At 54.0% G+C, this 230686-nt stretch carries 223 protein-coding genes, 6 tRNA genes, 1 other RNA gene, 6 pseudogenes and 2 riboswitches (1 of these 238 only partly in view); of the genes and pseudogenes, 121 read left to right on the top strand and 115 right to left on the bottom strand.

Features of this window, described 5'->3' with window-relative positions:
- The 3 genes from M0646_RS10925 to M0646_RS10915 form a co-directional block, all read left to right on the top strand.
- Positions 1–281, top strand: the 3' portion of a protein-coding gene (locus tag M0646_RS10925) for an MEKHLA domain-containing protein (RefSeq protein ID WP_149821808.1). Its footprint begins 184 nt before the window's first position; the window shows 281 of its 465 coding nt (coding positions 185–465); its start codon lies beyond the left edge, outside the window; the stop codon is at positions 279–281.
- Positions 282–326: 45 nt separating this feature from the next.
- Positions 327–1337 (top strand): DUF389 domain-containing protein, encoded by a 1011-nt coding sequence (locus tag M0646_RS10920; protein WP_149820792.1) that lies wholly within the window; start codon positions 327–329, stop codon positions 1335–1337.
- A 91-nt stretch (positions 1338–1428) separates the two neighbouring features.
- Complete coding sequence (locus tag M0646_RS10915) at positions 1429–2340, top strand: branched-chain amino acid transaminase (protein WP_149820790.1); 912 nt, start codon at positions 1429–1431, stop codon at positions 2338–2340.
- A gap of 20 nt (positions 2341–2360) precedes the next feature.
- On the opposite strand, the gene M0646_RS10910 is transcribed toward M0646_RS10915, so the two are convergent.
- The 5 genes from M0646_RS10910 to M0646_RS10890 form a co-directional block, all read right to left on the bottom strand.
- Positions 2361–2783 (bottom strand): ATP-binding protein, encoded by a 423-nt coding sequence (locus M0646_RS10910; protein WP_149820788.1) that lies wholly within the window; start codon positions 2781–2783, stop codon positions 2361–2363.
- Between the two features lie 145 nt (positions 2784–2928).
- A complete protein-coding gene (locus M0646_RS10905; RefSeq protein WP_286649635.1) occupies positions 2929–5547 on the bottom strand; it encodes an AAA-like domain-containing protein in 2619 nt (872 codons plus the stop codon).
- A 91-nt stretch (positions 5548–5638) separates the two neighbouring features.
- Entirely contained in the window at positions 5639–6031 is a 393-nt protein-coding gene (locus M0646_RS10900) for a hypothetical protein (RefSeq protein WP_149820783.1), read from the bottom strand.
- Positions 6032–6059: 28 nt separating this feature from the next.
- Positions 6060–6869: a hypothetical protein gene (locus M0646_RS10895; protein WP_149820781.1), complete on the bottom strand. Its 810-nt coding sequence runs from the start codon at positions 6867–6869 to the stop codon at positions 6060–6062.
- A gap of 19 nt (positions 6870–6888) precedes the next feature.
- Entirely contained in the window at positions 6889–7272 is a 384-nt protein-coding gene (locus M0646_RS10890) for a DUF4359 domain-containing protein (RefSeq protein WP_286649634.1), read from the bottom strand.
- A 46-nt stretch (positions 7273–7318) separates the two neighbouring features.
- Here M0646_RS10890 and M0646_RS10885 point away from each other — a divergent pair.
- From M0646_RS10885 to M0646_RS10845, 9 genes are all read left to right on the top strand, one after another.
- Positions 7319–7391, top strand: a tRNA-His gene (locus tag M0646_RS10885).
- Positions 7392–7405: 14 nt separating this feature from the next.
- Positions 7406–9019, top strand: coding sequence for an ABC transporter substrate-binding protein (locus tag M0646_RS10880; RefSeq protein ID WP_399374831.1), 1614 nt, complete (start codon positions 7406–7408; stop codon positions 9017–9019).
- The gene (locus tag M0646_RS10875; protein ID WP_149820775.1) at positions 9016–9810 is read left to right on the top strand and encodes a TlyA family RNA methyltransferase; all 795 of its coding nucleotides are present in this window, start codon (positions 9016–9018) and stop codon (positions 9808–9810) included. The genes M0646_RS10880 and M0646_RS10875 overlap by 4 nt, the downstream gene beginning before the upstream one ends.
- Before the next feature lie 22 nt (positions 9811–9832).
- Entirely contained in the window at positions 9833–10678 is an 846-nt protein-coding gene (locus M0646_RS10870; RefSeq protein ID WP_149820773.1) for an amino acid ABC transporter permease, read from the top strand.
- 95 nt (positions 10679–10773) lie between these two features.
- Positions 10774–11367: a peroxiredoxin gene (locus M0646_RS10865; protein WP_149820771.1), complete on the top strand. Its 594-nt coding sequence runs from the start codon at positions 10774–10776 to the stop codon at positions 11365–11367.
- Positions 11368–11498: 131 nt separating this feature from the next.
- Positions 11499–12797, top strand: a complete 1299-nt coding sequence (locus M0646_RS10860; protein WP_286625687.1) for a hypothetical protein — start codon at positions 11499–11501, stop codon at positions 12795–12797.
- A gap of 3 nt (positions 12798–12800) precedes the next feature.
- Complete coding sequence (locus tag M0646_RS10855) at positions 12801–13925, top strand: hypothetical protein (protein ID WP_286625686.1); 1125 nt, start codon at positions 12801–12803, stop codon at positions 13923–13925.
- Between the two features lie 80 nt (positions 13926–14005).
- Positions 14006–14476, top strand: a complete 471-nt coding sequence (gene bcp / locus M0646_RS10850) for a thioredoxin-dependent thiol peroxidase (protein ID WP_286625685.1) — start codon at positions 14006–14008, stop codon at positions 14474–14476.
- Positions 14473–14928: an NUDIX hydrolase gene (locus M0646_RS10845; protein WP_286625684.1), complete on the top strand. Its 456-nt coding sequence runs from the start codon at positions 14473–14475 to the stop codon at positions 14926–14928. Before bcp ends, M0646_RS10845 begins: the two co-directional genes overlap by 4 nt.
- A 162-nt stretch (positions 14929–15090) precedes the next feature.
- Here M0646_RS10845 and M0646_RS10840 read toward each other — a convergent pair whose 3' ends face one another.
- The 7 genes from M0646_RS10840 to M0646_RS10810 are packed head-to-tail and all read right to left on the bottom strand — an operon-like array spanning position 15091 to position 22599.
- Positions 15091–15834 carry a precorrin-2 C(20)-methyltransferase gene (locus tag M0646_RS10840; RefSeq protein WP_315863188.1) on the bottom strand — a complete coding sequence of 248 codons (744 nt, stop codon included), beginning with the start codon at positions 15832–15834 and terminating at the stop codon, positions 15091–15093.
- Complete coding sequence (gene feoB / locus M0646_RS10835) at positions 15825–17615, bottom strand: ferrous iron transport protein B (RefSeq protein ID WP_149820759.1); 1791 nt, start codon at positions 17613–17615, stop codon at positions 15825–15827. Before feoB ends, M0646_RS10840 begins: the two co-directional genes overlap by 10 nt.
- Positions 17612–20500, bottom strand: a complete 2889-nt coding sequence (locus M0646_RS10830; RefSeq protein WP_286649631.1) for a GAF domain-containing protein — start codon at positions 20498–20500, stop codon at positions 17612–17614. Before M0646_RS10830 ends, feoB begins: the two co-directional genes overlap by 4 nt.
- Before the next feature lie 30 nt (positions 20501–20530).
- Entirely contained in the window at positions 20531–20911 is a 381-nt protein-coding gene (locus tag M0646_RS10825; RefSeq protein ID WP_286625681.1) for a DUF1818 family protein, read from the bottom strand.
- Positions 20912–20922: 11 nt separating this feature from the next.
- Positions 20923–21717, bottom strand: coding sequence for an MlaE family lipid ABC transporter permease subunit (locus M0646_RS10820; protein ID WP_399363245.1), 795 nt, complete (start codon positions 21715–21717; stop codon positions 20923–20925).
- An 18-nt stretch (positions 21718–21735) separates the two neighbouring features.
- Complete coding sequence (locus M0646_RS10815; RefSeq protein ID WP_190278074.1) at positions 21736–22287, bottom strand: DUF3172 domain-containing protein; 552 nt, start codon at positions 22285–22287, stop codon at positions 21736–21738.
- 39 nt (positions 22288–22326) lie between these two features.
- Positions 22327–22599 (bottom strand): RNA-binding protein, encoded by a 273-nt coding sequence (locus M0646_RS10810; RefSeq protein WP_149820749.1) that lies wholly within the window; start codon positions 22597–22599, stop codon positions 22327–22329.
- Here M0646_RS10810 and M0646_RS10805 point away from each other — a divergent pair.
- The 3 genes from M0646_RS10805 (at position 22586) to M0646_RS10795 (ending at position 25269) form a co-directional block, all read left to right on the top strand.
- Entirely contained in the window at positions 22586–23059 is a 474-nt protein-coding gene (locus tag M0646_RS10805) for a hypothetical protein (protein ID WP_149820747.1), read from the top strand. The genes M0646_RS10810 and M0646_RS10805 overlap by 14 nt on opposite strands.
- Before the next feature lie 324 nt (positions 23060–23383).
- Positions 23384–23824: a hypothetical protein gene (locus M0646_RS10800; protein WP_149820745.1), complete on the top strand. Its 441-nt coding sequence runs from the start codon at positions 23384–23386 to the stop codon at positions 23822–23824.
- 56 nt (positions 23825–23880) lie between these two features.
- Positions 23881–25269: an NAD-dependent malic enzyme gene (locus tag M0646_RS10795; protein ID WP_149820743.1), complete on the top strand. Its 1389-nt coding sequence runs from the start codon at positions 23881–23883 to the stop codon at positions 25267–25269.
- Positions 25270–25272: 3 nt separating this feature from the next.
- Here M0646_RS10795 and M0646_RS10790 read toward each other — a convergent pair whose 3' ends face one another.
- The 4 genes from M0646_RS10790 to M0646_RS10775 all read right to left on the bottom strand — a co-directional run bounded on the left by M0646_RS10790 (position 25273) and on the right by M0646_RS10775 (position 30195).
- Positions 25273–26637, bottom strand: coding sequence for an S-layer homology domain-containing protein (locus M0646_RS10790; RefSeq protein WP_149820741.1), 1365 nt, complete (start codon positions 26635–26637; stop codon positions 25273–25275).
- A 128-nt stretch (positions 26638–26765) separates the two neighbouring features.
- Positions 26766–28643, bottom strand: coding sequence for a sodium:proton antiporter (locus tag M0646_RS10785; protein ID WP_286625678.1), 1878 nt, complete (start codon positions 28641–28643; stop codon positions 26766–26768).
- 197 nt (positions 28644–28840) lie between these two features.
- Positions 28841–29143, bottom strand: coding sequence for a DUF2499 domain-containing protein (locus M0646_RS10780; RefSeq protein ID WP_149820737.1), 303 nt, complete (start codon positions 29141–29143; stop codon positions 28841–28843).
- The gene (locus tag M0646_RS10775; RefSeq protein ID WP_286625677.1) at positions 29143–30195 is read right to left on the bottom strand and encodes a zinc-dependent dehydrogenase; all 1053 of its coding nucleotides are present in this window, start codon (positions 30193–30195) and stop codon (positions 29143–29145) included. Before M0646_RS10775 ends, M0646_RS10780 begins: the two co-directional genes overlap by 1 nt.
- Positions 30196–30667: 472 nt before the next feature.
- Here M0646_RS10775 and M0646_RS10770 point away from each other — a divergent pair, with 472 nt between their 5' ends.
- From M0646_RS10770 to pgsA, 3 genes are all read left to right on the top strand, one after another.
- Positions 30668–32902 (top strand): glycoside hydrolase, encoded by a 2235-nt coding sequence (locus tag M0646_RS10770; protein ID WP_286649630.1) that lies wholly within the window; start codon positions 30668–30670, stop codon positions 32900–32902.
- 157 nt (positions 32903–33059) lie between these two features.
- Entirely contained in the window at positions 33060–34103 is a 1044-nt protein-coding gene (glpX, locus tag M0646_RS10765) for a class II fructose-bisphosphatase (protein ID WP_149820730.1), read from the top strand.
- A 66-nt stretch (positions 34104–34169) separates the two neighbouring features.
- Positions 34170–34676 (top strand): CDP-diacylglycerol--glycerol-3-phosphate 3-phosphatidyltransferase, encoded by a 507-nt coding sequence (gene pgsA / locus M0646_RS10760; protein ID WP_286627189.1) that lies wholly within the window; start codon positions 34170–34172, stop codon positions 34674–34676.
- On the opposite strand, the gene M0646_RS10755 is transcribed toward pgsA, so the two are convergent.
- Entirely contained in the window at positions 34661–36319 is a 1659-nt protein-coding gene (locus M0646_RS10755; RefSeq protein WP_286649629.1) for an alpha/beta hydrolase, read from the bottom strand. The genes pgsA and M0646_RS10755 overlap by 16 nt on opposite strands.
- A gap of 169 nt (positions 36320–36488) precedes the next feature.
- Between M0646_RS10755 and rpiA the strand changes: the two genes are divergently transcribed.
- From rpiA to M0646_RS10740, 3 genes are all read left to right on the top strand, one after another.
- On the top strand, positions 36489–37196 hold the full coding sequence (gene rpiA, locus M0646_RS10750; protein ID WP_149820724.1) for a ribose-5-phosphate isomerase RpiA: 708 nt from the start codon (positions 36489–36491) through the stop codon (positions 37194–37196).
- A 135-nt stretch (positions 37197–37331) separates the two neighbouring features.
- Positions 37332–37766: a hypothetical protein gene (locus M0646_RS10745; protein WP_149820722.1), complete on the top strand. Its 435-nt coding sequence runs from the start codon at positions 37332–37334 to the stop codon at positions 37764–37766.
- Positions 37767–38163: 397 nt separating this feature from the next.
- Positions 38164–38481 carry a hypothetical protein gene (locus tag M0646_RS10740; protein WP_149820721.1) on the top strand — a complete coding sequence of 106 codons (318 nt, stop codon included), beginning with the start codon at positions 38164–38166 and terminating at the stop codon, positions 38479–38481.
- On the opposite strand, the gene M0646_RS10735 is transcribed toward M0646_RS10740, so the two are convergent.
- Genes M0646_RS10735 through M0646_RS10725 form a run of 3 tightly spaced genes read right to left on the bottom strand, consistent with a single transcriptional unit; the run spans position 38466 to position 42383 of the window.
- Positions 38466–39419, bottom strand: a complete 954-nt coding sequence (locus M0646_RS10735) for a 5'-nucleotidase (protein ID WP_286625670.1) — start codon at positions 39417–39419, stop codon at positions 38466–38468. The genes M0646_RS10740 and M0646_RS10735 overlap by 16 nt on opposite strands.
- On the bottom strand, positions 39403–41277 hold the full coding sequence (locus tag M0646_RS10730) for a tetratricopeptide repeat protein (protein WP_286625669.1): 1875 nt from the start codon (positions 41275–41277) through the stop codon (positions 39403–39405). The genes M0646_RS10735 and M0646_RS10730 overlap by 17 nt, the downstream gene beginning before the upstream one ends.
- Positions 41278–41285: 8 nt before the next feature.
- Entirely contained in the window at positions 41286–42383 is a 1098-nt protein-coding gene (locus M0646_RS10725) for a glycosyl transferase (RefSeq protein ID WP_286649628.1), read from the bottom strand.
- 293 nt (positions 42384–42676) lie between these two features.
- On the opposite strand from M0646_RS10725, the gene M0646_RS10720 reads away from it, so the two are divergent.
- Positions 42677–43174 carry an orange carotenoid protein N-terminal domain-containing protein gene (locus M0646_RS10720; RefSeq protein WP_286625668.1) on the top strand — a complete coding sequence of 166 codons (498 nt, stop codon included), beginning with the start codon at positions 42677–42679 and terminating at the stop codon, positions 43172–43174.
- Positions 43175–43253: 79 nt separating this feature from the next.
- Positions 43254–43670: a nuclear transport factor 2 family protein gene (locus M0646_RS10715; protein WP_149820714.1), complete on the top strand. Its 417-nt coding sequence runs from the start codon at positions 43254–43256 to the stop codon at positions 43668–43670.
- Here the strand turns inward: M0646_RS10715 and M0646_RS10710 are convergent.
- The 3 genes from M0646_RS10710 to M0646_RS10700 form a co-directional block, all read right to left on the bottom strand.
- Positions 43639–44013 carry a hypothetical protein gene (locus M0646_RS10710; protein ID WP_286625667.1) on the bottom strand — a complete coding sequence of 125 codons (375 nt, stop codon included), beginning with the start codon at positions 44011–44013 and terminating at the stop codon, positions 43639–43641. The two genes, M0646_RS10715 and M0646_RS10710, sit on opposite strands and share 32 nt — an antisense overlap.
- Before the next feature lie 91 nt (positions 44014–44104).
- Entirely contained in the window at positions 44105–44623 is a 519-nt protein-coding gene (sixA, locus tag M0646_RS10705) for a phosphohistidine phosphatase SixA (RefSeq protein ID WP_149820710.1), read from the bottom strand.
- 34 nt (positions 44624–44657) lie between these two features.
- Positions 44658–45917: a bifunctional oligoribonuclease/PAP phosphatase NrnA gene (locus M0646_RS10700; RefSeq protein WP_149820708.1), complete on the bottom strand. Its 1260-nt coding sequence runs from the start codon at positions 45915–45917 to the stop codon at positions 44658–44660.
- Between the two features lie 113 nt (positions 45918–46030).
- Here M0646_RS10700 and M0646_RS10695 point away from each other — a divergent pair, with 113 nt between their 5' ends.
- Positions 46031–46939: a ChaN family lipoprotein gene (locus M0646_RS10695; RefSeq protein ID WP_286649627.1), complete on the top strand. Its 909-nt coding sequence runs from the start codon at positions 46031–46033 to the stop codon at positions 46937–46939.
- A gap of 2 nt (positions 46940–46941) precedes the next feature.
- On the opposite strand, the gene M0646_RS10690 is transcribed toward M0646_RS10695, so the two are convergent.
- Entirely contained in the window at positions 46942–47622 is a 681-nt protein-coding gene (locus M0646_RS10690) for a response regulator transcription factor (protein WP_149820706.1), read from the bottom strand.
- Positions 47623–47767: 145 nt separating this feature from the next.
- Here M0646_RS10690 and M0646_RS10685 point away from each other — a divergent pair, with 145 nt between their 5' ends.
- Complete coding sequence (locus M0646_RS10685) at positions 47768–48499, top strand: hypothetical protein (RefSeq protein ID WP_149820705.1); 732 nt, start codon at positions 47768–47770, stop codon at positions 48497–48499.
- Positions 48500–48539: 40 nt separating this feature from the next.
- On the opposite strand, the gene M0646_RS10680 is transcribed toward M0646_RS10685, so the two are convergent.
- A complete protein-coding gene (locus tag M0646_RS10680; protein WP_286625665.1) occupies positions 48540–49232 on the bottom strand; it encodes a hypothetical protein in 693 nt (230 codons plus the stop codon).
- A gap of 718 nt (positions 49233–49950) precedes the next feature.
- On the opposite strand from M0646_RS10680, the gene coaD reads away from it, so the two are divergent.
- Both coaD and M0646_RS10670 read left to right on the top strand, forming a co-directional pair.
- On the top strand, positions 49951–50457 hold the full coding sequence (gene coaD / locus M0646_RS10675; protein WP_149820703.1) for a pantetheine-phosphate adenylyltransferase: 507 nt from the start codon (positions 49951–49953) through the stop codon (positions 50455–50457).
- The gene (locus tag M0646_RS10670; RefSeq protein ID WP_286625664.1) at positions 50412–51050 is read left to right on the top strand and encodes an ATP synthase F0 subunit B; all 639 of its coding nucleotides are present in this window, start codon (positions 50412–50414) and stop codon (positions 51048–51050) included. Before coaD ends, M0646_RS10670 begins: the two co-directional genes overlap by 46 nt.
- A gap of 25 nt (positions 51051–51075) precedes the next feature.
- On the opposite strand, the gene M0646_RS10665 is transcribed toward M0646_RS10670, so the two are convergent.
- Positions 51076–52035, bottom strand: a complete 960-nt coding sequence (locus M0646_RS10665; RefSeq protein WP_190278071.1) for an alpha-E domain-containing protein — start codon at positions 52033–52035, stop codon at positions 51076–51078.
- 57 nt (positions 52036–52092) lie between these two features.
- Between M0646_RS10665 and M0646_RS10660 the strand changes: the two genes are divergently transcribed.
- The 3 genes from M0646_RS10660 to pdhA all read left to right on the top strand — a co-directional run bounded on the left by M0646_RS10660 (position 52093) and on the right by pdhA (position 53865).
- Entirely contained in the window at positions 52093–52425 is a 333-nt protein-coding gene (locus tag M0646_RS10660; RefSeq protein ID WP_286625663.1) for a DUF565 domain-containing protein, read from the top strand.
- A gap of 39 nt (positions 52426–52464) precedes the next feature.
- The gene (locus M0646_RS10655; RefSeq protein ID WP_286625662.1) at positions 52465–52704 is read left to right on the top strand and encodes a hypothetical protein; all 240 of its coding nucleotides are present in this window, start codon (positions 52465–52467) and stop codon (positions 52702–52704) included.
- Positions 52705–52836: 132 nt separating this feature from the next.
- Positions 52837–53865 carry a pyruvate dehydrogenase (acetyl-transferring) E1 component subunit alpha gene (gene pdhA / locus M0646_RS10650; protein ID WP_149820695.1) on the top strand — a complete coding sequence of 343 codons (1029 nt, stop codon included), beginning with the start codon at positions 52837–52839 and terminating at the stop codon, positions 53863–53865.
- Between the two features lie 31 nt (positions 53866–53896).
- Here pdhA and M0646_RS10645 read toward each other — a convergent pair whose 3' ends face one another.
- Entirely contained in the window at positions 53897–54037 is a 141-nt protein-coding gene (locus M0646_RS10645) for a phosphatase PAP2 family protein (RefSeq protein WP_149820693.1), read from the bottom strand.
- Positions 54038–54168: 131 nt separating this feature from the next.
- Here M0646_RS10645 and M0646_RS10640 point away from each other — a divergent pair, with 131 nt between their 5' ends.
- Positions 54169–54738: a glyoxalase-like domain protein gene (locus M0646_RS10640; protein WP_149820691.1), complete on the top strand. Its 570-nt coding sequence runs from the start codon at positions 54169–54171 to the stop codon at positions 54736–54738.
- Entirely contained in the window at positions 54735–55661 is a 927-nt protein-coding gene (gene murQ / locus M0646_RS10635) for an N-acetylmuramic acid 6-phosphate etherase (RefSeq protein ID WP_286625659.1), read from the top strand. The genes M0646_RS10640 and murQ overlap by 4 nt, the downstream gene beginning before the upstream one ends.
- Here the strand turns inward: murQ and M0646_RS10630 are convergent.
- Both M0646_RS10630 and M0646_RS10625 read right to left on the bottom strand, forming a co-directional pair.
- On the bottom strand, positions 55658–55954 hold the full coding sequence (locus M0646_RS10630; RefSeq protein ID WP_286625658.1) for a hypothetical protein: 297 nt from the start codon (positions 55952–55954) through the stop codon (positions 55658–55660). The two genes, murQ and M0646_RS10630, sit on opposite strands and share 4 nt — an antisense overlap.
- 150 nt (positions 55955–56104) lie before the next feature.
- Positions 56105–56189, bottom strand: a tRNA-Ser gene (locus M0646_RS10625).
- 36 nt (positions 56190–56225) lie between these two features.
- Between M0646_RS10625 and M0646_RS10620 the strand changes: the two genes are divergently transcribed.
- Entirely contained in the window at positions 56226–56840 is a 615-nt protein-coding gene (locus M0646_RS10620) for a cobalt-precorrin-8X methylmutase (protein WP_149820685.1), read from the top strand.
- Positions 56837–58084 (top strand): precorrin-6y C5,15-methyltransferase (decarboxylating) subunit CbiE, encoded by a 1248-nt coding sequence (gene cbiE, locus M0646_RS10615; protein ID WP_286625657.1) that lies wholly within the window; start codon positions 56837–56839, stop codon positions 58082–58084. Before M0646_RS10620 ends, cbiE begins: the two co-directional genes overlap by 4 nt.
- Here the strand turns inward: cbiE and M0646_RS10610 are convergent.
- Entirely contained in the window at positions 58075–58605 is a 531-nt protein-coding gene (locus M0646_RS10610) for a pentapeptide repeat-containing protein (protein WP_149820681.1), read from the bottom strand. The genes cbiE and M0646_RS10610 overlap by 10 nt on opposite strands.
- Positions 58606–58726: 121 nt before the next feature.
- On the opposite strand from M0646_RS10610, the gene M0646_RS10605 reads away from it, so the two are divergent.
- From M0646_RS10605 to M0646_RS10580, 6 genes are all read left to right on the top strand, one after another.
- Entirely contained in the window at positions 58727–60262 is a 1536-nt protein-coding gene (locus M0646_RS10605; protein ID WP_286625656.1) for a SagB/ThcOx family dehydrogenase, read from the top strand.
- Positions 60259–60705 (top strand): Rrf2 family transcriptional regulator, encoded by a 447-nt coding sequence (locus M0646_RS10600; protein WP_149820677.1) that lies wholly within the window; start codon positions 60259–60261, stop codon positions 60703–60705. The genes M0646_RS10605 and M0646_RS10600 overlap by 4 nt, the downstream gene beginning before the upstream one ends.
- Positions 60706–60747: 42 nt before the next feature.
- Complete coding sequence (locus M0646_RS10595) at positions 60748–61152, top strand: FHA domain-containing protein (RefSeq protein ID WP_149820675.1); 405 nt, start codon at positions 60748–60750, stop codon at positions 61150–61152.
- 118 nt (positions 61153–61270) lie between these two features.
- Entirely contained in the window at positions 61271–61606 is a 336-nt protein-coding gene (gene rplU, locus M0646_RS10590; protein ID WP_149820672.1) for a 50S ribosomal protein L21, read from the top strand.
- 1 nt (position 61607) lies between these two features.
- Positions 61608–61871, top strand: a complete 264-nt coding sequence (gene rpmA / locus M0646_RS10585; RefSeq protein WP_149820670.1) for a 50S ribosomal protein L27 — start codon at positions 61608–61610, stop codon at positions 61869–61871.
- A 174-nt stretch (positions 61872–62045) separates the two neighbouring features.
- Positions 62046–62158: riboswitch (Glutamine riboswitch) on the top strand.
- Positions 62159–62197: 39 nt separating this feature from the next.
- The gene (locus M0646_RS10580) at positions 62198–62641 is read left to right on the top strand and encodes a DUF4278 domain-containing protein (protein WP_149820668.1); all 444 of its coding nucleotides are present in this window, start codon (positions 62198–62200) and stop codon (positions 62639–62641) included.
- 93 nt (positions 62642–62734) lie between these two features.
- Here the strand turns inward: M0646_RS10580 and M0646_RS10575 are convergent, their stop codons facing one another.
- Complete coding sequence (locus M0646_RS10575; protein WP_286649626.1) at positions 62735–64069, bottom strand: alkaline phosphatase PhoX; 1335 nt, start codon at positions 64067–64069, stop codon at positions 62735–62737.
- A 145-nt stretch (positions 64070–64214) separates the two neighbouring features.
- On the opposite strand from M0646_RS10575, the gene M0646_RS10570 reads away from it, so the two are divergent.
- From M0646_RS10570 to M0646_RS10560, 3 genes are all read left to right on the top strand, one after another.
- Positions 64215–64475, top strand: a complete 261-nt coding sequence (locus M0646_RS10570; RefSeq protein ID WP_149820664.1) for a ParB N-terminal domain-containing protein — start codon at positions 64215–64217, stop codon at positions 64473–64475.
- A gap of 63 nt (positions 64476–64538) precedes the next feature.
- The gene (locus M0646_RS10565; RefSeq protein ID WP_315863000.1) at positions 64539–65711 is read left to right on the top strand and encodes an ABC transporter ATP-binding protein; all 1173 of its coding nucleotides are present in this window, start codon (positions 64539–64541) and stop codon (positions 65709–65711) included.
- Positions 65708–66289 (top strand): helix-turn-helix domain-containing protein, encoded by a 582-nt coding sequence (locus M0646_RS10560; RefSeq protein WP_286625652.1) that lies wholly within the window; start codon positions 65708–65710, stop codon positions 66287–66289. Before M0646_RS10565 ends, M0646_RS10560 begins: the two co-directional genes overlap by 4 nt.
- Here the strand turns inward: M0646_RS10560 and M0646_RS10555 are convergent.
- A complete protein-coding gene (locus tag M0646_RS10555; protein ID WP_149820658.1) occupies positions 66171–66578 on the bottom strand; it encodes a ferredoxin in 408 nt (135 codons plus the stop codon). The two genes, M0646_RS10560 and M0646_RS10555, sit on opposite strands and share 119 nt — an antisense overlap.
- Positions 66579–66590: 12 nt before the next feature.
- Positions 66591–67382: a proteasome-type protease gene (locus M0646_RS10550; RefSeq protein ID WP_190278070.1), complete on the bottom strand. Its 792-nt coding sequence runs from the start codon at positions 67380–67382 to the stop codon at positions 66591–66593.
- 138 nt (positions 67383–67520) lie between these two features.
- On the opposite strand from M0646_RS10550, the gene M0646_RS10545 reads away from it, so the two are divergent.
- From M0646_RS10545 to M0646_RS10535, 3 genes are read left to right on the top strand one after another with little or no spacing between them, the layout of a single operon-like run.
- Positions 67521–69134, top strand: coding sequence for a sodium:proton antiporter (locus M0646_RS10545; RefSeq protein ID WP_286625651.1), 1614 nt, complete (start codon positions 67521–67523; stop codon positions 69132–69134).
- Positions 69131–69562: a fluoride efflux transporter CrcB gene (gene crcB, locus M0646_RS10540; protein ID WP_226971950.1), complete on the top strand. Its 432-nt coding sequence runs from the start codon at positions 69131–69133 to the stop codon at positions 69560–69562. Before M0646_RS10545 ends, crcB begins: the two co-directional genes overlap by 4 nt.
- The gene (locus M0646_RS10535; RefSeq protein WP_286649625.1) at positions 69549–69926 is read left to right on the top strand and encodes a CrcB family protein; all 378 of its coding nucleotides are present in this window, start codon (positions 69549–69551) and stop codon (positions 69924–69926) included. The genes crcB and M0646_RS10535 overlap by 14 nt, the downstream gene beginning before the upstream one ends.
- Before the next feature lie 8 nt (positions 69927–69934).
- On the opposite strand, the gene acnB is transcribed toward M0646_RS10535, so the two are convergent.
- The 3 genes from acnB to pheS all read right to left on the bottom strand — a co-directional run bounded on the left by acnB (position 69935) and on the right by pheS (position 74314).
- Entirely contained in the window at positions 69935–72541 is a 2607-nt protein-coding gene (gene acnB / locus M0646_RS10530; protein ID WP_286649624.1) for a bifunctional aconitate hydratase 2/2-methylisocitrate dehydratase, read from the bottom strand.
- Between the two features lie 114 nt (positions 72542–72655).
- A complete protein-coding gene (locus M0646_RS10525) occupies positions 72656–73291 on the bottom strand; it encodes a ParA family protein (protein ID WP_286649623.1) in 636 nt (211 codons plus the stop codon).
- Positions 73292–73303: 12 nt separating this feature from the next.
- Positions 73304–74314, bottom strand: a complete 1011-nt coding sequence (pheS, locus tag M0646_RS10520; protein ID WP_286649622.1) for a phenylalanine--tRNA ligase subunit alpha — start codon at positions 74312–74314, stop codon at positions 73304–73306.
- 125 nt (positions 74315–74439) lie between these two features.
- On the opposite strand from pheS, the gene M0646_RS10515 reads away from it, so the two are divergent.
- Complete coding sequence (locus M0646_RS10515; RefSeq protein ID WP_286649621.1) at positions 74440–75804, top strand: CPBP family intramembrane glutamic endopeptidase; 1365 nt, start codon at positions 74440–74442, stop codon at positions 75802–75804.
- Here the strand turns inward: M0646_RS10515 and M0646_RS10510 are convergent.
- On the bottom strand, positions 75801–76316 hold the full coding sequence (locus M0646_RS10510; protein ID WP_286649620.1) for a L,D-transpeptidase: 516 nt from the start codon (positions 76314–76316) through the stop codon (positions 75801–75803). The genes M0646_RS10515 and M0646_RS10510 overlap by 4 nt on opposite strands.
- Positions 76317–76403: 87 nt before the next feature.
- On the opposite strand from M0646_RS10510, the gene M0646_RS10505 reads away from it, so the two are divergent.
- The 5 genes from M0646_RS10505 to M0646_RS10485 all read left to right on the top strand — a co-directional run bounded on the left by M0646_RS10505 (position 76404) and on the right by M0646_RS10485 (position 81960).
- Complete coding sequence (locus M0646_RS10505; RefSeq protein ID WP_286649619.1) at positions 76404–77045, top strand: cofactor assembly of complex C subunit B; 642 nt, start codon at positions 76404–76406, stop codon at positions 77043–77045.
- A 59-nt stretch (positions 77046–77104) separates the two neighbouring features.
- Positions 77105–78121 (top strand): oxygen-dependent coproporphyrinogen oxidase, encoded by a 1017-nt coding sequence (gene hemF, locus M0646_RS10500; protein WP_286649618.1) that lies wholly within the window; start codon positions 77105–77107, stop codon positions 78119–78121.
- Complete coding sequence (locus M0646_RS10495; RefSeq protein ID WP_286649617.1) at positions 78122–79453, top strand: cytochrome c biogenesis protein; 1332 nt, start codon at positions 78122–78124, stop codon at positions 79451–79453.
- 69 nt (positions 79454–79522) lie between these two features.
- Complete coding sequence (locus M0646_RS10490; RefSeq protein ID WP_149820636.1) at positions 79523–79717, top strand: heavy-metal-associated domain-containing protein; 195 nt, start codon at positions 79523–79525, stop codon at positions 79715–79717.
- Positions 79714–81960, top strand: coding sequence for a heavy metal translocating P-type ATPase (locus M0646_RS10485; protein ID WP_286649616.1), 2247 nt, complete (start codon positions 79714–79716; stop codon positions 81958–81960). The genes M0646_RS10490 and M0646_RS10485 overlap by 4 nt, the downstream gene beginning before the upstream one ends.
- A 47-nt stretch (positions 81961–82007) precedes the next feature.
- Here the strand turns inward: M0646_RS10485 and M0646_RS10480 are convergent, their stop codons facing one another.
- The 17 genes and pseudogenes from M0646_RS10480 to nuoH form a co-directional block, all read right to left on the bottom strand.
- The gene (locus tag M0646_RS10480; RefSeq protein WP_226972061.1) at positions 82008–82388 is read right to left on the bottom strand and encodes a hypothetical protein; all 381 of its coding nucleotides are present in this window, start codon (positions 82386–82388) and stop codon (positions 82008–82010) included.
- 90 nt (positions 82389–82478) lie between these two features.
- Positions 82479–82538, bottom strand: a pseudogene (locus M0646_RS13250) (prepilin-type N-terminal cleavage/methylation domain-containing protein); the annotation flags it as partial.
- A gap of 12 nt (positions 82539–82550) precedes the next feature.
- Positions 82551–83543: a prepilin-type N-terminal cleavage/methylation domain-containing protein gene (locus tag M0646_RS10475; protein WP_149820632.1), complete on the bottom strand. Its 993-nt coding sequence runs from the start codon at positions 83541–83543 to the stop codon at positions 82551–82553.
- 18 nt (positions 83544–83561) lie between these two features.
- Positions 83562–84221: a hypothetical protein gene (locus M0646_RS10470; RefSeq protein WP_149820630.1), complete on the bottom strand. Its 660-nt coding sequence runs from the start codon at positions 84219–84221 to the stop codon at positions 83562–83564.
- A 16-nt stretch (positions 84222–84237) separates the two neighbouring features.
- The gene (hpsA, locus tag M0646_RS10465; protein WP_286625636.1) at positions 84238–89406 is read right to left on the bottom strand and encodes a hormogonium polysaccharide biosynthesis protein HpsA; all 5169 of its coding nucleotides are present in this window, start codon (positions 89404–89406) and stop codon (positions 84238–84240) included.
- A gap of 208 nt (positions 89407–89614) precedes the next feature.
- Complete coding sequence (locus M0646_RS10460; protein WP_286625635.1) at positions 89615–90568, bottom strand: Rpn family recombination-promoting nuclease/putative transposase; 954 nt, start codon at positions 90566–90568, stop codon at positions 89615–89617.
- 3 nt (positions 90569–90571) lie between these two features.
- On the bottom strand, positions 90572–91513 hold the full coding sequence (locus tag M0646_RS10455; protein ID WP_286625634.1) for an Rpn family recombination-promoting nuclease/putative transposase: 942 nt from the start codon (positions 91511–91513) through the stop codon (positions 90572–90574).
- Positions 91514–91516: 3 nt separating this feature from the next.
- Positions 91517–92434: an Rpn family recombination-promoting nuclease/putative transposase gene (locus M0646_RS10450; protein WP_286625632.1), complete on the bottom strand. Its 918-nt coding sequence runs from the start codon at positions 92432–92434 to the stop codon at positions 91517–91519.
- 3 nt (positions 92435–92437) lie between these two features.
- Positions 92438–93307, bottom strand: a complete 870-nt coding sequence (locus tag M0646_RS10445; RefSeq protein ID WP_286625628.1) for an Rpn family recombination-promoting nuclease/putative transposase — start codon at positions 93305–93307, stop codon at positions 92438–92440.
- 3 nt (positions 93308–93310) lie between these two features.
- A complete protein-coding gene (locus M0646_RS10440) occupies positions 93311–94192 on the bottom strand; it encodes an Rpn family recombination-promoting nuclease/putative transposase (protein WP_286625627.1) in 882 nt (293 codons plus the stop codon).
- 3 nt (positions 94193–94195) lie between these two features.
- Positions 94196–94480, bottom strand: coding sequence for a DUF4351 domain-containing protein (locus tag M0646_RS10435; RefSeq protein WP_286625626.1), 285 nt, complete (start codon positions 94478–94480; stop codon positions 94196–94198).
- A 126-nt stretch (positions 94481–94606) separates the two neighbouring features.
- Positions 94607–95620, bottom strand: a complete 1014-nt coding sequence (locus M0646_RS10430) for a DUF3326 domain-containing protein (RefSeq protein WP_286625625.1) — start codon at positions 95618–95620, stop codon at positions 94607–94609.
- 1 nt (position 95621) lies between these two features.
- Positions 95622–96791 carry an HhoA/HhoB/HtrA family serine endopeptidase gene (locus M0646_RS10425; protein ID WP_286625624.1) on the bottom strand — a complete coding sequence of 390 codons (1170 nt, stop codon included), beginning with the start codon at positions 96789–96791 and terminating at the stop codon, positions 95622–95624.
- A gap of 76 nt (positions 96792–96867) precedes the next feature.
- Positions 96868–97173, bottom strand: coding sequence for an NADH-quinone oxidoreductase subunit NuoK (gene nuoK / locus M0646_RS10420; RefSeq protein WP_286625623.1), 306 nt, complete (start codon positions 97171–97173; stop codon positions 96868–96870).
- A gap of 9 nt (positions 97174–97182) precedes the next feature.
- The gene (locus M0646_RS10415) at positions 97183–97785 is read right to left on the bottom strand and encodes an NADH-quinone oxidoreductase subunit J (protein WP_149820602.1); all 603 of its coding nucleotides are present in this window, start codon (positions 97783–97785) and stop codon (positions 97183–97185) included.
- Positions 97786–97796: 11 nt separating this feature from the next.
- Positions 97797–98387: an NAD(P)H-quinone oxidoreductase subunit I gene (gene ndhI, locus M0646_RS10410; RefSeq protein WP_286625622.1), complete on the bottom strand. Its 591-nt coding sequence runs from the start codon at positions 98385–98387 to the stop codon at positions 97797–97799.
- 29 nt (positions 98388–98416) lie between these two features.
- A complete protein-coding gene (gene nuoH, locus M0646_RS10405; RefSeq protein ID WP_149820598.1) occupies positions 98417–99535 on the bottom strand; it encodes an NADH-quinone oxidoreductase subunit NuoH in 1119 nt (372 codons plus the stop codon).
- A 190-nt stretch (positions 99536–99725) separates the two neighbouring features.
- On the opposite strand from nuoH, the gene M0646_RS10400 reads away from it, so the two are divergent.
- From M0646_RS10400 to M0646_RS10370, 7 genes are all read left to right on the top strand, one after another.
- Positions 99726–101036 (top strand): dihydroorotase, encoded by a 1311-nt coding sequence (locus tag M0646_RS10400; RefSeq protein ID WP_286649615.1) that lies wholly within the window; start codon positions 99726–99728, stop codon positions 101034–101036.
- 99 nt (positions 101037–101135) lie between these two features.
- The gene (locus tag M0646_RS10395; protein WP_149820594.1) at positions 101136–102092 is read left to right on the top strand and encodes a UDP-glucuronic acid decarboxylase family protein; all 957 of its coding nucleotides are present in this window, start codon (positions 101136–101138) and stop codon (positions 102090–102092) included.
- Positions 102093–102106: 14 nt separating this feature from the next.
- On the top strand, positions 102107–103486 hold the full coding sequence (locus M0646_RS10390; RefSeq protein WP_286625618.1) for a UDP-glucose/GDP-mannose dehydrogenase family protein: 1380 nt from the start codon (positions 102107–102109) through the stop codon (positions 103484–103486).
- Positions 103487–103488: 2 nt separating this feature from the next.
- Entirely contained in the window at positions 103489–104088 is a 600-nt protein-coding gene (locus M0646_RS10385) for a ribonuclease HII (RefSeq protein WP_286625617.1), read from the top strand.
- Positions 104089–104173: 85 nt separating this feature from the next.
- Positions 104174–106639 carry a phenylalanine--tRNA ligase subunit beta gene (gene pheT / locus M0646_RS10380; RefSeq protein WP_149820588.1) on the top strand — a complete coding sequence of 822 codons (2466 nt, stop codon included), beginning with the start codon at positions 104174–104176 and terminating at the stop codon, positions 106637–106639.
- Between the two features lie 9 nt (positions 106640–106648).
- Positions 106649–107659: a biotin synthase BioB gene (bioB, locus tag M0646_RS10375; protein WP_149820586.1), complete on the top strand. Its 1011-nt coding sequence runs from the start codon at positions 106649–106651 to the stop codon at positions 107657–107659.
- A gap of 59 nt (positions 107660–107718) precedes the next feature.
- Entirely contained in the window at positions 107719–108507 is a 789-nt protein-coding gene (locus M0646_RS10370) for an E3 ubiquitin ligase family protein (protein WP_149820584.1), read from the top strand.
- On the opposite strand, the gene rsmA is transcribed toward M0646_RS10370, so the two are convergent.
- Positions 108442–109278 carry a 16S rRNA (adenine(1518)-N(6)/adenine(1519)-N(6))-dimethyltransferase RsmA gene (rsmA, locus tag M0646_RS10365; RefSeq protein WP_190278343.1) on the bottom strand — a complete coding sequence of 279 codons (837 nt, stop codon included), beginning with the start codon at positions 109276–109278 and terminating at the stop codon, positions 108442–108444. The genes M0646_RS10370 and rsmA overlap by 66 nt on opposite strands.
- Before the next feature lie 3 nt (positions 109279–109281).
- Positions 109282–110562 carry a phosphopyruvate hydratase gene (eno, locus tag M0646_RS10360; RefSeq protein WP_286625616.1) on the bottom strand — a complete coding sequence of 427 codons (1281 nt, stop codon included), beginning with the start codon at positions 110560–110562 and terminating at the stop codon, positions 109282–109284.
- A 225-nt stretch (positions 110563–110787) separates the two neighbouring features.
- On the opposite strand from eno, the gene M0646_RS10355 reads away from it, so the two are divergent.
- Positions 110788–113124: a heavy metal translocating P-type ATPase gene (locus M0646_RS10355; RefSeq protein WP_286625615.1), complete on the top strand. Its 2337-nt coding sequence runs from the start codon at positions 110788–110790 to the stop codon at positions 113122–113124.
- On the opposite strand, the gene M0646_RS10350 is transcribed toward M0646_RS10355, so the two are convergent.
- A complete protein-coding gene (locus M0646_RS10350) occupies positions 113094–113843 on the bottom strand; it encodes a pseudouridine synthase (RefSeq protein ID WP_286625614.1) in 750 nt (249 codons plus the stop codon). The genes M0646_RS10355 and M0646_RS10350 overlap by 31 nt on opposite strands.
- Before the next feature lie 139 nt (positions 113844–113982).
- Here M0646_RS10350 and M0646_RS10345 point away from each other — a divergent pair, with 139 nt between their 5' ends.
- Entirely contained in the window at positions 113983–114126 is a 144-nt protein-coding gene (locus tag M0646_RS10345; RefSeq protein WP_190278068.1) for a hypothetical protein, read from the top strand.
- A gap of 113 nt (positions 114127–114239) precedes the next feature.
- Here M0646_RS10345 and M0646_RS10340 read toward each other — a convergent pair whose 3' ends face one another.
- From M0646_RS10340 to M0646_RS10320, 5 genes are read right to left on the bottom strand one after another with little or no spacing between them, the layout of a single operon-like run.
- Complete coding sequence (locus tag M0646_RS10340) at positions 114240–116009, bottom strand: ABC transporter ATP-binding protein (RefSeq protein WP_149820574.1); 1770 nt, start codon at positions 116007–116009, stop codon at positions 114240–114242.
- Positions 116010–116036: 27 nt separating this feature from the next.
- Positions 116037–116390 (bottom strand): hypothetical protein, encoded by a 354-nt coding sequence (locus tag M0646_RS10335; RefSeq protein WP_149820572.1) that lies wholly within the window; start codon positions 116388–116390, stop codon positions 116037–116039.
- A 45-nt stretch (positions 116391–116435) separates the two neighbouring features.
- Entirely contained in the window at positions 116436–116825 is a 390-nt protein-coding gene (locus tag M0646_RS10330; RefSeq protein ID WP_149820570.1) for a YkgJ family cysteine cluster protein, read from the bottom strand.
- Between the two features lie 4 nt (positions 116826–116829).
- Positions 116830–118860: a ribonuclease catalytic domain-containing protein gene (locus M0646_RS10325; protein ID WP_149820568.1), complete on the bottom strand. Its 2031-nt coding sequence runs from the start codon at positions 118858–118860 to the stop codon at positions 116830–116832.
- Between the two features lie 47 nt (positions 118861–118907).
- On the bottom strand, positions 118908–119330 hold the full coding sequence (locus M0646_RS10320) for a resolvase (protein WP_286649614.1): 423 nt from the start codon (positions 119328–119330) through the stop codon (positions 118908–118910).
- A 42-nt stretch (positions 119331–119372) separates the two neighbouring features.
- Between M0646_RS10320 and M0646_RS10315 the strand changes: the two genes are divergently transcribed.
- A complete protein-coding gene (locus tag M0646_RS10315) occupies positions 119373–120965 on the top strand; it encodes a DUF6930 domain-containing protein (protein ID WP_149821800.1) in 1593 nt (530 codons plus the stop codon).
- Positions 120966–120971: 6 nt separating this feature from the next.
- Positions 120972–121715 (top strand): type 1 glutamine amidotransferase, encoded by a 744-nt coding sequence (locus M0646_RS10310; protein WP_149820564.1) that lies wholly within the window; start codon positions 120972–120974, stop codon positions 121713–121715.
- Here M0646_RS10310 and miaA read toward each other — a convergent pair.
- Positions 121694–122596, bottom strand: a complete 903-nt coding sequence (gene miaA / locus M0646_RS10305; RefSeq protein ID WP_149820562.1) for a tRNA (adenosine(37)-N6)-dimethylallyltransferase MiaA — start codon at positions 122594–122596, stop codon at positions 121694–121696. The genes M0646_RS10310 and miaA overlap by 22 nt on opposite strands.
- Positions 122597–122722: 126 nt before the next feature.
- On the opposite strand from miaA, the pseudogene M0646_RS13245 reads away from it, so the two are divergent.
- The 13 genes and pseudogenes from M0646_RS13245 to M0646_RS10245 form a co-directional block, all read left to right on the top strand.
- Positions 122723–126911 (top strand): annotated as a pseudogene (locus tag M0646_RS13245) (ATP-binding protein); the annotation flags it as partial.
- A 113-nt stretch (positions 126912–127024) separates the two neighbouring features.
- Complete coding sequence (locus M0646_RS13240; protein WP_399374387.1) at positions 127025–127213, top strand: hypothetical protein; 189 nt, start codon at positions 127025–127027, stop codon at positions 127211–127213.
- A 37-nt stretch (positions 127214–127250) separates the two neighbouring features.
- Positions 127251–127437, top strand: a non-coding RNA gene (gene ssrS / locus M0646_RS10295) — 6S RNA.
- A 10-nt stretch (positions 127438–127447) separates the two neighbouring features.
- Positions 127448–128035, top strand: coding sequence for a pseudouridine synthase (locus M0646_RS10290; RefSeq protein WP_149820558.1), 588 nt, complete (start codon positions 127448–127450; stop codon positions 128033–128035).
- Between the two features lie 88 nt (positions 128036–128123).
- A complete protein-coding gene (locus tag M0646_RS10285; protein ID WP_286625605.1) occupies positions 128124–129287 on the top strand; it encodes an ABC exporter membrane fusion protein in 1164 nt (387 codons plus the stop codon).
- Positions 129288–129296: 9 nt separating this feature from the next.
- Positions 129297–130451, top strand: a complete 1155-nt coding sequence (gene devC / locus M0646_RS10280; RefSeq protein WP_286625603.1) for an ABC transporter permease DevC — start codon at positions 129297–129299, stop codon at positions 130449–130451.
- A gap of 9 nt (positions 130452–130460) precedes the next feature.
- The gene (locus M0646_RS10275) at positions 130461–131156 is read left to right on the top strand and encodes a DevA family ABC transporter ATP-binding protein (protein WP_149820552.1); all 696 of its coding nucleotides are present in this window, start codon (positions 130461–130463) and stop codon (positions 131154–131156) included.
- 41 nt (positions 131157–131197) lie between these two features.
- Positions 131198–131842 (top strand): Uma2 family endonuclease, encoded by a 645-nt coding sequence (locus M0646_RS10270; RefSeq protein WP_286625601.1) that lies wholly within the window; start codon positions 131198–131200, stop codon positions 131840–131842.
- Positions 131843–132084: 242 nt separating this feature from the next.
- Positions 132085–135411 (top strand): DNA-directed RNA polymerase subunit beta, encoded by a 3327-nt coding sequence (rpoB, locus tag M0646_RS10265; RefSeq protein WP_149820548.1) that lies wholly within the window; start codon positions 132085–132087, stop codon positions 135409–135411.
- Between the two features lie 76 nt (positions 135412–135487).
- Positions 135488–137356 (top strand): DNA-directed RNA polymerase subunit gamma, encoded by a 1869-nt coding sequence (locus M0646_RS10260; protein ID WP_286625599.1) that lies wholly within the window; start codon positions 135488–135490, stop codon positions 137354–137356.
- 19 nt (positions 137357–137375) lie between these two features.
- Positions 137376–141356 carry a DNA-directed RNA polymerase subunit beta'' gene (locus M0646_RS10255; protein ID WP_286625598.1) on the top strand — a complete coding sequence of 1327 codons (3981 nt, stop codon included), beginning with the start codon at positions 137376–137378 and terminating at the stop codon, positions 141354–141356.
- Positions 141357–141560: 204 nt separating this feature from the next.
- Complete coding sequence (locus M0646_RS10250) at positions 141561–142391, top strand: M48 family metallopeptidase (protein ID WP_286649612.1); 831 nt, start codon at positions 141561–141563, stop codon at positions 142389–142391.
- A 2-nt stretch (positions 142392–142393) separates the two neighbouring features.
- On the top strand, positions 142394–143059 hold the full coding sequence (locus tag M0646_RS10245) for a cytochrome b/b6 domain-containing protein (protein ID WP_149820540.1): 666 nt from the start codon (positions 142394–142396) through the stop codon (positions 143057–143059).
- Here the strand turns inward: M0646_RS10245 and M0646_RS10240 are convergent.
- From M0646_RS10240 to M0646_RS10230, 3 genes are all read right to left on the bottom strand, one after another.
- Positions 143043–143645 (bottom strand): HAS-barrel domain-containing protein, encoded by a 603-nt coding sequence (locus M0646_RS10240; protein ID WP_149820538.1) that lies wholly within the window; start codon positions 143643–143645, stop codon positions 143043–143045. The genes M0646_RS10245 and M0646_RS10240 overlap by 17 nt on opposite strands.
- 3 nt (positions 143646–143648) lie before the next feature.
- Entirely contained in the window at positions 143649–143981 is a 333-nt protein-coding gene (gene ndhS, locus M0646_RS13235) for a photosynthetic/respiratory NAD(P)H-quinone oxidoreductase subunit S (RefSeq protein WP_286627186.1), read from the bottom strand.
- 11 nt (positions 143982–143992) lie between these two features.
- Positions 143993–144084, bottom strand: a tRNA-Ser gene (locus M0646_RS10230).
- Between the two features lie 225 nt (positions 144085–144309).
- Between M0646_RS10230 and M0646_RS10225 the strand changes: the two genes are divergently transcribed.
- From M0646_RS10225 to M0646_RS10205, 5 genes and pseudogenes are all read left to right on the top strand, one after another.
- Complete coding sequence (locus M0646_RS10225; protein ID WP_286649611.1) at positions 144310–146067, top strand: TolC family protein; 1758 nt, start codon at positions 144310–144312, stop codon at positions 146065–146067.
- A 3-nt stretch (positions 146068–146070) separates the two neighbouring features.
- Positions 146071–146646 (top strand): annotated as a pseudogene (locus M0646_RS10220) (GDP-mannose 4,6-dehydratase); the annotation flags it as partial.
- Positions 146647–147678: 1032 nt separating this feature from the next.
- A pseudogene (locus M0646_RS13230) lies at positions 147679–148188 on the top strand (GDP-mannose 4,6-dehydratase); the annotation flags it as partial.
- A gap of 2 nt (positions 148189–148190) precedes the next feature.
- On the top strand, positions 148191–149132 hold the full coding sequence (locus M0646_RS10210) for a GDP-L-fucose synthase (protein WP_286649610.1): 942 nt from the start codon (positions 148191–148193) through the stop codon (positions 149130–149132).
- Complete coding sequence (locus M0646_RS10205; RefSeq protein WP_286649609.1) at positions 149129–149509, top strand: GxxExxY protein; 381 nt, start codon at positions 149129–149131, stop codon at positions 149507–149509. The genes M0646_RS10210 and M0646_RS10205 overlap by 4 nt, the downstream gene beginning before the upstream one ends.
- 23 nt (positions 149510–149532) lie before the next feature.
- Here the strand turns inward: M0646_RS10205 and M0646_RS13225 are convergent.
- From M0646_RS13225 to M0646_RS10175, 7 genes and pseudogenes are all read right to left on the bottom strand, one after another.
- Positions 149533–149733: pseudogene (locus M0646_RS13225) on the bottom strand (transposase); the annotation flags it as partial.
- Between the two features lie 61 nt (positions 149734–149794).
- Entirely contained in the window at positions 149795–149911 is a 117-nt protein-coding gene (locus M0646_RS13220; RefSeq protein ID WP_399362138.1) for an IS630 transposase-related protein, read from the bottom strand.
- A gap of 56 nt (positions 149912–149967) precedes the next feature.
- A complete protein-coding gene (locus tag M0646_RS10195) occupies positions 149968–150837 on the bottom strand; it encodes a DNA adenine methylase (RefSeq protein WP_149820525.1) in 870 nt (289 codons plus the stop codon).
- Positions 150837–151133, bottom strand: coding sequence for a YggT family protein (locus M0646_RS10190; protein ID WP_286649608.1), 297 nt, complete (start codon positions 151131–151133; stop codon positions 150837–150839). Before M0646_RS10190 ends, M0646_RS10195 begins: the two co-directional genes overlap by 1 nt.
- A 21-nt stretch (positions 151134–151154) precedes the next feature.
- Positions 151155–151478, bottom strand: a complete 324-nt coding sequence (locus M0646_RS10185; RefSeq protein ID WP_149820521.1) for a metal-sensing transcriptional repressor — start codon at positions 151476–151478, stop codon at positions 151155–151157.
- A gap of 11 nt (positions 151479–151489) precedes the next feature.
- On the bottom strand, positions 151490–151711 hold the full coding sequence (locus tag M0646_RS10180) for a hypothetical protein (RefSeq protein WP_149820518.1): 222 nt from the start codon (positions 151709–151711) through the stop codon (positions 151490–151492).
- Positions 151712–151725: 14 nt separating this feature from the next.
- A pseudogene (locus M0646_RS10175) lies at positions 151726–152043 on the bottom strand (helix-turn-helix domain-containing protein); the annotation flags it as partial.
- A gap of 323 nt (positions 152044–152366) precedes the next feature.
- On the opposite strand from M0646_RS10175, the gene M0646_RS10170 reads away from it, so the two are divergent.
- Complete coding sequence (locus tag M0646_RS10170; protein ID WP_286625585.1) at positions 152367–152822, top strand: hypothetical protein; 456 nt, start codon at positions 152367–152369, stop codon at positions 152820–152822.
- Here M0646_RS10170 and holA read toward each other — a convergent pair.
- Positions 152759–153766, bottom strand: a complete 1008-nt coding sequence (holA, locus tag M0646_RS10165; protein ID WP_286649607.1) for a DNA polymerase III subunit delta — start codon at positions 153764–153766, stop codon at positions 152759–152761. The genes M0646_RS10170 and holA overlap by 64 nt on opposite strands.
- A gap of 60 nt (positions 153767–153826) precedes the next feature.
- On the opposite strand from holA, the gene M0646_RS10160 reads away from it, so the two are divergent.
- The 4 genes from M0646_RS10160 to M0646_RS10145 are packed head-to-tail and all read left to right on the top strand — an operon-like array spanning position 153827 to position 157257.
- On the top strand, positions 153827–154273 hold the full coding sequence (locus tag M0646_RS10160) for an LptA/OstA family protein (protein WP_149820512.1): 447 nt from the start codon (positions 153827–153829) through the stop codon (positions 154271–154273).
- Positions 154233–155021, top strand: coding sequence for an LPS export ABC transporter ATP-binding protein (gene lptB, locus M0646_RS10155; RefSeq protein ID WP_286625582.1), 789 nt, complete (start codon positions 154233–154235; stop codon positions 155019–155021). Before M0646_RS10160 ends, lptB begins: the two co-directional genes overlap by 41 nt.
- Positions 155022–155023: 2 nt before the next feature.
- Entirely contained in the window at positions 155024–156160 is a 1137-nt protein-coding gene (locus M0646_RS10150; protein ID WP_149820508.1) for an LptF/LptG family permease, read from the top strand.
- A gap of 35 nt (positions 156161–156195) precedes the next feature.
- On the top strand, positions 156196–157257 hold the full coding sequence (locus tag M0646_RS10145) for a 3-deoxy-7-phosphoheptulonate synthase (RefSeq protein WP_149820506.1): 1062 nt from the start codon (positions 156196–156198) through the stop codon (positions 157255–157257).
- A 27-nt stretch (positions 157258–157284) separates the two neighbouring features.
- Here M0646_RS10145 and M0646_RS10140 read toward each other — a convergent pair whose 3' ends face one another.
- The gene (locus M0646_RS10140) at positions 157285–157623 is read right to left on the bottom strand and encodes an STAS domain-containing protein (RefSeq protein ID WP_149820504.1); all 339 of its coding nucleotides are present in this window, start codon (positions 157621–157623) and stop codon (positions 157285–157287) included.
- A gap of 200 nt (positions 157624–157823) precedes the next feature.
- Here M0646_RS10140 and M0646_RS10135 point away from each other — a divergent pair, with 200 nt between their 5' ends.
- Together M0646_RS10135 and M0646_RS10130 are read left to right on the top strand one after the other, a co-directional pair.
- A complete protein-coding gene (locus tag M0646_RS10135) occupies positions 157824–158054 on the top strand; it encodes a photosystem I reaction center subunit IV (RefSeq protein ID WP_011057407.1) in 231 nt (76 codons plus the stop codon).
- Between the two features lie 11 nt (positions 158055–158065).
- A complete protein-coding gene (locus M0646_RS10130) occupies positions 158066–158920 on the top strand; it encodes a DNA-formamidopyrimidine glycosylase (RefSeq protein ID WP_286625580.1) in 855 nt (284 codons plus the stop codon).
- Here the strand turns inward: M0646_RS10130 and M0646_RS10125 are convergent.
- The 3 genes from M0646_RS10125 to M0646_RS10115 form a co-directional block, all read right to left on the bottom strand.
- A complete protein-coding gene (locus M0646_RS10125) occupies positions 158890–160128 on the bottom strand; it encodes a sensor histidine kinase KdpD (RefSeq protein WP_190278065.1) in 1239 nt (412 codons plus the stop codon). The two genes, M0646_RS10130 and M0646_RS10125, sit on opposite strands and share 31 nt — an antisense overlap.
- Before the next feature lie 76 nt (positions 160129–160204).
- Positions 160205–161527 carry a 30S ribosomal protein S12 methylthiotransferase RimO gene (gene rimO, locus M0646_RS10120; protein ID WP_286625579.1) on the bottom strand — a complete coding sequence of 441 codons (1323 nt, stop codon included), beginning with the start codon at positions 161525–161527 and terminating at the stop codon, positions 160205–160207.
- Positions 161528–161546: 19 nt separating this feature from the next.
- Positions 161547–162203, bottom strand: coding sequence for a Mo-dependent nitrogenase C-terminal domain-containing protein (locus M0646_RS10115; protein ID WP_286625578.1), 657 nt, complete (start codon positions 162201–162203; stop codon positions 161547–161549).
- 127 nt (positions 162204–162330) lie between these two features.
- Between M0646_RS10115 and M0646_RS10110 the strand changes: the two genes are divergently transcribed.
- From M0646_RS10110 to M0646_RS10085, 6 genes are all read left to right on the top strand, one after another.
- Positions 162331–162966: a chorismate lyase gene (locus tag M0646_RS10110; protein ID WP_190278063.1), complete on the top strand. Its 636-nt coding sequence runs from the start codon at positions 162331–162333 to the stop codon at positions 162964–162966.
- Positions 162967–163064: 98 nt separating this feature from the next.
- On the top strand, positions 163065–164498 hold the full coding sequence (pds, locus tag M0646_RS10105; RefSeq protein WP_286625576.1) for a 15-cis-phytoene desaturase: 1434 nt from the start codon (positions 163065–163067) through the stop codon (positions 164496–164498).
- Positions 164482–165417: a phytoene synthase gene (locus M0646_RS10100; protein WP_286649606.1), complete on the top strand. Its 936-nt coding sequence runs from the start codon at positions 164482–164484 to the stop codon at positions 165415–165417. Before pds ends, M0646_RS10100 begins: the two co-directional genes overlap by 17 nt.
- A gap of 5 nt (positions 165418–165422) precedes the next feature.
- The gene (locus M0646_RS10095; protein ID WP_149820490.1) at positions 165423–165941 is read left to right on the top strand and encodes a phosphoribosyltransferase; all 519 of its coding nucleotides are present in this window, start codon (positions 165423–165425) and stop codon (positions 165939–165941) included.
- The gene (locus M0646_RS10090) at positions 165938–166933 is read left to right on the top strand and encodes an aspartate carbamoyltransferase catalytic subunit (RefSeq protein WP_149820488.1); all 996 of its coding nucleotides are present in this window, start codon (positions 165938–165940) and stop codon (positions 166931–166933) included. The genes M0646_RS10095 and M0646_RS10090 overlap by 4 nt, the downstream gene beginning before the upstream one ends.
- Entirely contained in the window at positions 166930–167175 is a 246-nt protein-coding gene (locus M0646_RS10085) for a 2Fe-2S iron-sulfur cluster-binding protein (protein ID WP_149820486.1), read from the top strand. The genes M0646_RS10090 and M0646_RS10085 overlap by 4 nt, the downstream gene beginning before the upstream one ends.
- Before the next feature lie 17 nt (positions 167176–167192).
- On the opposite strand, the gene M0646_RS10080 is transcribed toward M0646_RS10085, so the two are convergent.
- Positions 167193–168542 carry an ArsB/NhaD family transporter gene (locus M0646_RS10080; RefSeq protein ID WP_286625574.1) on the bottom strand — a complete coding sequence of 450 codons (1350 nt, stop codon included), beginning with the start codon at positions 168540–168542 and terminating at the stop codon, positions 167193–167195.
- 87 nt (positions 168543–168629) lie between these two features.
- Positions 168630–168768: riboswitch (cyclic di-AMP (ydaO/yuaA leader) on the bottom strand.
- Positions 168769–168881: 113 nt separating this feature from the next.
- Here M0646_RS10080 and M0646_RS10075 point away from each other — a divergent pair.
- The 3 genes from M0646_RS10075 (at position 168882) to M0646_RS10065 (ending at position 170980) form a co-directional block, all read left to right on the top strand.
- Positions 168882–169829, top strand: coding sequence for a bifunctional riboflavin kinase/FAD synthetase (locus M0646_RS10075; protein WP_149820482.1), 948 nt, complete (start codon positions 168882–168884; stop codon positions 169827–169829).
- A complete protein-coding gene (locus M0646_RS10070) occupies positions 169822–170730 on the top strand; it encodes a MoxR family ATPase (RefSeq protein WP_149820480.1) in 909 nt (302 codons plus the stop codon). The genes M0646_RS10075 and M0646_RS10070 overlap by 8 nt, the downstream gene beginning before the upstream one ends.
- Before the next feature lie 118 nt (positions 170731–170848).
- Positions 170849–170980 (top strand): hypothetical protein, encoded by a 132-nt coding sequence (locus M0646_RS10065; protein ID WP_286625572.1) that lies wholly within the window; start codon positions 170849–170851, stop codon positions 170978–170980.
- An 83-nt stretch (positions 170981–171063) separates the two neighbouring features.
- Here the strand turns inward: M0646_RS10065 and M0646_RS10060 are convergent.
- From M0646_RS10060 to serS, 3 genes are all read right to left on the bottom strand, one after another.
- Positions 171064–171135: transfer RNA gene (locus tag M0646_RS10060), tRNA-Asn, on the bottom strand.
- Between the two features lie 48 nt (positions 171136–171183).
- Complete coding sequence (gene murF, locus M0646_RS10055) at positions 171184–172530, bottom strand: UDP-N-acetylmuramoyl-tripeptide--D-alanyl-D-alanine ligase (protein ID WP_399374384.1); 1347 nt, start codon at positions 172528–172530, stop codon at positions 171184–171186.
- The gene (serS, locus tag M0646_RS10050; RefSeq protein WP_286625570.1) at positions 172524–173816 is read right to left on the bottom strand and encodes a serine--tRNA ligase; all 1293 of its coding nucleotides are present in this window, start codon (positions 173814–173816) and stop codon (positions 172524–172526) included. The genes murF and serS overlap by 7 nt, the downstream gene beginning before the upstream one ends.
- Positions 173817–174013: 197 nt before the next feature.
- Here serS and apcD point away from each other — a divergent pair, with 197 nt between their 5' ends.
- Positions 174014–174499, top strand: a complete 486-nt coding sequence (gene apcD / locus M0646_RS10045) for an allophycocyanin subunit alpha-B (RefSeq protein ID WP_190278062.1) — start codon at positions 174014–174016, stop codon at positions 174497–174499.
- 1252 nt (positions 174500–175751) lie between these two features.
- Here the strand turns inward: apcD and M0646_RS10035 are convergent.
- The 4 genes from M0646_RS10035 to M0646_RS10020 form a co-directional block, all read right to left on the bottom strand.
- On the bottom strand, positions 175752–176891 hold the full coding sequence (locus M0646_RS10035) for an AI-2E family transporter (RefSeq protein WP_399373857.1): 1140 nt from the start codon (positions 176889–176891) through the stop codon (positions 175752–175754).
- A gap of 84 nt (positions 176892–176975) precedes the next feature.
- Positions 176976–178070 (bottom strand): metallophosphoesterase, encoded by a 1095-nt coding sequence (locus M0646_RS10030; RefSeq protein ID WP_286649605.1) that lies wholly within the window; start codon positions 178068–178070, stop codon positions 176976–176978.
- 9 nt (positions 178071–178079) lie between these two features.
- A complete protein-coding gene (gene purH / locus M0646_RS10025; RefSeq protein ID WP_286649604.1) occupies positions 178080–179636 on the bottom strand; it encodes a bifunctional phosphoribosylaminoimidazolecarboxamide formyltransferase/IMP cyclohydrolase in 1557 nt (518 codons plus the stop codon).
- A 45-nt stretch (positions 179637–179681) separates the two neighbouring features.
- A complete protein-coding gene (locus tag M0646_RS10020; RefSeq protein ID WP_315863169.1) occupies positions 179682–180716 on the bottom strand; it encodes a ribose-phosphate pyrophosphokinase in 1035 nt (344 codons plus the stop codon).
- Positions 180717–180789: 73 nt separating this feature from the next.
- Here M0646_RS10020 and M0646_RS10015 point away from each other — a divergent pair, with 73 nt between their 5' ends.
- On the top strand, positions 180790–181686 hold the full coding sequence (locus tag M0646_RS10015; RefSeq protein ID WP_315863168.1) for a sugar ABC transporter permease: 897 nt from the start codon (positions 180790–180792) through the stop codon (positions 181684–181686).
- Here M0646_RS10015 and M0646_RS10010 read toward each other — a convergent pair.
- The 5 genes from M0646_RS10010 to M0646_RS09990 form a co-directional block, all read right to left on the bottom strand.
- Positions 181683–181802: a photosystem II reaction center protein J gene (locus M0646_RS10010; RefSeq protein WP_099798822.1), complete on the bottom strand. Its 120-nt coding sequence runs from the start codon at positions 181800–181802 to the stop codon at positions 181683–181685. The genes M0646_RS10015 and M0646_RS10010 overlap by 4 nt on opposite strands.
- Before the next feature lie 44 nt (positions 181803–181846).
- Positions 181847–181960, bottom strand: a complete 114-nt coding sequence (locus M0646_RS10005; protein ID WP_149820459.1) for a photosystem II reaction center protein L — start codon at positions 181958–181960, stop codon at positions 181847–181849.
- A 12-nt stretch (positions 181961–181972) separates the two neighbouring features.
- On the bottom strand, positions 181973–182110 hold the full coding sequence (gene psbF / locus M0646_RS10000; RefSeq protein WP_011057382.1) for a cytochrome b559 subunit beta: 138 nt from the start codon (positions 182108–182110) through the stop codon (positions 181973–181975).
- 7 nt (positions 182111–182117) lie between these two features.
- Positions 182118–182372, bottom strand: a complete 255-nt coding sequence (gene psbE, locus M0646_RS09995; RefSeq protein ID WP_149820457.1) for a cytochrome b559 subunit alpha — start codon at positions 182370–182372, stop codon at positions 182118–182120.
- 139 nt (positions 182373–182511) lie between these two features.
- A complete protein-coding gene (locus M0646_RS09990) occupies positions 182512–185517 on the bottom strand; it encodes a CHASE2 domain-containing protein (RefSeq protein WP_286649602.1) in 3006 nt (1001 codons plus the stop codon).
- 205 nt (positions 185518–185722) lie between these two features.
- Here M0646_RS09990 and chlG point away from each other — a divergent pair, with 205 nt between their 5' ends.
- Both chlG and M0646_RS09980 read left to right on the top strand, forming a co-directional pair.
- Positions 185723–186718, top strand: coding sequence for a chlorophyll synthase ChlG (gene chlG / locus M0646_RS09985; protein ID WP_286625563.1), 996 nt, complete (start codon positions 185723–185725; stop codon positions 186716–186718).
- A 9-nt stretch (positions 186719–186727) separates the two neighbouring features.
- Positions 186728–187657, top strand: a complete 930-nt coding sequence (locus tag M0646_RS09980) for an RluA family pseudouridine synthase (protein ID WP_149820453.1) — start codon at positions 186728–186730, stop codon at positions 187655–187657.
- A gap of 214 nt (positions 187658–187871) precedes the next feature.
- Here M0646_RS09980 and M0646_RS09970 read toward each other — a convergent pair whose 3' ends face one another.
- The 9 genes from M0646_RS09970 to M0646_RS09930 all read right to left on the bottom strand — a co-directional run bounded on the left by M0646_RS09970 (position 187872) and on the right by M0646_RS09930 (position 196010).
- Positions 187872–188204 carry a PIN domain-containing protein gene (locus tag M0646_RS09970; RefSeq protein WP_286625562.1) on the bottom strand — a complete coding sequence of 111 codons (333 nt, stop codon included), beginning with the start codon at positions 188202–188204 and terminating at the stop codon, positions 187872–187874.
- Positions 188201–189187 (bottom strand): hypothetical protein, encoded by a 987-nt coding sequence (locus M0646_RS09965; RefSeq protein WP_286625561.1) that lies wholly within the window; start codon positions 189185–189187, stop codon positions 188201–188203. Before M0646_RS09965 ends, M0646_RS09970 begins: the two co-directional genes overlap by 4 nt.
- 122 nt (positions 189188–189309) lie before the next feature.
- The gene (locus M0646_RS09960; RefSeq protein WP_286649601.1) at positions 189310–189552 is read right to left on the bottom strand and encodes a hypothetical protein; all 243 of its coding nucleotides are present in this window, start codon (positions 189550–189552) and stop codon (positions 189310–189312) included.
- The gene (locus tag M0646_RS09955; RefSeq protein WP_149820449.1) at positions 189539–189670 is read right to left on the bottom strand and encodes an N-6 DNA methylase; all 132 of its coding nucleotides are present in this window, start codon (positions 189668–189670) and stop codon (positions 189539–189541) included. Before M0646_RS09955 ends, M0646_RS09960 begins: the two co-directional genes overlap by 14 nt.
- A 24-nt stretch (positions 189671–189694) precedes the next feature.
- A complete protein-coding gene (locus tag M0646_RS09950; RefSeq protein WP_286625559.1) occupies positions 189695–192208 on the bottom strand; it encodes a GIY-YIG nuclease family protein in 2514 nt (837 codons plus the stop codon).
- A gap of 475 nt (positions 192209–192683) precedes the next feature.
- A complete protein-coding gene (locus M0646_RS09945; RefSeq protein ID WP_286625557.1) occupies positions 192684–193025 on the bottom strand; it encodes a GIY-YIG nuclease family protein in 342 nt (113 codons plus the stop codon).
- A 538-nt stretch (positions 193026–193563) separates the two neighbouring features.
- On the bottom strand, positions 193564–195072 hold the full coding sequence (locus tag M0646_RS09940) for an Eco57I restriction-modification methylase domain-containing protein (protein ID WP_399374817.1): 1509 nt from the start codon (positions 195070–195072) through the stop codon (positions 193564–193566).
- A complete protein-coding gene (locus tag M0646_RS09935; protein WP_315863167.1) occupies positions 195056–195712 on the bottom strand; it encodes a DNA methyltransferase in 657 nt (218 codons plus the stop codon). Before M0646_RS09935 ends, M0646_RS09940 begins: the two co-directional genes overlap by 17 nt.
- 225 nt (positions 195713–195937) lie before the next feature.
- A tRNA-Ala gene (locus M0646_RS09930) sits at positions 195938–196010 on the bottom strand.
- Between the two features lie 195 nt (positions 196011–196205).
- Between M0646_RS09930 and M0646_RS09925 the strand changes: the two genes are divergently transcribed.
- The 3 genes from M0646_RS09925 to M0646_RS09915 all read left to right on the top strand — a co-directional run bounded on the left by M0646_RS09925 (position 196206) and on the right by M0646_RS09915 (position 199666).
- Positions 196206–197516: a PrsW family glutamic-type intramembrane protease gene (locus M0646_RS09925; RefSeq protein ID WP_286649598.1), complete on the top strand. Its 1311-nt coding sequence runs from the start codon at positions 196206–196208 to the stop codon at positions 197514–197516.
- Positions 197517–197613: 97 nt separating this feature from the next.
- Positions 197614–198864, top strand: a complete 1251-nt coding sequence (locus tag M0646_RS09920; RefSeq protein ID WP_149820439.1) for a branched-chain amino acid ABC transporter permease — start codon at positions 197614–197616, stop codon at positions 198862–198864.
- Positions 198854–199666, top strand: a complete 813-nt coding sequence (locus tag M0646_RS09915; protein ID WP_226971943.1) for an ABC transporter ATP-binding protein — start codon at positions 198854–198856, stop codon at positions 199664–199666. The genes M0646_RS09920 and M0646_RS09915 overlap by 11 nt, the downstream gene beginning before the upstream one ends.
- Positions 199667–199772: 106 nt before the next feature.
- Here the strand turns inward: M0646_RS09915 and M0646_RS09910 are convergent, their stop codons facing one another.
- The 4 genes from M0646_RS09910 to M0646_RS09895 are packed head-to-tail and all read right to left on the bottom strand — an operon-like array spanning position 199773 to position 204109.
- The gene (locus tag M0646_RS09910) at positions 199773–200606 is read right to left on the bottom strand and encodes a YwiC-like family protein (protein WP_149820437.1); all 834 of its coding nucleotides are present in this window, start codon (positions 200604–200606) and stop codon (positions 199773–199775) included.
- Positions 200607–200620: 14 nt separating this feature from the next.
- Positions 200621–201067, bottom strand: a complete 447-nt coding sequence (locus M0646_RS09905; protein WP_149820435.1) for a CopD family protein — start codon at positions 201065–201067, stop codon at positions 200621–200623.
- A complete protein-coding gene (gene ric, locus M0646_RS09900; RefSeq protein ID WP_149820433.1) occupies positions 201067–201783 on the bottom strand; it encodes an iron-sulfur cluster repair di-iron protein in 717 nt (238 codons plus the stop codon). Before ric ends, M0646_RS09905 begins: the two co-directional genes overlap by 1 nt.
- 34 nt (positions 201784–201817) lie before the next feature.
- On the bottom strand, positions 201818–204109 hold the full coding sequence (locus tag M0646_RS09895) for a nitric-oxide reductase large subunit (RefSeq protein WP_149820431.1): 2292 nt from the start codon (positions 204107–204109) through the stop codon (positions 201818–201820).
- Positions 204110–204221: 112 nt separating this feature from the next.
- On the opposite strand from M0646_RS09895, the gene M0646_RS09890 reads away from it, so the two are divergent.
- Positions 204222–204899 carry a Crp/Fnr family transcriptional regulator gene (locus tag M0646_RS09890; protein WP_286625550.1) on the top strand — a complete coding sequence of 226 codons (678 nt, stop codon included), beginning with the start codon at positions 204222–204224 and terminating at the stop codon, positions 204897–204899.
- 98 nt (positions 204900–204997) lie between these two features.
- Here the strand turns inward: M0646_RS09890 and dnaG are convergent, their stop codons facing one another.
- On the bottom strand, positions 204998–207076 hold the full coding sequence (gene dnaG, locus M0646_RS09885; protein WP_149820427.1) for a DNA primase: 2079 nt from the start codon (positions 207074–207076) through the stop codon (positions 204998–205000).
- 192 nt (positions 207077–207268) lie between these two features.
- Here dnaG and M0646_RS09880 point away from each other — a divergent pair, with 192 nt between their 5' ends.
- A complete protein-coding gene (locus tag M0646_RS09880) occupies positions 207269–208378 on the top strand; it encodes an ATP-dependent 6-phosphofructokinase (protein ID WP_149820424.1) in 1110 nt (369 codons plus the stop codon).
- 11 nt (positions 208379–208389) lie between these two features.
- Here M0646_RS09880 and miaB read toward each other — a convergent pair whose 3' ends face one another.
- Positions 208390–209742, bottom strand: coding sequence for a tRNA (N6-isopentenyl adenosine(37)-C2)-methylthiotransferase MiaB (miaB, locus tag M0646_RS09875; protein WP_149820422.1), 1353 nt, complete (start codon positions 209740–209742; stop codon positions 208390–208392).
- 15 nt (positions 209743–209757) lie between these two features.
- Entirely contained in the window at positions 209758–210444 is a 687-nt protein-coding gene (gene grpE, locus M0646_RS09870; RefSeq protein ID WP_226971942.1) for a nucleotide exchange factor GrpE, read from the bottom strand.
- Positions 210445–210774: 330 nt separating this feature from the next.
- Here grpE and M0646_RS09865 point away from each other — a divergent pair, with 330 nt between their 5' ends.
- From M0646_RS09865 to cobJ, 8 genes are all read left to right on the top strand, one after another.
- Positions 210775–211221, top strand: a complete 447-nt coding sequence (locus M0646_RS09865; RefSeq protein WP_149820420.1) for a hypothetical protein — start codon at positions 210775–210777, stop codon at positions 211219–211221.
- 147 nt (positions 211222–211368) lie between these two features.
- Positions 211369–212064, top strand: a complete 696-nt coding sequence (locus M0646_RS09860) for an aldehyde oxygenase (deformylating) (protein WP_149820418.1) — start codon at positions 211369–211371, stop codon at positions 212062–212064.
- Positions 212065–212108: 44 nt separating this feature from the next.
- The gene (locus M0646_RS09855; protein ID WP_149820416.1) at positions 212109–213137 is read left to right on the top strand and encodes a long-chain acyl-[acyl-carrier-protein] reductase; all 1029 of its coding nucleotides are present in this window, start codon (positions 212109–212111) and stop codon (positions 213135–213137) included.
- 23 nt (positions 213138–213160) lie between these two features.
- Positions 213161–214135 carry an acetyl-CoA carboxylase carboxyltransferase subunit alpha gene (locus tag M0646_RS09850; protein WP_149820414.1) on the top strand — a complete coding sequence of 325 codons (975 nt, stop codon included), beginning with the start codon at positions 213161–213163 and terminating at the stop codon, positions 214133–214135.
- Positions 214132–214839, top strand: coding sequence for an SDR family oxidoreductase (locus tag M0646_RS09845; RefSeq protein WP_149820412.1), 708 nt, complete (start codon positions 214132–214134; stop codon positions 214837–214839). Before M0646_RS09850 ends, M0646_RS09845 begins: the two co-directional genes overlap by 4 nt.
- A 47-nt stretch (positions 214840–214886) precedes the next feature.
- Positions 214887–215561, top strand: coding sequence for a GTP cyclohydrolase I FolE (gene folE / locus M0646_RS09840; RefSeq protein WP_226972056.1), 675 nt, complete (start codon positions 214887–214889; stop codon positions 215559–215561).
- A gap of 89 nt (positions 215562–215650) precedes the next feature.
- Positions 215651–216139, top strand: coding sequence for a TM2 domain-containing protein (locus M0646_RS09835; protein WP_286625546.1), 489 nt, complete (start codon positions 215651–215653; stop codon positions 216137–216139).
- A 3-nt stretch (positions 216140–216142) separates the two neighbouring features.
- Positions 216143–217972: a precorrin-3B C(17)-methyltransferase gene (gene cobJ, locus M0646_RS09830; RefSeq protein WP_286625545.1), complete on the top strand. Its 1830-nt coding sequence runs from the start codon at positions 216143–216145 to the stop codon at positions 217970–217972.
- Here cobJ and M0646_RS09825 read toward each other — a convergent pair.
- Both M0646_RS09825 and M0646_RS09820 read right to left on the bottom strand, forming a co-directional pair.
- On the bottom strand, positions 217969–218328 hold the full coding sequence (locus M0646_RS09825; protein ID WP_206201004.1) for a phage holin family protein: 360 nt from the start codon (positions 218326–218328) through the stop codon (positions 217969–217971). The genes cobJ and M0646_RS09825 overlap by 4 nt on opposite strands.
- 17 nt (positions 218329–218345) lie before the next feature.
- The gene (locus M0646_RS09820) at positions 218346–218558 is read right to left on the bottom strand and encodes a hypothetical protein (RefSeq protein ID WP_149820404.1); all 213 of its coding nucleotides are present in this window, start codon (positions 218556–218558) and stop codon (positions 218346–218348) included.
- A gap of 140 nt (positions 218559–218698) precedes the next feature.
- On the opposite strand from M0646_RS09820, the gene M0646_RS09815 reads away from it, so the two are divergent.
- A complete protein-coding gene (locus M0646_RS09815) occupies positions 218699–219946 on the top strand; it encodes a site-2 protease family protein (RefSeq protein WP_286625543.1) in 1248 nt (415 codons plus the stop codon).
- Between the two features lie 274 nt (positions 219947–220220).
- The gene (locus tag M0646_RS09810; RefSeq protein WP_286649597.1) at positions 220221–220652 is read left to right on the top strand and encodes a hypothetical protein; all 432 of its coding nucleotides are present in this window, start codon (positions 220221–220223) and stop codon (positions 220650–220652) included.
- Here M0646_RS09810 and M0646_RS09805 read toward each other — a convergent pair.
- From M0646_RS09805 to M0646_RS09795, 3 genes are all read right to left on the bottom strand, one after another.
- Positions 220653–220725, bottom strand: a tRNA-Trp gene (locus tag M0646_RS09805).
- 8 nt (positions 220726–220733) lie between these two features.
- Positions 220734–221096, bottom strand: a complete 363-nt coding sequence (gene rplS / locus M0646_RS09800; protein WP_149820398.1) for a 50S ribosomal protein L19 — start codon at positions 221094–221096, stop codon at positions 220734–220736.
- Between the two features lie 65 nt (positions 221097–221161).
- Positions 221162–221758 (bottom strand): nucleoside triphosphate pyrophosphatase, encoded by a 597-nt coding sequence (locus M0646_RS09795; protein WP_149820396.1) that lies wholly within the window; start codon positions 221756–221758, stop codon positions 221162–221164.
- 113 nt (positions 221759–221871) lie between these two features.
- Between M0646_RS09795 and M0646_RS09790 the strand changes: the two genes are divergently transcribed.
- The 5 genes from M0646_RS09790 (at position 221872) to M0646_RS09770 (ending at position 227486) form a co-directional block, all read left to right on the top strand.
- Positions 221872–223848, top strand: a complete 1977-nt coding sequence (locus tag M0646_RS09790; protein ID WP_286649596.1) for a long-chain fatty acid--CoA ligase — start codon at positions 221872–221874, stop codon at positions 223846–223848.
- A gap of 5 nt (positions 223849–223853) precedes the next feature.
- Positions 223854–224300 (top strand): YlqD family protein, encoded by a 447-nt coding sequence (locus tag M0646_RS09785; RefSeq protein WP_149820392.1) that lies wholly within the window; start codon positions 223854–223856, stop codon positions 224298–224300.
- Positions 224301–224365: 65 nt separating this feature from the next.
- Positions 224366–225652, top strand: coding sequence for a dihydrolipoamide acetyltransferase family protein (locus M0646_RS09780; protein ID WP_286649595.1), 1287 nt, complete (start codon positions 224366–224368; stop codon positions 225650–225652).
- Positions 225653–225665: 13 nt separating this feature from the next.
- The gene (locus M0646_RS09775; protein ID WP_286649594.1) at positions 225666–226313 is read left to right on the top strand and encodes an energy-coupling factor ABC transporter ATP-binding protein; all 648 of its coding nucleotides are present in this window, start codon (positions 225666–225668) and stop codon (positions 226311–226313) included.
- A gap of 3 nt (positions 226314–226316) precedes the next feature.
- Positions 226317–227486 (top strand): glycoside hydrolase family 10 protein, encoded by a 1170-nt coding sequence (locus M0646_RS09770; RefSeq protein WP_149820386.1) that lies wholly within the window; start codon positions 226317–226319, stop codon positions 227484–227486.
- Here the strand turns inward: M0646_RS09770 and ilvB are convergent.
- The 3 genes from ilvB to efp form a co-directional block, all read right to left on the bottom strand.
- Complete coding sequence (gene ilvB, locus M0646_RS09765; RefSeq protein ID WP_286649593.1) at positions 227483–229291, bottom strand: biosynthetic-type acetolactate synthase large subunit; 1809 nt, start codon at positions 229289–229291, stop codon at positions 227483–227485. The genes M0646_RS09770 and ilvB overlap by 4 nt on opposite strands.
- 175 nt (positions 229292–229466) lie before the next feature.
- Positions 229467–229946 carry an acetyl-CoA carboxylase biotin carboxyl carrier protein gene (gene accB / locus M0646_RS09760; protein WP_190278340.1) on the bottom strand — a complete coding sequence of 160 codons (480 nt, stop codon included), beginning with the start codon at positions 229944–229946 and terminating at the stop codon, positions 229467–229469.
- A gap of 11 nt (positions 229947–229957) precedes the next feature.
- Entirely contained in the window at positions 229958–230515 is a 558-nt protein-coding gene (efp, locus tag M0646_RS09755; protein ID WP_149820380.1) for an elongation factor P, read from the bottom strand.
- Positions 230516–230686 lie beyond the last annotated feature (171 nt).

The raw sequence follows: 230686 nt of genomic DNA, 5'->3' as shown, positions 1-230686 counted from the left end.
ACTATGGCAACCACGCCGCTCTCACCCTGTGGGAACTCTCTTGGCCAGAACTGGTGCAACTGCCTTCGCGGTTGACGGCGGAACCCATGGCTCAAGAAGAACGCGCGAGACTTCTTGCTGCAGCAGCCCGCCAAGGCTATGCCAACAACTACAGTGGTGTTCGCATTTCTCGTTCTGGGCGGCGGTTTCGCATTGAAAATGCTTGGATTTGGACGGTTTTGGATGAGACGGGCAATCCCATAGGACAAGCAGCAACGTTTAATCAATGGCAGTTCCTGTAGCATTGATCTAACCACTCGCGTGTAAGTTGCTGTACAAGGTTGTCCATGAAAGAACTCCTTGCCCATTGGTTGCATCAGGTTCAAGCCTTCCGCTATCATCGCCGCACGCCAGAAAGCCTCAATCAATTGATTCGCATACTGTATGCTGAATCCCATTTGAATGTTCCCTATGTGGTCTTGATTGTTACGTCCTGCGCAATCGCCACCTTTGGTTTGCTCGCCAACAGTGCCGCTGTGATTATTGGGGCGATGGTGATTGCACCGCTGATGCTGCCGATTCGCGGATTGGCCTTAGCCGCTCTCATTGGCGACTTCAAGATGTTTCGTGAGGCAGCGATTGCCTTGATTGTCGGCACCCTCATGGCCATTGGCATGTCTTGGACGATTGGTGTCATGGTGGGTCTTGAGATCTATGGCAGTGAGATCATGGCCCGCTCCCAACCCAATCTGCTGGACTTGGGCATTGCGGTGGCCGCAGGTGCCGTGAGTGCCTATGCGGTGGCGGAACCCCGTGTTTCAAACACCTTGGCGGGGACAGCGATCGCCGTTGCGCTCATGCCGCCCGTTTGCACCGTTGGCCTTGGGATAGCGCAGTTGAATACGAGTCTGAGTGTGGGTGCAACGCTGTTATATTTCACAAACCTGTTAGGAATTACGCTGGCCTGCATGGTAGTTTTTGTCATTGTGGGCTATATCCCTCTGCACCAAGGGCGCCGTCCCCTCACCATTGCCGCTGCCCTCACCGGTCTGTTGGTGATTCCCCTTGCCATTAGCTTCAGTCGGCTCATTGAACAAGCGCGGTTGCAACAGCAAGTACGAGAGGCGCTCATTCGCGGAACGCTGACATTTCAACGCCTCGATCTGTTGGGCATGGAGACGAATTGGGTCAGTAACCCACCCGTGATTCGGGTCAATGTGCGTGCCCGCGAGCCGGTCACCCCAAAACAAGTGGCACTCATGGAAGAGTTTATCCAACAGCGGATGAATCGCTCTTTTCGTTTAGTCCTACAGGTGTCTAGCATTGAAGAGGTCACCTCAGGGGAGCCGTTGCCCTAATTTTTTGAGCGTTAAGCCAAAATGTTAGACTATTGAGATTGCAGCTGATCTTTGGTTGCATCTGTCTTTTGTCAACGCTTCCCATTGACGCATGAGTGACTTTCTCCCCTACGCCTATCTCAACGGTCAGTTTGTTCCCTTTGCAGAGGCCAAAATTTCTGTGGCCACCCATGCCCTCCACTACGGAACAGCCGCCCTAGGAGGCTTGCGCGGTCTCCCCAATCCGGCCAATTCCAAGGAAATTCTCCTCTTTCGGCTGGAGGATCACTGTCGTCGCCTCAGTCGCAGTGCCCACTATTTGGGCTATGAATTGCCCACCAGCGAGATTAAGTCGAAAATTGTTGCATGGGTGCAAAAAAACCAACCCAGCGTGCCCTTCTATATTCGGCCTTTGGTCTATACCTCTGGGCTAGGCATTGCGCCACGGCTCCATGACATTGAGAAGGATTTTCTTATTTACGGCATGCCCCTTGGCGATTACCTGTCAGCTGCAGGCGTTACCTGTCGCATTAGTTCATGGCAGCGGCAGTGCGATCGCTCCTTCCCGTTGCGGGGCAAGCTGACCACCTCCTATATTGTCTCGGCACTAGCAAAAACAGAGGCTGTTTCCTCTGGCTTTGATGAGGCGATTCTCCTCAACGATCAAGGGAAAGTCTGTGAAGCGTCGGGGATGAATCTCTTCTTGGTGCGGGATGGGCAATTGATTACGCCGAGCGTGGATCAGGATATTCTGGAGGGGATTACGCGCCGCAGTGTGATTGAACTAGGGCAAGCAGCCGGTGTCAAGGTGATTGAGCGGCCTGTGGATCGTACGGAACTGTTGATCGCCGATGAGGTCTTTTTGACCGGCACGGCTGCGCGAATTGTGCCCGTCAGTCGGATTGAGACCTACACGCTGCCGAGCGATCGCCCCCTGACACGCCAACTGCAAAAACAATTACAGGCCATTGTTGAAGGCCGGGAGCCACAGTATCGCCACTGGGTTGATGTCATTCCCCTCTAGCTCAAAGGTTCGTAATCCGCTTAGGTGAGGTACTTACACAGACTTAATTCAGTTCCTTTCGGGTTCCAATAGACCTCATCAAAGATGGCATAGATCAAAAATAAGCCCCGACCACATTCACAGTCGGCGGCTGGCAACAACTCATCAGCGGTCTCAGAAACATTACTAGGAGGAGAGAAACCATCCCCCTGATCTGTAATCACCCACCAGCATTGATCGGGAGAAAAGGTATAACGGACAGACACCAGCTTTTCGGGATTGAGTTGATTGCCGTGGCGAGCCGCATTGACGAGGGCTTCTTGGAGACCTAGCCTAATTTCATCTTTGTACTGGGGGGGAAGATCACTGAGTAGAATCTCTAGGATGGGTTGGAGAAAAAGTGTCGAGGGAAATGCTAGGGTTTGCCACTGAGGCGCAACGTACATTAACGTCATAGACGGCATAACCCGCGAAGGATAACTGGGCAGCGGGATACAGTTCCGAGACTGACGAGAGTCATTGGCGGATAACCGAACCCCTCTTCCTCTAGCTTAGCAAGGGAGTTGTTGCTCGCACAACCGCTGCCTGTCCTGCCAATGATTCAGTCCACTAGTGCAGGCGATCGCCAAAATAGCGGCGGTAAAGATCACAGCGCACCTTAGCTAAATTTCCCTCTAGGGTAATCAGTCCCAAACTGTGGAGCTTAAAGCCAACAGTGCTGTCCACGACACTGCCACTCTCCACTTGCAAAATATTCCTAAAAGCAGGCACCAGTTCCGCCTGCTGCTGGAGATGCCACCACTGCCGCCGCAGGTGATCTCGATATAACCCCGTTTCTGAGGCCGCATTGGCTATTAACGCCTGCCATGTCAAGTCTTGGCGAGCAAGATGGTAAAGGCTCAGGCGAATCAGATAGGGATGCCCCCCCACCAAGTGCTGAAGTTCTTGGATCTGCGCCTCTGAAAGGGTCAAACCATGGAGGCGACACAACTCGGCGATTTGTTCTTGATTAAATTCGGGCAGGTCAACGGCTAAGCCAACGTTAAAGGGGGACTGGTTGATGTCAAGGGGAATATAAACCTCGGTGCCATGAACCACAATTAAGCGCAGGTTGCGCCAAATATCGCGGTTTTTGCCCTCTTCATGCCATGCCCGCAACAAGCCAAAGAAGTCACTGGCCACTTCCGGATACTCAAACACCCGATCCACTTCATCGAGACCCAAGACAAGGGGACGACCCTCAAACTGTGTCCCCGCTTTTTGGCAATTGGGTAAGAGATACTCCTCAAAGTAGGCGGTACAGTTGTATTTACTGCCAAAAATGTCATCCCAATACTCATTGAGGCGGTTTTCTAGCCCTAATCGCCGCCCCACACTGGCACAGAGCCAGCGCAGGAGTTTTTCCAAATCACTGAAGACTTGGGCATCCGCCAGCTGAAAACTGAGGGGAACAATGCCATAGCCCTCTTGGGTCGCGCGGTACAGCAGCCGTGCCATGAGTGAGGTTTTGCCCATTTGACGGGGGGCTTTGATGCGAATCAGGGAGCCGGGTTGCAAGAGGGTTTCACGACAGCGTTGCTCGATGGGGGGGCGCTCAATATAAAACGCCGAGGCCACTTCCACCTGCCCTTCTGGGAGTTCTGGCTCAGCCACGGGAACAGGCGCACCATCACCCACCAATGTGCCAATTTGCGCAGATTCAGCAATGGTTTCTTGGGCGGCATCGCTACTGGTGGCTACAGGGGCAGTAGTCGCATTCACCAAGTCGAGAATCTCTTGCAGCAGGGTGTCGGTGTCCGCTGGCGATCGCCAGAAGCGCTGTTGTAGGCGATGCAGGTAGCCCCGCAACTCATAGTTCAAGGGCATATCTAGCGGAAAATTGACCCGTACCGGCAGAATAAAGGGACGGCGATCGCTCCGTTGGGCTTGCAACTGCTTGACCGTGCGGACTTCCTCAAGCACCATTTCACTTTGCGCCGCCGTTTGTGAGAGCAACAGAACAAAGAAATCACACCGCTTTAGCTCCTGATCAATCCGCTGTGCCCATGCCTCCCCAAGGCGGATACTTTGGCTGGCCATAAAGGGTTGGTGACCCGCTTTTTGCAACACCTCTTGGAGGGCACTGGCCAACTGCAAATCGGTGCCGTCACTGGAGTGACTGATAAAAACATGGCGACCTTGGTTGGAAAGGGCGGCGGTGGCTGCCGCTGGAGAGGACACTGGTTTCGGTTCGGTGACTTGTGGCGGCAGCGGGGAAACAGCGGGTAGTGGACGGGGCGGCACTGTAGAAGCACCCTGATCCTCCCTTGGCGATCGCGCAGCGCGCCCTTCGGGCGATCGCCAGAGGTCTTGAACGGGAGTTTTGAGAAATTTGCCAAGGCGAAACCAAAAGGATCTGGGCACCTCCACCTGTTGCAGACTGGCAAGGGCATCGGTAGCCGTGGCAAAGCGCTCGTAGGGAGAAGGGTGAATTAGTTTATTGACAAACTGCACTAGGCGATCGCTCACTGGTTCAGCAGCTTGCCAACACCAACAACCGTAGGGGTCTTGGGTGAGTTGCAGAGGACTCAACCCCGTCAATGCCTGTACCGCCACCATCCCCAAGGCATAGAGATCGCTGGCCGGACGCGGACGCCCTTGGGCTTGCTCTGGGGCCATATACCCTGGTGTGCCAATGGCAATTGTCTGTGGATTGGTCTCTCCCACCAAGGTACCGCCACCAATGGAGACCCCCATCTCCTTCACTGCCCCAAAATCAATGAGCACTAAGCGGTGATCCGATTGGCGACGAATCAGATTATCGGGTTTAATATCGCGGTGGATAACACCACATTGATGCACAAAGGCCAAAACCCGCAGGGCATCTTGGAGCAACGCCATCACCCGTGCCTCTGACCACGCACAGCCCGGCAACAATTCCTGCCGTAGGACTTGACCCTCAATGAAGTCTTGGACAAGGTAAAACTCGTTGTCCTCCTCAAAGTAGGCAAGGAGGCGGGGGATTTGCTCGTGACTGCCCAGCCGCTCTAGAATTTGTGCCTCCCGCTGAAAGAGCGATCGCGCCAAAGGGAGAAAGGCCGCATCCGTACGGGCGGGGCGCAGGTACTTAACCACACACTTGGCACGAATGGGGCGATGAACATCCTCAGCAAGAAACGTTTGGCCAAAGTTCCCAGCCCCCAAGACTCGAATGAGTTTATAGCGCCCGCCAAGGGTTTTCCCGATCATGATAATTATCTTTCACCGGCTTCTCCTCGTTGATATATCTTGACACAGCCTTTCCCTGCTCCACCATGACAGTGTTCCCTTGATACAGCGGCTATTCAGCAGTAAAGACGGCGTACAGCACAGGAGATAGGAAAACCAGCCCTGCACCCCCAGAAATTACAAAGGACGAGATAAAACGACTCGTTGCCGTCATCATCGGATCAATCACTAGACTGATCACAAGGCTCAGCAGGAAACAGCCCATGCTCCCTAGGATCGGAAAGAGGGCGGTCATGATCGCTGCCTGTTTGGTATCGGCGTCTTGGATGAAGCTAATCCTAAAAAGGAGCAGCGCAGTGACCAGTAGCCAAGGCAGGATAGCTCCCAAAGGGACAGCCCAATAGCTCCAGAGGGAGATGCGCCGCCAATGGGCAATCAAGGTCAACCCTAGCGCCCCAAGGAGGAGGAGCAATAGCAGCAACAGGAGTGAACGATTAGAGGTCATAAAGATACTCCCTGTCCGACGATGAGGTTCAGGAAACGGGGGCGATCGCGCTGGAATTAACAGCGACAACAATGGCAGTATTCAGTAACTGATAGAGGGTATCCGATAGGGTTTCGTATTCCGTTTGGCTGTCACCGCTAAAGGTCAGATCATTCCACGACCCCATGCCGCCAAAGACCCAAGCCACCTCTACGGCACTCAGGAGTTGTTGGCAAAGCTCGGCTAAGCGACTCACTGGCCAAGGCCTTTCCTCCCCCGTGAGTGAACCACAGCTATTGAGCATTTGTCGGGCAAGGTCAAAGGTGCGGGCAAAGGTCTCTTGGTCATGGTTAGCCGCAAACTCAGTCATTCGGTCGAGGTGAGTCAGTAACTCTGCACGGATGGTGTCTGGGGGAATCGTTCTCATCGGCGAGGCTAAGCGGGGATGATTGCAGAGAATACGCCCATAGGCCACCTCCCAGCGTTGATCGCGTTCACTCCACCGCCAGCGGCTCCGCCAATAATCACACCCCGTGGACTTCACCACCTCAACTAACCAGTGGCCACCACCGCCGGGAAAGACAATCGCTATGCGATCGGGAATCTCTGGATTTTGGGAGGCTTCGTAGAATAACTGCAAGGCTTCAGCACCCTCCCCCCGCAGGCGTTCCAACCAAGTCATGGGGTCAGGGGCATAGGGCATTTGCCGCCACGAGGAATCCTCTTTACGCAGATCAAGAAATGTCGCGGGCTGGGGGAACTCCAACTCCTCCCTTGAGGGGTCATCGGCAGCGATTGCCCCTAGGACAGCATTTCCCCAAAGAACTAGGTTGATATCTTGGGCGATGGATTCTTGCATTTGGCACCTGAAGGGGGCTTTATAGCGTTAGCGGAATAATTTGACCAAAGAGGCCGAGGCTCCAGATGGTTTGAATTGGCAGTTCGGTTACAAAGAGGGTGGCGACGCCAAGGTTATAGGATTGGGTGTTGTAGGCGATGTAGCGTTCAATGTCTTCTGCTGGGCGGGATTCCAGTTGATCGCAGACTTCTAAAGCCACTTGGGCGATCGCGCTATCGCGATTGATGATCTCTGGACACACTTGAGTCAAAAGGAAGGTATTGATTTCCGCTGCGGCGCGGCGTTGATAGTCGGCAGGGGTGGGATTCGTCAGAACCGCCGCAATGATCCCCAAGAGCAAGAAGGCGCCACCGCCCCACCAAAGAGGGCGTGCCATGACTTGGGAAAGGAGAGGCACTTTCATAGGAGAGTTCTCTATGCTATGCTAGAGGACTAGCTCAGGAAGCATGGCGAGCGTAGCCAAGTGGTTAAGGCAGTGGATTGTGGTTCCACCATTCGTGGGTTCGAGTCCCATCGCTCGCCCTTTATTCTAGTGGATGATGTACCGAGCGGGTGTATCCGTGACACGACGGCTACTGTGGGGATGTCTGGTACTGTTGTTGAGCCTGCTGCTGGTTGCCTGTGGCGGTGATGAGCCTCGCCAAGGGGATGACAGTATTGTCATTGGTACCACGGCTCGCCTGCGCACCCTAGACCCCGCTGATGCCTACGAAAATTTGGCGGGACTGCTGCTGTTGAATTTGGGCGATCGCCTCTATACCTACGAAGGCAAAGACCTCATTCCCCAACTGGCCACAGCGCTACCTGAAGTGAGCGAGGATGGCCTGACTTACCGCATTCCCCTGCGGCGGGGGGTTCGCTTTCACGATGGCACACCGTTTAATGCAGCCGCCATGGCCTTTTCCCTTGAGCGATTTATGAATAGTGGTGGCCAACCCGCCTCCCTCTTGGCCGGGCGCGTTAAGGAAATTCAGGCGATCGCGGAGGACTTACTGGAAATTCGCCTCAAGGAACCCTTTGTGGCTTTTCCCCATTTGTTGGCCTTTAGCGGCTTGTGTGCCGTTTCGCCGACGGCCTATGGTGCAGCGGGCGATGGCTTTTTGCCGACGCAGTTTGTGGGCACAGGCCCTTACCGTTTAGCGGCCTACAGTACCGATGGGGTACGCCTTGAACCCTTTGCCGACTATTGGGGAACCAAGCCCCAAAATACGGGGATTCGCCTGCAAATCTTTTCCAGTAGCGCTAATCTCTACAATGCCTTTCGCACGGGGGCAGTCGATGTGGCGATCGGTGCGCTCGATCCCAATCAAATTCGCGCCCTCAAGACTCAAGCAGCAACAAAGCACTGGCAGGTCATTACCGGGGCAGGTAATGCTGTCACCGTCTTAAGCATTAATTTGCGCCAGCCCCCTTGGGATCAATTGGCGGCGCGGCAGGTGTTGGCCGCCAGTGTCAATCGTCAACGCCTCGCGGAACGGGTCTTTTTGGGGGAAGCAGAACCCCTGTACTCGCTGGTGCCCAGTTTATTTCCTGAGAGTGAGCCTGTTTTTCGCGATCGCTATGGAGACGGCGATTCGAGCCAAATAGACCACTGGTTGGAGAACACGACCATTTCACCACAGCAGCCCTTGGTGGTCAACCTTTGGTACCGTGCCAATGTTCCCAGTAATGTCTTGGCGGCAACGGTTCTTAAAGCCTCATTAGAGCGGGATTTGGGCGATCGCGTGCAGGTGCAATTGGACAGCGCTGACTCGGCTACGATCTACCGCAATTTAGACAGTGGGGCTTACCCCTTGGTCTTGCTCGATTGGTATGGTGATTTTTACGATGCTGATAACTACCTTGAACCCTTCCTGAGTTGCGATCGCGGTTCTGTGGAAACAGGCTGCGACAGTGGTGCCAGTGCGGCGTGGGGATCCTTTTTCTACAGTCCTGAGGCCAATGACCTCATTGTTGCCAGTCGCCGTGAGGTCAATCCCCAACGCCGTGGACAGCTCTTGCGCCAGCTTCAGGAACTCAATGCCGCGGCAGTTGCTTTTATACCCCTGTGGCAGAGTGAAACCACCCTCTTTGCTCAAGGGAACTTGCACGGTTTAACACTGGATGTCAACCAACTCTTTGCCTTTGCGCCCCTTCGGAAAAACCTATGAGTCCCCGCAAACAACGCTTGGATAGTCTTCTGGTGGAGCGGCACCTGTGTGAGAGCCGCCAACAGGCACAACGCTGGATTCGCGCTGGGGAAGTGCAGGTCAACCATGTCCCCATTGATAAGCCGGGCACGCTGGTGGCAGTGGATGCCACCATTCAGGTGAAGGCAAAAGCCGCCTATGTTTCGCGGGGGGGTGAAAAACTTGCCCATGCCCTAGGGGTCTTTCCTGTGGTGGTGCGCGATCGCGTGTGTTTAGATGGCGGTATTTCCACGGGCGGCTTTACGGATTGTCTGTTGCAAGCGGGCGCCAAACGGGTCTATGGCATTGATGTCGGCTATGGCCAAGTGGATTGGAAACTGCGCCAAGACCCGCGCGTTATCCTCAGGGAACGCACCAACCTGCGCTATTTAACCCCCGCTGATCTCTACACTGACGATGCGCCCCGCCCCGATCTCGGCGTGGTGGATCTCTCTTTTATTTCCCTGACTAAAGTTTTACCCGCCCTATGGGAATTACTGCTGCCGCCGCGAGAGCTAATTGCCTTAATTAAGCCGCAATTTGAAGTGGGGCGCGATCGCCTCGGCAAACATGGTGTGGTGCGCGATGCCAAGGCGCGTCAAGAAGCCGTGGATCAGGTGATTGCCGCCGCCGAAGCGTTGGGGTGGCAGTGCCACGGTGTGACTCCCTCGCCGATTTTAGGGCCTGCGGGCAATCAAGAGTTCCTCGCCTATTTTTTCTGTCGTGCTGTGGAAAATGCTTCCCTAGAGAACGAGATGGTATCATCATCCTGACAAAAATGATGGCTTTTCGAGAATGCAGCAAGTGGCACCGTTTATTCCTCCTTGGGCAAAATGGCTCAATGGCATCTTTTTGGTGTGCCTAGGACTGGGCATTCTTGCCTTTTGTGGCTACCTTTATTACTTTCATGAGACGTTGATACTGTACGCGCCGTTTCTCCTGCAGGCGGCAATTACGACGTTTTTGATCTCAGTCTTTAGTTTGCTGTTGGCGGTCATCTTGGGGGCGATCGCCACCTGGGCGAGGTTGCATCCTGTCCCGCCATTGCGCTGGCTGAGTACGGTTTACATTGAATTTGTGCGCGGTACCCCAACCTTGGTGCAACTGCTGGTGTGGGGCTTTGGCATTGGTGGGCTCTTGAGTCAATGGGGTTTTGATCCTCGGCAAATTGCCTTTGATGTCATGACCGTGCTGCAAAGCAACCGCTTGGTGTCGCCGCTTTTTAACTACATTTTCTACGGCATTCTTGGCTTGGGCTTTAACTATGGTGCCTATTTGAGTGAGGTCTTTCGCAGTGGCCTAGAGGGGGTTCCCAAGGGACAAACAGAAGCCAGCCTCAGCCTTGGCCTCTCGGGTCGGCAAACCCTATGGCGGATTATTCTGCCCCAAGCCATTTTGATTATCCTGCCCCCCTTTACCAATAACTTCATTACGCTGATGCAGGACTGCGCCCTCTTGGTGGTGATTGGTGTGCCCGAACTGCAAAACATGACGAGCACCTTTGCCAATCCCATTACCGATCCGCAGCGGAAGCTCTTTATCTATGTCTTGGGTGCGATGTTCTACTTTGCCCTCTGTTTTCCTCTGTCACGGCTCTCCCGCTTCCTTGAGCAACGGTGGCAGCGATCAGCTATTTCATAATCAAAACCGTTATGAGTATGATATAGTAAGCATAGCTGTTAAAAAATGTGAACAGCTCTATTCAACCTGTCGTAGTTAGGAGTACGAGGTTTTCTATGTCTGACTGTCTGCGTGTTGGTCAGCCCGCCCCGGATTTTGAAGCGGTTGCTGTTTATGACCAAGAGTTCAAAACCGTCAAGCTCTCGGACTATCGCGGTAAGTACGTTGTTTTGTTCTTCTATCCTTTGGACTTCACGTTTGTTTGCCCCACAGAAATTGTCGCTTTTAGCGATCGCTACGATGAATTCGCCAAACTGAACACCGAAATCCTTGGCGTGTCTGTGGATAGCCAGTTCTCCCACTTGGCGTGGACGCAAACCGATCGCAAAGCTGGTGGTGTTGGCGATCTCAAATATCCCCTCGTGTCTGATCTGAAAAAAGAAATCAGCACCGCCTACAACGTGCTGACCGAGGAAGGGGTGGCACTGCGCGGTCTCTTCATCATTGACAAAGAAGGGATTATCCAACACGCAACGATCAATAACCTGGCCTTTGGCCGCAGCGTCGATGAGACCCTGCGGGTGCTACAAGCGATTCAATACGTCCAAGCTCACCCCGACGAAGTCTGCCCTGCGGGCTGGCAACCCGGCGACAAAACGATGAACCCTGACCCTGTCAAATCCAAAGTCTATTTTGAAGCGGTGGGCTAATTGCCCCTCTGTCTCAGACTGATCCGTGCTGTGAACCTGCCCTTGGGGTGGGTTCTTTTTTTGTCTCGCCAAGACCTGTGGGAAAACGTTAGGGTGGAACAGGAGGCCTTTTACCGAAGAGGGAGGCAAACATGACGGTCGATCGCCGCCTAATGCAAGCTGTAGAAACACTGGGGTACCGAGTGACCGCAGGGGATGTGGCGGGTACGGTGGGATTACCACTGCAAACGGCTGAAAAAGGATTAATGGCCTTGGCTGCCGATGTTGGCGGCACGCTACAAGTGGCCGAAAGCGGCGATATTGCCTACGTCTTCCCGAGAAATTTTCGCAGTATCCTGCAAGCAAAATACTGGCAACTGCGACTGCGGGCGGTGGCGCAGCGGGTTTGGGGTGTTGTTTTCTATCTGATTCGCATTTCCTTTGGTATTTTTCTCATTGTTTCGATAGTTCTGATTTTTCTGGCGATCGCCATCATTTTGATTGCCCTTTCCAGTCAAGGGCGAGACGGTGACGATCGCGGCCAAGGCGGCTCTTGGGGGGGCGGTGGCATCAATTTTTGGGTCTTTCCCGACTTTTGGTATTTCTTTGGCGATCCCTCTCCCCAGCGATCGCGCCCCCGGTCACAGGACAATGACGAGGAAATGAACTTCTTTGAGGGGGTCTATTCTTTCCTCTTTGGCGATGGCAATCCCAATGCCGACCTCGAAGAACGCCGCTGGCAACTCATTGGCCAAGTGATCCGCAACAATGGCGGGGCAGTCACGGCAGAGCAAATTGCCCCCTATCTCGATTTAGAAACAGATCCGGGGGACGATGAGTGGTATATGCTGCCGGTGCTCACCCACTTTAACGGTCGCCCCGAAGTCACAGAGACAGGGCAGATTATCTATCGCTTTCCTGAGTTACAAACGACGGCTCAAACTCGCAAAGGTCAACGGCAGACGCTTCCCCCCATCTTGGAAGAGCACCGCTGGCGCTTTAGTCGGGCACCCGCTTGGCAAATTATGGTGGCCATTGGCTTGGGCTGTGTCAATCTGATCGGGGCGCTGATGCTGTGGTACCTCTTGGGAGATGGGGCGATCGCCCAAGAACTGGGGGGGCTGGTGGCCTTTGTGGCCTCCATCTTTTGGATTTTGCTGGGCTATGGTATTGGCTTTTTGGGTATTCCCTTGGGGCGGTACTACTGGTTACTGTGGCAAAATCAACGCATTCGCGATCGCAATGCCCGCCGCTACCACTACGCCAATATTCTGACCAATCCCACACCGCAGTTGCGTGCCAAATTACGGGCAGCTCAAGCCTATGCCCAGCAGCGGCAAATCCGTGAACAGGATGTTATCTATCGCTCAGATCAGGATTTAGTGGAGCAGGAACTCGCCCAATCGGAAGCCATCGATCGCGAATGGTTACGCCGACTGGAATCGGAGTAGATCATGACCCGCTCCTCCCTGCGCCCAGCGGCTGCCACTGGAGATCTCAAGGCCATTCAAGCCCTCCTAGAAGCGGCTCTTGCTCCCAAGGGGATAACCGTCACGGTGAGCCAGCGGCGCGAATGTCTCTTGTTGCACCTCCAGTGTCCAACGAGTGTCCCAGCTGCAATTGTGCTAACGCTACTCGCTCGCGAACTGATCCACTGGCCAAGCTATGCCCACAGCAGCATCCTGATCACGGCCTGCCAAGACAGCCATGAACTCTGGGAAGAGGTGCTTGATCTCACCAGTCGCCATGAGTTACAACGCCTTGCCAAGGGGGAGCATCTACGTCAGACTCTCTCCCTCCCTTCTCCTCCTCGCAAGGAAGAGTTCGGCATTCCTGTCCAACCCCTCAGCACCAAAGATTGGCAAGTGATCGCGGCGGGGTTGGGTCTATCGCTCCTTCTTCTTACATCAGAGCAGGTGACGTTTTTGCTCAGTCCGCTGATTACCCTTGTTCACGAGGTGGGGCATACGGTGATGGCGTGGCTCTTTGGCTATCCAGCGGTTCCCGCCTTTGATTTTCGCTACGGTGGTGGTGTCACTCTCCATGGCGATCGCGCGGGTGGCATCGTCCTGCTCATTTATACGGGATTGCTGGCCTTGGTCTATTTCTACCGTCACAATCGGCTGACCCTTATTTGCCTTGGGGTCTTTACGCTGCTTTATACCCTTGTGGCCTTTAGTCCAGTCCATGAAATGCTCTTTGTAGCGATGGGGCATGGCTTTGAACTCATTTTTGCCGTCATTTTTCTCTACCGTGCCCTCAGTGGTTGGGGCTGCCGCTATCCCATTGAACGTCCCCTCTACGGTATGGTGGGGTTTTTCATTGTGTTTTTTAATATGCGCTTTGCCTGGCAGTTGCAGTTTAATCCTGTGTTTCGGGAGATGTACCTGATGGGCAAAGGGGGCATTGATCACGATTTTGTGCGTCTGGCTCGCGACTTTTTTCACACGGACTTAGCCACCGTGGTGGGGCTGTACGGCTTTTTTGTGGTTCTGACACCGGCGATCACCTTCCTGCTCTATCGTTATCGCCAGCTCATGCTGTACCTGTTCATTCGCCTCTTTATCTCTGAGGGCTAAAGGCTACACCCCTTGGCCACCACAGCAGGAGCCAAACTGGGGGAAGATAGATATGGCCAACCATTGGAAATTGCTCAGAAATGTCCCTGACCGTTGGGGCGATCGCCCCTTCCTTTGAACTGGCGGATGCTACGGGTGAGCGGGTGCGTTTGGCGGACTTTCAAGGTCAGTGGGTGATTCTCTACTTTTATCCCCGTGACAATACCCCCGGCTGCACCAAAGAAGCCTGTGCTTACCGCGATGTCAGTGCCACCTTGGGCGATCGCAACGTCGTTATCCTAGGCATTAGCCCCGATAGTGTCGCCTCCCACGCCAAATTTCAGCAAAAGCTTAACTTGCCCTTTCGTCTGCTGGCCGATGTGGACACCAGCGTTGCCCAAGCCTACGGCAGCTATGGTCCGAAAAAGTTCATGGGCAAGGAGTATCTCGGTGTTTATCGGGATACATTTCTCATCGATCCCACGGGCAAAATTGCGGCTATTTATCGGCGGGTGAAGCCCGATGCCCATGTGGCACAAGTGCTGGCGGATCTGGAGCAGCTGCAAGCGTGAATTGGTTCTGGCGAGTTGTCCGTTTTTTCCTGAAGCGATTCTGGCGGCACCCCTTTGTGGCAGTGTCGGTGATTGCCTTGACAGCGGGCGATCGCCTAATTTTGGTTCAACGCCGCGATACCGGCCAATGGTCACTGCCGGGGGGCATGATGGACTGGGGAGAAACGATTCTTGATACGGGTGCCCGCGAACTGGCGGAAGAAACAGGGCTGCGCCTCAAGAGCTTTGAAGGCCTAGTGGGGGTTTACTCTGACCCGAAGCGAGATCCCCGTGTCCATGCCGTGTGTATCGCGATCGCTGCCCGCGTTGTCGGTGAGCCGCAGGTTTTGGATGTCAAGGAAGTGCGTGCAGTACAAGCCTTTCCCCTCAGTGACCTCCCCTTAGCCGATCTCGCCCACGACCATGCCCAACAGTTACAGGACTATTTGAGTGGACATCTAGGATTGTCATGAACACCAAAGCTAGGTTGTTAAGTCTTATTTAACGACAGAGCACTTTCGTTGAATAGAGTCTAGGCTTATTTAACAAATCATAGATATGCCAACCGGCTATGGGGCGTGGGCTAACAGGATAGTATGCAATAACCCAAGTAGCTGGGGAACAGGTACAAGCTTTTATTCCCTTCCCCCTACTCCCCAAGCCTGCAGGCGCCGCTTCCAAACAATGAGCAGCGAAAAGTAGGGCAATTCCAATTCTGGATAGTCCCTAAGGGAGGCGTAAATCTGCTGTTTGGGGGTTGTTGCCCAAGTCACTACTGCTGCTTGATCGAACAAGTCTTGTTCCTTGAGCCAATGCCAGACGTGGCCATAGACCGATCGCACCTTCATCAACACCACCACATCCGCCCATGCCCATACCCGCCTCAAGTCCTCCACGTGGTACATTGCTGGCAAAATCGCTAGGCGATCGCTCCCCAAGGTCAGGGGCACCCCTAAGCTAGCCGCTGCAGCCAAAGGCGAGCAAATTCCCGGAATCACTTCAATCGCAATATGGGGGTCAAGGCTCTGGACGGCTGCCGCTAGATAGGAAAACGTACTGTAGAAACTGACATCCCCCTCAGAGACAAAGACCACATCAATGCCCTGAGCGAGGTAGGCATAGACTTGCTCTGCCGCCTTTTGCCATGCCTGTTCTAGAACATCTTCTGCAAGGACATAGGGGAATTCGAGGGGCAGATAAATTTGCTGGGGTTCTTTGTAGGGGGAAATGATCTCCTCGGCAATGCCGCGCCGTCTTTGTAGTCCCGCCGGAAAGGCAATCACCCTTGCTTGCTGTAAGCGTCGCCAACCCTTGAGGGTAATGAGTTCGGGATCGCCGGGGCCTACGCCAATGCCGCAAAGGGTGGCCATTAGCCCCATCCCCACCAGTGCCCCAGTTGATAGACACTGCCACTCACCACCCACGCCATCACCAAGGCATAGAGGGTCGCAAAAATCGTAAACTGCCCGCGTTTCGATTCACTCCAGAGGGTGGCAAGGGTGCTCAAGCAGGGGGTGTACAGGAGAGTAAAAAGCATAAAGCTGTAGGCCTGTAGGGGCGTTAAATCTTGGGCGATCGCCTGCTGTAACGAGGTACCCGAAAGGTGATAGATTACCGCCAACGCGCCAATCACAATCTCCTTGGCCACAAAGCCGACAATCAGGGCGATCGTCAGGGCAGGTGTAATGCCCACCGGTGCCAAAAGCGGCTGTAGCGCTATCCCCAGTTGACCCGCCCACGTTTCTGGACTTGAGGGCGTTGCATTCAGGGGTAAATGGGTCAATGCCCACACCACCAAGACACCTATCATAATGAAGCCCGCGGCTCGCGAGAGAAAATGCCGCACCTCCCCCCACGCCCGCAGAATCACCTGTCGCCCCGTCGGCCAGCGATAGGGGGGCAACTCCAGCAAAAAGGGATCCGTATTCGGGAAATAGCCCTGGAAACAGAGGGCAGTAAGCAAGGCCGCCAGAATACTCCAGCCATAGAGAGACAGCAGGACGACTGCCCCCCACTGCGGGGGAAACAAACAGGCAATGAGAAAGACAAACACCTGTAGCCGCGCTGAGCAGAGGGAAAAGGGAATGATCAGCATCGTCAGTAGCCGCAGCCCCGGCGAGCGAATAATGCGGGTGGCCATCAGGGCGGGGACATTGCAGCCAAAGCCCATCAAGCTGAGGACGAAACTGCGTCCATCTAAACCCAAGCGTGCCATCAGGCCATCCATCAGGTAGGCGGCACGGGCAAGGTAGCCACTGTCCTCAACGATCGCCATCACAATAAAGAAGATGGTGACTAAGGGCACAAACGCTGCCACCGTGGTCATACCGCCATAGATGCCCTCAATGAGCAAACTGCTGAGCAAGGGGGGCAGCCCCGCAAGGAATGGCTCCAGCACCTGTCCCTGAAAGGCTTCAAACGCATCACTAAGCCAGCCTTGAACCCCCAGCCCTAGCACCCATACCACTTGAAAGACAAGGTATAGCCCTACAAAAAAGAGGGGCAGTCCCCACAAAGGGTGTAGCAACCAGTGATCCAACTGTTCTGTTAGTCTGCGAACGGTGCGACTGGGGAAAGTAACAGTGCCCGCCAATAGGGGCGCGATCGCCCCCGGTTCAATTTCTGGCAACGTTGGCTTGAAGAGCGGGGCTTGGGGAATCGGTGCTTCCTTGAGGGCATGGCAAATCGTTTCGTAGGCCTCCCAATAACCACCACCATATTTGGCACTCAGGGCCACCACCGGCACCCCAAGGCGATCGCTCAATTTCTCGGTATCAATCTGAATCCCCAGTTGCCGCGCTTCATCGGCCATATTCAGGAGCACCACCATTGGTAGTCCCCAAGCCTTCACCTGAAGGGCTAAGCGCAATTGATGCTGAATCTGACTGGCATTGAGAATAACCAACACCAGCCGCACCGGCACCCGTTGGAAAAACTCACGCACAAGGGTTTCATCGGCAGCCGTCCCCGCCAGATCGTAGATGCCCGGCAAATCCACCAGTTTAACCATTTCACCATTGAGGGAAATCTCGGCTTCTGCTAAGTCCACCGTAATCCCCGGCCAGTTGCCTACATGGGCACGGGCAGCGGCAATGCGATTGAAAAATGTGGATTTACCAGTGTTCGGGAGGCCAAGAAGGGCGATCGTGCTTAGGGTCATTGGCGCGGCTGTGAGGATTGCAATTCAAAGGTACCCGTGTCGCCACTATTCAGGGGAATGAGCAGACGACTCAGGAAGCGGCCATCCTCTAATTTATACATATCGAGGTTATAGCCTAGGCGTTGACACAGGTTAAAGCAGACTTTGAGGTGTCGTCCGGGGGGCTGATCAAGGCTGGAGGGAGCAAGCCAGTCGAGATGTTCGAGTTGGTGCAGTTTAATGAGTAACTGTGGCTCTATTTCCCCATTGTCGGTGATTGACAGTTCCAGCCAAGACTGCATTTTGCCCCCCTGACCCATGCCTTCAATTTGTTGGCACCAGATGTCAATGCGGCCTTGGGAGGGCGATCGCTGGCAGGCAAAAAGCAACAACTCGTAAAGGATTAACTCCAGCTTGCTAATGTCACCATTGAGGGTGAGGACAGGTTGATTGTGAACTTGAATCCACAGTTGTTTGCGCTGCTTCCAATTTTCGATGCGATCCATCACTCGCTTGAGGAGCACCGCTAGGCCTGCTGTGTCAGTCGTTTTGTCCAGTTGCCATACCTCATGACTCAAGAGGGGATGGAGGGATTCCAACTGGGTTTGCAGGAGTGTGCCCAACCGCCGCAGCAGGGGAGCCGCCTCAGGGTGTTGCTGAACCCATTGCGTCAACTGATGGCAGAGACTCGCAAGTTGACTATAGACCTGTTCAAGGCGACGGTGCTTGTACCAGTTGAGGGTTTCAAGGGTTTGCCAGCCTTGGGTGAGCATTTGAATGAGGGAAGTACTGCGGTGTGCCCAAGCCAAATGGTTGACAAGGGTAAGGAAGGCCTCTAGGTGCAAGGTTGACCACCGGCGATCGCGGCGATCGGCGACAATGAGAACCCCAGAGGGTTCGTATTCCGGATCAGTGCGCAGGGCGATCGCCAAAATTTGGCCAATGTCTGGTCCTGAGAGCCATTCCCGCGTACGCGGATCCAGTTCTAGGGCTGTGGTTTGAATTAACCAAGCGTAGGGATTGCTGGTGACATCGGCTTGGGAGGCCATCAGGGCACTGTGGATCAGCGGATCCTCATAGAGGGCAATCTCAGCATCGTTGTGAATGGCAAATTTGGGATGGCCGGGGGGCGGCGCCACAATCGAACCAACCGTCTGACCGGGTCGCCAAGTCACTAAGGCCACAAGGGGCACCTGCATCAAGTTCATCAGTTGCTGCAAGCCCGTCAGTTCAATGCGCTCGAGGTTTTGGGTGCGTTGCAGTGCCGTAAAACCCGCCAACATCGCTGATCGCACCTGCTCCTGCTGCGTATTGGTGGTTTGCAGTTGCCACTGATGGCTAATGAGGCCAAGGGTGCGCGCCACCTCTTGGATCAGGGTTTGCTGACTTTTGCTCCAAACTGTGGGTTCAGTGCGCCCCACTAACAGCAGTGCTTCCAAAGAATGGCCGGGGGTGGTGGTTGCCACTAGAAGGGACTGAATATGCAGCTTGCCGAGAACCTCTTTCCAAGAGTAGAGGCGCAGTTCATGGCTGTAGTCCTCAAGGGCAATGGCTGTGGTTGCTGTTTCCAGAAGTTGCCAATCCATTTTTTGTAATGGCGGGAAGGGCGGATGGCGATCGCGCCCCCGGGGCGCTGGATACTGAAATAGGACATCAAACGCTTGGGTCAGGGAGTTGTAGCTTAACAAAAAGACCCACTGTGCCCCTAAATCTGCCGCTAACCTTTCGCCCGCATGCTGGAGCACCCGCTTCCAGTCCTGCTCATCACAAATCGCTTGCGCCAACTCACTCACCAAGCTTTGGGCATGCTGGGTCTGTGCTAGGAGGTGCTCGAGGCGTTCAGTGGGGGCGGCTAGGGCCAATAGCTCTGCGGTGACTTGGAGGAGTTTCTTCTCGTTGTCATTCCAAGGGTAAGGCTCACTGCGCTCGAATGTGAGAAAGCCCACGACATCCGTGCCCACCACAATCGGGGTCGCCACTAGGGCACGGCAATTCAGCATTTGCATTAACCGTAAGGGTGCGGTAGCACTGACCACACTTTGACTATCGCTGACACTCACGGTTTGGCCGCTGGCAAGGGCAGTATAACAACCTGCTAACTCCTGCTGCGTAATCGCTAAGGGTTGCCGCTGGCTCTCGCGGCTCTGGAGTTTACCAACGGTGTAACTGCGCCGCCGATAGAGGGGTTGCTCCAAATCTCGCCAAAAAAGGCTGGTACGTTGAGGTTGACAGAATTGGTGCACTGCCAGCAACAGGGCTTCAATGCGTTGACCCAAGCTAGGCGCACGGCTGGCCGCCTGAAGCAGATGGCGTACGGGGTCATCACTAGTAATTGTGGGAGCAGCCGCTTGCTTTGCTTCTGGTGCTGCTTTCGTTGCTGGCGTGGCTGTTAGGTGTTCCAGTTCGGCGCCAAGGGCACTCACCAAAAGGCTCATGTGGGCCAAATCATCCCCCCGCAGGGTATCGCCCCATGTGGTGGAACCGATCATGAGAATGCCGAGGGGTTGACGATGGCGGATAATGGGATAGATGGCCGTGCCTTGAATGCCCAAACGGGTAGCGGCTTCCCGTAACTCTGCTAGACGTGCTTCCTCCTTGAGACTGGGCAAACTAATCGGCTTGCGGTTCATCAACACCTGATCGAGAAGGCTGCCGGCAGCAAGGGTCAGTTTCTGCTTGAGGAAGGGATGATCACCAACGGGCGTGGTTCCCCCTTGGCCAATGAGTTGTTTGGCGGCTTCATTGTATAGTCCCAGCCAGACAAAGGACATGCCGAGGGTTTCTTGGACAAAGCTGACCAAGGGAGCAATGAGTCCGCCAATTTGCTCTTGCTGTTGCAGTTGCTTAATGGTGTTAACCAGTGCCGCCAAAGCGGGGCTGACCTTCGAGGATTTGGCAGAGGTCATAGGGGCGATCGCAACCGAGAAGGATGTCTTCTATTCTAAACTTTGCCCCTCCGCAATCCTGTGCTGCAACTCACAGCAGGCAAGGAGAAAGTCTGGGGGCACAGGGGCAGGCCATGTCCCCTCAACTCGGCGATCGCCCAACACAATTAGATGCAGGCTATAGGCATGGGGATAGCCCTCCAATTCCAAATGCACAGCATCGTTGCTGCCACTGAGGGTAATCATTTCCTCTGCCATCAATTCGGGGGTGATCGCCTGAAGCTGCCCGTGAAGTTGGCAAAATAAATCCACAAATGCCTTGAATTCTACTGCGGTGAGTTCCGTGGCCCAATCCTCAGCGCCCACCAGAGCGGCATAGAATTGATCATTGCGCCAGCCCACCCGCCAGCCTTCCCCCACCCGCAGTTCCACAGACTAGCTCTCTAAAACGTGGGTACGAGGCTACTGCTGCCGCCAAAGAGAGCCCAAGACAGGAAAAAGTTGAGAATAAAGATCGCCAATAGCGAAATCACCACAGCCGCCGTAGTGGATTGACCGACCCCCTTGGCGCCCCCTGTGGTTGTAATGCCCCAATTGCAGCCAATGATGGCCACCACACCGCCAAAAATGCCTGACTTGATAATTGAACTCCACAGATCCCAAGTTTGCAGAAAGTTCTGAATGGACTCAATATAGACCCCACGGGGAATGCCGTAGAGATAATCGGCAATCATCAAGCCCCCCCACAGCCCCGTTACGAGTGCCAAGATATTGAGAATGGGCAACATCAGCACACAGGCAATAAACCGTGGCACCACCAGATAATCTACAGGATCCGTGCCCAACATATAGAGGGCGTCAATTTGCTCAGTGACTTTCATGGTGCCAATTTCAGCCGCAAAGGCAGAGCCAACTCGCCCGGCGAGTACCACCGCTGTCAGTACTGGCCCTAGTTCCCGCGCTAGGGCGATCGCCAGTACGCCACCCACCGCAGAGGTGGCACCAAAGGTAATAAATTCACGGGCGACCTGAATCGTAAACACCATACCCACGAAGGCCGCTGTAATCAGGGCAACACTAAGGGAGGCAGGCCCCACCAAAGCCATTTGCTCAATTGAGTTGCGCAGCGCAATTCGCCCCCGCACCAGATAAAAGATCACCTGACCCGCCAAGAGAAAGGCTGTACCCAAGCGTTGTACACCCTGACTTGCACGCCAGCGCAGCCGTGGCCACTTCATCGCCTTCATTGTTGCGTCCTAGAAATTACCGGTTTCACCCGCAGCACCATTGCCCAAGCCTGAGAGTTTGAGGAAGAGGTTTTTATCTGTTGTGCTCTGATAGACACAGCTTATTTCCGGGTTACTCTCCAAGTTGCCCACATAGCCAAAGGTATTCAGCCGTTGCCGACAACTGCGCAATTGCTCACCCGTAATGAGTTGTCGCTGTTCTAAGAGGGCGACGTTATTGGCGCGAATCACACAGCCCGGTTGCATCACAGGTTGGGAAACAAAGACCGAGAAGGGGTTAAAGGTGACAAAAATCCGCGTATCCACCGCGATCGCGCTCGCGCCAAATTGCACACAAATATCGGGATTGGGCGCCGCCTGATCAATAAACTGCGTTGAAGCCACGTTATCAGGATTGAGGGTGGTCGTTTTGCTAAAGGTGACACCCACACCGACGCCAATAATAAAGACCCCTCCCAACACCGCCAGAGTGCGGGTATTCACCGCTGACTTTGATTCTGGCTGTGGGGGACGACGAGTTTGAGGACGGGGACGCGGTGGCGATGGCGAACGTCGAGGCATAGCAGGAAGAGTGAACAGCACTTCCCTACCAGTATGCCCTTAGAAGGCAGGGTTTGACTGCCCCCCCGCTTGTTTGGGCTTCGCCTTGTTGACCTTGAGCACCCGTCCTAGCCATGTTGCACCGTCGAGATCATCAATGGCAGCGGCCTCCTGAGTTTCATCCACCAGTTCAACAAAAGCAAAGCCACGCCGTTTGCCTGTTTCTCGATCCACCGGCAACACAATCCGGCGAATAGCACCATATTTTTCAAAAACTTCGCGAAGATCGTTTTCTGTCGCCTCATAGGAGAGGTTGCCGATGTACAGTGTCATAACCCGAACTCAGAAGCAATTTGACAATCATCATAGCCTCTCGCTTTCCCTTATCCATGCGATCCAGACTACAGACCCCAACACCTTGCAAAGAAAATTAACGTTTTCTATCAGCCCAAAATATACCAAGGTTAAAAAGAAATTAATTCCTCCCTTGATGTCACCTACAGCCCTTTGCACAGGGTTTGAGCCGCGTCCGACAGATTCAGCAAATTGCCGCCAAGCCCATTCTCTCGTGGAATCCACCGGAGTCTCTCTAGGAGAGGATTTGAGTATTTTCAGTGGCCTTGTAGAAAATAATTTCACCCCCCTCGCAAGGGATCCCTCGGAACAGGGGGTTGCAATCCGCTCTGGGAGAGGCTATGTTGAAGGTGCTCTTGCTTCTCTTCGGGGAAGTGGATTAAATGAGAATTCTGACAGTTTATCAATCAAAAACAGTAGTTGTTCTTTTGTTCTTTAGTTATTGGTAGTGTTAAGATATCGCCTCTTGTCGCTTGAACTCTGTTCATCCAGCGAACTCAAACAATCTGCCATCTTCTACTGCTCAGCAAATAATGGTATAAACTCCCTTCCCTTCAAGGCAGTGGACTAAATGGGAACGCTAGCAAGGACTATCCTCTTTAGGGGTCAATTTGTGCCTGTGCCACTACTGGCATAGTTCCAACGAAAAACGGCTATTCACCTGTCAGGATCAAAGTATCAGCGTAACGACACCGCCCTTCGCTACGGTTGAGGCTTCAAAACGCTGGTTTAGGCCACTTCGCGTTTCAGGTAGGGAAATAGAATGATTTCGTTGGCACGTTTGGGTTGGTCACTTTCAGTTGTATTGGGAGTTGTTACCCTTGGGTTCACCAATGGGCTGGCGATCGCTCAACCGCTCTTGGCCCGACAAAATCAATCTCCATTGGTCAATGGCCTGTATCTCCTTGGCGAGTCGCCCCAACCCCAACAGGTGGGTCATAGCTATATTGTCTTTGAAGTCAAAGATCAGAAGGTCTATGGGGCGTTTTACATGCCCAATTCCTCCTTTGATTGTTTTCGGGGTACCGTGGGGGATCGCCAGTTGCAGGTGACGGTTCTACCCACCTATGAGGAGGAACCCTACCAAGCAGAAATTGATTTACCCAGTTTCTATAGTTTGCGTCGTATTAGTGCTAGCGATCGCGCCATTTTGGCCGCCTGCAAAGCCGAGTCCCTGCCCATTGCCACCCAAACCGGAAGCTAGGCAGAGGTGCTATCATCAGACGGTACCTTTTGCCGTTAACTTTTGGTTAAGTCTGAATGGTTAAGCTGACCCCGACGCCTGCCTATAGTCTGACGCTGCGATTGAAGACTTCCTTAGATCCAACGGAATTAGGAACCGTTCTCCAGATCATTGGTGGGCAACAGGGGCAAGTGGGTTCCATCACCCTGATCGAGAAAACCGCTAATAAAATCCTACGGGAACTGGTGGTGGTGGCTGCCAGCCGCGATCATGCTGCGGCCATTGTCAATGCTGTGAAATCTGACACCCAAGCCACGGTGCTAGAGGTGAGCGATCGCACCTTTCGGCTCCATGAGGGCGGCAAAATCACCGTTAGAAGCAAGCATCCCCTTCAGGAGTACGACGATCTGGCGATGGCCTATACACCGGGCGTCGGTCGGGTGTCCCAGGCGATCGCTGACGATCCTCAATTGGTGCACAAACTGACGATCAAAAGCCATACGGTGGCCATTGTCAGTGATGGCAGTGCGGTCTTGGGATTGGGCAATATCGGCCCAGAGGCTGCTCTACCGGTGATGGAGGGCAAGGCTATGCTCTTTCAGGAATTTGCCGGTCTGGACGCCTTTCCCATCTGCTTGAGCACGCAGGAGGTGGATGAAATTGTTGCCACCGTGAAGCACATCGCCCCCGTCTTTGGTGGCATCAATCTAGAGGATATTAGCGCCCCCCGCTGCTTTGAAATCGAAGCCCGTCTGCAAGCGGAATTGGATATCCCTGTGTTTCACGATGACCAGCACGGCACGGCCATTGTCACCCTTGCCGCCCTTAAAAATGCCCTGCAACTAGTGGCTAAATCCTTAGATACGGTGCGCATTGTCATTAACGGTGCGGGGGCAGCCGGCATCGCCGTGGCTAGGCTCCTGCGCAAAGCCGGCGCCCACCATCTAACTCTCTGCAACCGCCAAGGCATCCTCTCAAAAGACAAAGCACAAACACCAGCACAGCAGGAATTTGCCGTCGCTGAAACAGGAACGCTGGCTGATGCTCTAGAGGGTGCCGATGTCTTTATTGGCTTGAGTGCCCCCGGCGTCCTGACATTGGAAATGGTGCAGCGCATGGCCCCAAAAGCGATTGTTTTTGCGATGGCCAATCCCGTTCCGGAAATCCAACCCGAACTTATTTATGACCATGTGGCGGTGGTGGCCACTGGCCGCAGTGACTATCCCAATCAAATCAACAATGTGCTCGCTTTTCCGGGGGTGTTTAAGGGTACCCTTGCCTGTCGGGCACCCCGCATGACGGAGGAGATGTTCCTCGCGGCGGCAGCAGCGATCGCGGCCTTGGTCAGTCCCTCGGAACTGCACTCAGCCTATATTATCCCCTCAGTGTTTGATCCACGGGTGGCACCGGCAGTGGCCAAGGCTGTCGAGGACTGCGCGCGATCGCTGGGGTTAGCGCGTGCCTAGTCTCTATTGCGAGACAGTAAAGGGTTGAGTCAGGGTCAAGCCCAAATCCGTATTGGCATCAATCACCACTAGTCGCTGCACGGCTGGATCAATCGCACCACCAATGGTGGCACCGGCGGCTGCACCGGTAATCACTTTTTCGGGCGTAATCTTGCGATCGCCAATCACTGCAGAAGCACCCGTGGCCAAAGCGGCACCAATCAGCGTATCGCGAATAATGGAGGTAGCAGGCCGTCCTTGGTTGGTTTCAATGGCTGTACCGGTCAGGGTTCCTGTGAGAACCTTCAGGGGCGTAATCCTGCGGTCTCCCGCCAAGCCAGAAATCCCCGCAGCAACAGCGGAACCAATGGCCGCATTACGGAAAATATTGCCAATGTTGGGATCACGGGCATCGCGAATCGTACGAATGACTTGGGAATTGGCGGCGATCGGCAGCTGTCGGTTATTGATCACCACCGTGTTGGCGACAAATTGCGCCCCCCCTTGGGCCGGCTGAATCTGACCAAAAACTTCACTGCCTAGGGGAATGACAACCCGCCCTTGGCCATCGCGCACATCCGCCGCCGTCACCAAGCGAATCGCCACGGTTTCATTGGGACTGACGACAATCCGCTCTGCATCGGGGAAGCGAGCCGGAATTTGCTGACCGGCGGGTAGAGCAAGGGGTGACGGGGAAGCGGTGGCTGCACCAGCAATGTACTGGCTGGGAACCAGCGCTTGGGCAGCGGGGGCACGGGTTGCTTGACAAAGGAAAGCCGCAATATCGGCACGGGTAGCCAGTTGGTTCGGCGCAAAGAACTGCACATTGGGATAGTTCACCACCACTTGTTTAGCGGTGGCAGCGGCCACACCGGCACGTCCATAGGCGGGAATTGCCGCCGCATCATTGAACTGGGCTAAGACCCCCTCCACAGAAGGCGGTGTGGGATATTGCAAGCCACTGGCCAAGGCCACGATCGCCTGAACACGCGGAATATTTTGATTGGGCTGAAAAACATTGCCGGGGTAACCACTCAAGAAGCCGGTACGGGTGGCATTTTGAATCGCACTCGCTGCCCAAAATGTGCTGGGGACATCGTTAAACGTACTGGGGGTACGCACCACTGGGGCATTGGGAAACGCCTTCCCCAGCATGGCCGCATATTCAGCCCGAGTGACGGGGGCAAAGGGGCGAAAGGTGCCATCGGGATAGCCGCTGATAATGTTGCGACTGGCAAGGTGGTCAATACAGGCCTGTGCCCAGATGCCTTGGGTATCGGTAAAACGGGATTGGGCTTGGACCGGAACAGCCGCTACAAGGGCAAGGGTACCAGAACTCATTAAACCGCAGCTCAAAACAGCCAAGCTGCGCTGTGCGAGGCTTTGCATAGCAAATCTCTCCAAGTAAGAGGGTATTCAAGTTATCTGAGAGGGTTTTGGATACCCCTCAGCAATTTTGATTGGGAAAACACGTCAATCGTTGACTCTGCTGATGCCTATGGACGCAGTGCCGGAGATTAGGTTCCCTTGGGCGTAGGGGTTTCACTGGGGACAAGAACCGATTCTACTTGGGTATTCATTTGCCAGCCCGAAATTAAGGCGGCGGGTAGGGTATGGGGTTTGGGGCTGTGGAGCAGGTAAATCAGGCGATCGCCCACTTGCCACTCTTCATTGGCTCGCACCACCCGCAATCCCTCTGGCCGTTCCACAAGCAGGGGAAGCACTTTCCCAGAGCGGATCAAGGCGTCAAGGTGCTGGCGTTGCAATTGCGATCGCTCCTCCTCAATCACCAGTTCCCCCAAACGAACCGCCTCAGTGTTGATATATTGGTTCCATTTTTTGATGGACAGTTGCCGAGCAAAGGCTGGACTCAGACCTAGGGGACAATCCTCTACCTCAAGGGCGGCCAAGACCCGTGGCGGGTGAAATTCTTCGAGGACGCGCTGTGCCAGCACCGCATTCACCTCAGTATTACTAGTCACAGCCAGATAGGTGCCCAATTGAGTAATGCCGGCCTCCTGCAAAATATTCAGGTCAAGGGCACTACTGAGATAGACGGGTAGGTGTTCACGGCGGGCTTGTTCAACGGCCTCAGGATCGGTGTCAATCATCACCACCTCTTCGCCGCGATCGCGCAAGATCCGCGCCAACAAACGACCCAAGGGCGTACAGCCAGCAATCATCACCCCTGAAGCCCCTTGGGCACGCACATTCAGTTGGGTTGCCACCCAGCGCGCCGTTAGGCCTTGGCCGAAAACCGTCATCAAAATCGTCAGGAACACTTGTCCTTTAATGGCATCCCCCCCACTAATTCCCGCATTGGTGAGGGTAATCGAAAATAGCGAAGCCACTGAAGCCGCAACAATTCCCCGCGGCGCAATCCAACTGAGGAAGGCTTTTTGTTGCCAACTGAGATCACTGCCCCATGTACATAGGACAACGCCGAGGGGACGAATCAGGAACATTAAGCACAACACCGTGAACACCCCCGACCAACCTAGCTCCAATAGACCAGCGATCGAGAGATCCGCAGCCAGCAGCACAAACAAGACCGAGATCGAGAGCGTACTCAGTTGCCCCTTAAAACGCCGCAGTAGCCGCCCCCCCGGCACATCCGACCAGCGCAGTACCAAGCCAAGCACCACCGCCATCATTAGACCCGATTCACTGACCACTTGATCCGACAGCCAAAACAGGCCCCAGAGGACGGCCAACACCAACAAGTTGCGCAGATCATCCCCCAGAAACCAAGCGCGACGCAGGAAGCGGCTGAGAAACCAGCCACCGATACCGCCCATCAAGGTACCAACGGCCAAGCGCTGGACAATCCCTAGGGCGATCGCCCCCATGCCGAGGTCTTGATTGAGAACTACGTTCAGCACCATCACCGCCAAAATGGCACCAATGGGGTCAATCAGTACCCCTTCCCCTTCGAGGATGACCGCTAGCTTGTGCTCTACCCCCACTTGCCGCAGCAGCGGTCCAACAACCGTAGGCCCGGTCACCACCACGAGGGAGGCATAGAGAAAAGCCAGTTGCCACGGAAATTCGCCAATCCAATGGGCAGCCATGGCGCCAGCCACAAACGTCACCAATCCCCCCAGCGTCACTAACTTCCAGAGGCTACCCGTAATATCTTGGTCAGCGCGGCTCAGGTCTAAGCTCAAGCCCCCCTCAAAGAGAATCAAGGCCACACACAGGGGCACTAACACCTCTAGGCCTTCGCCTAAAACTTCCGGATGGACTAGCCCCAAGCCACTGGGGCCTGAAAGAATACCCGCCAGTAACAACAGGACAATACTCGGCAGCCGTAACCAATGGGCAGTCACTTGGGCACCAATGCCTAGGACAACGGTGATGACGAACAAGGCGGTGAGTTCGGCACTACTTTCCATCGCAGCCTCCACAGAGGTTTAGGCGTTTAGGGCTAGACTGACGGGCAAGCGTTCCTCCTTGTTCTACGTCAAAGTTCAGTATTGGACTGTTGCATTTGTCACACCCTATTGCGGGGGAACCTGATTACAGGATACTGGAAGTCCTTGAGCACTGCCAATTTCAATCAATCTTGTTAAGCTTTACTTCAAGAGGGCAGCTACAGTGCGCTTTGCGATCGCCACCACAGCCATGCTGCTGCACCACAGAGGGTACAGTTGCCAATGAACGTGAGCAGCGCTTGCAGATCCACCAACCAAGCCAGTGTCACTGCATTATCGAAGTAATGCCACGTACAGGCACACATGGCACTCACCAACGCTGGTAGCATTGCCCACGCCAACCACCGCCATCCCTGCTGCGGACAGCGGCGATCCAGTTGTGCCACAAACCAAATGGCTGCCATCCACTCCAGCACACTGGAAATATGCACCATCCACGTGGGAATTGATAGGGCGTGCATTAGGATTCTGGATAAATGAGGATTTTATAGGTTTCCGGCGTCGGCTGTACTGCCTGCTCCACCGCTTCAGCCAGCTTTGATAGGGGATAGCGATCGCTGATCAGGGCTTTGACATCAATGCGGCGGTTAAAGATAATGTCGCAGGCAAGCGACTGTAAGCGGTAGGAGGAACTATAGCTCCCCATGAGATCAATCTCACGGCGATAGAGAATGTTGGGATTGAGGGGAATTTCCACTTCATCGGGAAACTCGGCAAAGAAGAGAATTTTGCCCCCCTTGCGCGTACACTCTAGGGCTTGGAAAAAGGCTTTTTCACTGGGAACCGCTAAAAGACTGACATCCACCCCCAAGCCATGGGTCAGGGCTTGCACCTTGGCACTGAGATCGGGATCGCGGGCATCAAAAGCGGCAGCGGCGCCCACTTCTTTGGCTTTGGCGATTCGGGAGGGCAGTAGATCGGTGGCGATCGCCCGTGCCCCAAAGAGATTCACCAACATAATAAACATCAGGCCAATAGGCCCTGCCCCAGTGATCAGCACTGTTTGACCGGCAGTAATGCCCGCCTTCTTGACTGCCTTCAGACAACAGTTGGTGGGTTCAACGAAGCTGGCTTCTTCATCGCTAATCTCATCGGGAATCGGAATCAGACCGCCATGCTGCACAATGTGCCCCGGTACTTTCACATACTCGGCAAAGCCCCCACCACTGGGAATAAACCCCGCCGTGGTTGTAACGGTTTTATACACATGGCACATTGAATAGTTTTCATTCAAGCAGTAGGCGCAGTGCATACAGGGAATATGGTGCATGACCACCACCCGCTGACCCACCTGCCAACCCGTCACGGCCTCACCCACCGCCGCAATTTCACCCGCCGTTTCATGGCCAAAAATACGAGGCGGCTCATAGAGGGGATAGCGAATTTTTTTGATGTCCGATTGGCACAACCCAACCACCCTGACCCGCACTAGCACTTCATCGGCAGCAATCTCAGGGATGGGAATGTCCTCGTAGCTGAGTTGATTCACCCCTCGGAACACTTGGGCTTTCATTGAGACCTTTGCAAACTCGTCACCCCTAAGATAATTGCCCGTCGCACCGAGGGCAAGTCTTGATGAAAGACCTAGTTTGAGCAGCCAGCAAAATTTGCCAAAGGCGATCCAAATCTTTGGGGGCCATTCCTTGGCGATCGCCCTCCATCAATTCATCCTGATAGGCGCTTTCCTGAGGGATGATGGTTGTGGCTTCCTGCCTAGGATCATCAAACCTTTCCCAATGGCTCTTTTATCCTAACTAGGTTGTTCTTCCCAACGCACCACAGGATTGCCTGATCACTAGCCCCAGTTCCCCAATTCACGGGAAGCCCACTGCCGATCGGGCGATATGGACGAGAGAGGGAACCCCCTGATTGGGTATTAAGATTCTTGCGGCGTTTGAGATGTTGTGTAACAAAGTGGTACCACACCAAACTCCTCTGAAATACTGGAGAAAGCGTCTGTCCTAAGTCATGGAGGCAAATTGGTTGTGGCCTATCCCTTGCACGTTGCCTTCATTTGGCACCAGCACCAACCCCTCTACAAAAGTTGTCGCACCGGTCAATACCTGCTCCCTTGGGTACGGCTCCACGGCACGAAGGACTACTTAGATCTGATCTTAGTCCTCGCCAAATATCCCCGCCTCAAGCAAACCGTCAACCTTGTCCCCTCCCTGTTGCTGCAAATTCAGGATTATGTCAACGGTACGGCCCTTGATCCCTATCTGACAGCCACACTGACCCCGGTGGAGCAGCTCACCGATCAGCAGCGCTGGTTTATCATTGAGCATTTCTTTGATGCCCACCACCGCACGATGATTGACCCCCATCCCCGCTATCGCGAACTCTACGAGCAGCGGCAAACCCAGGGGAAAACTTGGTGTTGGCAACACTGGCAGCCCCAAGACTATGGGGATCTGTTGGCGTGGCACAATTTAGCTTGGATCGATCCCCTCTACTGGGATGAGCCAGAGATTGCCCAATGGTTGTCCCAAGGGCGGGATTTTAGCCTCAGCGATCGCCAGCGGATCATTGCCAAACAGCGGGAAATTCTTGGCCAAATCATTCCCCAGCATCGCGCCCTTCAAGAGGCGGGTCAAATTGAAGTCACCACAACCCCCTATACCCACCCCATTTTGCCCCTCTTGGTGGATACCGATGCCGCCAAAGTAGCGGTTCCCAACATTGCCCTGCCCCAACAGCGGTTTCAATATCCCGAAGATGTTCCTCGGCATTTGCGGCGGGCGCGAGTTCTTTATGAACAATTCTTTGGGCGATCGCCCCGCGGACTGTGGCCGTCAGAGCAATCCGTAAGTCCAGCCATTCTTGAACCCATTGTCGAGCAGGGATTTGAGTGGATTTGCTCCGATGAAGCAATCTTGGGCTGGACAACGGGAACCTATTTTCACCGCAACGAAGCGGGGGTTGTCCAACAGGCCAATGTTCTTTACCAACCCTACCGCCTGACCACGGCCAAAGGGGATCTCAACATTGTCTTTCGCGATCACCGCCTCTCGGATTTGATTGGCTTTACCTACAGTGCCATGGCTCCCGAAGCAGCGGCAGCGGATCTGCTCAAGCAGCTTGAGGGTATTCGCCAGCAACTCATTGCCTATGAAGGGACTGGCCAATCCAGTTTGGCACAACCATGGCTTGTGACCATTGCCCTCGATGGTGAAAACTGCTGGGAGTACTATCCCCGCGACGGCCTGCCCTTCTTAGAAAGGCTTTACCAAGGCCTGAGCGAGAACGAGCACTTTGCCTGTGTTTCTGTGGCGCAGTATCTGCAACAATATCCCCCACGTGCGGTGATTTCGGGTTCTGCTCTCCACAGCGGCTCTTGGATTGATGGCAATTTCTGTACATGGATTGGCGATCCGGTAAAAAACAAAGCTTGGGACTATCTAGGGGCTGCCCGCCAAACCCTTGAACGTCACCCCGAAGCCACTGAAACGAAGAATCCGGCAGCATGGCAAGCCCTTTTGGCGGCTGAAGGCTCTGACTGGTTTTGGTGGTTTGGTGAAGGCCACTCCTCGAACCACGATGCCATGTTTGATCAGCTTTTCCGTGAGCATTTGATGGCGCTCTACACAGCATTGGGGGAGCCAATTCCTGAGGTTCTCAATGATCCCTTAGAAGTCCACGAAGCCAAGGATACCTACCCGCCCCAAGGCTTTATTCACCCTGAGATTGATGGGCGCGGTGATGAGCAGGACTGGAACTTTGCTGGCCGGATTCAAATCGGTGGCAGCCGCGGGACGATGCACCGCCAAACGCTGATCAGTCGCCTCTGGTATGGGGTGGATCACCTAAATATCTATCTGCGTCTTGATGCTCCGAACCAGAAACAGCCCTTTGGGAATGACATCAGCACCCTGCACTTTTGCTGGTACTACCCCAACATGGTGACGTACAATAGCCCCCTCTCTGATCTGCGAGATTGCCCCGACGAAGCCCCCCTCAACTACCTGTACCACCATCAATTGGTGATTGACTTTGAAAAGCAACAGATTGCCTTCAAGGAGGCGATCGCCAACTACCAGTGGAAAGAGCGACCCAGCCATGCCCGCTATGCCTTGGGCATCTGCCTAGAAGTGGCCATTCCTTGGGCAGATCTGCACCTGTATCCCGATTGTGGCCTGCGTCTGTTGATCGTGCTGGCTCAAGAGGGCTATTACCTTGACCATCTGCCCCCAGAGCAACTGCTCTTTTTGACTACCCCCTAGTCCTTGAGCGTCTTTTCCACGGCCAAAGGATATCCGACAACCCCTTGGCGGTAGGAGCAAATAATTTGCAACGAGAAATTATTTTCTAGATCCCAAAGTTCTGTAAGCTCAGATAGGAAACCTCTGCGGGATCAACTTGTGCAGTTAGGAGGGTTGTGTGGATAACGTCATTGGCTTAGAGATTATTGAAGTTGTTGAGCAGGCGGCGATCGCCTCAGCGCGGTGGATGGGCAAGGGCGACAAACACATGGCCGATCAGGTCGCCGTGGATGCCATGCGCAACCGCATGAATCAAATCCATATGCGCGGTCGTATTGTGATTGGCGAAGGGGAACGGGATGAAGCCCCCATGCTCTACATTGGCGAAGAAGTGGGTATCTGCACCCGTCCCGATGCTGCCCAATACTGTAACCCCGAAGAACTCATTGAAATTGACATTGCCGTTGACCCCTGTGAAGGGACCAATCTCTGCGCCTATGGCCAACCGGGATCGATGGCTGTGCTGGCCATTTCGGAAAAAGGGGGGTTGTTTGCGGCTCCCGACTTTTATATGAAGAAATTGGCGGCGCCCCCCGCTGCCAAGGGCAAGGTGGATATTCGCAACTCCGCCACCGAAAACTTGAAAATTCTCTCGGAATGCCTTGACCGCGCCATTGATGAGTTAGTGGTGGTGGTAATGAAGCGCGATCGCCACAATGACTTGATTCAAGAAATTCGCGATGCGGGTGCCCGCGTCCAACTGATCTCCGATGGCGATGTCTCGGCAGCGCTCTGCTGTGCCTTTTCGGGAACCAACATTCATGCCCTGATGGGAATTGGTGCTGCGCCGGAAGGGGTGATTTCTGCTGCTGCCATGCGCGCCTTAGGGGGGCACTTCCAAGGGCAACTGGTCTATGATCCCGCTGTGGTCATGACCAAGGAATGGGCGAATCGCACCCGCGAAGGCAACCTCGAAGAACTCAAAAAAGCCGGCATCACTGATCCCGACAAGGTCTATGAAGCGGAGGAATTGGCCTCCGGCGAAACCGTTCTCTTTGCTGCCTGTGGAATTACCCCCGGTATCCTCATGAAAGGGGTGCGTTTCTTTAGGGGGGGTGCCCGTACCCAATCTCTGGTCATTTCCACCCAGTCGAAGACAGCGCGCTTTGTGGACACTATCCACATGTTCGATAAGCAGTTGAAGTCGCTCCAGTTGTACTAAGCACTGACTGCGATAAAAGATAATGAACTCCCTCTGCGTGAGGGGGTTTTCTTTTGCATGAGTGCTATGCCTGTGAACCTCGCCACTACGATTACCCTTGCTCGCCTGTTGATTGTGCCAGTGATCCTAGGCTTGCTCTCCTTCAATCATGGAGTGGTCTATCGCTGGTGGGGGGTGGGTTTATTTTTGGTGGCAGCCCTGACGGATTGGCTGGATGGCTACATTGCCCGCCGTTTTAATCAGGTCACGGATTTGGGCAAAGTGCTGGATCCGCTCGTGGATAAGTTGCTAATTCTTGCACCCCTGCTCCTGTGCATTGAATGGGGAGAGGTGCCTGCATGGTCAGTGGCGTTGATCCTCTTTCGGGAACTCGGAATTGCCAGTTGGCGGGTGCAGCAATCTCAAATTCAGGGGGCAAACCTTTGGGGCAAAGCCAAAACCGTTAGCCAGATTATGGCCGTAGCATTACTTCTCGCTCCCTTACCACCCAGTTGGCAGGGGGGAATACTCATTGTTTATGGGGGGGCGATCGCCCTCACACTGATTTCTGGGGCACTTTATCTTCGTGGTTGAGTGCCAATGCGCCCCGCGAGCACCTCCTGCAACTGCTGGGGATTGATGCGATCCAGCCAATAGGCTTGAAAAGTGGGCTGGGTCACCTGATTGACAAAGGTTTGACTCAGGAATGGACGCAAGGACTCATTTTTTTGATTAAAGACGCCAAAGAAAGCCCCCGCCAGTCCCTTGAAAAAGGGCTGTGCCAACTGTGGGTTCGGGCCAATGAGATCATTGGGAACCGGTAATACTCCCGCTTCACTGACCCCCACTGCTGAGAAGTGGGTACCGGGCACGAGCATGGCAAGATACTTGGGCTGCGCCTGCAACCATGTAAAAGGCCAGATCTGCTCCTCTAAGGGTGGCGCAAAGACATCCCGACTACTGGAAACAATGAGCGTGGGCACCTTGATATTGGCCATGCCCCGTTCGCCAATGAGGATACTACTCACTGGATTGACAGCAATCACAGACTTGACCCGTGGATCCGCCAGTGTAGAGGGCCCATCGGCAAGACCGAGACTACGACATTGCAGGGGCACTGAGATATTAAAGATAAAGAGATCCCTAGCGGCTGCTAGACAGCGTTGTTTCACTGCATTCCAGTCAACGGTACCCCCAGCCGCTGCCAGTACGGTAAAGCCCCCCATGGAGTGGCCAAATAGCCCCACATTATTGGTGTCAATTTTCAGGGCTGGATTTTTCTGAACTAACGCCGCTACAGCATCTACCCCCAATTTCAAGTCGAGGGGACGCTGCGCCCAATCCTTTGGCAAGTTCTCGTAGTCGAGGGGTGTCCCGGAGAGAAAACTACTGACCCGGCTGGCATCGGAACCGGGGTGAGTGACTGCTAAAACCGCTAGGCCATAACTAGCCAAGTGCTCTGCTAAGTAGGCAAATGTCGTGCGGTCTGAGGCTAAACCGTGGGAAATGACAATGAGAGGGGCCGGCGCCGTAATTCCTGTGGGGACATAGAGATCTGCGGGAATGGAGCCTGTGGTGCGATTGGGATTAGTAAATTCAATTTTTTGCTTTTGCCACTGGAAGGGTCCTTTTTGGGCAGGATTAAGGCTACTGGCAGGCAGTGGCGTTCTTGGTTGGAGTTGCGCCAAGCGTTCGATAAAGTCTTGCGCCCGTTGTTCTTGATTCACGGCACGGGTAAAGGCACCCACTGCCTTCAGACCGAGTTCACCATTGACTTTAACACTCTTGCCGGGAAAGGCCTGTAGTACTGAGAGTAGGGTAATGCCTGCGGGGGAACTGGCGGCGGTTTTCAGGGCTTCCCCAAGGGCTGGGCCACCATTGACATCATTATCTGCACGAATGACTTGGCCAATACGCTCCAGAAAGGCTTGACCGATGGGGCTGTTGACAAACTGGCTAACGGTTGTGGGTGCTAGGTCCATACGGGTGGTTAAGCTCTCCCGCAGGTTTGGCTGTTGATCATTGGGGAGCAACCGAATTAAAAACCCTAGCTCTGGGCTGGTATTACCCGTTTTGGCAAAGCTGGCAAGGTCACTCACTTGGATGTTGAAGGTGCCAAAGGGCGGATACACAAGGCTAATTTGTTCAGCCGCCAGTCCCGTCTGTGCCCAAACGGTTGCTGCTGCGCCCAACAGGGAGAACCACTGCCATTTTTTCCTTGCGCGCGCGATCGCCATCCCTGAGATACCCTCACTTAATCACTAGCATTATCGTTGTTTGCAACGTCACCTGCAACTCATTTCCAAGGACTGGCAGCCTGAGGCCTAGGTTCCGACTCTCTGAAAAGGGCTGTAAAGGGCGGCCGCTGTGGTATGGTGCTTTTGGAAAAAATGAGGGAATTCGCCCATGAGTGATGATGCAGTCAAGCAAATGAAGCAGGCTGTTGCCAAAGCTGCTGCCGATCGCGTGCAGTCTGGAATGATTGTCGGCTTGGGCACTGGGTCAACCACCGCCTTTGTCATCCAATTTTTGGGCGATCGCTTGCGCAACGGAGAACTGAGCAACATCGCTGGTGTGCCCACCTCGTTTCAGGCCTCTGTCCTTGCTAAAAAGTATGGCATTCCCCTAGTCACCCTCGATGATGTGGAGAAATTAGACATTGCCATTGACGGTGCCGATGAAGTGGATCCCGCCAAAAACCTGATCAAGGGGGGTGGGGCAGCTCATACCCGTGAAAAAATTGTTGACTCCCTTGCGGATCAGTTCTTGGTCGTGGTGGACAGCAGCAAACTGGTGCAGAAATTGGGTGCCACTTTCCCTGTGCCCGTGGAAGTGTTACCCTTTGCCGTGGCTCCCGTCACTCGTGCCCTGCAAGCTCTTGGGGGGCAGCCTGAACTGCGCATGGGGGTGAAAAAAGATGGCCCAGTGGTGACAGATCAAGGCAACCTTGTCCTTGATGTCAAATTTGATGACATTTCTAACCCCGCCGAACTAGAGAAAACGATGAACAACATCCCTGGCGTTGTCGAAAATGGCCTGTTTGTCAACGTGGCCGATGTCATCCTCATTGGTGAGATTGTGGATGGCCAGCCCCGTGTGCGTGAAATGGCCTAGCAGTTTTTCCATTTCCTGCGAGGAAGCAACAGTTACTTTCCGGTGATCAATCTCTCAACCCATCAGTGATTGAGGTCTCAGGCGGCGACAGGATTGCCATCAATAATTGGGGTATCCACTCCATAGGAGCCTCCAATGTCTCTCCACTCCTTCACCCATCGGTTGATCACCCTAAGCAGTATTGTGGTTTCAGGTGTTGTGGTTGCTACTACGGCAGCACAGGCAAACCCACCGATTATCGTCAACTGCAACAGCAGTGGCCAAGTTTGCGATCAAATGGCGCGTTACAACTTCCGCTCTGAAAGTCCGTATTGGGATTATGCCCTCCAAGTCACTGCGCCTGCTACCCACTGCTCGGAAGTGAAATATTTCACCACCAATCGTCAGGGACAGCGGGTCGAAACGGAGTTCCTTGGCCCCAACCGTTCAGCCTTTTTGCCCATTGGTGGCAATTGGGAGCGGGGGAATCACACGATTCAAATTGGGGCGATTGGACGGCAAGGTGGCTGTAATGTAGGCACGCTCAGTTCATGGGGCATCCAAGTGCAGCCTGCCGTTGTTCCCCGTTAATGAGGAATAAACTCCTAGAAACTTAACTCGTCTTCATCTATTCAAGGGTCGGTGGCAACGACACTGACCTTTTTTTGTGCTTATTTTTAGCGTACTTTACCAATTTTCATTTATTTTACTTCCCCGAAGGAAAGCAAGCGCATCTTTAATATAGCCTCTCCCTGAGCGGATTGCAGCCCCCTGTTCCGAGGGATCCCCTGCGAGGGGTGTCAAATTATTTTCTACAAAGCTACTAAAAATACTCAAAGCCTCCTATAGAGAGACTCCGAGGGATTCAACGCCAAAATCAGACTTTAGGAAATTTGAATAGATCCGTCGGCAGAGAAAACTTAATTGAACTCTTGGGGGCGATCGCTCGTCAAATTATTGGGAAACCTTCTACTTGAGGATTTGTGCCATGGGATTGCGTTGGTTGGTATTGGCATTAGGAGTGGCAGGAATGTTGATCACAGGAGCGATCGCCAGCCGTGCTGGTAAGGAGGTGCCCGCCACGCTTACGGGTCAAATTACGGCGGTTGTTGATGATGATGAAGTCTTAATTGAGGCCAATAACCAACGCTACAAGCTCGATCTACCGGATGCCTGCAAACCTGCCCTGCGCAATGGCGTTCTTAGGGTGGGCGGCGTTGTTACTGCCAGTGGCAAACTTGAACTTGATGATCGCGAGCTAGATGTTTCCATTGTTCAGATGAATGGGCGTCAGGTCTGCCCATAATAAATGCCACAAATGTCACAGTTGCGCACGCCAAAGGGGACATGCACTGAGGGAATCGAACCCGCTGCTGATTCTAGATGAGTCAGTTGATCATCAAAGAAAATATGCGGTTTGAGTTGCTTGAGAACCCGTACCTTCTCCATACCGCCAAGGAAAAAGGTTTCATCCGGCATGACGCCCCAACTATTGAGGGTAGTTACCACCCGTTCACTAGCAAGGATATTGCGTGCCGTCACAATCGCAATCCGTAACAGCCGCCGATAGCTGGCATCCTGCTGTTCTTTGGCCATCTCTAACTGTTGAAAGGCTGCCAGTTTTCTAAACAGGTCACTCAGGGGGCCTGGGTTGTGGGGAATGTTGGCCTTTTGCAGTTCATGGGCTTGAAATTGCTCGAGATCCCCTTGGCGAAAGACGGCTTCCGCTTCATCATCCGCTAGCACACCATCAAAGTCAAAGGCAATGCGCAACTCGGCATCCTCTTCCTGATCGGTAATGGGCGATCGAATCACCATGCCCGCTGGATACCCAGCCGCGATCGCCTGCTGCACGTCCTTGGCATTTGCCGAGAGAAATAGGGACACATTAAAGGCAGGAATGTAGGGATGGGGGGATTTGCCGCCCAAAAATGCGGCGCGGGTAATGTTCAGACCGTAGTGCTGAATTGAATAGAAGACCCGCTGACCGGTATCGGGATCGTTTCTCGAAAGAAGCACGACCTCCACGGGCTCTTGTTCGGGATAGGCACGGTTGAGATTTAAGAAGCGGCGAATAAAGGGAAATGCCACCCCCTTCGGCAAGACATCGTATTTCCTTTCCCGCTGAAATTGGCGGTACTTTTCGGTCCCCTCATTGCGAAAGACATCATCCGCCTCCCCCAAATCAAAGAGGGCACTGGAGGCCACTGCAATCACTAATTTCTGCTCAATTGGGTATCCCATTGCTGAGCATCCGATAGTGGGATTGAAGCGCAGTCCGCAATTGGGCGATCGCCCCTTGCCAATCACCCCGCTGGGGCTGGCGAATTAACTGCGCCGAAGGATACCAAGGCGATCGCGATCGCTGCCAGAGCCACCGCCAATCCGCCACAAAGGGCAACAGGATCCACAGGGGCTTCCCTAGGGCACCCGCCAAGTGTGCCACAGCCGTATCAATTGTTACCACAGCATCCAACTGCTGGATCAAAAGCGCCGTATCCAGAAAATCCCCCATATAGGGCTGGCAATCAATCACCCCCACCTCCTGTAACTGTTCAGCTTCCGCTGGCGATCGCTCCTTTTGCAGGCTATACCATTGCACCTCAAATTCCCGCAGCAGGGGTAGGACATACTCAAGGGGACAAGACCGCTGCGCCGTTGTGCGTGTTTGACTATGGCTGGCCCAAACCAGACCGATCCGAGGTTTAGAGATATTAAAGATACTGTGGGGTGGGTGGGCGGGCAAAGGGAAATAGGGCTTGAACTTAGGAAAGTGGTCTTTATCAATGCCTAAGTAGCGCGGCAGACTCAGCAGGGGGGTATGGCAATCAAAGGGGGGAGGCGTCTCCTCGGTGCTTATCACTTCAATCCCCGGCAGTGTTTGACACAGGCGCACCAAGGGCGGATAGGCAGCAAAAATGAGCCGTTGGGCACGCCGCGCCATCAAGGGCAGTAAGCGCACAAACTGAATGCAATCCCCTAGCCCCTGCTCACTATAGACAAAGAGGGTTTTCCCCTCTAGGGATTGACCTTGCCAACGGGGTTGCGCATAGGTGCGTAATCCGCCCGTGGGTTGTTGCCAGCGCCATTCGTATTCCTCCCATCCCTCTTGAAAATGTCCTAGCATGAGCAGGACAAGGGCAAAGTTGAGGCGCACATCCGCCCCATTGGGGTCTAGGGCAACGGCTTGGCGAAAGTGGTGGAGGGCCGCCTCTGGGTTTCCTGTTTCCAGAAGCGCTGTGGCCAAGCCCGCTTGGGCAGAACCGTTGCAAGGGTTGAGGTCAAGACAGCGTTGGTAGTAGCGGATGGCTCCCGTAAAATCCGCTTCGCTGAGGCAAATTTGCCCCAGTTGCAGGAGTGCCTGTGGATGTTTATTTTCCCGCAGCAAGACCTCTTGATAGCGATCGCGGGCCGCTGCAAGGTTGCCCTGTAAATGGAGGGCATAGCCCAGATTGTAGTGCGCTGCCAATAGTTCTGGATTGGCGCTGAGGGCAGCTTGAAATTGACGAATCGCTGCCCTGTAGTTCTTGAGTTCGAGATAAACGCTGCCCAGATTGTTGTGGACATCCGCTTGACCGGGTTTAAGATACAGCGACTGTTCATAGCAGGCACTGGCCTCTGTAAGTTTGCCTTGGGAGTGCAGACACAGTCCCAAGTTATACAGGGTCGTCGGTAAGTCCGGATTCAGGGAAAGGGCTTTTTGATAGCAGGCGATCGCCCGCTCAATCTCCCCTAAGTCCAAATAGGCATTCCCTAGGTTGCTGTGGGCTTCCACCCACTCTGGCTGCACCTCAAGGGCGCGTTGATAGTGGGGTACAGCAGCGGCCGGTTGCGACAGCAGATCGTGGAGAACAATCGCCAGCCGATAGTGGGCAGCAGCATGCCACGGATCAAGGGCGATCGCCTGTTCATAGGCCGCTTGCGCCCCAAGGGGTTGCCCCCGTTCCTCGGCAATCACCCCCAACAAATAGTAGGCCTCTGGCTGCGGGGAACGTTCAATGACTTGACGAGCCAACTGCTGTGCCCTGCGCCAGTGCTGTTGCTGATAAAGCTGCCAAGCCTTTTTTAAAAGCGAGGCTGTTTGCCATCCAAAGATACCCACGGCAATTGCTACGAATAGGAATTGTGTTGATTCAAATAATAAGCAACAGCGGTAGCGATCTTAGAATTGCCATCAAGATCAAGCGGTGTGGGGTCTAAAGGCGGCTGAGGTTCCGCTGCCAAAAAGTGCCAGTGGCCACCAAAAAATTCTTCATGACTGAGGATCTGATGGTAGTGATGAGCCTGCAATCCGGCCACTAAAATTGGCCCCTCGGCAAAATCATCACGACGAATCGTTGCCACCGGTACCCCCAAGCGACAGGCCTCCGCGTAGGTGCCATAGCCGGGCTTGGACACGACTCGACCACAGAGAGGCATCACATCCAGCGGGCGGAGTTGACGGCCACAGAGCTTCAGTAGGTTTGGCAGATCCTCTGGTGCAGCCCCATCGAAGGTGAGAAACTGCCAATCGGGAAAGTCCTTGAGGGCTTCATAGGGAATGGCCTGCAGGCTCAACCCGCCAAAGGTCAACAAAACCGTGCGATCGCGGGGAGTGGTGAGGCCAAGGCGCTGCCGCAACTCCTCTGGTTCAAAACGCGGTTCGGCTCCCGTCAGTCCCACGGGTTCTTTGTGGGGAAAAGCATTGAGGGGTTCGGCAAAGGGCAGTTGAAACAAGCGATCGCACCCGCTATAAAGATTACTCACCCAATCCCCAATCTCGCTAAAGTCATCGCCAAAGGAGCGATAGATAAAATCCCAGCCAAAGTTACTAACCATCCAACAGGGCACCCCCGCTGCATGGGCGATCGCCACCGCCAAAGGGGGAATATCCGCTAGCACCAACTGTGCCCGATTTTGCTGAATAAAATCTGCCTCGGCGTGGATCAACTCAGGGGCTGCCGCCTGAAGTTCCAAGAGCTTGGCACGGGTTGCGGGCAAATCCATTTGCAAACTATCGGCTTGCACGACCCCCAGATCAAGGGCACGGGGACGATGAATAAACTCCCCCTCCAGATTCGCCTGCAACAACCAATAGGGAGCTGCCGTCACGATCAGTGGCAAGAGATCAGGCACTTGGCGGCGAATGGCATTCACCAGCGCCGTTGTCCGCGCCACATGACCAAAGCCATGATTGGTGATTGCTACGTAGAGGGTTGGTCGAGCCACAGCAGTGTTCCTGCCAAAACCGATGCAATCTTAACATTTGTAACAACCCACCATGGAGGTTGCTAACTGCTTTTTTGCGCAAGAGGGCAACAGCGGGATTAACTAGGACATGTCCTTGGGTTTAGCCCTCTACAATGTATTGAGTTTATTCTATTTGATTAACATATAAGATAGATTTATTGTCGGTATTTATAAACTTGTGTTGCTTTTTATGAAGATATGTAACATACTGTTGACTAGGAGGCAGAGATAACCCTAGCGACAGACTAGACATTTAACATCTCTGAAGCGATATGACCTACACCACCGATACGCGTTTCAATCCCACCACCCTAGCCACAGCGGTTCAAGAGGTAACCACTCTCTTTAACTGCCTGAGCGTGGATGACAAGTTGGGACTCCTGTGGTTTATCTACACAGAAACGGGTCGTTCGATTACAGCCGCCGCCCCCGGTACGGCTCGCCTACAACTGGCGGAAGGGCTGCTCAATCAGGTCAAAGCACTCAGTTTTGATGATCAACTTCAATTCATGCGCGACTTGGTGGCCAATGTGGACACCCCTCTCACCCGTGCCTACGGTGTCTTTAGCCCCAACACCAAGCTCGCCTTCTGGTATCAACTGGCAGAACTGATGAAACAGGGGTTTGTGGTACCTGTGCCCCCCGGTTATACCCTCAGCCGCGATGCCGATCGCGTGTTTGCAGCCATCAAAGCCCTTGACTTTGGTCAGCAGATTACTGTCCTGCGGAATGCAGTGGTCGCCATGGGTGTGGATCCACTTGCCGTCTAATTGAGATGCCATGGGTTACGCAAGGGGGCAGCTCGCTCCCTTTTTTTGTCTCGATTCAAACCACTGAGGAACTGCAACCATGACCCATCTTGTTCAAGGAAGTCCTGTTCTCGGCATTGATGAACCGACGCTGATCGCCTATTTTGCTGCCCTCAATGAGGAACGCTACGAAGATGTGGCCGCCCTGTTTGCTGAGGCGGGAGTTCTCTATCCGCCCTTTGAGGATGCTGTCATTGGCCGCGGGGCGATCGCCCATTATCTCCACCTTGAAGCCGTGGGTATGCGGGCAGAACCCCTTAAAGGAGAACTACTAAGCACAGAGGGCACAGAACGTCGCTACCGCCTTGTGGGTAAAGTTACACTCCCCCTTTTTAGCGTCAATGTGGCTTGGCAATTTGGCCTCAATGCTGAGGATCAAATCACATTTGTGAAAGTGGATTTGCTGGCAACCTTGGAGGAACTCCTCAACTATCAGCCTCTACGTCAGCAGCGCTAGGGCGACCGGGAAACACCTCGGACTCTAAGGCCTCCACGCGATCGCGCAAATTGTGGAGAATGCCCGAATGACTCAGGCGCACCGCTGCCAACTGTTCCCGTAGGCGATCGTAGTTTTCGGGCAGTTGTTGGCGCAGATGAATCACTTCACGGCTGAGGGCATTCACCCGTCGCTCTAGATCCGCCAGCCGTTCAGGCAAATGCTCCGCTTGAATATAAAACTTGCAGACAATGTCAACAATTGCCGCTTCAAGGCTAGTAAATTGATGCTCCCGCTGATAGGCATACAGCCAACTGAGAACATCGGGCGGTAAATGCTCCGTAATTTCCGACTCAGAATTCACGATTCTATCCTGTGGCAGGCTGTACTTCTATTTTGTCGCTTTAGGGAGAGCAGTGGCGAGAGGGTCGAAGCATCGGAATGGACACCTGTAGTCAGGCAAGGCCACTGCCATTAAGTAAAAACTTGGGAGGCGTCAGCCAAAAAAGTTGACTATTACCAAGGGGATCGGTTTCTGGAATCAGCAGGCCAATAATGCCGGCTTTCTTGAGCTGGAGGTGTCCCAAGGCTTTACCACAGATGAGCAGTTCGGTCCAGTGACTGAGATTGGGTTCATGACCCACCGCTATAAGGGCACCCTCATGGTCTTGACGCCAGTGGCTGAGCCAATGGAGCCAATCTAGCAAACGACCGCTTGGAGCCAACAGGTCAGAAATCATCAGATCGGGGGCAACCCCCACTTCAAGGAGAATTTCTGCCGTTTGCCGTGCCCGCACCAGTGGGGAGGAGAGAATCAGTTCTGCCTCAATGCCTAGATCAAGTAACCGCCGCGCAATCTGCTGGGTTTTCTTTTCGCCTTTGGCCGTCAGGGGGCGATCGCTATCACTGCCTTCAAACACTTCCCGTTCGACCGCGATTCCGTGGCGGAAAAAAAGGACTGTTAGCTCCGTCATAAAGACCTAAAACTTGATTACTACGAACAGTGTCTTACTCCGTACCGTGGAGGACATTGTTCTTCGGATTGACGAGGTGGAGGAGCTTCTGCTTAATCTGCGTATCGTAAACGCTCCACTTGAGTTTAGCGTATTCTGGATTCTCATTGAGACCCGACAAGAAGCCCACGGGAATTTCAAAACCGCCGGCTTGGGAGCGACCCCCACCAAAGAAGCGTCCTTGGCGATCCTTACCAAAGGCCTCTTTGATAAATTCGTCGGGGTCAAGGGTAATTTTTGTTGTGCGCAGCGAACCGATAATCAGTTCCACCTCTTCGTCTTCGTCGTGGACAAGGCCATAGACAACGGCAGTGTGGACGTTCTCTTCAGTCACAAGGAAATCCGCCGCTTGGGGAATGGCATCGCGGTCTTCGTAGCGGATATAGCCCACGCCAGAAATTGAGAAATTGTTGTGAATGGAGCGGTTTTTCAGCGATCGCTCGATCACATCCATCACCTGCTTCGAGCGGTGGGACTGCAAAATGGTGTTCAGCAGTTGATAATCAATAAAACGACTCAGGAAGGCGGCTGCGAGAAAGTCCTCTTCTTTGGCTTGTTTGAGGCAATCGGTGTCAGAGCGCAGGCCATGCATCAGAGCCGTGGCACATTTCACGTGAACTGGGTTGCTACTGTCGAGGGTGAGTAGCCCCGCTTGCAGGTATTGGGTAAAGATGGTAGCCGTGGCGCGGGTCGTGGGTCGAATGTCTGTAAACTCGGCTTGAATGGCTTCTTGGAGACTGTGGTGATCAATGATGGCGATCGCCGGCAGGCCAGCCTCCTGCACCATGGGCAGCAGTTGACTGGTGGTGCCTTGGTTGTCAATGAGAACGTAGCCTTGGTAACAGGTACAATCCCGCTGATCTTTATTTTTCGTACCTTGCACCGCCCAGCGCACAAGGGGCATCCCCGTCAGCCGCACTAGGGTGATATTCTCCTGATGGCTCAGGGCACCGGCGTAGGCAATATCGCACTGAATCTCAAACTGCTCAGCAATGAGTTTATAGGTCCATGCCGAAGAGAGGGCATCGGGGTCAGGAAAATCTTGGAGAATAATCAACTGCCGCGTACCGCGATGGCGTTCCAGCATTTGCCGCAGCGCTTCGGCACGGGGGTCACTCAAGCGAACTTCCGCCTTGGCCAATTCTGTAGAGGTCGTCTCCGATTTCACCAGTGCGTTACCATTCAGTTCAGGATGAGTGGAACCGACGTCACTGGCAGCGGGGTCACTGAGTTCAAGTGGATAGGGAGATTGCATAGTTGTTTCAGCGTTGGATAACAGGGTTGAACCCAATGGGGAACGCGCAGAAGATAATTGTCGTCACCATACCGTCAACGACTCTATCTCGATCTTGGCAGATATTTTATCGTTTGGCATCCCCCCTTGGACAGCGGTTGCGCCAGTGGCGATCGTCCCCTGCTTGGCAGCCTTTAGCTTTTACTTTAGCGATCGCCCTTTTGGTCGCGGGAACCCACAGTGTGAAAGCGCAGCAGGTCTGGCGGGGCAGTGAATCCGTCCCCCTGCAAAGAGCCTATGCCGACTGGCAGCAAAAGCACATCCTCTATTTGGGTGAAACCCACGATAGCGTGGCCGATCATCAGGCACAACTGCAAATTTTGCAGGAATTGCAACGGCGGGGTCGCCCCCTAGCGATCGCCCTTGAAATGATTCAGCGTCCCTTTCAAGCCGCCCTCGATGCCTACATTGGCGGTGAAATTACCGAGATGGAATTGCTGGAGCAAACCCAATATGCCCAGCGCTGGGGCTTCCCTTGGTCGCTGTATGCACCGATTTTTCGCTTTGCCAAGGAGCAGCAGATTCCCCTGATTGCCCTGAATACGCCCACCGAAGTCACCCGCCAAGTGGCACGCCAAGGTCTAGAGAGCTTAGGGGAAGATGATTTTCGCTATATTCCACCCCTAGCAGATATTGACTTGAGCAACACTGCCTATCGCGATCGCCTGCAGGAGATTTTTGTTGCTGCCCATCAAGGGATGAGCCACAGTATGAATTTTGACTTCTTTTACCAAGCTCAAGTCCTTTGGGATGAAACGATGGCCAAAGTCATTGCTAAACAGCATCAGCGGCATCCCGATCGCCTGATTGTGGTGCTGACGGGGCGGGGTCATGTTTATTTTGGCGATGGCATTCCCCAACGGGTACAGCGACGGCTGGCCCCCAACCTCCGCCAAGCCATTATCCTCCTCAATCCCACAGCAACGGAAAAAGCCAAACCCCGCATTGCCGACTGGTTCTGGCAAAATGATCCCTCTCTCTAAACCTAATCAGCCAAGCCATGTTCAAGGGCAAAGCGCACGAGTTCTGTGCGGCTACTGGTACCGGTTTTCACAAAGAGGCGACTGACATACTTTTCAATATTGCGAACACTGGTATTCAGTTGGCTGGCAATTTCCTTATTCATCAGACCCTTGACCACCAGTTGCAGCACACTGGCTTCGCGGGGGGTGAGATCCAGTTGAATTGGGGGAGCCGTGGGATTGCGTTTGCCCTGTTGGACGAGCATTGCCCGCAGTTCGGCAATTTGTTGAGCTAAATTGGCCAGATTGGGTTCTCCCTCATCGCGAGCAGCCGCTTGCCGCCGCAGCAGATTTTTGATAATGGCCACCAGTTCATCGGGGTCAAAGGGTTTGGCTAGGTAGGCATCACAGCCAGCATCATAGCCTTGGATGCGATCGCGCTTCATGCCCCGCGCTGTGAGGAAGATAACGGGAATATGGTTGAGATGGGGTTGTTGGCGCACTGTTTCCAAAAAGGCATAGCCATCCATCTGCGGCATCATAATATCCGTAATAATCAGGTCGGGTACATTGGTTTCTAGATACTCCAGAGCCGCTTGACCATTGGCCACTGCTGTCACCTCAAAGCCACTGTCCTCTAAATAGGCCGTTACCGCCTCGCGCACCCCCGGCTCATCATCCACCAGCAATAATTTTGCTGTCATTGGCTGTCTCCTATGCCAGTAGGACTTAATTTACAGCCCTTTTCACACGGATGGAATACGCTCAGTCAGTGCTCATCTGTGTACCCCAGAAAAGGACTGTATTTATGCTCTAACATAATTGGCAGTACCTAGGTGGAATAATTGAATGGCGATTATTGCGCTGCGGGCATGGTACCTACCGCAGTATGAACCCCTCGAACACATCGAGCAACGTCCCCACGATCTACGGCTCAACAAAAGTAGCTTGCTGAAAACGGCACTGCGGGCAGATTTTCTCGATGACTTAGAAACGGTGCAGCGTTCGGAGTGGTTTCAACGCTATCGCCTTGGGGAAACCGTGGAATTTTATATTGAGGGGAGCGGCAGCTATACGATCGCCAACATTGATGTTCTCAGTCATGAAATCTATTTCATCAAGAGCGATCGCCTGAGTTACTTGGAACCGACCCTCTTTTTCAGTCCCGCCGATAGCCCCAGTAGTGACGAGATTCGCACCGCCCTCAAAGCATTTGTGACCAATACCCCTAGTCGCTTCCCCTTGGAACTGGTCGAAAGCCCACGCTCAGCCACGGCTCCTCTGCGTCTGGATAGTCCCGTGATCACCCAATTGCGTCGCTCGCTCCTGTTTGTTGCCGATGGCACAGCGGTTGAGAATGGCCAGTTGTCCACCATGATTGCCCTAGAACTCGGCTACGCCCTTGCCAGCAAACGCCGCAATCAAATCCTTGTCATTCAGCAGGAGCACCCCAGCCAGCGGGCGCCTCTTCCCATTGAAGTTCCCAGTCGCCAGCGCCTCATCTATAGCCATTCCCAAGAGCTAGCCGAGAAGTTGCCCACCGTGCTGCAAACGCTCCTAGAACCTTTTGATTTCCATTGATATTTGCATAGGGAAGCCCGTTTCGGGAATAACCTGACCGTTAACGAACGAGATCGTAGAGCAGGTGGGAAGGAACTCCTGCTGCCAAGAGAAGGCGCGGTAGAGTGGGCAGGACACGACAGCAATGCCGAATGAAATCATGGATCCACCGTTGCAAGGTTTCGACTTCATAGTTGGTTAAAAGTTGATCGTGGGGCGTGAAGTTACGGTTGTGGAACTGCTCCACTTGAATTTGCGCCAGCCAGCTTTCACGGGGTCGTGTCAATAACCAATAGTTAGTGACAATCATTTTGCCAAGGTAGCGTACCGTTACTTCTGTAATTCGCCGACAGTATTCATAGTAATCAGCAAGGTTTGTCGATTCATGGTTTACGCTAGGCACAGGAATCTGCTCTTGAGTTTCCGCAACCTGACTAAAGAAAGACATCAAATCTGTTAAGGCACTGTGGGAGACAGGAAGTTGAATACCAATGAGGTCAAAAATTTTCTGCTCAATCTGTTGAAGCTGGTGAGTTTGATGTGGTTCGTTAACTTTTATTTTTTGATGTAACTCAATGAGAAATTCTAATTGATTCAGTTGTGGATAGGTTAAATGATCTAGATTAATGTAACGCTCTAGGTATTCTTCCTCAATGCCCAGTGGGTGTGTGTCACGGGCAACATAGGATTGAATGGCGGGATGCTCTGCCAGTAAGCGCCGCATATAGTAGCGAGTGACTGGAGAAATATTCATAGGGGGAACCCTCACAGTTAGGACGGGACATAGCAGCAAAAGGGAGAGAGGCACGTGACATGCACGTACTTTCAGATGTGTAAGAAGTTAAGTCAATGATGAATACTTAATACTTGTTTAACAAACGCAGGGACTAGGGAAGCAAGTTAATATAACGAAATAGTTATTCAAAAAAACTAATCATCATCAGGGAAACACCAATTACTTTAGTTTTACAGGTTAATTTAAGGTATTTAAGTGAAAGACAACCCTAACTGCCTTGAATGAAACATGTTTCTGTTATAAATGCTGAGATCTGAGATCGTCAAGTATTGCTTGATACAAATAGTTTTTGCGTCACCATTCTGTAACATAGCCGCTACGTGACACTGCAAAATTTAAGAAATCGTTTACATTAGTTCATATTGAGCCTAAATTTGGTAGCTAAGGCTACAAATGTTGTCAATAAAGCTGTAATAATAATTTGATTTTTTTATATTCTGATTACAACTCTTTACATTAATTTTTATTAATTGCAGCAGCTCCATTTCTATCCACAGACGGGGATCATTCATCCCCTTGGTTGTAGGGTTGATCGGCAAAGATACAGTCAGAAAATTTCTGGGGCGATCGCGAGTGGCCTGCCAATGCAGCAATGGTATCCGCTGTTCCGAGAAATCAGCGATGATTGTCTTACCCTTGATGCTGTTTAACCTCTCATCTCGTTATTGAGCCGCCTATGCTTGCTGTTTATCCTGGAAGCTTTGATCCCATTACCCTAGGGCACTTGGACATTATTGAGCGGGGTGCTCGTCTCTTTAGTGAAGTGATTGTGGCGATCGCCCACAACCCACAAAAAAAAGCCCTCTTTAGCGTCAGCCAACGGATCAAACAAGTAGAGGCGGCTACCGTTCACTTAAAAAATGTGCGGGTGGATACCTTTGATGGCCTGACCGTTGAGTACGCGCGATCGCAACAAGCAACAGTTCTTCTGCGGGGGCTACGGGTTCTGTCGGACTTTGAATACGAGCTGCAGATGTCCCACACCAATAAAAGCCTCTGGCCAGAGATTGAGACCGTGTTCCTCACCACGTCCAATGAGTATAGTTTCTTAAGTAGTAGCTTAGTAAAAGAAATTGCCCGATTTGGCGGTAATGTTCGTCATCTAGTACCAGCCACTGTTGCAAAGGATTTAGAAGCATGCTTTACTCAAACGCCGATCCCATCTCAACGACCACTGGAGTAAATGAAGCGCTTGATGTCCCTTCCGTACCGCTGCAACTCCTGCAACAATTGGAAAAGCTGGAAGAACTCCTAATTCTCGAAGGGACGAAGATCCCGCTGACCGGCCGCAAACTCATTGATGAAGAGCAGATCCTGAATCAGCTTACCCACATTGAACAGGCGATCCCCGAATCATTGAAGGCCGCACAGCGGATTCTCAATCAGCGGGATGAGATCATTAAACACGCCCAGCACCGCGCCCAAGAAATTATCCGTGCCGCAGAGCAACGGGCTGCCCAAATTGCCGATGAACTGCGGATTCGCCAGCAGGCAGAACTCGAAGCCCAGAAAATTCGCCAGCAGGTGCAGCAAGAGGTGGAGTTTATGCGCCAGCGCGCGATCGAGGAAATCAATCTGCTACGGCAAAACACAGAAAAAGAACTAGCCCATCTGCGCCAAGTGACCCGCCATGAATGTCAAGAGCGGCAACAGGAAGCGGATGCCTATGCCGATCGCACCCTTGCGGAAATGGAACGCCAATTCAAGGAAATGCTAGCGGTGATTCAAAATGGGCGCCAATACCTCAAGCAGCACCAAGCCCACCGTCAACCCTAGGAAATACCCCAATTCAATTGTCACGCTAGCGGGCTTTCACAGGCTCTAGGGTAAAGAACGTTTGAAAAATTTGCGTATCCACCTCATTCATTTGCTGCTGCAAGTGATCGAGGAACTCGTGCATGCCTTGGCCAATAATTTCATCAATCGTCAAATAGTCCAGTTGCGATCGCAGGCGTCCCAGTTGGCGTTCCACGGGCTGGTGCCAGCTCCCTAAGGGCGTTCCTGTAATTTTGTAGAGGGATTTTTCCACCTGCAACAGACAAAAGCGGATCGCGCGGGGAAACTCGGCATCGAGAATCAAAAACTCTGCGACCCCTGCGGGTGTAATCCGATGCGAACCCCGTTTACGATACATCTCATAGGCACTGGCGGACTTGAGGAGCGCAATCCAACCCAATTCATCAATGGGTGTGCCCACATCTTCCACTGAGGGCAACAGCAGATAGTATTTCACATCAAGAATCCGCGAGGTTTTATCGGCTCGCTCCAGTAGCCGCCCCATTTGACCAAAGTGCCACGCTTCATTGTGGCTCATCGTACTATCCATCACGCCGGCAAAAAGGTGACTGGCCTGTTTCACTTGCTCCAAAAAGCTGGCAATCTCCAATTGATCCGGGGCTTTAGCCGCCTCCCGCACCATCGTATAGAAGGCATTCACCTGCTGCCACATTTCTGAGGAAATCACCTCGCGAATGGATGTGGCATTCTCCCGTGCCGCCCGCAGACAGGAGATGATCGAGTTGGCATAGGTGGTGTCAAAGGTGAGGAACTGAATCACATTTTCAGCCGTGGCCGTGCCATAGTGTTCCTGAAAAAAGGACAAATCCCCCGTTGTTAGCACTAGGGGATCCCATTGACCTGAAAGACTCGTGGGCAGATCCAGCAGCATGTTCAAGTTGACATCAACAAAACGAGCAATATTCTCTGCCCGCTCAATGTAGCGATTTAACCAATAGACCGCATCGGCAACACGACTTAACATATACTGGCAAGCATTCACTCTCTGCCCACCCTAGCAACCTTTTCCCGTCCTGAGTATATGCAGCAAACCCGTCTTAATACCCTGCTTGATCGTCTAGGCGCTGGGATTCAGGAGCAGTTAAAAAATCCGTGGCGACGGCTAGCGACACTGACTATTGCCTTTCTTTTTGGGGTGTTCTTGGGCTTGGCCATTTCCTCGAGTGCAGGTCAATTGGGCTATTTAGATATTGTGGCCTCGAGCATCGTAGCAATTATTGCTGAAGTGATTAGTGCCTTGTTCTATAGCGATCGCTGGAAACTGCGGCAAACTCTCTTTGGTCAAATTCTCAATGCCCTGAAGTTTGGTCTGCTCTATGGCTTGTTCCTCGTTGCCTTCCTTCTGGGAAGTTAGTTGCTGATTACCTCGATCAAGTTTACTGGGGACTTCTGAATGAGTATTGCTGCAATTTTAATCGCCATTCCCGACAATGAACCGCCAACAGACCTTGAAGCGCTCATCGTAGCTGCAGAGGAAGGAGACTTACCCAGTTGCATCCTAGAAACTGCATGGCACGGTCTGCAAACGACCCTAGCAAAACGTTTTGACCCAGAGGCAATGGCTGCTGCCCACATCTATCCTGCTTCTCTTTTTAGCAAACCAGCAGGGGGCAGGAATACTCATTTACTGTGATTAGCCGAGGCTGGCATTCCCTTGTCACTCCCATATTTAAGAAAAGGGCTGTAATTTGAGTACAATAGTGTGATGCCAACGGCGGCTTGCCCTGTTGGTACGGCGTTTACCCTAGGTTGATCACTGCCTACTATGGTTCAAGAGCGTAGTCTGCCCTCTTTGTCCATTCCCCAAACCACGATTACCCGTGAGCAGGGGTTAATGCTCTATGAAGATATGGTACTGGGGCGCACCTTTGAAGATAAGTGTGCCGAAATGTACTACCGAGGGCGGATGTTTGGCTTTGTCCACCTCTACAACGGTCAAGAGGCAGTCTCTACAGGTGTGATCAAGGCGATGCGTCCCGATGATTACGTCTGCAGTACCTATCGCGATCACGTTCATGCCCTGAGCGCCGGTGTTCCTGCCCGTGAAGTGATGGCTGAACTCTTTGGCAAGGCAACGGGGTGTAGCAAAGGCCGGGGCGGCTCAATGCACCTCTTTTCTGCCAAGCATAATCTCTTGGGGGGCTTTGCCTTTGTCGCTGAGGGGATTCCAGTCGCAACGGGGGCAGCATTTCAGACGATGTACCGCCGTCAGGTGATGGGCGATGCCAAAGCCGATCAGGTCACCGCCTGTTTCTTTGGCGATGGTGCCAGCAATAATGGCCAGTTCTTTGAGTGCTTGAATATGGCGGCACTCTGGAAATTACCTATTCTTTTCATTGTAGAAAATAACAAGTGGGCGATCGGTATGGCCCATGAGCGTGCCAGTTCCGAAACAGAAATCTACAAGAAGGCCAAGGTCTTTGGCATGGTAGGTGAAGAAGTGGATGGCATGGATGTGCTGGCGGTGCGTACAGTGGCTGAGGCGGCGATCGCCCGTGCCCGTGCCGGAGAAGGCCCCACCCTCATTGAAGCGTTGACCTACCGTTTCCGGGGGCACTCCCTTGCCGATCCCGATGAACTGCGCTCCAAAGAAGAGAAAGAATTTTGGCTGAAGCGCGATCCCATCAAAAAGCTGGGTGCCTACCTCGTGGAGCAGGAATTGGCCACTAGCGAAGACCTGCGTGCCATTGAGCAAAAAGTACAGGCAATTGTTGATGATGCTGTGGCCTTTGCCGAGGAAAGTCCTGAGCCTAAGCCCGAAGAACTCTACGACTACATCTTTGCAGATGAATAGGTTGGGCCGCTCCTAGCAAATAACCAAACATCTAGGAGCGTTCGAGGTATCGCACCGTTACTAAGTAAATCGCATCGCCCACACAGTAGCCTGCTAATACATCACTCACCCAGTGGGCACCTACATAAACAGAGCTGATGCCCATTAAAATCATCAGGGCGATCGCTTTCATAGGGAAAAGCCCTTTGCGACTTTAGTTGTAGGAGTATGTCAAAATGGAGTAAAGACCTAAATTCGGTGAAAAACCCGAACAGTAACTACGATAGTCACTAGAATGAAAGGAGCTTTCCCCAGAACCTTGGCATGTTGTTGACTCCTCCTTTATTTGCTTGGCTGGATGGTCTCTGGGATGGGGTATTCTCCACCCAGGGGATTATGATCATGCTGCTGATGGGCTACGCAGGGGCAATGTGGCTCTTTTTGTCCAGTGCCCCCAAAGTCTATACGATCATGGTTTCGGATCTAGAGCACGCGCGGCAGTTCTACGAGCAGGAGTTGCATTTGCCGATCGCTGATGTACCGCTGCACTACTACTACAACTATGAGCAAACCCTTGGCGTGGCTTCGATGGATCCGCTCTATGTGCCCTCGGCCTTGAGCTACAGCAGCCCCAAGCGCCCCAGCCCTAGGGATGGGTTGTGGTACCAACTCAAGAAAAATACGCAACTGCATGTCATTAGTGGTGCCAGCAAGGGGGAACGCAACCGTCAGCGCCATGTCTGTTTTGACCGTGAGTGCCTCGAGCTCCTATTGCTGCGGATTCAGCGGCGGCAGTTGCGCTACAAAATGCGCAGCGATCGCCCCCTCAATTTCCTTGTTAAGGACTACGACGGCACTGTGATTGAAATGGCAGAAATTTCAGCGCGGCCATGACAGACCTCCAAGAACTCCCTAGTCGTGGTCATCTCTTGACGGAGCAGATCAATCCCGCCAGCCAGAATCTGGATCAGCTCACTCCCTTGGAACTAGTTGATCTTTTTAATCAGGAAGATGCCCAGACGCTGCGGGCGATCGCCCAAGCCCGCGAGGCCTTAGCCCAAACCATTACCGCCACAGCAGCCCGCCTTCGCCAAGGGGGACGCCTCTTCTACATTGGTGCCGGCACCAGTGGTCGCTTGGGAGTTTTGGATGCTGCCGAATGTCCGCCCACGTTTTGTACACCGCCCCATTTGGTTCAAGGCATTCTGGCTGGCGGTGAGGCTGCCCTTGTGCGCAGTTCTGAAGGCCTTGAAGATTGCTACGAAGATGGCGCTGCCGTGGTGGGCGATCGCCAGATCACTGCCCAAGATGTCTTGATTGGGATTACCGCTGGCGGAACCACTCCCTATGTCCATGGGGCACTGGATGCAGCGCAAGCAGTAGGGGCACTTACGGTCTTTATGGCCTGTGTTCCCTCGGATCAGCTACAGCGGGCTGCCGACATTGACATTCGCCTGTTGGTGGGGCCTGAACTCCTTGCCGGATCCACCCGTTTGAAAGCCGGTACTGCCACAAAGATGGCATTGAATATCATTTCCACGGGAGTGATGGTGCAGTTGGGCAAAGTCTATGGCAACCGCATGGTGGATGTAGCCGTCAGCAACCGTAAGCTTTTGGATCGTGCCCTGCGGATTCTTACGGATCTCACGGGAATTGATCGCGCAGCAGCAGCAGACCTTCTCGAACGCAGTGGCTACCAAGTGAAGCGTGCTCTGCTCATGTACTGGACAGGACTGGACGCCCTTGCCGCTCAAGCTCTACTCGATCAACACAATGGCCAACTGCACGCGGCCAAAAGTACTGCCCTGAATCCCTAGATGCCCACTTTGAAGCCAAGACCGCGATTATTACGCGGCTCTTCAAACTGCCTGTACACCTTTGGATCGGGGCGAGTAGGCACAGGCGAAATCTCTAGGCTGTTTTCAATCTCTGCCATATTACTCGCAGGTTGGACAGCATTGGGGTTTGCCGTAGGATCGGGGGCTGATTGCAGTGCCGATCGCAAGTCGGGGCTAACTTGAATCGTGCCAATGGCAGCGGAATTAGCAAAGACAGGTACAGCAGGCAGCATACTGGCAATTACTATCCAAGGGATTGAGGAGAAACGCATAGTAAAGAATCCTCAAGGGGGTTAGAAATTAAGCACTTAAGAACCCCTAACTGCGTTGGGAGTATTCTCTATGTTTTCTATTTTAGGGCAGCTACCTCTCCCTTGGTTGCCGCAAAGGATACCCCCTGTAGTGGCAAGATAACAATAGGACGGAGAGAGAGGGATTCGAACCCTCGGTGAGTTGCCCCACACAGCATTTCCAGTGCTGCGCCTTCGACCACTCGGCCATCTCTCCACGTTTAGGCAGTTCTACTATCCTATCAGAAGTCCTGTGTCTCTGCTGCATCCCATTGCCCAAGCCAGTTTTGCCATCATTGATCGCGAGATCGGTCCTCACCCTTTTGATGCCCCAAGCTATGCGATTTTGCGGCGAATTATCCACAGCACAGCAGATTTTGAGTTTAAGAACCTGCTGGAGATTTCGCCGGGGGCGATCGCCCACATCACACAGGCCCTGCGCTCAGGTGTGCCGATTATTACCGATGTGGCCATGGTCAGGGTCGGCATTCAAACCATGGTCAGCCGTACCTTTCAGAATCCAATTATTACCGCCCTCGACGATGGCAGCCACACCGCCCCTAGTCAAACCCGCAGCGAAGCAGGGATGATCCGCGCTTGGCAACAGTGGCCCTATGGCCTGTTTGTGGTTGGGAATGCGCCAACGGCGCTCCTTGCCCTGTGCGATCGCCTGCAACAAACCCGTGTACCGCCGGCGGGCGTCATTGGTGTCCCCGTTGGCTTTGTCAATGTTGTAGAGTCAAAAGCAGCCCTTGCCCAACTGCCCGTGCCTCAAATTCGCGTTGCCGGTCGCAAGGGGGGGTCGCCTGTGGCGGCAGCGATTGTGAATGCCCTACTGGAGTTGGCCGATAGTGAGGAGTCAGCGTGACCCCGATTCATGTAGTCGGCATTGGCCTAGAGGGGCTGGCAGGGTTGGGGGCAACAGTTCAGGAAATTATTCGCACAGCGACGCTCTTGGTGGGGAGCGATCGCCATCTTCAGTTGATTCCCCATGGAGACGCCCCCCGCTTGTCTCTACGAGACTTTAACGCCAGTTTCAAGGCGATTCAAACCCACTTGGCAACAACCCCCGACCCCCAAGTGGTCATTCTCACCAGTGGCGATCCCCTGTTTTACGGCTTGGGACGCTGGCTCCTTGAAGTTTTTACCCCGGATCAGTTGACGTTTCATCCCCACCTCAGTGCGGTGCAGTTGGCCTTTAGTCGCCTCAAGCTCCCTTGGCAGGATGCCGTGATCTACAGTGCCCATGGTCGCGATTTAGCGGGGTTGGTGCCGCTGTTGCAGCGGGGGGTGGAGAAAATTGCCATCTATACCGATGGTGAGGCTAATATTGCTGCCATTAGCCGCTTATACCAAGCATTGCACCTGCCTGTGTCCTATCGGGCGTGGGTGTGTCAGGCCTTGGGTAGTGCAGAGGAAGCCATTCTGCCGTGGGACTTAGCCCAACCGGTGACAACGCTTCCGCCGGTACATCCGCTGAATTTGGTGGTGCTCCTGCGTCAACCCCAGCACCTACCCCCTCGGGAACAGCCCGTTTTTGGCTTAGGGGATGATCAATTTTTCACCTTTGGCGATCGCCCCAGCCTGATGACAAAGCGGGAAGTGCGGGTATTGGCCTTGGCGGAACTTGCCCTCACCAGCACTGTTGAAACCGTTTGGGATATAGGCGCCGGCACCGGCAGTGTCGCTGTGGAAATCGCCCGCCTTGCTCCCCAAGCCACCATCTATGGGATCGAGAAAACGGCGATTGGCTGCCAACTGATTGAGCGCAACCGCAAGGCTTTTGGTTTGACCAATCTGATCCCAATCCAAGGGGCGGCTCCCCAGAGCCTCAGTGGCTTGCCGCAACCGGATCGCGTGTTTATTGGCGGCAGTGGTGCCCAATTACTGGCCAATCTTGACTATTGTTGGTCACACTTGAAAGCTGGCGGCCGGGTGGTGCTGGCGATCGCCACCCTTGAACACCAAGGCCAAGTTCTCCACTGGTGTCAAACCCAGCAAATCAGCCCGCAAGTGCTACACGTGCAACTCAGCCGCTCCGTTCCCTTGGGTCAAGGCCACCGCCTCCATCCCCTCAATCCAGTCACCCTCATCACCCTGAGTCAGGGGTAAAAATAGCCATCGGGATAAACCGTGGTGCGATCGCACACCGCAGCCGACAGATCAACACCCGTTGCCCGAAAAAAATTACACCGCTGTACCTGTGCTGCCGTTAAATCTGCCTGCTCTAAATTGGCCTGTTGCAGGTTGGCCCCTTGGAGATTCGCTTGTCGCAAATTGGCATAGCGCAGATCCGCCCCCTGAAGATTAGCGCCTTGCAGGTTTGCCCGTTCCAAATTGGCCGATCGGAGGTTGGTGCGGACAAGGTTGGCTCCTTCAAGATCTGCTGCCGCAAGGTTCGCTTGATACAACTGAGCATCCCCTAATTCACTGTGGCGTAGATTGGTGGCAGTCGCTTGAATTCGATTCAACTGGCAATAGGGCAGATAGGCATTCTCCAGATCACTGTCACTAAAATCGGCATCGCTGAGATTGGTGTCAAAAAGGCTCAGACCCGTCAGATCGCTGCCCCGAAAATCTCGTTCCCCCGCTGCATAGGCTGCCAATAGTTCCTCATTGCTGAATTTGGCCATAATGGTATAAAGAGCGTTGTACTGTGACTAAGTATTTCTACCTAAACCTTTTTGACTGTAGGGGGATTTATTGAAGAAGTTCATTTTATTTAATGGTTTCTTAACTTGGTGAGGCACCACAATGGGGTTTCAACCGCTTTCCTTGGCACAGCATTACCACGAACGCACCAAGTACGCCCCTGAGACCTTAGCCCAACAGGCAGCACCGCTCGATTTTAGTCGCCAGCCCAGTCCCTTCAAAACCTATCCCCTTGGTCAGTCCTTCTCCCTCAAGCCGTTTTTAGAACCTGAGCAGGGGGCAGCCCACCCCCACTGGCAGCGACTCTCACGGTTGTTGTACTGTACCTATGGCATTACTGGGGTGGTTCCCTATCCCGATCAGCCCTTTTATATGCGGGCAGCACCTTCTGCCGGGGGGCTATATCCAGCGGAAATCTATCTCCTCACTCGCAACGACACCGCCATTCCCGCTGGCATTTATAACTACCAAGTGAAAGACCATGCCCTTGTGCAGGTGTGGCAAAGCTATTCTTGGTCAGCCCTACAGGCCGCTTGTCTTTGGCATCCAGCGCTAGAAAGGACGCACATTGCGCTGATCGTGACAGCCGTCTTTTACCGTTCCGCTTGGCGTTATGGCGATCGCGCCTATCGCCGCATTTGCCTCGACATTGGGCACCTTTTGGGGAATGTGGAACTGGCCGCCAATATCCATGACTTTCGCGCTCACTTCATTGGTGGTTTTGTGGATGCCCAAATGAATGAACTGCTTTACCTTGATCCAGAACAGGAGGGGGTGTTGGCGGTGGTTGCCCTTGCCAATTTACTCGAAGTGGGCGAAAACTTGTCCACCTTCCCCGCGGTGTTGGCCTCTGCCACCTGCTATGACTATGGGGCGATCGCCAGTGGCGAGCTACTGAAGGCTTACCATCGTGCCAGTGCCCTCACCAATAGTGACATGATCTACGGCATGGCCAAAGAGACCCCCAGCCCCCCTGCCAAGGAGCCTACTGAACCCCCTGCTAGTAAATACAACTTTCCCTTTGGTCTGCGGGTGAGTCTCAGCAAAACCATCATTGACTGGGAAACCCATCTAGCCGCTCTCCAGCAAACCATTCTGCAGCGGCGCTCGACTCGTCAGTACAGTGGCCAAGGGATTGAGGTGGATCAACTGGCTGCCCTGCTCACCTTTGCCTACCATCCTCAGGACTACCGCGATCAAGGCCTAGATGAAGCCCCTAGTTTCTTTGACCCGACATTGGTGGAAACCTTTATTGCCGTGACGCGGGTCAAGGATCTGGAGGAGGGCTGCTACTACTATGCTGTGGCCGAGCATGAGCTACGCCAAATTCGCTTCAAGAACTTTCAAGAGCAGTTGCATTTCCTCTGCCTCAATCAAGACCTCGGTCGCGATGCCGCCGTGGTGATTTTCCATACCGCCAATCTGGAGCGGGCGATCGCTCGCTATGGGGAACGGGCTTATCGCTACCTCCACATGGATGCTGGCCACCTTGGACAGCGGATCAATTTGGCTGCCACCGCTTTGGGGCTAGGGGTCAGTGGCATTGGCGGTTTCTTTGATGATCAGGTCAACGATCTCTTGGGCATTCCCCCGCAAGAAGCGGTTCTGTACATTACCACCGTTGGCAAAGCAGCGTGACCCTCACCACCCGTGGCCACTACAGTATCAAGGCTCTATTGGACTTGAGTTTGTTACCCAACTATGGGCCTGCCTCCGTGCGCGCCATTGCTGAGCGGCAAAAGATTCCTGCCCCCTATCTGGAAAAACTCTTGATTGAATTGCGGCGGGCTGGCTTGGTGCGATCGCTGCGAGGCGTCTATGGGGGCTATCAACTGGCTCGTCCCCCGGCGGCCATTTCCCTGCGGGACATCCTCACTGCCGTTGGTGAATCGCCGACCCCCCTGTTTTTGCATCCTCCCCAACCAGAAGACAGCACAGCAGATTGGGTAACCCTCAGCCTCTGGCAACGTCTGCACCAAAAACTTCAAGATGCCTTGGCCAGTATTTCCCTTGAGGATTTATACTTTGATGCCCGTAGTTGGCAAGCGGCTCAAGGGGATGGGGCAACGTTTGTCATCTAGGCGATCTAGGCTAAGGGCATCCCAGAGTGGGGGGAGACACCCATGTCAGCACCAACCTACCCCAAAGCATGGCTGATCATTCGCGAACGTGGTTTGCCGAAACGGGAAGTTATTCTCAGTCCCGATCGCCAGTGGACGATTGGTCGCCAACTGGATTGCAGTATTCTCCTCAAAGATACCTACGTCTCGCGAGTGCATGCCGTCATCAACGCCTTTCTCTTTAAGGGGCAGCCCCTCTATTTCATTAGTGATTACCACAGTCGCAATGGCACGCTCCTCAATGGCCTGCCAATTCAGCACAGCACCCTCCTCCACCATGAAGATGTCATTTGTGTGGGTACCACCCTCATTGTTTTTTACTATCCAGACATGTTTAAGGACATCTCCCTCGATGAGCGCCCCAAACTGAGCAAACGTTCAACCGGCAGTCTGCCTTGGGTTGGCTAGGGGTTTGACAGCCACAGGGGATAAATTTTATGATGGAAAATTGTTGAGTTTGCACGGAACAGGTTTTGCAAGAGGCACGCATCCCCTCACCTGCACGGCAAGGAGTTTTTTAGTTTCTATGGCATACGCAATCATTGAGACCGGTGGCAAGCAACTGCGCGTTGAAGCCGGGCGCTTTTACGATGTGGAGCGGCTCCCCGTCGAGCCAGAGGGCACAATTGATCTAGAACGGGTGTTGCTGGTGCAAACCGATAGCCAAGTCCACGTCGGTCAACCCTACGTTAGTGGTGCGGTTGTCTCTGGTACGGTGATGGAGCATCGTCGCGGCCCCAAGGTGATTGTCTATAAAATGCGTCCGAAAAAGAAAACCCGCAAAAAACAAGGCCATCGCCAAGAACTGACCCGCATCATGATCAACGAGATTCGTCTCAACGGTGAATCCCTAGGAGGTTAACATGGCACACAAGAAAGGAACAGGTAGTACCCGCAACGGTCGTGACTCCAATGCCCAGCGTCTGGGGGTCAAGCACTTTGGCGGTGAAGTGGTTAAGGCCGGTCACATTCTTGTACGGCAGCGGGGGACAAAGTTTCACCCCGGCGTCAATGTCGGTCGCGGCAGTGACGATACTCTTTTTGCAACGATCGCGGGTGTGGTCACCTTTGAGCGCTATGGCAAAAATCGCAAGCGCGTGAGCGTCTATCCCCTAGCCGAGGGCTAAAACCACTCCTCGATAAACATTCAAAAATCATCTAATTGGGTCAATCCTCTGGGTTGGCCTTTTTTGTTGTCTTAGCCCATGACACCCCTAAGGAAGTGTTGACCCGAGTATTGTAAATTTCTATGAACGGCTTGCTTTAAGGTCGAGAAATTGTTAAATTAGATACAGAAATAAATCGTTCATCTCTCGCAGGACATCAGTAAACGCTTTTCAGACCGAGTTTAATTGTCAGCGTTGTACCTTCGCGAGGGACGGAAGTAGGGCAACAGATCCCGAAGGAACGCGCCTCAATCAGTCCACCTTGTAATAAAAATGGGGCGAAAATTATGACGACTCTTACTTATCGCGGCGTTCAATACAACTACGTTCCTCCAGCGATCAACAGCCAAGCAACGGATGTCGTGGCCAAGTATCGCGGTAGCACCTATCGTGTGGCTGCTCCGACAAATCCACCGGAAGACTCCTTAAAAATCATGACCTATCGGGGTGTCAAGTATCAAAAAGGCAAACAACCCGCCGGTGTTCCCGCTGCTCGCTTGGCCGATAATGTGGCTTCTGTGCCCGTGACGGCAACGGTTAACGAAATGGCTCGCTCCTTGGCGATGGCACATCATGTGATGATTAAAAGCCGTGAACAAACCCTCCTTGCCCGGATGGCAGAAGCAATCGGCATGCCGGTGGCGGCAGCCCACTACTGGAACCAAATCCAAGGGAAAATTAACCCCGTCTTTGGTGCCACCTACGATCGCTCCCCTGTGGCGCTGAGCTAAGGCAGCAATGACACTGGGTTGAAGTGTTGAGTTGAGTCAGTAGGAAAATAACGAGGGAGTCAGGTCATTCTTGGCTCCCTTTTACTGTGGGCATTAACCCCGCCGATCCCAGGGCCCCCAAATGGCAAAGGTCATCCCCGGATGGTAGAGATTGACAAACATGGTTTGGCCGTCGGGTGAGAAGCAAACCCCTGCCAGTTCTTGATCATTGAGGGCATTGCGCGCAAAGGTGTATAGCTCTCCTTGGGGGGTGATACCAATGAGGCGATTAATGGCATCGTCGCCATCTTCGCAGCAAATGAGATCTCCCCAAGGGGCCATCGTCAAGTTATCGGGATAATCAAGAACCTCTTTGCCGGGGGACTCGACAAACAGCTCAATCGTGCCACCATCTGCTGCGGTGTGACCGGGGCGGTATCGCCAGATTTGGCCTAGCCGCTTTTCACCACCACTGGTGGCTGTAAAGTAAAACTCGCCATTGTGGTAGCAGAGGCCTTCACCGCGTACAAATTGGGCTGCCCCCTTGTCATAGCCCTCATAGCGCACGGTGTCTAGGGGAGGGTCAGGCTGGGTGATATTTACCCATTCCACCTCGAAGGGTTTGCGTAGGGGAAAATCCTGACCGGTGTTAATTTTCGGGTAGCGTTTGATTTTCAAGGCTTGGAGTTGGCCGCCAGCAGCAAGGTTGGTGGGTTCCTTGGGAATAAAGCGATAAAAGAGACTATCGCCGCGATCCTCTGTTTGATAGACGATATGCGTTTGCGGGTCGATGGCGATCGCCTCATGTTGAAAGCGCCCCATTGCCTTGAGGGGAACTGGCGTCACGGGGCCTTGGGCACTGATCGGTACTTCAAAGTTGTAGCCGTGGCGTTTTTGCACCGGACCGCGGTTGGCAGGGTGTTCGGGCGTGGAAATGGTTTCCTCGCAGCTAATCCAACTGCCCCAAAGGGTTTTGCCGCCACCACAATTGCGCGAGGTACCGGCCAAAGAAACGTAATGCTTGAGGAGTTGCCGATCTTTACTCACCACGAGTGTAGTGGTGCCGCCGGGGGCAATGGGGTCATACATCCGCTCCTTGGGAGCCACCACCCCCTGAAAGGCACGGGGTAGCCCCGGATACATCTCATGGTTGCGCACAAGGATGGTCGTGCCATCGGGGCCGGGGAAGGCGGCCATGCCATCATGGAGCGTCGGGACGGGGGCACCATCACTCAGGCGATCGCCCAGCTTGGAAAACACCCGATACTGAAAGCCTGCCGGCAAATCCAACAGGCCATTGGGATCCTTCACCAAGGGGCCAAATCCGCGTGTGGTCAGCAGTTCACCTTGGGCTGCCCGTTGATAGAGAAGCTGTAATCCTTGGGGAAAAAGTGCTGCCCCCATACCGGCGGCGGCAAGGGTGAGGAAGCGACGACGTTGCAAACCCATAAAAAACCCATGTAAACTGCACAACCAACGGCTAAAAGCCGACCCCTATTGTCTTACTGCAAACTTAGGAAGTTATTCAAGGGCGTTTTGTGGCCGATTGCAGATCGCTTGCTAAAATAAAGTCATAATGAGTTTGGATAAGTCAATGCGAGTGATCGATTTGCCCCTCAATGCCATTCGTCGTCCCCTGATGCGGCAAACGGATCCTGCAAAAGTCGCAGCCTTGATGGCCTCCATTGCGGAAATTGGCCAGCAGGAACCCATTGATGTCCTTGAAGTCGAAGGGCAGTACTATGGCTTTTCGGGGTGTCATCGCTACGAAGCCTGTCAACGGCTCGGACTGCCGACGATTCGGGCACGAGTCCGCCGTGCGCCCCGTTCGGTACTGAATCTGCACCTTGCCTAGGTGTCTTGTCAGATTCGCCTCAGTGTGGGATTCTAGCCAATTAGCCCCTCTAGGATAGCGATCGTGACCGGTGTACGCCTTGAAAAACTGACCAAGGTCTATCGCGACCCCCAGCGCGGGCATGATGTCACGGTGCTGCAAGGGATTGATCTGAGGGTCGGTGCGGGCGAGTTTTTGGTGCTGGTGGGGCCTTCGGGGTGTGGCAAAAGTACCCTGCTGCGGCTGATTGCGGGTTTGGATGAACCAACCACGGGCACAATTTGGGTGGGCGATCGCGTGGTCAATGGTTTACCCCCCAAAGCGCGGGACATTGCCATGGTTTTTCAAAGCTATGCCCTCTATCCCCATCTCACGGTTTATGACAACTTGGCCTTTGGCTTGCGCCGCAACTCGCAAATGAATGGCCTGTTACCCGCCCCCATTGAAGCGACCCTGACCCGCTGGACGCGATCGCTCCCCAAGGGGATGCAACTTTCTTTTCCCCGCGAGCGGGCAATTCACCAACGGGTGATGCAGATTGCGGCGATGTTGCAAATTGGTCACTTGCTCTATCGCTATCCCAAACAACTGTCGGGTGGTCAGAAGCAGCGGGTGGCCCTCGGACGAGCCATGGCCCGCAATCCCCAAGTGTTTTTGATGGATGAACCGCTTTCAAACCTTGATGCCAAGCTGCGCACCGAAACCCGCGCTCAAATTGTCCAACTTCAGCGGCAATTGGGCATCACAACCATTTATGTGACCCATGATCAAACGGAAGCGATGACGATGGGCGATCGCATTGTGGTGCTGCACCAAGGTCAAATCCAACAAATTGCCAGCCCCCTCGACCTGTATCAACGCCCTGCCAATCGCTTTGTCGCTGAGTTTATTGGCTCACCGCCAATGAATTTCTTAGCCGTGACCCTCAACCAAGGGAAGATTCAGTACCACCATTGGCAGTTGTCCCTAAGCCAGCCCTTACCCTCGGTATCCAAGGCATGGTTGGGGATTCGTCCTGAGCATTTTGTGCTGGCGACGGCCGATGCAGAGAATACGCTGCCCGTTGAAGTAGATCTGGTGGAAGCCCTTGGCCATGAAACGGGGTTGACGGTTCACCTCACTGCAACAGGAGAATTGTTGCGGGTGCGCTTGCCGGGACAACAGCCGATTCAGCGGGGCGATCGCCTGTATTTGCGCCCTGATCCCCAGCATTTCCACTTCTTTGATGAGCAAACGGGGCAGCGCCTAGAACCATGAGCCAGCGTCTGCAAGCCCGCCTCGCCATGGCCGGCATTACCCGCAAGAGTCAACTACGCCGTAAAGGATTTAGCCGCCAGCAAGCCAATGCCATTTGGTCTGGCGACCTACACCAACTGCGCCTAGAAACCCTCGAACACCTTGCCCAAGTTCTGGGGGTGACTCCCTTGGAGTTGTTTCAGTGGCTCTATGGTGAATCGGCTGCTGAGGCGGCGCTCCAACACCAAGCCCTTCAGATCCTGGAGCCGTTTCTGCGCTTCTGGCCCACTGCCGCTTATGCTGCTAGCCAAAACCCCACCGCCCCCGCCCAGCGGATTTTGCCCCTAGTAAAGCCAGTGTTTCAACTCCTCGAGCAGTGGGGGATTCGGTTGATTGGTGAGGTTGGAGCCTGTGTTCCCTTTGATCCGCACCAGCACCAAAGCGATCGCGTGCCCTTAGAGGAAGGGACACCGGTGCGCATTACCCATGCGGGCTATTGGTGGGGCGATCGCCTGCTCTTTCGGGCGGTGGTGACGCCAGTAGATACTCTTGGACAATCTGCCCCCTCAGCACATGCTCCTGAATCACCCGCTCAATAACTGCTGGCGTTGCCGAGTGATACCAGACGCCATCGGGATAGACCACTAAAATGGGGCCTTGTTGACACACCCGTAGGCAATTGGCCTTTGTGCGAAAAATACAGCCCTCTGGGCGCGGTTGATCCAAGCCCAATTCCTTGAGGCGTTTTTTCAAATACTCCCATGCTTCTAAACCCACTGCCTTGTCACAGCACAGGGGTTTGGTTTGATCAGCACATAGGAATAGATGCCGCTGAATGTGATCAATGCCGAGAGCTGCTACTTGCTGCGCTAACGAAGGAGATGTCATAGTTGGCTTTTTCTAATCTGCAACAAGGGTTTCCGGTGTTGGTAGCACCATTGAGGACGTGGGGGAGGGTTGACGCCGATTCCATTCAATGTCGGGCATTTCCTCAAAAGCCCGCCGCAGGGAGGCCTCCCAGAACTGCCGCACCTTCGACAAAAAAGGATCACCCAAGACAAATTCGGCGCGGTGACAGATCTGAAAGCTATCGGTGCGGTACATGATCAGGTCAAGGGGGGGGCCGACGGAGATATTGGATTTCATCGTTGAATCAAGGGAGAGCAGTGCATACTTTGCCGCCGCATCTACCGGCGTATCGAAGCGCAACGTGCGGTCTAAAATCGGCTTGCCATATTTTGTTTCACCAATTTGAAGAAAGGGAGTTTCGGGGGTCGCTTGCAGAAAGTTGCCCTGACTGTAGATCAGGTAGAGGTAGGGTTCCTCGCCACGAATTTGCCCCCCCACCAGAAATGTGCATTGGTAGTCAATGTTATCTTTGGCCAACCAAGGGCGATGACTATCGGTGACCTCCCGCAGCTTACCACCGACATAGCGGGCTACCTCGTACATATTGGGCAGTGAGTTGAGACTGTGCTCCAACTGACCCTTGAGATCACGGCGAATGAGCGTGAGCACTTCCTGAGTAATTGAAAGGTTACCAGCGGTACAAATGACAATCACCCGCTCCCCCGGCACCGAAAAATCAAAGAGTTTCTGATAGGTGGAAATATAATCCACCCCCGCATTGGTGCGAGAGTCTGCCGCCATCACCAGACCCGACGTGGTGAGAATTCCCAAGCAATATGTCATTTTGCCTATGCTCCGCCAATAACCAAGCACTATAGAGCATATAAGGAATTTGCAGCGATCGCTACGGACGCTGGGCATTGGAAATTGACCTGATCATCCGATAGGGTAGGGTTCGGTGTCACAGCGAAGTTTGCAGCAATGTCAGCCATTCTAGAAACCCTTGCCCTGATTCTCCTGCTGGGATTCTTTGCGGGTCAGTTGGCACGGCGACTAGGGGCACCGGCCTTGATCGGCATGATTCTCGTGGGGATTGTCCTCGGGCCTGCGGCCTTGAATCTGTTGCAAACCAATGTCCTAACGGCAGCCCCCACCTTCCGGGCCGTGGCGGTGATGGTGATTTTGATGAAGGCGGGGCTGGGCTTGGATCGCCAGAAGTTGGCACAACAGGGCACGGTGGCGCTACGCCTCGGTGTATTACCCGCACTGTGTGAAATGGTCGTTGTGGCTGGGGTGGCGATGCTGCTACTGGGATTTGATGTGCGCCAAGGGCTATTGTTGGGGGCGATCGTGGCACCGGAGTCCCCGGCTGTCATTGTGCCGGGCATGCTACGGCTAAAAAGTTTGGGCTGGGGCGTGGACAAGGGGATTAGTGATGCAATTCTCTCGGGCAGTGCTATTTCCGATGTAGTCATACTGCTGCTGTTTAGTCTGCTGATGGGGTCTGAGCATGAGGGAGGATTCCTAGGGGCTTTGCCGCCCGCCTTGGGGGTGAGTGTGCAGGCACTCCTTGAAATTGGTGGTGGCTTGATCGTGGGCTATGGCTTGGCCTGGGCGCTGGTCTTTTTGTTGGTCAAGCAAAACTGGAGTCAAAATCGGGTGCAAACAACCCTCGTGGCAGCAGCAGTGGCCTTGGGAGCAGTGGGCTTGGCCGATCGCCTGCCGTTGTTTTCCGGCTACCTTGCGGTGATGAGTGCCGGCTTCTTCTTGATTGAGATGGATGCCCCCCTAGCGCGGCAATTGCGGGGCGGCTTTGATGTGCTGTGGCAGGTGGCAGAGATTTTTCTCTTCGTGCTGTTGGGTGCCAGTGTCCAGTTGGGGGTGTTGCAAAGTTCCCTCGGTGTGGGTTTGGTGATTTTAGCGGTGGGTACCTTGATTGGGCGGGGCATCGGTTGGTATCTTTCCACCTTAGGCAGTAATTGGACACTCTCCGAACGCCTCTTTTTGCTGCCGGGGAATTCCGCAAAGGCAACGGTGCAAGCGGCGATCGGTGCTTTGCCCTTATCCGCTGGGGTGGCGGGGGGTGAAACGATGCTGGCGATCGCGGTTCTCTCGATCCTGATTACGGCTCCCTTGGGGGCATGGGCAATTCCCACGTTTGCGCCAAAACTCCTGCAAAAGGGCGAGGTGGATCCCACCAAAGTCCTGCTACAACCACGCGTAGTCCTCTTAGCACCGGTGGATGTTTCGAGTGTCACCCCCTACGTTCTCCAAAAGACGGCGGAATTAGCGCGGCGTGCTGATGCGGAAGTGATTGTGCTCCATGTGCAGGACGTACCTGACCCCAAGGCAGTGGCCACACTCGAAGCTCAAATTAAGCAGTACCTCGCAGACATTCGCTATCGTTTCATTGTGACCGCTGGCCCGATTACCGAAGCCATTTTGGATACCGCTGCCCTGTACAACGTGACGGAAATCATTCTTGGCAAACATGGTCAAAAGGGTCTCAAGCGTGTTCTCATGGGGTCTGTGTGTCAGAGTATTCTTGAGACCTCAACTCGACCCGTGTTGATTGTGGAGGAGCCACGCTCGTGATCTCGATTCATCCTCGGTTGCGCCCTGCGTTGGCCGTTAGTCTTGGAGCCATCCCCGCTGCCTTGAGTCGCTTCTTACTGGAGGCCTATTTGGAACCCTATCTTGCGGGTAATGTGCCCTTTGCTACCTTGATTGTGAATGTCACTGGCTGTTTTTTGCTGGGGGTGATTGCTCCCCTTGCCTTTGCCCGCACGTTTGTACTGCACCCCGATTTGCGCTTGCTATTGACAACGGGGTTTATTGGTTCCTACACAACCTTTTCATCCTACGAGTTGGATAACGACAAGCTCTTGGGGATCACAGATGCGGCAGTCGAGGGTTTTTACTGGCTCGGCAGTACGGGGCTGGGATTGCTGGCCTTGGAGTTGGGCAGCCGCTTAGTGCTGCGGGGGTTAGCCGATTGGGAGAAATGGGATGATCTCACCTGAAGGATTGTTGGCGATCGCCCTTGGGGCTGTGCCCGGCGCTTTGACACGCTACTACGTCGGTTTATGGAGCGATCGCCGCTTTGGCACCCTTGTCTTCGGTACCCTGAGCGTGAATCTCATGGGTGCCTTTCTTATGGGCTTTTTGAGCCCTGTTTTAGTCCGTTGGGGGGCACCGCTGTGGCTTAGCTATGGCATCACCGTCGGCTTTTTGGGGTCTTTGACCACCTTTTCTACGTTTATCCTGGAGGTATCGAACCTGCGTCGTGAAGGCTACCCCCGCATTGCGTGGCTGTACTGGCTGAGTACGCCTATCCTCGGGTTTCTCTGTGTGGAAGCCGGCATTGGCCTCTCCCATTGGATGTAGCTCAACGGCTAGCCGCCAATACTGGCCAGTAGCTTTGCTTCCTCCTCCTTGGAAATGAGGCGACCTTGGTTTTCGTAGTCGGGAATTTGGTCAAAGTAGAGGTAGCGATAGAGATCCGCTGCAAAGGGATCAATTTTCCGCGTCACAATCTCTAGGTACTCCTCGCGGGTGGGAATGCGCCCCAGTAGGGCACAAACTGCTGCTAGCTCTGCAGAACCAAGATAGACCCGTGCCCCTTTGCCCATGCGGTTATTAAAGTTGCGGGTGGAGGTGGAGAAAACCGTGGTGTGATCAGCAACACGGGCTTGGTTGCCCATGCACAGGGAGCAGCCTGGCATTTCCATGCGGGCACCAGCGGCAGCAAAAATGCTATAGTAGCCCTCTTCGCGCAACTGCTGCTCATCCATGCGGGTGGGGGGTGCAATCCAGAGGCGAACCTTCACCACCCCCTCTCCTTCCAGTACCTTGGCAGCGGCACGGTAGTGGCCAATATTGGTCATACAGGAGCCAATAAAGACCTCCTGCACTGGATCGCCAGCACATTCGGAGAGGGTTTTGATATTGTCGGGGTCATTGGGGGCAGCCACAAGGGGTTCCTTGATTTGATCTAGATCCACCTCAATCACATCGGCATACTCGGCATCCGGATCGGCAGAGAGGAGACTGGGATTGGCCAGCCATGCCTCCATCTTTTTCACCCGCCGTAGAATCGTACGCGCATCGCCGTAGCCACGAGCCACCATATTTTTCAGGAGGGCTACATTGGAGCGCAGGTAGGTTGCCACCGTTTCTTCACTGAGTTTAATCGTGCACCCTGCGGCCGATCGCTCCGCTGTGGCATCGGTGAGTTCAAAGGCCTGCTCCAGTTGCAAGTGCGGCAGCCCCTCCATTTCCATGATCCGTCCGGAGAAAACATTCTTCTTATTCTCCTTGGCAACGGTGAGCTTACCCTGCTGAATGGCCACATAGGGAATGGCATTGACAATGTCCCGCAGCGTCACCCCCGGTTGCAACGCACCTTTGAAGCGCACCAGCACCGACTCCGGCATATCCAAAGGCATCACCCCCAAGGCCGCTGCAAAGGCGACCAAGCCAGAACCTGCTGGGAACGAAATGCCCAAGGGAAAACGGGTATGGGAATCGCCCCCCGTGCCCACGGTATCGGGCAGTAGCATGCGGTTGAGCCAAGAGTGAATAATGCCATCCCCCGGTCGCAGTGAGACGCCCCCCCGCGAGGTCATAAAGTCTGGCAGTTCTTTGTGGGTTTTGATGTCAACGGGCTTGGGATAAGCCGCGGTATGGCAGAAACTTTGCAAGACCAAATCCGCACCAAAGCCAAGGCAGGCCAGCTCCTTGAGTTCATCGCGGGTCATTGGGCCTGTCGTATCCTGGGAGCCAACCGTTGTCATCACGGGTTCACAGTAGGTGCCGGGGCGCACGCCAGGCAGACCACAGGCTTTACCGACAATCTTTTGTGCCAAGGTATAGCCCTTACTGCTCTCAACGGGGGGCTTGGGACGAGTAAAGAGGGGACTGGGTTCTCGGCCAAGGGCAGCCCGTGCTTTGTCGGTGAGGGTACGCCCAATGAGAAGGGGAATGCGCCCCCCCGCTCGCACTTCATCCAAGAGGGTAGCGGGCTTGAGGGTAAACACACTGATGACCTCCCCCGCTGCATTGGTGATTTCGCCGCGGTAGGGGTAGATCGTGATCACATCCCCCATATTCATTTGGGTAACATCGCACTCAATGGGCAGGGCGCCGGAGTCCTCCATGGTGTTGAAGAAAATGGGGGCAATTTTGCCACCGAGACAGACGCCCCCGGTGCGCTTATTGGGGACGTAGGGAATGTCGCGACCAATGTGCCAAATCACGGAGTTGGTGGCGGATTTGCGGGAGGAACCAGTGCCAACCACATCCCCCACATAGGCAAGGGGGTAGCCCTTTTGCTTCAGTTCGGCAATGATTTGCAGTGCCCCCGGCAAGCGGCTTTCCAGCATCACCGTAGCGTGCAGCGGAATATCGGGGCGAGTGGTGGCATGGGGGGCAGGGGAAAGATCATCGGTGTTGGTTTCACCCGCCACTTTGAAGACAGTGACGGTAATCGCTTCTGGAAGGGGTTCACGGCAGGTAAACCAGTCACCATTAGCCCAAGATTCCATCACTTGACGGGCATAGGTATTCCCTTGGTGCATCAGGTCTTGGACATCGTGAAAGGCGTCATAGACCAAGAGGGTATGACTGAGGGCAGTGGCCGCCGCACGGGCAAGTTCTGGGTTCTCATGGCGCAGCAGCTCAATGAGGGATTGAACGTTGTAGCCCCCCAGCATTGTCCCTAGGAGTTCCACCGCTGCCACGGGAGTGATGAGGGGACTGGTGAGTTCTCCTTTGGCGATCGCTGTCAAAAAGCCGGCTTTAATGTAGGCCGCTTCATCGACACCGGGGGGCACGCGATCGCGAATTAGGTGCAGTAGGTAGTCTTCTTCGCCCGCTGGGGGGTGTTGCAGGAGATCACAGACCGCCGAGGTTTCTGCCGCCGTCAGGGGCAAGGGGGGAATTCCCAAGGCAGCACGCTCTTGGGTTTGCTGACGGTATTGGCTGAGTACGGTTGTGTCCACGCGCTGTTGACCTCAATTTGGCTCCAAGGAAAAACAAAATCATTTAGGTGCGGATCTAGATTTTAGAGTACAGATTCCCCTTTGGTGGTTTAGTTGCCTGCCATATCCTTGCCCCTATCGCCAGTCCCGCTGTAACTCTTCAGCAACGCGGCGGTAATCCGCTTGAGCTTCCTTCGCCTGCTTGCCCTTCCATTGGGTAATGGGAACCCCATCGAGAGCCGCCCGTTCATGGGCTTTGTAGGCGCGGATAAAGGAGTGACAGGCTGCTACCCCCAACTGCAAGAGCGTATTTTGGGCTTCGAGGGCTTCATTGACACAGCGGGGGTCAACGCGGGTGAGCAGGACGCGGTGGGGAACGTTAGACGGTTGCACCACTTGCTTCACTGTTTCAATGAGGGCGGCAAGGTCAATGGGGGCGGGGGGGGTGGGCAGCACCAGATAGTCGGCGATCGGTACCACCGCTGCTAGGGCACTGGAGGCTAAGGCCGGCGGCGTATCGACAACAATCAAGTCATAGCCAGAGAGCTGGCGCACATTGCTGAGGAGTTTTGGGTTGACCTCCTGCGCGAGATCGAAGCCCATGGATTGGCCACTGCGCTGAAACCACCACGTCGCCGAGGCTTGGGGATCCGTATCCACCAACAACACTTTGTACTGCTCGGCATAGGTGGCTGCTAGGTTGATTGCCGTTGTGGTTTTACCAACGCCTCCCTTACCGTTCAGGACAGCGAGCAGACGGGGTTCAGCCAAGGCCCTATCCTCCTAAAACTGCCGCAGAAAGCGCAAATCGCTGGTGTAAAAGCGGCGAATATCATCAATTTGATGCAGCACCATGGCAAACCGCTCCACACCGAATCCGGCGGCAAAGCCCGTGTAGACCTCTGGATCGTAGCCGACATTTTTGAGCACAGCAGGATCCACCATGCCACAGCCCATCACCTCTAGCCAGCGTCCTTGCCACTGCACATCCACCTCCGCCGAGGGTTCCGTAAAGGGGAAATAGCTGGCACGGAAACGAATGGGAACATCGCCAAAGAGTGCCGCCAGAAAGGTGGTGACGGTACCCTTGAGGTCGGTAAAGGTCAGCCCCTCATCCACTGCCAAAATCTCAATCTGATGGAACACAGCCGCGTGGGTGGCATCCTCCGTATCCCGCCGGTAACAGCGGCCGGGGGCAACGATCCGAATGGGGGGATCATTGAGTTCCATGTAGCGAATCTGCACCGAGGAGGTGTGGGTGCGCAGCAGATTGCCATCGGGCAGGTAAAAGGTGTCCTGCATATCGCGCGCCGGGTGATCTGCAGGTGTATTCAGCGCCTCAAAGTTGTAGTAGTCGCTTTCCATTTCGGGGCCATTGGCAACGGTATAGCCGAGACCCACAAAAATATCGAGGATGCGGTCAATGGTGCTATTGAGGGGATGAATGTGCCCTTGGGGACGATAGATGCCCGGCAGGGTGACATCAAGGCTTTCAGCCGCCAGTTGGGCAGCAATTTTTTCGGCTTGCAGGGTTTCGCGGCGGGCTTCTAGTTCTTGGAGCAGTTTTTCCTTGAGGGTGTTGGCGAGGGTACCGATGGTGGGGCGATCGCTAGGGGGCAGTTTGCCCATAAGGGCGAGAATTTGTGAGAGTTCGCCTTTTTTGCCCAAGTAGGCAACGCGCAATTGCTCTAGGGTATCGAGGCTGCGGGCTGCAGCGATCGCCTGTAGGGCTTTGGCTTCTAAATCTTTAAGTTGTTGGCTGAGCCGATCACGATCAAGGGTGGGGGTCGTCATGGCAAAATGCAGTTGCGGGGTGCACAAATGGCAACAATTTCGGTCAAGATAAAGCATTCCCACCTGTTGGGAATAAGCCTTGATTATAACGCTATGCCCGCAGTTGCGATCGCGATGGTTCTCGAATGCCGATTCCTAACCTCACCAGCCAGCCTAAACAGACGGTCAGTCAGTGGCTAGCCAGCGCACCCCAAGCCTTTCTCCGTTCACCGCGGTTTTCTGCGAACCGCGAGCAACAGATGGCGATCGCTGCCTGTGGGCTGTGGTTTTTGGCCCAACTTCTTTACCTGCACGATTTGTCTACAACCCCTTGGCCGTGGCTCGAAAGTGTGGTGGAGGCCGCCGCCGTCGTCATCATTGGTGGTTTCCCAGTGCTGTGGTGGGCAAGGGGCCAGCGGGATTTTAATAAGATGGCTCAACGGTGGCCGGGGCGGTTGCTCCTCAGTTTGGCACTGTACATTGCCATTGGCTTGATTCTCCCCCAAGCAGGCCGCTTTCCTTGGCAGCGGGTTCTCACCAATTTAATCTTTGCTGATCAGCCGTGGCTGAACTTGCTGATCTTTCTCGGAGGCGTCTGGGCCATGGTGCGCGTCCCTTTCCTCTTGCGGCAGCAAACCACACCGCCACCAGTGTTGTGGGCTTGGATCAGTGGAGCAGCGCTTTATTTGTTGCTCAGCCACAGTGGGTTGATTTCGCCAGCCTTCCCCAAGGCGTACACGGAAGGATTCATCATTACCCCTATCTATTTGCTCCTATGTGCTTGGGGCGATTGGCAGCGGCGACACCCCCCACGGGCGACCCCCACGGGATTGGGACTACACGACCTTCCCCTAATTGCGGTCTCGCTTTTTAGCCTCTACTGGTTCTCGACCCCCTACTTTCGCTTTGGCCCTTTTGTGGCACTGCAACTGTTTATTTTGGTGATCATTTTTGGCGGTGGGCTGGGGCGATCGCACTTTGGCTATAGCTTTGAACCCCGCTGGCGCGATGCTCGTTTATTGGCGGCAATGTTCTTGGCAGCTTTGGTAACCATGGTGCCCTTGGGGAGTCTATTGGGCTTTTTGCCCTTGGCGAAATTTAACTTGACGCCTTCGCCTTTGGCGGTGTTTGTCTATGTCACCCTCTTTGCAATGCGGGTGGGTATTTTTGAGGAGGTGCTCTTTCGCAGTGGTTTGATGATTTTCGTGCGGGATCTGTGGCAGCACTATGGGGGCGATCGCCAGCGGCCGGTGGTTATTGCTTGGGGTGCCATTCTCATTTGTTCGCTGCTTTTTGGTATTCTCCATGTAGGCAATGAGCCGAATGCCGATATTCAACTGCCCCTCATGGCCTACCGAGCGGTGTATATCATCATGGCAACCTTGGCCTCCCTCTTTTACTGCCTCACCTTTGCCTGTACCCAGCGCCTCTGGGCGGGCGTTCTCCTGCATGGTCTGGTGGATGCGATCGCCGTCGTCTTTTTTGGCGCTGCCCTTGTTGCCCCTTTCTAGCGCACCACAATCACAGGCACACCCGGCTTGACTTTCTCAAAAAGCTCCTCAATGTCGCGGTTGTACATCCGCACGCAACCGTGGGAAACCGCCTGACCAATGGAATCCGGATGGGGGGTACCGTGCAGCCCAACCCAATTGGTGCCATCACTCCAAAAGCCAATCCAACGCCGCCCCAAGGGGTTCCGCGGATGGCCGCCGGCAATCACTGCCCCAGTAAAGGGATTTTTCCAAGCGGGATCGCGAATCATCTCCCGCACTTGAAATTGACCTGTGGGGGTTTCCCACCCCGGACGACCCACGGCCACTGGATACCGGCGCAGGGGAGTTTGTCCTTGATAGAGGGTCAATTGGCGCCGTGATAGGCTGATTTCTAGGCGCAGGGGAGCGGTGACCGCCGGTGGAGGAGCAGTAGCAAGGGCAAAGGGGAGACGACCCAAAAGACTCAAACTCACCCAGCCAACAACCGCGATCGCTCGCTGGCCAGCTTTTAGGAAGCCTTGTGCTTTCATTACTCAATTCACTCCTACCACTGTGAGATTGGCATTGGGGAATAATAGATAGCTACGTTGCCACTGAAAAATTTTTCAAAATTCTAGATGAATGACCAAGTTCTCCGCTATTTACCCCTTGCAACGGGGGTTTTGGGGGGCACACTTCTCCTCATCAATCGCCTCTTGACCCCCACCCTGACCCCTTCCCAGGCACGCGCCGATGTCGTGGGAGTGATCCTTGCGGCGGTGCTCATTTTAACGACGCTAATTTGGCAGCGGGTGCAGCCCCGACCGCCAGAAGCCGTGATTCTTGAAGGGGAAGAGGGATTTGAACTTGCCGATGATCTGGATGCTGCCCTGAAAACAGAGCTGGCTTGGCTGTCCTATACCTTGCTGAAGAATACGCCGACAAAGTCCATTGTCATTTGGCGGGCCGATCGCCCCCTCCTGCGGCGCGGTATTCTGGGGCCCAAACCAATGAGCGCCACGGGTGCCATTGTCCAGCGCGCCCTGCAAACCCAACGCCCCATCTATTTAGTGAATTTAGCCCTTTACCCCGGACGCATTGAATTTGACTATTTGCCCCCCAATACCCAAGGGGTGATCTGCCAACCGGTGGATGCGCAAACGGTGATGATTCTCGGCACCAATGCCCCCCGCTGCTATACCCAGCAGGATGAACAGTGGGTAGCTGCCCTTGCCGCAAAATTCGCCCAGGTGCTGGCAGAACAGTACAATAAAGCCTAGACACGCTTGTAAGCGACTTTTGACACTGAAGACCGTTGATTAGGATTTCGATATTTACTATGACTGTTGCCACTTCTGCTACCCCTGCTGTGCCCAGCGACTCGCGTCAACGGGCAGCGACTTTTTTGAAAGACCTCCAGGATCAGATTTGTCAGGCCCTAGAGGCAGCCGATGGCGGTGCCCAGTTTCAAGAGGACAGTTGGCAACGTCCCGAAGGGGGCGGTGGTCGCTCGCGGGTGATGAAAAATGGCCAGCTTCTGGAGCAGGGGGGCGTTAATTTCTCAGAGGTGTGGGGGGAGCAATTGCCGCCCTCAATTTTGACCCAGCGGCCGGAGGCGGCGGGGCATGGCTTCTATGCCACGGGTACCTCCATGGTGCTCCATCCCCGCAATCCCTATGTGCCAACGGTGCATTTGAATTATCGCTACTTTGAAGCTGGGCCGGTGTGGTGGTTTGGCGGTGGCGCAGATTTGACCCCCTACTACCCCTTTGCTGAGGATGCGAAACACTTCCATCAGGTGCATAAGGCTGCCTGCGATCGCCACCACAGCGAGTACTACCCCGTGTTCAAACGCTGGTGTGATGAATACTTCTACCTCAAGCATCGCGGCGAAACCCGTGGCGTGGGCGGCATTTTCTTTGACTACCAAGATGGCAGCGATCGCGAGCTTTACCGCGGCCCTGATCCCCATGGCGAAGCTGCTCGCTACAGTCAAAAGGTCGGTTCCATTGGCAGTCGCTCCTGGGAAGACCTGTTTGCCTTTATTCAAAGCTGTGGCCAAGCCTTTCTAGAAGCCTACCTACCAATTGTGGAACGGCGGCGTCACCTCGAGTATGGCGATCGCGAGCGGCAATTTCAGCTCTATCGGCGCGGGCGCTATGTGGAATTCAACCTCGTCTATGACCGCGGCACCATCTTCGGCCTGCAAACCAATGGCCGCACCGAGTCTATTTTGATGTCCTTACCCCCCCTTGTGCGCTGGGAATATGGCTATACCCCGGAACCCAACAGCCGCGAAGCGGAACTGTACACCACCTTTCTCAAGCCCCAAGACTGGGTGAATTGGCCAAGCTAAATGAGGATCAGTGCCCCTGTGTTGCGCCGTGTGCTTGCCCTCCTAGGTGATCTGCGCCTAGCAATTCTCCTGTTGCTGGTGATTGCGATCGCCAGTATTGCCGGCACCGTGATTGAGCAGGGGCAATCCCTCAGCTTCTATCAGGCCAATTATCCCGAAGACCCTGCCCTGTTTGGTTTTCTCAGTTGGCGGGTGCTACTGGCCCTAGGGCTAGATCATGTCTATCGCACCCCTTGGTATCTCACTCTGTTGGTGCTCTTTGGCGCCAGTTTAACGGCCTGTACCTTCAGTCGGCAGGTGCCTGCCCTCACCACGGCCCAACGCTGGCAGTACTACTCCCAACCGCGTCAATTCACCAAACTGGCCCTGAGCACCACGATTCCCCAAGGCTCCCTCAAGGAACTGGCCGCTGCCTTGAGCGCAAAGGGCTACCGCGTCTGGCAAACCGACAATCAACTCTATGCCCGCAAAGGCATTGTTGGTCGCATGGGCCCGATTGTGGTTCATGCCAGTATGATTCTGATTTTGCTGGGGGGGATTTTGGGGGCGCTGACGGGCTTTATGGCGCAGGAACTGATTCCCAGTGGTGAAACCTTTCATCTTCAGCACATTGTGCAGGCGGGTCCCTTGGCGCGGGTTCCCCAACACTGGTCGGTCAGGGTAAATCGCTTTTGGATTGATTACAGTGATGCGGGGGAGATTGATCAGTTCTACTCAGACCTCTCGATACTGGATGCGCAAGGCCAAGAGGTGAAGCGGGGCACAATCCATGTCAACCAGCCCCTGAAGTATGGCGGAGTCACCCTCTATCAGGCGGACTGGAGTATTGCCGCCATTCGCTTTCGCCTAAACAACAGTCCCGTGCTGCAACTGCCCATGGCCCAGCTAGACACAGAAGGCAAAGGTCGTCTTTGGGGCACATGGCTGCCCACGAAACCGGATCTCTCGGAGGGGATTTCCCTGATTGCGCGGGATCTCCAAGGCACGGTGCTCATCTACAGCCCCAAGGGCGAGTTTCTCACCAGCTTGCGCACCGGCATGAGTACAGAAATCAATGGGGTCAGGCTGACATTGGTTGAACTGGTGGGCAGTACAGGGCTACAAATGAAAGCCGATCCGGGAATTCCCCTGTTTTATGCGGGCTTTGCCCTGTTGATGGCCGGCGTGATCATGAGCTATGTGTCCCACTCGCAGGTGTGGGGGCTGCAGGAAAACGATCTCCTCTATGTAGGTGGCCGCACCAATCGGGCGCAGTTGGCCTTTGAGCAGGAATTGGTGGCGATCGCCCGTCAATTGGCACCCCAAAGCCAAACCACAGAAGTGGAAGTTTAGCCCCTTGACTCTCTAGTTGACTGGAGACTTGAAGATTCTCAATAGGGAGTGCTCTAGGGGAATCTCACCATGGTTCTCAAGCTGCGCGTGCCCGACATGGCCTGTGGCGCCTGTCGTGATGCCATTATCCAAGCCATTCAAGCGGTTGACACCCGTGCCACTGTTAGCGCCGATCTCGCAACCAAAGAGCTAGAAATTGACACCCAAGCCCCAGCGGCAGACATCCGCAGTGCCATTCGTCAAGCCGGTTATACGCCCCAATGATCACCCAGCTCACCTTCCAGGTGCAGGGGATGCAGTGCGCCGCTTGCGCCAATGTCATTGAAACTGCCCTGCGATCGCTACCGGGCGTCAGGGACTGTGAAATTTATTTTGCCGCCGCTCAGGCCACGGTCACCTACGATCCCCAGCAAGTGACCTGGTCAGATCTACAGGGGGCGATCGCTAAAGCCGGCTATCACGCAGAGCGCCTGCCTGAAGAAGGCTTGGTAACTGACACCGCCACCGCAGAATTGACCTATCGGGCTGAGCTGCGCCGTCTCAAACGCCGACTCCTCTTTGCCGGTAGCGCCACCCTACTCCTGCTAGTGGGGAATCTACCCATGATGACGGGCTGGCATCTCCCTTGGATCCCGCCATGGCTGCACCATCCTTGGCTGCAACTGTTGCTGACAGCGCCGATTCAGTTTTGGAGTGGTGAATCCTTTTATGAGGGCGCCTGGCGAGCACTGCGCTATCGCACAGCAACGATGGACACCCTAGTGGCTCTGGGCACCAGTGTCGCCTTTTTCTACTCGCTCTTTGTGACGCTCTTTCCCCAAGCCTTCCATGCCCACATGCCAGAGGTCTATTACGAAGTCTCAGCCGTCGTCATTACCCTGATTCTCTTGGGACGCTTTCTCGAAAGTCGCGCCAAACGGGAAACTGCTGCCGCTATTCGCAAACTCCTCGCCCTGCAACCGAAAACGGCACGGGTAATTCGTAACGGAGAAGCGGTGGAGGTGCCCCTGATTGAAGTGCAAGTGGGGGATCGATTGCTGGTGCGTCCCGGCGAAAAGATTCCCGTCGATGGTGAGATTGTGGCTGGGGCCTCAACCGTCGATGAATCCATGGTAACGGGGGAAAGCTTACCAGTGGAAAAGCGCGAGGGGGATGAAGTCATTGGCGCCACCCTCAATCAAACCGGAAGTCTGCAGATCCGAGCCACGCGGGTGGGGTCGCAAACCTTTTTGGCACAAATGATTCGACTGGTGCAGCAGGCCCAAGCCTCAAAAGCCCCCATTCAAAAACTAGCGGATCGCATCACGGCTTGGTTTGTACCGGCAGTGCTGGCGATCGCCCTCCTGACGGGGCTGCTGTGGCTGACCATTGGCCGCAATCCCACCCTAGCCCTGTTGACCACCATTGGCGTTTTGATCATTGCCTGTCCCTGTGCCCTTGGCTTGGCCACCCCCACCTCAATCATGGTGGCCAGCGGCAAAGCAGCGGAGTATGGCATTTTGATTAAAGATGCCCGCAGTCTCCAGCTCGCCCATCGGGTGCAAACCGTGGTTCTCGACAAAACAGGCACCCTCACCCAAGGCCATCCCAGCGTCACCGATTTTTATTCTCAGGCGGATGCCACAACCCTTTTGCGGCTGGCCGCCAGTGTGGAATGGCACTCGGAACATCCCTTGGCTGCCGCCGTGGTCGAGTATGCCCAAGCCCAGGGGGTATCGCCGCAAGCGGTTCGCGACTTTGGGGCCACCATTGGTCAAGGGGTACAGGGCATGGTTGAGGATCAATGGGTGCTCATTGGTACCCCAGCCTTTCTAGCAGCCCACGGCATTGCCACCGCCCCTTGGCAGCCTCAAGCTCAAACCCTTGCACAGCAGGGGAAAACGGTCATCTGGATAGCGGTGGATGCCCAAGTCAGGGGGCTGATCGCCCTTGCCGACACGCTGAAACCCGAAGCCCCAGGGGTAGTGGCTGCCCTGAAGCGCATGGGATTAGAGGTGATTCTGCTGACCGGCGATCAGGCCGTAACCGCTGCGGCCATTGCCCAGCAAGTGGGAATTGAGCATTACGTTGCCAGTGTCCGCCCCGATCAAAAGGCAGCGATCATTGCTGAACTGCAACGGCAAGGGAAGTGCGTGGCCATGGTGGGGGATGGCATGAATGATGCCCCCGCCCTCGCCCAAGCCGATGTCGGCATTGCTCTGGGCACCGGTACCGATGTAGCGATCGCCAGCAGTGACATCACCCTCATTGCCGGTCATCTTCAGGGCATTGTCACCGCCCTGCAACTCAGCCGCGCCACAATCCAAAATATTCGCCAGAATCTCTTTTTCGCCTTCCTCTATAACGTGGCTGGCATTCCCATTGCCGCTGGCATCCTTTATCCCTTAACGGGCTGGCTCCTCAATCCCATGGTGGCCGGTGCAGCCATGGCCTTTAGTTCCTTCTCCGTAGTGATGAATGCTCTGCGCCTGCGCTCTTTTCGACCAAGACTGCCAGCTCTCAGTTAATACATAGATAATTAATACATAGATAACAAAGATAACAAAAAACAACCTTAGGAACAATCGGCACCCCTACGGGATCGGATCGTCCCCAACAGCGTCACTACTTGTACACAGCGTTGGCTGCCGACAGCAGTATTACCCTTTGGTCGGAATGTAATTTGTTGCGGTGGCGTATGAGTAATAGCGACACGACCATTAAATTCATAGGTGAGCCGATAGGAACCATCAATTAGGGGCAGTGTTGTCTGACTAGGGACAATTTCGATTTTGTCAGCATCGTTCTCTAGCAAATTTTGCCACTGCCACTGAGTTACTGGCATAGTGGCTCGATTGACAGTCCACTGCACCTGATTATCATGGGTACGAAAAGCTACTGTCCAGCGTAAATTTTCTCGCCGTGCCCCTGCCTGTGCCAAACGCATTGCAGACATGGCTTCGTTAACTCCGGAACGCATGCGTTGCTCGTTGAGCAATGAAAACCAAGATACACCTGCTAAGCTCCCCAGTAGGCCAATAATTAGCACAACAACTAAAATTTCAATGAGTGTAAACCCTTGTTGGGTAAGCCTTAGCCTTGCCATATCTATCCTCCCTTAGTTACTGGGGACTTTCTGATACACTCCCCGACTCAGTACTGTTGTTGTCAGCACTGGACGCACAGCCTCATCTTGGGGACGAATTGCTGGTTTACCGCGAGGATTAGCCCGCAAATAGACGAATGTTGCTGTATTGAAATTAGAACCGCGACTCAGGACACATCCATAAAAGCTATTGGGTGGTGTCGTTGTCTCCAATGGTGTGCGCACATAAGCACCAATTCGTGGATTAGTAACCTCACCTTGACAGGCAATTGGGGTAGGATCTACTTCGCTCCAGTTACCATCAATAAAATCAGCCACAACTGGTAAATTACTCAAGTCATTACTGGGAGATGTAGCTTGAAGGTTTGCCCCCGTGTTAATATTCAGAGGCCAAGCAACAAAGTTGGTGTTTTCAGTGGGATCTACGTAACCGGGCGTTTGTGTAATGTTTGTGCCGTTAATAGTTGCATACTGTCGTAATTGATAGCGCCGTAGGCGAGCAGCACCCTGCCATTCACTACTAGTATTTGTATCTAAGTAATAAACAACTAACGTGTAAGAACGACGCGAGTTTTGAATCCGCAAGCACGTAGTATTCTCGGGCGGACAATTCGTGGGCATGACGAAAGCAGGATTGTTATCATAGGGCAAATGCTCTAAAATCCACATTGCTAAAATAGGACGGATATTTGCACCAAAATTCGGTAAGTAAGAAGTAATAGGTGTACGTGCACTACCATTTGAGTTAGCGCAAAGCCCGCTACCTTGAAGGCAATCACCATCATAGACAAAAGTTGCTTGGGATAAATCAGCAATAATAAAATTCATTGCCGACTGTAGTTCTTGTCTGACTTCGTTGAGAGATGCCTCACGCGATTCAGTTTCAATCATGTCAATGAGGATAGCTCCAAGGGAAACTGTGATCACAGAGCCAATCAACAATGAGATCAATATCTCAATAATCGTAAATCCTTGGGCTGCTCGCCGCCACTGCCGCCATTTCATAGGCACCTCAACTGATTCTTAAGAGCATTGACTAATTGAGCAAAGCGCTGTGCTAGAGTCACCTTGGACAATATCTGTCGTGATTACAGCAAGGGGCAGTTCTAAATTTCCAATTGAGGTCGTCATTGTTGCCGGCTGCTGACCAATTGGAGTTGCAGTGCTAGGAGAACCATTTGTAAATGTTGCGCGATTATAGACTCGAACCTGCATTGGATAGCCCACAATGCGGTTATTGGGGCCAAAGGTAATGCTACCCCGATAAATTTGAACAACAAACTCCCTGTTATTAAATACGCGAAGACAGCCTTCAGTTGCTGAAGTGGGTAGTGCCATCCCACCACCAGTGCAGGTAACCACTGTTGTTGGTGGAGGTTGATTTGAGAGCAGTTCGGGTTGCCCTAAACTAGCCGTGACAGAGCTAGGCGGTGGGATGACTGCGGTAGTAACATTAACCCCCTGTTCCATGAGTACTCGCATGCGATCGACCTCAGAAAGAGCAAGAGCGCTTGCTTGGGAGATACGATCGTTCTGCACCCGTGTGGCTGCTACCAACATCAAGGGCGCCACAAGCGCGGCAACCGCAACGTTAACTAGTAGGATGGCAACAATACATTCAGCAAGTGTTAAACCCTGTTCGGCACTATGTAATTGTGATTGTCTTATTTGCGTGATTTTCATTAGAACCCACCTCCATTTACGGACAACCTGTTACTGAAGGATCTACCGTACCACCGCCTCCTGGACGGGGAGCGCAGCGCAACCGCAGGATATAGGGGTCATCCGCCGGTAATTCCCTATAGTATTCGCTACGTTGGCGGGCAGGTGTAATAAAGCGCGACGCCACTGGCCCTGCCGGTGCCAGTTGCAGACCCACGTCATAGCCCCAACGACGGTTAGGCGGAGAGTAATATCTAATCCACTCAGCAGCCTGAGCCGCACAGTTAAATGCGGTATTGACATCTCGACACGCAGCCGTGTTTGGTACTTCCCACTGATCTTGATCAAAAGGACCTGTGGCTTGAGTAGAGAAGTTCAGTTGAATAAATGCTCCTTGGATCCATAGGTTATTCCAAGCTTCAATGAAGCGAGGGAAGTTATGCATCCCACCGTAGGACTGTGTGGGTCGCGAAGGCACAGTGCCACTGATGATTACCGCATTGACTTGGGTATCCGTTGCTGCGTTGCGGCTACGTTGAGAACCAAAGTCATAGTAGCTGTTGTAAGGGTTACTGGCTTGGCCCTGTTCACCATCGGGATAGCTTGTGAGGGGAGTACCATCGCGATCCACCCGTTTACCTGTTTGGTAATTAATCGCCCAAGGCGTGCCATTACGATCCACGTAAATCGGTGAACTGGGATCAAAGGGACTTTCCCGCAGCCAAACTGTATTGTTAGGTAAGTTGTCACTAGGACGGTTGGCATTCAGGAATGCAGGCTGTAAGGAGCTATTGTTACCACACGTAGGATAGATGCGGTTGTTACCAACATTACTCACAATAGCATTACTAGAGGTACCAACATTAGTTTGGGGGTAGTTTGTGCTTAGATTTTCAGGAGAGCTATTCCCCATGTTCGATACAGGGTCATTGTAGGCATTGGCAAAATAATCATTGGCAGAGCCATTGCAGAAATTGTCAGAGAGAATTGTCACCGCATCCCCGAGGATTTCTGCGGGTCGCCAAGTGTCGGAGTTAGGCCGAGCAAAGCGATTATCGAGCGTATCACGGCTATAGAAGTTGCTCCAGTTTGCGTCTAGGGTTGTGGTAAATTCCTCCAGATTGTTTGTTGTGCCGTTGGTACTGTGGAGGTTAAAGTTCCCCTGAATATACACGGGGTTATCGCTGATAAAGGAGAGACCAGCGATATTCTTCTCGGCAGGAATTCCTTGGCGGTCAAGGCGCCGGCCATTCCACAATCGAAAGCCATTGGGTCGCCGCATTGGATCCGCAAAGAAATCCACTGGTTTTGTCGAAATGCCGTTGGCGGCTCGGATGGGATCATGAGGATTGCTGGGATTAGTATTCATCCAGTTTTGACCTGTAATGGCAGGTCGGGCAATGCCATCTTCGCGCACTGCATCTTCCCGGAAGGCATAGACAATGCCCCCCATCGGCAGCCATGTATCCCCACCAATAGGAGTGCGCCGCAGCAGGTCAAGGTCAATATCCATTTCCCGCACCGCCATCTCTTCACGACCATTGAAGAGGGTGTTATCAAGGAAAGCGACATTGCGAGCATTGCCGTCAAAGCCAATGATTTGATTCAGGCGGCTGGGATAGCGGATATTACTCACTAGAGTCCCAGTAGCTGGCTCGGTAGGGGTAAGGAAATTTGTTGGATTCATACGTGGGTTTGCTTTAATATCACCCGGAGTTACAGACGGCCCCCCCGGCGGGTTGAAGATCTCCCGCAACGCTGGATATTTAATCACCGTATTAAAGGTACCGAGAATCGGTGCGGTGGGGTTGTTATGTCGGCGTGCGAGCACCACCAGTGTCGAGTTCACAGCAATGGGAGTTGTACCCCCACCCGTACGTTCTGTGCCGCCAATGTAGCGTAGGGTTGCTGTAGCTGTTGCAGGAGTGGCAATGACCACAAAGCGTCCCTCTAGGACACCAAGACCAGTGGTGGGACGGCGAATTTCAATAATATCCCCTACCTGCAGTTGTAGTCCTGTGTAGGTGATCGTTACCGTGGAATTACCATTTGGATTGGCAAGGTTTAGAGTGGGGTTATTCGGAAATCCAACAGCAGCGGTAATGGTACCTGTTTCCAGACTGTTAGTGGTCATAAGGGAAGCCGAAGCTCCTGCTGGAATTTTCTTTCCTGGTGGCGCATTACCTTCTGGGACGGGGTTGGGGTTTTTTAGAGTGACGGTGAGAACTTTACCTCGGTTATCAGTGGTGAAGTCTTCCAAAATCATCCGCCCCGCACCAGTGACATAGACACTTTTGCCCTTATCAGAGTCGCGCAGGTCAAAGTTATAGCTGGGGGCATCTTCAAGCTTGACACGAGGCACTGTATTGACAGTCACTATTCCATCGGGGTTCGGCATCTCAAACTCCTGGCCAATCACAAATCCTCGTTTGTCTTGCCCTAGGCAAAAAGCATTCCGCAAGTTGCTATACTGATTAGGAATTTCACACGTGTACCCTTGTGGATTAAGGTCATATTTCACCTGCTCCGTGAGGGCAATTAAGCGGGCAAGACGGGCATTGACATCGGCATTAGTTTCTTGCAGCGGGCGCTGACTCCAGCGAGCATTAGGGATCAGGGCGGTGATGTAGGCATTGGCATCCCAATAGCCCCCGCGATAGGAGAGGCTCTGATTAGCACTGAAGCCTTGCCGAATGACTTGCACAGTACTTGTCGTTGCACTGTCGCGTAAGGGAATCACTTCCCCATCGGCGAGGGGACTAGACCCTGGATTAGGTTGCTGCAATTGATCTAAATTGAGAATAGCAGTGTTCAGATTACTGAGCTGTTGTTCGTTCAAATCCTCATAGCGAAGACTTTCCAGCGTATCCACACTATGAGCCAGCATTCCCAACATACAGCCTGCGGTGTGGATTGTACTTTGATCGGCCAAGCTTAGAGCGCTCAAGCTGCCTCTTTGCTCTAGGAGTTGAAGCGCGCGGGCAAGGTTCGAGAAATTCCCAGCACGGGTCTTATCAGGATTGGGGTGAATTGTGGTTCCCCCTATTTCCTGTTTGGGCGGAAACGCTCCATCCACACCATCACCCGCATAGTCCACGAGGTTCCGCATCGCTTGTTGCATCTCTGGACTGTTGAAATTAGGAGGCTGAAACTCCCAACCATTGGTGCCGCGCCCAGTAAAGAAGTCAAAGAAGCGGAAATTAGGGGACAAGCCTGGAATGCCATCGTACTGGTTGAACATGATGCTGCGCAGGGCAGTTTGCGGTGTGCCGTGGTGGTGAGTAGTCGCCAAGCAGGCGATCGGCTCATAGCCCCCGCTGTTTTGCCCTGGATAAGGCTCCGTGAACGGATCGGGAATACTGGGGTAGATCGTTGTTCCCCTCGCTTTGTAGTGATAAACGGCTGTGGCCTGCACGGCCGCCAAATCATCCCGCAGTGTGCGGTGCTGATAAAACTCATTGCGGCGGCTGATATTAGCGGTATCACCCGCAGGTGGATCAAGAGGTTTGCCTAGTTCCAAGCGTTCCCCCACAATGATTCGTAGGCCTTCTTGGCGTGCCCGCCGCTCCCAGTAGCCATCTAGACCAACTTCTGTCCGTCGATCCGCTTCAGCAGATTCAGGAACAGTATTACGCAATAACAGTTGGTTAGAGGAGGGAATTTGATCACCAATGCGGCTTCCAGACGGAATCACACGATCGGCAAATTCTGCGGCTACAGCGGGATCATTTTCAAGGGCATCACGGCTAACATTGGCATAGATTGGCTTGGGGCCGTAGCGATCGTCGGCACGGTACGTATCATCCACGTATGGCTTTGAAACCTGCTGATTGGAAAATCGACCCGTACCACCACTGTCAGCAGGCCCGTAGAATTGCTGTACCCAGTTAGGATCACGGTAGCTAGCATTACTGGTGTCAGATGCACGGGAGCGACTGCGATCTTCAGTAACGATTAAGACAGGGTTGAGGGCTAGTTGAGCTGGTTGATTAACAGAGCTAACAACTGAATCCCGATTGCCGTTAAAGATTACATTTTGTCCGGGTGGATCATTGTCACCTGTAGTGAAGGGAAGTGCAGGTGATTCACGGTAGGAATGAACAGTAGTACTGCCGCTAATAGTATTGTCCCGTAAGGTGCCCGAAATAAACTGGCCTTGAAATATTGGCTCGGACGTGTTGCCGTCATTGTCAAAATCATATGTGTCGGGAACCTGGGCTGTAGTAATTTCGGAAGCAGCTCGAGTATAGATACATGAACTGGGAGCGCTCACGAGAAAGGCCGAGAAACTGCTACCACCACCCATAAAAATACTTCCCTCGGTGTGCATGGCACCATTCCAACGGAAGGCAGGCCCCGGGAAAATCTCTAAGTCGTTTCGAAACCATGCTCCCCACTTGTTCCCACGGTCGAGTTCACGTTCTTGAACAAAGTCAAGGGTGGCAAGGGCTTGACCACCATTGCGATTTTCATAAACAAAGGCGTTAACTTGGAAGTTTTTGCGCAGGCTAGCTGTGCCCACACTATCCCAACCTGCTTCTGCCGTTTGTGCTGCAACTCCACCTGCGCTGGCACATTGGCCACTCATTTCTGAAATGTTGAGGGGACGGTTGCGAGTGACTAGGGCTGCGGCCTTTTGAGCATCGCTTTGATTAATTTGGGTATTGTTGGGGCGGGTCATTAAAATGGAGTACGCCACAATTGAGTTGGGGGTCGGCTGGAAAACCCAAGCGTTATCGACATTACCGTCACCATTGATGTCAATCCGTTGTTCATCGGCAAGAGTGTAGGGATCGGGGTTTGCACCCACATTCAACATCAGGTCTCGTAGGCGATCTTCCCCTGGCACGCCACTGGGGCGACGTGGATCCCGAGTAAAGAGATACTCTAGTTTGGCCTTGGCGCGATCAATAGCAGGCGTAGCAGCATTGAGTACTTGAATATCTTGGCGTTCTCCCGCCACTTGAGTAGTGCGGTTCAGTGTCCGCAGCATCAAGGCACCCACTGTAATAGTGAGCACTAAGATAACGATAATAACGGTCGGCAACACAAACCCCCGACGCCCAAACCGCAGTTGCCGCCCCCCTAGGGGTGTCAGCCGTCGCTGTACCCACAGGCGCAACTGGTAAAGCAAATGACGAATTGCGCGAGTCAGCTTGCGATACTGCCGTTTCGAGAGGCCAAAGCGTCGGTCATTCTTTTTCATAGGGGCACCTAGTCAACGCACGGGAGCAATAACCTACCACTAGTTATGGAGCGATCAATAGATCTGAAATAGGCTAGTAATTAGTATGGTTTTTCCTTGGTAAAAAATTTCAGCCTCCAGACAATTTTTCGGATTGTTGCGCACAGCAATCATCCTTAAAGATCAAAAACACAATTGTTCAAAAGTCCAAACTAGCGATTTATGATGCCTAGGAAGAGCGATTTAGCCATGCAAAAACTTCCTCTAGGTCAGTGAAGTCCAGAAGAGCTTCTGCCAAGGCTTCAATCTCATGGACAGGGAGCTGGCGAATGCGCTCCTCAAGGCCAGCTGGTAACTCGCCAAACCGCCGTCTTAGGAGACGCAGCACAACGAGGGTCTCTCCCTGCTGCAATCCCTGCTGCAATCCCTGCTGCAATCCCTGTTGCAATCCTTGTTGCAATCCTTGTTGCAATCCCTGCTGTAATCCCTGCTGCAATACCTCTTCCCGTACCTCAGCATAGACCTCTTCCCGTACCTCAGCATAGACGTCCCGATAAAACCGCGTCCGCTTCAACTCTTCCGTGGTAAACCCCAGCATGCGCAGCACCTCCTCCCGACTCAGCTCCGTGAACTTGTACAACACAATGGTGGTGATTAACTCTATTATGACTTCTGGCCTTGGCACTGCCTCTATGCGAGTGCGCTCTGCCAGCAACCGCGCTGCTGTCGGCATTTCTACTTCGGGTAACACTGTGAGCTGCATCAGCGCTAGGCTCAATGGCAATGCCTCAAGTGACCCGAGTTCATTCAGATAGACCCGATGCAGGCGATGACTATTCACCAACACCTCATAGGGGTCAAAAGACACTTGTTCTGCTTGACGATGGGGATAAATCACCACCGCTTGCCAGTCAGAAAAGGTGTGGCGATACAGCCGCAGATAGAGAAAGATTTCCGCAAAGAAGCGTTCATAGAAGCTGTTATCGCGCTGAAACTGCACCTCACAGAAATAGACGGTTCCTGAGGGGTCAGGGGGCATGAAGACGCCATCAATGCGAAAGGCCGTTTGCTTGAGTTCCACGGAGTCAAAGCGATACCCCTGCGGCGCTTCTCTGCCCAAAAGATCAAAAAGGGTTTGGGGTAGCTGGGCAAAGAGTTGATAAAAAAGGGAGTCGCGGCGCATGGGCTAGGTGGAGTGCTCTAGCCACGCAAAAACTTCCTCTAGGGTAGTGAAGTCCAGAAGAGCTTCTGCCAAGGCTTCAATTTGATGGACAGGGAGCTGGCGAATGCGCTCCTCAAGGCCAGCTGGTAAATCACCAAACCGCCGTCTTAACTGCCGCAGCACAACGAGGGTCTCTCCCTGCTGCAATCCCTGCTGCAATCCCTGTTGCAGCCCTTGTTGCAATCCCTGTTGTAATCCCTGCTGTAATCCCTGCTGCAATACCTCTTCCCGTACCTCAGCATAGACCTCTTCCCGTACCTCAGCATAGACGTCCCGATAAAACCGCGTCCGCTTTAGTTCGTCAGTGGTAAACCCCAGCATGCGCAGCACCTCCTCCCGACTCAGCTCCGTAAACTTGTACAACACAATGGTGGTGATTAACTCTATTATGACTTCTGGCCTTGGCACTGCCTCTATGCGAGTGCGCTCTGCCAGCAACCGTGCTGCTGTCGGCATCTCTGCTTCAGTTAGCACGGTGAGTTGCATCAGCGCTAGGCTCAATGGCAACGCCTCAAGTGACCCCAGTTCATTCAAATAGACCCGATGCAGGCGATGACTATTCACCAACACCTCATAGGGGTCAAAGGACACTTGTTCTGCTTGACGATGGGGATAAATCACCACCGCTTGCCAGTCAGAAAAGGTGTGGCGATACAGCCGCAGATAGAGAAAGATTTCCGCAAAGAAGCGTTCATAGAAGCTGTTATCGCGCTGAAACTGCACCTCACAGAAATAGACGATTCCTGAGGGGTCAGGGGGCATGAAGACGCCATCAATGCGAAAGGCCGTTTGCTTGAGTTCCACGGAGTCAAAGCGATACCCCTGCGGCGCTTCTCTGCCCAAAAGATCAAAAAGGGTTTGGGGTAGCTGGGCAAAGAGTTGATAAAAAAGGGAGTCGCGGCGCATGGGCTAGGTGGAGTGCTCTAGCCACGCAAAAACTTCCTCTAGGGCAGTGAAGTCCAAGAGAGCCTCTGCCAATGCTTCGATTTGAGGGGGAGAGAGCTGGCGAATGCGCTCCTCAAGGCCAGCTGGTAAATTGCCAAAGCGCCGTCTTAACTGCCGCAACACAACGAGGGTCTCTCCCTGCTGCAATCCTTCCTGCCGCCCTTCCTGTCGCCCTTCTTCCCGTGCCTCAGCATAGACTTCTTCCCGTACCTCAGCATAGACCTCTTCCCGTACCTCAGCATAGACGTCCCGATAAAACCGCGTCCGCTTCAACTCTTCCGTCGTAAACCCCAGCATGCGCAGCACCTCCTCCCGACTCAGCTCCGTAAACTTGTACAACACAATGGTGGTGATTAACTCTATTATGACTTCTGGCCTTGGCACTGCCTCTATGCGAGTGCGTTCTGCCAGCAACCGTGCTGCTGTCGGCATTTCTGCTTCAGGTAACACTGTGAGCTGCATCAGGGCTAGGCTCAATGGCAACGCCTCAAGTGACCCCAGTTCATTCAAATAGACCCGATGCAGGCGATGACTATTCACCAACACCTCATAGGGGTCAAAGGACACTTGTTCTGCTTGACGATGGGGATAAATCACCACCGCTTGCCAGTCAGAAAAGGTGTGGCGATACAGCCGCAGATAGAGAAAGATTTCCGCAAAGAAGCGTTCATAGAAGCTGTTATCGCGCTGAAACTGCACCTCACAGAAATAGACGATTCCTGAGGGGTCAGGGGGCATGAAGACGCCATCAATGCGAAAGGCCGTTTGCTTGAGTTCCACGGAGTCAAAGCGATACCCCTGCGGCGCTTCTCTGCCCAAGAGGTCGAAGAGGGTCTGGGGCAGCTGGGCAAAGAGTTGATAAAAAAGGGAGTCGCGGCGCATGGGCTAGGTGGAGTGCTCTAGCCACGCAAAAACTTCCTCTAGGGTAGTGAAGTCCAAGAGAGCTTCTGCCAAGGCTTCAATTTGATGGACAGGGAGCTGGCGAATGCGCTCCTCAAGGCCAGCTGGTAACTCGCCAAACCGCCGTCTTAGGAGACGCAGCACAACGAGGGTCTCTCCCTGCTGCAATCCCTGTTGCAGTCCCTGCTGTAATACCTCTTCCCGTGCCTCAGCATACACTTCTTGATAAAACCGCGTCCGCTTTAGTTCCTCAGTGGTAAACCCCAGCATGCGCAGCACCTCCTCCCGACTCAGCTCCGTAAACTTGTACAACACAATGGTGGTGATTAACTCTATTATGACTTCTGGCCTTGGCACTGCCTCTGTGCGAGTACGCTCTGCCAGCAACCGCGCTGCTGCGGGCATCTCTGCCTCTGCCATCACCATCAACTGCATCAGCGCAAGATTTAGCGGTAACGCCTCAAGTGACCCCAGTTCATTCAGATACACCCGCCGCAGGCGATGACTATTTACCAACACCTCATAGGGTTCAAAGGACACTTGTTCAGCTTGGCGATGGGGATAAATAACCACCGCTTGCCAATCAGAGAAGGTGTGGCGATACAGCCGCAGATAGAGAAAGATTTCCGCAAAGAAGCGTTCATAGAAGCTGTTATCGCGCTGAAACTGCACCTCACAGAAATAGACGATTCCTGAGGGGTCAGGGGGCATGAAGACGCCATCAATGCGAAAGGCCGTTTGCTTCAGCTCCACGGAGTCAAAGCGATACCCCTGCGGCGTGTCTATGCCCAAGAGGTCGAAGAGGGTCTGGGGCAGCTGGGCAAAGAGTTGATAAAAAAGGGAGTCGCGGCGCATCGGCTAGGTGGAGTGCTCTAGCCACGCAAAAACTTCCTCTAGGGTAGTGAAGTCCAAGAGAGCTTCTGCCAAGGCTTCAATTTGATGGACAGGGAGCTGGCGAATGCGCTCCTCAAGGCCAGCTGGTAACTCGCCAAACCGCCGTCTTAGGAGGCGTAAAACAACAAGGGTCTCTCCCTGCTGCAATCCCTGCTGCAATCCCTGCTGCAACCCCTGCTGTAATCCATCCTCTCGCGCCTCAGCATACACTTCTTGATAAAACCGCGTCCGCTTTAGTTCCTCAGTGGTAAACCCCAGCATGCGCAGCACCTCCTCGCGACTCAGCTTGGTGAATTTGTACAACACAATGGTGGTGATCAACTCCATTATGACTTCTGGCCTTGGAACCGCCTCTATGCGAGTGCGCTCTGCCAGCAACCGTGCTGCTGTCGGCATTTCTGCTTCAGGTAACACTGTGAGCTGCATCAGCGCTAGGCTCAATGGCAACGCCTCAAGTGACCCCAGTTCATTCAAATAGACCCGATGCAGGCGATGACTATTCACCAACACCTCATAGGGGTCAAAGGACACTTGTTCTGCTTGACGATGGGGATAAATCACCACCGCTTGCCAGTCAGAAAAGGTGTGGCGATACAGCCGCAGATAGAGAAAGATTTCCGCAAAGAAGCGTTCATAGAAGCTGTTATCGCGCTGAAACTGCACCTCACAGAAATAGACGATTCCTGAGGGGTCAGGGGGCATGAAGACGCCATCAATGCGAAAGGCCGTTTGCTTGAGTTCGACGGACTCAAAACGATACCCCTGAGGGGTGTCTCTGCCCAAAAGGTCAAAGAGGGTCTGGGGTAGTTGGGCAAACAGTTGGTAAAAAAGAGAGTCACGGCGCATGGGCTAGGAAGAGCGATTTAGCCACGCAAACACTTCCTCTAGGTCAGTGAAGTCTAGAAGTGCTTCTGCCAATGCTTCGATTTGATCGGGGGAGAGCTGACGAATCCCTTCTTCAAGGTCATTGGGCACACTACCAAACCGCCGCCTTAACTGCCGTAGGACAACGGCTGCTTCTCCTTGCTGTAGTCCTTGTTGTAATCCTTGCTGTAATCCATCCTCTCGTGCCTCAGCATACACTTCTTGATAAAATCGCGTCCGCTTTAGTTCCTCAGTGGTAAACCCCAGCATGCGCAGCACCTCCTCGCGACTCAGCTCCGTGAACTTGTACAATATGCCGGTAGTTGCTCTTCACCAACATCTCATAGGGTTGGACACTTGTTCAGCCTGGCGATGGGAATAAAAGCAAAAATTTTTTCAGGTTGCCAGTGTAACCGTTTGCCAAGATACCCCTGCCTTCATCGCACTCAACACGCCAATGGCCTCGGCATAGGACTGGCAAGGGATTGTCTCTATCCCCAAATCGGCAGCTGTAACATTGAGGGTTGTGGTATTGTTAGTCACCGTTAGGATGGGGACGCCCCGCTGAGCCAAGGCCAGAATTCCCCGTCCACCAAGAGCAGTGGCGGGTACAATCACCGCATCCACGTCCTGTCGCCACAGGGCCTCCCTAGCAGTTGGGCTATAGCGGGGAGCACGACTCAATCCCACCAACACCGAGGGCAAAAAGGTGTAGCCAATTTCCTCAGCTAGGGCGCGGGGATGTACAGTCTCCTCTAGGGGCAATGGTTGCAGGGCTGGGGCATGGGCTGCCGGAATCTGAAAGTGCTGGACAACCAAATGACTAATGACCGCTTCTGCCCCGGCGAGGGGATCGACACCTTGGCCACTGCGATAGTGCTGTAAGGCTGCCGTACCGGGATCGTCGGGAAAGCGGGTCACAATCGCGATCGCCTCCGCCTTGGCCTCTTGAATCAGTTTTTCTGCCGCCCGCAATAAACTAGCGGGGTTCGCCAGAGTCCCCCAGGTTGCCCCCGAGGCAGCGGTTTGCAACTGCACGCCCAAGGGTTCATCTGTAATCACAGGTTCAGTCATCATTAGACCCAAGGTGGCAGCACAGGCCGCCGCTGCTTGACGATGGCGCAGTTGGAAATCCGCTTCAATCGCCGCATCCAGTAACAGGCCAATGCGATTGGGATGGGGTGGCAGCAATCCCCAACGGCCAACAGCAAATTCATCAAGGGCATAGCCTTCCACATACCAAACATTGGGCAGCGGCCAATAGAGCATTGCCCCATTGAGAACGTTGGGATGGGTGATCAGGCGATCGCACACTTGAGCCAAAGCACGAACGACGGGAATCGCATCACCCGCATAGCCGCCAATGGCAGCCCCAATGCCGGTTGGAATGATCAGAACGGCCGTCAGCACGTTAGCGACTAGCTTGGGCAGGGAGGGGAGCCGGCTGCACGGCCACAGTTACAGTTTGGCCACTACGGCGCACTTCCAGTTCCATGGTGCGACCAATGCCTGTGCTTTCCACCATTTGCTGCACTTGATCCGCTTTGGTGATGTTTTGGCCATTGATGCGACGGATCACATCTCCGGGTTGCAAACCTGCACGGGCAGCGGGAGAGTTGGGCAAGACTTGAAAAATCAAAACACCCGAACTTTCCTGCACACGCACAGGACTATTGGGATTGGCGTTGAGGCGCTGCTGCATCTCAGGGGTGAGATTGGCCATGCGAATACCAAGGAAGGGGTGATCGACACGACCATTGGCAATCAGTTGGTTGGCAATCCGCTGAGCCGTGTTGATGGGAATGGCAAATCCCAAGCCTTGGGCACCACCAATGATCGCGGTATTCATGCCAATCACCTCTCCCCGTTGATTCAACAGGGGGCCACCAGAGTTGCCGGGGTTAATGGCCGCATCGGTTTGAATGAAGCCCACCCGCTTATCGGGCACGCCAATATCACCGCTAGAGCGTCCCGTCGCACTAATGATGCCCGCAGTCACCGTATTATCGAGACCCAAGGGATTGCCGATGGCGATCGCCCACTCACCGGGGCGCAAATGATCAGAATTGCCAAGACGCACCACTGGTAAATTGTTGGCATTCACCTTGACTACGGCCACATCCGTCAGTCGGTCTTGCCCCAAAACTTGACCCTCAAATGTGCGGCCATCCTTGAGTGTCACCCGTACGCGATTGGCACCATCCACCACATGGGCATTGGTCAGAATCAGGCCATCACTGCTAATGATGAAGCCAGAGCCTAAACCCCGCTCCTCGCGGCTGCGGGGGGGCATCATTGGCCCAAAAAACTCCTGAAAGAAAGGGTCATTAAAGATGGCTGGCACGCGGGTCTGCACCGTACGGGAAGCATCAATCCGCACTACGGCAGGTCCTACTTGTTCAACAGCACGGGCAATAAAGTTAATGTCATTTCCCGCTGGTAGCGGTGCCGGTAACTGCGCCAAACTGGGGGTCACCAAGGGCGTTGACGTTGGCATTAAGTGGGTGGCAAACATGGCAGCGGCTGCCCCCAACGCCATTAACGACAGATAAGTGACCGATTTACCAAGACGCACTGTCATAGGCCATTGCCCCTTTGCTGACACTGGTTCTTGAAAAGAAGACGACCATTCAGGGAGCCAAGTTCCAGTTTCTAGCCTACCACTTCAGGAGGTTGAATTTCTCCATGTCAACGGTCTGGCGGTTGCGATAGATGGCCAAGATAATGGCTAGACCTACGGCGGCTTCGGCGGCTGCCACCGTAATCACAAACACAGCAAAAACTTGACCCTTAATTTGCTCACCATCCAGATAGTTGGCAAAACCAATCAGGTTGAGGTTGACAGCATTCAGAAGCAACTCAATGGACATGAGCACGCGCACAGCATTGCGACTGGTGACGAGGCCATAGATGCCAATACAAAATAGCAGTGCTGCCAAGATCAAAACATAGGTTAACTGCATCGTCTTTCCCTATTTTTCAGACAAGGCTACAGGTTCACGGGGACGTTCCGGCAACTCCAAGGGGGGAACCACCTCTTCCCCTAAGAGGGGTTCAGGTTCCAAGACCAGTTCGCGGCGGGCGAGAACCACTGCCCCAATCAAGGCCATCAGCAGCAAGACCGAGGCCAACTCAAAGGGCAAGAGGAAATCGCTGAAAAAGTGCTGGCCAATCGTTGTGATGCTGTCAGTCGTAGGCGGCAGGGAACTGAGTTGCCAAGGGGTTTGCAAAATCATTTTTGTCAGCAGGGCAAAGACGCCAAGGGAGACTACTGCGGCACCCCCCTGACGCAGCCAACGCCCCGGCACTGGGGTATAGGCCTCGCGCTTATTGACGAGCATGATGGCAAAGAGGATGAGAACGTTCACCGCGCCGACATAGATGAGAATTTGTGCCGCTGAGACAAAGTCAGCATTCATGAGGATATATAGCCCAGAGATGCTCAGGAACACACCCCCCAGCAAGAAGGCAGAATAGACAACGTTGTTCAGGAGCACAACGCCAAGGGCAGCAACAATCACTGCAGCGGCAAGGGCAAAGAAGGTCATCGTTTGGGTCAGGGTGGCTAAGTCCACAGCAACAACTCCTAGTTCTCAGATGATTCAGCAGTGTTGGCGATCGCCTCCGGATGCTCTCCCGCCCGTTGGGCACCCGCAGGCAAATTATGACCAGACATTACCCCCGCCGGCAGGTAGGCAAACTCGCGGATCGGGGCCACCATCGGATCTTGGGTCACTTTATAGGGAATGCGTCCCATTGCCACACTGTCGTAGTTCAGCTCATGGCGATCGTAGGTGGCCAGTTCGTACTCCTCTGTTACCGAGAGGCAATTGGTGGGGCAGTATTCCACACAGTTGGCACAGAAGATGCACACACCAAAGTCAATGCTGTAGTGCTTCAGTTCTTTCTTCTTGATCTCTTTGTTGAAGACCCAATCCACCACGGGCAGGTTAATCGGGCAGACGCGCACGCACACTTCACAGGCAATGCACTTGTCAAACTCAAAGTGAATCCGTCCCCGAAACCGTTCCGAGGGAATGAGTTTTTCGTAGGGATATTGCACCGTCACCGGCCGCCGCCGCATGTGATCAAAGGTCACGGAGAGGCCTTGACCAATGTACTTAGCGGACTGCACTGCCTCTTTGGCATAGTTGGTAATCTGATTGAGGAATTTCATGGTGTCACCTCATGGAAATGGGGAGTTTCTTAACCGCCAAAGGCTACGGGAAAGGCGAGCTTCAAGCCAGCGGTCAGCAGCAAGTTCACTAGACCCACGGGTAATAGGAATTTCCAACCAAGGTCTAGGAGTTGGTCAATGCGCACACGGGGCACAGTCCAGCGCAGCAGAATCGCCAAAAAGACAAAGAAGTAGGCCTTCATCAGGGTCATCGTGATGCCCAGCACCGCAAAGGCAATCTGCAAAAAGGGATTGCTCTCACTCACCCCAAGAAGATTGGCAATGGTTTCTAGGGGAATGGGGAAGCTCCAACCCCCGAAGTAAAGAACACTGACCAAGAGTGCCGAAAGCACAAGGTTAACGTAGGCACCAAGGTAAAAGAGGGCAAACTTCATGCCAGCGTACTCTGTTTGGTAGCCAGCCACGAGTTCTTCCTCGGCTTCCGGCAAGTCAAAGGGGAGGCGCTCACACTCTGCCAGAGCCGCAATCCAAAAGATCAAAAAGCCGATGGGCTGCCGCCAGACATTCCAACTCAGGATGCCATACTCCGACTGCTGCTCGACAATTTCCACCGTACCCAAACCATTGGACATCATGGCCACCGCCAACACCGCCAAGGCAAGGGGAATTTCATAGCTAATGGATTGTGCCGCTGCCCGCAGTCCCCCCAGTAGGGAGTATTTGTTGTTGGAGGCATAGCCTGACATCAGTAGGCCAATGGGCGCAATACTTGAGAGGGCAATCCAGAGAAAGACCCCCATCGCCAAGTTGGAGATCAGTAGGTTTTGGCCAAAGGGGACAATAATATAGGACAAAAAGACAGGAATCACGACCACCGCTGGCCCAAGGGTAAACAGCCAGCGATCAGTATTCGCAGGGAGAACATCTTCCTTAAAAATGAGTTTCAGGCCGTCGGCCAAGGGAGCCAAAATCCCCAATGGGCCAATGTATTCCGGGCCAATACGCTGTTGCACAGCGGCAGAAATTTTCCGTTCTAGCCAAACGGCCACCAGCACACCCACGGTAGCCACAATGAGCATCATTAACATTGGCAGAGGTAGCCATAGCAGCTTGGCCAGATCATGGGAGAGGCCAAGGGATTCCAATGCACGAATAAACTGCCCCTGTAAGTCAATACCAGATTCCATAGCGATTCGATCGCGCCCCACCTACAGACACGCTCTACAGTATAAGGGTTTTATTTCCGTTCCGAAGATAGATCTGGGGCAAATTTTTATCACCACAGGTATTACGGATGTTTATAGTTTACACCTCGTGTCTTTGGGTCTCAAATGTCAGTAGGATCAAGGGAGAGAGCCAATTTTGAAGGAGAACAGGGTGGCGATCGCAATCCAAAATGCGGTGATTTGTACCCCAGAGGGAGAACTGCGACAGCAACAGGTACGCCTTGAGGGCGATCGCATCACCGAAGTCGCAGAAACTGTCACCGTCCACCCAGAGGATACGGTTATTGATGCTACCGGTCTCACGCTCCTGCCCGGTGTGATCGACCCCCAAGTCCATTTTCGTGAACCGGGCTTAGAGCACAAAGAGGATCTATTTACTGCCAGTTGTGCCTGTGCCAAGGGGGGGGTCACCAGTTTTTTAGAAATGCCCAATACCCGTCCCCTGACCATTGATCAGGCCAGCCTAGACGATAAACTCGCCCGTGCTGCCGCCAAATGTGTTGTTAATTATGGCTTTTTCATCGGCGCTACTAAGGATAACCTTGCCGTCCTCAACACCGTCCAGCCCGTCTGTGGCATCAAGATTTTCATGGGGTCAATGCACGGCCCCCTCTTGGTGGATGAGGAGCCAATTTTAGACCGCATCTTTAGTGAGGGTAAACGCCTCATTGCTGTCCATGCCGAAGATCAGGGGCGCATCCGTGCCCGTCGCGAACAATTTGCTGGCATTAGCGATGTGGCCGTACACTCGCAAATTCAAGACGAGATTGCCGCCCTCAACGCCACCCAGTTAGCAGTGAAGCTCTCCCGTAAATACGAACGCCGCCTGCACATTCTCCATCTGTCCACAGGAATTGAAGTGGACTTTCTGCGCGAGCACAAGCTTCCTTGGATAACGGTGGAAGTTACCCCCCAGCACCTATTGCTGACCACAGAGGCCTATGCCAACATTGGCTCCCTTGCTCAAATGAACCCGCCCTTGCGCACCGCAGGAGATAATGGAAAACTCTGGCAGGGACTATTGGATGGGGTGATTGACTTTATTGCCACGGATCATGCTCCCCACACCCTAGAGGAAAAGGCGCAGCCCTATCCCCAAAGCCCTTCGGGTATGCCGGGGGTGGAAACCTCTTTGCCCCTGATGTTGACCCAAGCCATGGCCGGTCGCTGTACGGTGCCCCAAGTGGTGCGTTGGATGTCCACTGCCGTTGCTGCGGCCTACGACATTCCCAATAAAGGCAAAATTGCCCCCGGTGACGATGCGGATCTGGTGCTCGTGGATTTGCAGACCTATCGCCCAGTGCGCCGCGAGGAACTGCTCACCAAGTGCGGCTGGAGTCCCTTTGAGGGCTGGTCATTGACGGGGTGGCCAGTTTACACCTTTGTCAATGGTGAGATTGTTTTTAGCCAAGGGCGGGTGAATACCGACGTGCGTGGCCGCCCCCTTCAATTTGGCAGCTAACGGGGAGCGATCGCGGACTGGCATTAAATATTGCTGGCTTCCTATGAACTCGTGCTAATCTGAGGCAAAGGAATAGCGTAACTCTATTTAGACAACACAATGCGTATTCTGGTTACTGGCGGTGCTGGGTTTATTGGTTCCCATCTAGTTGATCGGCTGATGGAAGCAGGTCATGAGGTCATTTGCTTAGATAACTACTTCACTGGTACAAAGCGCAACATTCTGCGCTGGATGGGTCACCCCAATTTTGAACTGATCCGCCATGATGTCACCGATCCGATTCGCCTTGAGGTGGATCAAATCTATCACTTGGCCTGCCCCGCCTCGCCAGTTCACTACCAGTACAACCCCGTCAAAACGATTAAAACCAATGTCATGGGCACCCTCCACATGCTGGGGTTGGCCAAACGTGTAAAGGCACGGTTTCTCCTTGCTTCCACCTCAGAAGTCTATGGTGACCCGCTGGTGCATCCCCAATCTGAGTCCTACTGGGGGAATGTCAACCCCATTGGTATCCGCTCCTGTTACGACGAAGGCAAGCGGGTGGCAGAGACCCTCACCTTTGACTACCACCGCCAAAACAATGTGGATGTGCGGGTGGCACGGATTTTTAATACCTATGGCCCCAAAATGCAAGTCAACGATGGCCGCGTAGTCAGCAATTTTATTGTTCAAGCCTTGCAGGGCATTCCCCTCACCGTTTATGGCGACGGCTCGCAAACCCGCAGTTTTTGCTATGTCAGCGATTTGGTGGAAGGGTTAATTCGGCTGATGAATAGCGATCACATTGGCCCTGTGAATCTGGGCAACCCTGATGAATACACCGTGCTGGAGCTAGCCCAAAAAATCCAAGCCCTGATTAATCCGGGGGTGGAAATTCAGTTTAAGCCCCTGCCCAGTGATGACCCCCAGCGCCGTCGTCCTGACATTACCCTTGCTCGCACGGTGTTGGGCTGGCAACCGACCGTCCCCCTCCTAGAGGGATTACAGCGCACAATTCCTGACTTTGCCGAGCGACTAGGCGTGCCCTATACGCCTATGATGGTGGAAGTTTAGGGAGGCCACAGGGAATGCGGGTATGTGTGATTGGCACTGGCTATGTGGGCTTGGTGACGGGAGTATGCTTGGCACATATTGGCCATGAGGTGACTTGCATTGACAACAACATTGATAAAGTTAAGCTGCTGCAACAGGGGGAATCCCCTATTTATGAACCCGGTCTAACGGAGTTACTCCGTGGTTGCATTGCCAGTGGCCACATTCGCTTCAGTAGTGATCTTGGCGCTGGGGTGGAGTTTGGTGAAGTGCTCTTTATCGCCGTTGGTACACCCGCCTTACCCAATGGTGAAACCGATACCCGCTATGTAGAAGCCGTTGCCCGCGGTATTGGTGCCCATTTGCATCTGGGGTACAAAGTCATTGTCAACAAATCCACGGTGCCGATTGGCTCAGGGGACTGGGTGCGGATGATTATTCTCGATGGTGTGGTTGAGCGAGACCCCGATTTAGCCGATGCCATTAAAGGCGGGGCGACCCATCCGCCGTTGGATTTTGATGTGGTCAGCAACCCTGAATTTCTGCGGGAAGGCTCAGCGGTCTATGACACGTTTAATCCCGATCGCATTGTCTTGGGCAGCAGTAGCCGCAAAGCGATTCAAATCATGCAGGAACTCTATGCGCCGATCATTGAACGTAAGTATGCGGCTGATCCCACCTTGCCCCCCGTGCCGGTGTTGGTGACGGATCTCAGTTCGGCGGAAATGATTAAGTACGCTGCCAATGCCTTTTTAGCCACTAAAATCAGCTTTATCAACGAAATTGCCAATATTTGCGATCGCGTGGGGGCGGATGTGGTTCAAGTGGCCAAGGGGATTGGCCTGGATTCCCGCATTGGCGAGAAATTTCTGCAAGCGGGCTTGGGCTGGGGGGGTTCCTGTTTTCCCAAGGATGTTTCGGCGCTCATCCACACGGCGGAAGACTACGGCTACGATGCCCAGTTGCTCAAAGCAGCCGTTCAAGTCAACCAGCGGCAACGCTTTATTGTCATTGAAAAACTGCAACAGGTACTGAAAATCCTCAAGGGTAAAACGATTGGCCTTTTGGGGTTAACGTTTAAGCCCAACACCGATGATCTGCGGGATGCCCCTGCCCTGAATTTGATCGAGGAACTGTATCGCTTGGGTGCCAAGGTCAAGGCCTATGACCCCCTCGTGTCCCAGTCGGGTCTGCGATCGGGTCTCTCCCATGTGATTGTGGAAACGGATTTGCTACACCTCGCCGATGGCTGTGATGCTTTGGTGCTGGTGACCGACTGGCCACAGTTCCAAGAGGTGGATTATGGGGAACTGGCCAAGGTGATGCACCAACCCGTGATCATTGATGGCCGCAACTTCTTGGATCGCAAGGGGCTAGAGTCACTGGGCTTTCGCTATGTGGGGATTGGCCATTAAGCATGGAACCGCCCAGCCTCATCTATGAGCAGGCCTACTGGCAACAGGGCTATTGTCGCGTTGTCGGTGTGGATGAAGTGGGTCGGGGTTGTTTGGCAGGGCCAGTGGTGGCAGCAGCCGTAATTTTACCGGTAGACTGTGTGCCTCTTCCAGAGGTGCGCGACTCCAAACAGTTGAGTGCCCGCCAGCGATCGCGCCTCTTTAGGCAGATTTATAACCACGCGATCGCCATTGGCATTGGTAGTGCCAGTGTGGCGGAAATTGATCAGGTGAATATCCTGCAAGCCACCTATCGAGCCATGGCGCGTGCCCTAGCGCGGGTTGCCCCTTGGGATCATGCCCTGATTGACGGCAAATTAACAAAAACAGCACCCTTTGAAAAGGTAACGGCCATTATCGGGGGCGATCGCCACAGCTATAGTATTGCCTGTGCCTCAATTATTGCCAAGGTACGGCGCGATCGCTTCATGGCACGCTTAGCTCGGTGTTATCCCCAGTATGGCTGGGAACGCAATGTGGGCTACGGCACCCCCCAACACCGTCAAGCCCTTGAGCAGTATGGCCTGACCCCTTGGCATCGGCGATCGTTCTTGAAATCCTAGCTTCATACCGACTTACACTTGTGTAATGCCATCACAGGAGAGTAGGCTGAAAAATGGCAAAGTATGACGTTTTTTTGAGGGTTCCATGCGGGTTTCCCTTCGCTGGCTACAGGAATTGGTGGCTGTTGATCTCGATGTGACGACTTTGGCCGATCGCCTGACGATGGCGGGGTTTGAAGTCGAAGAAATTGAAGATCGGCGCACATGGGCGCAAGGGGTTGTGGTGGGTCATATTTTGGCCTGTGAACCCCATCCCAATGCCCAAAAATTACGGGTTTGCCAAGTGGATGTGGGTCAAGGGGAACCCCGCACGATTGTCTGTGGGGCACCCAATGCCGCTGCAGGCTTGTATGTACCTGTGGCACTACCGGGGGCATATCTGGCCAAAATTGATCTGAAAATTCGACCGGCAAAACTGCGGGGCGTGAAATCTGAGGGGATGATTTGCTCCCTTGCTGAGTTGGGGCTAACCAAAGAGTCTGAGGGCATTCACCCATTCGCTGATGCAGTAACCGTCGGGGAAGATGTACGTCCTCTCCTCGGCTTGGATGATGTGATTTTGCACCTGACCTCAACTGCCAACCGTGCCGATGCCCTGAGTATGGTGGGCATTGCCCGTGAAGTGGCCGCACTTACTGGTGCTCCCCTGACGCTACCCGCCCCAAAGGCGATCGCCCCCAAAAAGTCCCGTGCTAAGGCTCCTGTACAGCTTGCAATCGCTGATCCCCAAGCCTGTCCTGCCTACTGTGGCACACTGATCACCAATGTTCAGATTGCCCCTTCGCCCCCTTGGCTCCAGCAACGGTTAGAGGCTGCCGGTTTGCGTGCCATCAATAATGTGGTGGATATCACCAACTACATCCTGCTGAAGTGGGGTCAGCCCCTCCATGCCTTTGATTGGGATCGGTTGCAAGGGGTTGCTGCCCAAACCCCAGTGAGTGTTGGCGTGCGTTTTGCCAAGGCCGGGGAAACCCTGAAAACCCTCGATGGTGAGCAGCGGGTGCTGAGTGCCGACAATCTCCTGATTACCGCCGGGGATGTGCCCGTTGCCCTTGCCGGAGTAATGGGGGGCGAAGAGACTGAAGTTTACGAGGGTACGCAGAATGTCTTCCTTGAGGCGGCACTCTTTGCTAGTCCGGTGATTCGGCGATCGGCTCGCGCCCAAGGATTACGCACGGAAGCTTCGGCTCGCTATGAACGGGGGGTGAACCCCGCAGAACTAGAGGCGGCCACCGCTGAAGCGATCGCCCTATTGACTGAGGTGGCTCAAGGGACAGTGACCTACACTACACTAGCGGATCAGCGTCCGCCCCTCGAACGTACCCTCACCCTGCGGCTGGAACAAGTGCACCGGCTCTTGGGGGCCGTGGTTGCTGATGAAGCGGAGAGCGATGAACTCGCCTATTTGGGCGCAGAGACCGTTGAAGAGCTACTCAGCCGCCTTGGCTTTCACCTCAGCCGTCAAGAAACCTTTGAGGACGAGTTAGTGGTGTGGTCGGTGACGGTGCCCCCTTACCGCTTCCGGGATATTGAGCGAGAGGTGGATCTCATTGAGGAGATTGCGCGGCTCTACGGTTACGACCGCTTTGAGGAAACCTTGCCCGCTCAATCGGAATTGGGAGCACTACCGCTGGAACTCACCCTACTGCGGGAGCTACGGGCGGCCTTTCGCGGGGCGGGTCTGACGGAATTGATGCACTATTCTTGGGTAAAAGGTGGTCAGCCCAACCAAGTCACCGTTGTGAATCCGCTAGTGGCGGAGTTTTCGTCGCTGCGTACGGATCTAATTACGGGTCTAGTACAGGCCTTCCGCTACAACCAAGAACAGGGGAATCCGCCCCTCAATGGTTTTGAAATTGGCCGTGTTTTTGGTCAAGATGAAGAGGGTCTTTGGGAAAGCGATCGCCTTGGGGGCATCATCGGTGGCGATCCGTGGCAGGGGAAATGGGTACGCCGCTCACAGCAAGCCCAACCCCTCACATGGTATGAAGCCAAGGGGATTCTCGAGAGTGTCTTTCAGCGGTTTGGTTTGCATGTAGAATATCAGAGCGATCGCCAAGAAGAACGCTTGCACCCGGGGCGGACGGCGGCCCTGTGTTTGAATGGAGAACGGCTCGGTATTTTTGGCCAGTTACACCCGCAGTATGCGGCGACCCTCGACCTGCCGGCGGCGGTGTATGTCTTTGAACTGGATCTGGAGGTACTCCTGAGCCGCCTTGAGGAACGCTATCGCCAGATTATTTTTCAGCCCTTTTCAACTTATCCCGCCAGCGATCGCGACCTCGCCTTTTTTGCGCCGGCGGATCTCACTGTGGCAGAACTCAGCCGCACCATTTGGAAAGCTGCAGGCGGGCGCGACTCCCTCCTTGAGAGTGTCGAAGTCTTTGATGAGTACAGTGGCACTGGTGTCCCCGAAGGGCAGCGCAGTTTGGCCTTTCGCCTCACCTACCGCGCCAGCGATCGCACCCTCACCGAGGCCGAGGTGAATGAACTACATCAGCGCATTCGCGACAGCCTTGTGGAAAAATACGCCGTGACCCTCCGTAGCTAAGAAAAAACCATGAACACAGTATTGACGACCGATTGGCAGCACCTTGCCGATTTAGCCCTTGCCGATGAATGCCTCAGCCGCGATCAAGCGCGGGCGGTGTTACAAGCCGCGGATACTGAACTCCTGAATCAACTGGCGGCGGCCTATCGGGTGCGCTACCACTACTGGGGGAATCGGGTACGGCTGCACTATCTGCTCAATGCCCAAAGTGGTCTCTGTCCAGAGGATTGCCACTACTGCTCACAATCAAAAATCTCCACGGCTGAGATTGAAAAGTATCCCCTGCTCTCGCAGGAAAAAATTCTTGCTGCGGCCGATCGCGCCGCCCAACTCAAGGCTGGTACCTTTTGCATGGTCATTTCCGGGCGATCGCCCAATGAGAAGGTCTTTGAGCAGGTACTTGCTGCTATTCGGGCAGTTAAGGAGCGCTATCCCCTGAAAATCTGTGCCTGCTTGGGCTTACTCACCGCTGAGCAAACAGCCCGGCTAGCGGCAGCAGGCGTCGATCGCGTCAATCACAACCTAAATACCTCGGAAAACTTCCACGGCGAAATTTGCACCACTCACACCTTTAGCGATCGCGACCAGACCTTGGCCAATATCCAAGCCGCTGGAATTACAACTTGCTCTGGCGGCATTTTGGGTATGGGGGAATCCGATGACGATGTCATTGATCTTGCCCTTTCCCTGCGGCAGCGTCAGGTGACCAGTGTACCAGTGAATTTTCTGATTCCCATTCCGGGGACACCCCTTGGCCAACAGCACAACCTCAATCCGCGCCACTGTTTACGCATTCTCGTGCTCTTTCGTCTGCTTTTGCCGCGCCAAGAGATCCGCATTGCTGGTGGCCGCGAAGTGCATCTGCGATCGCTGCAACCCCTTGGCCTCTATGCCGCTAACTCTATATTTGTGGGGGATTATCTAACGACCCGCGGCCAAGCTCCCCACCAAGACTGGCAAATGATTGCCGATGCTGGCTTTGTCCTTGAAGACCCCGAAGGGCGGGCGATCGCCCCATAACATGTGGGCTACCCATCGCTAAACTAGGGATTGGCGGCGCTACTGTTGCGGAGTCTCCGATGAGCATTTTTGGTGGCCTTTTGCTAATTGCGGCGATTGCCCTCTTTTTTGTACAGCGCCACTATCGCCTGAAGCTCCGTAGTCTTAAGCTAGCCACGCCATCCACCACGGCGGATCTCCATCAGCTCCAACAGCAGGTGGCACAGGAAATTGGCGGTGGCAACCTACGGGAATATGTGAAGGTTTCTGGTCAGATTGTTGTCGATCAGCCCCTGATCTCGGAGTTAAAGCAGGTGCCCTGCGTCCATTACCGCATGTGTGTCAGCCGCGAGTATGAAGAACAGGTGCGCGAAACCGATAGTGAAGGCCGCACCCGCTGGCGCACTGAACGCCGCTCCGACACGATTAGCAGCAATAGCCAAACCATTCCTTTCCGCGTGCGCGATCGCTACGGCGAGATTGAAGTGGATCCCCGCGGGGCTGACATGGAAACGATCCAAGTCATCGATGAATTTCGACCCGCCAATAACACTGCCCGCCTTGGCTTTGGCAGCTTTCAGGTAAACGTGGGCAGCCTCACCTTTGGCAGTGGCAATACCATTGGTTATCGCTATCAGGAATGGATCACGCCAGTGGATCGGCAGGTGTTGGTCGTGGGCACCGCCAGTGATCAAACGGGCACGCTACGCATTGAACGTCCCACCGTCAAGGGACAAAAGTTCTTTGTCTCCCTGAAATCAGAAGACAGCCTGAGTCAAGACACCAGCAATGCCGTGCTCTATTCAACCATTGGTGCTGCCGCCTGTGGTGGGTTGGGGATTTTGTTGATCTTGGTGGGACTGCTGTAGCAGTTCACTGAGGGCTAGCCAATCCTCGAGGCTGAGGGCTTCGGCGCGGCTATTGACATCTCGCCCCAACTGAAGCAGCGCTTGGCGCACTTGATCGGGTTCAACAAGGGACTTGAGGGCATTGGCCAGCATCTTACGGCGAGTGGCAAACCCCTGTTTCAGCAGCGTTTCTAACCATTGGGGCGATCGCACCCTTGGCAGTGTCGCGTGGGGTCGCAGACAGATCACCACAGAATCCACCTTAGGCGGCGGCTGAAAGGCGCGGGGGGGCACTGCACATACCTTCTCACAGGTGGCCAGAAATTGCACCCGTACGGAGAGGGCACCGTAGGCCTTGCTACTAGGCGTTGCCATCAGGCGATCGCCAATTTCTTTTTGCACCAGTAGAATCAACCGCTCAAAGGGCGGGCGACGCGGTCGCGCAATACTGCCAAGTAGGTGCCCCAGTAACGGCCCTGTGATGTTGTAGGGGATATTGGCCACCACTTTGTTGCACCCCAAGGGCGCTAAGTCCAGCCGCAGAATATCCCCCGCAATCAACTGGAACCGCTCACTGCCAAACTGCCGTTGCAATTGGCCACAGAGATCCCGATCCAGTTCAACGGCCACCACCTCAGCACCACTGGCTAGAAGAGGGCGAGTGAGGGCACCCCGACCGGGACCAATTTCTAGGATGCGATCGCCCGCGTGCAGTTCAGCCGCTGCAATGATCTGAGCTAAAACCGATTCGCTGCGCAGCCAATGCTGGCCAAACCGTTTGCGGGCACGAATCACCTAGCACGGCCCCAAGCCCACTGTGGGTGCATAGACTGCTTGATCCCCTAGTTCTGCTTCAATGCGCAACAGGCGATTGTACTTGGCAACCCGTTCACTGCGGCAGAGGGAACCGGTTTTAATTTGACCCGCACGGGTAGCTACAGCCAAATCCGCAATCGTGGTATCTTCGGTTTCGCCAGAGCGGTGGCTAATCACTGAGCGGTAGCCCTTGCGGGTTGCCAGATCAATGGTTTGCAGGGTTTCGGTTAGCGAGCCAATCTGATTGAGTTTAATCAAGATGGCATTGGCCACGCCATTGTCAATCCCCCGTTGCAAGCGCTTGGGATTGGTGACAAACAAGTCATCCCCCACGAGTTGAATACGACTGCCAAGGGTTTCGGTCAAGAGTGCCCAGTGATCCCAGTCCTCCTCCTGCAAGCCGTCCTCAATCGAGACAATGGGATAGTTGCTCACCAAGTCTTCATAGTAGCGAATTAACTCAGAGCCGGTGCAGCTGGCATTATCAAACACATATTTGCCGTCTTCATAAAATTCATTGGCCGCCACATCGAGGGCAAGGGCAACGTCAGTGCCGGGGGTGTAACCTGCGGTTTCAATCGCCTGAAGTAAAATATCCAAGGCTGCTTGGTTGGAGTCGAGGTTAGGCGCAAAGCCCCCTTCATCCCCCACCCCGGTCAGCAAACCCTTATCCGCCAGCACCTTACTCAGAGCGGCAAAAACCTCTGCCCCCCAGCGCAGCCCCTCCCGAAAACTAGGGGCACCAATGGGCATGATCATGAATTCCTGAAAGTCAATATTGTTGGCCGCGTGGGCACCCCCGTTGATCACATTCATCATCGGCACGGGGAGGACATTGGCCAGCGGCCCCCCCAAATAGCGGTAGAGGGGTTGACCGAGATATTCTGCGGCTGCTTTAGCCGTGGCAAGGGAAACGGCAAGAATGGCATTGGCACCGAGGTTGGATTTGTTCTCACTGCCATCCAGTTCCAAGAGACACTGGTCAATCACCGTCTGATCAAGGGCGTTGAGATCCACAAGGGCACTGAGAATGGTGGTTTCAATGTTTTCCACCGCTGTGAGGACACCTTTGCCACCGTAGCGCTTGGGATCGCCGTCCCGCAGTTCATGGGCTTCAAAACTCCCCGTTGAGGCACCACTAGGAACCTGCGCCAGTCCAACAATGCCACAATCCAGTTCAACTTCTGCTTCTACCGTGGGGCGCCCCCGCGAGTCGAGAATTTCGCGGGCACGAATCGTTGCGATCGCCGTATCCATCATCTGCTTGTTCCTCAATATGCAGCTAGATTGTACGATAGATGCCCGATAAAACTGAAATGGCTTAAGGATGACCTAAGCTATAAAGTGTCCTGTATTGCATTGCCTTTCTTGTCTGAGACTGGTTTAATTTGACTCAACTTTGGTGTACATCATCCACAATTGGGGGAAAAGATTACCAAGACTTTTAGCCAGCTTCACTTGCCCGACCATTCGTAGGAATCCATCATGACCACTATTGCCCGAAGTCGTTCCCCGCAGTCTGAAGTACTCACCCGCCCTATCACCACAGAGACCGTTCACTATCAAGTTGTGCATTGGATTAGGGGTCGCTTTCGGATTCGCATTCCTCGGCTGGGCTTTGATGCTGAATATGGGGCACGGCTGCTCTACATTGTGGGCAGTTTACCCGCGGTGACAACGGCACGCATTAACCCCCCTGCCCGCTCCCTTGTGGTGGAATATAATCCCAAGCTCTTTGGGGAAGCCCTAGCAACGATTCAAGGGCAAATTTTTGAGTCGATTCAAGTGGCGGCCAATCCAGATCTTCCCGCCCTAAGTACTGAGAAGGCCACCCCTGCGGCGGAAGCTCACGAAATTAACTATTGGGAACGCTTGGGCTTACCGGCTCTGGGTTTGGGGTTGAGTGTGGCCTCCCTGATGGGGGTACCGATTCCCGGCTATGTGATTGCCAGTGTGGTGATTGCCGGGGCAATGCCGGTGTTTCAGCGAGCATGGGAAGCGATTCAAGAGGAGAAACAGTTAACGATTGACTTCCTCGATGGCTTGGCAATTTCCCTCCACACCATGCAGGGGCACTATTTTGCCCCCTCCTTTATGCTGGGTCTGATTGAGGGGGGGGAAGTGATCCGCGACCTCACGGCACGGGGATCGGAGCGGGCGAACCTTGATTTGCTGGATTGCCTCGGCAAAACCGCCTTTGTGGAACGGGACGGGGTTGAGGTTGAAGTTGAAGTGAAAGACCTTGTCGAGGGCGATCGCGTGGTCGTCTATCCGGGGGATCAAATTCCCGTTGACGGCATTATTTTGCGGGGCACAGGCCTGATTGATCAGTGCAAACTCACGGGCGAGTCGGTGCCGGTAACGCGCAGCGAGGGAATGGAGGTTTTTGCGTCAACGCTGCTGGTCGAGGGGCAACTGGTGATCTTAGCGGAGCGAGTAGGCAACAATACCCGTGCAGGTGTGATTGTGAACTTAATGCAGTCGGCACCGGTGCATGACACGCGCATTGAAAACTATGCTGCCATGGTGGCCAACCAAGCCGTCATTCCAACCTTGGCCATTGGCACAGGTGTTGGCTTACTCTCAGGGGATCTCAATCGGGCGATCGCCCTGCTGACCCTTGACCTCGGTACAGGGATTCGGGTCTCGGTGCCTACCACGATTTTGTCGGCGCTCACCTATGCCGCTCAACATGGCGTCCTCATCCGCAGTGGTCGGGCGATCGAAAAACTGGCTCAGATTGACACCATTGTCTTTGATAAAACTGGCACCCTGACCCAAGGCCATGCAGGGGTTACCGAGATTAAAGTCATGGATCCGCGCTTCAGCGCCGATGACATCCTCAGTATGGCCGCCAGTGCTGAGCAGGGACTCACCCACCCTGTGGCTGAAGCCATTGTCCGCCATGCCCGCGAAACCCATCAGCCCCTCTTTGACTGTGAAGACTGGGAATACCGCGTTGGCCTCGGTGTGGCCACAAAAGTGCGGGGTGTGGATCTGCGGGTGGGCAGCCGCCGCATGATGGAGCAGGAAAACATTTGCCTAATTGATCTCAATGAACGTTTCCCCGATCTCGATTCTGGGCGGGCGTCAATTGTCTATGTGGCCGGGGATGGTCGCTTGATTGGGGTGATTCTCTACAGTGACCCAATCCGCAATGAAAGTCCTGAAGTCATCCGTGAACTCAAGGGGGCAGGCATTACTCCCCATATGCTGACGGGTGACATTGGCCGCGTTGCCCGTGCAGTGGCCAAAGACTTAGGCATTGCCCCCAACAATATCTACGCCGAAGCCTTCCCGGAAAAGAAAGTGGAGGTGGTGCGTGCCCTCCATGACAGCGGTAAAGTCGTGGCTTTCTGTGGCGATGGTATCAATGACTCTGCCGCTCTTGCCTATGCCGATGTCTCTATTTCCTTTGCCGGCGCAACCGATATCGCCCGTGAAACCGCCGATGTGGTGCTCATGGAGGATGACTTGCGGGGATTGACCCTTGCTATTCGGATTGCCAAGCAGGCGATGGAAATTGTCTGGCAAAATACAGCGATCGTGGCCATTCCTAATATTGGTGCGCTGCTGTCGGGGGTCTTCTTTGCCCTTGACCCGATTTTGGCGGTGGTTATTAACAACGGCACTGCCATTTTAGCGGAGTTGAATGGTTTGCGTCCCTTGGCAGGTCCCGGTGGCTCCTTGCCCTTACCGCCCGTCAAAGACACACAGGAATTTCTTGCGGAATGGGAAGCCACCCATCCCGATCATCCGGTGCAGCATATTCCACCCAAAATGACTGGCTCTCAGGCTGGGCCTTCACGGTTGGCTGGATAAGCAAGGGCGGCCAATTCACGGTGGCTGAGGGGACGAACGGCTCTGGGGCGAAGATTGCCGAGGTGAACCGGGCCGATCGCGATCCGTTGCAAGGCAACAACAGGATAGCCCAGCTGCTCGGCCACACGGCGAATCTGGCGGTTGCGGCCTTCGTGCAGGATGATTTCCAAGAGGGAGCGATCGCCCTCGGTGCGCAGGAGCTGAACCGCTGCGGGTAGCGTCATCACCCCGTCCAAGGGAATACCCTGTCGCCATCTTTGTAACACCCTTTCTGGCGGCTGTCCCTGCACCCAAACGCGGTAGGTTTTGGGGATGTGATGGCGGGGATGGCTGAGATAGTAGGTGAAAGCCCCATCATTGGTAAGCAGCAGCGCCCCACTGGAATCGGCATCTAAACGCCCCACAGGATGCAGACCGGCCACACACTGATACCTAGGCGGCAAGAGATCAAGAACGGTGGGGCGCCCTTGGGGATCGTGACAGGTACAGAGAACCCCCTTGGGCTTATGGAGGAGCAAATAGACCCGTCGGGGCGGGTGGGGGGGGTTCAGGCGCTGCCCTCGGTATTCAATGCGATCGCGCGCCGCATCCACTTTGTCCCCCAATTTTGCCCGCTGACCATTGACAAAGACCTGACCACTGCGGATCAGCATTTCGGCATGGCGGCGGGAGGCCACTCCCCAGTGGGCAAGGACTTTGTGTAACCGCTCCGTGGTCATCGTTGCTGTCTAGGGTGACGTTGCGTTCTTGAGGGGACTCTCTATAGACCCATTATTGCTGCAGAGTTGCCAATCCCCTAGCAGAATTGGTAGAAAAGAACTGTTCAATCCTTACCTATCATCTACCGTGAGGAGTTCTATGAAATCTCTTTACAAACTTGCCATCTTAGGGTTAGTTTTAGTTGGTTTTTCTACAACGCTGGTTGCCTGTGGCGGTGGCGGTGGTACAACCGATAACCAAACGCCAACCGAATCCCCCAGTCCGCAAACGCCAGGGCAGTAGTTCCTTTTAGCTTTTAGCGATATTGTCTATTCTTAATGATACTGAAGCTAGGGGTAGCCGTCAGGGTTGCCCCTTTCTAATGGGAAATTGGCATTCTCCAGCAGGCGATCCAGTTATCCAAGGGAGCTTTCCAGCTGATACCGCTGCCAAAGGGATTGATATAACCCCCCTGCTGCCACCAGTTCATCATGGGTACCCTGTTGAACAATCCGCCCTTGATCCATGACCAGAATGCGATCGCAGGTTGCCGCTGCCGACAATTGATGGGAAATAAAGAGCACCGTGCGTGTGTGCTGTTGCTGCCGCAGCGCTTGCAAAATTTGGCTAGCCGTTTGGTTATCAACGCTGGCGAGGGCATCATCGAGGACTAAAATTGGTGCATCCACCAGTAGGGCACGGGCTAAGGCGGTTCGTTGGCGCTGTCCCCCAGAGAGGGTAATGCCCCGCTCGCCCACAAGGGTGTCGTACTGCTGGGGAAAGTTGAGGATCTCATTGTGAATTTGGGCTTGGCTGGCGGCGGCAATCACCTTTAACTCCGTGGCATCGGGTTCGCCGTAGCGAATGTTGTTTTTGATTGTGGTGCTAAAGAGAAAGCTTTCTTGGGGCACGTAGGCGATCGCTGCCCGTAAGTCGCCAAGGTGCAAGCGCGTAATGTCAATGCCATCCAGAAAAATCTGATTGGGGGCAATCTCCAATAAACGGGGCAGGGCACTGGCCAAGGTGGATTTGCCGCAGCCAATGGGGCCGACGATCGCCACCATTTCCCCCGCTTGAATTTCAAAGCTGAGGTGATTGAGGGCAGGGGTGCGGCGATTGGGGTATGTAAAAGTTAGATTTTGACAACGCAGGTGCCCCTGAACGCGATCGCGGGGTAAGGCAACGGCATTTGGCGCATCTGTAATGCGGGGTTCCACACTTAAAATGGCCTCAATTCGGTCAATGCTCACTTCACCCCGTTGGTAGGTGGTAATCGTAAATCCCAATAATGCCGTCGGGAAAATCAGCCGCTCAATGTACAGCAGCAGGGCAATAAAATCCCCCACTTGAATCGTATTGGCAGCAATCATGCGGCTACCAAACCACAGCAAAATCAGCAAACTAAAGCTGACCATCCCCCCCAAGAGGGGAAAGAGAATGTTGCGGGTTTTGGCCAAAACCAAGTTATTGCGGAGTAAGTCTTGATTTAGCTGGTCAAACTGGCGTTGCTCGTTGGCCTCTTGGCCATAGATTTTAATTAGGGCAATGCCACTCATGTCCTCTTGGATGAGATCGCTGAGTTCCGCGAGGCTTTGTTGCACGTCCAGTTGTTCTGCCCGCAGGCGATCGCTAAAGGTTTGGACAATAAAAAGAACCGCTGGATAGACAGCGATCGCCCCCAAACTCAAGCCCGGATGAATGGCTAACATCACGGGCAGCGTCATACCGTAGGCAAACACGGTGTTCGCCGCACTCAAAAGGGCAAAACCCACCAGACGGCGAATATTATCCACATCACTGGTGGCACGGCTAATGAGATCTCCGGGGGTATTCTCCGCAAAGTAACTGGGTTCTAAACGCAGCAGATGTTCAAAGAGCCGTTGCTTGAGGTCAAATTCCACCAATCGCCCAGCACCAAAGATCCAGAGGCGCGAGGCCATGCGAATGAGCCACATCAACGAGGCTAAACCAATCAGCAGCAGGGCATAGAACACCACCCGCTGAAAGTCAAACTTGGCCTGCAATTCATCAACCGCAGTACCAATGAGCAGGGGCAAATAGGTGCCCAAAAGGTTGACGATAAAAAGCGCAACAATCCCCCCCCAAATTTTTGTTTGGTGAGGACGCAGATAGGCCAAGAGGCGACGAAAACGGCCAGAGCGGCCAGCTTTAGGAAGAGTAACCATATCCTCAACCTAACAGATGTTGTCCCCCTAGGGGGGAGCGCTTTCGAGAAACTGGTTGAGATCTTCCACCAAGCGATTTAGCTCTGCCTCTGTCGTCAGGCGCATGCGATCATCTCGCACGGTCAATAGAACCTTGGCGGCATAGGGATTGGGCCAGATATTGGGATTACAAAACACTTCGAGGAAGACCTCGCCCACGTGCTGATATTCCATGGCCGCTTGGGGAGGCAGAGGAGTCCCTGCGGTTTTGGCGGTGGCGATCGCCCGCATCCGTTCCATTAAAGTCTGAATCTCTTGCCGCAGGGCCTCTGCGGCTGCTGCAGAAAAGCAAAAACTCACCGAGCCTTCGACCAAGTTCACCCGCATTCGCTGCTCACTCATCGGCTCTGTCTGAACACGCCTGTTGTCATTATAGGGGGCATCTTATCAATCAAAAGGTGGGGAATCCTCTTGGGGGGGATCTACGCTCTGCTCCACCAGATATTCATAGCGCAGCAGTTCAAAACTCCGCTCACCGTAGCGATCGCGAATGTGTTCACAGCAGCACTGAATGGCAAATTCATCGAGTTCCTCGGACGTGACGCCGTACAAGTCCTCAAACACCTCTGGGGTGACGCGGCAAAAGCGGGGGCGATTCTCGTAGATACGACAGCGGTGACTGAGGGGGTCAAAGTGAATACACCAGCCATCGGCACCAATGAGGGATTGGTAGAGGGCAAATTCCTCTGCATTGAGAATGGTGGGCACCTCTGAGCGATCGCTCAACTCAAGGTAACAGCAGGCACCACACCCCTGCATACACTGCCACTTTTTCATGCTTTCAGGATAATGCAACGGTTTCTGTGGGCATCGGTGCCTCAGCAGGCACTTCCTCCAGCCAAATTTGATCACTGCGGGGATCAACACGACTCACCCGCACCAACACACACTCTCCCAAATTGGCCTGCCGTTGAAAGCGCATTGCCAGTTCTACCCCCAAATCCTCCAGCAGAACCAGCCCCAGCCCCTCCTCAGGACGCAACCAACGCAGTAAAATGCCCCGCCACACCTCTTCGCGATGCCGCCGCAGGTATTCCAAGCACCAATAGCGGTTGGTCTGCCGCTCCACAAGGGAGGACTCCTGAACTGACGACACCAGCCCCAATAAAATTTCATTCAGTTGCTCGGGTGTGAGGGGTGGGGTTTCCCCGCGGAGGTGGGCTTTAATCTGACGGTGCGCCAGCAAATCCGTGTAGCGGCGAATGGGGGAAGTCACTTGGCAGTAGGCATCAAGGCCAAGGCTGGCATGGGGATTGGGTTGGGTGCTCATTTCACTGCGGGGCATACAGCGACGAATGGCACAGTCCCGCACCATTCCAGCGGGCAGTTGCAACAATTCCTCCTCTGAGGGCAGTTCTGGCGGTGATTGACTGCGAAAGGGCAGAGGGATGCCCTCACGGGCGCCAAAATGGGCGGCTACTTCACCGGCAAGAATCATCATTTCTGCCACCAGTTGGCGGGCGGGGGAGTCATGGAGGGGCGAGATTTCCACCTCTTCACCAGCCACTTTAATGTTGGGTTCAGGGATATGAATGCGAATCGCTCCCCGTTGTTGCCGCCACTCACTACGCCGCTGTCCCCATTGGGCGATCGCCAGCAGATCCGCTTCCCCGGTCACCCCCTGCTCCAAAATCATGTCCACATCGTCATAGCTCAGGCGATAGGTGGGGCGAATCCAACTGGGGCAAATTTCGTACTCCAGCACTTCGCCGTTGTCGGCTAAAAGAATGCCAAAACTCAGCGCACAACAGGTTTGTCCCGCCACCAAACTCATCGGTCCTGTGGCCAACTCTGTGGGAAACATGGGAATCATCCCCGTCGGTAGATAGACCGTTGTGGCGCGGCGGCGAGCCTCCTGATCCAAGACATCATCCACCATCACCCAGCGGGTGGGATCAGCAATGTGAATCCACAGCTTTTGGCGATCGCCCACGACTTCGAGGCTGAGGCCATCGTCAATTTCTTGGGTACTTTCGTCGTCAATGGTATAGACCTTGAGATGGGTGAGATCGCGGCGCAGGGGAGCGTCAATATCTGTGGGGGGTGAGGTGAGGCGTTCATGGGCCACAGCAAGTACCTTGGCAGAGAATTCAACGTCAATTTGACTCCGGCGCAGGAACAGATTTTCGTGCTCTGACCAGAGGCCGAGATCCACCAACAGTTGGAAAGCGCCCAAGGGTTGGGTGGGACGCTGCAATTCACTGAGGAGGTCAATGGCTGCTTGGTGTTGGCCACTGGGTTCAATGGCTATAGCATAACGTTCTAACTGCTCAAGGCGCTTGCGATCGCTGGCAGACCACGCCACAGTTTCCCCCTTCAGGGCTTGGGTCAAATGTTCACGGAAGCTGACTTCCTCCGCCAAGCGTTGGGCTTCCCGCTCCCTTTGATGTTTGAGTTCTGCCACTTGGGCAGCCGGTCGAGCCTCGTAGGTTTCCCCCTTGAGCTTGAAGTAGAAACGATCCTCACTAAGGAGATAGTAGGCCGCATAGCAGGCCACCGCCGATCGCTCCGAAAAAAGCAGCTCTGCTAGATCCGCTGGCGTAATGGCGCGATTTTCCTCGCGGATAATTTCCCAAGCCACTTCTAAACTGTCGGCATCCAAGAGCGGCTGCACCTGCTGCCAAAATGTGGGAATCTCTTGGGGACGAAACCGCTCCTCGGGCACCGTAAAGGTCAGTTGGCGCGGATGAATGGTGTGGGCTTGCAAATGCTGATCAATGGCAATCCAATGCTTTTTACCTTCGGGGCGATCGATCACCGCCAAGCGACGCTGGTTATTGACCCGAAATTCAATGAGGGTGCCTTTCTCCACGGCTGCCGTGCTGTACCATAACCTGACAATTATAAAGTTTATTGCCTCTAACTGAGCAGTAGGGGATAACCACAGTAGCGTTCCAACAGCACAATGGCGACAATATCATCAATGGGTCGGGGGGGCAGGCGCAACCCCTTGGGAATCAGCCGCTGCCAACCGTGGGGCGGAAAGAGTTGCCAATAGCGATCGCGGGCGTCTAGGGTGCTATTGCGCTCATCCACTGGAATAATTTCTACAGCCAAAGCCGCTTGCAATTGCTGCTGCCACTGGCGAGAGGTGGTTTGATTGCCCATAATCACTTGTTCAAATGGGTAGGCTTGATGCCACTCTTGGACACGGGCGATCGCGCGATCGCTGGCCACCACTTCATAGCGCACCACTTCTTGACCGAGGGCAAGGGCTAACCCACACTTGTCCCGCCCTGGATCAAACCCCAATAAATACTTAGTGCGACCCATTTGCGTCATTTGCTAGAGTGGAAAGGTTATCGAATTGAGAGCGATCGCCCTGTGAGCCTACCCGCTGCGACCATCCGTCGTCTGTTGAATGTACCGCAAGTTGCCGCCACTTGGGTGGGTGGTGGCCGCAGACTCGACAGCAGCGAGGAAGTCTTTTGTGCGGCTTGGCTCGATCCCAAGGATCAGGGGGTACGCAGCATGGAGGTGGGTCAGTTTCCACCCACCCCAGAGCAACTCATGCGGCTGTTGGTGCAGGCGATCGAATATCCCCGCCATCCCCAAGCTCAGCCCTGCCGTCCCCACACCATCATCGTTGATGACCGCGAGTTGCAATTTTTTCTGCGCGGTGTGGTGGCTCCCCTCGATATTCAGGTGGAGTATCAAGCCCACATTCCCCTGCTGGATGAATTTTTTGAATTCATTGCGGCGGAAGTCACCAGTGATGATGTAGATATCGAGGTGCTCCCCCCTGAATATGTTTCCCTCTACACACAGAAAATTAGGGAATTTGCTCAACTGGACATCTGGCGGCGCCTAGACAGTCTTACCCCCCTTAAACTCCACTGCGACGCTTGGGACTCTCCCACCCTCTTTGCGGTACTGGTGAACCCCCAAGGGGCCAACCGTGACTTTGGTCTAATGCTCTACCGCGGGGAGGAGGCACTACGCAACTTTTGGCAGCAGATTGATCACGAGTATCCCTACATTGACGAAGACGATGATGAGCGCTTAGAGGAAACGGTTCTGCGCAACGATTGTCTCTTCTTGAATTTTTCCGAGGTTGGCGAAGAGGATTTAGGCAATGATCTCTCTTTTGTCCTCAAGGGGCATCTCTACACCATTGAACCGGGTGTCATCCATCCTTTGGAGGGAATGCGACCCTTTTATGCCCCTGAGGAAGCGGAAATGGTCTATGTGGCGATCGAGGCGCTGATCAAATTCTGGAAAAAGACCAAGAAACAGTTTGAGAAGGAGGAGTGCCCTGAACTAGACCTGAGGTTCAAGATTCCTTCACCCCGCCATTCTGCCCTTAGTTATCAGGTGCACGTGGCAACAGTGCCAGCGATGATGGCAGAAATCAATGGTGACCCTGAGGAGAGCAAATCACAGCACCAGATTCCCATTGATACGGAAGCAATTCCGGGGGAAGCCTATATCCTCTTTAAGTTGTTTCCGCCGAAAAAGCTACAGGAATTACAAGCAGCCGTCTCTTACCATCAACGGGGGGAGATTCCCGAGGCGTTTGAGGGCTATCCCGTGTTGACGATTCAAACCAAAAAAGCCGCAGCGGCGGCGCTCGCCGCCAAAATTGCTGAGGAGGGCGGCATTCACCATCTAACGGTCTTTCCCCTCTCAGGTCCCGAGCAAATAGTCATGCTCCTTGCCCAAACCAATGCCAACCATCTTTGGCTTTTGGATACCTTTGACCCCGAAAGTGGTCCGCTGCTCCTCGATTGGATCAAGGAGGTCAATGACCTTGAGGGCGCCTGTGGCCTTGCTGTGGCCTATGGCATGACGGGCAAAACACGGATGCAGCCAACCCTCAAGCAAATCGTGGGACTTTTTGAAACGTCCCTTGTGTTTAGTTTCGTGGACACCCAACGTCCACCGACCCCTCAGCCCATTGAGATTTCTAAACGCTAGAGAACGGTGAAGTCTCTACGGATTCTACTGCTTCAGGCACGGGGCGATCGCACTACGCAGCAGGAGGAATTGGCAGAATTTATCCGCCTGAGCGGTTTGGCCGCCGAGCAATTTACAGTGCTCAATGGCTTTGAGTGTGCTGACTTTACCCCCGACTGTATTCAAGGCTTTGATGCCCTTTTTATCGGTGGCTCCAGTGATGCCACAGTGCTCAAGCCAGAGATCTATCGCTTTGTACCGCCGGCAATGGACTTAATTTTGGCCTGTATTGAGCAGGAGATCCCCGTGTTGGCCTCCTGTTTTGGCTTTCAATTGGCAGTGCAGGCCTTGGGAGGGCAGGTGATTGTGGATCGGCAGGGGATGGAAATGGGCACCTACCCTTTGTATCTCACGCCTTTGGGAGTTGCTGATCCACTATTTGCCGGCTTTCCCAATCCTTTTTTGGCGATTTCTGGACACCAGGAGCGCGCCTTGACCCTGCCAGCGGGAGCGACCTTACTGGCCTACAGTGAGTTGTGTCCCTACCATGCCTTTCGCTTGGAGGGTAAACCCTTCTACGCCTTTCAGTTTCATCCGGAGGTGGACGATCGCGACCTGATTGCCCGCATTAGCCGTTATTGCGATCGCTATCAATTGGGCACTGCCGAACTGGAAAAACTCAAGCAAACAGCCCGTCCTACCCCCTACGCCAATCAGTTGATCCGCCGCTTTGTTGAGGTGGTGCTGGGCTATATTCCCAGTTGTGCTTGAATCTCTGCTAGTTGCTCCTCTAGGGTGGTGGCTTGCAGCCAATGGATGCCGGGTTCTGCCCGAAACCATGTCCGCTGTCGTTTGGCAAATTGTTGGGTGTGCTGTACCGTGAGCGCAATCGCCGCCTCAAGGGTGAGTTCTCCCCGCAGATATTGGCGCATCTCGCGATAGCCCAGTGTATCTAATAGGGGCAGTTCATCACCGTACTGCGCTTGCAGTTGCCGAATTTCATCCAACCATCCCATGGCCAGCATTTGCTGGGTGCGCTCTTGAATGCGGCGGCGCTGTTGCTGGCGATCGCCCCCCGCTAGGGCAAAGTACCAAATCGGATAGGGAGGCGGTTCGCACCGCTGCTGCTGGCTGAGGGGTACCCCCGTTACGTAATAGACTTCCAAAGCCCGCAGGGTACGCACGTGATCGTGGGCATGGATGCGTTGCGCCGCCACAGGATCCACCTGCTGAAGCCATTGATAGCATTCCTGCTGACCTAGAGCCATCAACTGTGCCCGTAGATGTGGTTGCGGTGGGACTTGGGGCATCGTTAGCCCTTGGGTAATACTGCGGATGTACAATCCTGTCCCCCCCACCAAGAGGGGCGTGATCCCTTGGGAATGGTAGTGGGCAATCAAGGCTTGGGCTTTGGCTTGATAAATGGCCAGGGTCAGAGTATCGCGGGGGTCACAAATATCAATGAGGTGGTGGCGCACTTGGCGTTGTTGGGCTGGGGTGGGCTTGGCGGTGCCAACATCAAAGCCGCGATAGACTTGGCGGGAGTCGGCACTCAAAATCACACTGTTCAATTGCTGCGCGAGGGCGATCGCCAGTGCCGTTTTGCCGGTGGCCGTTGCCCCCCCAATAACAATTAGCCCTGCATCCCCCACTCAAATACAGCCTGAAAATTTCCTAGAATCGCCTATAACCCTTATGTGCTAAAATTTAGGTCAGATTTGACATTTAGGCAAGTGAAGACGCATTTGCCTCGATTCTATAGCAGTTAGGGAGTTGCCATGACCGCCGAGTATTCCTCTGCCCAGTTGCGGGTGCTCAAAGGCCTTGAACCCGTACGAACCCGACCGGGGATGTACATCGGCAGCACTGGCCCCAAGGGACTCCACCACTTGGTTTATGAAGTCGTGGACAACTCCGTTGATGAAGCCTTAGCAGGATACTGTTCCACCATTCTAGTTCAGATCAATGCTGATGGCTCCGTCACGGTCACCGACAATGGGCGCGGGATTCCAACGGATATTCACCCCGATACCGGCGTCTCTGGGGTTGAGACGGTGATGACGGTGCTCCACGCCGGGGGCAAGTTTGGCGATGGTGGCTACAAAGTCTCAGGGGGGTTGCACGGTGTGGGTGTCTCTGTGGTCAACGCCCTCTCGGAATGGCTAGAAGTGACGGTCTGGCGTAATGGTTTTGTCCATCATCAGCGCTATGAACGGGGGGTTCCCATTACTCCCCTCGAAAAGACCCCCGATAGTGAGGAACGGCGGGGTACCTCAGTGACCTTCTTTCCTGATCGCCAGATTTTCACAGAAACGATTGAATTTGACGCCAAGGTGCTGATGACACGGCTGCGGGAACTGGCCTATCTCAATGCCGGCATTCGTATTGATTTCAAGGATTTGCGCGTTACGCCCCCCTTGAGTGAAACCTACTGCTATGAAGGCGGTATCCGTGAATATGTCCGCTACATGGTGCAGGAAAAGGAACCCCTTCACCCAGAGATCATCTACATTCAGGGGGAAAAAAACGATGTGCAGGTGGAAGCAGCCCTACAGTGGTGTGCCGATGCCTACAGTGAAAACCTGCTAGGCTTTGCCAATAATATCCGCACCATTGATGGCGGTACCCACATGGAGGGGCTAAAGGCAGTCCTAACGCGGACCCTCAATGCCCTTGGCCGCAAGCGCAATAAACTCAAGGAGGGGGATGCCAATTTGGCGGGGGAAAACATTCGCGAAGGCCTGACAGCGATCATTTCCGTCAAGGTACCCAACCCCGAATTTGAAGGGCAAACAAAAACCAAGCTGGGCAATACCGAAGTACGCGGCATTGTGGATGCCATTGTGGGCGAAGCCCTAACGGAATACCTTGACTTTCATCCGACCGTCACCGACACGATTTTGGAAAAAGCCATCCAAGCCTTTAATGCGGCTGAAGCGGCGCGGCGGGCACGGGAAATGGTACGGCGCAAGTCGGTGCTGGAGTCTTCGACGCTGCCGGGGAAATTGGCGGATTGCAGTTCACGGGATCCCGCTGTCTCGGAAATTTTCATTGTCGAAGGTGATTCTGCCGGTGGCTGCTTTGCTGGTGATACAAAGGTGGCTCTCGCCGATGGCCGTTGCCTCAGTTTTGTGGAGTTAATGGCAGAACAAGCGGCAGGCAAGGAGCATTTTGGCTACACAATTCGCCACGATGGCACGATTGGTATTGAGCGACTGGTCAACGTCCGCAAAACCAAAACAAATGCTGAAGTCATTAAGCTCACCCTTGACAACGGCGAGGTGATTATCTGCACCCCCGATCACCGTTTCATGCTCCGCAATGGTGAGTATAAAGAGGCACAGGCGTTAACTCCCGATGATTCCCTAATGCCACTTTATCGAAAAGCATCTAGCAGCGCTGATTTGGGAATTACGATCGATGGCTACGAAAGGGTTTGGGATCCTCGATCAAATTCTTGGCTGTTTACCCACATGCTTGCAGATTGGTATAACCGCTGGCAAGGAAAATACACCTTAGAAAGTGGTGAGCATTGTCATCATGTTGACTTCAACAAGCGAAACAATAATCCCACGGATCTGATTCGTCTGTCTGCTGATGCACATCTTGAACTTCATCGCCAGCACATTGATAAAACCTTACATCGTCCTGAAGTTAAGGAGAAGTGCCGTCAGAAGCGGAAAGAAGCACTATCAAAGACCTACTTTGACAAGACAATTAAAGCCCTAAAGAAAATTGAGTTAGAACAAGCTAATATTGATTTAGAGTCTTATCGCGAATATCGTTGCCAAACACGTGATAAGTCGCTCTTACGCTTTAAAACTTTCTGTAATCGGTACTTTGATGGCGATTCAAATCGTGCCTTAGAAGCAATCAAAAACTATAACCATCGCATTGTCTCAATTGAGGTTATGGGTGAAAAGATTGATGTTTACGATTTAGAAGTGCCGGGAACCCATAACTTTGCGCTGGCCAGTGGCGTTTTTGTTCACAACAGTGCCAAGCAAGGGCGCGATCGCCGCTTCCAAGCGATTTTGCCGCTGCGGGGCAAGATTCTCAACATTGAAAAAACCGATGATGCCAAAATTTACAAGAATAACGAGGTACAGTCTTTAATTACTGCCCTTGGTTTAGGCGTAAAGGGAGAGGAGTTTGACCCTGCCAAGTTGCGCTATCACCGCATCATTATTATGAGTGTGGCCGGGGATGAACCCACCCTTGTCAGGAATGCCTACGGGCAGGTGGAATTGGTCAAAATTGGCGAGTTTATTGATCAGTGCATTGAGGGGCAACGGATTGCTGAGCACTATCAGGTGATGTCCTTTGATCCCAAGACGGGTCAGACTCGCTTTCAACCCCTGAAGGCAGTGATTCGCCATTCCCATGAGGAGCCAATGTATGCGATTCAAACCCGCTACCATCGCTCCATTAAGGTGACGGCCTCCCACAGTGTTTATGTCTATGAAGACGGCCAGATTAAGTTGAAAAAGGGCAATGAGATTCGGGTGGGCGATCGCCTTGTTGCCAGTCGCCGCTTACCGCGTCCCCCAATTGTTGAGCGCATTGATCTGCTGCACTTGTTTTACCAAGCGGGTCTCACGGAGGGGCTGTATCTCAAGGGGGAAGGTGTCAAAGCCCTGTGTGGCCAACAACTGCTAGCACGGGTTGAGTGCTCCTCGGAGGGGCAACAACCGCGTGTTGCCTATGATCCCCAGCTGTGGGAACCCCTACGGCAGACCCGTCAAGTCCAAGGGCTCAGTCAACAGGCCGTTGCTGCCCAAGTCGGGGTCAAACAGGCCATCACTATTTCCCAATGGGAACGGGGTCAAACCACGCCCACACTGAAGCACTTCCTCAATTACCTCGAGGCCATTCAGTGGCATTACCCACTCCAATACCAAACGTTGCCGTCGCGGCTTGAGAGGATGCAGCATCAAAGTGACGACAGCAAAAATGCCCCCTACCGCCAAATCAGCGATTATCAGCCCCTCGATAGCTTTACCCTTGCGGAACTAGAGTGCCTCACTGGGGAGGTGCAACTTGTGCCCCATGCCCACCATGACAAAGCTTTTGGCCGATATTTAGAGGTCAATCGGGAGTTATTGTGGTTTTTAGGCTGGTATGTAGCCGAGGGAAGCCTGAGTCAACATCAAGTTAGCCTCAGCTTGGGGCGAAAAGACCAGCCCTTTATCCCTGAACTCTGCCGTACCATTGAAACCCTCTTTGGCGAGTCTCCTCACTGCGATGCTGACCCTGAAAGTCAAGGGCAAAAGCTCTACTTCCACAGTGTCTTGGCAGCCCGCTTGCTTAAAGCCTTGGGGGTGGGGGGCAAAGCCCACGAGAAGTGCCTGCCCTCCTTGGTGTGGCGGGTGCCCCTAGAGCTACAGTTGGCCTTTTTGGAGGGGTATTTCCTCGGCGATGGGGCGATCGCCCGCAGCCACATCTCTATGACCACCACTTCTCCTACCCTCAAAGATGGCCTCCTCTACCTGTTTGGTCAGTTGGGCTGGGTAGCAAGCTGGACAACGCTAAAACCAGAAGCCGTTGCCAATTCACAGCTACAAACCCGCCACGAAGTGCATTGCCTCACCCTGAGCGGCAAGCCCCAACTGGAAGCGGCGTTGCCCATTTGGCAGCGTCATCCCCACAGTGAATCCCTGACGGCCTATCTGGCTTCGCCCCACCACAAGCCACTGGCTTTTACCCCTATTAGTGAAGACTTAATGGCACTAGAGGTGACGCAAGTTGCGGAAATTCCACCCGTGGGTGAGTATGTCTATGACTTCTCAGTGGAGGGGGATGAAAACTTTATTTGCGGTGTCGGTGGGTTGTGTGCCCACAATACAGACGCTGATGTGGATGGTTCCCACATTCGCACCTTGTTGCTGACCTTTTTCTATCGCTATCAGCAGGAATTGATTAACCAAGGCTTTGTCTATATTGCCTGCCCACCCCTGTATAAGGTTGAACGGGGGCGACAGCACTTCTATTGCTATAGCGATCGCGAGCTGCAGCAGCAGATTGCCGCCTTCCCGGAAAATGCCAATTACACGATCCAGCGCTTTAAGGGTCTCGGGGAAATGATGCCTGAGCAGTTGTGGGAAACGACGATGAACCCAGAGACGCGCATTCTCAAACGGGTGGAAATTGAAGATGCTGCTGAGGCCGATCGCATTTTCACCATCCTGATGGGCGATCGCGTGGCACCTCGTCGCGAATTTATCGAGACCTATGGCCCCCAGTTGGCCCTAGAAAACCTCGATATCTAAAGCCAGCCCCCAGAGTAGATGTGCTATAGTAGCTCTGGTTTGGCTGCGACGTTGGTGACTGCCAATATTGTTTTGTGATCTACAATTGCAAAACATTTGGGAATCAACACTGTGGGCGGCAGTAAACTGGTCTTCGAGCCAGAAACTTCTAAGTCTGCGGTTAGCATTCCCCCCTAGTCTTTACTAGGTCATAAACTGAGGTAAAACGGCGTCGCAGTTAGACTTTTCCTAACGATGAACCATCGCTACATTCTCCTGTACAAGCCCTATCGGGTGCTTTGTCAGTTTCAAGATCAAGAGGGGCGATCAACCCTCAAAGATTACGTTCCCATTCCTGATATTTATCCCGCTGGCCGCCTCGACTACGACAGCGAGGGGCTGGTTCTCCTCACCAATGATGGCTGGTTGCAACACTGCTTGACGGATCCCCGCTATGGTCATCCGCGCACCTACTGGGTACAGGTGGAAGGTGAACCCAACCCCGCAGCCCTGACTGAGTTGGCCGAAGGCGTTGTCGTCCAAGGCTATCGCACGCGACCTGCGGTTGTCCAAGTACTGGAACAGGAACCCTCCTTACCCCCTAGGGAGCCACCCATTCGTTATCGTCGTTCTATTCCCACCCATTGGCTGAGTCTGACGTTGCGGGAAGGTCGCAATCGCCAAGTCCGCCGCATGACGGCTGCGGTAGGATTTCCCACCCTGCGCTTGGTACGGGTGGCGATCGCCAATTTGCAACTGGGTGACCTTGCCCCCGGACAGTGGCGAGAGATTCTGCCCTCAGAACGGCAAGCCCTTTGGCAATCCTGCGGTCGGCGACCTTAGTATTTCTTAATAACCTTGGAACTCTGTATTAGAATCAGGGAGTACTTATTGGTTTTGATTACACTGCATTTATTTACGAGGTCCTCCCATGGGACAGCCGTTTCTCAGCAAAATTGGTCGTCCATGGCTGATCGGGGGGGCGATCGCCATCGGATTAGGCAGCTTGGCATTCAGTTTGAACTATTGGCAGCAACGTCAACGGGTCAATGAAGAACAGGCAATTCAGGCAGCCCTTGCTAATCCCATGAGCGATCGCATTACCGCCCTTGGCCGACTCGAACCGGAAGGGGAAGTGGTGGCGGTGAGTGCCCCCTCGATGACGGAGCGATTGGGACAGTTGTTAGTGCGCGAGGGCGATCGCGTGGTTGCCGGTCAACCCCTTGCCTATTTAGATACCTACCCGGAACGCAAAGCCGAACGGGACTTGGCGGCCAGTCAGTTGCAGGAAGCCCGCCTACGCTATGAAGCCGAAACCCGCCTAGCTGTTGCTCAAATTGCCGAAGCCGAACGCCGTCGCGATCGCGCCAATGAACCGGCCATTGCCGCCATTCAAGCCCAGCAGGCCACAATTCAACGCATTCAAGCGGAATTAGAGACCGCCAATCGCGAGTACCAGCGTTTTGCCCAACTCTTTGCCGATGGGGCAGTGTCGCAACAGGATCTCGACGATCGCACTGTCCGCGTCCGGAGCTTACAGGAAGAACTGCGCAACGCCCAAGCCAACCTCGTTCGCCTACAGGAAGAGCGCCGCACAGAACTGGCCACGGCAAATGCCCAAGTGGACGCCGCCCAAGCCAATCTGGGACGGGTACAAACCCAAGTGCAGCTCCTCTCAGCAGAGCGCAATCTGCAACTGGCAGAAGCCCGCCTTGAGCGCACCATTATTCGCGCCCCTCGCAATGGTCGGGTGCTGCGGATTCACACAAGAGCCGGCGAAACTATCAATGAACGGGGGATTCTTGAATTGGGGAATACCGACCAAATGTATGCCGTTGCTGAGGTGTATGAGACCGATGTGCCTCGGGTTCGTGTAGGACAGCCCGCTGAAATTCGCAGCAGTGCCCTCAGCGCGCCGCTTAGTGGCCGTGTGGCGCAAGTAGGGCTGGTGGTGGCCAAGAATGACGTGACTGATACGGATCCAGCCGCCAAAACGGATGCGCGGGTTGTGGAAGTGAAAATTCGCCTTGACAACAGTGAGCCGGTGGCGGGTCTAACAAATATGCAAGTGGAAATTGCCATTGATCCACGCTGAGGTTCAAGGATGATTTTTGCAATTCCCTTAGCTTGGCTACAACTGATTCGAGAGCGCATTCGCCTATTGGTGGCGATCGCGGGCATTGCCTTTGCAGTGGTGCTGATGCTGATGCAGTTTGGCTTTCGCGATGCCCTCTTTAAGGCGGCAGTGCGCTTCCACGAGAGCTTAAACACCGATATTGTCCTCATTAGTCCCCAGTCGACGGCGCTGATTGCCATGCGCAGCTTTCCCCGGCGGCGACTCTACCAAGCAGCGGGCTTTGAAGGGGTCGAGTCGGTTTCTCCCCTCTACCTGAGTTTTGGTCTCTGGCGCAATCCCATTAACAAAAGTACTCGCCAACTGATGGTGATTGGCGTGGATCCGCTGGCGGTGTCCATTTCCGTATCCGATACCCCCCACTGGCAAGAGGCGATTAAGCTAGCGGATCATGTTCTTTTTGATGCCCAATCCCGCACTGAGTTTGGCCCGATTCCTGAGCTATACCGCCAAGGGGAAGAGGTCACGACCGAAGTCTCTGGCCGCAAAATCACCGTGGCAGGCTTGTTTCGCATGGGAGCCAACTTTGGTGCCGATGGTAATTTGCTCACGAGTGATTTGAACTTTTTGCGCCTTTTCCCCGAACGTCATCCGGGGCTGATCGATGTGGGTTTAGTACGGGTGCAGCCGGGGGTGAATACGAAAGCATTGGCACGGCGGATGAATGCTTCCCTCGGCAATGATGTACTGGTGATGACCCGTGAGGAGTTTGCTGAGTTTGAGCGCAGTTATTGGGAAAAGAGTACCTCCATTGGCTTTATTTTCTCCCTTGGTGCCCTGATGGGATTTATCGTTGGCTCGGTGATTGTCTATCAAATTCTCTACACCGATGTCACGGATCACTTGGCGGAGTATGCCACCCTCAAGGCCATGGGCTACCGCGATATCTTCTTCTATGGCGTGGTCATGCAGGAGTCCTTGATTCTCTCCTGTATGGGCTATGTTCCAGGCTTTATCGTGTCATTTTTACTCTACATCCTTATTGCCAGAGCCACGTCACTGCCAGTGTGGATGACCGTAGAGCGCGCCAGTTTGGTCTTTACCCTCACGGTCTTAATGTGTACCCTTTCGGGAGCGATCGCCATGCGGCGGATCCAAGCGGCTGATCCTGCCGATATTTTCTAGGATGGTGTTATGGAGCCAGTGATCCACATTCAAGGCCTCAATCACTACTTTGGTCAGGGGCAACTGCGCAAGCAAATTCTCTTTGATCTCTGCGCTCGCATTGAGGCGGGTGAAATTGTGATCATGACGGGGCCTTCGGGGTCAGGGAAAACCACACTGTTAACCCTGATCGGTGCCTTGCGATCGGCACAAGAGGGCAGTCTGCGGGTTCTGGGTCAGGAGCTACGCAACGCCACAAAAGAGCAGCAGATTCAAATTCGGCGGCAAACGGGCTACATCTTCCAAGGGCACAATCTGCTCCATGCCTTGACGGCTCGCCAAAATGTGCAAATGGCGCTGGATTTGCAACCCCACCTCAGTCCACAGGAAGTTCGAGAGCGGGTGGAAGCCATGCTCTGTGCCGTTGGCCTTGGAGAGCGCCTTGACTACTATCCCCATGAACTTTCGGGGGGGCAAAAGCAACGGGTGGCGATCGCTCGCGCTCTCGTGGGACATCCCAAAATTGTCCTTGCCGATGAACCGACGGCTGCTCTCGATAAAAAATCCGGTCGCGATGTGGTGGAAATTATGCGTAGCCTTGCCCGCGAACAGGGCTGCACCATTTTAATTGTGACCCACGATAACCGTATTCTTGATGTCGCCGATCGCATCATTCACATGGAAGATGGCCGCCTCTCAGAAACCACAATTGGCCTTTCCGCCTAGCCTAGAATAGAGGCAAGCAGTGCAGGGCAAATCCGCTGATCATGTTTGCAGCTCCGCAGGGGACAGTGCCAATGTTGGAGAGTGGCGATCGCCTCAGTCGCGAGGCCTTTGAGCGCCTGTATGCCCAATGTCCTCATATTAAAAAAGCTGAACTCATTAACGGAGTCGTGTACGTGGCCTCCCCTGTGCGGGTGAATTCCCACAGCCGTCCCCACAGTCTCGTCATGGGCTGGTTGATGGCCTTTGAAGTGGCAACAGCCAACGTCATGGTGCTCGCTAATGCCACCGTCCGCTTAGATGCCCAAACAGTGGTGCAACCCGATGCCCTGCTGCGCCTTGTCAATGGCACCTCCCGTATCAGCGAGGATGATTATCTTGAAGGGGCGCCTGAACTCATTGTCGAAATTGCCAGTAGCAGTGCCGCCTACGATCTCCACGACAAACTAGAGGTTTATTGTCGCTGTGGGGTTCAGGAATACTTGGTCTGGGTGGTACCGGAGCAGGATTTTCATTGGTATCTCAAGGAAGGAACAAGCTACCGCCGTCAAGCACCCGATGACCACGGCATTTTTCGCAGTGGGCACTTCTCTGGATTGTGGCTCCACTGGCCAGCCCTGAGAGACGGTCATTTAACGCTTGTTTTGGAAACCCTGCACACAGGATTGAAGTTGCAGCAACCCCCATAACTATTAGTGAACTGTGAACTGTCGCTTAACTGTAAGAACTCTGTGCTATGGTCATAGGTAGCGGCTTGCAAGCGCGGCAGTGACACTTGTCAACTCTTCTCGTTTCCAACAGCTTTATCTTGCCAGAGGTCTCCGGCGGCAGTGTTTGCCGTAAGCGGAGCTTTTGGTGTGCTTGACAGGGCAACGCCTCTTCATTTAAGATGCAAGATCCGCGTTTTAGCGATACCCTCTAGAGGATATACATGGCTAGTAATCAGATTTACACGCCACCCGCTTTTACCTTGCCAGACCTTGTCGAGATTCAGCGGGCCAGCTTCCGATGGTTTCTGGAAGAAGGACTCATTGAAGAGCTAGAGAGTTTCTCCCCCATTACTGATTATACCGGCAAAATTGAGTTGCACTTTTTGGCCAAGGACTACCGACTCAAGGAGCCGAAGTATAGCGTCGATGAGGCCAAGCGGCGGGATGCCACCTACTCAATGCAAATGTATGTCCCGACTCGCCTCATTAACAAAGAAAACGGCAATATCATTGACCAAGATGTGTTCATCGGCGATCTGCCCCTGATGACCGATCGCGGGACATTTATTATCAATGGTGCAGAGCGCGTCATTGTCAACCAGATTGTCCGCAGTCCCGGCGTTTACTACAAATCAGAAACCGACAAGAATGGTCGCCGTACCTACAATGCCAGCCTGATTCCCAACCGGGGCGCTTGGCTGAAATTTGAAACCGATAAAAACGATCTGCTCTGGGTACGCATTGACAAAACCCGTAAGCTCTCAGCGCACGTTCTCCTCAAGGCCTTGGGGTTAACCGATAGCGAAATTCTAGAGCGGCTGCGTCACCCCGAGTACTACCAAAAAACTGTTGAAAAAGAAGGCAAATTCTCCGAAGAAGACGCCCTTATTGAACTGTACAAAAAACTGCGCCCAGGGGAGCCGCCCACGGTTTCAGGGGGACAACAGCTTCTGGAGTCGCGCTTCTTTGATCCCAAACGCTACGACCTTGGCCGGGTAGGTCGCTATAAGCTCAACCGCAAGTTGCAGTTGAATATTCCCGACTCGGTGCGCATCCTCACCCCAGAAGATATTCTTGCGGCCATTGATTATCTAATTAACCTCGAGTTTGATCTGGGCACGATTGATGACATTGACCACTTGGGCAACCGCCGCGTCCGTTCTGTGGGTGAATTGCTGCAAAACCAAGTGCGCGTTGGCCTCAATCGCCTAGAGCGCATCATTCGCGAGCGGATGACGGTGTCTGACACGGATTCTTTGACGCCCACTTCGCTGGTCAACCCGAAGCCCTTGGTGGCGGCCATCAAGGAATTCTTTGGTTCTAGCCAGCTTTCCCAATTCATGGATCAGACCAACCCCCTCGCGGAACTCACCCACAAACGGCGCTTGAGTGCCCTAGGCCCCGGCGGTCTCACTCGGGAGCGGGCGGGCTTTGCGGTGCGGGATATTCACCCGAGTCACTATGGTCGCATTTGCCCCATTGAAACTCCTGAAGGTCCCAACGCTGGGTTGATTGGTTCCTTGGCCACCCATGCCCGCGTCAACGAATATGGCTTTATTGAGACGCCTTTCTATCCAGTGGAAAATGGTCGGGTGCTGAAGGATCGCCCCCCCGTTTACATGACCGCTGACGAAGAGGATGATAAGCGGGTGGCGCCGGGGGACGTGCCCACCGATGAAAACGGCTACATCCTTGGGGATGTGGTGCCTGTACGCTATCGTCAAGATTTCACCACCACCACCCCCGATCAGGTGGACTACGTAGCAGTTTCGCCAGTGCAGATTATCTCTGTGGCCACCTCGCTGATTCCCTTTCTAGAGCACGATGACGCCAACCGTGCCCTCATGGGATCCAACATGCAGCGGCAGGCGGTACCCCTGTTGCGACCGCACCGTCCCTTAGTGGGTACCGGTCTAGAGGCTCAGGCAGCACGGGACTCTGGGATGGTGATTCTCAGCCAGACCAATGGTGTGGTCACCTATGTGGATGCCAATCAAATTCGCGTCAAAACCGATAATGGCCCTGAGATGACCTACACGCTGCAAAAGTATCAGCGCTCCAACCAAGATACCTGCTTGAATCAACGACCGATTGTCTTTGTCGGCGATCGCGTGCAGGCAGGACAGGTGATTGCTGATGGCTCCGCCACTGAGGGGGGCGAACTAGCCCTTGGCCAAAACATCCTTGTGGCCTATATGCCTTGGGAAGGCTACAACTACGAAGACGCCATCCTGATCAGCGAACGGCTAGTTCAAGAGGATGTCTATACCTCCATCCACATTGAGAAGTACGAGATCGAGGCGCGGCAAACCAAACTAGGTCCTGAGGAAATTACCCGCGAAGTGCCCAACGTCTCTGAAGATGCCCTGCGGCAGTTGGATGAAAACGGCATTATCCGCATCGGTGCCTTTGTAGAAGCAGGCGATATTCTCGTCGGTAAAGTCACCCCCAAAGGGGAATCGGATCAGCCCCCCGAAGAAAAACTCCTGCGTGCCATCTTTGGTGAAAAAGCGCGGGATGTGCGGGATAACTCCCTGCGGGTGCCCAATGGTGAAAAAGGGCGCGTTGTCGATGTGCGCGTCTTTACCCGTGAGCAGGGAGATGAACTACCCCCCGGTGCCAATATGGTGGTGCGGGTCTATGTGGCCCAGAAGCGCAAAATTCAGGTGGGGGACAAAATGGCTGGCCGCCACGGCAACAAGGGGATTATTTCCCGCATTCTCCCTGTGGAGGATATGCCTTTCCTACCCGATGGTCGCCCCGTGGATATTGTCCTCAATCCCTTGGGGGTGCCTTCACGGATGAATGTGGGGCAAGTCTATGAGTGTTTGCTGGGCTGGGCTGGGGAGTGCCTTGGTCGTCGGTTCAAAATTACTCCCTTTGATGAAATGCACGGCAAGGAAAAATCCCGCGAAACCGTCCATGCCAAGCTACAAGAGGCCAAAGAAGTCACGGGTCAAGATTGGGTCTTTAATCCTGAGGATCCGGGCAAAATGGTCGTCTATGATGGCCGCACCGGTGAACCCTTTGACCGGCCCGTGACGGTGGGGATGGCCTATATGCTGAAGCTCGTGCACTTGGTGGACGATAAGATCCACGCCCGCTCCACAGGGCCTTACTCTTTGGTTACTCAACAGCCCCTCGGTGGTAAAGCCCAGCAAGGGGGTCAGCGCTTTGGCGAGATGGAGGTGTGGGCATTGGAGGCCTATGGTGCCGCCTATATTCTCCAAGAGTTGCTGACGGTCAAGTCCGATGATATGCAAGGACGCAATGAAGCCCTCAATGCCATTGTTAAAGGGCAATCCATTCCACGACCGGGCACGCCAGAGTCCTTCAAGGTGCTGATGCGGGAGCTGCAATCCCTGTGCTTGGATATTTCCGTGCGCAAGGCCAGTATTCCCAGCTTTGATGACGATGGCGAAATGAAACCTGACCCCGAGGTGGATTTGATGGTGGATGTCAGCCCTCGCCGTACCCCGGCACGACCCACAATTGACTACAGTGCCCTCGACGACACGGACGACAAAGAAGGGGCAACGACATTCTAAACACTCAGAACTGAGTCAGCTTGTTTGGGGGCGATCGCCCCTTTGATCTATTCACCGCCAAAGGATTTGTGAGTTTATGCCCAGAATCGAGCAACGCTTTGATTATGTAAAAGTGTCTCTCGCGTCACCGGAGCGCATCATCCAATGGGGGCAGCGCACGCTCCCCAACGGTCAAGTGGTGGGCGAGGTGACTAAACCAGAAACCATTAACTATCGCACCCTCAAGCCAGAGATGGACGGCCTCTTCTGCGAGCGGATTTTTGGTCCTGCTAAGGATTGGGAGTGCCACTGCGGTAAATACAAGCGGGTGCGCCATCGTGGCATTGTCTGCGAACGTTGTGGCGTTGAAGTCACCGAATCGCGGGTGCGCCGCCATCGCATGGGCTACATTAAGTTGGCTGCCCCAGTGACCCATGTTTGGTATCTGAAGGGGATTCCCAGCTACATGGCGATCCTGCTGGATATGCCCCTGCGGGATGTGGAGCAAATTGTCTATTTCAATTCCTATGTGGTGCTAGATCCGGGCAATCACCCTAGCCTCAGCTACAAGCAGCTCCTAAGCGAAGATCAGTGGCAGGAAATTGAAGAAGAGATCTACAGCGAAGACTCGGAGCTAGAGGGTATTGAGGTGGGCATTGGGGCTGAAGCCATTCAACGCCTACTTCAGGATTTAGATCTGCAAAAAGAGGCCGACCAACTGCGGCAGGAAATCCTCAACTCCAAGGGGCAAAAACGCGCCAAGCTCATCAAACGGCTGCGGGTCATTGACAACTTCATTGCCACTGGAGCAAAGCCAGAGTGGATGGTTTTGACGGTAATTCCCGTGATTCCACCGGATCTGCGGCCAATGGTGCAGTTAGATGGTGGGCGCTTTGCCACCTCTGACCTGAATGACCTGTACCGCCGCGTCATTAACCGCAACAACCGCCTTGCCCGCCTGCAAGAGATTCTCGCCCCCGAGATTATTGTTCGGAATGAGAAGCGCATGCTTCAAGAGGCGGTGGATGCCCTCATTGATAATGGTCGTCGCGGTCGTACGGTAGTGGGCGCCAACAACCGTCCCCTGAAGTCCCTTTCCGACATTATTGAGGGGAAACAGGGTCGCTTCCGCCAAAACCTGCTGGGGAAACGGGTGGACTACTCCGGTCGTTCGGTGATTGTGGTGGGGCCAAAACTGCAAATGCACCAGTGCGGCCTGCCTCGGGAAATGGCCATTGAACTCTTCCAGCCCTTTGTGATTCACCGCTTGATTCGCCAACAAATTGTCAACAACATTAAGGCAGCGAAGCGGATGATCCAGCGCAATGACCCCCAAATTTGGGATGTGCTGGAGGAGGTGATTGAGGGTCACCCGGTGCTGCTCAACCGTGCCCCAACCCTCCACCGTTTGGGGATTCAGGCCTTTGAGCCAATTCTGGTGGAAGGGCGTGCCATTCAACTGCACCCCTTGGTGTGTCCTGCCTTCAACGCCGACTTTGACGGGGATCAAATGGCGGTGCACGTCCCCCTCTCGATTGAGGCTCAAGCGGAGGCGCGGATGCTGATGCTAGCCTCAAATAATATTCTGTCGCCGGCCACGGGCAAGCCGATTATTACCCCCAGCCAAGATATGGTTTTGGGCTGCTATTACTTGACAGCAGAAAATCCGAAGCTGCCAGATTATAGCGATCGCTACTATGCCAACTTCCAAGACGTGGTCATGGCCTACGAACAGGGACACTTGCCGCTCCATGCCTTTGTCTGGGTGCGCTACGACGGTGAGGTGGACGATGGCGACAGCAGTGAACCTCAGATTACGACCTATGAAGATGGTTCCCGTTTACTGGAGTATTCCCTGCGGCGAGTCAAGGAGGATGCCAACGGTCAACTGATTTCCCAATACATCCGCACCACCCCCGGTCGCATCATCTACAACCAAACGATTCAAGAAGCCCTAGCCAGTTAATTTGGGAGACCCCAACACCATGACTGAGAAAAAGCCTGTTTTCTTTAACCGCATCATTGACAAAAAAGGCTTGCGGAACCTAATTGCTTGGTCGTTTAGCAACTTTGGCACCGCCCGCACAGCGGAAATGGCCGACAAAGTCAAAGACCTTGGCTTTCGCTATGCCACCCGCGCCGGTGTCTCCATCAGTGTTGATGACCTGCTCGTGCCCCCGAAAAAACAGGAACTCCTCGAAGCCGCTGAAAAGGAAATTAAAACCGCTCAGGAGCGCTACTCGCGGGGTGAAATTACGGAGGTGGAACGCTTCCAGAAGGTGATTGACACTTGGAACACCACCAACGAAGAACTGAAAAACGAGGTGGTGCGGCACTTCCGTAATACTGATGTCCTCAACTCCGTGTACATGATGGCCTTCTCGGGGGCACGGGGAAACCTCTCGCAGGTGCGCCAGTTGGTGGGAATGCGGGGGTTAATGGCCAATCCCCAAGGGGAAATCATTGACCTGCCGATTAAAACCAACTTCCGCGAAGGGCTGACGGTGACGGAGTACATTATCTCCTCCTACGGTGCGCGTAAAGGACTAGTGGATACAGCACTGCGGACGGCGGACTCCGGTTACTTGACCCGGCGCTTGGTGGATGTCTCTCAAGATGTGATTATCCGCGAAGAGGATTGTGAAACGGAGCGGGGCATTACGCTGCGCAGTATGACGGTGGGGGATAAGGTACTAGCGCTAGAGGATCGGCTTTTGGGTCGAGTGGTGCTCAATGATGTCTGCCATCCGGAAACGGGCGAAGTGCTGGTGGCCAAAAATCAAGCCATCTCTGCTGATCTAGCGAAGAAAATTGTTGATGCGGGTATCGAAGAAGTAGTGGTGCGATCGCCCCTCACCTGCGAGGCCACTGGCTCTGTGTGTCGTCTTTGCTACGGCTGGAGCCTTGCCCATGCCCAACTGGTGGATATGGGAGAAGCGGTGGGCATTATTGCCGCTCAATCCATTGGTGAACCCGGTACGCAGTTGACCATGCGCACGTTCCACACTGGTGGGGTGTTTACGGGGGAAGTGGCTCGCCAAGAACGCGCTCCCTTTGCTGGCACGGTGGAGTACGGCAAGAAATTACGGGTACGTCCCTACCGCACTCGTCACGGGGATGATGCCTTTATTGTCGAAACCGCTGGCAAGCTTGTGATCAAAAGTGGTCAACAAAGCCAAGAATTTGACCTCTCCCAAGGGTCAATTGTGCTAGTGGCAGAGGGTGAAACCGTTGAAGCGGGTCAATTGTTGGCGGAAGTGGCGCAGGCCTCCCGCAGTGTCCGCAAGTCCACGGAGAAAGTGACCAAGGATGTGGCCTCGGATTTGGCGGGTCAAGTGAAGTTCGTCAACCTCGAGGCAGAGGAGAAGCGCGATCGCCAAGGCACCACAACGCGCATTGCCCCCAAAGGTGGCTTGATTTGGGTACTGTCTGGGGAAGTCTATAACCTGCCCCCCGGTGCGGAGCCGGTGGTGAAAAATGGCGATCGCATTGAAGCCGGGGCCGTGCTTGCAGAAACCACGGTGAAAACCGAGCATGGCGGTGTCGTGCGTCTCCCTGAGCAACAGGATAGCAAAGGCGGTCGCGAGGTGGAAATTATTACTGCCTCGGTGATGCTCGATAAAGCCAAGGTGCTCAAAGAAACCCAGCAGGGACGCGAGCATTACATTATTGAAACCGCCACTGGTCAGCGCTTCTCCTTGAAAGCTGCCCCCGGTACGAAAGTCGCCAATGGTCAAGTGGTGGCCGAACTCATTGACGATCGCTACCACACCACGACTGGCGGTATCCTCAAATATGCCGACATTGAAGTGGCCAAAAAAGGCAAAGCCAAGCAGGGCTACGAAGTCCTCAAGGGGGGGACGCTCCTGTGGATTCCCGAAGAAACCCATGAGGTAAATAAAGACATTTCGCTGCTCATGGTAGAGGACAACCAATACGTCGAAGCAGGGACGGAGGTTGTCAAGGACATCTTCTGTCAAAACAGCGGTGTCGTCGAAGTCATCCAGAAAAACGACATTCTGCGGGAAATTATTATCAAGCCCGGCGAACTGCACCTTGTGGATGATCCGGAAGCCGCGCGGCTGAAGCATGGTGTGTTGGCGCGTCCGGGTGAAGAGGTACTCCCCGGCCTTGTGGTTGAAACCCTCTCGCAAGTGGATTATCTGGAGGACACTCCCGAAGGACCAGCGATTCTGCTGCGCCCCGTCCAAGAATTTAGCGTGCCTGATGAGCCATCGGTACCCAGCCAAGACTCCAGTGATAGCTCAGGGCAGTCCATTCGCCTGCGGGCTGTGCAGCGGTTGCCCTACAAACACGATGAGCGAGTTAAATCCGTTGATGGCGTTGATCTGCTGCGGACACAGTTAGTCCTTGAAATTGGCAGCGAAGCCCCCCAACTGGCTGCTGACATTGAAATTGTGACGGATGAGGTGGATCCAGAAGCCCGGCGCCTCCAACTGGTGATTCTGGAATCCTTGGTGATTCGCCGTGACATTGCTGCCGATCAAACCCAAGGCAGTACGTTTACTTCCCTCTTGGTCAAGGATGGCGATCACATTGGCCCCGGTGCCGTGATTGCCCGCACGGACATCAAAGCCAAGCAGGCAGGTGAAGTGCAGGGGATCTTGCGCAGTGGGGAATCGGTTCGCCGTATTCTGGTCGTTACTGAGAGCGATCGCCTGCGGATCGAGACCAACGGGGCTAAACCCACGGTCAAAGTTGGCGATCTCGTGCGTCCCGGCGATGAACTGGCCAAGGGGGTGACTGCCCCAGAAACAGCAGCGGTCATGGCGGTGGCCGATGACCACGTGATCCTGCGCTTAGCCCGTCCCTACCTTGTCTCGCCGGGGGCAGTGCTGCAAATTGAGGACGGTGACCTTGTGCAGCGCGGGGATAACCTCGCCCTGTTGGTGTTTGAGCGGGCGAAAACGGGGGACATTATTCAGGGGTTACCTCGGATTGAAGAACTCCTTGAAGCGCGCCATCCCAAAGAAAAATGCGTGCTGGCTGTGCGCCCCGGCACCTGTCAAGTCACCTACAACAGTGATGACAGCGTAGATATCAAAGTCATTGAAGAGGATGGCACGATTCAGGAATACCCTGTCCTGCCGGGTCAAAACCCCTTGGTGGTGGATGGTCAAAAGGTCAATCTCGCTGACCCCCTCACCGATGGCCCTGTGGATCCCCACGACATCCTCTCCATTTACTTTGAGTACTACAAACCCCAAGGGTTGCTCAAAGCCGCCCAAATTAGCCTTGAGAAGGTGCAATCCTTCTTGGTCAACGAGGTGCAGTCGGTGTATCTCACCCAAGGGATTGAGATTGCCGATAAACACATTGAGGTGGTTGTCCGCCAGATGACCTCGAAGGTACGGATTGATGATGCCGGCGATACAATCGTTCTCTCTGGGGAACTCATGAGTCTGCGCCAAGCGGAGCAAGCCAACGAACCCATGGCACTCACCGGTGGTGCACCTGCCCAATATACCCCTGTCCTCTTGGGGATTACCAAGGCTTCACTGAATACCGATAGCTTTATTTCAGCCGCCAGTTTCCAAGAGACAACACGGGTACTCACGGAAGCGGCCATTGAAGGCAAGTCCGATTGGCTGCGGGGACTCAAGGAAAACGTCATCATTGGCCGTCTCATCCCAGCGGGCACCGGCTTCAACAGCTACGAGGAAAGTAGCAACGGCGACGAAGAGTGGGAAGAGGGTGAAGATCGCTTGGGTCAAACCCACGTTATCAGCCCTGAACCCGAACCCCCCTCAATGACGGTCAATGTGACCGCTGACCTCGGTGAGGATGTCCTCATTGACGATGAAACGGCGCCCCACGTGATTGAAAAAATCACTGGACGGACTCGCGATTTTGAATTCGCCAGTAGTGATGCTGACGATGAAGAGGACGAACTCGTAGACGAGGACGATGACTATGGGGAGGAAGAGGAGGATGACGCCTTTTAACTAAAACTCCCTTGACTAAAGAAGGCTACGGTAGAGGTGAGCACCTAATCTAGGAGCAAGCGATGGGTGCACTTGCCGTAGCTTTTTTTGGTCTCAGGTCGCAGATCATGCCGAACACCGCCGAACGTTTTGGCAGGGATGCGAGAAACCTGTGCCATACCTTAAAATTGGCAGTAGAGGGGTCAAAGTAAAAATCACGATTTCATGCCTGTTCCAGCGTATTCCAGCCTGAGGGCTGATCAGTTTCGTCATCCCCGCGATCGCGAGGCCACCCAAGCACTCCAACAACTGCCGGGGTTAGATCTTCTCGTGCGATCGCTCCTAGGTTCGGTGGCGGAGCAGGCCTTTTATCTTGAAAATATTGGCAGCAGTCTGCGCCTAAGTGAACAGCAACTTCCAGACATTTACGGGCTTCATATCGAGGCTTGCCGCATTTTAGGCCTAGAGCCACCCCAACTGTATCTGAAACAGCATCCTGTCCCCAATGCCTATACCTTTGCCATGCGGGGCAAGCAGCCCTTTGTTGTACTGCACTCCTCCCTTGTGGAATTGCTGACACCCAAGGAATTGCAGGCAGTACTAGCGCACGAGTTGGGACATCTGAAGTGTGAGCATGGCGTGTATTTGACGATCGCCAACCTACTGCTGTTTGCCACTAGTCAACTCTCCCCTTGGGGCTTGCTCTTGGCGCAAGGACTGCAAACCCAATTGATGCATTGGCTGCGCTGTGCTGAACTGACCTGCGATCGCGCGGCCTTGTTGGTGACCCAAGACCCGCGGGTTGTGGCCTCGGTGCTGATGAAACTCTGTGGTGGCTCGCCGCAGTGGAGCGATCGCCTGAATCTCGATGCCTTCATTGCCCAAGCGCGTGACTATGAGGCCGCTGATCGGGGTTGGTACAACCTTTTCAAGGAATTGCAGGCCAGTCAACTGACTCACCCACTACCGGTGCTGCGGGCACGGGAAATTCTAGATTGGGCGGAAACGCAGCAGTACGATCGCCTCGTCAAGCAATTACACCCTGTTCGTCAATAACGATGGCCAAACCGATTCCCTATCAACCCCTTCTGCTACGCCTTGCCCATGGGGCGATCGCGATTTTGGCACTCCTCGCTCTCATCTCAGGGTTTTGGGTCTACAACACCTACGATGGCCGCTGGGGATCACTGCCCCTACCCAAGATTCCCGATATTCAAGGCCTCCACGGGACGATTGCCCTCGTCCTTTTATTGCTGTTTCCCTTCTTTGCGCTCTACTGCTTTCATTGGGGCGATCGCCGGCTGTTGCACAAGAAATCCTTGGCGCAACTTTCCCAAGGGAATTGGCACGCTTGGCAACGGTTGGCAAATACCCTAATGCTGGTGGCGGTCACGTTTGCCCTTATCAGCGGGCGGATGATGCAGGAGGAGTGGTTGTCCACAGGCGAGCTAAATCGAGGCTGGTACTTGGCTCATTTAGGGGCTTGGAGTGTGGTGCTCCTGAGTTTGCTGTCTCACTTGATTCTGGGGGCAAAGGCAGGGGGGCGGCCACTTTTGGTTTCAATGGTGAGTTTTGCAATCCGCCCAGAGGATCGGCGGATCGGGAACTGGTGGCGTGGCGGTAGGCTCAAGCCTTCCAATCAAGTGTTGTTGGGCCTAGAAATTGTTATTTTGCTGGGGATTGTGATTGCTTTTGTTTTGCCCGCTATCATAACTGCTCGATAATGCCCCGCAGGCGATCGTAGTCATCCTTGAGGAGTCGGTTCAGGTATTGCGCTGCCTGCACCAGCCACTGGCGATCGCGCTGGCGGAGTTGATACAAGGAACGCAGCGTTGCCGCCACCAAAGCATCGCCGGGACCATAGCGCAGGGTCAACAGTGTTCGCAAAAAGGTCAATGTGCCACTGAAGGCAATCACTTCCTCAACAGGACAGCCATAGACCTGCTGGTGCATTTGGGGTGGGTGGGGGGGCAAATGGTGATAAAAGTGTTCTTGTTCCTGAAAGCCAGTGATGGCGATCGTGATCTCAGTTTTCAACATGGCAAAAATATGGGGCTGCTCTTGCCGTAGTTGCTCTAGGGATAGCCCCAAGGCGGTGGCACGGTGAATGGTGTCAATGGGAGCCGTTACTACATAGGCAACAACGCCATAAATGACGCGATCGCCTTCAGGAATCCGCACCCAACTACCCAAGGCGGGCACTAGGGGAAAATCGAGGCTAGCGGGTTCGTGGCACTGGGCAATGCAGTGATCCGTTGCGGTTTGGATAATTTCCGCAAAGGGCTGGGGGGGAGGCGATCGCCGCGCCATCGTTTACTTTTTCGCTTTCGCTTTTTCCTTGGGCGTGGTCACCACTGGCTCTAGCTCACTAGTCTGAAAAGTAACCAATTTATCCCAGTTCCCGCCTTCAAAGAGCACTGCCACTTTGCCATCTGTAACCCGCTGTACAATCCCCTGAAATTGGTAGTAGGTATCGTTGGGATTGGTGACCTTCACGGTCATACCAGGGAGAATTGTCATTGCTAAGTCGCTGGCCATCGTCTTATCCCAAAGATGTTTATGTGAATTTATTATCTCCTGCCCTTGCCCCGTTCGCGCTTTGCTGAGGGGTAGCAAAGGATAAGTGTCAGCTATTGGTTTGATGATCTTTTCTTCAACGGAGAGGGAGGGATTCGAACCCTCGGATAGGAGTTACCTGCCTATCAACAGATTAGCAATCTGCCGCTTTCGACCACTCAGCCACCTCTCCTTTTTGAGGGTTCCTTATTGTAGATCAGTTTTCTCCCCCTTTTCAATCCTCGTGGTCTGCGGCTGTTGCTCTAGGGGGCGATCGCAATCGAGAATCCATGCTAGAGTTTTGCAGAATGGGTGTGTTGTGGGAGTGAAGCACATGGCTGTATGCTGGCAATCTTCACCAGTGCTTAGGCGCAGTCCTACCGTGGCTAAGTTGAGCAGGTTGCACGTCTAAGTTCTCATGTTGAATGATCTTGCCCTGAATCCCCAAAAAATGCTGGTGTCGGGACTCCTCGCGATCGCCCCCGTGACGCTGTCTAGCTCGGTTCAAGCTACACCCACCACGACTCCAATGGCACAGGCATCTTCCCAAACGCCAGCCTCGGATGTCCTCACGCCTCTCGACCCCAATCCCGATAGACTGGCGCTTCCTGAGACGGTCAAGATTGATCTCAATCAACCCCTCACCCTCGAGCAAGCGATTGAGGTGGCGATTCGCAATAACATTGGCCTACAGATTAGTGAGCTACAACTACAACGGGCACGGGCACAACTGCGACAGGTGCAAGCACAGCTTTATCCCACCCTTGTGTTTCAAGCCAGCATTGGCCAAAATACCTCCCCCGGTGGCCAGCCTGCCTACCTGCCCCTCAACTTTCAGCAGCAACTCTCTTTACAACAGCAGCAACAGCAACAGGCGCAGCAACAGCTTCTCGCTCAGCAACTGGCCGCCAGCAGTATTTTGAATACTCAGGTGCAACGACTGCAACAGCGATTTCAAGGCCCCCAACTCACGGCGTTTTCGGATCAGCAAAACCTTGAGCTGCAACAGCAACTGCAACAACTGCAAAATAGTGCCAGTCAGGCGGCTACCCCCTCCAACTTCACTCCCATTACCCTTGCACCAGTAAATCGACTCAACTTTACGAACTTTTTTACCAATCTTTTTGGGGCGACGAGTGGGGCAACGTCGAATGCAGCCCTGGTGATGAACTATACGTTGTTTGCGGGGGGCGGGCGATCGGCGGCCATTGCAGCAGCTCGTGACCAAGTGCGCCTCAGTGAACTCGAGGTACAACGCCAACGCCAACAACTGATCCTTGATGTAACGAATGATTACTATTTGGCGCAACAGGCCAAGGTTCAGGTGCAAATTGGTGAAGCTGCCGTAGCCAATGCCCAAGTGACCCTGCGGGATGCGACGGCCTTTGAGCAAGCAGGGATTGGGACGCTCTTGGATGTGTTGACCGCAGAGGTGAGCCTTGCCAATGCCCAGCAAAACTTGAGCCAAGCGCGCAATTTGGAAATCACCACCCGGCGACAGTTGGCACAGCGATTGAATGTGAATCAGACGGTGGATGTGGCGATCGCTGACCGCGTTGAACCCGCTGAAGAATGGTCACTTTCCCTTGAGGATAGTATTCTCCTTGCCTATCAGAACCGTGTTGAGCTAGAGCAGCGGCTGCTACAGCGCACGATTGCCCTGAACAATCGTCAGGTAGTATTGGCGGCTACCCGTCCCCAACTGAGTCTCTTTGCCAGTGGCAATCTGCTGGACAAGGTCACGGATGATCTCGCACCTCGCTTTGGCTATGGGGTAGGACTGCAAATGCAATTAGACCTCTTTGATGGCGGCAATGCCCGTGCCAGTGCGGCTCGCCAAGAAGCCCTTGCAGCAACCGCTGAGGAACAATATGCCAATCAGAAAAACATCATCCGCCTAGAGGTGGAAACAGCCTACACCAATCTCAGAGCCAATGCGAAAAACATTGCTACAGCACGGACAGCGGTTACCCAAGCCACTGAAGGGCTGCGCCTCGCTCGGCTGCGTTTTCAAGCGGGGGTAGGAACGCAACAAGAAGTCACCAATGCCGAAACGAATTTGACCCAAGCCCAAGGGAACCTTCTTGCTGCCATTTTGAACTATAATCGCTCCCTAGCCGCATTAAAGCGGGCTGTGGGCTATCCAGAACAAACACGTTTAGGCGCAAGGCAATAAAGGATGGGCGATCGCAAGCGGGCATTAATTACGGGCATCACCGGTCAAGATGGATCTTATCTGAGTGAGCTACTCCTTGAGAAGGGCTATGAAGTCCACGGCATTATTCGCCGCACCTCCACATTTAACACCGATCGCATTGATCACATTTACGTTGATCCCCACCAAGAGGGGGCGGCCCTGCGCCTGCACTATGGCGATCTCACCGATGGCGGCACCCTACGGCGCATTTTAGAACTGAGCCAGCCCGACGAAATTTACAATTTGGGGGCGCAATCCCATGTGCGGGTGAGCTTTGATGCGCCGCAATACACCGTCGAAACGGTGGCCATGGGGACGCTGCGACTGCTAGAGGCCATTCGCGAATACCAAGAGCGCACGGGCAAACAGGTGAAGTTTTACCAAGCGGGGTCTTCCGAGATGTTTGGCTTGGTGCAGGAGGTGCCGCAGCGGGAAACAACGCCCTTTTATCCCCGCAGTCCCTATGCCTGTGCCAAGGTCTATGCCCACTGGCAAACGGTGAATTATCGCGAGGCCTATAATCTTTTTGCCTGTAATGGGATTCTCTTTAACCACGAGTGTGTGACTGGCACCACACCAGTGATTCTGCGGCGGCGGGGACTGATGGATATTCTGCCTATTGCCGATGTTGTTCCCCATCGCAGTGATCCCAAGCAGGGTAAACGCTACACAACCGACTTGGCACCCGAGGATCGCTTTGAGGTCTGGGATGCCGAAGGCTGGACCAGTGTGACCTGCATGACGGCCACTTGGAATGGCGGCGATAAAACCGTTCATCGGATCATGGCAGGGGCGGCTCTCTACGAAACAACTGCTGATCATCAAGTTTTTGTCCTCGATAGGGAAACGCCCTGCGCGAAGGAGACACAGCAGGTCCAGGTGGGCGATCGCCTTGCCCTCATTGATCTGCCCCCCGCTACAGAGCAAGTGGATGTCAGCCCCAGCGAAGCTTGGCTCCTCGGGATTCTAGTTGCAGAGGGGCATATTACCCCTGAAGGTAAAGTGAAAGTCGCTAACCAAGACCCAGAATTATTGGCGCGGGTCAGTGCCACATGGCGAAAAGTTGCCGCAGGATATACCAGTGAGTACACCGCTGCGAGCGGCTTCCCAAACGGTCAGCCTGTGACCCAACTGCATCTCAATGGCAATTGCGACTATGGCCGCTACCTCTACCCCCAAATCTATACCCGTGAGGGTCACAAGCGGATTCCCCAACGCATTCTCAACGCTGATCATGCGGCTCGCTTGGCGTTTCTTGAGGGCTTTAACGCTGGGGATGGTTTGCGCAGTACCCCTTGTACCTATGAATTTCAGGGCTTTTGCACGGCTTCACCCGTATTGGCGGCAGGCCTCTATTGGTTGGTGAGCACCACCTTGGAGCAGCGTATTACCCTTTGCCTCGAAGAACGGGGCGATCGCATCTACTACAAGTTGAATTTGAACAGTCCCCAGACCACCCAATCGGGACAGCATCTCTGTCAACCCAAGGACGAAGTCATTAAAGCCCACGCGATCGCCCATGAAGGATGGGTATTCGATTTGGCAACCACCTCGGGCACCTTTCATGCTGGCATTGGCCAAGGTTGGATCCATAACTCCCCGCGGCGGGGTGAAACATTCGTGACCCGCAAAATTACCCGTGCGGTGGCTCGCATTGTCGCTGGCCAGCAAAACAAGCTCTATTTGGGCAACCTAGAAGCGAAGCGAGATTGGGGCTACGCCAAGGACTATGTGCGAGCCATGTGGCTGATGCTGCAACAGGAGCAACCCGATGACTATGTGGTGGCCACAGGCGAAACCCACTCCGTGCGGGAATTTTTAGAACTCGCCTTTGGTCATGTCGGTCTCAACTGGCAGGACTATGTGGAATTTGACCCCCGTTATTTGCGTCCCACAGAGGTGGATTTACTCTTGGGGGATCCAACCAAAGCCAAAACCGTTTTGGGCTGGCAGCCCTCGGTTACCTTTCCGGAACTGGTGGCGTTGATGGTGGAAGCGGATCTCCATGCGGTAGGGATTCAAGGAACAACCCCCAAAACCACCTCCGACACCGTGCTGGATCTCATTGCCCAGCGGCAGTTTATCAGTAAGGCAGACTAGTGATGGATCTCAGTAAAAAAAGGATTCTTGTCACCGGTGGGGCGGGATTTTTGGGACGCCAAGTGGTGGCGCAGTTGCAAAACGCCGGGGCAGTGCCTGAGCAAATCACAGTGGTGCGATCGCGCGACTACGACCTACGCCAACTCTCTGCTTGCCAAGCCGTCGTTCAAAACCAAGATATTATCATTCACCTTGCTGCCCATGTGGGGGGAATTGGCCTCAATCAAGTCAAGCCCGCTGAACTCTTTTATGACAACCTGATGATGGGGGCACAACTCATTGATTGTGCCTATCGCGCGGGAGTCGAGAAATTCGTCTGTGTGGGGACGATTTGCGCCTATCCCAAATTTACCCCTGTTCCCTTCAAAGAAAGCGATCTTTGGAACGGCTACCCCGAAGAAACCAACGCCCCCTACGGTATTGCTAAAAAAGCCCTTCTCGTGCAATTGCAAGCCTATCGGCAGCAGTATGGCTTTAATGGTATCTATCTCTTGCCCGTGAATCTTTATGGGCCGGGGGATAACTTTGACCCCCTGAGTTCCCATGTGATTCCTGCTTTAATTCGCAAAGTTTACATTGCTCAGCAACAGGGGGAGAGGGTGATTCCCGTGTGGGGGGATGGCAGCCCTAGCCGCGAATTTCTCTATGTTGAAGATGCTGCCCGTGGGATTGTCATGGCCACCCAAGCCTACGATCATCCTGATCCGGTTAACCTCGGTACGGGTGAAGAAATCACCATTAAGAATTTAGTTGAACTCATCTGCGACCTGATGGACTTTCAAGGCCAGATTGAATGGCAAACCGATAAGCCCAATGGTCAACCCCGCCGCTGCCTAGATACCACTAAGGCAAAAGAGGCCTTTGGGTTTCGTGCCCAAGTTTCCCTCAAAGAAGGCTTAGAACGTACAATTACTTGGTACCGTCAGCACGCTACGTCCCTATGAGACACTGGATCCAGCTTATTCAAGAGATTGCCCAAGACATCTTCCAAGAATTAGGCAGTGGTTTCAGCGAAGCCATCTATCAAAAAGCTTTTGAGGTTGCCCTGCGGGAACGGCAAATTGAGTACGAAGAACAACGCAAGGTACCGATTTTCTTTCACGGTTATTTTGTGGGGGAGGCCATTCCCGATCTCATTGTGCGTGACAATGGCCAAGCGGTTGTAGTCGTTGAACTCAAGGCTGTTCAGAACATTGGCGATAAGGAAGTCAAGCAAGTCAAGAAGTATATAGAAACCCTCAAAATTCCTGTAGGGGTTGTCGTCAACTTTTCCACTTCTACAGCAGGGGATCGGCCGCAAATCATTGAAGTGAACCTATAGCTGTTCCAATAAAGAATGAGATATCATCCAGCACAATACTTGCGAATCACTTCATCAATCGAACTGTTTGACCCTGCATACATCCGCGCTCGCTTCAGCGCACTGAAGTCGTGCTCAATCACATTCAAATCAAGAGAGTATTTCGGTAAAAATAACACCTCGTGACCCGCCGCTTTCACCACTGCCTGAATCGCTCCTTTCGGATGAATCGGTGCATGATTCATACACCGTTCTTGGTAACGCATTTGTTTTTTTCGGGTGATGCCCATCTGGTCGAGGGCGTAACTAACAGCGATGGATGGTGGCGCGGCTCACCTGAAAGATTTGAGTCGCTTCACTGATTTTACCACCTTTCTTGATATATGAGACAACCCGCTCTCGTAAGTCCAAGGTATAGCTCATGTTCTTGAGTGATATTCATGAATTTTTGAGTATAGCCTATCCTTCTTGAAAATATCTCATTCCCTTTCGAAATGGCCATAGGTGACAACCAGCAGCTCGCTAATCTTACCGCGTTTGTGGTGATTGGAGTTGATCACACGGCTAGCTTTCAGTTCAATGCAGCGCCAAGATTGATACAGTTGCAGCATCGGTTCTACCCAAGCATTGCTGAGCATGACGTAGCATCCCCGTTGAGCCAACTCACCAACAACCTTAGCTAAGGCAATCTGTTCTGCTTCACCAAAGGGTTGATCGGTGTAGCTGGTGAAGCTGGCCGTTTTGGAAAGGGGATAGTAAGGCGGATCAAAGTAGATAAAATCCCCCGCCGTTGCCCAAGTTAAGACCTCTTGAAAATCCGCCACACTTAATGTCACGTTTTGCAGAGCAATGCTCGCTTGGCGCAGAGCCTCTGGATCAAAAATCTGGGGATTGCGATAACGACCCATGGGAACGTTGAACTGCCCCGCACGATTAACACGATAGAGGCCGTTAAAACAGGTTTTGTTCAGATAGATGAAGCGAGCCGCTCGCGCGAGGGGATCAAGTTGCTGCTGATCTAAGCTACGAATGTGGTAGTAAAAGGCTTCGCTGTGCTGCTGGCGATATGCCGTGAGTTCTTGAATTAAGTCCTCCACGCGATCGCGCACAATTTGGTAGCAGTTCATTAGTTCAGGGTTGCGATCGCTCAGCCGCGCCTGCTGAAACTGAAACTGCCCCTGTTGGGCTTGGCCAAAGAGATACCAGTAGAGTGCCGCGCTCCCACAAAACGGCTCAGCATAACAGCGACATTGATGGGGTAAATAGGGAGCCATTTGGCTCAACAATTGCGACTTGCCCCCCGCCCACTTGAGAAATGGTTTCGGGCTGAGGATTGTTGCTGTCCCCACTAGGCCAGTGGAAACAGGATGAACAACAGTCCCTGCTGCCCCACGAGCAATTCCCGTAGGAGCGTGACAATACCCACCCAGATAATGGGACTAATATCCACTCCCCCAAGGGGCGGCACGACGCGGCGAGTTGGTGCCAGCACAGGCTCTGAAAGCCAGTAAATCACTTTCAATGGCCCTTGGGTGAGGTTGATCTGGGGGTACCATGTGAGGACAATCCGCACCAGAAAGATCAGGGTAAAAAGGGCGAGGATGATTCCCAGTACCCAATTGATGACAACGACAGGCATTGGCATTGCTTACACTATCCGAAATCATTATCCCAAAAAATGATCAAGGGCAGCTTTAAGTTCTGCCAGTTCCTGATCAATGCGTCCCTCTTGAGCGGCACGAGTCACACATTCATTCAAATGCTCATCGAGAATCAGCCGTGCCACCCGATCCAACGCTCCCCGCACTGCGGCAATTTGAATCAGTACCTCTGGGCAAGGGCGACTATCCTGGACCATCGTTTTGATACCACGCACGTGCCCTTCAATGCGCGAGAGCCGATTGACGATCGCCCGCAGCGATTCCTCACTGTGATGATGGGGATGGGAATGTAGGGAAGGGGAAGAATGGGAATGAGATTCAGTGCCCACGGCAAACAGTCCTAAACAATAACAATCAGTACAACAATCAACCTATTGAACAGAATATTCAACAGATTAGGAACTAGGTGTTGTGTTGCTCCCTGTTGAAAATAATTTCTTAAATTCACTAAGCGTTGGCGATTCATAGCTGCCAGTTGTTGGCGCTGAGCAGGGCTGAGAACTTCTTGGACTTCTAAAGCAGCCGCAAAACGTGTTCGTTGCAGCATCTCCCGTAAGCTCATCACCAATGCCGCCGCTCAAACGCTTGATCTAGCCGCTTCAAGTCTTGCTGCAATGCTTGGGCGTTAACCGACGCTAAATCAGGGTTGGTCTGCTTTGCTTCAGTCAATCGTTGGCACTGCACGTTGAAGCTGGGGTAAGGGGCATCCGCTGGGATGATGTACTCGCTAACCAAAGAGCAGGCATTGACTGGACATTTGCGCGAAGCAATCCAGTTTTTGCGCTCCCTCAGCGCGTGATTCCAAACCCTGCGGCACACCTCTAGATCGTGGTCGATCTGCTTGGCCTGCTGCTGGGTTAGTTTTAGTTTGTACTCGTACGTCAGGGTGAGCATGAGTGGATTATAGCGATTAGTCGCGCCCGATGTTCGGTGCTAGCTCAATATATCCAGCAACAAGCTGAGATTGAGTGACTACTCCCTGCGGTCGCCCGCTGCCTCACCACCACCTAACCGCTTTGCGGTATAGACGGAGCACTGCGGCGAATTTTGGTAGCAAACTTGCTAGCTGCGCTTGGTTTTGGCCATGAATGTTACGGCTCTTTCCTAAATTTTCGAATGGGCGTTTGCCTTGGGCGTCACTCCCGTAACTGTTGTCCCTAGGGAAGTCGTGATAGTATCGGGACACATCCCCCGCAGGATTCAGTGGACGAACCAACGTGACAGAACCAATTTTTTGGTTGGCGGTGTCACTGGTATTAGTGGCCGTATGCTTGGCAGCCGTTCTGGTTGCTGCGATTCCGGCATTTATGGAATTGGCACGGGCGGCGCGCAGTGCCGAAAAGCTCTTTGATACCTTGGGGCGTGAACTGCCGCCTACCCTAGAAGCAATTCGCTTGACGGGTCTGGAGATTAGCGATCTCACCGATGACATTAGCCAAGGGGTAGAAAGTGCGGGCAATGTCGTCAAGCAGGTGGATCAAGGAATTGCAGCGGCAAAACGCCAAGTTCAAGAGGCGAAAGTGACCACCCGTAGTGTTTTTGCCGGGGTAAAAGCCGCATGGCAAACGTGGAATCGTCCCAGTCGCAAACCTTCGCGGTTGCCGCCGAGTCAATTCTCACCGCCGCCAGAGCGATCGCCCCAAGAACGCCGTGAGCAGGCCAAGGAAAGCTGAATCATCCCTTGGCGTAGAGTCGCCACTGGCTCAGCCCCTAGCTTGAGTTGATACTCCGTGGTTAAGAGAATCTGCAAACAGGCTTGAAGGGCCGGCAAAGCAACAGCGTTCACTTCTTTTTGCAGGAAATAGACCCGTTTCGGATTTCCCACTTCGGCGAGCTTGGCAATGCGTTGATTGTCGCGCTCATGGCTGAGCAACTTGACCCACAACCACGTGCGAAATTGTTTCGTCAGGGTGGCCAAAAGGCGCAAGGGGGGTTCATTTTGGAGTAGCAAGTCCTCCAGTTGGCTCAGGGCAGTGGCTGTGTCTCCCCGCAGCAGGGTACTGGCAAGGGTGAGGCTACTTTGTTGGGTGGCATGAACAAGGGTGGTGATGTCTTCAGCGGTAAGGGGGCGATCGCCCGCAAACAAGGCCAATTTTTCTAATTCATTGTGGAGTTGGCGACTGTCATTGCCCACGGCTTCGGCAAGCAGTTGTATTCCTTCTGGGGGCAGGCGGACTGGATAGCGTTGAGCCGCCTCACGGATCTGCTGTTCAATCTCAGCGGTTTTCCAAGCGGCAATCGGACTAAATTCCTGAATCGTGCCATGCTGTTGCAGCAGCTTGACGGCTTTACTGCGGCTGTCGGGTTTTTGGCTACTGGTGAGCAGTAAATGACAGTTCGGAGGAACTTGCGGCAAGGTGAGTTCTAAATCTGCGAGTAGTTCCGCACTACAGCGTTGACCCAAGGTCGTATTCACCAGCCACACCAAGCGATCGCCTTCTCCAAAGGGCGGCGTCATCACCTGCGCCAACGCGGCTTGAACGGCCTCAGCATCCTCCCCAGCAAATTTTTCGAAGTTAAAACTCTCCCACAGGGGATCAACCACCCGCTGCCGTAGGTCTTTGACGGCCTGCTCGAGTCGAAATTGATCTTCTCCCCAGTAGAAGTAAACGGGCATGATGCGGAAATTTTCCCTTATCCACTAGGATAAAGACATTGTGGCGGAGACTTTAAGGAAATGTTGCAATCTTGTTCCCGATGGCCATCCCGCCTTTTGGCGCTGGGTACACTGGGGGTAGGGTTAGCAATCGCTCCCCTCCTCTGGCAGCCCGCAGACTCCCAAGAAACGCCTTCCCAAGCCCTCACCATCTTGGCGGATGTGCAGCAGGCAAATGCCGTCACAGGCGTGATCACGGCACGGGGCAATGTGCAACTGCGCTATCCCGCCCGCCAAATTCAGGCCACGGCGGCACAAGCACAATACTTTAGCCGGGAGGGGCGCATTGTCCTCAGTGGGAATGTGTATGTTTTGCAACAGGGGAACAGTCTCCGCGCTGACACCATCACATATCTTATTGAGGAAGCAAAATTTGTCGCTCTGCCCGCCCCCAGCCGCCAAGTCGAATCTATTTTAATGATCCCCGATGACCCTAACCAACAAATTCTTACACCTGTGCAGCCCTAATGGGCGGTTTGCGCTACCGACCACGCTTCGCCTAGAGGGGGTATGTAAACGGTATGGCAGTCGTTGGGTGGTGGATCACGTCAGTCTCTCGGTGGCACGGGGAGAAGTGGTGGGTCTGCTGGGGCCCAATGGTGCAGGGAAAACGACGACCTTTTACATGGCCACGGGGATTGAACGACCGGATGATGGCCGAGTATGGCTGGATGATGAGGATATTACCCAAGCTCCCTTGCATCAGCGGGCACGGCGGGGCATTGGCTATCTGCCCCAAGAACCGAGTATCTTTCGCCAGTTGACGGTTGCTGAAAATATTCTCTTGGTTTTAGAGGAGACGGGAGTGCCGCGGCGACAGTGGCGCGATCGCTTGGATCAACTGCTGACGGAATTTCGCTTGACCCACATTGCCCACACCCTCGGTCGGCGAGTCTCAGGGGGAGAACGGCGGCGCACCGAATTAGCCCGTGCCTTAGCAGCAGGAACCCAAGGACCCAGTTTTTTACTGCTCGATGAACCCTTTGCGGGTGTGGATCCCATTGCTGTGCATGACCTCCAGGACATGATTGCCAAGCTGCGCGATCGCCAAATGGGCATTCTCATTACCGATCACAATGTGCGGGAAACGCTGGAAATTATTGACCGCGCCTACATTTTACGGGAAGGGCAGATTTTAGCCGCAGGGAATAGCTGGGAATTGGCACAGGATGCCAAAGTGCGGCAATACTACCTCGGTGAGGATTTTCGCTTCTAGACATGATCAGAGCACTGCGGCGGATCTGGCTGCCGACCCTCCCCAAGTTAGATCAGTATCTTCTCTCGCTACTGCTGCCGGGGTTTGTTTTTGGCGTTACAATCTTTACCACTTTGGCGCTGACCGTCGGCACGATTTTTGATCTGGTGCGACAAATTGCCGATGCTCAACTGCCCCTAACGATTTTGCTGCAATTGATTGGCTATCAACTGCCTACCGTCTTGGTCTTGGTGTTTCCGATGGCCGTGTTGCTCGCGGTTGTGGGGGCGATGAGTCGGCTCTCAGAGGAGGGGGAGTGGGTTGCGCTGCGCAGTGTGGGGATTTGTCTGCGCCGTGTCCTCGTCCCTGTGGTGGTTTTTGCATTGTTTGTGAGTGGGTTGACCCTTGCGCTCAATGAAATCGCCGTACCCATCGCCAAGTATGAATCGCAAAAACTCATGCGGGAGTTACTGCAACAGCAGCGTACCCTCGGCTCAGGCACCGATATTTTCTACCCTGAGTACGATCGCCAAGGAGATGTGCGGCGACTGTATTATGGGCATCGCTTTGATGGCAGCCGCATTCAGGGAATCACGGTTTTGGACTTTTCGCAACCGCAGGTGACTCAGGTCATTAGCGCTGAATCCGCGGAGTGGAATGTGCGTGAGAGTCGCTGGTTACTCTCTCAGGGGATAGCCTATTTGATTAGCCACACGGGGGTCAGCCGCAATCTGTTGCAATTTGACCAACAGGAGATCCGCTTGCCGCGGCCTGCCCAATCTCAACAACTGCGGCCAACGGATGTGGATGAACTCTCGATCACCCAAGCACGCCGTGCGCTGCAACGTCTCGATCCCAATCAAGAGCCAGAACTGGTGCGTGCCCTCAAGGTTCACTTGGCTCAGGCCTATGCCCAACCCTTTTTGGCGGTGGTCTTTGCCCTTTTAGGGGTGGGGTTTGGCCTCAGTCCCTCCCAACGGCGGGGGCGGCAGGGATTTGGCATTAGTGTGGCGGTGGTGTTTGGTCAGTACGTGCTCACGTTTTTTCTCGGTGCACTGGGGACAATTGGCACCCTCTCCCCCCTTGCAGCAGCGTGGTTGCCCCACGGCATTGGCTTGGTGGTGGCGATCGCCCTACTGTGGCGTGCGGATCGCAGCTAGAGAGGTATGATGAAAAAAGTGCTGATTGCTGATCCATGCCGCAAACGTTTGATCTTCACGTTGTTGAGACGCGACCCTTGTTGACGCCTGCTACCCTGCTGGCGGATTTGCCGCTGACCGAATCCCAAGCCACCCTTGTGGCCACAACCCGCGATCGCATTCGTGATATTTTCAAGGGGCGCGATCGCCGACTGCTGGTCATTGTGGGGCCTTGTTCAATTCACGATGTCAAGGCGGCCTTGGAATATGGGGAAAAGTTGGCGCGGCTGCGCGATCGCCTGCGGGATAGTCTTGAAATCGTCATGCGGGTTTATTTTGAAAAACCACGCACTTCTGTAGGCTGGAAAGGGCTGATCAACGATCCGCACCTCGATGGCAGCTATGATATCAACACTGGGTTACGCCTCGCACGCAAGCTGCTGCTGGATTTGGCCAACTTGGGGATGCCCGCCGCTACAGAATTGCTCGATCCAATCATTCCCCAGTACATTGCTGACGTTGTGAGTTGGACCGCCATTGGTGCTCGTACGACGGAAAGCCAAACCCACCGTCAAATGGCGTCGGGTCTCTCGATGCCCGTAGGCTTCAAAAATGGCACTGATGGTCACTTAGATTCGGCAATTAATGCCATGATCGCGGCACAGCAGTCGCACCATTTTCTGGGAATTAATGCTGAAGGCCGTGCCAGTATTGTTGCCACCACTGGGAATCCCGATACTCACCTTGTACTGCGCGGCGGCAAAGAGGGCCCTAACTATTCTGCCGCTCACATCGAAATGGCGGCTGCCCTCCTAGAGCGTAAGGGACTCACCCCCCGCCTGATGGTGGATTGTAGCCATGCCAACGCTGCCAAAGATGCCCAACGCCAAGTGCTAGTGTGTGAAAATCTTGCCCAGCAGGTACAGCAAGGTTCCCGTTATTTGGCGGGTGTGATGATCGAGAGCCATCTCAAGGCGGGTAATCAACCGATTCCCAAGGATCTTTCGCAGTTGGTCTATGGTCAAAGTATTACCGATCCCTGCGTGGACTTTGCGACAACAGTAACGATGCTCGAAGAATTGGCTAGTGCGGTGGGGTCACAACTGGTTGCCAGATAACTGAATCGCCTATTGTAGCAGGGGAAGCTAGTTACTTGCCCCTTGGGAAGGTAGATTCAATGAAAAGAATTCTTCCTCATTTTTGAGGATGTGAAAGACCTTATCCATGCTCGTGAGTTCAAAGAGCATCATCATCTGCTTGGGAATATTGCATAGGTAAAGCTGTCCCCCACCTGCCCGGACCGTTTTTAGGGCAACAACAAGAGCGCCTAAGCCAGAACTATCAATGAAGGTGACCTCACCACAATCCAGCAATAGGGCTTGAGTCCCCCCTTGAACCAGCTCACTAATGGTTTGACGAAATTCCTGAGCTTGGGGGCCACCAAAGACCCCAGACAGCTTAATCACTTCGACAGTATTGGCCATAACAGGATGATGGAAAGGAGTTCCCCGCTAGTATACAGCCTTTTTTTACCGAGATTCGTCACGCGACCAACCCATAACCGCCCTTTGCTGGGTTCCAGAGATGGGGTGCTCTGTGAAATTTTGTGGAGCGAGCGTAACAAGCCGTAGTAGTCATAGTAGGCTTAACTCTAGCCGTTGAGAAATTTTTAGGACGATAACTCATGGTGCAACGTGGTTCTAAAGTCAAGATTCTCCGCCCTGAATCCTACTGGTACAACGAAGTGGGTACCGTCGCCTCTGTGGATCAAACCCCCGGCGTCAAATATCCTGTGATTGTGCGCTTCGACAAAGTCAATTACACCGGCTACAGCGGCAGTGCCAGCGGTGTGAATACCAATAACTTTGCGCTGCACGAAGTGCAAGAAGTGGCTCCGCCCAAAAAAGGGAAATAGTTTCTGAGACCGTGCCGGAATTACCGGAAGTTGAAACCGTACGTCGTGGGCTAGAGGTGGTCACCCTTGGGCAACCCATTGTGGGGGTCGAGGTGCTTCTAGCCCGTTCTATTGCGCTTCCGGAAGAGCCGCAAGCGTTTATTGATCACCTGTGCGATCGCTCTATTCAACAGTGGCATCGGCGGGGCAAGTACCTTTTGGCCGCCCTCAATGACGGCAGTCGCCTCGTGATTCATCTGCGCATGAGCGGCCAGTTGTTGTGGCTGACGACTCCCCAGCCTCCCTGCCCCCATACCCGTGTACGCTGGTTTTTCGCAACGGGGGCGGAACTCCGCTTTGTGGATCAACGGACGTTTGGTCGCTGTTGGTGGATTCCTGCACACTGCCGCCCCGAAACGGCGATTCCCACACTGGCCAGCTTGGCACCAGAACCCCTGAGTGAGGCCTTTACAGTTTGGTTCTTGGCGGAGCGGTTGGTGCATTATCGTCGCGCGCTAAAAACGGCGCTCTTAGATCAAACCGTTGTTGCGGGCATGGGGAATATCTATGCCGATGAAAGTCTTTTCTTGAGTGGTCTGCACCCCGCCCTACCCACCTACACCCTAACGATTGAGCAGATCGTTCACCTCCATCAGGTGATTCGCCAAGTGCTGAGGGAAGCGATTGCAGCGGGCGGTACGACAATTCGTAGCTTTGTCACTCCGACGGGGGTGAATGGTCGCTATGGGGGGCAGGCATGGGTTTATGGTCGCAAGGGGGAAGCCTGCCGCGTCTGTGGCACAACGATTGAACGGCTGCGCTTGGCAGGACGCTCCAGTCACTATTGTCCTCGCTGTCAGCCACTCTCTTCCGCAATGGGCAAATAAAGGGTGAGAATTTCGCCCGCTTGGCGATCGCGCCGTTGAATGACCTTAGCGCCGACCGCTTCTATTAAGAGTTTTGCCGCCTGAAAGTTGAGACTCAGTTGCCCGGTTGCGGGATGCCACAGGAGCAGGTGCCCCAAGGCGGCCAGATCGCTGCGGTGTTTGTACTGGGGCGATCGCAATTCTAGCTTCACGTGCTGCCCTGCCCGCTGCACCACCAATTGCAGTTCACTCTCTGGGGCAAGGGTTTGGCTATAGTATTCCACTAACCCGGTCAAGACCTGATCTAAAGACGTTGGATCACTGAGAACAAGGGGTAAATTGGGCGGATAATCAAGAACCAATTTGACCTGACGACGCGCCGCCTGCTTTTGCCAGCGAGCCAAGTTGGTTGTGAAGAGTTCCGTCAAGTGGGTCCGCCCAAACGCAAGGGGGGGTTTGGGGCTAGGACTGGTGAAGATTTCGGCGGCATCACTCAGGAGATTAAAGCGGGTGATTTGATCTTGAATCTCTTGACCAATCTTTTGCAGATACTGGTACGTGCGCTGCGGTAGATTCTCTTGCCGTTGTAGCAATTGGATAAAGGTATTGATGGTGGTGAGGGGAGTGCGCACCTCGTGGGAAAGGGCTTGCAGCAGGCTAATGTCCGCAGCCATGGGGGTAGAAGTCACAGTCAGGGGCGTGGCCGCCGGTTGACTATAGTCCAGCAGCCATTGACCAAACTGACTCACCAAACGATAGCTGGGGGGCACCATCTCCACACTGGCCAGCCACTGATCAATGGGGTCGAGATCGGCTAAGGGAAGTTGCTGCCGCAACTGCTGCCAAAAAGCATGAATTTCCTCAGGAGCAAAGGAAAAGTGCAGTCCGCGCTCCCCTTGATAGATCAGTAAAAGATTAACCTCTGGACTCAGTAGTAGGCAAAAGGGATTCATGCCTTCTCGCGCTGCGGGCAAAAGGGTCATTGCCGGCAAAGCAGGATGGGTGTCTGTGGGGGGCAGGTAGGGCAGCGATCGCCCCTGGGGCATGAGGACATAGGTTTTTAGGGGACAATCTTGAAGAATGAGGCTGGGGAAGGAGACTAAAAAGCCCTCAATGGGATGCGTAACTGCCAATAATCTTTCTAAGGCAGCAACCCCCGCTTGCCACTGCCAAAAGCGATCGCCAGCACGGGTATCATACCGATCAATGGTGGAATGCGAGCGTCCCATAGCAGCCGATGCAACGTCCCCAACTGCCTCGACCATAGCCCCAATGATTCCAATCTGCCTAGGAGTAAAACCGAACTTAGGTGGGGATGATGCCGTACAGATCGTAAATATCAGCAGCGGTGATTTCTACGGGGACAATTGTGCCCAAGGTGGCAGCTCCCTTGACATAAACCACGCCATCCACATCCGGGGCAAAGCGGGGCGATCGTCCAATCAGTTCCCCAGTTTGCGGGTTTTCCTGCTCAATGAGGACAGGCATGGTTTTGCCCACTTCAGCGGCATTTTTGCGCTGGGCAATGGGTTGTTGCAGTTGCATCAGGCGATCGCGCCGCGCCATTTTGATTTCCTCTGGAACCTGATCCGGCAGATCATAGGCGGCAGTCCCTTCCTCGGCGGAGTAGGTAAAGACCCCCACATGGTCAAATTCATGGCGCTGCACAAACTGGCAAAGATGCTCAAAGTGGTGCTCAGTCTCACCGGGGAAGCCAACAATAAACGTCGTCCGCATCACTGCTTCGGGTAAGTCCTGCCGTAACCGTTCAATCAGGCGATCGTTCACCCCCGCTTGCCACGGCCGATTCATAGCGCGCAGCACCTCTGGGTGGGAATGTTGCAACGGCAAATCAAGATAGGGCAAGATGTTAGGAGTTTCCCGCATCGCTGCAATCACCTCAGGCGTTAGCCCCGTGGGATAGGCGTAGTGCAAGCGAATCCAAGGCACATCCACTTTGCCAAGGGCACGAATCAGCGCCGCGAGTTGGGGTTGACCATAGAGATCAATGCCATAGTTGGTGGTAATTTGGGAAACAATAATGATTTCTTGGACGCCCTCGCTGGCGAGTTGATGGGCTTCACTGACAATGGACTCAATGGGGCGCGATCGCTGGTTGCCCCGCAGATGGGGAATGATACAAAAGGCACAGCGATAGTCACAGCCCTCAGCAATCCGCAGATAGGCCACCGGTTCCGGCGTGGTGCGGTAGCGAGGAACGGTTTCATCGGCAATGTAGGTGGGCACAGCACTAATTTGTTGCACCCGCTCACCCGTTTCTACCCGCTCAATCACCTCAACAATGTGCTGGTAATCGCCACTGCCAACGACGGCCACCGCCTCAGGAAGCTCCGCCAAGAGTTCCCCTTGAAAATGCTGCGCTAAGCAGCCTGTGATCACAATCTTCTTATTGGCTTCTGCCAGTTCTACCAGTGTGCGCACCGACTCTTCGCGGGCGGCTTGGATAAAGCTACAGGTATTGACAATAACGTAGTCGGCTTCGGTTTCATCGGTACCCACCCCATAGCCCGCTGCCGCAAGGAGACCAATCATGTGCTCCGTATCCACGCGGTTCTTATCACAGCCAAGGTGGGCAAAGGCAATTTTCGGTTTAGTTGGGTTTGGCATCTAAACGGGTCAGCAGCATCTAACAGTAGGGGGTAATATCTTCACCACACTCGTCGGCCAAATAGCTGAGCGAGCGGAAGCGCAACCCCACTAATTGATCATAAAGGGGATTGAGTTTACAGAGGGGGGGAATATGGACAATCTTGCGACCAAAAAGGGTAATGTCGCGCTCAAAGGGGCATTGGGGGGGAATCAGGCGGCAGAGAAAGCGAGCCACCTTGGCATCTTTGACCTCTAAACCATCCAGCCAGTGGCGCACGGGATCCAATAGGCGCAGGGTTTGTTCATTGCTCTCGTGCTGACCATCAAGGGTGTGCTTCAGGGACTCAAGGGCAGTAATTTCCAGTCCCAAGGCGTTGCAGAAGCGTTGCAGTTCGGCATCCTCCGATTGGGAGTAAATGCCATTGGCAAGCGCCACCATTACGGCTGTGCGCACGAAATTTTCCGCAAGGGCGCGATCGCCGCCAAAGGTGGCCACCAGCTCTTCATCGGTGACTGGAGCAAAATGTTCAAGATCAATTTCTGGGGCAATTTCCTCGCGAATCAGGCTCGCAATCAGTTGCTTCTCTTCGGGATCAAAGTGACCATCGGCGCCGGCAATGCTCAAGAGACCCTTAATCCAAATGGCCGTTTGTTCCGGTGTCAGTTCAAGGGTAGATGCTGCGGTGGTTGCCATAGAGATTGCCCCAAGATTGCTGCTCACTACGACTGTACTCTAGGTCTGGGTCTTTCGTGCCATCCTGAAGGACGGATAAAATCCTTGCTACAATTGACGAAGTTTTGTTAAGCACTGTGTCACATCCTTGACTGTTTCGCTGTTGCCCTCCACTTGCTCAACCCCTTGGTATGCCCTTGATCCCATTTGGCAGGGGGACGCGGCGGCGATCGCCCAAGGATTGCCCCATGATCTTTTAGCGCCGGCGTGGCAAATCCTGATTCTCGGGGATGGCTCCCCCACCCGCCACTTGCAACTGCTGACGGGTGAAACCACGGAAGTGGACGTGATAGATATGTCGGCCATTGGCCATGCCAGCGATCGCGCCCCGGCGCAACTGCAACTCATTCCCGGCCCGCGGCTGCGGCGTCAAGTGTGGCTACGCACCGCTTCAGGTCAACGTTTGGCCTACGCCACCTCTTGGTGGGAAGCTGCCCATGTGGATGAGTATTTGCAAAACCGTGCCATGCCCATTTGGACGAACCTCGCCCAACGCAAGGTGGAGCTTTACCGCGACATTCAGGCGGTGTATCTCGGGCACTCTGGAACCTTGGCGGCAGCCTTTGGCGAAGCGGGGCCTTTTTGGGGGCGGCATTATCTCTTTTGGCACGATCGCCGTCCCATTACGCTGATTTATGAAGTCTTTTCGCCCTACCTCTGCCGGTACCTTGGTCCGATGGGAAGTACAGCCTATTTGGCAAATTCAGCCCCAACATTAGGCTAAAGCGGGTGTCTCCGTAACGTTTTGTAAATATAATATGAACAGCTTTTTGTTCCCCTAGGGGGTTGCGTTCATCTTCGTCAGTTAGGGTAGCGTCATTCATGCGAGTTGCAATTGCCGGTGGTGGCTTAGCGGGCTTAGCTTGCGCCAAGTATCTAGTGGATGCAGGACATACCCCCATGGTGTTTGAGCGTGCCAATGTCCTTGGTGGCTTGGTGGCGGCATGGCAGGATACCGATGGGGATTGGGTGGAAACGGGCTTGCACGCCTTTTTTGGTGCCTACCCCAATATGCTGCAACTCCTAGCGGAATTGGGGATTAGCGATCGCCTGCAATGGAAACGCCATGCCCTGATTTTTAACCAACCCGAAAAGCCGGGGGTGCTCTCGTGGTTTGATGTTCCCGATATTCCTTCGCCTTTTAATGTACTGCTCTCCATTTTGCGCAACAACGATATGCTGACGTGGGAGCAGAAATTCCGCTTTGCCTTGGGGCTGTGGCCAGCGATCGTGCGCGGCCAAAAATACGTCGAGGCAATGGACAAGTACACCCTCCTCGAATGGCTGCAACGCCAAGGGATTGATGAGCGGGTAAACTCCGACATTTTTATTGCGGCCTCAAAGGCACTGACCTTCCTGAACCCCGATGAGGTCTCGGCCACGATTCCCCTGACGGCGATGAACCGCTTTCTGCGGGAACGCTATGGCTCAAAAATTGCCTTCTTGGATGGGGCACCCCCCGAACGGTTGTGTCAGCCCATTGTGGATTATGTGACCGCACGGGGCGGTGAAGTGCACACCAATGTGGCTCTGCGGGAGATTGTCCTCAATGAAGATCTCTCGGTGCAGTCCTTTGTCATGGCCGATCGCGAGGGGCAACAGCGCTTTGAAGTCACAGCGGATGCCTATGTCTCAGCGATGTCGGTGGATGCCATTAAACTGCTGCTGCCGCAGCCGTGGCAAGACCTACCCTTTTTCCAGAAACTCAATGGCCTCGAAGGCGTCCCTGTGATTAATGTCCAAATCTGGTTTGATCGCAAATTGCCGACGGTAGATCACCTGCTCTTCTCGCGATCGCCCCTGTTGAGTGTTTATGCCGATATGAGCGAAACCTGCAAGGGCTATGCCGATCCCGACAAGTCAATGTTAGAGCTGGTATTGGCGCCTGCTGCGGAGTGGATTGGCCGCAGTGATGAGGAGATTGTTGAGGCGACCCTTGCGGAACTGGCCAAACTCTTCCCCAATCACCTACCGGAACCTGCTAAAGTGCTGAAAACGGCGGTGGTGAAAACCCCCCGCTCAGTCTATAAAGCCACCCCCGGTCGCCAAGCCTTTCGTCCGGATCAGGCCACGCCCATTCCCAACTTCTTCCTTGCGGGGAGCTACACGATGCAGCCCTACCTAGGGAGTATGGAAGGGGCGGTACTTTCTGGTAAGCTGACAGCGCAGGCGATCGCGAAGCGGCTCGCAGAGAGCAACGCCCCACAGCCCCCCAAACCCTCTACTCAGACTGTCGCCAATGCTGCAACTGCCTAGAGCCGAGTACGTCCCTCCCCTGATTTCCCTCGACGAAGCCTACGAGCTGTGTCGTCAGGTCACTGCCGCCTATGCCAAGACGTTTTACCTCGGCACGCTGTTGATGCCCCCCGCCAAGCGCCGTGCCATTTGGGCGATTTACGTCTGGTGTCGGCGCACCGATGAACTGGTGGATGGCCCCCAAGCCGCAACGACAACAATGGCCACCCTTGATGAGTGGGAAGCGCGCCTTGAGGATATTTTTGCCGGTCGTCCCCACGATGGTATGGACTTGGCATTGACGGCGACGCTGGAACAGTACCCCCTCGACATCCAGCCCTTTCGGGACATGATTGCTGGCCAGCGGATGGACTTGCACCGCAGTCGCTATGAAACCTTTGCTGAACTAGAACTCTATTGCTACCGCGTTGCCGGTACCGTCGGCCTCATGTCCCTTGAGGTGATGGGGGGAGACCCCTACAGCGATCGCCTGTGTTCCCCTTGGGTGGATCCCTATCAGGCCAAAGGCACCCTCAAGGATCAAGCCATTGCCCTTGGCATTGCCAATCAACTCACCAATATCCTGCGGGATGTGGGCGAAGATATGCGGCGGGGGCGTATCTATCTGCCCCTAGAGGACTTGGCTACCTTTAACTACACCGAAGAAGACTTGCAGCGGGGGGTGATTGACGATCGCTGGCGGGCACTGATGCGCTTTCAAATTCAGCGGGCACGGCAATTTTATCGGGAAGCCGAAGTGGGGGTGGCTTACCTAGAGCGGGATGCCCGTTGGCCCGTGTGGTCGGCGTTGATGCTCTATCGCCAGATTCTTGATGTCATCGAAGCCAACGATTACGATGTCTTTAATCGGCGCGCCTTTGTCTCTGACTGGCGCAAGCTGCTGTTTATCCCCATTTCTTGGTTCAAGGCCAGCTTTTAGGCACCATGGCAGATCTCTACGTGGATTGGGACGAGTACCATCGCACCATTGAACAGTTGGCGATCGCTATCTATGAATCGGGATGGCAGTTCAATCAAATCCTCTGCTTGGCCAAGGGGGGGCTGCGGGTAGGGGACATTCTCAGCCGCTTGTTTAATCAACCCCTCGCGATTCTGGCGGTGTCCTCCTATGGCGGTGTCAATAACCAAGAGCGGGGTCGCATCACCTTTGCGCGGGACTTGACCATGACGACTGCTACCCTTGGCAGTCATGTCCTCTTAGTGGATGATTTGGTGGATTCCGGCCTTTCTTTGCAGAAAACCCTGCGCTGGCTAGAGGTCAAATATGGCTTTGCGGTGGAGGAAGTGCGCACTGCCGTTCTCTGGTATAAAGCGGCCTCTTGTATTCGTCCGGACTACTATGTTCATTACCTGCCTGAAAATCCTTGGATCCATCAACCCTTTGAACGCTACGAACAACTGACAGCGGCTGATCTTGCTCAAACCCTAACCCCCTGTCCATGACGCCTACCCTCACTCCCCCCCTCCAATGGCAGCGTCGCCACGTCCTCTCCCTGCAAGACTTTACGGTGGCGGAGCTAGATATTGTGCTGCAAACAGCGCTCAGTTTTCAGGAAGTCCTGAATCGTCGCACTAAGAAAGTCCCCACCCTGCAAGCGCGGGTGGTTGCTAATCTTTTCTTTGAAAGCTCGACGCGCACCCGCAATAGCTTTGAACTGGCGGCCAAACGTCTTTCTGCGGATATTCTCAACTTTTCCCCCGGTACCTCGGCCCTGAGTAAAGGGGAAACGATCCTCGATACGGCTAAGACCCTGTGGGCGATGGGGGCAGAATTCATGGTGATTCGCCATCAGCAGTCGGGGGTGCCCCATACAATTGCGGCGGAAATGGATCGCCTTGGCGGTCAGGTGGCGGTTCTCAATGCCGGTGATGGCCTGCACGAGCATCCCTCCCAAGCGCTGCTGGATCTGTTTACCCTTTGTCAACTCTACGATTCACGTCAACCCCGCTGTGCCCTATTGCAGGGAAAGAAAGTGGCCATTATTGGCGATATTCGCCATTCCCGTGTGGCGCGATCGAACCTCTATAGCCTGAAAACGGCCGGTGCTGACGTGCATTTGGCTGGCCCCCCCACCCTGTTACCCGCCGAATTTGCAGAGTACGGCGCAACGCTCCACTGGACACTGGAACCTGCCCTTGCTGATGCCGATATTGTGATGACGCTGCGCCTGCAACGGGAACGCATGGATCAGCACCTGATTCCCAGTTTGCGGGAGTACCATCAGCAGTTTGGTATCACCCATGAACGGCTGCACCTGTGCCGACCGGAGGTGCGGGTTTTGCATCCAGGACCGGTGAATCGCGGTGTGGAATTGAGTTCGGCATTGCTGGATGATCCGCAGTTCAGTTTAGTGAATCAGCAGGTGACCAGTGGTGTGGCGGTACGGATGGCGTTACTGTATTTGATGGGAACGTACCATGAGGTCAAGGCATGATTAGGGTGACGTTTCTGCCGGATCAGGTCTGCGTCGAGGCCGAAGTGGGTGAAAGTTGGTTGAGCGTCGCTGAGCGTGCCGGGATTGAAATTCCCACCGGCTGTCGTATGGGGACGTGTGGCGCCTGCACTCTGGAACTCGAGGACGGCGAAGAAATTCGCGCTTGTATCTCTACGATCGCGGGCGATGGCGAGGATGGCACCCAGATTACTGCCTATGTCTTTCGAGATCCCACGTGGTGATCACAGGAATCAAACCCTTAGCGCCAAATGAGAAAGCGCACAGTTAGAAAGAGTGCTGAAACCCCCAACTGCAACGCCGTAATCGGCACCCCATAGCGCAGAAAGGTTTTGAAGCTAATGCGGCGGCCATGGAGTTCCGCAATTCCGGCACCAACAATGTTGGCAGAGGCGCCGACCAGCGTGGCATTGCCGCCCAACGTTGCCCCTAGCATCATGGCATAGAACAGGGGCAGCACCTGGGGGGGCAAATCACCCCCATAACCAGGGTGGAGAATTTCTGAACCTGCTAGACCCACATCGACAAGGTATTTTTTCAGCAGTGGCACCATCGCCACCACAAGGGGGATATTGGGAATGACGCTAGAGAGAATGCCAATCGCAAATAAGAGCAGCAGGGAGCCAAAAAAGATATTTTGGCCAATGAGAATGGCGAGGAGGTGGGAGAGTTGACCAATGATGCCGGTTTTTTCTAGGCCACCGATCAAGACAAAAATGCTCATAAAAAAGATCAGGGTGGCCCAGTCCACATCCCGCAGAATGTGGGTGACCGTATCGATTTTGCTTTGATGGGATAAAAGGAGTGCAAGGGCAGCCCCCATTAAAGCGACCGCAGGGGGAGACACTTTGACGACCATGCCATCGCCAATAACAAAGAAGGTCAAGACAAAGACGATGATCACACAACCCACCGCTAGGGTGCGGGGATGATTAATTTTGGGGTGGGGCAAGTGATCAAGGGAGTTGAGTTCTTTGCGCCAAATGCGGCGAAAGAGAACCGGCAGACAAAAAACAATGACAGCGATTGCCAGTACCCCCCCTAAGCTGAGACGCAGGAGATAATCGGCAAAGCTGAGATTAATGGCATCCCCGACAATATAAGTCGCTGGATCCCCGACAAGGGTCAGCAAGCCAGCGCTATTGGAGACAATCACCATCAAGATAATCAGGGGGACAAAGTCCACCCCCACTTCAGCCGCCATGGGGGGCAACAGGGGGGCAAGGAGCATCACTGTTGTGGCATTGGGCAGTACGGCACAGATGGGGGTTGTCAGAGCCACGATCCCCAGCAGCAGGCGTTTTCCCTGACCTCGGGCAAGGATCACCATTTGGGTGGCCAGATACTCAAATACCTTGGTCGGTTCAAAGGCGCGGACCAGAACCATGACACCGAAAAAGAGAGCGAGAGTACCGTGACTGCGGCCAATGTAGCTAATGGCCTCCCCAAGGGTCATAATGTTGAGAAAGACGAGGAGAATCGCGCCCAAAAAGGCTGCAATGGTAATGTTGATCCACTCGGTCATGATCAGGAGGATCACGCCTAGGAAGATCGTGCCAGCAGCGAATGTATGCCAGTGTTCAATCAGCATTGGGCTTCCTAAAAGTTTCTAAGGTAACAAATTCGGTCAACCCCACGAAACCGAATCACTGGAACACTGAGCAGTTGTGAAAAACAGCCAGTCTCCAACTGAATGCCGACGAAGTTAGCTGACGGGCTAGGATTCAGTGGTATCCTTTCTCGGTGGAGAATGCGCCCCTGATTCGTTGGTTCCTCCGCTCCAAGCTGCCAAGGCTCAGATTAGGCATAAAAAGATAAATTGCTACTCAACGTAGCATAGGCCTCTTGGGGGATTCAAGAGAAGTTCTTCTATGACGTGAATAGAAAATCTTAATAAAAACTTTCCCAGACTGTTGCGCCGCGGTTAAATGTGTCAAAATGTTTCCTGTGTCAATTGAATAGCGGCCTACCCTTGCAAACTCCTACGGCGATCGCCCTTGGCAATTTTGACGGTGTCCATCGAGGGCACCAAGAGGTTATCCGTACGCTTGTTGAAGCAGCGCCTCCCGACTGTTACCGGTCAGTGATTACGTTTTCGCCCCACCCGCAGGCATTTTTTACGGGAGAAGAGCGCCTGCTGCTGACCCCAGAGGCGGAAAAACGTGCCCTTTTGAACCACTATGGCATTGAGCAGGTGATTGTCCTGCCCTTTACCCATGCTCTTGCCCAACTGTCGCCCTTGGAGTTTGTTGAGCAGATTTTGGTACAGCAGTTGCAGGCCAAGGTATTGAGTGTGGGTTTTAATTTTGGCTTTGGCCGTGGGCGATCGGGGACGGCGGCGGATTTGCGCACCCTCTGTGCTGCCTTTGGTATTCCAGTGCATATTGTGCCCCCCTATTGTCGGGGGAGCGATCGCGTCAGTAGCTCAGCAGTAAGGGCCGCCCTCGCCGAGGGAGATGTGGCTTTGGCACGGGAGCTTTTGGGACGCCCCTACCAATTGACCGGCACCGTGATTCAAGGGGAACAGTTGGGACGGCAGTTGGGATTTCCCACCGCCAATCTAGCCCTCCCCCCAGACAAATTATTGCCTCGCCACGGCGTTTATGCTTGCCGCGTTACGGGGGCAGCGTTTGCCACTGAGCAATTGGGGGTGGTGAATATTGGGATGCGACCGACGGTGACGGGTCGGCAAGTGACAACAGAGGTGCATCTATTCAACTGGCAGGGAAATCTTTACAATCAAGAGATCACACTTCATTTAGAGGCCTTTATTCGCCCAGAGGTACGGTTTCCCAGTTTGGCTGCCCTACAGGCGCAAATTGCTGCCGATTGCCAAGTAGCGGCTGATCTTCTTGAACGAGTGGTCTCCTATGCGTGAACCCCTACAGCGACTGGTCAATAACCTTGGACAGGTCATGGTGGGCAAAAAAGCTGCCATTGAACTCATGCTAGTGGGGTTGCTGGCGGGGGGACACGTTTTGCTGGAGGATGTACCGGGGGTGGGAAAAACCCTCTTGGCCAAGGCCTTGGCGCGATCGCTGGCGGGTACCTTTCAGCGCATCCAGGCCACACCCGATCTCCTGCCCACGGACTTATCGGGCACCAATATCTGGAATCCCAAAACAGCGGAGTTTGAGTTTCGCCCAGGTCCTGTCTTCTGCAATATCCTGCTGGCGGATGAAATTAACCGCGCCACACCCCGCACCCAATCGGCACTCCTAGAGGTCATGGAGGAGTACCAAGTCACCATTGATGGCGTCACCTACCCCCTGCCCCAGCCCTTTTTTGTCATTGCCACCCAGAACCCCGTGGAATACCAAGGCACCTTTCCGCTGCCCGAAGCCCAGTTGGATCGCTTTGCCCTGTGTTTTAGCTTGGGCTACCCCACCGAGGAAGAGGAACTACAAATGCTGCAACGGGTGCAGGGGGGCTTAGATGTCAATCAACTGGAACCGTGCCTCAGCTTGGCGGAGATCCAACAGTTGCGGCAGCAGGTGCTACAGGTGCGGGTAGATTCAGTCTTGCAAAAGTACATTCTTGCCCTTGTGCGGGCGAGCCGCGAGAGCGATCGCATTACCTTGGGGGTGAGTCCTCGCGGTACCGTGATGCTCCAGCGCACAGCTCAGGCCTTGGCCTTGCTCAATGGCCGTGACTATGTCCTCCCCGATGATGTGAAGCAATTGGCCCCCCATGTTCTAGCTCATCGTTTGATTACAGCAGCAGGGCGCTCAGGGCGAGCCTGTGTGGCAGAATTGTTGGAAATGGTAGTCGTTCCCTAGGGAGAGTTGGCGCGACTGTTCTCTATGAACATCTCTGCGATCGCCAACCTGTCATTGTAGTGTTAAGTCTTTTTAACATCGCGATCGCCCTCGCAACCGTCGAAGGATTTAGGCATTGATGACAACGATACTCATGACACACGCCCTCCAACAGCAGGGAGAAATTTGGCACAACATCCTCAGCAGCACCCACGCCGCCACCTCTGGCTACTCCACCCGCCACACCCAATACCCAATATCGGGACATTAGCACCGTTGCCGACACAGCTCCAACCCCAAAGGGAGAGGATGATGGGCAGCGCCGCCGTCGCTATCGTGGCTCAAGTTATTAAACTCCCCAGGCTGGATTCGAACCAGCGACCAATCGGTTAACAGCCGACCGCTCTACCGCTGAGCTACTGAGGAATATTGACGATTTTCTAATGTAGCGTAGTTCACTACTCTTGGCAAGTCTCAACCGCCCTGAAGTTTTGGCCAGCGCTGCCGCAGTTCATTCACTACGCGATCCAAGGCAACGGCATGGGAGGCCTTAAAGAGGAGGCGATCGCCCGCTTGCAACTCCCGCAATAGGTACTCCACCAATTCTTCATGGGAAGCAAATTGCTGACTGGGAACGCGCCCTGCCCCCCGTGCAAGGGCTGCTCCTTCATCGCCTTTATCGAGAATTAAGAGGCCATCGAGGTCTAATTGGGCAACCGTGGCTCCCACCTGCTCATGGAAGGAGAGAGAAAACGTGCCTAGTTCCCGCATGGAGCCAAGAACTGCCAGATGCCGCTGACCGGGGAGCGATCGCAACAGATGCAAGGCGGCGACCATGGATTCCAGACCCGCATTGTAGGTTTCATCGAGTAGCAGAATATCCGGCTCTAGGAGATAGCGGCCACTCCGACCACTGGGCAATTCTAACGTCAACTGTCGGGGTAGGCGATCGCTCTTTAAGTTCAAGGCTTGCAACACCCCAAGGGCAGCCAGAAAGTTCAAGGCATGGTGTGCCCCCGCAAGGGGAACGGTGTAGGTGCGTTGATCCACGTGGAGGGTTTGGGGCGGTTGATAGATTCCCCGTAGGGTGCCCCCCTCAAGGCCATAGGTAATCGTGGGCCCTGACCAGACCTGCGCCGCTGTCGGCAAAAGTAGGGGACTATCGGCATTGAGCACGGCTGTTCCCCCTTGGGGCATTTCGGCAAGCAGTTCGCATTTGGCTTGGGCAATGGCTTCGCGGGAACCGAGGCGGCCAATATGGGCAGTACCCACATTGGTAATCACGGCAACATCCGGTTGGGCAATCTGGCTCAAAAGGGCAATTTCACCGCGCGCCCGCATCCCCATTTCAATCACGGCAAATTGGTGGTGGGGTTCCAGTTGTAAAAGGGTTTTGGGCACGCCAATCTCGTTATTGAAGTTGGCTTCGGTTTTGAGGACGGCGCCATAGTGACTCAGGACAGCGGCAATCATTTCCTTGGTGGTGGTTTTGCCCACGGAGCCAGTGACGGCAATGACTTTGGCTGGACATTGCTGCCGCCACCACTGTCCCAAGCGTTGATAGGCAGCTAGGGTATTGGCTACCTGAAGTTGTGGCAGAGCAGAAGACACCGGCACCTCGACAATTAGGGCGATCGCGCCGGCGGCGGCGGCCAGATCGACAAATTGATGGCCATCAAAGGTTTCCCCCCGCAGAGCAACAAAGAGATTGCCAGTTGCGATTTGGCGGGAGTCAGTGCAAATGCCTGTGATTGGCAGATCTGGATGAGTTGTATCTAACCCCAAAGCTTGGGCGATCGCCCCGAGGGTGGTGTTCACGATGTTGCCCCGCCAATGTGGCTGCACTTCAAGTAAGGTTGCAGCACCGCCGGTACCCGCACCGTCCCATCGGGTTGTTGGTAGTTTTCAAGAATAGCTGCCATGGTTCGTCCAACGGCTAGGCCAGAGCCATTAAGGGTGTGGACAAACTGTGTCCCTTTTTGCTTGGCTTCTTTGAAGCGAATCTTGGCACGCCGCGCTTGGAAATCGCCAAAATTGGAGCAACTGGAAATTTCGCGGTAACAGCCGGCAGCGGGCAGCCACACCTCTAAGTCGTAGCACTTCATGGCGCCAAAGCCCAAATCGCCAGTACACAGTTCAATCACTCGATAGGGCAACTGCAGGGCTTGGAGAATAAACTCGGCATCGGCCACAAGGGCTTCATGTTCAGCGGCAGAGGTTTCCGGGTGAACAAACTTGACCAACTCCACTTTGTTGAATTGGTGTAGGCGAATCAGGCCGCGTGTATCTTTGCCATAACTGCCCGCTTCACGGCGAAAACAGGGGGTGTAGGCACAGTGGTAAATGGGCAATTGATCGGCAGCTAAAATTTCATCGCGGTAGAGATTCGTCACCGGCACTTCCGCTGTCGGAATCAGCCAGAGATCATCATCGGCACAGCGAAAACTTTCCTCGGCAAATTTGGGTAACTGCCCCGTTCCCGTCAGCGAGGCACTATTGACCAACAAGGGCGGCAAGACCTCCACATAGCCGCGATCGCGGTGGGTATCAAGCATAAATTGGATCAAGGCTCGCTCAAGGGCAGCCCCCATGCCCACTAGGGTAACAAAGCGACTCTGCGCTACTTTCACCGATCGCTCCACATCCCAGAGTCCCAATTGAGTGGCAATGTCCCAGTGGGGCTGACAAGGCTGGCTCGGTTTATACTCCTCACCCCAGCGGCGTACCTCAACGTTTTCGGTTTCATCGCGGCCAATGGGGGTGGTCTCACTGGGGGGGTTGGGAATCGTTAGCAGCAGGCGTTCCAATTCTTCCTTAAGTTGCCGTTCTTGGGGTTCAAGATCACTGAGTTGCTGCTTGAGATCGTTGGCCTCGGCCTTGAGGGCTTGAATTTCGGGGTCAGTGGCGGCAACGCCGGATTTGATCTTTTTGCCGACGAGGGCACCAATTTCGTTACTGCGGGCTTGGAGGCGCGATCGCTGTTGTTCCAGCTGTCGCTGCTGCGCATCCAACTCTAAAATGCGGTCGAGGTCAAAGTCACCGCCGCGCCGCCGCAGGCGATCGCCAAAGGCTTGGGGATTTTCTCGCAGTTGTTTGAGATCAATCACAGGTGGACGAAAACCAGTGCAAACCGCATTGATCCTATCACCAAGGGAGCAGATTGGCTCTAGGGGGCTGTCTTGCTGTGGTTTGCCATCGACACCGCTAAATTCCTCTATCAACCGTCGAGATTTTGATCAGGAGTGGCGTCAACAAGGGGTCGCCGTCCTCTAAAATGAGGGATGTATTAAGCGGTGTTAGCAATATGAGTGTCATTAGTCAGGTTCTTCTTAAAGCGGACGATGAATTGCGCTACCCCACCACGGGCGAACTCCAGACGATTAGTGACTTTTTCCAAACGGGTGAGCAACGCCTCCGCATTGCCACGACACTGGCCGAAAATGAGAAACGCATTGTTGAGCAAGCCAGCAAACAACTGTGGCAGAAGCGGCCTGACTTCATCTCACCGGGGGGCAATGCCTACGGCCAGAAACAGCGTGCCCTCTGTCTGCGCGACTATGGCTGGTACATGCGCCTGATTACCTATGGCATCCTCGCGGGTGACAAAGACCCCATTGAGCGCACGGGTATTATTGGGGTGCGGGAAATGTATAACTCCCTTGGTGTGCCGATGACAGGGATGGCAGAAGCCATTCGTTGCCTCAAGGACGCCTCCTTGGCACTGCTAAGCACTGAAGATGCTGAAGTGGCGGCACCCTACTTTGACTACATTATTCAAGAAATGTCCTAGGGAGACTGACGGCAGCCAATTCTGCATTCAAGGGGAACACAACCCATGACATCTCCCCTTGAAATTGTAGTTGTCAGCAATGGCCCCGGTGAACTGGCCACTTGGGTGTATCCCTTTGTAACAACGCTGCGGCAACAGGTCAGAGAGGGGCTGCGGGTTTCAGTGGTCATTGTTCCCTGTCCCCATGCCAGTGGTCAAGAAGCGGAGATTGCGCGCCGCTATGCGGAGGTGGATCGGGTGCTGCCGGCCACAGAGTTTTGGCACCTCCTGCGCACAAAGACCACCTGTAGTAATTGGGATTGGTTTGCCGAAGGGGTTGTGGTTTTCTTGGGGGGCGATCAGCTCTTTGCGGTGCTGTTGGCCAAGCGTCTGGGCTATCGCTGTGTGCTCTATTGTGAGTGGCAGGCACGCTGGCAAGGGTGGGTGGATGGCATTGGGTTGCGGCGTCCGCTCCCCGTGGGCAAAACAAGAGCCAAGGTGGCGGTGGTGGGGGATCTGATGACTGATGTGCAAGCCCTTGCCCTCGATTCTCTGCCTGATGTGCGCCAACAGTTAGGCGTTGCTTCAGATGCTTCCCTTGTGGGTCTGATGGTGGGTTCCAAGCCCAATAAGCTCAAGCTGGGGGTGCCCCTTTCGCTGGCGATCGCCGACCATTTAGCTGCTGCTCATCCCCCGATTCAGTGTGTGATTCCCGTGGCACCCACCCTGACGCTCAAGACCCTCAGTTGCTACGCCGATCCCCGCTTTAACCCTGAACTCAAGCACGTTGAGGGCACGACGGCGACACTCATCCAACCCAGTGAAGGGCTACCCTATCTGGAGACGCCGAGGGGTACGAAGGTCTATCTCTGGCAGCAGTTACCCAACTATCCCCTGCTGCGGCAGGTTGCCCTCTGTGTGACAACCGTTGGCGCCAATACCGCTGAACTGGCCGCCTTGAATGTGCCGATGATTGTTCTTTTGCCGGCCCAACAACTGCGGGTACAGCGGGCACACCCTTGGGATGGGTTAGCCGGGTTGCTGGTGGGCTTGCCAGCGATCGGGCGACAGTGGACGGTGCTGGTGTTTTGGGCACTGGTGGCCAAGGGATTGGGCTGGCGGCGGTTTTGGCAGTTGTGGCGATCGCCAGAGATAGATTGGGACTTAGTGAAACAGGGTCTCGGCTACAAGGCGTGGCCGAATATCTGGGCGGGCAGAGAAATTGTACCGGAACTGGTGGGTCCGATTGAGCCGGCGGTGGTTGCTGATCAGATTAAGTCTCTATTGAGCCATCCTCAGAAATTGCATCAGATGCGGCAGGATTTGCGGCAGCAGGTGGGGGCGGCGGGGGCAGCGGCAAAATTGGTGGATTTGACCCTGCAGGTGGCGGGCTGGGCTGCCAGCGATCGAGAATGTCCTTGAGCACAATTTCTGTAAACCAAATTTGACCCACAATCACCAGAGGCAGTGCCAGCAGTAAGCCCAGAAAGCCAAAGAAAATGGCAAAAACAATTTGTGACACCAGCGTCACAGCGGGCAGTAGAGCCACCTGTTTGGCCATGACGACAGGCACCAGCAGGTATTGCTCCAACTGTTGAATCACAATGTAGGCAATGAGAACGGCCACCGCCCGCCACGGATTGTCAATAAAAGCAATGATCATCGGCGGAATCACACTCAGGGCAGGGCCAATATTGGGAATCGCCTCCAGCAGACCGGCCAAGAAAGCATTGGCCAAGACCAACCGCACCCCCAGTAGCGCAAGAGCAATGCCACTGACCACACCAATGACCAGCATATTCAAGCCTGTGCCCGCCAGCCATGCCAAGAGCGCCTGTTCACTTTCGGTGAGAATCGTGTCAATGCGAGACCGATAAAACGCTGGAAAGAGGCGAATGAATCCCCGACGGTAGGGTTGAGGATCAATCACTAGCATCACCGTCAGCACCAAGACCAACAGCGTATTTAGTAGGACCGCCAGTGTATTGGAAAAGAGGGCAAGGAAGTTATTAAAGATTTGCTCAAGGAATGGCTCTAACTGGGTAATCAGCCGATTAATGAAAGGGGTATCATCAAAGCCGCTACTTGGTAAAAGGTAAGCCATCTCATCCAGCCATGCTTCCACCCGTCCTAACCCCTTGGGAATCAATACACCCAGTTGCTGTGCTTCCTGCAAAAAGGGGGGAATGATCATCCAAAAGAAACCAAAGATGATCAGGAAAGTCAAGCTAATACTGATGGCGATCGCCCGGCCTCGTTGTAGTCCCCAGCTCTGGAGTCGCAGTTGCAGCCAGTTGAGTGCCGTTGCCAAGACCACCGCCAAAAAGACCAAGAGTAACACTTGGCGAATTTCCCAGAGGATGTAGAGACACACCCCCAGTACCAGCAAGCCAATCCACTGACCAAACGTCACTACTTTGCGTCCAATTCGTGCCTCAACCCCCTATTAGAGCAGGTTTTGGGACTCTACCATCCCAACCAAAGGAATTGCGAGGTGCTAAATGACAAAGACCGTATTGTTGTCCCGCAGCTGGGGATACTCCGCTGGTGCTCTGTGGTTAAACTGGGCAAAGTAGGCAGCCAAGGGTTCGGGTAGGGTCGGTAGTGTGACTTGGGTATCTCCTTGGGCAATTTCTGGCCAGAGGGACGATAGGGCTTGGGCGAGGGGCTGGGCCTCAGTTTCCGATAAATTAAAGGGCGGTAAGGTGAGAAAGCGCACCATAAACCCCGCACCCCGCTGCAGCATCCATTGGCGGGAGAGATCACTCAAGGTGGGATGGGTCTTCAGGGATTCAATGCGGTAGGATTCCACATCCACTTGCCAGCCCCCTTGGGGATGTTGCTGCAAAATGAGCCGGCGATAGGGATGGGGATAGCTGACGAGGGAACCCGTCGTTAGATCAAACAGCCCCTGCTCATAGGCAATATCTTGGACATGGAGATGTCCGGTTAAGACCAAGGCCACCCCCGCCGATCGCAGGAGGTTGAGGAGTTCCACCCGATTCTCCAAGAGGTAGCGCTGCCCCATCGGACTTTGGCTCTGTTGTGGCCAATGCTCAAGGACATTGTGGTGAATCATTACAAGGCGCAGCCCGGCAAAAGGTTTTGCCAATAGAGCCGCCAACCATGCCAGTTGTCCTTGATCGACTGCCCCCATCTGCTGACCCGTCGGGCTAAATTGGTTGGAATTGAGGGCAATCAGTTGCAGGTTGTCTGCGAGCAGGGCTTGATAGTAATGCTTGGCGCCCTTGCCATAGCCCGCATGGGGATACCACTGCGGAAAGTCAGCCCAGCCAATACGCTTGTGATCTCCTAGCGGCAGAGGCACATCGTGATTCCCCGGAATCACATAGCAGGGAATGGGCAGGGTTTGCAGATAGGTGCTAAGCCAGCGATGGTTAAGGATTTCGCCATCCCGCGTCAGGTCACCGGGAATCAATAGGGCGTCAATGCCTAACTCTAGGAGATGGGCAACGGCAGCTTCAAAGGCAGGGATACTGACTTCGTAGAGAAAAATGGGGGGATAATCTGTCGGAATTGTCTCCGGCAGGGCGATGTGGGGATCACTGATAATGCCGAGTCGCACCGCCATCGCTATTTCCTAGTGGCGGAAGTGTCGCCGGTTGGTAAAGACCATGGCAATTCCCGCTTCATTGGCTGCTTGGATAGACTCATTATCCCGCAAACTGCCCCCCGGTTGAATAATGGCGGCAATACCAGCAAGGGCAGCGGCTTGCACGGAATCGGCAAAGGGGAAAAAGCCATCACTGGCCAGCACAGCGCCGCGGGCAGCCTCACCGGCCTCCCTGAGGGCAATGTGTACAGCACCCACCCGATTCATTTGACCGGCGCCAATGCCGCGGGTCTGGCGATCGCGACTGACCACAATGGCATTGGACTTAACGTGTTTCACCACTTTCCAGGCAAAGATCAGTTCCGCCATCAACTCTGGACGAGGGGCGGTGGCGGTGACCACTTGCCACGCCTCTGGATCAATGGGGACGGGGTGAATATCTTGGACAAGAAAGCCGCCAGCAATGGTTTGAATCGCCGTGGTGGGAGCCGTATGCAATTCAGGTAAGGTGAGAACCCGCATCTTGGGCTTGGTTTTCAGGATCGGCAGTGCCGCTTCCTCACAGGCGGGAGCCACCACACACTCTAAAAAGGTACGGGTCAGGGCTTCAGCGGTAGCCACATCCAAGGGGCGATTGAGAGCAACAATGCCGCCAAAGGCAGAGACCCTATCGGCAGCCAAGGCGCGCTCGTAGGCCTCCACAAGGGTTTTGCCCTCAGCCACGCCACAGGGATTCGTGTGTTTGATAATGACGGCAGTGGGGGCACCCTCCCCTAAAAATTCACTGATCACCGCCCGTGCCGCTTCTAGATCCAGCAGGTTGTTGTAGCTAAGTTCTTTGCCCTGAAGCAGGTCGGCGGCTGCCCAACCAGTGGGGTGTGCCCCACTCATGTACCAAGCAGCCCGTTGATGGGGGTTTTCGCCATAGCGCAGGACTTGTTTTTGCTGCCCCGTCAGGTGGAAGACCGGCGGCAGAATTTCTGGTTCAGTACCAGGGGACGTGATTTCTTGGAGATACTCGGCGATCGCCTGATCGTAACTGGCCGTCAGCGCAAACGCCCGCTGGGCACAGGCAAGGCGAAAAGCAGGTTGAGCTTCCCCGTGTAATCGTAATTCCTGAAGGTAAGTTTCATACTGGCTGGGATCCACCAATACTGTCACATGGGCATGGTTTTTGGCAGCAGCGCGAATCAGCGTCGGCCCACCAATATCAATTTGCTCGATCGCCTGGGCAAGGGTCACGTTGGGCTGGGCAATTGTTTCGGCAAAGGGATAGAGATTGACAACCACCAGATCAATCGGATGAATCCCTTGGGCTTGCAGATCAGCCTCGTCTTCGGGGCGATCGCGCCGTGCCAAAATACCGCCGTGAATTTTGGGATGCAGGGTCTTGACCCGCCCACCAAGGATTTCCGGTGCCCCTGTGTACTCCGAGACCGTTGTCACGGGAATCCCCGCTGCCTGTAAGGTCTTTGCGGTGCCACCACTACTCAGGAGCGTAAAGCCAAACTCCTGCACCAAGGCCGTAGCCAACGCCACCAGTCCCTGCTTATTGCTGGTGCTGAGTAAGGCAATTCGCCCCATGCCTGCAATCCTCCTAGGCGACTAAGAACACCTATTTTAGCGGTTTTAGCGGAACATACTGCTCACAGAGCTATCTTCATGAATGCGCCAAATGGTTTCGCCGAGAATACTCGCCACCGACAGCACCGTGAGTTGGGGAAAGCGTTGCGTCTCCGGTACAGGAATCGTGTTGGTGACAATCACCTCTTCAAAATCGCCCCCTTGGAGTCGCTCAATCGCTGGCGGTGAAAAAACCGCATGGGTGGCACAGGCATAGACTTCCTTGGCACCTTCCCGCCGCAGTAACCGTGCTCCTTCTAAAATCGTGCCGGCTGTATCAATCATGTCATCCACGAGCACCGCTGTCTTGCCCTTAACATCCCCCACCACGTTCATCACTTCGGCCACATTGTGGGCTTGGCGTCGTTTATCAATAATGGCGAGGGGCGCATCATCAAGCTTATTGGCAAAGGCACGGGCACGAGCCACCCCACCCACGTCGGGGGACACCACCACAATATCCTCAAGATTTTTGCTGCGCAGGTAGTCAAGGAGTACGGGTGAACCATAGACATGATCCACGGGAATGTCAAAGTAGCCTTGAATTTGCGCTGAGTGCAGATCCATGGCCAAAACGCGACTCGCTCCCGCTTGCGTAATCAGGTTGGCTACTAGTTTGGCGGTAATGGACTCGCGGCCAGCGGTCTTGCGATCGGCACGGGCATAGCCATAGTAGGGAATCACCGCAGTCACTTGGCGGGCTGAAGCGCGGCGGCAGGCATCCACCATGATCAGCAGTTCCATCAGGTGGTCATTGACGGGTCGGCAACAGGGCTGGATCAGATAGACATCACAACCGCGAATGGATTCTTGAATCTGCACGTACAGCTCGCCATCAGCAAATCGCTTGCGCACCATTGGGCCGAGATCAATACCGAGGTAGCGGGCAATTTCCTGAGCAAGGGCAGTGTTGGCAGAACCCGAAAACAGCTTTAGACGACTATGATCAGAAATGTGAGAGGGGGTAGTCGTGGGCAATGGCGCAGTGTGAATCACAGCATCTCCCCAAGATGGCGTGCGTTTTGACTTTGATCTTATCATTTCCAATTTTGGGAGCCACTACCCTAGGATTGAATTTATAGAAAGATGAATTTTGAGGTCATCAGCTTTGCCAATGGCGCGATCGCAATTCCCACGATTGGGGGATGTTTTTTTGTCACCGATAGGGGTCGCTTGGTTATTCCTTTTACCTGCACTTTTGTTTCTGACAATTTTTGTTTTTTTGCCGATTTTGTACCTTGTCTATCTTAGTTTTACGACGGGGAGTTTTAGTCAAGAAGGGGTGCGTTGGGTTGGGCTGCAAAATTATCAGCAATTGCTCCTGAGTCCAGACTTTTGGCAAGTGATTGGCAATACCCTCTATTTCACAGGGGCAACGGTGCTACCGACGATTGTGCTGCCCTTACTCTTGGCGGTGGGTCTTAACCAAGGGATCAGGGGACGGGATCTGCTGCGCACGGCCTACTTTTTACCAACAATGACCTCGATTGTGGCGGCGGGTTTAGGGTTTCGTTGGCTGTTTCAAACCGATGGCCCGGTGAATCAACTGGTGCAAACCTTGGGGGGACAACCGATTGCTTGGCTGAGTGATCCCGCTTGGGCAATGCCAGTGCTGATTTTGCTCAGTAGCTGGAAGCAATTGGGGTTTAATTTAGTGGTCTTTTTAGCGGGGTTGCAAACGATTCCCCGCGATCGCTATGAGGCGGCACTTCTCGATGGTGCCAATGCTTGGCAACAGTTTCGCTACGTTACGCTGCCGGGGTTGCGACCCACCTTAATTTTGGTGTTTGTCACAACAACGATTTTCACATTGCGCAGTTTTGAACAGGTCTATGTGGTGACCGGTGGCGGCCCCTTAGATACAACAAACCTGCTGGTATTTTATATTTACCAACAGGCCTTCGCGTTATTTGACTTTGGCTATGCCGCTGCGGCAGCAACGGTTCTTTTGGGAGTCACCTTTGGACTGATCTGGCTACAATTGCGTACGCGCCAAGACCCCAATCTCTAGAGAGAGGAGCCAAGACCAGCGTAGGCACCGTAGAAAAACAGCCCGACAATGACAATCACTCCCATGCCGGCCACCGTGGCCACAACCCAGAGGGGAATGCGTCCGCCTTCAGACAACATGATCAATTCCTCCTAAGCAGATTCAGTTATAGAGAAGAAATTTAGTTAAAGAAGTAGCTTGAAAAGAGCAACGCAAGGACGAAGATCAGCAGCAACCCTAGGTACAGGGATGTGCGATTCAGTTCGACCGGCTGACGGTTGGGATTCGGTTCCATGGCTGCACCTTCCTAACGTTGGATAAACTGCATTGCCGCGATCGCCCCGAGGAAGAAAATCGTGGGCACAGCAAGGGTGTGAACGGCCACCCAGCGGACCGTAAAAATTGGGTAAGAAACGGGTTCTTGATTGGGGGTATTACTGGTCATGGCAATCCTACTTCACCTGTTCTAAGAAGGTTTCAACTTGTTGTTTAGCTTGAAAGCGATCGGTCACAAGAGGAATCGACCGCTGTTCCTGAGCATAGTAGCTATCGGGGCGTGGTGTGCCAAACACATCATAGGCCAAACCGGTGCTGACAAAGAGCCAGCCAGCAATGAACAACGCCGGAATGGTGATGCTATGAATCACCCAATAACGGACACTGGTAATAATGTCGGAAAATGGTCGTTCTCCTGTCGTTCCAGCCACGTTGCGATGCCTCCAAAGTGTCTAATGTTAAAAAAAGGAAACGGTACTATCTATCATACAGCCTTTTTTCACAACGATTGAGTCGCATAAATAAGAACTGCAAGCCCCCTCTACAGCGCTAAAACTTGGGTCTATAGGCCTAAAGTCCAGCCTTGGCCAAATCGGTGAGCACTTCTGCAGCACTCTGGTAGCGATCGCGAAAGTTATACTTGATCATTTTATTGATAATGGCAACAAACTGCGGCGAAAGATGCCGTCCCGGCTGCCAAATCATATCACCCGTGTTGCGATCAGAGGGCAAATCCATCGGGGCGAGTCCCGTCAGACCTTCAACAATAACCATGCCCAAAGAGTAAATATCACTGGCAATCACCGGTCGTCCTGCCATTTGCTCGCTAGGGGCATAGCCACGGGTACCAATGGAGATCGTATATTTGCCGTGCTGGAGCAAATCCTCGGGCTGGACATGGCGTACCGCCCCAAAGTCAATCAAAAACAGTTGTTGATCACTGCGGCGGCGCATGATATTAGCAGGCTTAATGTCGCGATGCACCACCCCAAACTGATGCACATACTGCAAAATTTCCAGAATACTCTTGAGAATGGTGAGGGCTTCGGCTTGGGAGAGGGTAATTTTCTTTGCAAACTCCTCCTTGAGGGATTCCCCATCCACATACTCTTGGGTGAGATAGAAATATCCCCCCTCTTCAAAGTAAGCCAGTAATCGAGGGATACGCTCGTGTTGACCCAATTGGGCTAAGGTTTCTGCTTCCCGCTGAAAGAGGCGACGGGCAATAGCCAAAAAACGCTCATCCTTACGGGAGGGCACCAACTGCTTGACCACGCAGATCGGATGATCTGGCAGATGTAAATCCGCAGCCAAGAACGTGCGCCCAAATCCCCCTTCGCCTAGTTGACTGAGGACACGGTAGCGTCCCCCCACAGTTTGTGGTAAGGGTTCACTGGGTTCTTCGCTGATGTCAGAAATGACGGTGGTTTTGGGTTGGGTGCCGCTCGGTGTTTGTGTCTCTGTGGTTGGGGGGGGCGGCGAGGGGACTGTCGTGGTGGGAATCACCTCTGGCCGCTGGGTGGCATCCACAGGCGCCGCGGTTAAGGGGTCAGGGTTGGATGGCTGGGTTGCTGGTAGGTCTCCCTTGGGGGTGGCTGGGATTGACAATTGGGTTTCGGGCAAATCTGCGCTGGTTGTAAATTGGGTGGGTGGAGTTGAGGTGATGTCCAGTGGTGTTTCAGGGGTCTCCCCATCGGGAGTTGAGGTGACTTCTGCTAGACTCACGGCCTCAGGTACTGATAGTTGGGTTTCAGGCAAGTCCACACTGGTTGCAAATTGGGTTGAGGGCATCGAGGTCAGTTCTGGGGTAGTTAGTGGCTCAGGTAGGGTGAGTTGCGTTTCGGGTAAGTCAGGGCGCAGTGTCGAGGGGATCTCTGAGGGAACTGTTGGCTGCGGGGTAGGAACCACCCTCTGGGTTTCAGGAAGCTCAACATGGGTAGGTTCAGGAGCAGTTGTGGGAGTTTCTGGCAATTCGGTGGCGGCAGTGGCAGCGTCCTCAGGGTGAACCACTAAGAAGGTTTCCCTCTCAGTGATGGATTGTGGTGGTGTCTCGCGGATCTCTGTGGGGGGAATTTGATCAACGACGGAGGTGAGGAGGGTGGGTGCCGTGTGGGGTTTATCTCCAAGGGGTGGGGTGGGTTCGATGGGGGTAAAGGAAATTGCTGTTTCCGGTTGCAGCACCGTTGCATTGGCATCCGTCTCTAGGCGAGAGACTTCTGTTGGCGAGGTTTCGGGGATTTCCAGAATGGGGGCTGATTCAGGTGTGGTTGATTGACTGATGCCTTCAGTCATTAACTCCAAGGGAGTTGCTGAGCGGCTACTGGGGACAGCCGTCGGTGTAGAGGGGGTAGGGGTGGATTCTCTAGGACTGAAGGCACGATAGCCCAGCATCAAAACCGCCGCACTGCCAAAGCCAACCAGAGGCGCCACCAGCGGAAGCCAACTCCCCTGTAAAAAGAGGAGGAATGTCAGGCCACTGAGACCCAGTCCCCCAGCAACCAACAGTGGCACAATCACCCAGCGCTGTCCCTTGGCGATGATCAGGGCACCAAGGCCAGACCAAGCCAGAATCCAAAGGGCGATCGCCTCCTGTGGCCATGTACCAATTGGAAAACGGTTATCCAGAGCCGCTGCTAGCAAATCTTCAAGGATCGCTGCTTGAACCACAACACCGGGGGTGAGGCGGTTGGTTTGCCCCGGCAGGGTAATCGGAATCAAAAACTTATCGTTACTACTACTGCCAGTGAGGCCAATGAGGACGGCGCGATCGCGCACCTTAGAGGGCAGCACTTGACCTGTCAGCACTTCGCTCAGGGTGACGGTTTCATAGGGCTGGGTTGGGTGGGCGTAGTTGATGAGGATTTGAAACCCCGCGGCATCTAGGTTGTTGTAGCCCCCCCAGTTGCTGGTTAAGGCCTGAAAGCGAGCCGTTCCTAAGTCAAGGCGGTTCTCAGTCACAGCTTGGGGATGAGTCCCCAGAAAAACACGCGCCAAGGCAAGGGCAAAGGATTGAGGGGTGGAGCAGCGATCGCTGGCTTCGGGTTGAGTTGCCAAAATCGCCCGCCGCACCACGCCATCCTCATCAATGGGAATGTCCGCAAATCCCACCTGATCATTTAGCAGTCCAGCGGGAGGGGCAATTCCGGCATCCGTTTCGCCCCCCACTTTACAGACAATAACGGTGTTGGGCTGGGTCATCATCACCCGTCCGAGGGAGGGCAGCACATCGGTTGGCGGCTTGAAGCGATCGGACACCGGAAAATCGCGAAAAATGTCAATGCCAATGACCTTGGGTTGGTACTCCTGCAATTCGTTGACGGCCTGAATGAGCACTTCGTCAGGAATTGGGTACTGCTTGAGGGTTTGAATATCAGCCTCGGTAATCTCAACAATCAGCAGTCGCTGGGACGTGGCCGGTGTCGATCGCCAGCGCAGCCATTGGTCATAGACTCTTAATTCCAACGGTTCCAGCAGGCCACCCACTCGCAGCGCAAGGACACCCACGGTGGCGATCGCCGTGGCAATGGCCGCCGGTAGAGCGCGTTTAAGATAATCAGGGATGGAGACAGGGATCATGGCACAAATTGGGGCTGTTCTGCTGAGGCTGAAAGATGCTAAGAGCAGTTTCGCTTCTATCCTGACCTACACCACGGGCGATCGGCAAATTTACGAGGACAACTTTTAACATCCTGCCCACTCCAGAGGGCAACATGATCCCCCTAGGTGGCGGAAGGTGAAACGACTATAATCATTGAGGTGATTGCTGAGCACAACAAGCGCTATGACGGAAACCCCCGATTCAACGACGACTTCAACATTCCCAGAAAGTACAACGGCAGCCGCACGGCAACTGCTGGGCATGAAGGGTGCCAAAAGCGGCGAGACCAATATCTGGAAAATTCGCCTGCAACTAATGAAGCCGATTACATGGATCCCCCTCCTTTGGGGCGTGGTCTGTGGTGCAGCCTCGTCGGGGGGATTTACCTGGAGTCTGGAGGATGTGCTCAAGGCAGCGACCTGTATGCTGCTGTCGGGGCCTTTGATGGCGGGCTATACGCAAACGCTCAACGATTACTACGATCGCGAGATTGATGCGATTAACGAACCCTACCGTCCCATTCCTTCAGGGGCGATTTCCCTTAACCAAGTGCGGGCGCAGATTATCTTCCTCGTTGTCGCAGGTTTGGGTCTAGCTGTTCTACTCGATCTATGGGCTGGCCATCCCACGTTCCCTGTGACCAAAATTGCTTTGCTGGGAGGCTTTTTGGCGTATATTTATTCCGCACCGCCCCTGAAGCTGAAAAAGAATGGTTGGCTGGGGAATTATGCCCTAGGGGCCAGCTACATTGCTTTACCGTGGTGGGCAGGTCACGCCCTTTTTGGCGAATTGACACCGACGATTGTGATCTTGACGTTGATTTACAGTTTGGCGGGCTTGGGTATTGCCATTGTCAATGACTTCAAAAGCGTTGAGGGCGATCGCCAACTCGGCTTGGCTTCCTTGCCGGTGATGTTTGGCGTTACTACCGCCGCATGGATTTGTGTTCTGATGATTGACATTTTCCAGTTGGCAATAGCTGGTTACCTGATGGCGATCCATGCCAATCTTTATGCAGTGCTGCTGATTTTGCTGATTATTCCCCAAATTGTCTTTCAGGATATGTACTTCCTGCGAGATCCCTTGAAAAACGATGTGAAGTACCAAGCCAGTGCTCAGCCCTTTCTCGTCTTAGGGATGCTAGTGGTGGGTCTAGCCCTTGGACATACGCTGGGGTAGTTGAGGGGCATGGCGACATCCCTAATCTTCAAGGTAGAACAGGGGGGCGATCGCCTCGATACGTTTCTTGCACAGCAGCATCCTGAACTCTCGCGATCGCGCTGGCAGCAGCTGATCCAACAGGGACATGTGCGTATGAATGGCCAAGTGTGCGATCGCAAAAATCAGCCCCTCAGTGGTGGGGAGGTACTAGAGGTGGTGCTCCCTGAGCCAGAGCCATTGGATTTAATCCCTGAATCCCTACCCCTGAGTATTCTCTATGAGGATGATGAGTTACTAATTCTCAATAAACCCGTGGATCTAGTGGTGCATCCTGCCCCCGGTCATCGCCACGGCACCTTGGTTCATGGTCTGTTAGCCCATTGCCCTGAGTTGACAGGCATTGGCGGTGTCCAGCGACCGGGGATTGTGCATCGCCTAGACAAAGACACCTCCGGGGTGATGGTTGTTGCCAAAACGGAGTTTGCCCTACACCATCTGCAACAGCAATTGAAAGCACGGCAAATGCAGCGCCACTACCTTGGTGTTGTCTATGGTCAACCCCCTGAGGACACTGGAACCGTCATTGCGCCCATTGGTCGTCACCCGGTAGATCGCAAAAAGATGGCGGTGGTGCCCCCTGAAAAAGGCCGCACAGCAATTACCCACTGGTACGTGCAGGAGCGCTTTCGCCACTGTGCCCTTGTGGAGTTTCGCCTTGAAACCGGTCGCACCCATCAAATCCGCGTTCATGCTGCTCACCTTGGTTGGCCGCTGTTGGGGGATCCTGTCTATGGCCGCGGTGCACCGCTAAAAGTAAAACTGCCCGGCCAAGCGCTCCATGCCTATCGCTTACAGTTGCAGCATCCACGTACAGGTGAGGAGATCGTGGCGATCGCCCCTCTGCCAGAGCATTGGCAAAAACTACTGCGACTACTGCGCCAGAATAACACTTCGTGACCCGCTGCTTTCACCACTGCCTGAATCGCCCTTTTCGGATGAATTGGTGCATTATCCATCATCAACAACGATCCCTAACGCCGGCAAACAGTATTGACTCAGCCGAATACTGTGATGGCAAACGTGGTCATGGTGTCTGACCACCTTGCTGTGTGATTACGGAAAGGTTGGGTATATTCTGGAAGTCTTTCTCGTTATGAGTAACGAGCGGCACCTAATAGCACAGCGCACAAGCAGCGATCCAAGCATCGGCAAAGGAAATCGGCTTACCGATACGCTTTCGTCCTGCAACAATCTCGCCGTACCTTTTTGCGATTTCGTAGTCATAAGGAATCACCACAAAGTTACGGAGCACGCTCTCAAGCTTCTTTCGCTTCTGCTCTCCCCACCCAGCGTATTCTGCCCCTGCCCAAAGTTCGCCAACAGTGATGAAGGAAATCGCCAAGGTTGTGCCGAAGAGATGATTCTCATAAAGCCTCGCCTCTGGCGCACCTTTCATGATGTACGAGAGAATGTTAGTATCCAAGAGCAGATAGGCGGATGTCACGAGCCATGCCTCCCGATGACATTGCCTTGTCGCAATTCTTGAATGAACTCCTCAAAGCCATCGTTGCGTTCGCCGGGCCAAGTGCCATATAAAGTAGCAAGATTAGCTACAGGCTGGACGCCCTGCATTTGGGCAAGTTCTTCCAGTGTCCTTGAAGTCCAGAAATCATAAACTTCTGCTGGAGCGAGCGGAATTTCCTCTATCGCCTCCGTGAGTTCCTCTAAAGGTTCGATGTCGTGGATACGCACTCGGTTAATCTTGCCGGTCTCAGGATCGCTGAGTGCTTCACCGATTATGCGGACGCGACGCAGAAGATTCTCAAGTACCTCTTCCTTTTGCTCCTCGTCGAACACGCATACGACTGGATCACCAACAGGAGGATGAACCCGTAACCGCATACCTTCTTCTTTGAAGTCCGCCATAAGCAAGCGGTCTTCAATGGTGGTGAGGTGAGTTTTGGGTCCCTGAATCCGCTGCTGGATTACCTGGAACGCTTGGGGGGTGTACTGAACCCGTAGCGGACTTGGACGATGATTGAGTTCAAAAGTTATTGAATATACTTCTTTCTGGAAAAGCCTGCCGACATCACGCCATGCAAGTAAGACTCCCCGATCAAATCCACGAGGAAGGACATCAGCCGGCTCTTGGACTTCGCGTATGCCTGTAAGAGCAGTCTCTAAGATGTGAAGTAAAAAATCCTCTTCGGGGAACAAGCTTGGTTCAGCTCGCCTGTCGAAGCGGAGTAGGGTTGATGGGCTTCCGTGGTTAATCTCAATAAGGTCTAATTCCAGAAGCTGCTTGAGCTGTTTCGACTTGGGTCCTTTGCGAATACTATCGGTTTCGCCTAAGAGCACTTGGCCGGTGCGGTAAAAGACTTTTTGAAGGCTCGACAAAAGCTCTGAAAGCTGTGAAACAGCTATTCGACCTGAGCGGACAAACCTGCCTTCTAAAATCAGGGTCAATAGTGAAGTTTTCCCGTTCATGGTGCGCACCTCCTCATGACTAGGCTAATTTATTAAGCATTTATCATTAAGCATTTATCGAGCGTTGTGAACTGCTGACAAAATTATTTCCCGATACCATCGCCAGAAGCTGGCGCAGGTCTTCAGTATATTTCCTCCTCTAGCTCCAGCAGGCGATTGATGAGCACCTCCGGCTTTTCGTGCTCGACGGCCTCGGCTTGGTGCCGGCAGTAGCGGCGTGCGGTCAGGTTGTCGTCGACGCGCGAATCTGGTCTATCGTTGCCCACGACGCCGTTGGGCAGGCTGATGACCGCTAGGATCTCGAACTGTTCCACAAGCTTGCAGCAGATATGGCGCAGCATCTTCTTGGAGTCAAATGGAGTCAAACAGCAGCCCTTCCTTGAGTACCACAGCGGCGCGCTCAGCGGGGCGCAGGGCATTCATCATGTGCTGGATAAAGAGCGTCTCATAGAGCTTGATGTGGTATTCGAACTGCGCCAGCAAGCGCTCAATTCTGAATCAATCCCTCTAAATGCTTACTTCGGGCAGGGATGAGGGGCAGTTTCCGCGACGGAGGACGGTATCATACAAGCCGATGCCTTCCCCTTCATGCTTATTGATCCCTGTATAGGCCAAGCTCGGGTCTTCATATCTTTTGAACTTATACACCGCATCGTTCATCAGAGCACTGTTGAATACCCCCAAGCTGACGAGCAGTTCAAAGTCTTTGACCGTCAACCCTGTGACCTTCTTGAACAACCCAGGCTCCAGTTGCGTGATCACATCCCGCAGGGTTCGTTCTCGGTAATCGGTCAGGTACATGAAAATGGGGATGCGGGTGGCAAGTTTGATAAGTTTTTCCTGAATTTGCTTGCGCTTGCTCTTGAATTCCTTTTCTTCTTCCGTGAGCTGCTTTTTCTCTTGAGAGGAAAGTTTCTGGTCATTTGCCTCTTTCTTCGCCTTCTTGACCGCTTCAGATTTGTTGATGATGGTTTCGATCTCCTGATTGAGATTGCGAAACCCCTCGATGCGCATGAGAGCCTGCATCGCCTCTTTATTGTTCATCAACCGCCGCAGGGTGTCGTCGTCCACGTTCACCAGTAGCGCGCTTTCCCAGCGGCGGGCCAACAGGGTTGCCGTGGTACCGGCCATCGCCATATCGAGCACACCGGCGGCGTCAATCTGCCTCATGGAACTGCCGTCGTAGGCCAACACCGGCAAAAATTGGATAAATTCTGCCACCTTCTTTTCTGGGTCTTCCCCGTTGACGTTGAGGCGGCAACTGTAGTCGGCAATCTGGCGCAAGGCCCGATCCGGTGCAAAATCGAAGACGTAGCACTCCTCTTTGAGGATCAGCTCCTCATTGGGCGAAACACCGTCGGGATTATTGAGGGTCCAAGGGCTTTGCACGCGAAAGGCGGCCTGAAAGTAGGTCTCCGGGCTGGAGGTGTTGCGCAGCATGAAAATACCCGTCCAGGGGCGCACCGTCACGCCGGTGGTGAGCTTGCCGCAGGTGAGGGTGATGGTTTTGCTCTTCAGCGGATCGTCCATTGCCTCCAGAACTGGCCGTAACGCATTGACCCCAATACCCGCGGCTGCACCGGCAGCAACGATGACTTTGTAATCTTGGTAGAATTTATTTTGGCTCTTTGCCAGCAGATTTTGCATAGCGTAGCAAGAGGCAACGCTGGGCAAGAACCACAGGGTATGCGAGAGCACATTCAACAGCCGCACATCCGAGAAAGGCAGCGGCGGTTTCTGCGCACCCAGTTTTAAGTTGTCTCCACTCGTGGGGAGATAGGCGCCCCGAATCAGATCGAGCCACTTCTGGACTTCCTCTTCATACTTGAACCGCGCCTGCTCGCCGACGCCTTCTGCCGAGAAGAAGACATTTAGGTCGAACTCGTTAAACTCGCCCTTCATCGCCACGTCGCGGATGGCATCTGGCAGTTGATAGGTCAAAAGCACCATACGTGGCAAAGCGCGATAGGGGTTGTCTTCGGAAGACCCTTGCCATTCGGCTTTGGCTCGCTGTTCGTCGGAATAGGTCCAGTTGTAGATCTGCTCTTCGATGAATTCGCCGGTGGCAATGGCTCGGAACGGTGTGCCGGAAAGATACAGATAGTGATCCGCGGTGATGGGCAAAATGTCTTCATCAAAGTAGTCGATGGCTTCACCTTCCGCCGCTTTTCTTTCCTGTTCGTCTTCGGATTCAAAAAGGTCTTTAGCTTTCTCCCGCCAAGCGCCGAAGTGATATTCATCGAACATCACGCAGTCCCAGTGTGTGGTATGCACCCATTCATTCTTGGTTTTAATCCCGCCGGTGCTCGGATTGCGACCCAGATAATCCTGAAAGGAACCGAAGCAGACGATGGGTCTGTTCTTGTCCGCCTGTTCGTAGGTGAGGCCGCCGGGTTTGATGAATTGCCAGCCCTGAAAATCCACGTGACAGCGCAAGTCTTCTTCCCAAGCGCTTTGCACTGCCGGCTTGAAGGTGAGCACCAGCATCTTTTTCCAGCCCATGCGCTTGGCCAGTTGGTAGGCGGCAAAGGTCTTGCCAAAGCGCATCTTGCAGTTCCAGAGGAAATGGGGCGGCTTGTCGCTTTCCCGGCGGCAGGTCTGGAAATAGGCGACGGTTTTTTGAATCGCGGCTTCCTGCTCGGGACGCAAGCCGAAACTCAGCGATCGCTGCTCCTCAAAGAGTTGCCCATGCCGTACGGCGTTGATGGCCGCTTTGACCTGCTCCACGGTGCAGCGGAACCACTCGCCGCCGGCCTGCTGAACGCCATTGATGCGCAACATGCGGTGCACATCGTGGTCGGTGAACCCCGTGCCGTCGTTGCGAATGGCCGGCTCCTCCAGCACGATGCGATAGGGCTTCTCGCCAGGACGGAGCGTGGGATACTGCTGCGCCACCCGCTCCTGCACGCTCTTCGTGGTGTAGCCGATCTTGAGCAGACCCGCATACTGCGGGTTGGTGTCCTCGTAGGCGTAGATTTTCGGCTCGATTTTGGGTCGGGGCGGGAAAAAATCTTTTGTCATGGTTTCATCTTAGCAATTCTCATTCCAAGCACAGCGTACGTCATTTCGACCGAAGCGAGAAATCCTCACACTCTAGGCAAGATTTCTCAGTCGCTGCGCTCCTTCGAAATGACAAGGTCGCCTCGCTCCTTCGAAATGACATGGTCGCTGCGCTCCTGCGCAATGACAAGGGTGTGTTGCGCCATTCGGGCCGTGCGTGCGTCATTTCGAGCGAAGCGAGAAATCGTCATGCCATGATGGGTAGGATTTCTCAGTCGCTGCGCTCCTTCGAAATGACAAGGTTGCTGTGCTCTTTCGAAATGACAAGGTTGCTGTGCTCCTGCGCAATGACAAGGGTGTGTTGCGCCATTCGAGCCGTGCGTGCGTCATTTCGAGCGAAGCGAGAAATCGTCATGCCATGATGGGTAGGATTTCTCAGTCGCTGCGCTCCTTCGAAATGACAAGGTCGCTGCGCTCTTTCGGAATGACATGGTTGCTATTGCTCTTTCGAAATAGCGGTGTTGCCTTGCTCCTTCGGTGTTGCTTCCCATTCCAAACTCAAGTCCTTCCACTCGGGGTTCGTGGTCATAACCAATTGGTTCTTTTTTTCTCGCCGCCATTTTTTGATTTGTTTTTCTCTGGCGATCGCGGCGTAGACGTCAGTTGTGTGCTCGTAATACACAAGTTTGCTCACGTTGTATTTTTTGGTAAAGCCATCCACCAGTTTGTTTTTGTGTTCGTATATTCGGCGTTCAAGGTTGTTTGTCATACCAACATACATGACTTTGTTATTCCAGTTAGTAAGGATGTAGACGTAGAAGTGATAGTCTCTTTTCATGAGCGCTCCTTACTTTGTGATTTCAAGAGAGGTTCATCCTTGTGGGTTCGATCGCAGTGTGCGCATTCGCGCGCCGCAAGTGTCACTTCGAGCGAAGCGAGAAATCGTCATGCCATAATGGGTAGGATTTCTCAGTCGCTGCGCTCCTTCGAAATGACAAGGTCGCCTCGCTCCTTCGAAATGACATAGTCGCTGTGCTCCTGCGCAATGATAAGGGTGTGTTGCGCCATTCGAGCCGTGCGTGCGTCATTTCGAGCGAAGCGAGAAATCGTCATGCCATGATGGGTAGGATTTCTCAGTCGCTTCGCTCCTTCGAAATGACAGCGTCGCTGCGCTCCTGCGAAACGGCGATGTTCCATTCGAGCCGTGCGTGCGTCATTTCGAGCGTAGCAAGTGTCATTTCGAGCGAAGCGAGAAATCCTCATCCCACAATGGGGAGAAGGATTTCTCAGTCGCTCCGCTCCTTCGAAATGACAAGGTCGCTGCGCTCCTGCGAAATGACATGTTCTATTCCTTCCGGCGCAACGGGAAGCAGCTGTCAGGCATCACCAGCCTCCATCGGGCGAATTTTCGACTCGATAAAGGCAATTTCTTCTTCCGTAAGCCCGTATCGCTCGTAGAGCTTTTCGTCGGTCCACTCGGTGTCCATGTCTAGGATGGGGACGAAGGCGTAGGCATCCTTTGTAATGTGATGCGAATACATGAACTGGGATACCAAGAAACGAAAGAGCCGGGTCTTCATATAAGCCACCAAATTTTCAGCCTGCTTTTGAGAATCATAAGCCCCAATCACCAAATACGTTTCTGTGCAGATGGTTCTCGGAGGTAGTATGTCTATTTTGGAGAAAACCCTTCTCCTTCCGTCTGTTCCGGGATTTCCGGCGTGGTCATAGCCCACGTAAGATGTAATAACTTTCCATTTGTCGATCATTTCCACGCCAACGGTTATATCCTCCCTTTTGTACGGTCCTTCGCCATTTTGCCAGCGTAGGGTGATATCGCCAGCTTTTTGTGGTCGAGCATTGGTAGGTAATCCGAAAGGTTTCCTGCTGGACACCTGTTCGCTCATCCTTCTTTCTTTCTTAGCGAGTACTTTTCTCACAATGGACACGGCCTGACTATGGCGGATGAAGGTGGGGAATTCACCGAGTTTCCGTATCGAAACGACCTTCTCCCCTTTATGCACATTGGTCACTTCGCAAGGCCCACGCGCGTCCCGCTCCCAGAGGAAATAACACACACCACCGGCAATATCTACGCCGGGGAAGACCTCTGACGCATCCTCGAAATCCACAAGTTTTCGAATGCAATCATCGCCAAGCATCTCAGCTCGGAAGGAATCCAAGCCCTTGCCGCCTGCAAACCACCTTGAAGGGATAATCATCACAAGGAAACGCGGATTGAGTTTTTTCGCCTGTTTAACAAAGTGGTGATAAATAGGTGAAGCGCTTCTGCCAAATCCTCCATCACTCAACTGATACGGCGGATTGCCGATGATGACATCGAATTTCATGTTAAAAATCTCCTCTGGGTTTTCGGTGTGAATGAATTCATAGGCGTGGGTTTCCAGTTCCTCGCTGCGGGCGTAATTTTCTTCATTGGCGCCGCAGAAGAGGCAGCGGCCGTTTCGCCAAGTGTGTTCGGTGCGCCGGTAGCGGATGTTGCCTTCTTCGGTGTTAAAGGCGGTGCAAATGGAGTATTTGCCGTTGGCGGTCTTGGAGCAGTAGAGGGTGCGCCGCGCGATGAGCGCCGTCAGCTCGGTAATAGCGATGCCGAAGAGCTGGTTTTTCATGATGTGGTTGATGCGCGCCTGGCGATCGGGGATTTGGGTTTCCAAGCCCTTGTCCAGCCGCTTGGCGATCTCGCGCAAAAACACCCCCGACTTGCAGGCCGGGTCGAGAAAGCGAGCCTCTGGGTTGCGCCAGAGATCAGCCGGCAGCAAATCCAGCATCTGGTTGGCCAGTTGCGGCGGCGTAAAGACCTCGTCGCTGGAGAGGTTGGCCAAGCACAAGAGCACGTCGGGGTTGTGGTCAGCCATCATAGGCATGGGGAACCTCTAGGAAATGCACCGGCGGATAGTCTTTGACCGGTTCAGGGATGAACACCTCCTCGCCGGCATCCGAAAAGAGCGGTAACTCCCGCATCGCTCCCTGGTTCACCAGTTCATGGAAGGCAAAGTCCCGCCGCTTGAGCAGGCTGCCACTCACCAGTGACCACTCTGGGAAAATAATCGGCTGGGGGTTGGCCCCTGCGGTTTTCAAGGTCAGCGCGTCGCCGTGGACGATGTTTTTGCTGAGGATATAGCGCACCGTTTCCCGGCAGGACGCTTTGATCTTGTCTTTGAAAAGCCGCGTGTAGGCTTCGTCAAACACGGCAAACAGGCGTTGCCGGCATTCCGCAGCGTTGTCTTCCAGAATGTCAATCCCGTAGAGCGACGACACGGCCAGGACAGCATAACGCTCGTATTCTAATTGACCCTTGGCGTAGCGCGCTTCGACAACACGAAGTTTCCGGTGCAAAATCTCGATGAGAAAGTTCCCCGTGCCGCAGGCTGGCTCCAGGAAACGCGAGTCAATGCGCTCGGTCTCCTGCTTGACCAGATCGAGCATGGCGTTGACGATGGGCGGCGGTGTCAGAACCTCACCGTAATCCACCACCCGCTGTCTGGATTTTGTCATTGTTCTCATCGCTCGCCAACATGGAAGTCAAACCTCAATTTCGCCCCATGGACAACTGGTCGGCCGGTGGGTCGGTCTGGAAGGGAGGATTAAACGCTCCTTGTTTCGGAAGGATGCGATCGCCCGTTCGGTTTCCTTTGCGAGTGCCATGGTTCATTGCGGTGCTGATTTGGAGTGACAGCCTATACTGACTGCACCCCTCGGTCTAACAAAAAGCATGGTTTGCGTTTCCACTGGAGCTAAGCGGACTCGAACCGCTGACCCCTTCAATGCCATTGAAGTGCTCTACCAACTGAGCTATAGCCCCAAATCAGCAGAATTTTATCATTGCGCAAAATGCTGCCCTTTGTCAACTCCTGCCCCCAAAGTAAGGCTCTGCCTAGGATGGACAGCCATGGTTTCCCCTCGCATCGCCCCTTTGCGCAAAGGCGGTCTCAAGTCCTCAGTGTATAGTGGGTGTGAGTGCTAAGTGGCTAGGACTTTGGGAGTCTCATCGTCCCCCTTGCAGTTGATACGGGTACCAATGAATCGCGATCGCTCCCCCCTCCATCCAACGCTGAAGTATGCGGGCGTACTGCGGCAAGTTTCCCCTGAAGTGGGGCAGTTTTGGCTGTCGCAGGAGGATGTGACCATTATTGGCCGTGATCCCGATACTTGCCATATTGTCCTTGACGCTCACATTTATACGTCTGTTTCCCGCCACCATGCCCAACTCACCTGTCAAAAGCGTGGCAGTATTCCCGTGTGGGCGATCGCTGACCTCGGCAGTGTCAATGGCACCTATGTCAATCAACAGCGAGTGGAAACATCAACTGTGCTCAAGGCGGGCGATCGCATTCAATTGGGGCGCCAAGGGCCTGAATTTGTCCTAGAATATCTTCCCCTCACTGAAGTCGTAAGCACCCAGCCCGATCAACCCCTCACCCTCACCCAACTCCTACCCATTTTTGCCATTCATCCCGACTGGGTACGCAAAGCCTATCTGGTACCGGGGATTGTCACGGTTGTTGCGGTTATCCTCCTTTTTGCCACTGCTGGCTCCCCCGATGCCTTCAAAGTCATCTTGGCGCTCTATTTGGGCAGTGCTGCCTATTACTTCATCTATCAACTCTGTGGCAAACGCAAACCTGCATGGGTTCTACTGGGCACGTTGACGCTGGAAATTTTGATTCTGCAAAGCCCAATTTTGCCAGCGATGATCTATGTCTTTCGCACCGTTTTACCCGGCCAACTGCATCCGCCCCATCCCTCATTTTGGGTGTTATTCAGCCGCAACTTCATTGGTGCCGGGTTAATGGAAGAGCTACTCAAGGCGTTACCCATTATCGTAGCCTATGGCTTAGGGCGATGGCTGCCGAGTCCGTGGAAACAAAAGGTGGGCGTATGGGAACCCCTCGATGGTATTCTCTTGGGAGCGGCTGCCGGCCTCGGTTTTACGTGGACAGAAACCCTTGGGCAGTATGTCCCTAGTATTGCCGGTCAATTTGGTAATTTAGCTGGTCTGCAAGTGCTGATTCCCCGGGTCTTGGGATCCCTAACGGGGCACATGGCCTACACGGGCTACTTGGGCTATTGTGTGGGATTGAGTGTATTGCGCCCCCATCGAGCGCCCTTGATTTTAATGGTTGGCCTAGGTCTAGCGGCCTTTCTGCATGCCCTTTGGAATACGGCTGCCGCCCGTTTTGGTCCGATGGGTTTGGCAGTGGTGGGGATTTTGGCCTATGTATTTCTCACCGCCGCGATTTTGAAAGCGCGTCAACTGTCCCCGACGCGATCGCAAAACTTTGCCACTCGGTTCTATGGTTATCGCTAGGCAGGTGTATAAAATATACTCATTTTGATTCCTTCATCCACTGGCGCGATCGCAACAGCGCAGCGCAACTGTCTCGCCCTTAACTTCGATGATCTAAATGGTTGGCTATCTCATTTCCCTTGGTATCTTTACTGCCACCTTTGCCCTTTTTAGCTTGGGGCTGAATTTGCACTGGGGCTATACGGGGCTAATTAACTTTGGCCATGTTGGCTTTTTGGCCATTGGTTCCTACACCACGATTTTGTTGGGGATTGCTGGCGTCCCCATGTTCTTTGCTGTCCTTGCTGGCGTGGTGCTGGCGATGGGACTGGGCTTTTTAATGGGGATTGCGACGCTGCGGCTGCGGGAAGATTACCTCGCGATTGTGACGATCGGCATGGCGGAAATTGTCCGCTTGATTGCCCTCAATGAGGATTGGCTAACCCGAGGCGGTCGGGGGGTGTATGGGTTTCCGCTGCCCCTTGCTCAGTTCAATCCCAATCTGCTGACCAAACTGGGGATGATTGCTCTTTTTTGGGCTGTGGTGGGGGCGGCTGCATGGCAGTGGTGGCAATGGCTACAGCGGCAGTATGGGCGATCGCATCCCCGCTGGTTACTCCCTAGCTATGCGGCCCTGCTGATAACCGGTACCCTCAACCTTTGGGCAACGTTGCTCCCCTTGAGCTTAGGCCGGGGAATTGCCCTTTTTCCTCTTGGGTTGACACTGGTGACGCTGGGTGGGGCGATCGCCCTTGTGAGCTATTATTGCCATCCAGAAAAACGAGCCGTGGTTCCCATTGCCCTGAATACCTTGGCCGCTGCTTTGGTGGGTCTGGTGGTCAAAGCTCTAACCCTTGGTCTGTGGGCCTTTAGCTACCGCGCTGGGTTGTTGTGGCTGCTGGTATTGGTGCTTGCTTTGGTGGTGTGGCAGTTGGAGCGTTTGATCCGTTCTCCTTGGGGACGGGTGCTCAAAGCCATCCGTGAGGATGAAGAAGTGGCCAAGGCCTTGGGTAAAAATGTCTTTGCCTACAAAATGCAATCCTTCCTTCTGGGGGGGGCGATCGCGGCGGTGGCCGGGTCGTTTTATGCGTGGCAGCTGACCTTTATTAACCCCGACGGCTTTGTATCCCTGATTACATTTCAGGCGTGGACCATTGTGGTTTTGGGGGGCGCAGGCAATAACATGGGTACCCTCCTCGGCGCTGCCCTCTTTTGGGCCTACACTGCCCTGACCCGCTTTATTCCCCTTGATGGCGGTCGCCTAGAGGCCTTGCGGATGATGCTCATTGGCCTTGTCCTCATTATCTTGATGATGTGGCGACCCCAAGGTATTTTGGGCAAAAAGGAGGAACTCAGCCTTGGTCGATGAATCTTCTCTTGCGCCCGTCTCTAGTGGTGTCAGTCAAGTCTTGCCTTCGGATCTCCTAGTGGCCACGGGGCTGTGCAAAAGTTTTGGTGGTATTCGCGCTGTCGATCATGTGGAAATTCGGGTTGCCCGCGGCAGCATCACCGGTCTCATTGGCCCCAATGGTGCGGGCAAAACCACCCTATTCAACCTGTTGTGCAATTTCCTCACCCCCGACCAAGGCCGCGTGATTTTTGATGGTGCCCCCATTAGCCATCTGCCCACCCACCAAGTTGCTCTCCAAGGACTCCTGCGCACCTTCCAAGTGCCCCGTGTGCTCTCGCGCCTCTCGGTTCTCGAAAATATGCTCTTGGCGGCGCCGCTGCAAACAGGGGAGAAATTCTGGAATAGTTGGCTACAACCGCTGCGCATTCGTCAAGAGGAACAAAAGCTGCGGCAACGGGCGTGGGAGATTTTGGAGTCTGTGGGGTTAACCGCTAAGGCCCATGACTACGCTGGCGCCTTGTCGGGAGGGCAACGCAAACTTTTAGAAATGGCACGGGTGATGATGCACCATCCCCGCATGGTGCTCCTCGATGAGCCAGCAGCAGGTGTGAACCCCACCTTGATCCATCAAATTTGTGAGCACATTGTGCGGTGGAACCAACAGGGCGTGACATTTTTGATTATTGAACACAATATGGACGTGGTCATGTCCCTGTGTCAGCACATCTGGGTCTTAGCAGAGGGGAAAAATCTGGCGGATGGTTCCCCCACTGAGATTCAAACCAATCCTGAGGTTCTGACCGCTTACCTCGGACAGTAGTTCCTACTCCCATTAAGGGCTAAGGCTTTGGGGATCGTTGGCATGGCTCTCCACAGCTTTGAATCCTCCCCCTGCGACGCGCATTGGGCCAAAACCGCTAAAAAAGCTAAGGTCGAGGCAAATGGGCAGGCAATAGCGCCGCAAGGATCAGGCTGAGAAATAAAAATGCTGAGCCTGTTTCCAGCAAGGCAACGTTTTTTATGGCTGTGTTTCTGTACCAGTTGGCTTGCCAAACAATGAGACCAAACTTGAGCAGTGCAATGGCAAAGGCCGCCGCTGCCAAGGGGGGCAACCACCTTAGCCACCACAAAAGACCAATGAGGAGAGCGGCAACGCTGTGATAAACCACACCAGGAAGCCAAAAGGCGGTTTTGTGCTTACGCAGCTTCACAGCAAAAATCGCACTGCCAAAGAAAAGGGTATTCAACAGCCATAATCCAACAGACAGGAAAGAGGCCTCTTCAGTGGTGGCCATCTCCGTTAGGGGAGCCACCAAGCAGACCCCTGCAAAGGTGAGTAACTCGTTCCAGATGGCTTTACGCTGACGATAAAACACAGCAATACTATCAATCACAAAAATGGCGATCGCCCCTAGGTAAATCCAAAGTAACCGTGGCACCGCAAGGTAAAGATAAAAAGCAAGGCCAAGGGCAAGGGCACTGTAGACACCTCCCCACACCAGGCAACGGGGTTTCCAACTTCGCCGCTGCTTGATTTGTAGTGTTAAGGGATGCTCCGCCTGAAAGGCACTAAAGGCAGTCACCAGAGCCAGCGTAGTTCTCCAACTCCAGTGCTGCGCTGCTGCTGCCCCCGTGAGAAACGCCACAATCAACATCACATAAACCCCATGTTCTGGGGAGAAGGTGGGCACGTACCAAGGTGTTCCCCTCCTTGCTGCTGATGCAGTTTCCGCAACCGCTGATGACTCTGAGATGGTCATGATTGCATCCTCCACTAAACCAATCCCCCTAGACGAATACCAACACCAAAAATAGTCAACAGAACAGCCAAAACGGTGACCCCCATAATGTGAAACCCCAGCCGGGGCAGTGTTTCTGCTGTCAGCTTGGGCAAAATGAACCAGCGGGCCTGTACAGCGAGGGCAAGGGTTGCCAGCAACAGTCCCAACTTCACGAGAACATATTGGGAGACCACAGACTGCGGTGGCCAAAATCCCACCCCGCCGGGAAAATAAATGAGGGTTAGGGCAATACCCGTCAGCACCTGCAGCAATAATGCCCCCAGACCCAACCTTTCAAAAGGCTGCTCAAACTGCTGGATGGGCGTTGCATCCTGCTGCCTGAGGGCCTTGGGTAGAACGGTTAGGGCAAGAACAAGGTGCCCGCCCACCCATACAGTTGCGCCGAGGGTATGGAGAATCACCAGGAGTTTGAATAACATCACGACGCACAGGCTAGACGCTTGGCTTCAAGGAGGGCGATCGCCTTGGGAAACAGGAGATTGTTTTCCTTGTGGATATGCTGGTGCAAGTCTTTCTCAAGGCTCAACAACCCTGCCAAAAGCACGCGGTACGTATTGCAGGCCCACTCAGGCGGCGTAAAACCATCGCTAAGGCGACGCAACTGGCTGAGGGCTACGCCCGTCTCTTCATGCTCCCGTTGCATACAATCAATCGCAGCTGGGATCAAGACATCGACTGCCCGATCATAGCTTTTCTCCAGCTGCCGCAGCCTGGGGAACAGAACTTGCTCCTCTTTTTGGAGGTGGGGTTTTAGCTCTGCGGCCAAGGCCACGACGGTTGCGTGCAGTTGCTGGAGACGGGCATCCCGCGAGCCGTGAACGGCTGCCACCTTCTCCGCCTGCGCCTCGAGGCGGGGGAGTTCCCGCTGCAAGTAGGCATGGTGCACTGTTTCAATGTGGTCAACGAGGGCGGTCAGTGAAAGGTCAGCGATCGCCGGCTCAGGAGCAGTTTCTATGGCAGCTTCTAGCTCCTTAAGGAAGGTTTGGGCATCGATGCCCCGCTGGGCACAGGCTTCAGCAAGGGTTTGCCGACCGCCACAACAGTAATCAATCTCTGCCGTCTCAAACAAGGCCGCTAAGGAAGGGTAATCCCGCACAAGGGCACCCACCGTATCCGTCAGTTGTAAAGATGTCATGGTCAGGCCTCCAAATGCAAGGTGGAGAGAGAATCTAGGAGCTAAGGTCGAGGGAGACCGCAACAGTGGGCTGCCGCCAAATCCCCCAGAGGGCGCGTCCTACGCCATAGATGAGCAGTCCGGCACCAACGGCAAAGATGACATCCCCAGGAATCCGCAGCCAGACGGTCCATTCCATCCAGGGGGAGTGAATGACGGCTCCACTGCGGGCATACCAAGTACCGTGGTTAATGGATTGCACCAGCTGATAGAAGCCATTGGGAATCAGACCGAGCACCAGCATGCCCACCAAGCCACCGTTGAGCCACCAAAATGCCCAGTTGAAGGTCTTTTCATCCCAAGCAGTTTCCGGGGTGATTTCCCGCAGCACAAAGAGCATTAAGGCGATCGCCAGCGAGCCGTATACGCCGTAGAGGGCGGCATGGGCATGAATTGGCGTCGTATTCAGTCCTTGGGAATAGTAGAGAACTATCGGTGGATTGATTAGAAAACCAAAAACCCCTGCCCCCAGCAAATTCCAAAAGCAGGTAGCAATGAAAAATCGCAGGGGTAGCCGATAGAACCCTTGGGCTTCTTGGGAAAGCTGCAGCGACTTCAGAACCTCAAACCCAATCAGGGTCAAGGGAACCACTTCCAACGCTGAGGCCACAGCGCCCAAAGCAGTGATCAGAACCGGTGTACCCGCAAAATAGAGGTGATGGAGTGTGCCAATGACACCACTGCCGAGGTAGAGAATGGTGGTCAAGTAAGTGGCCCGCAGAGCTGCGGAGCGCCTTAGGAATCCCAGTTCACTGCACAAGTAGGCGATCGCCACCGTGGCAAAGACCTCAAAGAAGCCCTCTACCCACAGATGAACCACCCACCAGCGCCAATACTCAGCCACACTGAGAGGGGTATGGTTGGTGTACATCAGCCCTGCCCCATAAAAGAGGGGAATGGTAATGGCGCTGTAAAGGAAAAAGTGGTTGAGGCCTGTCTTGCTCCCTTCTGCCTGAAGGGCAGGTCGCAGCGCCCGAAACATCAACCATAACCAAAATACCATGCCACCAATCAGCAAGAGTTGCCAAAGTCGCCCTAGCTCCACATACTCATAGCCCTGATGGCCCAACCAAAAACTCCGGGCACCCAGATAGCCCTGAACGGCTGCCCAAGCTCCCCCAAGGGAACCAAGAACCACTACGGTGAGGGCAATCAGAAGCCCCATGTTTCCCCAAGCCTGAAACTTCGGTTCATGGCGCGCAAAGCGAGGACCAAAGTATAGACCGGCCGCCAGCCAGCAGGTGGCAATCCAAAAGACCGCCAGTTGCACGTGCCATGTCCGTGAGGCAGCGTAGGGGAGATACTGCTGAATTGGCACACCATAAAATCCATCTCCTTCCACGGCATAGTGGGCAGTGACCATGCCCATGAGGATCTGCAGGAGAAACAGACCCATGGCCACCCCAAAGAAAAGGGTAGTCACTTTTTGGCTGGGGGTGGCAAGGCGGATGGCGGGGCGCTCTGTTACCGCTTGAACCGCATCCTCCCCTTGGAGCAGATAGACAACGAGAAAGCCGGCGATCGCAGCAATTAACACGACGACTGAGACAATCGACCAAATGACAAACTGCCCTGGGGGTTGGTTGCCCACCAGTGGATCATGGGGAAAATTCGCCGTGTAGGAAAAGGGCGCCAAAGGACGAGTGGCGACTGCTGCCCAAGCGGTCCAGGCAAAAAAAGCAGTCACATCGCGGATTTGCGCGGGATCAGTAAACCAGTTGCGCGGAATAGAGTGCGCCGCAGCACCTTGGGATAGCAGTGTTTTGTACTGCTCAAAGACGTGGCGCAGTCCTTGGGTTTGAGCACGGGTGAGCGTCAGCACTCCTGTTTCAGGATTGTAACGGTTGGGCTTAAATTGCTCTTGCACTTGCACCTGTAGTTGAGCCCGCTCAGAGGCAGAGAGTGCCTCCCAATCTGCTTGGCTAAAGCTCGCATCGCCGCGGTAGAGAATTCCAGCCGTGGCTAGACCCCAGCGGTGCAGCACATCCGCTGTCCAGTCTGGAGCCAGATAACTGCCATGACCCCAGATGCTGCCAATGTGCTGGCCGCCCCGTGCCAAATACAGTTCTTGACCTCGCTGTATGTTCTCACGGCTAAAAAGCACCTCCTGTTGGGGCGAGACAATCGTTGTCGGTATCGGCGGGGCATGCCGGTAAATAACGGCGCCTGCTGTCAGCAGCACACTAAAGGTAATGACACAGACCAGCACTAACCAAGCGGGCAGCCGCAAGTGCCACCCTCGCTCTAGGTGAGCTGCTTGAGTAATATTGAAGGGGACGTTTGCCATAGACACTTCCTCTCGGCAGCTATTGAGACTTAAGGTAGCTGCGGCTTGGGGGGTAGCGCCTTGACTTAGGTCAAAAGGAACCTTGAGAAATATTTAACTTTTACGGTGGGTCATGAAAGCGGGTATTGAGGAATGTCTGCGCCAGTCACCAATGTTTAGTGAACTTTCGCCACCCCAGCTAGGGCGGTTGGTTGCAATTGCACAGTTACAGATTTGGCAACGGCAGCAAATCATTTTTAGAAAAGGCGATGCCGCTGCGGGGTTTTTTGTTGTGAAAACCGGGCGGGTCAAGGTCTTTAATCTTTCAGCGGCAGGGAAGGAGCAAATCCTAAATATCTTTGAACCGGGCGACAGCTTTGCGGAGGTGGTGGCCTTCGATAACCAGCCCTATCCTGCCTCGGCAGAAGCAATTGAATACGTTGAACTGATCTTTTTGCCGCGGTTCGCCTTTTTGAATTTACTCCACCAAGATGCGGATCTAACTGTTCGTTTGCTAGCTAGCTTTGCTAAGCATCTGCGTCATTTGGTGAGTCTTATAGAAGACCTTTCCTTTAGACAGGTGCCCCAACGCCTAGCAGCCTATTTGTTGCAACGATTGGCCACTAGCGATCGCCCAGATAGCATTACCCTAGATTTGAAAAAAACAGAGCTGGCCGCTTTGCTAGGCACTATTCCTGCAACGCTGTCGCGGGCGTTTTACGACCTGAATACCCAAGGCATTCTGAGGGTAGAGGGCAATGAGATTACCATCTGCGATCGCCAGCGGCTACAAAGATTGAGTGAAGAATAGTCCAGCTTTTTCCCCAAGGCTCAACAGGCTCAAAACTTTCAGAAACAATTTTGGGGAGCGATGAAGGGGCTCAGTATTGAACAGCACCAGAACTAGACCTAGGTATAGCTGCGAATTGCGGCCAACGGCGGACAGCGCTGCTGATCCAATTGCTGCAGGTATTGGCGATGCTGGTAGTAGTCACGGCGCAGTTGGGCAAGCACTTGCAGTCGCTCTGGCGCCACACCGGGGATGTCGTCAATCGCAGGTTCGTTGTCGGTGAGCAGGCGATCCAAATACTGGCGCAGGGCTTCGCTGGCAAGGGATTCACTTAAAATCAGCGCGACAGTTTCCTGCCAAGCCCGGAGAATATAGCGACATCGCTTTTCAACAGCAATGCGCTCAAGGGCTGCTGCCGCTGCTTGGATCACGAGTTCAGGACGATCCAGACTCACGGCAGTCGTTTCATCCAAATGGAGTAGTGGAGTAATGAGGGCGGCCTCCTCTGCCTCATCGAGGCGATCAAAAAGGTGCGTGACCAAATCTAAATCCGTGAGTTGGGTTCCTGTTTCCGTGGGCGAATGAAGGAGCCACTCAGTGGTATAGGGATCATCGGGCGCTGGCAGACCGGCACAGTACGCTTCTTCAATGGCCAAGATCTGCCGCCACAGCCAACGATGGTGGGAGAGGCTAAATTCAATGTCCCGCGCTTGCAGGGCTTGGCGAATCAGGGGACGATAGTCGCCGCAGTGGAGGTAGAGGCGTAGCAGTTGTTCTTCCGCCGCTTGACGGAGGTTATAGTCCGCCGGACGTTGCCATTTTTGCGATCGCCCCTGCCAACGTTGACCCCGCACCTGTTGCCGCAGGGATTCTTCTAAACGGAGAACGAAGCGACTATCATGGCCTCCCAATAGCTCAGCACAGTGGTGAATGTAGTGGCTGCGCAGTGTGGCATTGGGCAGTTTTCCCAACAGTTGGCTCAGGGCTTGGCTGGCTTGCTGAAATTGATCACTTTGCTTGAGATCGTACTGCTGCACAATGGTTTGAATTTGCCAATCCAGCCACAGGGGCGCTTGATCTAGGAGGGCTTGGTAGTGTTCACGCTGTGCTTCACCCGCACTGAAAAAGTCAGCGGCATCTTTGCCCGCTGGTAATGTGAGAATTCGCAGTCGCAGATCACCCCGATAGGCCAAATCGGCAGCCTTACCAATGGCGCGATCGGCCGCCCGTTCTCCCGCTGGGTCGGCATCAAAGTTGAGAATAATTTGCTTCGACTCGGTGTAGCGCAGCAGTAATTTAATTTGAGCTTGGCTGAGGGCCGTTCCTAGACTGGCCACCGCCTGGGAAAACCCCGCTTGGTGCAGCGCCATCACGTCAAAGTAACCCTCGACAACAATTGCTTGATCTTTACGGGCGATCGCTTGCCGCGCCTTATCCAGCCCAAAGAGCAACTGACCCTTGTTAAAAATCGGAGTTTCTGGGGAGTTGAGATACTTTGGCTCTTCGTTGCTGAGGGTACGACCGCCAAACCCCACCACCCGTCCTTGGGCATCCATAATCGGGATCATCAGGCGATCGCGAAAGCGGTCGTAATAGCCATCCCCCGTCCGCTGCGGCATAATCAAACCGGCCTGTTCTACCAGCTGAGGGGGATACCCTTTTTGCTCCACAAGGTAGGTGTAGAGCACTTGCCAACCCGCAGGGGCATAGCCCAAGCGAAATTGCTGAATCGTGTCCTCTTTGAGATGGCGTTGTCGCTGCAAATAGTCTTGGGCGGCTTGGCCAATGGGTTGCCGCAGGGCATGTTCATAGAAACTGGTGGCGATCGCCAGAATCTCGTAGAGTTGCTCTTGAAGGGAGAGCCGCGCTTGTAGGGCCTGTTTTTGCTCACTATCGAGGGTGCGCACTGGAATCTGATGGCGTTGGGCAAGGTCGAGTACCACCTCGGCAAAGGAGCGTTTTTGCAGTTCCATCAGGAACTTAATGGCATTGCCCCCGGCACCGCAGCCAAAACAGTAATAAAAGCCCTTCAGGGGACTCACCGTAAAACTGGGGGTTTTCTCCTCATGAAAAGGACAACAACCCACGTATTCTTGCCCACGCTTGCGTAGGACAACGTGCTCGGCCACCACATCGACAATGTTGACCGCTTGGCGCACTGCCTCAATCGTATCGGGGTGTAGGCGAGGAATTTCCATAGATCACTAGTCTAAGCGATCCCCCTAATCAGATATTCCCCGCTGCAAAATTCAACGATTCCTAAGGATGTTGCAAGCTCTTAACTCAAGCAGTCAAGGGCGATTGACCTTCGCTAGGATGTTGACGGTGCCGTTGTTAGGCGCAGAGGCAGGCTTTGAGGCCATAACCGTTCACATAGGAAGCAAGGATTCATGAGTACCAGCCGCAAACGACTTGGTGTGTTCACCAGTGGCGGAGATTGTCCGGGTCTAAATACGGCCATCCGTGCCATTGTTGCCCATGCTACTCTAAGTTACGGTTGGGAGGTGCTTGGCATTCTCCACGCCACTCAGGGGTTAATTGAGCGGAAGGCGATCCCCCTCAATGCCGAGGGTCTCGGGGGAATGGATGTATTGCTCAACATGGGGGGAACCATTCTCGGAGCAATTAATAAGGGCGATACCCTTGGTCATGCCGATGAAGTCATTGCTGGGTACTATGAATTGGGCTTGGATGCGCTTATTGCCATTTGTGGCGATGGCAGCCTGAAAATTTTGCATCAACTGGCGCAAAAGGGAAACTGGAATTTCCTTGCCGTGCCGAAAACCATTGATAACGATGTCGCCTTGACCGATCGCGCCCTTGGCTTTGATACCGCCGTCAACATTGTGGTGGAAGCCCTGAGTCGGATTACCTCCACCGCCGCTAGCCATGATCGCGTCTTTGTGGTGGAAGTGATGGGGCGCACTGCCGGTCACTTGGCTCTGTATTCGGGGATTGCTGGGGGTGCCGATATGATCCTCATCCCAGAAATTCCTTACTCCATTGAAGGCATTTGCCAGCATCTGCAAAAGTTGCGCGATCGCTGGGGACGTAAGTTTGCCCTCATCGTCGTTGCCGAGGGTGTCAAAGAACTGGAGCAGGACGCCCACCAGCGCCGCCATTGCAGTATTGGTCAGTACATTGCCGATAAAATTGCCCAGCACAGTCCCATCCCCATTGAGCTGCGGGTTTCAGTCCTAGGTCACATTCAACGGGGCGGTGCCCCCATGGCCATGGATCGGCTGCTGGCAGCGGGCATGGGCAATACCGCTGTGGATTTGGCCGCTCAAGGAACCTTTGGCCGCATGGTAGCCTGGCAGGCAGGACAGGTGGTCACTGTTCCCATTGCCGATGTGGTGGCTCAATGCCCACGCCATGTGGATCCCAATAGCTTCTTGATTCGCACGGCTCAAGGCTTGGGAATTTACGTTGGCGATAAGCCGATGCTGCCCTACGTGGATCCCACCCTCTGCCGCGATGAAGTGATTTGTGCGATCTAGCCCCCCCTAAATCAGCCAACCAAGGAATGAGCTGTCAGAGGCATGCCACTGAGGCTAAAGGCTCGCGCCTCGGTAATGCGGACCCGCACCAGTTGTCCCCGTAGGGTCTCAATCTCACCGGGTAAGTAGGTCAGGCGGTTGCCATCGGTGCGGCCATAGACTTGTTGCGGATCCTTGGGATTGACCCCCTCCACCAGCACCACCTCTTCCCGGCCAAGATAGCGTTGGGAGCGATCGCCAGCGATCGTGGCCACTAAATGATTCAGCCGTTGCAGACGGTCTTCTTTAATTTCTTCCGGTACTTGATTGTCCCAAGTGGCCGCTGGCGTATTCGGGCGCGGCGAATAGGCTGCTGTATTCAGTTGGTCAAAGCCCACCTCCGCCACCAGATCTAGGGTGCGTTGGAATTGGGCTTCTGTTTCGCCCGGAAAACCAACAATGGCATCGGCACTAATGGCAGCATCCGGCATATAGCGGCGAATCGTTTCAATGATTTGTAGGTAACGCTCGCGAGTATAGCCCCGTGCCATCGCCTTGAGAACTTCATTATCCCCCGACTGAAAGGGAATGTGAAAATGCTTACACACCTTGGGCAGTTCAGCACAGGCGCGAATTAAGCGTTCTGTAAAATAACGGGGATGGCTGGTGGCAAAGCGAATCCGCTCAATCCCAGCAACATCATGAATGTAGTAAAGCAAATCAGTAAACGTGTGCTGTCGCCGCCCCTCTGGGGTAATTCCCGGCAAATCACGACCGTAGGCATCAATGTTTTGCCCAAGGAGCGTCACTTCCTTGTAGCCTTGAGCCGCCAGTTCCTCAATTTCGGCGCGGATTGCCTCGGGGCGGCGGGATTGCTCTTGCCCCCGTACCCCCGGCACCACACAGTAGGTACAGCGTTCATTACAGCCATAGATCACATTGACCCAAGCAGTGACCCTACTATCACGGCGGGGTTTGGTAATGTCCTCAACAATGTGCAGTGGCTCCGTTGCCACCACTTGGCTGCCATTCCACACCTGCTCCAGCAGCTCACCAAGGCGATTGGCATACTGCGGCCCCATCACCAGATCCACTTCAGGAACTCGCCGCAGCAATTGTTCCCCCTCCTGTTGAGCCACACAACCGGCCACAATCAGCGTTAGGTTGGGTTCTTGATGCTTGCGCTTGGCTTGCCGCCCTAGGTAAGAATAGAGTTTCTGCTCGGCGTTGTCGCGAATCGTGCAGGTGTTATAGAGCAAGACATCGGCCTCATCCGGCTCGGCCACCGGTTCTAAGCCCATTGCTTCTAGAACCCCGGCCATGCGCTCGGAGTCGGCCTTGTTCATTTGGCAGCCAAAGGTGGTGATGTAGTAGCGGCGTGGCATTCCCTTGAAGTGCCCCTATACGTCCGTCACATCATTGGTGGGATTCGTGTCACTGGCACTACCCTCTTCAGGAGGAGCGGCCACTTTGACCATGGCATGGCGCAACACGCGATCGCCCAGCATATACCCCCGCTTGAGTTCTTCAATCACCGTGCCTTCAGGGTGCTCATTCGTTGCTTCCCGCAGCACAGCCTCATGGAGATTGGGATCAAAGGGCTTGCCTTTGGCCTGCATCGCCGAAACACCAATGCGCTTGAGGCACTCCACCAGTTGCTTGTAAACCCCCTGATAGCTGCGGTGAATTTTTTCTTCCGCCTCTGTTTCGGTTTGAATGTGGGTGCGGGCTAGCTCAAAGCTATCCACCACCGGCAGTAAATCAGCAATGACGCTGCACTTAATCTGTAGCTCTAGTTCCTCTTTTTCTCGCTGGGTGCGTTTGCGGAAGTTTTCAAAGTCAGCGGCAAGGCGCATATATTGGCTATTGCGCTCCTCCACCACCTGCGAAAGACTAGCCTTGGCAGCTTCAAGGGCAGCAATTTTCTCTAGCAAGTCCGCTGCATCCGCAGGAGTATCCGTAGAGGTCGCCTCAGATGCTTGACCCTCTTCGCTCGTGGTGGCCTCTGCATGATTCTCAACGACATCGGGGGTAATTTCGCCTTCTTGGGCTTCAGCAGCGGGGTTGGTTACGGTTTCATCACTCATAGGTTGACTCAGGTTTATGCCCTCTAGACTGTGGATTGCGCACCGCAGTGCGTTTAACTCATGCAATCGTTTTAGCCTATCACTTTACCCATTGTATCAATAGGGGCGAGGCATCCGTCTATTACGGACTTCTCTACTACGGCTCTTTTCCCAAGGCTGGCACGCAGCCAAAAACCTGAGGGGCACTATTGAAGAGAATTGCCTCCCCTTTATGGATCCCCTATTTTAGGACAAGGTTCATATTGGGTTTGGAACTGAAAGATTCAGTTGCTCGTCACTTAAGGGGTACATGACTGCCAAAGCAAAGTTTAGGAGTGGGAGTTTGCGTTGATGTCCTTTCGCCCTATGGCATTCAGCCTGATTCTAACGTGCGCGTTGACAGGTATCAGTCCAGTGCTGGCACAGACAGAGCCACCACCACGGGAAAACTTTAATCCCTTTGGGGTAGATAATCCAGTCCTCCAGCGGGCACGGAATTGGGCACGACAGGCAGCAGAGCGGGCGAATGGCGGGTTGAGTCGTTACCGCGCTGAAGCATCCATGTTTGGGCCTGCGAGTCAATCTCCCTACGTGGACAATGGTGATGGTACGTTTACCTTTCGCTTTCTAGGGGGGGCACCTGCGGAACCACCAACTATTGAAAGTATTGTCACGGTCAACCCCGACCCCAGCAATCCGATGATTCGCATTGACTACAATGGCCCTATTCAGTCAGTCGCTCCTCCCCCTCAGCCGTTGCCAGAAGTGCCACCCCCAAGCAATATGGGCAGTTTCTAGTGCTATCGGTGCATAGAGATTCGCCTATTCAGGAACTCGAAAATCTCTGGCACGTTGCCCCTCGTCAGGGGATCGCTGCTGCGCTATGATAACGGAAGCCCTGCTACCTCATAACTTCCAATAAATTTGTGTTTAGGAGAGTTCGCAATGACAACGGCTACCGCTACCCCTGAGTTGGACTACCATAGCGATCGCTACAAGGATGCCTACAGCCGCATCAACGCCATTGTCATTGAAGGTGAACAGGAAGCTCACGACAATTACATTGACCTAGCCAAGCTGCTGCCTGAGCACCAAGAAGAACTCACCCGCCTGGCCAAGATGGAAGCCCGCCACAGAAAGGGGTTTGAGGCCTGTGGTCGCAACCTGAGCGTGACCCCAGATATGGAATTTGCCAAGGCCTTCTTTGAAAAACTGCACGGTAACTTTCAAGCGGCACTGGCAGAGGGGAAAATTGCGACTTGCTTGCTGATTCAAGCTTTAATCATCGAGTGCTTCGCGATCGCGGCCTACAACATCTACATCCCGATGGCAGATCCCTTTGCCCGCAAAATTACTGAGGGTGTGGTCAAAGATGAGTACAGCCACCTCAACTTTGGCGAAATCTGGTTAAAGGAAAACTTTGAGAGCGTCAAAGCGGAAGTTGAAGAAGCCAATCGCGCCAACCTGCCCTTGGTCTGGAAAATGCTCAACCAAGTGGAAGCAGACGCCAAAGTGCTTGGCATGGAAAAAGACGCCCTTGTGGAAGACTTCATGATTCAGTACAGTGGTGCCCTAGAAAATATCGGCTTTACCACCCGCGAAATTATGAAGATGTCGGTTTATGGCCTAACTGCGGCATAAGGGTGGCTTAACATATCGTTACATTTTAGTCACCGCACGCTTGTATGTTTGGATTAATTGGTCATCTGACGAATCTGGAGCACGCCCAAGCCGTTGCCCACCAGTTAGGGTATCCCGAATACGCCGATCAAGGCTTGGAATTTTGGTGTATGGCACCGCCGCAGATCGTCGATGAGATTACGGTGACAAGCGTCACGGGCAAAACTATCTATGGCAAATACGTCGAGTCCTGCTTCTTACCGGAAATGCTGGCCAACCAGCGGGTGAAGGCGGCGACTCGCAAAATCATTAACGCCATGGCCCACGCCCAAAAGCATGATATTGACATTACGGCGCTGGGGGGCTTCTCCTCGATCATTTTTGAGAATTTTGATCTGGAGAAAATGTCCCACGTTCGCAATATCGAGCTAGACTTTCGCCGCTTTACCACGGGGAATACCCACACCGCCTATATCATCTGCCAACAAATTGAGCAGGCGGCGCCCCAAGTGGGGATTGATTTGCGTCAGGCAACTGTGGCTGTCTGTGGGGCTACTGGGGATATTGGCAGTGCCGTCTGCCGTTGGTTGAATACCTGCTTGGATGTGCAGGATCTCTTACTGGTGGCACGGAATCGCGATCGCCTGCTAGACCTACAGGCGGAATTGGGACGGGGGAAAATTCTAGACCTAATGGATGCCCTACCCCTTGCCGATATTGTGGTTTGGGTGGCCAGTATGCCCAAGGGAGTCGAGCTGAGCGTTGAGCAGTTGAAGCGCCCCTCGCTGATGATTGATGGCGGCTACCCCAAAAATATGGGCACCAAAATTCAGCACCCCGAGATTCATGTTCTCAATGGTGGCATTGTCGAGCACGCCCTCGATATTGACTGGAAAATTATGGAAATTGTGAATATGGATGTGCCCTCACGGCAGATGTTTGCTTGTTTTGCGGAAGCCATGCTTTTAGAGTTTGAGGGCTGGCACACCAATTTCTCTTGGGGGCGCAATCAAATCACGGTGGAAAAGATGCAGCAAATTGGTGAAGTCTCCCGTAAACACGGATTTCAGCCCCTACTGTTGAACACCCAGTAACACCAAAAGGAACCCAATCGCCTATGGCAAACGAACGTCGCACGCTTCTGTTGGAGTTTGAAAAGCCCCTCGTGGAGCTAGAAGCCCAAATTCAGCAGGTGCGGGATAAGTCCTCGGAGTTTGGCGTTGATGTCTCGGAGCAAATCCGTGAATTGGAAGAGCGCGCCAAGCAACTGCGCTATGAAATTTTCAGTAAGCTGACGCCGGGGCAAACCCTGCAGGTGGCTCGTCATCCGCGCCGTCCCAGCACGCTGGATTACATCCAAGCCATTAGCGAAGAGTGGATTGAACTCCATGGCGATCGCCGAGGCAGCGATGATCCAGCGATTGTCGGTGGTATTGGTCGCCTCAATGGTCAACCCGTCGTGATGCTGGGGCAGCAAAAGGGTCGCGATACCAAGGACAATGTGGCTCGCAATTTTGGTATGGCCTCACCAGGGGGCTATCGCAAAGCCCTGCGTCTGATGGAGCACGCGAACCGTTTTCAGATGCCCATCCTCACGTTTATTGATACGCCAGCGGCTTGGGCTGGGGTAGAGGCGGAGAAGTTTGGCCAAGGGGAAGCGATTGCCTACAATCTGCGGGAGATGTTTCGCTTTGAGGTGCCGATCATCTGCACCGTGATTGGTGAAGGTGGCTCAGGGGGAGCCTTGGCCATTGGTGTCGGCGATCGCCTGCTGATGTTTGAGCACGCCGTCTATAGTGTGGCGCCCCCAGAAGCCTGTGCCGCGATTCTCTGGCGCGATGCCCAAAAGGCGCCCCAAGCGGCGGAAGCCCTGAAAATTACGGCTCGCGACCTGCTGAAGCTGGGAATTATTGATGAAATTGTGCCCGAGCCTGTCGGCGCTGCCCATAGCAACCCCGTAGAAGCGGCGGAAAATCTCAAGGGGGCTCTCCTGCGAAATTTGGCGGAAGTGCAAGCCCTCAGCAGTAGTGAACGGCGGGAGTTGCGCTATCAAAAGTTCCGGCGCATGGGCGTCTTTAGTGAAGCAGTATGACCCAACAAGTCTTAATCACGGGCGCCAGTAGTGGCATTGGGGCCGCCACGGCCATTGCCTTTGCCCAAGCGGGGTTTAATGTCGTGCTGTTGGGGCGATCGCCCGCTAAACTTGCTGCCGTTCATGCCCAAGTGGTGGCCTGTGGGGTTGAAGCCCATACCTTTAGCGTGGACTTTAGCGATCCTGAACCCCTGCGATCGCGCCTTGATGAGATTCTCGCTCGTGTTGGCGATGTCCATGTACTGGTGAATAATGCCGGTATGGCAAGAACCGTGCCCCTGATTGATCAACCCTTGGCGGACTGGCAGCAAATTCTTAACGTCAACCTCACCAGTGCCCTCATTTGCTCGCAAGCGGTACTGCCGCAACTGCGATCCCGCCAGTGCGGTACGATAGTAAATGTTGTTTCAATTGCTGGACGCCAAGTTTTTCCCGACTGGGGCGCCTACTGTGTCTCGAAGTTTGCCCTCATGGCCTTGACCAAAACGATGGCGGCTGAAGAACGCGCCCACGGTATCCGCGTGATTGCCATCTGTCCCGGCGCCGTTGATACCCCCATTTGGGAAGACGTAGCAGGAGACTTTGACCGCACGGGGATGTTAACCCCTGAACACGTTGCTAACACGATTTTGTACACGACTCAATTGCCGCAAACGGCTTTTGTGGAAGAGCTAGTGGTGATGCCCCTTGGCGGAACCCTCTAGGCTCCCTTTGTCCTTCACTTGTCACTCTTTCTATGACAACGTTCAATATGCCCGATTCGATCATTAACGGTAAAGCGACCACTCCGGCAATTCTGCCCGATCGCAACACCCACCAAGGCAAAGAAGCGATTCCCCACCCACCCCCCCCAGATGTTGCCAAAGAAGAAATGATGGCCGCAGTGCGCACCATTCTGCTGAATGTGGGTGAGGATCCCGATCGCGAGGGGTTACTGAAAACCCCCAAGCGGGTTGCTGAAGCGATGCAATTTCTCACCAGTGGCTATAGTCAATCCCTTGAAACCCTTGTCAACGGCGCGATTTTCGATGAAGGCCACGATGAAATGGTCTTAGTGCGCGACATTAACTTCTTTAGCCTCTGTGAGCATCACATGTTGCCTTTCATTGGCAAAGCCCATGTGGCCTATATCCCCAACCAGCGGGTGATCGGCCTCAGCAAACTGGCACGGGTTGTCGAAATGTATGCGCGGCGGCTGCAAGTGCAGGAGCGCCTGACCCGTCAAGTGGCCGAAGCCATTGAAACCGTTCTCGATCCGCAGGGGGTGGCTGTGGTCATGGAAGCCAGCCATATGTGCATGGTGATGCGCGGTGTCCAAAAACCCGGCTCGTGGACGGTGACCAGTTCAATGTTGGGGGTCTTCCGTGAAGATCAAAAGACCCGTGAGGAGTTTCTGAATCTGATTCGTCATCAGCCGAATTTCTAGGACGTATTCTTGGGGGGCGATCGCTAGCCCCCGCAGTGGTTCTCAGAAACTTAGGTTAGGATGAGAAGTAGCGGAATCCTCCTGAGATCATGGTGCAAACATTCCACTTTTCCACTCATCGCCAGCGCTGGCAAACGCAGCCAAAATTCCTCAGGGTGGGGGTTGCCTATCTGCTGTGGTGCTTGAGCTTTGTGGGTTTCTGTGGCCTGCAACGCTTCTATGTCGGCCAGCCGATGATTGGCTTTTTATACCTGATCACCTTTGGCTTTTGTGGCATTGGTCAATTCATTGATCTCTTTTTAATTCCGGGGATGGTGGATCACCGCAATACCTACCTGCGGGGGCGCTATCTGACCGCATGGGAACAAGCCGACCTCAACCCCGCGACGCCCATGCACCGCTTACTGCAAGTGGCTAAGGAACACGGTGGCGTCCTTTCTGCCGCCCAAGCCGCACTTTATACCCATTTTGATGCCCAAACCGTTGAGGAACTGCTCTTTGAAGCCCAACGCCTCGGCTACGCCACAGTATTTAACGATCCAGAAACGGGCGCAGTGCGCTATCGCTTTGATGTCTAGTTCATGCCACGGTTAGACCAGTTTCAACCCATTGGGGCGATCGCCACCACTGCCCAAGGGCTGGCTCAACTGCAACGCCTTGTGGACACGGGGATTCCCCTGAGCATCTGGGTACCCAGCCATTTAGCATCCACTCACCCTAGGGTACAAAGCTACGATCGCCCCCTTGCCGCGCATCTCGAAAACCACTGGTGCCACTATCAGGCTTGGATTTTTGCCCTAGCCTGCGGTGCTGTGGTGCGGTTAATCGCGCCCCTGTTGACCCACAAAAGACAGGATCCGGCGGTCTGCGTTCTGTCTGAGGATGGTCAATGGATCGTGAGTTTGCTAGGTAGTCATGGGGCTGGGGGCGATCGCCTGTGTCAAGCGCTCAGCGCCGCCATTGGGGCGACACCCATTCTCACGGGAGCAAGTCATGCCCAAGGCTACTTTGCTGTGGATACCTGGGGAACGGCCTTGGGGTGGCAACGGGGGGCAGGAGACTGGAATGCGATCGCTAGCCAACAGGCTCAAGGAAAACCGCTGCAAGTGTATCAAACCTGCGGTAGCTCTTTGTGGCGCACGGCTCTTAGTTCAGATCACCCCCTTGAGTTTGTCAGCACCCCACCCCTAGAAAATGCGGTTTGGATTACCGAAAAAGCGTTGCCCTCCTCTTTGACCTCAGGTGTGGCTTGGCATCCACGGGTACTGTGGCTCGGCATTGGCTGTGAACGGGGAACATCGGCAGCCCTGATCCAGCAGGCCATTGATCATACCCTTGCCCAAGCCGGGTTAAGCCCGCTGGCGATCGCCGGCCTTGCTAGTATTGATCGCAAAGCCGATGAAGGGGGGTTATGTCAGGTGGCTGAGGCGCACGATTGGCCAAGCCGCTGGTTTTCCGCTCAAGAATTGGCGCCTGTTAGCGTACCCACCCCCTCAACCATTGTCGCCGCAGAAATGGGAACGCCCAGTGTGGCTGAAGCCGCAGCAGTGTTAGCCAGTGAGGGGGGGCGTTTAATTGTTCCTAAGCAGATTTACCGTCAAGGGGGTGAACCCGGTGCGGTGACGATCGCCATTGCCCAGTCTGAACGGGAATTCATTCCCCGCCAAGGTGCCTTGAGCCTGATTGGCACTGGTCCGGGAGCCTTGGATCAACTCACCCTCGCAGCCCGTTCTGCCCTTTTGGCCGCCGATATTCTCGTGGGCTATGGGCTTTACTTAGAATTGCTGGCTCCCCTGCGGCGACCGGGACAGATGGTTGCTGCCTATACCATTACCCAAGAGCGACAACGTGCCCAAGCAGCGATTGATCTGGCTCAGTGGGGACTCAATGTCGCTGTGGTCTCTTCGGGCGACTGTGGCATCTATGGCATGGCGGGTCTGGTGCTGGAGCTATTGGCAGAAGCGGGTATCAGTGATTTACCCGTAGAGGTGTTGCCGGGGGTGAGTGCTGTTAATGCGGCGGCAGCTCGTTTGGGAGCACCCCTGATGCACGATTTTTGTACGATTAGCCTCAGCGATCGCCTGACCCCTTGGCCAGTGATTGAGAAGCGCTTACGGGCAGCGGCAGAAGCGGATTTTGTAACTGCCCTTTACAATCCCCGTTCGCGCGATCGCCAGCAGCAATTGGTGGATGCCAAAGCCATTTTCTTAAAATATCGTTCACCACAAACACCCGTAGCGATCGTCCGTGCCGCCTATCGCCCTGAGGAGCAGATCACCCTCACCACCCTTGGCGCCTTGAAACCGGAAACGGTGGATATGTTCAGCTTGGTGCTGATCGGCAATGCCAGTACCCACCGCTTCCATGATTGGCTGATTACCCCTCGTGGCTATCTAGGAAAGGCATCCTAGAGCAAGCCGGCCTGACCCAGCAGACTAAAGCAAGCCCAGTTGACAATACTGAGGGCGATCGAGCCAAAAAAGGCGCTCCAAAAGCCATTGCGTAGTCTAAAGCCATCCACAAGGGCTGCTGCAAGGGCAAAAATAGCGGCATTGATAATCAGCGCAACCAAGCCAAACGTCAGAAAAATAAAGGGGAAGGCAAAGAATTTCAGGATAGCCCCCAACGTGGCATTCAAAAAGCCGAAGACAATCGCCGACCACAGCGCGGTTGTGAATTTATCAATTTCCACGCCCAAAAATGAGAGGCGCGACACAATAAACAAACTAATACTGGTCACAATCCAAGTAATGAGTAAACCCCACATACGCAGCTCCTCACAAGTTAAACAACAATCAAAAAGAAGGGCAGTACGGGTATCCCAAAAGTCACGCTAAGCCAGTAGCTGATCAGACTGAGGAGAAGGCTCAGGAGCAGTGAGAGACACAATGACCACAGCAAATGGGAGCCAAACTCCTGCAACCCTTGCCAAAAGGAATCAAAGGGCACGTCTAGGACATGGCCATTGGCAGAGACCAGTACAGGGGCTTGAGACATCGCACCATCCTCTAGCAGCGTTGCCTTTATTTTAGGCCAGAGATGGGAAGGTCACGTTTTGAGACGCAAATTTTTGTAAATCATGTGTATTCAGAATCTGGGGCGATAATGGAGATAGAGCGCGATGCACTGAGGTGGGCATGGGACAAGGTTGGCAAGTGGGGCGTGTCTTTGGCATTCCCCTCTACATTGATCGGTCGTGGTTTCTGGTGATTCTGCTGTTTACCTTTCTCAATGGCAGTGACTGGCAGACCACGTACCCGCAGTGGGGAGCACTGGCATGGGGAATGGGATTTGTCGTTTCCCTGCTGTTGTTTGCCTCAGTCTTGCTCCATGAATTGGGGCACAGCTTGGTGGCTCGTTCCCAAGGGATTACGGTGCGCTCGATTACCCTCTTTCTCTTTGGTGGTATGGCGGCTATTGAACGGGAATCCAATACCCCCGGTCAAGCTTTTCAGGTGGCGATCGCGGGGCCTTTGGTGAGTTTTGCCCTTTTTGCCCTGTTGCAAGGGGCAGCCGTGGTACTGCCGGCGGATCATCCCCTCCATGAACTGTTGCTCTATCTGGCCAATATCAACTTTGTCTTGGGGGTTTTTAACCTTCTGCCGGGACTTCCCCTCGATGGGGGTCAAGTGCTCAAGGCAGCCGTTTGGAAATTGACAGGCAATCGCTTTCAGGGGATGCGCTGGGCGGCGCGATCGGGGCAGATGTTGGGATGGTTAGCTATTAGTTTTGGGCTATTGCTGACCCTCCTTGGCAGTGGTAACGGTCTGTGGTTGGGACTGTTGGGTTGGTTTGCCCTGCAAAATGCGATACTCTACCACCGTCTCAGCCAGCTCCAAGAAACGCTGCTCACTCTAACGGCTGCCGAGGCCATGACACGGGATTTTCGCGTCATTGAGGGGACGCTCTCTCTGCGGGAGTTTGCCGATCGCTATCTCCTCCTAGCTGATCGCCAGCCCACAGCCTACTTTGTCGCCACCGCTGGTCGCTACCGCGGCTATTTGGATCCCCAAGCCTTGAACCATATGGAGCGCAGCCGCTGGGAAGTGACGCCAGTCGAAGAGTTAGCCGTCCCCCTGCGGGCGATCGCCACCGTCAAAGAATCAGACTCTCTCGCCAAGACGGTTTGCACCCTAGAGGAGCAGCAACAACGCTTTGTTACGGTTTTAACCCCTGCAGATGCTGTGGCGGGCGTCATTGATCGCAGCGATGTCCTACTGGCTCTAGCCAAACGGTTGCACTGGCAACTGGGGAAACAGGACATTCAACGCCTCAAGCAAGAAAGGCACTATCCCCCTGAACTGCAATTATTGGAACTGGCAAAAACAGCGCTACAATTTCAGGGGAGCGATCGCGGCACACCCCTCGTCTCTGAAGTTCGCTAGGTATCGTTTTTAATGGGTAATAATGGCTACTGCAACCGCGATCGCTCGAGCAATCATCACCTTTCGGGATTTAGAGACCAAACTAGGCCTCACTAAATCAAGAAACCCTAACTTTTTCCCTGAGTGGCAATCCGCAACATCACAGCTCAGCGATAGGGAAATAGAGGCATTAAACCGCTTATCCCAACGGTATTTACTCTACTTAGAAGAAAGTGAAGTGAGCGAGGGAACGCTAAACATTATCTTGCTATCCCCCTTACTAGACGCATTAGGCTTGTGTGACCCTCCCTATCGCATTCGCGGCGAAACATGGGTAGAAATCCAAACAACAGTTGATAGTGAAGAGGGCAGAATCAGCCTAGAGGGACGGATAGATGCGCTGACCATTCGGGACAACTTCTGGCTAGTCGTGATTGAAGGTAAACGGAGTGGCTTTAGTGTCTTACGCGCTGTGCCCCAAGCCCTTGCCTATATGTCTGCCCGTCCCGACCGCAATATCCCCATTTTTGGCTTGGTGACCAATGGCTATGACTATCTTTTTGTGAAACTGCTCGGTAATGAATTTGCGCTATCCCACAACTTTAGTTTGCTTGGCGATAGCGATCGCAATCTCATCCGCGTCGCCCAGATACTCAAGCATTTAGTCCAGTACATCCCTGTTGCAAAGGACTTTAAGACGCCAAAACCTTCAGATCAGACTAACTAACGCGCCCTGGAGGACTCGAACCCCCGACATCCGGTTTTGGAGACCGACGTTCTACCAACTGAACTAAGGACGCAAGGCTGTTTACAGAGGGCGATCGAACCGTGCTTTGATGCGCGAGGCTTTACCTACGAGGTTGCGCAGGTAGTAGAGTTTGGCACGGCGGACTTTACCCCGCTGGATTACTTTTATACTATCAATTCGTGGCGAATGTAGCAAAAAGACGCGCTCAACGCCCACTCCTTGGAAGACACGGCGCACGGTAATGGTGCGGTTAATGCCCGTGTTGCGCATGGCAATCACATCCCCTTCGTAGGGTTGGACGCGCTCTTTACCGCCTTCTTGAATTTTGACTCCGACCCGAACGCGATCGCCCACATGAATCACGGGCAAGTCAGTCTTCATTTGCTCCGCTTCAATCGAGCGAATAATCTCTTGGGCGTTCATGACAGTTCCTTAACTCGCAATCTCTTAGCATACCCTAAGTATTTAGACTTGTCTAGGCCAGTTTTTCATTTCTTGCCTTGCACATCGCCAAGGGTGTATCCCAAGCTCAGCAGCATCCGCCGCAGTAGGGGCAAGCTCAAGCCAATGACATTACTAGGAGTCCCGACAATTTTCTCGACAAAGGCACCACCTTGGCCATCGAGGGCAAAACAACCAGCACAGGCAAGGGGTTCACCAGAAGCGACATAGGCAGCGATTTCGGCATCGCTAATATCGGCAAAAATAACTTGGGTGGACTCCACCTCAACACAGGTGCGCCCCTGTGCCAAGTCAATCAAGGCATGGCCTGTCAGCAATTCTCCCGTTTGACTGCGCATTTGTTGCCAGCGGGCGATCGCCACCTCCGGTGAGGCTGGTTTACCATAAATTTCTCCCCCTAGAACCAGCACAGAATCACAGCCCAAAATGAGGGCGGGGGGTGGGTAGGTTTGAGCCACTGTTTCTGCCTTACACCGTGCCAGTAATCGCACCAGTTCCGTGGGAGTAGTTGCCTGAATCACGGATTCATCAAAGTGACTGGGTTGAATAATGGGATCAATGCCAACCTGTCGCAGCAGTTGGCGGCGCGCCGGCGAAGCAGAGGCAAGAACAAAGGGCACCATAGGACTGCTTGCTAAGTAACCGATTCTTATGATCTCACATTGAAATTGTTAAACCTGCATGAGGTGTCCCATTGAGGGTTTATTATCTAGGTGTTGCGTCTGGAGCCAAACCAATGACCAGTGCGGCCTACACCTACACTCCCCCCGGCGGCCTACCCCAAGATGCGTCGTTACCCGATCACTTTTTGGCCTACAAAACCCTCCAGTCGCTGCCGGAAATTTGGCCTCTACTAGCGCAACGCCATGGGGAGGTGGTGGCTGTTGATGCGCCCTACGAAGACCCTCCGACGCGCATTACCTACAGTGAACTCTATCAACGCATTCAACGCTTTGCTGCTGGCCTACAAGCGCTGGGTGTCGCTGCCGGCGATCGCGTGGCCTTATTTGCTGACAATAGTCCCCGCTGGCTGATTGCCGATCAAGGCAGTATGATGGCCGGTGCCATTAATGTGGTGCGCAGTGGTACCGCAGAGGCCCAAGAACTGCTCTACATTCTGCGCGATAGTGGGGCAACCCTGCTGCTGATTGAAAACTTGGCCACCTTGCGCAAACTTCAAGAGGGTTTAGCAGAGACAGGGGTGGAAACTGTTGTGCTCTTAAGTGCAGAATCCCCAGAACTTGAGCATTTTCCCCTGCGGCTCTTGAATTTTGGTCAAGTCTTTACGGAAGGACAATATGGCACAGTGCGGGCAGTCGCCATTACCCCCGATGACTTGGCAACGCTGATGTACACCTCCGGTACCACAGGTCAACCCAAGGGCGTGATGGTCACCCATGGGGGGCTACTGAGTCAAATTGTCAATCTCTGGGCAATTGTGCAACCGCAGGTGGGCGATCGCATTCTCAGTATCTTGCCCATTTGGCATGCCTACGAACGGGTGGCCGAGTACTTTCTCTTTGCCTGTGGCTGTAGCCAAACCTATACTAACCTCCGTCACTTCAAGAATGACTTAAAACGGTGTAAGCCCCACTACATGATTGCCGTACCTCGTATCTGGGAAGGCTTTTATGAAGGGGTGCAAAAGCAACTGCGCGATGCCCCGGCCACAAAGCGGCGTCTTGCCCAGTTTTTCCTCAGTGTGGGCCAGCAATATGTCCTGCAACGGCGACTGCTCACCGGCCTCAGCCTGACCAACCCCCATCCCAGCGGTTGGCAAAAATTGGTTGCCCGTCTGCAAACCTTTTTCCTCAAGCCTCTCTACGAACTGGGGGAGAAGCGTGTCTATAGCAAAATTCGTGAAGCCACAGGCGGTGAAATTAAACAGGTGATTAGTGGTGGCGGTGCCCTTGCCCCCCATTTGGACACATTCTATGAAGTCATCAACCTAGAAGTGCTAGTGGGCTATGGCCTCACAGAAACGGCTGTGGTACTGACCGCTCGCCGCTCTTGGGCAAATCTACGCGGCTCCACCGGCCGTCCCATTCCCGATACCGCCATTAAGATTGTGGATCCCGAAACTAAAGCCCCCGTCGAGTTTGGCCAAAAAGGACTGGTGATGGCCAAAGGGCCACAAGTGATGCGCGGCTACTACAACAAACCGGAGGCCACTGCCAAGGTGCTGGATGCTGAGGGCTGGTTTGACACGGGCGACTTGGGCTACCTCACCCCCAATGGCGATTTGGTGCTGACGGGGCGGCAGAAGGACACGATTGTTCTCAGCAACGGCGAAAATATTGAACCGCAGCCCATTGAGGATGCCTGTATCCGCAGCGCCTACATTGACCAGATTATGCTGGTGGGTCAAGATCAAAAAGCCTTGGGTGCCTTGATTGTGCCTAATTTGGAAGCGCTGGAGCAGTGGGTGGCTGCCAAGGGGTACCGGCTAGAGTTGCCGAACCGACCGGCACCAGCGGGCACGGGTGAACTGGTGACGCTGGAGAGCAAAGTGATTATTGATCTCTACCGCCAAGAACTGCTGCGGGAAGTGCAAAATCGCCCCGGCTATCGCCCAGATGATCGCATTGCCACATTTCGCTTTGTCCTCGAACCCTTTACGATAGAGAATGGTCTTTTGACCCAAACCCTAAAAATTCGTCGTCATGTCGTGAGCGATCGCTACCGCGATATGATTAACGCCATGTTTGAGTAATCTCCATGACAGACCCTATGGATACTAAACTGCTCCTGCGGCGCCAGATTATGGTGAAAGCAATCGTCACTCCCGAGTGGAAAGACGATGCCCAAAGGCAGCTTCAGGCACAACTAAATCAAGTGGATGGCCAAATTCAGCAGTTGGATTTTCAATTGCAGCAAGTGATTGACGAACTGCGCAAAAGTAATGAAGCAGCGGATGTGGTCAATGCCCGTATTCAAGAGGTTCAAGGACAAGCCAACAACCAAAAGGCGCAACTGTTGCAGCAAAAAAATCTGATTCTTCAACAATTGGATCAGGTGCAACGCCTAGAAATGGGGCAGGAAGTGGATCAAGGTCAAGTGGATAATTTCTTCTATGTCACTAAAGGAGACAACTTGATCCAAAAAATGCAGGTGGAGATTCTCCTGCGCAATGGCGTCATCGAAGAAATTCGCGGCACGCTCTAACTTTTACCTTTCATCTTTAGTGAATTTGACTCCCTCTCGATTGCCAACCAAGGATAGCAGCCTCTATGATTCGTGAACTGTTCATGCCCGCCCTCAGCTCCACCATGACCGAAGGGAAAATTGTCTCTTGGGTGAAATCTCCCGGCGATAAGGTGGCCAAGGGGGAAACCGTGCTGATTGTGGAATCCGACAAGGCCGATATGGATGTGGAGTCCTTCTACGACGGCTATTTGGCGGTGATTACCGTGCCTGCTGGCGAAGTGGCACCCGTCGGTTCCACCATTGGCCTCGTGGCAGAAACAGAAGCAGAAATTGCGGAAGCAGAGGCAAAGGCCAAGTCCCTTGGGGCGGCGACCAGTTCTACGACGAGTTCTGCAGCAACGGCCTCGACTCCCGCTGCGGCCACAAGTAATGGCTCCGCAACGGCTCCTGTGGCAGTGGCTTCTCCCACCAGTGCTGTTGCTGCAACTACTGGGCGAGTGGTTGCTTCCCCCCGTGCCCGCAAATTGGCCAAGGAACACAAAATTGATTTGCAGACGCTCAAGGGAACGGGTCCCAATGGTCGGATTACCGCCGCTGATGTGGAAGCCTTGATTGGTGCGCCTGCAACTCCCGTTACACCAGTAGCGACACCCCCTGTCCCCACAGCCCCCCCTGCGACTGCCCCGGTCGTCGCCAAAGAGGATCTGGTGCCCCTGACAACGCTACAAAATGCCGTGGTGCGGAATATGGTGGCCAGCCTTGGCATTCCCGATTTCCACGTGGCCTACACGATTACAACGGATGCGTTGGATCGGCTGTACCAGCAAATCAAGTCAAAAGGGGTGACAATGACGGCGCTCCTTGCCAAGGCGATCGCCCTGACGCTGCAAAAACACCCGATCATGAATGCCTATTACACGGACCAAGGGATTCAATACCGTCGCGACATTAACATTGCTGTGGCTGTAGCGATGCCGGGGGGTGGCCTGATTACACCGGTGCTGAAGAACGCCGACCAAGTTGACATCTACAGCCTCTCGCGCACTTGGAAAGAATTAGTGGAGCGGGCGCGCGCCAAGCAACTGCAACCTGAGGAGTACAGCACGGGTACCTTTAGTCTCTCCAATTTAGGAATGTTCGGGGTTGACTTCTTCGACGCCATTCTCACCCCCGGTCAAGGAGCCATTATGGCGGTGGGGGCGTCGCGTCCGACGGTGGTTGCCACCGAGGATGGCCTGCTGGGGGTGAAACGGCAGATGAAGGTGAATATCACCTGTGATCACCGTGTGATCTATGGTGCCGATGCTGCCGCTTTCCTTCAGGATTTGGCGAAACTGATTGAAACCAATCCCCAAGCCTTGACGCTCTAAGACGCTCTAAACTGTGACTGCCCTGCTGGAAATCAGGGATCTCCATTTTGGCTATGGAGCAACCCCCTCACTACTCCAAGGGATTGATCTCACGGTGCAGGGGAGCGATCGCCTAGGCATCATGGGGGACAATGGTTCTGGCAAAACCACACTTCTGCTGCTCTGTGCGGCTGTTCTTGCGCCACAGCGGGGAACGATCACCTGCTTGGGACAGTCGGTGGTGGCTGGACAGTTTCAACCGGCGGTGGGGGTCGTGCTGCAACATCCAGCGGATCAGTTAATCGGGGCTACCGTGGCCGAGGATGTCGCCTTTGGCCCAGAAAACTTGGGCTGTTCCCCTCCAGAGGTTCAGCAGCGAGTTCACCAAGCCTTGGCCAAGACAGGAACCAGTCACTTGGCCGATCGCATGCCCCATCAACTGTCGGGAGGCGAACAACGCATGGTGGCGATCGCGGGCATTTTAGCCATGCAGCCCCAGTTGATTCTCTATGATGAACCCACGGCCTTTTTGGATCAGCGAAGTTGTGGCACGTTGATCGAGTTTTTGCAGGCGGATACCACCCCCGGTCTCATCGTCAGTCATGACCCTGCATTTTTACGCAGAGTCTGTACTCAGATTTTTCTCCTAGAGTCAGGACATCTCCGTCCACTGGCGTTGTAACCTATGCTGCATCGTCGCGTTTGGCTGTTGTTCGTGCTCTTCTGTTGGAGTTTGTGTTGGACGATTTGGCCAGTACAGGCACAAAACTCAACGCTGATTCGCGGCGTCTGGCTGACAACCAATGATTTACCGATCCTGCGCGATCGCCCTCGGTTGGAGGCAACCCTCAATGATTTACAGCGGTTGAACTTCAACACTCTCTATCCCGTTGTCTGGAACTCTGGGTATGTCAGTTTCCCCAGTGCTACGGCTAGGAATCTGGGCATCCAGCCCTTTGTGCTGCGAGGGATTCAGGACTACGACCTTCTTTGGGAACTCACCCAGCAGGCGCACTGCCGTAATCTGTTGATCATTCCTTGGTTTGAATTTGGCTTCATGGTGCCAGAAACCTCAGAACTCGCCCTTGCCCATCCAGACTGGCTCACCCAAGGGGTCAATGGTCAAACCACTCGCTTAACGGCGGCTGGTGAAGTAGCTTGGATGAATCCCTTTCATCCTGAGGTGCAGGCTTTCTTGACCAACATTGTCCTAGAGGTGCTGCGGCAGTATCCCGTGGATGGGGTGCAGTTTGATGACCACCTCAGCCTGCCCGTGGAGTTTGGCTACGATGACTACACCCGTGCCCTCTATCAGCAGGAAACCCAAAAGCCCGTTCCCGACAATCCCCGTGATCCAGACTGGATGCGCTGGCGTGCCGACAAACTCACCGCCTTTGTGCAAACGTTGCGGCAGCGGGTCAAGCAAGAATTTCCCAATGCCATTTTTTCCGTCTCACCGACCACATTGCCCACCGCCTACCAGACATTTCTCCAAGATTGGCCGCAGTGGGTCGCCCTCGGCCTCCTCGATGAAGTGATTGTGCAAGTCTATCGCTACAATCTCCCCAGCTTTGTGCAGCAGTTAACTCAGCCAGAGATGCTCCACGCCCAAGCGAAAATTCCCACTGCCGTTGGTGTCCTCACGGGGCTACGCACCAACCCTGTGCCCATTGAACTGGTGGATGCCAAGGTAGAAGCCGCGCTGCGATCAGGGTTAGGGGTGTCCTTTTTCTCCTTTGAAACGTTATGGGGGCGTGGTCCCGAACCGCGCGATCGCCGCCAAAATACGATCCTCTTTCATTTTCGCCAGCCCCTGCCAAGGCGGTTGTTTGCTCAAGCCTGTCCAACTCCCTAGAGCTTACTGCCGCACTCTGGACAAAAGCGATGGGTCGAAATTGTCTTTGCCCCACAGTTGGCGCAGTAGATTAATTCGGCAGCCTTTTCCAGCACCTTGCGTTCCGGCAGCCCTAGCATTTGGGAGTTGGCTTTGCCGGGAGCCACCATCGGATAGCAATTTTCCTCACGAGTGACATGGGCATCTAGGAGCACGGGGCCATCGTAAGCTAAGACCTCTTGGACAATGGCATCCAAATCGTGGCGATCGCTCACCCGCAACCCCTTAACCCCGTAGGCCTCCGCCAATTTCACAAAATCGGGCATCCCCTTGGCCATATTGGAATGGGAATAACGCTCCTCGTAAAAGGCCTGTTGCCACTGGCGCACCATTCCCTGCCAAAAATTGTTAATAATCACCGTCTTGACAGCAATACCGTACTGCGCCAATGTGGCCAACTCTTGGGAATTCATTTGAAAACTGGCATCGCCACTAATACAGATCACCTGTTGATCGGGTAGTGCCACCTTCACCCCCATTGCTGCGGGCATGCCAAAGCCCATCGTGCCCAAGCCAGCACTGGAGATCCAACGCCGCGGGCCATTTTTCAGGAATTGCGCTGCCCACATCTGGTGCTGACCCACATCAGTCGTGTAGTAGGCATCAGGCGCATGGCGGCCAAAGGCAACAATCACCTCTTGGGGCGAGAGTTCACCACTGGGTTGCGGCACGACAAGGGGATAGTCCTCTTTCCAGACCTTGATGCGCTCGAGCCACGCCTGGGTGGCGGGTTCAACGGCTTCACCACTGTCTTCAATGTGCTTGAGAAGTTGCTGGAGCACGGGTTTAACGCTGCCAACAATCGGCACATCAGGCACGCGGTTTTTGCCCACCTCAGCAGGATCAATGTCAATGTGAATCACCTTAGCGCGGGAGGCAAATTCATCCAGCTTACCGGTCACGCGATCGTCAAACCGCGCCCCCACGGCAATCAATAGATCACACTCACTGACGGCAAAGTTGGCATAGGCAGTGCCATGCATCCCCAACATACCCACGGAGAGGGGATGGGACTCAGGAAACGCCCCCTTACCCATGAGCGTTGTTGTCACCGGAATCTGGAATAGCTCGGCTAACCTGAGCACCTCCTCGTGAGCACTCGCTGTAATTGCGCCGCCCCCCACATAGAGCAAGGGTCGCTTGGCCTCGCGAATCAGTTGAACCGCTTGGGCAATTTGGCGCACATTGCCGCGAATCGTGGGACGATAGCCCCTTAGCTTGACTTGCCCCGGCTCGATCGGTTCATACTCACAGACCTCTAGCCCCACATCCTTGGGAATATCCACGAGCACCGGCCCTGGCCGACCGGTGGTGGCAATGTAGATTGCCTCAGCAACAATCCGTGCCATGTCCTTGGCTGCCCGCACGACGTAGGAGTGCTTGACAATGGGCAGCGTAATGCCAAAGATATCCGTTTCCTGAAAGGCATCGGTGCCAATGGCGGAGCGAGACACCTGACCGGTGATCACCAGCAGGGGAATGGAATCCATGTGGGCTGTGGCAATGCCTGTCACTAAGTTGGTTGCTCCTGGCCCTGAAGTGGCAAAACAGACGCCCACTTGACCTGTAGCACGAGCGTAGCCGTCAGCGGCATGGGCTGCCCCCTGTTCGTGGCGTACTAGAATATGCTGAATCTTTCCCTGCGACTCAGCACGGTAAAGCTCATCATAAATTGGTAAAATTGCGCCCCCGGGATAGCCAAAAATATGCTTAACGCCGTGACGGCATAGAGTATCAATAAGAATGTATGCTCCAGTTGCTTGCACAGGCCAACCTCGTCAGGCAGTGGTGGTAGATGTTTCTAAATTCTAATTTTTCAATTAGGGTCTCGGCAAGAGCACAAAGGCTTGAAAGCATTGAATTGTTGGCCTTAAACTCCTCAATGCTTAACATATCTTTGCAATTAGTGCCTGCCTTTGCTGAAAAAACAAAAAACGATATTTAGTTAGGCAAAATGCGCATTAAGGTTTGACCATACTCAATTGGTTCAGCATTTTGCACCAGAATTTCGACCACTTGGCCATTGACTTCGGCTTCAATTTCATTCATCAGCTTCATGGCTTCAATGATGCAAACCACTTGGCCTTTTTTCACTGTGTCCCCCACTTCGACAAAGGGGGGTTCATCGGGAGCGGGGGCACGATAAAAGGTTCCTACCATTGGCGCCACAATATCCACGGTTTTACGGTTGGCGGCGGGTGGCGTCGGTTCCGGATCGGCAGTGACGGCTGGCGGGGGCACAGGGGTGGGCGTGACGGTTGATGCAGGAGCTGGAGCCACAACCACAGGGGCGCTGCCACTGAGCTGCTCACGCTTGCGGAGTTGAAGTTCCAGTTCGCCACTCTTAAGGTTGAGTTCGGTGACGCTGGTTTGGTCGAACATTAGTAGCAGTTCGCGTACTTGGTTGAGGTCAAGCTCCACACCCATTACTCCTATTCGCGGCCAAGATATGTATCTGAGCGAGTATCAATGCGAATCCGCTCGCCGACAGAGATAAATAACGGTACCATGACTTGGGCACCGGTTTCGACAATGGCGGGTTTCGAGCCACCGGTGGCGGTATCCCCTTTAACCCCCGGATCGGTTTGCACCACTTCTAAAACAACGGAGTTGGGTAGCTCCACCTCAAGGACTTGCTCACCCCATTTGACAATATTGACTTCCATTCCTTCTTTGAGATACTTGGCGCGATCGCCCATTTGTGCGGGCGTGAGGCGAGCCTCCTCATAGCTTTCCATGTCCATAAAGACATAGTCTTCGCCATCTTTGTAGGTATGCTGCATGGTGCGTTTTTCAAGGGTGGCTTGGGGAACGGTCTCGCCGGCGCGGAAGGTGCGCTCAATCACGTTGCCCGTTTGTACATTCTTTAGCTTTGTTCGCACAAAGGCTGAGCCTTTACCGGGTTTGACGTGCAAAAATTCGACGACTCGCCAGACGGCACCATCCAGCTCAATACTTACACCGGGGCGAAAATCATTACTGGAAATCATGTCCTACCGTGCAGTTCACCAAGCTATTATTGTATCCTTGAGCGTTGCCCTTCCTAAACATTGTTCAGCAGATTTCCCTAGAGCCAGATCCATTGCGATCCCTTGCAATTCCCAAAGGGCGATCGCCCATGGGGATGATAAACTGAAACTGTTAATCTCATTCATGATCCA

The sequence above is a fragment of the Thermosynechococcus sp. B3 genome (assembly GCF_030323045.1).
GTDB lineage: Bacteria > Cyanobacteriota > Cyanobacteriia > Thermosynechococcales > Thermosynechococcaceae > Thermosynechococcus.
The sequence above is the reverse complement of the archived record's forward strand: the minus strand, read 5'-3'. Positions and strand labels throughout refer to the sequence as shown.

Coding starts and splice junctions, on each gene's coding strand:
- M0646_RS10920 (WP_149820792.1), top strand. CDS start 327: ATGAAAGAACTCCTTGCCCATTGGTTGCATCAGGTTCAAGCCTTCCGC.
- M0646_RS10915 (WP_149820790.1), top strand. CDS start 1,429: ATGAGTGACTTTCTCCCCTACGCCTATCTCAACGGTCAGTTTGTTCCC.
- M0646_RS10910 (WP_149820788.1), bottom strand. CDS start 2,783: ATGCCGTCTATGACGTTAATGTACGTTGCGCCTCAGTGGCAAACCCTA.
- M0646_RS10905 (WP_286649635.1), bottom strand. CDS start 5,547: ATGATCGGGAAAACCCTTGGCGGGCGCTATAAACTCATTCGAGTCTTG.
- M0646_RS10900 (WP_149820783.1), bottom strand. CDS start 6,031: ATGACCTCTAATCGTTCACTCCTGTTGCTGCTATTGCTCCTCCTCCTT.
- M0646_RS10895 (WP_149820781.1), bottom strand. CDS start 6,869: ATGCAAGAATCCATCGCCCAAGATATCAACCTAGTTCTTTGGGGAAAT.
- M0646_RS10890 (WP_286649634.1), bottom strand. CDS start 7,272: ATGAAAGTGCCTCTCCTTTCCCAAGTCATGGCACGCCCTCTTTGGTGG.
- M0646_RS10880 (WP_399374831.1), top strand. CDS start 7,406: ATGATGTACCGAGCGGGTGTATCCGTGACACGACGGCTACTGTGGGGA.
- M0646_RS10875 (WP_149820775.1), top strand. CDS start 9,016: ATGAGTCCCCGCAAACAACGCTTGGATAGTCTTCTGGTGGAGCGGCAC.
- M0646_RS10870 (WP_149820773.1), top strand. CDS start 9,833: ATGCAGCAAGTGGCACCGTTTATTCCTCCTTGGGCAAAATGGCTCAAT.
- M0646_RS10865 (WP_149820771.1), top strand. CDS start 10,774: ATGTCTGACTGTCTGCGTGTTGGTCAGCCCGCCCCGGATTTTGAAGCG.
- M0646_RS10860 (WP_286625687.1), top strand. CDS start 11,499: ATGACGGTCGATCGCCGCCTAATGCAAGCTGTAGAAACACTGGGGTAC.
- M0646_RS10855 (WP_286625686.1), top strand. CDS start 12,801: ATGACCCGCTCCTCCCTGCGCCCAGCGGCTGCCACTGGAGATCTCAAG.
- bcp (WP_286625685.1), top strand. CDS start 14,006: ATGTCCCTGACCGTTGGGGCGATCGCCCCTTCCTTTGAACTGGCGGAT.
- M0646_RS10840 (WP_315863188.1), bottom strand. CDS start 15,834: ATGGGGCTAATGGCCACCCTTTGCGGCATTGGCGTAGGCCCCGGCGAT.
- feoB (WP_149820759.1), bottom strand. CDS start 17,615: ATGACCCTAAGCACGATCGCCCTTCTTGGCCTCCCGAACACTGGTAAA.
- M0646_RS10830 (WP_286649631.1), bottom strand. CDS start 20,500: ATGACCTCTGCCAAATCCTCGAAGGTCAGCCCCGCTTTGGCGGCACTG.
- M0646_RS10820 (WP_399363245.1), bottom strand. CDS start 21,717: ATGAAGTGGCCACGGCTGCGCTGGCGTGCAAGTCAGGGTGTACAACGC.
- M0646_RS10815 (WP_190278074.1), bottom strand. CDS start 22,287: ATGCCTCGACGTTCGCCATCGCCACCGCGTCCCCGTCCTCAAACTCGT.
- M0646_RS10805 (WP_149820747.1), top strand. CDS start 22,586: ATGTACAGTGTCATAACCCGAACTCAGAAGCAATTTGACAATCATCAT.
- M0646_RS10810 (WP_149820749.1), bottom strand. CDS start 22,599: ATGACACTGTACATCGGCAACCTCTCCTATGAGGCGACAGAAAACGAT.
- M0646_RS10800 (WP_149820745.1), top strand. CDS start 23,384: ATGATTTCGTTGGCACGTTTGGGTTGGTCACTTTCAGTTGTATTGGGA.
- M0646_RS10795 (WP_149820743.1), top strand. CDS start 23,881: ATGGTTAAGCTGACCCCGACGCCTGCCTATAGTCTGACGCTGCGATTG.
- M0646_RS10790 (WP_149820741.1), bottom strand. CDS start 26,637: ATGCAAAGCCTCGCACAGCGCAGCTTGGCTGTTTTGAGCTGCGGTTTA.
- M0646_RS10785 (WP_286625678.1), bottom strand. CDS start 28,643: ATGGAAAGTAGTGCCGAACTCACCGCCTTGTTCGTCATCACCGTTGTC.
- M0646_RS10780 (WP_149820737.1), bottom strand. CDS start 29,143: ATGCACGCCCTATCAATTCCCACGTGGATGGTGCATATTTCCAGTGTG.
- M0646_RS10775 (WP_286625677.1), bottom strand. CDS start 30,195: ATGAAAGCCCAAGTGTTCCGAGGGGTGAATCAACTCAGCTACGAGGAC.
- pgsA (WP_286627189.1), top strand. CDS start 34,170: ATGCCTGTGAACCTCGCCACTACGATTACCCTTGCTCGCCTGTTGATT.
- M0646_RS10755 (WP_286649629.1), bottom strand. CDS start 36,319: ATGGCGATCGCGCGCGCAAGGAAAAAATGGCAGTGGTTCTCCCTGTTG.
- rpiA (WP_149820724.1), top strand. CDS start 36,489: ATGAGTGATGATGCAGTCAAGCAAATGAAGCAGGCTGTTGCCAAAGCT.
- M0646_RS10745 (WP_149820722.1), top strand. CDS start 37,332: ATGTCTCTCCACTCCTTCACCCATCGGTTGATCACCCTAAGCAGTATT.
- M0646_RS10740 (WP_149820721.1), top strand. CDS start 38,164: ATGGGATTGCGTTGGTTGGTATTGGCATTAGGAGTGGCAGGAATGTTG.
- M0646_RS10735 (WP_286625670.1), bottom strand. CDS start 39,419: ATGGGATACCCAATTGAGCAGAAATTAGTGATTGCAGTGGCCTCCAGT.
- M0646_RS10720 (WP_286625668.1), top strand. CDS start 42,677: ATGACCTACACCACCGATACGCGTTTCAATCCCACCACCCTAGCCACA.
- M0646_RS10715 (WP_149820714.1), top strand. CDS start 43,254: ATGACCCATCTTGTTCAAGGAAGTCCTGTTCTCGGCATTGATGAACCG.
- sixA (WP_149820710.1), bottom strand. CDS start 44,623: ATGACGGAGCTAACAGTCCTTTTTTTCCGCCACGGAATCGCGGTCGAA.
- M0646_RS10700 (WP_149820708.1), bottom strand. CDS start 45,917: ATGCAATCTCCCTATCCACTTGAACTCAGTGACCCCGCTGCCAGTGAC.
- M0646_RS10690 (WP_149820706.1), bottom strand. CDS start 47,622: ATGACAGCAAAATTATTGCTGGTGGATGATGAGCCGGGGGTGCGCGAG.
- M0646_RS10685 (WP_149820705.1), top strand. CDS start 47,768: ATGGCGATTATTGCGCTGCGGGCATGGTACCTACCGCAGTATGAACCC.
- M0646_RS10680 (WP_286625665.1), bottom strand. CDS start 49,232: ATGAATATTTCTCCAGTCACTCGCTACTATATGCGGCGCTTACTGGCA.
- coaD (WP_149820703.1), top strand. CDS start 49,951: ATGCTTGCTGTTTATCCTGGAAGCTTTGATCCCATTACCCTAGGGCAC.
- M0646_RS10670 (WP_286625664.1), top strand. CDS start 50,412: ATGCTTTACTCAAACGCCGATCCCATCTCAACGACCACTGGAGTAAAT.
- M0646_RS10665 (WP_190278071.1), bottom strand. CDS start 52,035: ATGTTAAGTCGTGTTGCCGATGCGGTCTATTGGTTAAATCGCTACATT.
- M0646_RS10660 (WP_286625663.1), top strand. CDS start 52,093: ATGCAGCAAACCCGTCTTAATACCCTGCTTGATCGTCTAGGCGCTGGG.
- M0646_RS10655 (WP_286625662.1), top strand. CDS start 52,465: ATGAGTATTGCTGCAATTTTAATCGCCATTCCCGACAATGAACCGCCA.
- pdhA (WP_149820695.1), top strand. CDS start 52,837: ATGGTTCAAGAGCGTAGTCTGCCCTCTTTGTCCATTCCCCAAACCACG.
- M0646_RS10645 (WP_149820693.1), bottom strand. CDS start 54,037: ATGAAAGCGATCGCCCTGATGATTTTAATGGGCATCAGCTCTGTTTAT.
- M0646_RS10640 (WP_149820691.1), top strand. CDS start 54,169: ATGTTGTTGACTCCTCCTTTATTTGCTTGGCTGGATGGTCTCTGGGAT.
- murQ (WP_286625659.1), top strand. CDS start 54,735: ATGACAGACCTCCAAGAACTCCCTAGTCGTGGTCATCTCTTGACGGAG.
- M0646_RS10630 (WP_286625658.1), bottom strand. CDS start 55,954: ATGCGTTTCTCCTCAATCCCTTGGATAGTAATTGCCAGTATGCTGCCT.
- M0646_RS10610 (WP_149820681.1), bottom strand. CDS start 58,605: ATGGCCAAATTCAGCAATGAGGAACTATTGGCAGCCTATGCAGCGGGG.
- M0646_RS10605 (WP_286625656.1), top strand. CDS start 58,727: ATGGGGTTTCAACCGCTTTCCTTGGCACAGCATTACCACGAACGCACC.
- M0646_RS10595 (WP_149820675.1), top strand. CDS start 60,748: ATGTCAGCACCAACCTACCCCAAAGCATGGCTGATCATTCGCGAACGT.
- rplU (WP_149820672.1), top strand. CDS start 61,271: ATGGCATACGCAATCATTGAGACCGGTGGCAAGCAACTGCGCGTTGAA.
- rpmA (WP_149820670.1), top strand. CDS start 61,608: ATGGCACACAAGAAAGGAACAGGTAGTACCCGCAACGGTCGTGACTCC.
- M0646_RS10580 (WP_149820668.1), top strand. CDS start 62,198: ATGACGACTCTTACTTATCGCGGCGTTCAATACAACTACGTTCCTCCA.
- M0646_RS10575 (WP_286649626.1), bottom strand. CDS start 64,069: ATGGGTTTGCAACGTCGTCGCTTCCTCACCCTTGCCGCCGCCGGTATG.
- M0646_RS10570 (WP_149820664.1), top strand. CDS start 64,215: ATGCGAGTGATCGATTTGCCCCTCAATGCCATTCGTCGTCCCCTGATG.
- M0646_RS10560 (WP_286625652.1), top strand. CDS start 65,708: ATGAGCCAGCGTCTGCAAGCCCGCCTCGCCATGGCCGGCATTACCCGC.
- M0646_RS10555 (WP_149820658.1), bottom strand. CDS start 66,578: ATGACATCTCCTTCGTTAGCGCAGCAAGTAGCAGCTCTCGGCATTGAT.
- M0646_RS10550 (WP_190278070.1), bottom strand. CDS start 67,382: ATGACATATTGCTTGGGAATTCTCACCACGTCGGGTCTGGTGATGGCG.
- M0646_RS10545 (WP_286625651.1), top strand. CDS start 67,521: ATGTCAGCCATTCTAGAAACCCTTGCCCTGATTCTCCTGCTGGGATTC.
- M0646_RS10535 (WP_286649625.1), top strand. CDS start 69,549: ATGATCTCACCTGAAGGATTGTTGGCGATCGCCCTTGGGGCTGTGCCC.
- pheS (WP_286649622.1), bottom strand. CDS start 74,314: ATGACGACCCCCACCCTTGATCGTGATCGGCTCAGCCAACAACTTAAA.
- M0646_RS10515 (WP_286649621.1), top strand. CDS start 74,440: ATGCCGATTCCTAACCTCACCAGCCAGCCTAAACAGACGGTCAGTCAG.
- M0646_RS10510 (WP_286649620.1), bottom strand. CDS start 76,316: ATGAAAGCACAAGGCTTCCTAAAAGCTGGCCAGCGAGCGATCGCGGTT.
- M0646_RS10505 (WP_286649619.1), top strand. CDS start 76,404: ATGAATGACCAAGTTCTCCGCTATTTACCCCTTGCAACGGGGGTTTTG.
- hemF (WP_286649618.1), top strand. CDS start 77,105: ATGACTGTTGCCACTTCTGCTACCCCTGCTGTGCCCAGCGACTCGCGT.
- M0646_RS10495 (WP_286649617.1), top strand. CDS start 78,122: ATGAGGATCAGTGCCCCTGTGTTGCGCCGTGTGCTTGCCCTCCTAGGT.
- M0646_RS10490 (WP_149820636.1), top strand. CDS start 79,523: ATGGTTCTCAAGCTGCGCGTGCCCGACATGGCCTGTGGCGCCTGTCGT.
- M0646_RS10485 (WP_286649616.1), top strand. CDS start 79,714: ATGATCACCCAGCTCACCTTCCAGGTGCAGGGGATGCAGTGCGCCGCT.
- M0646_RS10480 (WP_226972061.1), bottom strand. CDS start 82,388: ATGTCTGCAATGCGTTTGGCACAGGCAGGGGCACGGCGAGAAAATTTA.
- M0646_RS10475 (WP_149820632.1), bottom strand. CDS start 83,543: ATGAAATGGCGGCAGTGGCGGCGAGCAGCCCAAGGATTTACGATTATT.
- M0646_RS10470 (WP_149820630.1), bottom strand. CDS start 84,221: ATGAAAATCACGCAAATAAGACAATCACAATTACATAGTGCCGAACAG.
- hpsA (WP_286625636.1), bottom strand. CDS start 89,406: ATGAAAAAGAATGACCGACGCTTTGGCCTCTCGAAACGGCAGTATCGC.
- M0646_RS10460 (WP_286625635.1), bottom strand. CDS start 90,568: ATGCGCCGCGACTCCCTTTTTTATCAACTCTTTGCCCAGCTACCCCAA.
- M0646_RS10455 (WP_286625634.1), bottom strand. CDS start 91,513: ATGCGCCGCGACTCCCTTTTTTATCAACTCTTTGCCCAGCTACCCCAA.
- M0646_RS10450 (WP_286625632.1), bottom strand. CDS start 92,434: ATGCGCCGCGACTCCCTTTTTTATCAACTCTTTGCCCAGCTGCCCCAG.
- M0646_RS10445 (WP_286625628.1), bottom strand. CDS start 93,307: ATGCGCCGCGACTCCCTTTTTTATCAACTCTTTGCCCAGCTGCCCCAG.
- M0646_RS10440 (WP_286625627.1), bottom strand. CDS start 94,192: ATGCGCCGTGACTCTCTTTTTTACCAACTGTTTGCCCAACTACCCCAG.
- M0646_RS10435 (WP_286625626.1), bottom strand. CDS start 94,480: ATGCTGGGGTTTACCACTGAGGAACTAAAGCGGACGCGATTTTATCAA.
- M0646_RS10425 (WP_286625624.1), bottom strand. CDS start 96,791: ATGACAGTGCGTCTTGGTAAATCGGTCACTTATCTGTCGTTAATGGCG.
- nuoK (WP_286625623.1), bottom strand. CDS start 97,173: ATGCAGTTAACCTATGTTTTGATCTTGGCAGCACTGCTATTTTGTATT.
- ndhI (WP_286625622.1), bottom strand. CDS start 98,387: ATGAAATTCCTCAATCAGATTACCAACTATGCCAAAGAGGCAGTGCAG.
- nuoH (WP_149820598.1), bottom strand. CDS start 99,535: ATGGAATCTGGTATTGACTTACAGGGGCAGTTTATTCGTGCATTGGAA.
- M0646_RS10395 (WP_149820594.1), top strand. CDS start 101,136: ATGCGTATTCTGGTTACTGGCGGTGCTGGGTTTATTGGTTCCCATCTA.
- M0646_RS10390 (WP_286625618.1), top strand. CDS start 102,107: ATGCGGGTATGTGTGATTGGCACTGGCTATGTGGGCTTGGTGACGGGA.
- M0646_RS10385 (WP_286625617.1), top strand. CDS start 103,489: ATGGAACCGCCCAGCCTCATCTATGAGCAGGCCTACTGGCAACAGGGC.
- pheT (WP_149820588.1), top strand. CDS start 104,174: ATGCGGGTTTCCCTTCGCTGGCTACAGGAATTGGTGGCTGTTGATCTC.
- bioB (WP_149820586.1), top strand. CDS start 106,649: ATGAACACAGTATTGACGACCGATTGGCAGCACCTTGCCGATTTAGCC.
- M0646_RS10370 (WP_149820584.1), top strand. CDS start 107,719: ATGAGCATTTTTGGTGGCCTTTTGCTAATTGCGGCGATTGCCCTCTTT.
- eno (WP_286625616.1), bottom strand. CDS start 110,562: ATGATGGATACGGCGATCGCAACGATTCGTGCCCGCGAAATTCTCGAC.
- M0646_RS10355 (WP_286625615.1), top strand. CDS start 110,788: ATGACCACTATTGCCCGAAGTCGTTCCCCGCAGTCTGAAGTACTCACC.
- M0646_RS10350 (WP_286625614.1), bottom strand. CDS start 113,843: ATGACCACGGAGCGGTTACACAAAGTCCTTGCCCACTGGGGAGTGGCC.
- M0646_RS10345 (WP_190278068.1), top strand. CDS start 113,983: ATGAAATCTCTTTACAAACTTGCCATCTTAGGGTTAGTTTTAGTTGGT.
- M0646_RS10340 (WP_149820574.1), bottom strand. CDS start 116,009: ATGGTTACTCTTCCTAAAGCTGGCCGCTCTGGCCGTTTTCGTCGCCTC.
- M0646_RS10335 (WP_149820572.1), bottom strand. CDS start 116,390: ATGAGTGAGCAGCGAATGCGGGTGAACTTGGTCGAAGGCTCGGTGAGT.
- M0646_RS10330 (WP_149820570.1), bottom strand. CDS start 116,825: ATGAAAAAGTGGCAGTGTATGCAGGGGTGTGGTGCCTGCTGTTACCTT.
- M0646_RS10320 (WP_286649614.1), bottom strand. CDS start 119,330: ATGACGCAAATGGGTCGCACTAAGTATTTATTGGGGTTTGATCCAGGG.
- M0646_RS13240 (WP_399374387.1), top strand. CDS start 127,025: ATGATGCCTGAGCAGTTGTGGGAAACGACGATGAACCCAGAGACGCGC.
- M0646_RS10290 (WP_149820558.1), top strand. CDS start 127,448: ATGAACCATCGCTACATTCTCCTGTACAAGCCCTATCGGGTGCTTTGT.
- M0646_RS10285 (WP_286625605.1), top strand. CDS start 128,124: ATGGGACAGCCGTTTCTCAGCAAAATTGGTCGTCCATGGCTGATCGGG.
- devC (WP_286625603.1), top strand. CDS start 129,297: ATGATTTTTGCAATTCCCTTAGCTTGGCTACAACTGATTCGAGAGCGC.
- M0646_RS10275 (WP_149820552.1), top strand. CDS start 130,461: ATGGAGCCAGTGATCCACATTCAAGGCCTCAATCACTACTTTGGTCAG.
- M0646_RS10270 (WP_286625601.1), top strand. CDS start 131,198: ATGTTTGCAGCTCCGCAGGGGACAGTGCCAATGTTGGAGAGTGGCGAT.
- rpoB (WP_149820548.1), top strand. CDS start 132,085: ATGGCTAGTAATCAGATTTACACGCCACCCGCTTTTACCTTGCCAGAC.
- M0646_RS10260 (WP_286625599.1), top strand. CDS start 135,488: ATGCCCAGAATCGAGCAACGCTTTGATTATGTAAAAGTGTCTCTCGCG.
- M0646_RS10255 (WP_286625598.1), top strand. CDS start 137,376: ATGACTGAGAAAAAGCCTGTTTTCTTTAACCGCATCATTGACAAAAAA.
- M0646_RS10250 (WP_286649612.1), top strand. CDS start 141,561: ATGCCTGTTCCAGCGTATTCCAGCCTGAGGGCTGATCAGTTTCGTCAT.
- M0646_RS10245 (WP_149820540.1), top strand. CDS start 142,394: ATGGCCAAACCGATTCCCTATCAACCCCTTCTGCTACGCCTTGCCCAT.
- M0646_RS10240 (WP_149820538.1), bottom strand. CDS start 143,645: ATGGCGCGGCGATCGCCTCCCCCCCAGCCCTTTGCGGAAATTATCCAA.
- M0646_RS10225 (WP_286649611.1), top strand. CDS start 144,310: ATGTTGAATGATCTTGCCCTGAATCCCCAAAAAATGCTGGTGTCGGGA.
- M0646_RS10210 (WP_286649610.1), top strand. CDS start 148,191: ATGGATCTCAGTAAAAAAAGGATTCTTGTCACCGGTGGGGCGGGATTT.
- M0646_RS10205 (WP_286649609.1), top strand. CDS start 149,129: ATGAGACACTGGATCCAGCTTATTCAAGAGATTGCCCAAGACATCTTC.
- M0646_RS13220 (WP_399362138.1), bottom strand. CDS start 149,911: ATGAGCTATACCTTGGACTTACGAGAGCGGGTTGTCTCATATATCAAG.
- M0646_RS10190 (WP_286649608.1), bottom strand. CDS start 151,133: ATGCCAATGCCTGTCGTTGTCATCAATTGGGTACTGGGAATCATCCTC.
- M0646_RS10180 (WP_149820518.1), bottom strand. CDS start 151,711: ATGAGCTTACGGGAGATGCTGCAACGAACACGTTTTGCGGCTGCTTTA.
- holA (WP_286649607.1), bottom strand. CDS start 153,766: ATGCCCGTTTACTTCTACTGGGGAGAAGATCAATTTCGACTCGAGCAG.
- M0646_RS10160 (WP_149820512.1), top strand. CDS start 153,827: ATGTTGCAATCTTGTTCCCGATGGCCATCCCGCCTTTTGGCGCTGGGT.
- lptB (WP_286625582.1), top strand. CDS start 154,233: ATGACCCTAACCAACAAATTCTTACACCTGTGCAGCCCTAATGGGCGG.
- M0646_RS10150 (WP_149820508.1), top strand. CDS start 155,024: ATGATCAGAGCACTGCGGCGGATCTGGCTGCCGACCCTCCCCAAGTTA.
- M0646_RS10145 (WP_149820506.1), top strand. CDS start 156,196: ATGCCGCAAACGTTTGATCTTCACGTTGTTGAGACGCGACCCTTGTTG.
- M0646_RS10140 (WP_149820504.1), bottom strand. CDS start 157,623: ATGGCCAATACTGTCGAAGTGATTAAGCTGTCTGGGGTCTTTGGTGGC.
- M0646_RS10135 (WP_011057407.1), top strand. CDS start 157,824: ATGGTGCAACGTGGTTCTAAAGTCAAGATTCTCCGCCCTGAATCCTAC.
- M0646_RS10125 (WP_190278065.1), bottom strand. CDS start 160,128: ATGGGACGCTCGCATTCCACCATTGATCGGTATGATACCCGTGCTGGC.
- rimO (WP_286625579.1), bottom strand. CDS start 161,527: ATGCCAAACCCAACTAAACCGAAAATTGCCTTTGCCCACCTTGGCTGT.
- M0646_RS10115 (WP_286625578.1), bottom strand. CDS start 162,203: ATGGCAACCACCGCAGCATCTACCCTTGAACTGACACCGGAACAAACG.
- pds (WP_286625576.1), top strand. CDS start 163,065: ATGCGAGTTGCAATTGCCGGTGGTGGCTTAGCGGGCTTAGCTTGCGCC.
- M0646_RS10100 (WP_286649606.1), top strand. CDS start 164,482: ATGCTGCAACTGCCTAGAGCCGAGTACGTCCCTCCCCTGATTTCCCTC.
- M0646_RS10095 (WP_149820490.1), top strand. CDS start 165,423: ATGGCAGATCTCTACGTGGATTGGGACGAGTACCATCGCACCATTGAA.
- M0646_RS10090 (WP_149820488.1), top strand. CDS start 165,938: ATGACGCCTACCCTCACTCCCCCCCTCCAATGGCAGCGTCGCCACGTC.
- M0646_RS10085 (WP_149820486.1), top strand. CDS start 166,930: ATGATTAGGGTGACGTTTCTGCCGGATCAGGTCTGCGTCGAGGCCGAA.
- M0646_RS10080 (WP_286625574.1), bottom strand. CDS start 168,542: ATGCTGATTGAACACTGGCATACATTCGCTGCTGGCACGATCTTCCTA.
- M0646_RS10070 (WP_149820480.1), top strand. CDS start 169,822: ATGCGTGAACCCCTACAGCGACTGGTCAATAACCTTGGACAGGTCATG.
- M0646_RS10065 (WP_286625572.1), top strand. CDS start 170,849: ATGACAACGATACTCATGACACACGCCCTCCAACAGCAGGGAGAAATT.
- apcD (WP_190278062.1), top strand. CDS start 174,014: ATGAGTGTCATTAGTCAGGTTCTTCTTAAAGCGGACGATGAATTGCGC.
- M0646_RS10030 (WP_286649605.1), bottom strand. CDS start 178,070: ATGGCGGTGCGACTCGGCATTATCAGTGATCCCCACATCGCCCTGCCG.
- purH (WP_286649604.1), bottom strand. CDS start 179,636: ATGGGGCGAATTGCCTTACTCAGCACCAGCAATAAGCAGGGACTGGTG.
- M0646_RS10020 (WP_315863169.1), bottom strand. CDS start 180,716: ATGATAAGATCAAAGTCAAAACGCACGCCATCTTGGGGAGATGCTGTG.
- M0646_RS10015 (WP_315863168.1), top strand. CDS start 180,790: ATGGCGCGATCGCAATTCCCACGATTGGGGGATGTTTTTTTGTCACCG.
- M0646_RS10005 (WP_149820459.1), bottom strand. CDS start 181,960: ATGGAACCGAATCCCAACCGTCAGCCGGTCGAACTGAATCGCACATCC.
- psbF (WP_011057382.1), bottom strand. CDS start 182,110: ATGACCAGTAATACCCCCAATCAAGAACCCGTTTCTTACCCAATTTTT.
- M0646_RS09990 (WP_286649602.1), bottom strand. CDS start 185,517: ATGATCCCTGTCTCCATCCCTGATTATCTTAAACGCGCTCTACCGGCG.
- chlG (WP_286625563.1), top strand. CDS start 185,723: ATGACGGAAACCCCCGATTCAACGACGACTTCAACATTCCCAGAAAGT.
- M0646_RS09980 (WP_149820453.1), top strand. CDS start 186,728: ATGGCGACATCCCTAATCTTCAAGGTAGAACAGGGGGGCGATCGCCTC.
- M0646_RS09965 (WP_286625561.1), bottom strand. CDS start 189,187: ATGAACGGGAAAACTTCACTATTGACCCTGATTTTAGAAGGCAGGTTT.
- M0646_RS09950 (WP_286625559.1), bottom strand. CDS start 192,208: ATGACAAAAGATTTTTTCCCGCCCCGACCCAAAATCGAGCCGAAAATC.
- M0646_RS09945 (WP_286625557.1), bottom strand. CDS start 193,025: ATGAAAAGAGACTATCACTTCTACGTCTACATCCTTACTAACTGGAAT.
- M0646_RS09940 (WP_399374817.1), bottom strand. CDS start 195,072: ATGCCTATGATGGCTGACCACAACCCCGACGTGCTCTTGTGCTTGGCC.
- M0646_RS09935 (WP_315863167.1), bottom strand. CDS start 195,712: ATGAGAACAATGACAAAATCCAGACAGCGGGTGGTGGATTACGGTGAG.
- M0646_RS09920 (WP_149820439.1), top strand. CDS start 197,614: ATGGTTGGCTATCTCATTTCCCTTGGTATCTTTACTGCCACCTTTGCC.
- M0646_RS09910 (WP_149820437.1), bottom strand. CDS start 200,606: ATGACCATCTCAGAGTCATCAGCGGTTGCGGAAACTGCATCAGCAGCA.
- M0646_RS09905 (WP_149820435.1), bottom strand. CDS start 201,067: ATGTTATTCAAACTCCTGGTGATTCTCCATACCCTCGGCGCAACTGTA.
- ric (WP_149820433.1), bottom strand. CDS start 201,783: ATGACATCTTTACAACTGACGGATACGGTGGGTGCCCTTGTGCGGGAT.
- M0646_RS09895 (WP_149820431.1), bottom strand. CDS start 204,109: ATGGCAAACGTCCCCTTCAATATTACTCAAGCAGCTCACCTAGAGCGA.
- M0646_RS09890 (WP_286625550.1), top strand. CDS start 204,222: ATGAAAGCGGGTATTGAGGAATGTCTGCGCCAGTCACCAATGTTTAGT.
- dnaG (WP_149820427.1), bottom strand. CDS start 207,076: ATGGAAATTCCTCGCCTACACCCCGATACGATTGAGGCAGTGCGCCAA.
- M0646_RS09880 (WP_149820424.1), top strand. CDS start 207,269: ATGAGTACCAGCCGCAAACGACTTGGTGTGTTCACCAGTGGCGGAGAT.
- miaB (WP_149820422.1), bottom strand. CDS start 209,742: ATGCCACGCCGCTACTACATCACCACCTTTGGCTGCCAAATGAACAAG.
- grpE (WP_226971942.1), bottom strand. CDS start 210,444: ATGAGTGATGAAACCGTAACCAACCCCGCTGCTGAAGCCCAAGAAGGC.
- M0646_RS09865 (WP_149820420.1), top strand. CDS start 210,775: ATGTCCTTTCGCCCTATGGCATTCAGCCTGATTCTAACGTGCGCGTTG.
- M0646_RS09860 (WP_149820418.1), top strand. CDS start 211,369: ATGACAACGGCTACCGCTACCCCTGAGTTGGACTACCATAGCGATCGC.
- M0646_RS09855 (WP_149820416.1), top strand. CDS start 212,109: ATGTTTGGATTAATTGGTCATCTGACGAATCTGGAGCACGCCCAAGCC.
- M0646_RS09850 (WP_149820414.1), top strand. CDS start 213,161: ATGGCAAACGAACGTCGCACGCTTCTGTTGGAGTTTGAAAAGCCCCTC.
- M0646_RS09845 (WP_149820412.1), top strand. CDS start 214,132: ATGACCCAACAAGTCTTAATCACGGGCGCCAGTAGTGGCATTGGGGCC.
- folE (WP_226972056.1), top strand. CDS start 214,887: ATGCCCGATTCGATCATTAACGGTAAAGCGACCACTCCGGCAATTCTG.
- M0646_RS09835 (WP_286625546.1), top strand. CDS start 215,651: ATGGTGCAAACATTCCACTTTTCCACTCATCGCCAGCGCTGGCAAACG.
- cobJ (WP_286625545.1), top strand. CDS start 216,143: ATGCCACGGTTAGACCAGTTTCAACCCATTGGGGCGATCGCCACCACT.
- M0646_RS09825 (WP_206201004.1), bottom strand. CDS start 218,328: ATGTGGGGTTTACTCATTACTTGGATTGTGACCAGTATTAGTTTGTTT.
- M0646_RS09820 (WP_149820404.1), bottom strand. CDS start 218,558: ATGTCTCAAGCCCCTGTACTGGTCTCTGCCAATGGCCATGTCCTAGAC.
- M0646_RS09815 (WP_286625543.1), top strand. CDS start 218,699: ATGGGACAAGGTTGGCAAGTGGGGCGTGTCTTTGGCATTCCCCTCTAC.
- rplS (WP_149820398.1), bottom strand. CDS start 221,096: ATGAACGCCCAAGAGATTATTCGCTCGATTGAAGCGGAGCAAATGAAG.
- M0646_RS09795 (WP_149820396.1), bottom strand. CDS start 221,758: ATGGTGCCCTTTGTTCTTGCCTCTGCTTCGCCGGCGCGCCGCCAACTG.
- M0646_RS09790 (WP_286649596.1), top strand. CDS start 221,872: ATGACCAGTGCGGCCTACACCTACACTCCCCCCGGCGGCCTACCCCAA.
- M0646_RS09785 (WP_149820392.1), top strand. CDS start 223,854: ATGACAGACCCTATGGATACTAAACTGCTCCTGCGGCGCCAGATTATG.
- M0646_RS09780 (WP_286649595.1), top strand. CDS start 224,366: ATGATTCGTGAACTGTTCATGCCCGCCCTCAGCTCCACCATGACCGAA.
- M0646_RS09770 (WP_149820386.1), top strand. CDS start 226,317: ATGCTGCATCGTCGCGTTTGGCTGTTGTTCGTGCTCTTCTGTTGGAGT.
- efp (WP_149820380.1), bottom strand. CDS start 230,515: ATGATTTCCAGTAATGATTTTCGCCCCGGTGTAAGTATTGAGCTGGAT.